At 56.9% G+C, this 230,686-nt stretch carries 208 protein-coding genes, 6 tRNA genes and 1 rRNA gene (1 of these 215 cut by a window edge); 139 read left to right on the forward strand and 76 right to left on the reverse strand.

Annotated features, from left to right (window positions below):
• Window positions 1–106: ribosomal RNA gene (gene rrf, locus ACDO57_RS00005) — 5S ribosomal RNA — on the forward strand; the annotation flags it as partial.
• A gap of 209 nt (window positions 107–315) precedes the next feature.
• A complete protein-coding gene (locus ACDO57_RS00010) occupies window positions 316–1,611 on the forward strand; it encodes an MFS transporter (protein ID WP_024908610.1) in 1,296 nt (431 codons plus the stop codon).
• Here ACDO57_RS00010 and ACDO57_RS00015 read toward each other — a convergent pair.
• The 5 genes from ACDO57_RS00015 to trxC all read right to left on the reverse strand — a co-directional run bounded on the left by ACDO57_RS00015 (window position 1,608) and on the right by trxC (window position 7,329).
• Complete coding sequence (locus tag ACDO57_RS00015; RefSeq protein ID WP_157189608.1) at window positions 1,608–1,931, reverse strand: YfiM family lipoprotein; 324 nt, start codon at window positions 1,929–1,931, stop codon at window positions 1,608–1,610. The two genes, ACDO57_RS00010 and ACDO57_RS00015, sit on opposite strands and share 4 nt — an antisense overlap.
• A gap of 45 nt (window positions 1,932–1,976) precedes the next feature.
• Window positions 1,977–3,332 (reverse strand): CDP-diacylglycerol--serine O-phosphatidyltransferase, encoded by a 1,356-nt coding sequence (gene pssA, locus ACDO57_RS00020; RefSeq protein ID WP_023333068.1) that lies wholly within the window; start codon window positions 3,330–3,332, stop codon window positions 1,977–1,979.
• 110 nt (window positions 3,333–3,442) lie between these two features.
• Window positions 3,443–6,106 (reverse strand): protein lysine acetyltransferase, encoded by a 2,664-nt coding sequence (gene pat, locus ACDO57_RS00025; RefSeq protein WP_370883371.1) that lies wholly within the window; start codon window positions 6,104–6,106, stop codon window positions 3,443–3,445.
• Between the two features lie 35 nt (window positions 6,107–6,141).
• Entirely contained in the window at window positions 6,142–6,840 is a 699-nt protein-coding gene (locus tag ACDO57_RS00030; protein ID WP_024908613.1) for a tRNA-uridine aminocarboxypropyltransferase, read from the reverse strand.
• 69 nt (window positions 6,841–6,909) lie between these two features.
• The gene (trxC, locus tag ACDO57_RS00035) at window positions 6,910–7,329 is read right to left on the reverse strand and encodes a thioredoxin TrxC (protein ID WP_024908614.1); all 420 of its coding nucleotides are present in this window, start codon (window positions 7,327–7,329) and stop codon (window positions 6,910–6,912) included.
• Between the two features lie 204 nt (window positions 7,330–7,533).
• Between trxC and ACDO57_RS00040 the strand changes: the two genes are divergently transcribed.
• Entirely contained in the window at window positions 7,534–8,664 is a 1,131-nt protein-coding gene (locus tag ACDO57_RS00040; protein WP_032648656.1) for a tRNA/rRNA methyltransferase, read from the forward strand.
• A gap of 40 nt (window positions 8,665–8,704) precedes the next feature.
• Here ACDO57_RS00040 and ung read toward each other — a convergent pair whose 3' ends face one another.
• Window positions 8,705–9,394 (reverse strand): uracil-DNA glycosylase, encoded by a 690-nt coding sequence (ung, locus tag ACDO57_RS00045; protein ID WP_023333064.1) that lies wholly within the window; start codon window positions 9,392–9,394, stop codon window positions 8,705–8,707.
• 313 nt (window positions 9,395–9,707) lie between these two features.
• Here ung and grcA point away from each other — a divergent pair, with 313 nt between their 5' ends.
• Window positions 9,708–10,091, forward strand: coding sequence for an autonomous glycyl radical cofactor GrcA (gene grcA / locus ACDO57_RS00050; protein ID WP_008502190.1), 384 nt, complete (start codon window positions 9,708–9,710; stop codon window positions 10,089–10,091).
• A 49-nt stretch (window positions 10,092–10,140) separates the two neighbouring features.
• Here the strand turns inward: grcA and srmB are convergent, their stop codons facing one another.
• A complete protein-coding gene (gene srmB / locus ACDO57_RS00055) occupies window positions 10,141–11,469 on the reverse strand; it encodes an ATP-dependent RNA helicase SrmB (RefSeq protein ID WP_370883372.1) in 1,329 nt (442 codons plus the stop codon).
• A gap of 132 nt (window positions 11,470–11,601) precedes the next feature.
• Between srmB and ACDO57_RS00060 the strand changes: the two genes are divergently transcribed.
• Window positions 11,602–12,339 carry a tRNA1(Val) (adenine(37)-N6)-methyltransferase gene (locus ACDO57_RS00060; protein WP_023344703.1) on the forward strand — a complete coding sequence of 246 codons (738 nt, stop codon included), beginning with the start codon at window positions 11,602–11,604 and terminating at the stop codon, window positions 12,337–12,339.
• Here the strand turns inward: ACDO57_RS00060 and nadB are convergent.
• A complete protein-coding gene (gene nadB / locus ACDO57_RS00065; protein ID WP_370883373.1) occupies window positions 12,324–13,943 on the reverse strand; it encodes an L-aspartate oxidase in 1,620 nt (539 codons plus the stop codon). The two genes, ACDO57_RS00060 and nadB, sit on opposite strands and share 16 nt — an antisense overlap.
• 343 nt (window positions 13,944–14,286) lie before the next feature.
• On the opposite strand from nadB, the gene rseD reads away from it, so the two are divergent.
• The 12 genes from rseD (at window position 14,287) to acpS (ending at window position 23,700) form a co-directional block, all read left to right on the forward strand.
• Window positions 14,287–14,370: a rpoE leader peptide RseD gene (gene rseD, locus ACDO57_RS00070; RefSeq protein ID WP_223605340.1), complete on the forward strand. Its 84-nt coding sequence runs from the start codon at window positions 14,287–14,289 to the stop codon at window positions 14,368–14,370.
• Window positions 14,367–14,942: an RNA polymerase sigma factor RpoE gene (rpoE, locus tag ACDO57_RS00075; RefSeq protein WP_006176728.1), complete on the forward strand. Its 576-nt coding sequence runs from the start codon at window positions 14,367–14,369 to the stop codon at window positions 14,940–14,942. The genes rseD and rpoE overlap by 4 nt, the downstream gene beginning before the upstream one ends.
• A 31-nt stretch (window positions 14,943–14,973) precedes the next feature.
• Window positions 14,974–15,624, forward strand: coding sequence for an anti-sigma-E factor RseA (gene rseA, locus ACDO57_RS00080; protein ID WP_008502186.1), 651 nt, complete (start codon window positions 14,974–14,976; stop codon window positions 15,622–15,624).
• Window positions 15,624–16,577 carry a sigma-E factor regulatory protein RseB gene (rseB, locus tag ACDO57_RS00085; protein ID WP_023308851.1) on the forward strand — a complete coding sequence of 318 codons (954 nt, stop codon included), beginning with the start codon at window positions 15,624–15,626 and terminating at the stop codon, window positions 16,575–16,577. Before rseA ends, rseB begins: the two co-directional genes overlap by 1 nt.
• Window positions 16,574–17,050, forward strand: coding sequence for a SoxR-reducing system protein RseC (rseC, locus tag ACDO57_RS00090; protein ID WP_061714620.1), 477 nt, complete (start codon window positions 16,574–16,576; stop codon window positions 17,048–17,050). Before rseB ends, rseC begins: the two co-directional genes overlap by 4 nt.
• Window positions 17,051–17,235: 185 nt before the next feature.
• On the forward strand, window positions 17,236–19,035 hold the full coding sequence (gene lepA, locus ACDO57_RS00095; RefSeq protein WP_024908619.1) for a translation elongation factor 4: 1,800 nt from the start codon (window positions 17,236–17,238) through the stop codon (window positions 19,033–19,035).
• A gap of 15 nt (window positions 19,036–19,050) precedes the next feature.
• Entirely contained in the window at window positions 19,051–20,025 is a 975-nt protein-coding gene (gene lepB, locus ACDO57_RS00100) for a signal peptidase I (protein WP_024908620.1), read from the forward strand.
• 222 nt (window positions 20,026–20,247) lie between these two features.
• Window positions 20,248–20,928, forward strand: coding sequence for a ribonuclease III (gene rnc, locus ACDO57_RS00105; RefSeq protein ID WP_003860711.1), 681 nt, complete (start codon window positions 20,248–20,250; stop codon window positions 20,926–20,928).
• Complete coding sequence (gene era / locus ACDO57_RS00110; RefSeq protein WP_024908621.1) at window positions 20,925–21,830, forward strand: GTPase Era; 906 nt, start codon at window positions 20,925–20,927, stop codon at window positions 21,828–21,830. Before rnc ends, era begins: the two co-directional genes overlap by 4 nt.
• A 17-nt stretch (window positions 21,831–21,847) precedes the next feature.
• A complete protein-coding gene (gene recO / locus ACDO57_RS00115) occupies window positions 21,848–22,555 on the forward strand; it encodes a DNA repair protein RecO (RefSeq protein ID WP_048991368.1) in 708 nt (235 codons plus the stop codon).
• A 33-nt stretch (window positions 22,556–22,588) separates the two neighbouring features.
• Window positions 22,589–23,320 carry a pyridoxine 5'-phosphate synthase gene (pdxJ, locus tag ACDO57_RS00120; protein ID WP_370883374.1) on the forward strand — a complete coding sequence of 244 codons (732 nt, stop codon included), beginning with the start codon at window positions 22,589–22,591 and terminating at the stop codon, window positions 23,318–23,320.
• On the forward strand, window positions 23,320–23,700 hold the full coding sequence (gene acpS, locus ACDO57_RS00125; protein WP_008502178.1) for a holo-ACP synthase: 381 nt from the start codon (window positions 23,320–23,322) through the stop codon (window positions 23,698–23,700). Before pdxJ ends, acpS begins: the two co-directional genes overlap by 1 nt.
• On the opposite strand, the gene ACDO57_RS00130 is transcribed toward acpS, so the two are convergent.
• A complete protein-coding gene (locus tag ACDO57_RS00130; RefSeq protein WP_008502177.1) occupies window positions 23,697–23,957 on the reverse strand; it encodes a YfhL family 4Fe-4S dicluster ferredoxin in 261 nt (86 codons plus the stop codon). The two genes, acpS and ACDO57_RS00130, sit on opposite strands and share 4 nt — an antisense overlap.
• Window positions 23,958–24,003: 46 nt before the next feature.
• Window positions 24,004–24,852 (reverse strand): MurR/RpiR family transcriptional regulator, encoded by an 849-nt coding sequence (locus ACDO57_RS00135; protein ID WP_023333056.1) that lies wholly within the window; start codon window positions 24,850–24,852, stop codon window positions 24,004–24,006.
• Window positions 24,853–24,969: 117 nt separating this feature from the next.
• Between ACDO57_RS00135 and murQ the strand changes: the two genes are divergently transcribed.
• Genes murQ through tadA form a run of 4 tightly spaced genes read left to right on the forward strand, consistent with a single transcriptional unit; the run spans window position 24,970 to window position 28,439 of the window.
• Entirely contained in the window at window positions 24,970–25,863 is an 894-nt protein-coding gene (gene murQ, locus ACDO57_RS00140; RefSeq protein ID WP_157189601.1) for an N-acetylmuramic acid 6-phosphate etherase, read from the forward strand.
• A gap of 11 nt (window positions 25,864–25,874) precedes the next feature.
• The gene (locus ACDO57_RS00145; protein WP_032648668.1) at window positions 25,875–27,236 is read left to right on the forward strand and encodes a PTS transporter subunit EIIC; all 1,362 of its coding nucleotides are present in this window, start codon (window positions 25,875–25,877) and stop codon (window positions 27,234–27,236) included.
• A gap of 3 nt (window positions 27,237–27,239) precedes the next feature.
• Window positions 27,240–27,875 (forward strand): phosphatidylglycerophosphatase C, encoded by a 636-nt coding sequence (gene yfhb, locus ACDO57_RS00150; protein ID WP_061714624.1) that lies wholly within the window; start codon window positions 27,240–27,242, stop codon window positions 27,873–27,875.
• Between the two features lie 24 nt (window positions 27,876–27,899).
• The gene (gene tadA / locus ACDO57_RS00155; RefSeq protein ID WP_061714625.1) at window positions 27,900–28,439 is read left to right on the forward strand and encodes a tRNA adenosine(34) deaminase TadA; all 540 of its coding nucleotides are present in this window, start codon (window positions 27,900–27,902) and stop codon (window positions 28,437–28,439) included.
• Here the strand turns inward: tadA and mltF are convergent.
• Window positions 28,327–29,877 (reverse strand): membrane-bound lytic murein transglycosylase MltF, encoded by a 1,551-nt coding sequence (gene mltF / locus ACDO57_RS00160; RefSeq protein WP_032648672.1) that lies wholly within the window; start codon window positions 29,875–29,877, stop codon window positions 28,327–28,329. The two genes, tadA and mltF, sit on opposite strands and share 113 nt — an antisense overlap.
• A gap of 267 nt (window positions 29,878–30,144) precedes the next feature.
• On the opposite strand from mltF, the gene purL reads away from it, so the two are divergent.
• The 5 genes from purL (at window position 30,145) to glnB (ending at window position 38,458) form a co-directional block, all read left to right on the forward strand.
• Window positions 30,145–34,032 carry a phosphoribosylformylglycinamidine synthase gene (gene purL / locus ACDO57_RS00165; RefSeq protein WP_048991357.1) on the forward strand — a complete coding sequence of 1,296 codons (3,888 nt, stop codon included), beginning with the start codon at window positions 30,145–30,147 and terminating at the stop codon, window positions 34,030–34,032.
• A gap of 531 nt (window positions 34,033–34,563) precedes the next feature.
• Window positions 34,564–35,991, forward strand: coding sequence for a two component system sensor histidine kinase QseE/GlrK (qseE, locus tag ACDO57_RS00170; protein WP_024908630.1), 1,428 nt, complete (start codon window positions 34,564–34,566; stop codon window positions 35,989–35,991).
• A 1-nt stretch (window position 35,992) separates the two neighbouring features.
• Entirely contained in the window at window positions 35,993–36,730 is a 738-nt protein-coding gene (gene qseG / locus ACDO57_RS00175; RefSeq protein ID WP_024908631.1) for a two-component system QseEF-associated lipoprotein QseG, read from the forward strand.
• Window positions 36,717–38,054 (forward strand): two-component system response regulator GlrR, encoded by a 1,338-nt coding sequence (glrR, locus tag ACDO57_RS00180; RefSeq protein ID WP_267215171.1) that lies wholly within the window; start codon window positions 36,717–36,719, stop codon window positions 38,052–38,054. Before qseG ends, glrR begins: the two co-directional genes overlap by 14 nt.
• A gap of 65 nt (window positions 38,055–38,119) precedes the next feature.
• Complete coding sequence (glnB, locus tag ACDO57_RS00185; protein ID WP_003860685.1) at window positions 38,120–38,458, forward strand: nitrogen regulatory protein P-II; 339 nt, start codon at window positions 38,120–38,122, stop codon at window positions 38,456–38,458.
• Between the two features lie 74 nt (window positions 38,459–38,532).
• On the opposite strand, the gene hmpA is transcribed toward glnB, so the two are convergent.
• Window positions 38,533–39,723: an NO-inducible flavohemoprotein gene (gene hmpA / locus ACDO57_RS00190; RefSeq protein ID WP_370883375.1), complete on the reverse strand. Its 1,191-nt coding sequence runs from the start codon at window positions 39,721–39,723 to the stop codon at window positions 38,533–38,535.
• A gap of 304 nt (window positions 39,724–40,027) precedes the next feature.
• On the opposite strand from hmpA, the gene glyA reads away from it, so the two are divergent.
• Entirely contained in the window at window positions 40,028–41,281 is a 1,254-nt protein-coding gene (glyA, locus tag ACDO57_RS00195) for a serine hydroxymethyltransferase (protein WP_008502165.1), read from the forward strand.
• Between the two features lie 54 nt (window positions 41,282–41,335).
• Here the strand turns inward: glyA and ACDO57_RS00200 are convergent, their stop codons facing one another.
• The gene (locus tag ACDO57_RS00200) at window positions 41,336–41,758 is read right to left on the reverse strand and encodes a DoxX family protein (RefSeq protein WP_024908634.1); all 423 of its coding nucleotides are present in this window, start codon (window positions 41,756–41,758) and stop codon (window positions 41,336–41,338) included.
• 172 nt (window positions 41,759–41,930) lie between these two features.
• Between ACDO57_RS00200 and ACDO57_RS00205 the strand changes: the two genes are divergently transcribed.
• A complete protein-coding gene (locus ACDO57_RS00205; RefSeq protein ID WP_008502163.1) occupies window positions 41,931–43,076 on the forward strand; it encodes a 3-phenylpropionate MFS transporter in 1,146 nt (381 codons plus the stop codon).
• On the opposite strand, the gene csiE is transcribed toward ACDO57_RS00205, so the two are convergent.
• Window positions 43,071–44,348 (reverse strand): stationary phase inducible protein CsiE, encoded by a 1,278-nt coding sequence (csiE, locus tag ACDO57_RS00210; RefSeq protein ID WP_370883376.1) that lies wholly within the window; start codon window positions 44,346–44,348, stop codon window positions 43,071–43,073. The two genes, ACDO57_RS00205 and csiE, sit on opposite strands and share 6 nt — an antisense overlap.
• A gap of 125 nt (window positions 44,349–44,473) precedes the next feature.
• On the opposite strand from csiE, the gene ACDO57_RS00215 reads away from it, so the two are divergent.
• Window positions 44,474–45,112: a DUF1007 family protein gene (locus tag ACDO57_RS00215; protein ID WP_024908637.1), complete on the forward strand. Its 639-nt coding sequence runs from the start codon at window positions 44,474–44,476 to the stop codon at window positions 45,110–45,112.
• A complete protein-coding gene (locus tag ACDO57_RS00220) occupies window positions 45,103–46,083 on the forward strand; it encodes a nickel/cobalt transporter (protein WP_370883377.1) in 981 nt (326 codons plus the stop codon). Before ACDO57_RS00215 ends, ACDO57_RS00220 begins: the two co-directional genes overlap by 10 nt.
• Window positions 46,084–46,123: 40 nt before the next feature.
• On the opposite strand, the gene suhB is transcribed toward ACDO57_RS00220, so the two are convergent.
• Window positions 46,124–46,927 carry an inositol-1-monophosphatase gene (gene suhB / locus ACDO57_RS00225; RefSeq protein ID WP_024908639.1) on the reverse strand — a complete coding sequence of 268 codons (804 nt, stop codon included), beginning with the start codon at window positions 46,925–46,927 and terminating at the stop codon, window positions 46,124–46,126.
• A 131-nt stretch (window positions 46,928–47,058) separates the two neighbouring features.
• On the opposite strand from suhB, the gene trmJ reads away from it, so the two are divergent.
• The 11 genes from trmJ (at window position 47,059) to sseB (ending at window position 55,840) form a co-directional block, all read left to right on the forward strand.
• Window positions 47,059–47,784: a tRNA (cytosine(32)/uridine(32)-2'-O)-methyltransferase TrmJ gene (trmJ, locus tag ACDO57_RS00230; protein ID WP_024908640.1), complete on the forward strand. Its 726-nt coding sequence runs from the start codon at window positions 47,059–47,061 to the stop codon at window positions 47,782–47,784.
• A gap of 218 nt (window positions 47,785–48,002) precedes the next feature.
• The gene (gene iscR / locus ACDO57_RS00235) at window positions 48,003–48,494 is read left to right on the forward strand and encodes a Fe-S cluster assembly transcriptional regulator IscR (RefSeq protein ID WP_024908641.1); all 492 of its coding nucleotides are present in this window, start codon (window positions 48,003–48,005) and stop codon (window positions 48,492–48,494) included.
• A gap of 119 nt (window positions 48,495–48,613) precedes the next feature.
• Window positions 48,614–49,828 carry a cysteine desulfurase gene (gene iscS, locus ACDO57_RS00240; RefSeq protein WP_008502157.1) on the forward strand — a complete coding sequence of 405 codons (1,215 nt, stop codon included), beginning with the start codon at window positions 48,614–48,616 and terminating at the stop codon, window positions 49,826–49,828.
• A 24-nt stretch (window positions 49,829–49,852) separates the two neighbouring features.
• Complete coding sequence (iscU, locus tag ACDO57_RS00245) at window positions 49,853–50,239, forward strand: Fe-S cluster assembly scaffold IscU (RefSeq protein ID WP_003860661.1); 387 nt, start codon at window positions 49,853–49,855, stop codon at window positions 50,237–50,239.
• Between the two features lie 13 nt (window positions 50,240–50,252).
• Window positions 50,253–50,576: an iron-sulfur cluster assembly protein IscA gene (gene iscA / locus ACDO57_RS00250; RefSeq protein WP_003860659.1), complete on the forward strand. Its 324-nt coding sequence runs from the start codon at window positions 50,253–50,255 to the stop codon at window positions 50,574–50,576.
• A gap of 79 nt (window positions 50,577–50,655) precedes the next feature.
• Window positions 50,656–51,171, forward strand: a complete 516-nt coding sequence (hscB, locus tag ACDO57_RS00255) for a co-chaperone HscB (protein ID WP_024908642.1) — start codon at window positions 50,656–50,658, stop codon at window positions 51,169–51,171.
• A gap of 14 nt (window positions 51,172–51,185) precedes the next feature.
• Window positions 51,186–53,036 carry a Fe-S protein assembly chaperone HscA gene (gene hscA, locus ACDO57_RS00260; protein ID WP_370883378.1) on the forward strand — a complete coding sequence of 617 codons (1,851 nt, stop codon included), beginning with the start codon at window positions 51,186–51,188 and terminating at the stop codon, window positions 53,034–53,036.
• Window position 53,037: 1 nt separating this feature from the next.
• Window positions 53,038–53,373: an ISC system 2Fe-2S type ferredoxin gene (gene fdx / locus ACDO57_RS00265; protein WP_003860652.1), complete on the forward strand. Its 336-nt coding sequence runs from the start codon at window positions 53,038–53,040 to the stop codon at window positions 53,371–53,373.
• Window position 53,374: 1 nt separating this feature from the next.
• Window positions 53,375–53,575, forward strand: a complete 201-nt coding sequence (iscX, locus tag ACDO57_RS00270) for a Fe-S cluster assembly protein IscX (protein ID WP_370883379.1) — start codon at window positions 53,375–53,377, stop codon at window positions 53,573–53,575.
• A gap of 60 nt (window positions 53,576–53,635) precedes the next feature.
• On the forward strand, window positions 53,636–54,922 hold the full coding sequence (pepB, locus tag ACDO57_RS00275; RefSeq protein ID WP_248165389.1) for an aminopeptidase PepB: 1,287 nt from the start codon (window positions 53,636–53,638) through the stop codon (window positions 54,920–54,922).
• A gap of 141 nt (window positions 54,923–55,063) precedes the next feature.
• The gene (gene sseB, locus ACDO57_RS00280; RefSeq protein ID WP_032648693.1) at window positions 55,064–55,840 is read left to right on the forward strand and encodes an enhanced serine sensitivity protein SseB; all 777 of its coding nucleotides are present in this window, start codon (window positions 55,064–55,066) and stop codon (window positions 55,838–55,840) included.
• Window positions 55,841–55,857: 17 nt separating this feature from the next.
• Here the strand turns inward: sseB and ACDO57_RS00285 are convergent, their stop codons facing one another.
• The 4 genes from ACDO57_RS00285 to ACDO57_RS00300 form a co-directional block, all read right to left on the reverse strand.
• The gene (locus tag ACDO57_RS00285; protein WP_024908646.1) at window positions 55,858–56,628 is read right to left on the reverse strand and encodes a MurR/RpiR family transcriptional regulator; all 771 of its coding nucleotides are present in this window, start codon (window positions 56,626–56,628) and stop codon (window positions 55,858–55,860) included.
• Window positions 56,628–57,473 carry a 3-mercaptopyruvate sulfurtransferase gene (gene sseA, locus ACDO57_RS00290; protein WP_370883380.1) on the reverse strand — a complete coding sequence of 282 codons (846 nt, stop codon included), beginning with the start codon at window positions 57,471–57,473 and terminating at the stop codon, window positions 56,628–56,630. The genes ACDO57_RS00285 and sseA overlap by 1 nt, the downstream gene beginning before the upstream one ends.
• Before the next feature lie 90 nt (window positions 57,474–57,563).
• The gene (locus tag ACDO57_RS00295; protein WP_167211940.1) at window positions 57,564–58,931 is read right to left on the reverse strand and encodes a 6-phospho-alpha-glucosidase; all 1,368 of its coding nucleotides are present in this window, start codon (window positions 58,929–58,931) and stop codon (window positions 57,564–57,566) included.
• A gap of 12 nt (window positions 58,932–58,943) precedes the next feature.
• Window positions 58,944–60,488: a PTS transporter subunit EIIC gene (locus ACDO57_RS00300; protein WP_370883381.1), complete on the reverse strand. Its 1,545-nt coding sequence runs from the start codon at window positions 60,486–60,488 to the stop codon at window positions 58,944–58,946.
• Window positions 60,489–60,774: 286 nt separating this feature from the next.
• On the opposite strand from ACDO57_RS00300, the gene ACDO57_RS00305 reads away from it, so the two are divergent.
• From ACDO57_RS00305 to ACDO57_RS00365, 13 genes are all read left to right on the forward strand, one after another.
• Window positions 60,775–65,727 (forward strand): alpha-2-macroglobulin, encoded by a 4,953-nt coding sequence (locus ACDO57_RS00305; RefSeq protein WP_370883382.1) that lies wholly within the window; start codon window positions 60,775–60,777, stop codon window positions 65,725–65,727.
• 1 nt (window position 65,728) lies between these two features.
• Window positions 65,729–68,053 carry a peptidoglycan glycosyltransferase PbpC gene (gene pbpC / locus ACDO57_RS00310; protein ID WP_370883383.1) on the forward strand — a complete coding sequence of 775 codons (2,325 nt, stop codon included), beginning with the start codon at window positions 65,729–65,731 and terminating at the stop codon, window positions 68,051–68,053.
• 156 nt (window positions 68,054–68,209) lie between these two features.
• A complete protein-coding gene (gene ndk, locus ACDO57_RS00315; RefSeq protein ID WP_003860625.1) occupies window positions 68,210–68,641 on the forward strand; it encodes a nucleoside-diphosphate kinase in 432 nt (143 codons plus the stop codon).
• 169 nt (window positions 68,642–68,810) lie between these two features.
• Window positions 68,811–69,977, forward strand: a complete 1,167-nt coding sequence (locus ACDO57_RS00320) for a bifunctional tRNA (adenosine(37)-C2)-methyltransferase TrmG/ribosomal RNA large subunit methyltransferase RlmN (protein WP_014171168.1) — start codon at window positions 68,811–68,813, stop codon at window positions 69,975–69,977.
• Between the two features lie 293 nt (window positions 69,978–70,270).
• Window positions 70,271–71,284, forward strand: coding sequence for a cytoskeleton protein RodZ (gene rodZ / locus ACDO57_RS00325; protein WP_370883384.1), 1,014 nt, complete (start codon window positions 70,271–70,273; stop codon window positions 71,282–71,284).
• 26 nt (window positions 71,285–71,310) lie between these two features.
• The gene (gene ispG, locus ACDO57_RS00330; protein ID WP_023308814.1) at window positions 71,311–72,429 is read left to right on the forward strand and encodes a flavodoxin-dependent (E)-4-hydroxy-3-methylbut-2-enyl-diphosphate synthase; all 1,119 of its coding nucleotides are present in this window, start codon (window positions 71,311–71,313) and stop codon (window positions 72,427–72,429) included.
• A gap of 80 nt (window positions 72,430–72,509) precedes the next feature.
• On the forward strand, window positions 72,510–73,784 hold the full coding sequence (gene hisS, locus ACDO57_RS00335) for a histidine--tRNA ligase (protein WP_023333028.1): 1,275 nt from the start codon (window positions 72,510–72,512) through the stop codon (window positions 73,782–73,784).
• A 13-nt stretch (window positions 73,785–73,797) separates the two neighbouring features.
• The gene (locus ACDO57_RS00340; RefSeq protein WP_024908653.1) at window positions 73,798–74,418 is read left to right on the forward strand and encodes a YfgM family protein; all 621 of its coding nucleotides are present in this window, start codon (window positions 73,798–73,800) and stop codon (window positions 74,416–74,418) included.
• A gap of 10 nt (window positions 74,419–74,428) precedes the next feature.
• Window positions 74,429–75,607, forward strand: coding sequence for an outer membrane protein assembly factor BamB (gene bamB / locus ACDO57_RS00345; protein WP_024908654.1), 1,179 nt, complete (start codon window positions 74,429–74,431; stop codon window positions 75,605–75,607).
• Between the two features lie 112 nt (window positions 75,608–75,719).
• Complete coding sequence (gene der / locus ACDO57_RS00350; protein WP_024908655.1) at window positions 75,720–77,195, forward strand: ribosome biogenesis GTPase Der; 1,476 nt, start codon at window positions 75,720–75,722, stop codon at window positions 77,193–77,195.
• 300 nt (window positions 77,196–77,495) lie between these two features.
• Window positions 77,496–79,040: a peptide MFS transporter gene (locus ACDO57_RS00355; RefSeq protein ID WP_024908656.1), complete on the forward strand. Its 1,545-nt coding sequence runs from the start codon at window positions 77,496–77,498 to the stop codon at window positions 79,038–79,040.
• A gap of 58 nt (window positions 79,041–79,098) precedes the next feature.
• Complete coding sequence (locus ACDO57_RS00360; protein WP_370883385.1) at window positions 79,099–80,133, forward strand: Gfo/Idh/MocA family oxidoreductase; 1,035 nt, start codon at window positions 79,099–79,101, stop codon at window positions 80,131–80,133.
• Between the two features lie 50 nt (window positions 80,134–80,183).
• A complete protein-coding gene (locus ACDO57_RS00365; protein ID WP_148768817.1) occupies window positions 80,184–80,405 on the forward strand; it encodes a zinc ribbon domain-containing protein in 222 nt (73 codons plus the stop codon).
• On the opposite strand, the gene ACDO57_RS00370 is transcribed toward ACDO57_RS00365, so the two are convergent.
• Genes ACDO57_RS00370 through xseA form a run of 3 tightly spaced genes read right to left on the reverse strand, consistent with a single transcriptional unit; the run spans window position 80,402 to window position 83,204 of the window.
• Window positions 80,402–80,752: a protealysin inhibitor emfourin gene (locus tag ACDO57_RS00370; protein ID WP_021241848.1), complete on the reverse strand. Its 351-nt coding sequence runs from the start codon at window positions 80,750–80,752 to the stop codon at window positions 80,402–80,404. The genes ACDO57_RS00365 and ACDO57_RS00370 overlap by 4 nt on opposite strands.
• Entirely contained in the window at window positions 80,753–81,772 is a 1,020-nt protein-coding gene (locus ACDO57_RS00375) for a M4 family metallopeptidase (RefSeq protein ID WP_370883386.1), read from the reverse strand.
• Window positions 81,773–81,830: 58 nt separating this feature from the next.
• Entirely contained in the window at window positions 81,831–83,204 is a 1,374-nt protein-coding gene (gene xseA, locus ACDO57_RS00380; RefSeq protein ID WP_370883387.1) for an exodeoxyribonuclease VII large subunit, read from the reverse strand.
• Window positions 83,205–83,363: 159 nt separating this feature from the next.
• On the opposite strand from xseA, the gene guaB reads away from it, so the two are divergent.
• Window positions 83,364–84,830, forward strand: coding sequence for an IMP dehydrogenase (gene guaB / locus ACDO57_RS00385; protein WP_008502128.1), 1,467 nt, complete (start codon window positions 83,364–83,366; stop codon window positions 84,828–84,830).
• A gap of 67 nt (window positions 84,831–84,897) precedes the next feature.
• Window positions 84,898–86,475, forward strand: coding sequence for a glutamine-hydrolyzing GMP synthase (guaA, locus tag ACDO57_RS00390; protein ID WP_024908661.1), 1,578 nt, complete (start codon window positions 84,898–84,900; stop codon window positions 86,473–86,475).
• 146 nt (window positions 86,476–86,621) lie between these two features.
• Here guaA and ACDO57_RS00395 read toward each other — a convergent pair whose 3' ends face one another.
• Window positions 86,622–86,840 carry a hypothetical protein gene (locus tag ACDO57_RS00395; RefSeq protein WP_024908662.1) on the reverse strand — a complete coding sequence of 73 codons (219 nt, stop codon included), beginning with the start codon at window positions 86,838–86,840 and terminating at the stop codon, window positions 86,622–86,624.
• A 234-nt stretch (window positions 86,841–87,074) separates the two neighbouring features.
• Here ACDO57_RS00395 and ACDO57_RS00400 point away from each other — a divergent pair, with 234 nt between their 5' ends.
• The 4 genes from ACDO57_RS00400 to ACDO57_RS00415 all read left to right on the forward strand — a co-directional run bounded on the left by ACDO57_RS00400 (window position 87,075) and on the right by ACDO57_RS00415 (window position 89,961).
• A complete protein-coding gene (locus ACDO57_RS00400) occupies window positions 87,075–87,560 on the forward strand; it encodes an N-acetyltransferase (RefSeq protein WP_024908663.1) in 486 nt (161 codons plus the stop codon).
• A gap of 284 nt (window positions 87,561–87,844) precedes the next feature.
• Complete coding sequence (locus ACDO57_RS00405) at window positions 87,845–88,180, forward strand: YcgJ family protein (RefSeq protein WP_323138570.1); 336 nt, start codon at window positions 87,845–87,847, stop codon at window positions 88,178–88,180.
• Window positions 88,181–88,384: 204 nt separating this feature from the next.
• Complete coding sequence (locus ACDO57_RS00410) at window positions 88,385–89,581, forward strand: NAD(P)/FAD-dependent oxidoreductase (protein WP_370883388.1); 1,197 nt, start codon at window positions 88,385–88,387, stop codon at window positions 89,579–89,581.
• The gene (locus ACDO57_RS00415) at window positions 89,581–89,961 is read left to right on the forward strand and encodes a hypothetical protein (RefSeq protein WP_370883389.1); all 381 of its coding nucleotides are present in this window, start codon (window positions 89,581–89,583) and stop codon (window positions 89,959–89,961) included. Before ACDO57_RS00410 ends, ACDO57_RS00415 begins: the two co-directional genes overlap by 1 nt.
• 70 nt (window positions 89,962–90,031) lie before the next feature.
• Here the strand turns inward: ACDO57_RS00415 and ACDO57_RS00420 are convergent, their stop codons facing one another.
• Window positions 90,032–90,865: a MurR/RpiR family transcriptional regulator gene (locus tag ACDO57_RS00420; protein ID WP_023338648.1), complete on the reverse strand. Its 834-nt coding sequence runs from the start codon at window positions 90,863–90,865 to the stop codon at window positions 90,032–90,034.
• 292 nt (window positions 90,866–91,157) lie between these two features.
• Here ACDO57_RS00420 and ACDO57_RS00425 point away from each other — a divergent pair, with 292 nt between their 5' ends.
• From ACDO57_RS00425 to iolB, 10 genes are all read left to right on the forward strand, one after another.
• Window positions 91,158–92,663 carry a CoA-acylating methylmalonate-semialdehyde dehydrogenase gene (locus ACDO57_RS00425; RefSeq protein WP_370883390.1) on the forward strand — a complete coding sequence of 502 codons (1,506 nt, stop codon included), beginning with the start codon at window positions 91,158–91,160 and terminating at the stop codon, window positions 92,661–92,663.
• 11 nt (window positions 92,664–92,674) lie between these two features.
• Window positions 92,675–94,600, forward strand: coding sequence for a 3D-(3,5/4)-trihydroxycyclohexane-1,2-dione acylhydrolase (decyclizing) (gene iolD, locus ACDO57_RS00430; RefSeq protein ID WP_370883391.1), 1,926 nt, complete (start codon window positions 92,675–92,677; stop codon window positions 94,598–94,600).
• 301 nt (window positions 94,601–94,901) lie between these two features.
• Entirely contained in the window at window positions 94,902–95,888 is a 987-nt protein-coding gene (gene iolG, locus ACDO57_RS00435) for an inositol 2-dehydrogenase (RefSeq protein WP_157189565.1), read from the forward strand.
• Between the two features lie 31 nt (window positions 95,889–95,919).
• The gene (locus ACDO57_RS00440; RefSeq protein WP_008502118.1) at window positions 95,920–96,849 is read left to right on the forward strand and encodes a sugar ABC transporter substrate-binding protein; all 930 of its coding nucleotides are present in this window, start codon (window positions 95,920–95,922) and stop codon (window positions 96,847–96,849) included.
• Between the two features lie 54 nt (window positions 96,850–96,903).
• On the forward strand, window positions 96,904–98,451 hold the full coding sequence (locus tag ACDO57_RS00445; protein WP_021241823.1) for a sugar ABC transporter ATP-binding protein: 1,548 nt from the start codon (window positions 96,904–96,906) through the stop codon (window positions 98,449–98,451).
• Between the two features lie 11 nt (window positions 98,452–98,462).
• Window positions 98,463–99,491 carry an ABC transporter permease gene (locus tag ACDO57_RS00450; RefSeq protein WP_008502116.1) on the forward strand — a complete coding sequence of 343 codons (1,029 nt, stop codon included), beginning with the start codon at window positions 98,463–98,465 and terminating at the stop codon, window positions 99,489–99,491.
• 8 nt (window positions 99,492–99,499) lie between these two features.
• Window positions 99,500–100,633, forward strand: coding sequence for a Gfo/Idh/MocA family protein (locus ACDO57_RS00455; RefSeq protein ID WP_024907544.1), 1,134 nt, complete (start codon window positions 99,500–99,502; stop codon window positions 100,631–100,633).
• 12 nt (window positions 100,634–100,645) lie between these two features.
• A complete protein-coding gene (gene iolC, locus ACDO57_RS00460; RefSeq protein WP_370883392.1) occupies window positions 100,646–102,550 on the forward strand; it encodes a 5-dehydro-2-deoxygluconokinase in 1,905 nt (634 codons plus the stop codon).
• 11 nt (window positions 102,551–102,561) lie between these two features.
• Window positions 102,562–103,452, forward strand: coding sequence for a myo-inosose-2 dehydratase (gene iolE / locus ACDO57_RS00465; RefSeq protein ID WP_248165360.1), 891 nt, complete (start codon window positions 102,562–102,564; stop codon window positions 103,450–103,452).
• Between the two features lie 9 nt (window positions 103,453–103,461).
• Entirely contained in the window at window positions 103,462–104,286 is an 825-nt protein-coding gene (gene iolB, locus ACDO57_RS00470) for a 5-deoxy-glucuronate isomerase (protein ID WP_370883393.1), read from the forward strand.
• Here iolB and ACDO57_RS00475 read toward each other — a convergent pair.
• Entirely contained in the window at window positions 104,252–105,466 is a 1,215-nt protein-coding gene (locus ACDO57_RS00475) for an MFS transporter (protein ID WP_370883394.1), read from the reverse strand. The two genes, iolB and ACDO57_RS00475, sit on opposite strands and share 35 nt — an antisense overlap.
• 115 nt (window positions 105,467–105,581) lie before the next feature.
• Here ACDO57_RS00475 and ACDO57_RS00480 point away from each other — a divergent pair, with 115 nt between their 5' ends.
• Window positions 105,582–106,025 carry a winged helix-turn-helix transcriptional regulator gene (locus tag ACDO57_RS00480; protein WP_370883395.1) on the forward strand — a complete coding sequence of 148 codons (444 nt, stop codon included), beginning with the start codon at window positions 105,582–105,584 and terminating at the stop codon, window positions 106,023–106,025.
• Between the two features lie 14 nt (window positions 106,026–106,039).
• Here ACDO57_RS00480 and ACDO57_RS00485 read toward each other — a convergent pair whose 3' ends face one another.
• Genes ACDO57_RS00485 through ACDO57_RS00495 form a run of 3 tightly spaced genes read right to left on the reverse strand, consistent with a single transcriptional unit; the run spans window position 106,040 to window position 108,543 of the window.
• Entirely contained in the window at window positions 106,040–106,783 is a 744-nt protein-coding gene (locus ACDO57_RS00485; RefSeq protein WP_370883396.1) for an alpha/beta fold hydrolase, read from the reverse strand.
• A gap of 11 nt (window positions 106,784–106,794) precedes the next feature.
• Complete coding sequence (locus ACDO57_RS00490; protein WP_370883397.1) at window positions 106,795–107,262, reverse strand: DUF6130 family protein; 468 nt, start codon at window positions 107,260–107,262, stop codon at window positions 106,795–106,797.
• A 51-nt stretch (window positions 107,263–107,313) separates the two neighbouring features.
• Window positions 107,314–108,543 carry an MFS transporter gene (locus ACDO57_RS00495; RefSeq protein WP_370883398.1) on the reverse strand — a complete coding sequence of 410 codons (1,230 nt, stop codon included), beginning with the start codon at window positions 108,541–108,543 and terminating at the stop codon, window positions 107,314–107,316.
• 97 nt (window positions 108,544–108,640) lie between these two features.
• Here ACDO57_RS00495 and ACDO57_RS00500 point away from each other — a divergent pair, with 97 nt between their 5' ends.
• On the forward strand, window positions 108,641–109,531 hold the full coding sequence (locus ACDO57_RS00500) for a LysR family transcriptional regulator (protein WP_370883399.1): 891 nt from the start codon (window positions 108,641–108,643) through the stop codon (window positions 109,529–109,531).
• On the opposite strand, the gene ACDO57_RS00505 is transcribed toward ACDO57_RS00500, so the two are convergent.
• Window positions 109,528–109,716 carry a YfgG family protein gene (locus ACDO57_RS00505; protein ID WP_021241815.1) on the reverse strand — a complete coding sequence of 63 codons (189 nt, stop codon included), beginning with the start codon at window positions 109,714–109,716 and terminating at the stop codon, window positions 109,528–109,530. The two genes, ACDO57_RS00500 and ACDO57_RS00505, sit on opposite strands and share 4 nt — an antisense overlap.
• A gap of 351 nt (window positions 109,717–110,067) precedes the next feature.
• Between ACDO57_RS00505 and ACDO57_RS00510 the strand changes: the two genes are divergently transcribed.
• Window positions 110,068–112,308: an EAL domain-containing protein gene (locus ACDO57_RS00510; RefSeq protein ID WP_370883400.1), complete on the forward strand. Its 2,241-nt coding sequence runs from the start codon at window positions 110,068–110,070 to the stop codon at window positions 112,306–112,308.
• A 4-nt stretch (window positions 112,309–112,312) separates the two neighbouring features.
• On the opposite strand, the gene ppx is transcribed toward ACDO57_RS00510, so the two are convergent.
• From ppx to purM, 4 genes are all read right to left on the reverse strand, one after another.
• A complete protein-coding gene (ppx, locus tag ACDO57_RS00515) occupies window positions 112,313–113,851 on the reverse strand; it encodes an exopolyphosphatase (protein ID WP_024907553.1) in 1,539 nt (512 codons plus the stop codon).
• Window positions 113,852–113,854: 3 nt separating this feature from the next.
• Window positions 113,855–115,915: a polyphosphate kinase 1 gene (gene ppk1 / locus ACDO57_RS00520; protein WP_024907554.1), complete on the reverse strand. Its 2,061-nt coding sequence runs from the start codon at window positions 115,913–115,915 to the stop codon at window positions 113,855–113,857.
• A 207-nt stretch (window positions 115,916–116,122) separates the two neighbouring features.
• Window positions 116,123–116,764, reverse strand: a complete 642-nt coding sequence (gene purN / locus ACDO57_RS00525) for a phosphoribosylglycinamide formyltransferase (RefSeq protein ID WP_032646794.1) — start codon at window positions 116,762–116,764, stop codon at window positions 116,123–116,125.
• Entirely contained in the window at window positions 116,761–117,798 is a 1,038-nt protein-coding gene (gene purM / locus ACDO57_RS00530) for a phosphoribosylformylglycinamidine cyclo-ligase (protein WP_024907556.1), read from the reverse strand. Before purM ends, purN begins: the two co-directional genes overlap by 4 nt.
• 266 nt (window positions 117,799–118,064) lie before the next feature.
• Here purM and ACDO57_RS00535 point away from each other — a divergent pair, with 266 nt between their 5' ends.
• The 4 genes from ACDO57_RS00535 (at window position 118,065) to ACDO57_RS00550 (ending at window position 122,510) form a co-directional block, all read left to right on the forward strand.
• Window positions 118,065–119,495 carry a 6-phospho-beta-glucosidase gene (locus ACDO57_RS00535; RefSeq protein WP_370883401.1) on the forward strand — a complete coding sequence of 477 codons (1,431 nt, stop codon included), beginning with the start codon at window positions 118,065–118,067 and terminating at the stop codon, window positions 119,493–119,495.
• 215 nt (window positions 119,496–119,710) lie between these two features.
• A complete protein-coding gene (gene upp / locus ACDO57_RS00540) occupies window positions 119,711–120,337 on the forward strand; it encodes a uracil phosphoribosyltransferase (protein WP_008501641.1) in 627 nt (208 codons plus the stop codon).
• An 86-nt stretch (window positions 120,338–120,423) separates the two neighbouring features.
• Complete coding sequence (gene uraA / locus ACDO57_RS00545; RefSeq protein ID WP_032675304.1) at window positions 120,424–121,713, forward strand: uracil permease; 1,290 nt, start codon at window positions 120,424–120,426, stop codon at window positions 121,711–121,713.
• Window positions 121,714–121,808: 95 nt separating this feature from the next.
• Entirely contained in the window at window positions 121,809–122,510 is a 702-nt protein-coding gene (locus ACDO57_RS00550; RefSeq protein WP_166792068.1) for a DnaA inactivator Hda, read from the forward strand.
• 88 nt (window positions 122,511–122,598) lie between these two features.
• Here ACDO57_RS00550 and ACDO57_RS00555 read toward each other — a convergent pair whose 3' ends face one another.
• Genes ACDO57_RS00555 through celB form a run of 3 tightly spaced genes read right to left on the reverse strand, consistent with a single transcriptional unit; the run spans window position 122,599 to window position 126,296 of the window.
• Window positions 122,599–124,017, reverse strand: coding sequence for a M17 family metallopeptidase (locus tag ACDO57_RS00555; protein WP_370884104.1), 1,419 nt, complete (start codon window positions 124,015–124,017; stop codon window positions 122,599–122,601).
• Entirely contained in the window at window positions 124,017–124,973 is a 957-nt protein-coding gene (locus ACDO57_RS00560; RefSeq protein WP_370883402.1) for a N(4)-(beta-N-acetylglucosaminyl)-L-asparaginase, read from the reverse strand. The genes ACDO57_RS00555 and ACDO57_RS00560 overlap by 1 nt, the downstream gene beginning before the upstream one ends.
• 3 nt (window positions 124,974–124,976) lie before the next feature.
• Entirely contained in the window at window positions 124,977–126,296 is a 1,320-nt protein-coding gene (gene celB / locus ACDO57_RS00565; protein WP_024907562.1) for a PTS cellobiose transporter subunit IIC, read from the reverse strand.
• Between the two features lie 146 nt (window positions 126,297–126,442).
• Here celB and ACDO57_RS00570 point away from each other — a divergent pair, with 146 nt between their 5' ends.
• On the forward strand, window positions 126,443–127,267 hold the full coding sequence (locus ACDO57_RS00570; RefSeq protein WP_370883403.1) for an XRE family transcriptional regulator: 825 nt from the start codon (window positions 126,443–126,445) through the stop codon (window positions 127,265–127,267).
• Here ACDO57_RS00570 and arsC read toward each other — a convergent pair.
• Complete coding sequence (arsC, locus tag ACDO57_RS00575; protein WP_024907564.1) at window positions 127,264–127,620, reverse strand: arsenate reductase (glutaredoxin); 357 nt, start codon at window positions 127,618–127,620, stop codon at window positions 127,264–127,266. The two genes, ACDO57_RS00570 and arsC, sit on opposite strands and share 4 nt — an antisense overlap.
• A gap of 18 nt (window positions 127,621–127,638) precedes the next feature.
• Window positions 127,639–129,102 (reverse strand): beta-barrel assembly-enhancing protease, encoded by a 1,464-nt coding sequence (gene bepA / locus ACDO57_RS00580; RefSeq protein WP_048991275.1) that lies wholly within the window; start codon window positions 129,100–129,102, stop codon window positions 127,639–127,641.
• A gap of 221 nt (window positions 129,103–129,323) precedes the next feature.
• Here bepA and ACDO57_RS00585 point away from each other — a divergent pair, with 221 nt between their 5' ends.
• The gene (locus ACDO57_RS00585) at window positions 129,324–130,388 is read left to right on the forward strand and encodes an AI-2E family transporter (protein WP_024907566.1); all 1,065 of its coding nucleotides are present in this window, start codon (window positions 129,324–129,326) and stop codon (window positions 130,386–130,388) included.
• 95 nt (window positions 130,389–130,483) lie between these two features.
• Here the strand turns inward: ACDO57_RS00585 and bcp are convergent, their stop codons facing one another.
• Together bcp and ACDO57_RS00595 are read right to left on the reverse strand one after the other, a co-directional pair.
• Window positions 130,484–130,954: a thioredoxin-dependent thiol peroxidase gene (gene bcp, locus ACDO57_RS00590; protein ID WP_008501635.1), complete on the reverse strand. Its 471-nt coding sequence runs from the start codon at window positions 130,952–130,954 to the stop codon at window positions 130,484–130,486.
• The gene (locus ACDO57_RS00595; protein ID WP_023325845.1) at window positions 130,954–131,523 is read right to left on the reverse strand and encodes a glycine cleavage system transcriptional repressor; all 570 of its coding nucleotides are present in this window, start codon (window positions 131,521–131,523) and stop codon (window positions 130,954–130,956) included. The genes bcp and ACDO57_RS00595 overlap by 1 nt, the downstream gene beginning before the upstream one ends.
• A 145-nt stretch (window positions 131,524–131,668) precedes the next feature.
• Between ACDO57_RS00595 and dapA the strand changes: the two genes are divergently transcribed.
• The 6 genes from dapA (at window position 131,669) to ypfH (ending at window position 138,126) form a co-directional block, all read left to right on the forward strand.
• On the forward strand, window positions 131,669–132,547 hold the full coding sequence (dapA, locus tag ACDO57_RS00600; RefSeq protein WP_008501633.1) for a 4-hydroxy-tetrahydrodipicolinate synthase: 879 nt from the start codon (window positions 131,669–131,671) through the stop codon (window positions 132,545–132,547).
• A 16-nt stretch (window positions 132,548–132,563) separates the two neighbouring features.
• The gene (gene bamC, locus ACDO57_RS00605) at window positions 132,564–133,598 is read left to right on the forward strand and encodes an outer membrane protein assembly factor BamC (RefSeq protein WP_032646781.1); all 1,035 of its coding nucleotides are present in this window, start codon (window positions 132,564–132,566) and stop codon (window positions 133,596–133,598) included.
• Window positions 133,599–133,707: 109 nt separating this feature from the next.
• Window positions 133,708–134,421, forward strand: a complete 714-nt coding sequence (gene purC / locus ACDO57_RS00610) for a phosphoribosylaminoimidazolesuccinocarboxamide synthase (RefSeq protein WP_023332985.1) — start codon at window positions 133,708–133,710, stop codon at window positions 134,419–134,421.
• A gap of 120 nt (window positions 134,422–134,541) precedes the next feature.
• Entirely contained in the window at window positions 134,542–135,411 is an 870-nt protein-coding gene (locus ACDO57_RS00615; RefSeq protein WP_023308754.1) for a neutral zinc metallopeptidase, read from the forward strand.
• The gene (locus ACDO57_RS00620; protein ID WP_370883404.1) at window positions 135,411–137,357 is read left to right on the forward strand and encodes a tRNA(Met) cytidine acetyltransferase TmcA; all 1,947 of its coding nucleotides are present in this window, start codon (window positions 135,411–135,413) and stop codon (window positions 137,355–137,357) included. Before ACDO57_RS00615 ends, ACDO57_RS00620 begins: the two co-directional genes overlap by 1 nt.
• Before the next feature lie 73 nt (window positions 137,358–137,430).
• Complete coding sequence (gene ypfH / locus ACDO57_RS00625) at window positions 137,431–138,126, forward strand: esterase (RefSeq protein ID WP_370883405.1); 696 nt, start codon at window positions 137,431–137,433, stop codon at window positions 138,124–138,126.
• A 38-nt stretch (window positions 138,127–138,164) separates the two neighbouring features.
• Here ypfH and ACDO57_RS00630 read toward each other — a convergent pair whose 3' ends face one another.
• Genes ACDO57_RS00630 through ACDO57_RS00640 form a run of 3 tightly spaced genes read right to left on the reverse strand, consistent with a single transcriptional unit; the run spans window position 138,165 to window position 139,875 of the window.
• Entirely contained in the window at window positions 138,165–138,362 is a 198-nt protein-coding gene (locus ACDO57_RS00630; RefSeq protein WP_014171111.1) for a YpfN family protein, read from the reverse strand.
• 24 nt (window positions 138,363–138,386) lie between these two features.
• The gene (gene dapE / locus ACDO57_RS00635) at window positions 138,387–139,514 is read right to left on the reverse strand and encodes a succinyl-diaminopimelate desuccinylase (protein ID WP_370883406.1); all 1,128 of its coding nucleotides are present in this window, start codon (window positions 139,512–139,514) and stop codon (window positions 138,387–138,389) included.
• A 10-nt stretch (window positions 139,515–139,524) separates the two neighbouring features.
• The gene (locus ACDO57_RS00640; protein WP_024907571.1) at window positions 139,525–139,875 is read right to left on the reverse strand and encodes an ArsC family reductase; all 351 of its coding nucleotides are present in this window, start codon (window positions 139,873–139,875) and stop codon (window positions 139,525–139,527) included.
• Window positions 139,876–140,262: 387 nt separating this feature from the next.
• Here ACDO57_RS00640 and ypfM point away from each other — a divergent pair, with 387 nt between their 5' ends.
• Complete coding sequence (gene ypfM / locus ACDO57_RS00645) at window positions 140,263–140,322, forward strand: protein YpfM (RefSeq protein ID WP_015572204.1); 60 nt, start codon at window positions 140,263–140,265, stop codon at window positions 140,320–140,322.
• 109 nt (window positions 140,323–140,431) lie between these two features.
• Here ypfM and acrD read toward each other — a convergent pair whose 3' ends face one another.
• Both acrD and narQ read right to left on the reverse strand, forming a co-directional pair.
• Window positions 140,432–143,545, reverse strand: coding sequence for a multidrug efflux RND transporter permease AcrD (acrD, locus tag ACDO57_RS00650; RefSeq protein ID WP_370883407.1), 3,114 nt, complete (start codon window positions 143,543–143,545; stop codon window positions 140,432–140,434).
• Between the two features lie 142 nt (window positions 143,546–143,687).
• A complete protein-coding gene (gene narQ / locus ACDO57_RS00655; protein ID WP_370883408.1) occupies window positions 143,688–145,382 on the reverse strand; it encodes a nitrate/nitrite two-component system sensor histidine kinase NarQ in 1,695 nt (564 codons plus the stop codon).
• 152 nt (window positions 145,383–145,534) lie between these two features.
• Here narQ and aegA point away from each other — a divergent pair, with 152 nt between their 5' ends.
• The 3 genes from aegA (at window position 145,535) to ACDO57_RS00670 (ending at window position 149,316) form a co-directional block, all read left to right on the forward strand.
• Window positions 145,535–147,511 carry a formate-dependent uric acid utilization protein AegA gene (gene aegA, locus ACDO57_RS00660; RefSeq protein ID WP_370883409.1) on the forward strand — a complete coding sequence of 659 codons (1,977 nt, stop codon included), beginning with the start codon at window positions 145,535–145,537 and terminating at the stop codon, window positions 147,509–147,511.
• A gap of 66 nt (window positions 147,512–147,577) precedes the next feature.
• Complete coding sequence (nudK, locus tag ACDO57_RS00665; RefSeq protein WP_032646762.1) at window positions 147,578–148,171, forward strand: GDP-mannose pyrophosphatase NudK; 594 nt, start codon at window positions 147,578–147,580, stop codon at window positions 148,169–148,171.
• A gap of 101 nt (window positions 148,172–148,272) precedes the next feature.
• Complete coding sequence (locus ACDO57_RS00670) at window positions 148,273–149,316, forward strand: DUF1176 domain-containing protein (protein ID WP_024907576.1); 1,044 nt, start codon at window positions 148,273–148,275, stop codon at window positions 149,314–149,316.
• A 47-nt stretch (window positions 149,317–149,363) separates the two neighbouring features.
• On the opposite strand, the gene ygjK is transcribed toward ACDO57_RS00670, so the two are convergent.
• The 6 genes from ygjK to ebgR form a co-directional block, all read right to left on the reverse strand.
• The gene (ygjK, locus tag ACDO57_RS00675; RefSeq protein WP_370883410.1) at window positions 149,364–151,709 is read right to left on the reverse strand and encodes an alpha-glucosidase; all 2,346 of its coding nucleotides are present in this window, start codon (window positions 151,707–151,709) and stop codon (window positions 149,364–149,366) included.
• Between the two features lie 14 nt (window positions 151,710–151,723).
• Window positions 151,724–152,782 carry a protein YgjJ gene (gene ygjJ / locus ACDO57_RS00680; RefSeq protein ID WP_157189544.1) on the reverse strand — a complete coding sequence of 353 codons (1,059 nt, stop codon included), beginning with the start codon at window positions 152,780–152,782 and terminating at the stop codon, window positions 151,724–151,726.
• 38 nt (window positions 152,783–152,820) lie between these two features.
• A complete protein-coding gene (locus ACDO57_RS00685) occupies window positions 152,821–154,257 on the reverse strand; it encodes an amino acid permease (protein WP_370883411.1) in 1,437 nt (478 codons plus the stop codon).
• Between the two features lie 56 nt (window positions 154,258–154,313).
• The gene (locus ACDO57_RS00690; RefSeq protein ID WP_032646754.1) at window positions 154,314–154,763 is read right to left on the reverse strand and encodes a beta-galactosidase subunit beta; all 450 of its coding nucleotides are present in this window, start codon (window positions 154,761–154,763) and stop codon (window positions 154,314–154,316) included.
• Entirely contained in the window at window positions 154,760–157,843 is a 3,084-nt protein-coding gene (gene ebgA / locus ACDO57_RS00695) for a beta-galactosidase subunit alpha (protein WP_370883412.1), read from the reverse strand. The genes ACDO57_RS00690 and ebgA overlap by 4 nt, the downstream gene beginning before the upstream one ends.
• A gap of 146 nt (window positions 157,844–157,989) precedes the next feature.
• On the reverse strand, window positions 157,990–158,973 hold the full coding sequence (gene ebgR, locus ACDO57_RS00700) for a transcriptional regulator EbgR (protein WP_032646748.1): 984 nt from the start codon (window positions 158,971–158,973) through the stop codon (window positions 157,990–157,992).
• A gap of 138 nt (window positions 158,974–159,111) precedes the next feature.
• Between ebgR and ACDO57_RS00705 the strand changes: the two genes are divergently transcribed.
• Window positions 159,112–159,444 carry a tRNA-binding protein gene (locus ACDO57_RS00705; protein ID WP_024907583.1) on the forward strand — a complete coding sequence of 111 codons (333 nt, stop codon included), beginning with the start codon at window positions 159,112–159,114 and terminating at the stop codon, window positions 159,442–159,444.
• A gap of 72 nt (window positions 159,445–159,516) precedes the next feature.
• Here the strand turns inward: ACDO57_RS00705 and tkt are convergent, their stop codons facing one another.
• Both tkt and tal read right to left on the reverse strand, forming a co-directional pair.
• Window positions 159,517–161,505, reverse strand: a complete 1,989-nt coding sequence (tkt, locus tag ACDO57_RS00710) for a transketolase (RefSeq protein WP_032646746.1) — start codon at window positions 161,503–161,505, stop codon at window positions 159,517–159,519.
• Window positions 161,506–161,524: 19 nt separating this feature from the next.
• A complete protein-coding gene (gene tal / locus ACDO57_RS00715) occupies window positions 161,525–162,475 on the reverse strand; it encodes a transaldolase (RefSeq protein WP_370883413.1) in 951 nt (316 codons plus the stop codon).
• 246 nt (window positions 162,476–162,721) lie between these two features.
• Here tal and maeB point away from each other — a divergent pair, with 246 nt between their 5' ends.
• The 18 genes from maeB to eutR all read left to right on the forward strand — a co-directional run bounded on the left by maeB (window position 162,722) and on the right by eutR (window position 179,939).
• Window positions 162,722–165,001 (forward strand): NADP-dependent oxaloacetate-decarboxylating malate dehydrogenase, encoded by a 2,280-nt coding sequence (gene maeB / locus ACDO57_RS00720; RefSeq protein ID WP_235404647.1) that lies wholly within the window; start codon window positions 162,722–162,724, stop codon window positions 164,999–165,001.
• Between the two features lie 160 nt (window positions 165,002–165,161).
• Complete coding sequence (gene eutS / locus ACDO57_RS00725) at window positions 165,162–165,497, forward strand: ethanolamine utilization microcompartment protein EutS (protein WP_024907587.1); 336 nt, start codon at window positions 165,162–165,164, stop codon at window positions 165,495–165,497.
• 12 nt (window positions 165,498–165,509) lie between these two features.
• Window positions 165,510–165,989, forward strand: a complete 480-nt coding sequence (gene eutP / locus ACDO57_RS00730; protein ID WP_032646741.1) for an ethanolamine utilization acetate kinase EutP — start codon at window positions 165,510–165,512, stop codon at window positions 165,987–165,989.
• Window positions 165,967–166,671, forward strand: coding sequence for an ethanolamine utilization acetate kinase EutQ (gene eutQ, locus ACDO57_RS00735; RefSeq protein ID WP_024907589.1), 705 nt, complete (start codon window positions 165,967–165,969; stop codon window positions 166,669–166,671). Before eutP ends, eutQ begins: the two co-directional genes overlap by 23 nt.
• A gap of 9 nt (window positions 166,672–166,680) precedes the next feature.
• Window positions 166,681–167,484, forward strand: coding sequence for an ethanolamine utilization cob(I)yrinic acid a,c-diamide adenosyltransferase EutT (eutT, locus tag ACDO57_RS00740; RefSeq protein WP_370883414.1), 804 nt, complete (start codon window positions 166,681–166,683; stop codon window positions 167,482–167,484).
• Entirely contained in the window at window positions 167,481–168,497 is a 1,017-nt protein-coding gene (pta, locus tag ACDO57_RS00745; RefSeq protein WP_148769823.1) for a phosphate acetyltransferase, read from the forward strand. Before eutT ends, pta begins: the two co-directional genes overlap by 4 nt.
• A 40-nt stretch (window positions 168,498–168,537) precedes the next feature.
• Window positions 168,538–168,831 (forward strand): ethanolamine utilization microcompartment protein EutM, encoded by a 294-nt coding sequence (gene eutM, locus ACDO57_RS00750; protein ID WP_003835054.1) that lies wholly within the window; start codon window positions 168,538–168,540, stop codon window positions 168,829–168,831.
• Between the two features lie 114 nt (window positions 168,832–168,945).
• On the forward strand, window positions 168,946–169,233 hold the full coding sequence (eutN, locus tag ACDO57_RS00755; protein ID WP_024907592.1) for an ethanolamine utilization microcompartment protein EutN: 288 nt from the start codon (window positions 168,946–168,948) through the stop codon (window positions 169,231–169,233).
• An 11-nt stretch (window positions 169,234–169,244) separates the two neighbouring features.
• A complete protein-coding gene (locus tag ACDO57_RS00760) occupies window positions 169,245–170,648 on the forward strand; it encodes an aldehyde dehydrogenase family protein (RefSeq protein ID WP_370883415.1) in 1,404 nt (467 codons plus the stop codon).
• 12 nt (window positions 170,649–170,660) lie between these two features.
• Entirely contained in the window at window positions 170,661–171,500 is an 840-nt protein-coding gene (gene eutJ / locus ACDO57_RS00765) for an ethanolamine utilization protein EutJ (RefSeq protein WP_032646729.1), read from the forward strand.
• The gene (gene eutG, locus ACDO57_RS00770; protein ID WP_024907595.1) at window positions 171,490–172,677 is read left to right on the forward strand and encodes an ethanolamine utilization ethanol dehydrogenase EutG; all 1,188 of its coding nucleotides are present in this window, start codon (window positions 171,490–171,492) and stop codon (window positions 172,675–172,677) included. The genes eutJ and eutG overlap by 11 nt, the downstream gene beginning before the upstream one ends.
• A gap of 27 nt (window positions 172,678–172,704) precedes the next feature.
• Window positions 172,705–173,937, forward strand: coding sequence for an ethanolamine utilization protein EutH (gene eutH / locus ACDO57_RS00775; protein WP_032646725.1), 1,233 nt, complete (start codon window positions 172,705–172,707; stop codon window positions 173,935–173,937).
• A complete protein-coding gene (gene eutA, locus ACDO57_RS00780; RefSeq protein WP_370883416.1) occupies window positions 173,934–175,337 on the forward strand; it encodes an ethanolamine ammonia-lyase reactivating factor EutA in 1,404 nt (467 codons plus the stop codon). Before eutH ends, eutA begins: the two co-directional genes overlap by 4 nt.
• An 11-nt stretch (window positions 175,338–175,348) precedes the next feature.
• Window positions 175,349–176,710 carry an ethanolamine ammonia-lyase subunit alpha gene (gene eutB / locus ACDO57_RS00785; protein WP_003038029.1) on the forward strand — a complete coding sequence of 454 codons (1,362 nt, stop codon included), beginning with the start codon at window positions 175,349–175,351 and terminating at the stop codon, window positions 176,708–176,710.
• A gap of 20 nt (window positions 176,711–176,730) precedes the next feature.
• Window positions 176,731–177,627, forward strand: a complete 897-nt coding sequence (eutC, locus tag ACDO57_RS00790; RefSeq protein WP_370883417.1) for an ethanolamine ammonia-lyase subunit EutC — start codon at window positions 176,731–176,733, stop codon at window positions 177,625–177,627.
• A 9-nt stretch (window positions 177,628–177,636) separates the two neighbouring features.
• Window positions 177,637–178,296: an ethanolamine utilization microcompartment protein EutL gene (eutL, locus tag ACDO57_RS00795; RefSeq protein ID WP_024907599.1), complete on the forward strand. Its 660-nt coding sequence runs from the start codon at window positions 177,637–177,639 to the stop codon at window positions 178,294–178,296.
• A gap of 11 nt (window positions 178,297–178,307) precedes the next feature.
• Complete coding sequence (gene eutK / locus ACDO57_RS00800) at window positions 178,308–178,838, forward strand: ethanolamine utilization microcompartment protein EutK (RefSeq protein WP_090420079.1); 531 nt, start codon at window positions 178,308–178,310, stop codon at window positions 178,836–178,838.
• 48 nt (window positions 178,839–178,886) lie between these two features.
• Window positions 178,887–179,939 carry an HTH-type transcriptional regulator EutR gene (eutR, locus tag ACDO57_RS00805; RefSeq protein WP_024907601.1) on the forward strand — a complete coding sequence of 351 codons (1,053 nt, stop codon included), beginning with the start codon at window positions 178,887–178,889 and terminating at the stop codon, window positions 179,937–179,939.
• A 108-nt stretch (window positions 179,940–180,047) separates the two neighbouring features.
• Here the strand turns inward: eutR and hemF are convergent, their stop codons facing one another.
• The gene (hemF, locus tag ACDO57_RS00810) at window positions 180,048–180,947 is read right to left on the reverse strand and encodes an oxygen-dependent coproporphyrinogen oxidase (protein WP_032646715.1); all 900 of its coding nucleotides are present in this window, start codon (window positions 180,945–180,947) and stop codon (window positions 180,048–180,050) included.
• Window positions 180,947–181,822: an N-acetylmuramoyl-L-alanine amidase AmiA gene (gene amiA / locus ACDO57_RS00815; RefSeq protein ID WP_024907603.1), complete on the reverse strand. Its 876-nt coding sequence runs from the start codon at window positions 181,820–181,822 to the stop codon at window positions 180,947–180,949. The genes hemF and amiA overlap by 1 nt, the downstream gene beginning before the upstream one ends.
• Before the next feature lie 212 nt (window positions 181,823–182,034).
• Here amiA and ACDO57_RS00820 point away from each other — a divergent pair, with 212 nt between their 5' ends.
• The 10 genes from ACDO57_RS00820 (at window position 182,035) to pdxK (ending at window position 190,377) form a co-directional block, all read left to right on the forward strand.
• A complete protein-coding gene (locus tag ACDO57_RS00820) occupies window positions 182,035–182,460 on the forward strand; it encodes a GNAT family acetyltransferase (protein WP_024907604.1) in 426 nt (141 codons plus the stop codon).
• Window positions 182,447–182,896 carry a DUF2919 domain-containing protein gene (locus tag ACDO57_RS00825; RefSeq protein ID WP_370883418.1) on the forward strand — a complete coding sequence of 150 codons (450 nt, stop codon included), beginning with the start codon at window positions 182,447–182,449 and terminating at the stop codon, window positions 182,894–182,896. The genes ACDO57_RS00820 and ACDO57_RS00825 overlap by 14 nt, the downstream gene beginning before the upstream one ends.
• Window positions 182,897–182,959: 63 nt before the next feature.
• Window positions 182,960–183,535 carry an RpoE-regulated lipoprotein gene (locus tag ACDO57_RS00830; RefSeq protein WP_024907606.1) on the forward strand — a complete coding sequence of 192 codons (576 nt, stop codon included), beginning with the start codon at window positions 182,960–182,962 and terminating at the stop codon, window positions 183,533–183,535.
• A 92-nt stretch (window positions 183,536–183,627) separates the two neighbouring features.
• A complete protein-coding gene (locus ACDO57_RS00835; RefSeq protein ID WP_023332959.1) occupies window positions 183,628–184,527 on the forward strand; it encodes a Dyp-type peroxidase in 900 nt (299 codons plus the stop codon).
• 173 nt (window positions 184,528–184,700) lie between these two features.
• A complete protein-coding gene (locus ACDO57_RS00840; RefSeq protein WP_032646709.1) occupies window positions 184,701–185,714 on the forward strand; it encodes a sulfate ABC transporter substrate-binding protein in 1,014 nt (337 codons plus the stop codon).
• Window positions 185,714–186,547 (forward strand): sulfate/thiosulfate ABC transporter permease CysT, encoded by an 834-nt coding sequence (gene cysT, locus ACDO57_RS00845; protein WP_004123378.1) that lies wholly within the window; start codon window positions 185,714–185,716, stop codon window positions 186,545–186,547. The genes ACDO57_RS00840 and cysT overlap by 1 nt, the downstream gene beginning before the upstream one ends.
• Window positions 186,547–187,422 carry a sulfate/thiosulfate ABC transporter permease CysW gene (cysW, locus tag ACDO57_RS00850; RefSeq protein ID WP_370883419.1) on the forward strand — a complete coding sequence of 292 codons (876 nt, stop codon included), beginning with the start codon at window positions 186,547–186,549 and terminating at the stop codon, window positions 187,420–187,422. Before cysT ends, cysW begins: the two co-directional genes overlap by 1 nt.
• On the forward strand, window positions 187,412–188,506 hold the full coding sequence (gene cysA / locus ACDO57_RS00855; RefSeq protein ID WP_008501607.1) for a sulfate/thiosulfate ABC transporter ATP-binding protein CysA: 1,095 nt from the start codon (window positions 187,412–187,414) through the stop codon (window positions 188,504–188,506). The genes cysW and cysA overlap by 11 nt, the downstream gene beginning before the upstream one ends.
• A gap of 117 nt (window positions 188,507–188,623) precedes the next feature.
• Complete coding sequence (gene cysM / locus ACDO57_RS00860) at window positions 188,624–189,535, forward strand: cysteine synthase CysM (RefSeq protein ID WP_370883420.1); 912 nt, start codon at window positions 188,624–188,626, stop codon at window positions 189,533–189,535.
• A gap of 5 nt (window positions 189,536–189,540) precedes the next feature.
• The gene (gene pdxK / locus ACDO57_RS00865) at window positions 189,541–190,377 is read left to right on the forward strand and encodes a pyridoxine/pyridoxal/pyridoxamine kinase (protein ID WP_370883421.1); all 837 of its coding nucleotides are present in this window, start codon (window positions 189,541–189,543) and stop codon (window positions 190,375–190,377) included.
• A gap of 44 nt (window positions 190,378–190,421) precedes the next feature.
• Here the strand turns inward: pdxK and crr are convergent, their stop codons facing one another.
• The 5 genes from crr to cysZ form a co-directional block, all read right to left on the reverse strand.
• Window positions 190,422–190,931 (reverse strand): PTS glucose transporter subunit IIA, encoded by a 510-nt coding sequence (gene crr, locus ACDO57_RS00870; protein ID WP_003861316.1) that lies wholly within the window; start codon window positions 190,929–190,931, stop codon window positions 190,422–190,424.
• Window positions 190,932–190,971: 40 nt separating this feature from the next.
• Window positions 190,972–192,699 (reverse strand): phosphoenolpyruvate-protein phosphotransferase PtsI, encoded by a 1,728-nt coding sequence (ptsI, locus tag ACDO57_RS00875; RefSeq protein WP_032646702.1) that lies wholly within the window; start codon window positions 192,697–192,699, stop codon window positions 190,972–190,974.
• Between the two features lie 44 nt (window positions 192,700–192,743).
• Window positions 192,744–193,001: a phosphocarrier protein Hpr gene (gene ptsH, locus ACDO57_RS00880; RefSeq protein ID WP_000487600.1), complete on the reverse strand. Its 258-nt coding sequence runs from the start codon at window positions 192,999–193,001 to the stop codon at window positions 192,744–192,746.
• A 317-nt stretch (window positions 193,002–193,318) separates the two neighbouring features.
• The gene (cysK, locus tag ACDO57_RS00885; protein WP_014884739.1) at window positions 193,319–194,290 is read right to left on the reverse strand and encodes a cysteine synthase A; all 972 of its coding nucleotides are present in this window, start codon (window positions 194,288–194,290) and stop codon (window positions 193,319–193,321) included.
• Between the two features lie 163 nt (window positions 194,291–194,453).
• Entirely contained in the window at window positions 194,454–195,215 is a 762-nt protein-coding gene (gene cysZ / locus ACDO57_RS00890) for a sulfate transporter CysZ (protein WP_024907612.1), read from the reverse strand.
• A 230-nt stretch (window positions 195,216–195,445) separates the two neighbouring features.
• Between cysZ and zipA the strand changes: the two genes are divergently transcribed.
• The 3 genes from zipA (at window position 195,446) to ACDO57_RS00905 (ending at window position 198,725) form a co-directional block, all read left to right on the forward strand.
• Window positions 195,446–196,423 carry a cell division protein ZipA gene (gene zipA, locus ACDO57_RS00895; protein WP_032646698.1) on the forward strand — a complete coding sequence of 326 codons (978 nt, stop codon included), beginning with the start codon at window positions 195,446–195,448 and terminating at the stop codon, window positions 196,421–196,423.
• Window positions 196,424–196,492: 69 nt separating this feature from the next.
• Window positions 196,493–198,508, forward strand: coding sequence for an NAD-dependent DNA ligase LigA (ligA, locus tag ACDO57_RS00900; RefSeq protein ID WP_370883422.1), 2,016 nt, complete (start codon window positions 196,493–196,495; stop codon window positions 198,506–198,508).
• A gap of 1 nt (window position 198,509) precedes the next feature.
• Window positions 198,510–198,725: a DUF3820 family protein gene (locus ACDO57_RS00905; RefSeq protein ID WP_003861328.1), complete on the forward strand. Its 216-nt coding sequence runs from the start codon at window positions 198,510–198,512 to the stop codon at window positions 198,723–198,725.
• On the opposite strand, the gene ACDO57_RS00910 is transcribed toward ACDO57_RS00905, so the two are convergent.
• Window positions 198,722–199,717, reverse strand: a complete 996-nt coding sequence (locus ACDO57_RS00910) for a bile acid:sodium symporter family protein (protein WP_370883423.1) — start codon at window positions 199,715–199,717, stop codon at window positions 198,722–198,724. The genes ACDO57_RS00905 and ACDO57_RS00910 overlap by 4 nt on opposite strands.
• Before the next feature lie 89 nt (window positions 199,718–199,806).
• Here ACDO57_RS00910 and ACDO57_RS00915 point away from each other — a divergent pair, with 89 nt between their 5' ends.
• Complete coding sequence (locus ACDO57_RS00915) at window positions 199,807–200,742, forward strand: LysR family transcriptional regulator (RefSeq protein ID WP_024907616.1); 936 nt, start codon at window positions 199,807–199,809, stop codon at window positions 200,740–200,742.
• On the opposite strand, the gene ACDO57_RS00920 is transcribed toward ACDO57_RS00915, so the two are convergent.
• On the reverse strand, window positions 200,739–201,077 hold the full coding sequence (locus ACDO57_RS00920) for a FlxA-like family protein (protein ID WP_032659298.1): 339 nt from the start codon (window positions 201,075–201,077) through the stop codon (window positions 200,739–200,741). The two genes, ACDO57_RS00915 and ACDO57_RS00920, sit on opposite strands and share 4 nt — an antisense overlap.
• Before the next feature lie 207 nt (window positions 201,078–201,284).
• Between ACDO57_RS00920 and xapA the strand changes: the two genes are divergently transcribed.
• The 3 genes from xapA (at window position 201,285) to ACDO57_RS00935 (ending at window position 204,375) form a co-directional block, all read left to right on the forward strand.
• Window positions 201,285–202,109 (forward strand): xanthosine phosphorylase, encoded by an 825-nt coding sequence (xapA, locus tag ACDO57_RS00925; protein ID WP_032646692.1) that lies wholly within the window; start codon window positions 201,285–201,287, stop codon window positions 202,107–202,109.
• 51 nt (window positions 202,110–202,160) lie between these two features.
• Complete coding sequence (locus ACDO57_RS00930; RefSeq protein ID WP_370883424.1) at window positions 202,161–203,417, forward strand: nucleoside permease; 1,257 nt, start codon at window positions 202,161–202,163, stop codon at window positions 203,415–203,417.
• A 67-nt stretch (window positions 203,418–203,484) separates the two neighbouring features.
• Window positions 203,485–204,375 carry a LysR family transcriptional regulator gene (locus tag ACDO57_RS00935; RefSeq protein WP_048992054.1) on the forward strand — a complete coding sequence of 297 codons (891 nt, stop codon included), beginning with the start codon at window positions 203,485–203,487 and terminating at the stop codon, window positions 204,373–204,375.
• 47 nt (window positions 204,376–204,422) lie between these two features.
• On the opposite strand, the gene ACDO57_RS00940 is transcribed toward ACDO57_RS00935, so the two are convergent.
• From ACDO57_RS00940 to ACDO57_RS00955, 4 genes are all read right to left on the reverse strand, one after another.
• A tRNA-Lys gene (locus tag ACDO57_RS00940) sits at window positions 204,423–204,498 on the reverse strand.
• A gap of 4 nt (window positions 204,499–204,502) precedes the next feature.
• Window positions 204,503–204,578, reverse strand: a tRNA-Val gene (locus ACDO57_RS00945).
• Between the two features lie 29 nt (window positions 204,579–204,607).
• Window positions 204,608–204,683: transfer RNA gene (locus ACDO57_RS00950), tRNA-Val, on the reverse strand.
• A gap of 41 nt (window positions 204,684–204,724) precedes the next feature.
• Window positions 204,725–204,800: transfer RNA gene (locus ACDO57_RS00955), tRNA-Val, on the reverse strand.
• Window positions 204,801–205,058: 258 nt separating this feature from the next.
• Here ACDO57_RS00955 and gltX point away from each other — a divergent pair.
• Window positions 205,059–206,474, forward strand: coding sequence for a glutamate--tRNA ligase (gltX, locus tag ACDO57_RS00960; RefSeq protein WP_024907621.1), 1,416 nt, complete (start codon window positions 205,059–205,061; stop codon window positions 206,472–206,474).
• A 38-nt stretch (window positions 206,475–206,512) separates the two neighbouring features.
• Here gltX and ACDO57_RS00965 read toward each other — a convergent pair whose 3' ends face one another.
• Window positions 206,513–206,905 carry a YfeC-like transcriptional regulator gene (locus tag ACDO57_RS00965; RefSeq protein ID WP_032645222.1) on the reverse strand — a complete coding sequence of 131 codons (393 nt, stop codon included), beginning with the start codon at window positions 206,903–206,905 and terminating at the stop codon, window positions 206,513–206,515.
• 1 nt (window position 206,906) lies between these two features.
• Window positions 206,907–207,269 carry a YfeC-like transcriptional regulator gene (locus tag ACDO57_RS00970; protein WP_048992413.1) on the reverse strand — a complete coding sequence of 121 codons (363 nt, stop codon included), beginning with the start codon at window positions 207,267–207,269 and terminating at the stop codon, window positions 206,907–206,909.
• Window positions 207,270–207,486: 217 nt separating this feature from the next.
• Here ACDO57_RS00970 and ACDO57_RS00975 point away from each other — a divergent pair.
• The 3 genes from ACDO57_RS00975 to ACDO57_RS00985 all read left to right on the forward strand — a co-directional run bounded on the left by ACDO57_RS00975 (window position 207,487) and on the right by ACDO57_RS00985 (window position 210,084).
• A tRNA-Ala gene (locus tag ACDO57_RS00975) sits at window positions 207,487–207,562 on the forward strand.
• 41 nt (window positions 207,563–207,603) lie between these two features.
• A tRNA-Ala gene (locus tag ACDO57_RS00980) sits at window positions 207,604–207,679 on the forward strand.
• Between the two features lie 215 nt (window positions 207,680–207,894).
• Window positions 207,895–210,084: an EAL domain-containing protein gene (locus ACDO57_RS00985; RefSeq protein ID WP_370883425.1), complete on the forward strand. Its 2,190-nt coding sequence runs from the start codon at window positions 207,895–207,897 to the stop codon at window positions 210,082–210,084.
• A gap of 45 nt (window positions 210,085–210,129) precedes the next feature.
• Here ACDO57_RS00985 and ACDO57_RS00990 read toward each other — a convergent pair whose 3' ends face one another.
• Complete coding sequence (locus tag ACDO57_RS00990; protein WP_024907625.1) at window positions 210,130–211,317, reverse strand: NupC/NupG family nucleoside CNT transporter; 1,188 nt, start codon at window positions 211,315–211,317, stop codon at window positions 210,130–210,132.
• A 348-nt stretch (window positions 211,318–211,665) separates the two neighbouring features.
• Here ACDO57_RS00990 and ACDO57_RS00995 point away from each other — a divergent pair, with 348 nt between their 5' ends.
• Window positions 211,666–212,904: an Nramp family divalent metal transporter gene (locus ACDO57_RS00995; RefSeq protein ID WP_024907626.1), complete on the forward strand. Its 1,239-nt coding sequence runs from the start codon at window positions 211,666–211,668 to the stop codon at window positions 212,902–212,904.
• Between the two features lie 33 nt (window positions 212,905–212,937).
• Here ACDO57_RS00995 and ACDO57_RS01000 read toward each other — a convergent pair whose 3' ends face one another.
• Window positions 212,938–213,288: a DUF2502 domain-containing protein gene (locus tag ACDO57_RS01000; RefSeq protein ID WP_024907627.1), complete on the reverse strand. Its 351-nt coding sequence runs from the start codon at window positions 213,286–213,288 to the stop codon at window positions 212,938–212,940.
• A gap of 127 nt (window positions 213,289–213,415) precedes the next feature.
• A complete protein-coding gene (gene mgrA, locus ACDO57_RS01005) occupies window positions 213,416–214,414 on the reverse strand; it encodes an L-glyceraldehyde 3-phosphate reductase (RefSeq protein ID WP_248272506.1) in 999 nt (332 codons plus the stop codon).
• A 187-nt stretch (window positions 214,415–214,601) separates the two neighbouring features.
• Between mgrA and ipdC the strand changes: the two genes are divergently transcribed.
• Window positions 214,602–216,260, forward strand: coding sequence for an indolepyruvate decarboxylase (ipdC, locus tag ACDO57_RS01010; protein WP_370883426.1), 1,659 nt, complete (start codon window positions 214,602–214,604; stop codon window positions 216,258–216,260).
• On the opposite strand, the gene ACDO57_RS01015 is transcribed toward ipdC, so the two are convergent.
• On the reverse strand, window positions 216,261–217,496 hold the full coding sequence (locus tag ACDO57_RS01015; RefSeq protein WP_048990063.1) for an ion channel protein: 1,236 nt from the start codon (window positions 217,494–217,496) through the stop codon (window positions 216,261–216,263).
• Window positions 217,497–217,701: 205 nt separating this feature from the next.
• Between ACDO57_RS01015 and glk the strand changes: the two genes are divergently transcribed.
• On the forward strand, window positions 217,702–218,667 hold the full coding sequence (glk, locus tag ACDO57_RS01020; protein WP_370883427.1) for a glucokinase: 966 nt from the start codon (window positions 217,702–217,704) through the stop codon (window positions 218,665–218,667).
• A gap of 35 nt (window positions 218,668–218,702) precedes the next feature.
• Here glk and ACDO57_RS01025 read toward each other — a convergent pair whose 3' ends face one another.
• Window positions 218,703–219,434, reverse strand: a complete 732-nt coding sequence (locus tag ACDO57_RS01025) for a LytTR family DNA-binding domain-containing protein (RefSeq protein WP_024907632.1) — start codon at window positions 219,432–219,434, stop codon at window positions 218,703–218,705.
• A gap of 3 nt (window positions 219,435–219,437) precedes the next feature.
• Window positions 219,438–221,144, reverse strand: a complete 1,707-nt coding sequence (locus ACDO57_RS01030) for a sensor histidine kinase (RefSeq protein WP_024907633.1) — start codon at window positions 221,142–221,144, stop codon at window positions 219,438–219,440.
• A gap of 386 nt (window positions 221,145–221,530) precedes the next feature.
• Between ACDO57_RS01030 and alaC the strand changes: the two genes are divergently transcribed.
• Window positions 221,531–222,769, forward strand: a complete 1,239-nt coding sequence (gene alaC, locus ACDO57_RS01035; RefSeq protein ID WP_023308710.1) for an alanine transaminase — start codon at window positions 221,531–221,533, stop codon at window positions 222,767–222,769.
• 52 nt (window positions 222,770–222,821) lie between these two features.
• On the opposite strand, the gene ypdK is transcribed toward alaC, so the two are convergent.
• Both ypdK and lpxP read right to left on the reverse strand, forming a co-directional pair.
• Window positions 222,822–222,893, reverse strand: a complete 72-nt coding sequence (gene ypdK / locus ACDO57_RS01040) for a membrane protein YpdK (RefSeq protein ID WP_099458937.1) — start codon at window positions 222,891–222,893, stop codon at window positions 222,822–222,824.
• A gap of 358 nt (window positions 222,894–223,251) precedes the next feature.
• Window positions 223,252–224,172, reverse strand: coding sequence for a kdo(2)-lipid IV(A) palmitoleoyltransferase (gene lpxP / locus ACDO57_RS01045; protein ID WP_024907634.1), 921 nt, complete (start codon window positions 224,170–224,172; stop codon window positions 223,252–223,254).
• 12 nt (window positions 224,173–224,184) lie between these two features.
• On the opposite strand from lpxP, the gene ACDO57_RS01050 reads away from it, so the two are divergent.
• The 6 genes from ACDO57_RS01050 to ACDO57_RS01075 all read left to right on the forward strand — a co-directional run.
• The gene (locus ACDO57_RS01050; protein ID WP_159427010.1) at window positions 224,185–224,322 is read left to right on the forward strand and encodes a hypothetical protein; all 138 of its coding nucleotides are present in this window, start codon (window positions 224,185–224,187) and stop codon (window positions 224,320–224,322) included.
• A 641-nt stretch (window positions 224,323–224,963) separates the two neighbouring features.
• Entirely contained in the window at window positions 224,964–225,461 is a 498-nt protein-coding gene (tssB, locus tag ACDO57_RS01055; protein WP_024907635.1) for a type VI secretion system contractile sheath small subunit, read from the forward strand.
• A 32-nt stretch (window positions 225,462–225,493) separates the two neighbouring features.
• Window positions 225,494–227,038 carry a type VI secretion system contractile sheath large subunit gene (tssC, locus tag ACDO57_RS01060; protein WP_024907636.1) on the forward strand — a complete coding sequence of 515 codons (1,545 nt, stop codon included), beginning with the start codon at window positions 225,494–225,496 and terminating at the stop codon, window positions 227,036–227,038.
• 18 nt (window positions 227,039–227,056) lie between these two features.
• A complete protein-coding gene (gene tssK, locus ACDO57_RS01065; protein WP_024907637.1) occupies window positions 227,057–228,394 on the forward strand; it encodes a type VI secretion system baseplate subunit TssK in 1,338 nt (445 codons plus the stop codon).
• Entirely contained in the window at window positions 228,391–229,044 is a 654-nt protein-coding gene (gene tssL, locus ACDO57_RS01070) for a type VI secretion system protein TssL, short form (RefSeq protein WP_048990073.1), read from the forward strand. The genes tssK and tssL overlap by 4 nt, the downstream gene beginning before the upstream one ends.
• A 3-nt stretch (window positions 229,045–229,047) precedes the next feature.
• Window positions 229,048–230,686, forward strand: partial view of an OmpA family protein gene (locus ACDO57_RS01075; protein WP_157189526.1) — the 5' portion only. The gene runs 86 nt beyond the window's last position; only the first 1,639 of its 1,725 coding nucleotides appear in the window; it begins with the start codon at window positions 229,048–229,050; its stop codon lies off the right edge, out of view.

Consider the following 230,686-nt stretch of genomic DNA (forward strand, 5'->3'; position numbering starts at 1 on the left):
TTAGCGCGGTGGTCCCACCTGACCCCATGCCGAACTCAGAAGTGAAACGCCGTAGCGCCGATGGTAGTGTGGGGTCTCCCCATGTGAGAGTAGGGAACTGCCAGGCATCAATTAGAAGAACCCCGTACCGTAAGGTGCGGGGTTTTTTGCTTTGTGCTTTCCCTCTCTGGCCTTTCTCCTAATCCCTTATCCTGCTAATGGAATGTGTGATCTCTGTCCCAATGTGATTTATAACAAAATTATAACATTTCATTTACGAGGTTGTTGAGTCTTCTGGCTCAATACGCCGCAGTTTATGGCAGGAGCATAATCACAATGACAGAAAGCATGACATCAAACGGGACGCTGGCTCACAGTGATACCCGAAGAAGGGTATGGGCAATCATCAGCGCCTCTTCAGGGAATCTGGTTGAATGGTTCGACTTTTACGTCTACTCGTTCTGTTCACTCTACTTCGCACATATTTTCTTCCCATCCGGCAACACCACAACGCAACTGCTGCAAACGGCGGGGGTTTTTGCCGCAGGGTTTTTAATGCGCCCCATCGGGGGCTGGCTGTTCGGTCGCATTGCGGATCGTCGCGGGCGTAAGGCTTCAATGCTGATCTCGGTCTGTATGATGTGCTTTGGCTCGCTGGTGATCGCCTGCTTACCGGGATATGAATCAATTGGCACCTGGGCACCGGCGCTACTTTTACTGGCCCGCTTGTTCCAGGGATTATCGGTGGGTGGTGAATACGGTACAAGTGCGACCTACATGAGTGAGATTGCCCTCGAGGGCCGTAAAGGTTTTTACGCCTCATTCCAGTACGTCACGCTGATTGGCGGTCAACTGCTGGCCATTCTTGTGGTCGTGATCCTGCAGCAGATTCTGACGGACGAACAGCTTCATGCCTGGGGATGGCGAATTCCTTTCGCAATGGGCGCTGTACTGGCGGTTGTTGCACTTTGGCTACGCCGTCAGCTAGATGAAACCTCTCAGAAAGAGGTCAGGATGCTGAAGGAGGCGGGAACATTCAAAGGGTTATGGCGTAACCGCAAAGCTTTCCTTATGGTGCTTGGCTTTACGGCGGGCGGCTCTCTCAGTTTCTACACGTTCACCACCTATATGCAGAAGTACCTGGTGAACACTACCGGCATGCACGCAAATGTCGCCAGCGTAGTCATGACCGTTGCGCTGTTTGTCTTTATGCTCATACAACCCGTTATCGGTGCGCTCTCGGATAAAATCGGTCGACGTACGTCGATGCTGATTTTTGGCGGGCTATCGGCATTATGTACCGTACCTATTCTGTCTGCCCTTCAGCATGTGACTTCGCCGTATGCCGCGTTTGCACTGGTGATGCTGGCGATGGTGATTGTCAGTTTCTATACCTCTATCAGCGGGATACTGAAAGCTGAAATGTTCCCGGCGCAGGTGCGTGCTTTAGGGGTAGGGCTCTCTTATGCGGTGGCTAATGCGCTATTTGGCGGATCGGCGGAGTACGTTGCGTTGTCGCTTAAATCATGGGGAAGTGAAACGACATTCTTCTGGTACGTAACGATAATGGGCGCACTGGCCTTTGTCGTTTCCCTGATGCTGCATCGCAAAGGGAAAGGTATTCGACTTTAATAGCGCGCCATCTGCCACACGGCATAGCCGGTCGTTGCGCCGGCGACATCCCAGGCGAAATCTTTCCAGCTCCAGCCGCTCCCTGCGGGGCGGCTATCCCACAGTTCTTTTGATGCTCCAAGACCCACTGAGAACATCAGCCCTATCGCCGCGCTACGATCCCGGTTGTATCCCTGATGCTGCGCATATTCATTACCGGCTGCGGACAACATCGCAGAAGCGAGGAAATGCTGTGCTTTATCCTGTCCGGACCAGTTATCGTTGGCCATATGGCTACAGCCGCTCAGGAAGAAGACGCTCAGTAAGAGAGGAATACGCATCAACGGGCCCCATAAAAAAGCCCTGCGGGTGGCAGGGCCTGGATATTACAGAATACGGCTGATAAGTCGGTCGATACGGATACGACGTAAGCGGCGGATAAGCTTGCGGACTTTCACCGGGTAATCGGCAATGCTCTGCAGTTCTCGGTAATGATTAACCACTGTCGTGTGGGTGCGAATCAGCTCCAGCTCACGTTCACGTTTTGCGGCTAACTCATGCTGCGGGTCATGGATCAGGATAGCGTTTTCCAGATCCAGTCGCCACGCGCGTGGGTTCAGGTTGTTACCGGTCAGCAGCATCCACTCATCGTCGACCCACATTCCTTTCAGATGGTAAGTGTTATCTTCGTCTTTCCAGAGACGCACAACCAGCTGATCAGTGTTGACGTAATACTGTAAACGGCTCAGGAAACGGCGCAGGTTAATCTCATAGAGATAAGGCAGCGCACCGATGATTTTGAACGGCTGATCTTCAGGAATGAAGAAGTCGTTTGCCGTTTTATCACCCACGATGATTTCCACTTTTTTACCGTCGCGCAGCAGCTGAATGATATTACGCACCAGCACGGCAGGAAGGTTGAAGTACGGCGTACAGATGGTGAGTTTCTGTTCTGCGCACGGCATCAGATGGAAAATCGTTTTGTTCAGCAGGCTTGATTTGCCGAGCCCTACCAGCGGGGTAACGGATAACTCTTCGTTGTTCGCATCACCCTGGAAATGATAGACCGCATCACGCAGCTCCTGGCGGAAGGCGCGAACATCGTTTTTGATTTCCGGGCTTTTAGGACGCTCGGGATCGTCAAGACGATTAACGCCGCGGCCATGAACCAGATTTTTATCAACCCAGTTGAACATGATATCGGCCATCTGCGGATTACGGATCAGATGGTAGCGGTCGTAGCGATATTTATCGAGCTGATGAAGGTAAACATCATTCAGACTTGCGCCGCTGTAAAGCACGCTGTCATCAATGATGAACCCCTTAAAATGAAGAACGCCGAGCGCTTCACGGGTATTCACCGGGACGCCATAAACAGGCACATCAACGCCAGGATTTTCCTGCGCTGTGCGGCAATACCAGTCGGCATTGGTGTTTGACGCGGCAGCGCCAATACGGCCACGCTGAGCGCGATGCCAGTCTACCAGCACGCGAACATCCAGTTCCGGCCGCTGACGTTTGGCTTCATAGAGCGCGTTCAGGATCGCGCGCCCGCCTTCATCCTGTTCAAGATAAAGCGCCACAATGCAAATGCGTCGCGTGGCGCTGGCAATCTTTTCCAGAAGCGTCTCCCGAAAATGAGCGGGAGCGTAAAAGAACTCTACATCATCAACTGACTGAGAAATCTTCGGTAGTTGAGCAAGGTGTTGTTGATGTTTATTACGCTTAAATTTTGACAACATCACAGTGCGTTTCTTCTCTGTTCATTGAAGGGTTGTCTGTACCATGCAAACAACATAAGCGGACAATGATACCACCAGTCCCGTCCAAAGTGGGTAACATTTCCAGTAGCTTACTCGCGTTTGTCTGCTGATGTCAGACTGAGGGACAAAGCCACAATACCTTCGTCCAGTTGAATATCAACGTCAAACCCAAGTTTTCGCGCCAGGGTCACCATACCGCGATTGTTAGGCATAGTAATGCCATTGAGGCGTAACAATCCGTGATCTCGCGTATAACTGATGAGTTTTTCCAGCAGCCGTCTTCCCAGACCCAGACCTTTAAGATCGGAGCGCACCAGCACCGCAAACTCCGCATCGACGTTATCCGGGTCAGAAATCGCACGCGTGACGCCGAGGATCTCATCTCCCTTTTCGGAGCGGCGAACGGCAACAAACGCCATTTCTCGATCGTAGTCGATCTGGGTCATATTGGCTAAATCATCATGGGTAAATTCGTTGATTTCGCTAAAATAGCGATAATAAAGATCCTCTTTCGTGACCTGAGAGATAAAAGCCCGCAGCTGGGGCTCATCTTCCGGCAGGATAGGGCGGAACAAGGCGCGTTCCCCATTCTTCATCTCAACCCACTCCTCCAGCTGCAGGGGATACGGGCGGATCGCCAGACGGCTCTCTCTGTCTCCTTCGAAGGGCGCGATATCCAGGGTCACGTCCAGCGCCGTAAACTCATTGCCGGAGGCGAGCAGCGGATGAATATCCAGCCGCTGGATCTCGGCACAATCCACAATCAGGTTAGAGACCTGCACCAGGAACTGACTTAGCCCGGCAATATCAAGCGGACGCAGCGCGCTCCGGCCACGGATCTTTTTACTTTTAATCGCCTGGATGATCAGATAACGCGCCAGGTTCATGTTCAGCGGCGGTAATGCGACCACGGCCTGCTCCTCCGGACGCCACTCCACGCCACCTTCTCCCAGCATGATGAGCGGGCCAAAGACGGGATCGTGTTCGACCACCACCCGTAATTCCTGAGCCCCTGCGCGGTTGGCCATGCTTTGCACCAGCAATCCGTGGATCCTCGCCTGCGGCCAGGCCATTTTGACCCGATCGAAAATGGCATCGGCGGCCTGCTGCACCTCAGTCGCCGTACGCAGGTATAACATCACCCCCTGCACATCAGACTTATGCGGGATATCCGGGGAGCGCAGCTTCAGGGCAACCGGATAGCCAATTTGCTCGGCAATATGCACGGCCTCAGCGCTGTCGCTGGCGATCCAGGTCGGCAGGGTTTGCATCCCGTAGCTGCCCAGAATGGGCTGGACCTCATGCGTATCCAGCAACGTCGCGCCTTCTTCAATGGCCTGCTGCAACAGCCGGTGAACGTCGACGGTGTTCGCCGTCAGATTCCCGGGCAAAGCCGGCGTCTCACGCAGCTGTTTCTGGTTGCGGCGATATTCCACCATATGCATAAAGGCGGTGATGGTGCCTTCCGGCGTGCGGTAGGTTGGCAGCCCGGCCTCGCTGAACAAGCGCCGCGCCTCCTGCGAAGAAAACTCACCGCACCAGTTGGTCAGCAGGGTGACATATTTGCCTCGCGGATGGTTGTGCGCGGCGTCAATGAGCGCGCGCGCGCTTTCGCTGCCCGGCGCGACCGCGCTGGGGGAGTGGATAATCATCAGCGCATCGAAATCCTGGCTATCCAGCAAAATGGAAATTGCCTTGATATAGCGCTCGCTGCTGGCATCATCGCGCAAATCAAGCGGATTGCCGGGCGTCACGCTGGTCGGAAGCGCGTCTTTCAGGCGCTGCAGCGTCTCTTCACTCAGCGTTGCCAGCTTGCCGAAGCGCCGCCAAAGCTCATCCAGGGCGAGTGCCGCAGGGGCTGCACCGTTACTGACAATCATTAACTTCTCGCCGCGCAACGGGCGCATATGGCTTAAGGTCTCAACGGCGGAAAAAAGCTCGTGCGTATCCTGTACCCGCAGCAACCCCGCGCGCTGGATGGCGGCGTCCCAGGCGGGATCCATGCCGGAATGCGAATGCAGCAGACGCTGTGCCGCAGGGCTGCGTCCGCTTTTGATCACCAGGATCGGCTTATTGCGCGACGCGCTTCGCGAAGCCGAGACAAAACGACGCGCGTCGCTGAGGTGCTCAAGATAAAGCAGGATCGCACTGGTTTTACCGTCGCGCGCCAGAAAATCCAGGAGCTCATCAACGTCGATATCCAGACTGTCGCCAAGGGCAATGAAGTAGGAGAATCCCATTTCACGCTGCTGCGCCCAGTCAAGGATGGTGTTCGATACCGCAGCCGACTGCGAGATAAACGCGAGTTTGCCTTTGCGGATCGGAACCGGAGAGAAACTGGCGTTCAGCCCCTGCCAGGGGGCGAGCAGGCCCAGACTGTTTGGTCCAAGAATGCGCATTTGATAGCGGCTGGCGCAGGCCAGAAGCTCGGCTTTCTGTTCAGGCGGAGACGAGAGAATAATGCAGGTTTTACAGCCTTTCTTGCCGAGCGATTCCAGCAGTTCCGGATTACGCTTCGCGTTTGTACAGAGTACGGCAAGATCCGGTACGAAAGGCAGGCTCTGTACATCGGGCCATGCAAGCACTCCCTGAACCGCCTTATACGCCGGCGTGACGGGCATGACGGGGCCGTTAAACCCCCCGGCCAGCAGGTTACGCATCATCAGATAGCCAGCACGATCCGGTTTCATTGATGCGCCAATGACGGCAATGGATTTAGGACGAAGTAGCGCTTCTAACCCTCGCTGGCTCATGCAGGCCTCCTGTGAATGCAAGCGACCTGATGATTTTAAACGCTTTCTGGCTCGAGTGCTGTGACGCTGCCCTTATGAACGGTTTTTCCCGCCAGATAGCGCTCCCGGAAGCATGAGAAATGGTTGCCAAGAGCCCCAGCCGCAGCGGTATCTCCCGCTAAATCCAGAAGTGCAATGGCAACTTCGGCGGTGCAGTATTGCCCGTCAGCATGCGCTTCACGCAGGCGGTAGGCGGAAACGCGGGAAAGATCGACAGAAATCACCGGCAGTGCGTCGAGATACGGGCTTTTGCGAAACATTTTTCGCGCTTCGGTCCAGGTGCCGTCCAGCATAATAAACAGCGGTGGTTTACCGGATGGCGGCACTGAAAGCACCTGGCGATCCGCACCTGCGTATGACGCGGGGAAAACGACCATCGGCTGATAGTCCTTGCTTGCCACTAAATCGAGCAGGGCCTGAGGCGGCTCCGTGCGGGACCACTGAAACGCGGCGGTATCCGGCAGAATATCGGCGATAAGACGCCCCGTATTGCTGGGTTTCATCGGCTCGGTATCGAACATGACCAGACAAAAACGACTCTCCGCCGTACTCGGGGCCAGCGTCTCGCACAGACAAACCTTCAGCGGCAGCAGGCAGCGCTGACAGCGGCGAATACGGTTGCCTCGGGCGAGGAACGGTCGGGTAGCGCGCGCAAGGCGTTCGGCGCGTAATTGAAGAACAGCGTTATCAGTCATGGGCGAAATGCAGGAAAAACACTATTTTCGCAGAGGCGGGAGCGGGGCACAAGATGTGCCCCGTGAATGTTACAGCGACTCGTTTAACCAGCTTTCAAAAGGTGCTTTTGGAACCGCACCGTTAAGCATATCGATCACTTCACCATTTTTGAAAATCATGATGGTCGGGATGCTGCGAATACGAAAACGGGCGCTCAGTTCGGGTTCGGCTTCGGTATTGACCTTCACGAAGCGTATTTTTCCGCTGCGCTCTTCGGCCACGTCTTCGAAGATCGGCGCGAAGCTACGGCATGGGCCGCACCATGGCGCCCAGAAATCGATCACGACAGGAAGATCGTCCTTGAGGAGTTTGTCCAGCGTAGCACCCGTCGCGTTAATGACCTCGCCATCAAATAATTCATGGCCACAACGTCCGCATTTCGCACCATCTTCCATCCGATCGTCCGGAATGCGGTTAAGAGCCTGACAGTTGGCACATACGGTATTCATAACTAACCTCTGATAGAGCCGTGGGACAGCGGCAGAACGCCGATAATGTTTCTAATATGTTACATATTATCAATGAGCCTGTTTGAAACAACAATGCGTTTTATTCAATGAGAACAATAGTCACAGGCTTTTGTACGAAATTATGGCTATGCGCTGGCACATCGGGTAATCTGCGCGCTTCGCGCAGCGCTGGTGGAGAAAAGCATGAACGACGAAATGAAAAACAAAAGCGGCAAGGTCAAAGTGATGTATGTCCGCAGTGATGATGACTCTGATAAACGCACCCAAAATCCGCGTACCGGAAAAGGTGGCGGGCGTCCGGCGTCTTCTCGTGCAGACGGTGGCCGTCGCCCCGCCCGCGATGACAGAAATTCCCGCGGTGATGACCGCAAACGTGACGATCGCAAACGCGATGACCGTCCGCGTTCCGACCGCCCACGTAGTGACCGTCCACGCGACGATCGTCCGCGTGATGACTTCTCGCGCGATAACGGCTCCCCGTGGCGCACCGTTTCTCGCGCCCCTGGCGATGAGACGCCGGAAAAAGCCGATCACGGCGGTATCAGCGGTAAAAGCTTTATCGATCCGGAAGTGCTGCGCCGTCAGCGTGCGGAAGAGACCCGCGTGTACGGCGAGAATGCTTGCCAGGCGCTGTTCCAGAGCCGTCCTGAGTGTATCGTCCGCGCCTGGTTCATCCAGAGCGTGACTCCGCGCTTTAAAGAAGCGCTGCGCTGGATGGCCGCGAACCGTAAAGCCTACCACGTCGTGGATGATGCCGAGCTGACCAAAGCCTCCGGTACTGAACACCACGGCGGCGTCTGCTTCCTGATCAAAAAACGTAACGGCACGACCGTGCAGCAGTGGGTCAGCCAGGCGGATGCCGATGACTGCGTGCTGGCGCTGGAAGATGTAGGTAACCCGCACAACCTGGGCGCAATGATGCGTAGCTGCGCGCACTTTGGCGTGAAAGGCGTGCTGTTGCAGGATGCCGCGCTGCTGGAATCCGGTGCCGCGATCCGTACTGCGGAAGGCGGAGCCGAGCACGTACAGCCGATCACCGGCGACAGCGTGCTGGATGCGCTTGAGCAGTTCCGTAAAGCGGGTTATTCCATCGTGACCACCTCGAGCCATGCCGGTACGCCGCTGTTTAAAGCGACGCTGCCGCGTAAAATGGTGCTGGTATTAGGTCAGGAACGTGATGGTCTGTCTGACGCGGCGCTCTCGAGTGCGGATCTGAGCGTCTCTATCGACGGAACAGGCAACGTGGAAAGTCTGAACGTATCCGTTGCGACCGGCGTGCTGCTGGCCGAGTGGTGGCGTCAGAACAAAGCGTAAGCCTCTTAATGTGCCGGGTCTGACCCGGCACATTCAAATACTACTCGCTCTCTGCCGGTAACACAGGCATCCAGTCAATCGGCGTTTCGCCACGTTTTTCCAGCCATTCATTCGCCAGAACAAAATGATTACTGCCAAAGAAACCGCGATGTGCAGACAGCGGTGACGGGTGCGGTGCTTTCAACACGTGATGACGCTGACGGTCAATAATCGCCCCTTTCTTCTGCGCATGCGATCCCCAGAGTAAAAACACAACCCCTTCACGATGCTCGTTGATAAGGCTGATGACTTTATCGGTAAAGGTCTCCCACCCAAGGCTGGCGTGTGAGTGCGCCTGGCCCGCCCGTACGGTAAGCACCGTATTCAGTAACAGCACGCCCTGACGCGCCCAGCTTTCCAGGTAGCCGTGGTTTGGCCGGGTAAAACCTGGCACGGTTCCCTCAAGCTCTTTATACATGTTGAGCAGAGAAGGGGGGATCGCCACGCCCGGACGGACGGAAAACGCCAGCCCATGCGCCTGGCCCGGGCCGTGATAGGGATCCTGGCCCAGAATGACCACTTTCACATCGCTCAGTTCGGTGTAGCGAAAGGCGTTGAACACATCTTTCTGCGGCGGGTAAATCGTCTGTCCGGACTGACGCTCAGCGGCAACGGTGCTGAGCGTATTGATAAAATAAGGCTGCTGTTTTTCTTCTGCCAGCACGTCATGCCAGGTTAAAGGTGTTGTCATCTCGCTCTCCTGCGAATCTCAATCTGTGACTAGCTTACCTGTTTAACCCCGGTGAGCAAAATTACACGCTGAAATGTGCGCTAAGTGGCTAAATTTATTTTGAAAAGATGCAGTACAAGTTGAATTGGTAAGGTTGTGAAATTGATCTAAAACAATAAATTCAAACCACACTCTTTATGTGGTTGGTGTTTTTGTTGATTTAAATCAATAAATCACCGGAGTGTGAATGATATATATACACACAAGAAACAATGGTTTTACCAATTGGCCGCGAGAGGCCGACATCAGTTAATGTAGCCTAGGGAGGCAACACATGATTACAGGTATCCAGATTACTAAAGCTGCAAATGACGATCTGCTCAATTCTTTCTGGCTGCTGGACAGCGAGAAAAACGAAGCGCGCTGTGTCGTTGCGAAAGCGGGTTTTGCTGAAGATGAAATCGTGCCGGTGAGCAAACTGGGCGAAATCGAGTACCGTGAAATTCCAATGGAAGTGAAACCGGAAGTGCGCGTCGAAGGTGGTCAGCACCTGAACGTAAACGTACTACGCCGCGAAACGCTGATGGACGCGGTTGAGCACCCTGAAAAATACCCACAGCTGACTATCCGCGTGTCCGGCTATGCGGTTCGCTTTAACTCACTGACTCCAGAACAGCAGCGCGACGTTATCGCCCGTACCTTTACTGAAAGCCTGTAACGGCTTCAGCAGGGGGGAATAAAAAAGCCGGGGATTTCCCCGGCTTTTTTCACTCTTCAGTTTTCGTCTCTGGTGCGGCAGAGCTTGGCTTACGGCGCTTACCAATATTTTTGGTATCGCGGTGGCGCTGCTTCACGCGCGGTTTCTCTTTTTCTTTCTCTTTTCTCTCAGCACGTTTCGCGAGCGCTTTCTTGGACGGTTTACCCGTCATTTTTTCACTCGGCGCACGTGTGGTTGGGCGCAAGCTGTCAATAACGCGCGCTTTCAGCGGCTCGTCAACATAGCGGCCAATTTTCTGCAGCAGCAGGTAGTCATGCGCTTCAACCAGTGAGATAGCAATCCCTTTGCGGCCCGCGCGGCCGGTACGGCCAATACGGTGCAGATAGGTATCGCCGCTGCGCGGCATATCGAAGTTAATGACGTGGCTGACGTCCGGGATGTCGATCCCGCGAGCGGCAACGTCGGTGGCAACCAGCACGTTAACGCGGCCATCGGTCAGGCGCTTAATGCCTTCGGTACGCTTGATCTGCGCCATCTCGCCTTCAAGATAGCAGTTGTTGATCCCGGCGTTACGCAGCATTTCAGCCAGCTCGTGCACGCGCTCGCGCTTACGCACAAACACGATTGTGCGCAGCGCATCTTCCTGCTTCAGGAGGTGTTTCAGCAATTCGACCTTGTGCTCAAGGTTGTCCGCGCGGTAGTACCACTGGTGGATCTTCTTACGCTCACGGGTGGACGGCGTCGCCGACACTTCAACCGGATCTTCCAGCAGACGCTCTGCGAAGTCTTTGATCGCTTCCCCTTCGAGGGTGGCAGAGAACAGCATCGTCTGGTTACGCCAGCGTGTTTCCCCGGCAATGTGCTCGATATCCTGTGCGAAGCCCATGTCCAGCATGCGGTCGGCTTCGTCGAGGATCAGCGTTTCAACCGCGCGGCAGTCGAAGTTCTCTTCTTTAATGTACTGCAGCAGGCGGCCCGTCGTCGCAACGACGATGTCCTGGTTTTCGCTGAACACTTCGGCGTGGTTCATATACGCAACGCCGCCGGTAATGGTGGCGATATCCAGATGGGTATTTGCCGCAAGTTCACGCGCGTGATCGGCAACCTGCATTGCCAGTTCGCGCGTCGGCGTCAGGATTAGAATACGCGGCGGGCCAGATTTTTTACGTGGAAAGTCGAGCAGATGCTGCAACACAGGCAGCAAATAGGCTGCTGTCTTCCCCGTGCCGGTTGGCGCAGAACCGAGCACATCGCGGCCCTCAAGCGCAGGCGGAATGGCCGCTGCCTGAATGGCGGTCGGGCGTGTAAAGCCTTTGCTCTCAAGTGCATTGAGCAGGCTTTCATCGAGTTCAAGTTCGGAAAAAGTCGTTACAGTCATGTTCTACCTCTGTGTGGGGCGCTGATTATAGACGTTACGGCTGTAATCTTCATCTGTTTGTATGGATATCGCTTTTCGGCCACTTCGCTTTCCCCTATGCTACTCCAGTTTCACTTAGAAGGTTGCCCTGACATGTCTCAACTCAAAGCGCAGCTGCGCCGCGATGGTTTTACGTTTAAACAATTTTTTGTTGCTCACGATCGCTGTGCTATGAAAGTCGGTACAGATGGTATTTTACTGGGAGCGTGGGCGCCTGTCGCAGGTGTTAAGCGTATTCTTGATATCGGTACCGGCAGCGGGCTGGTGGCGTTGATGCTGGCGCAGCGTACGGAAGAACATGTCACCATCGATGCCGTCGAACTGGATGCTCAGGCCGCAGAGCAGGCGAGTGACAATATGGCCGAATCTCCCTGGGCAGCCCGAATGAAGGTGGAATGCGCAGATGTGCTGGCCTGGGCACCTGAACAAACCGCGCGTTACGATCTGATCGTCAGTAACCCTCCCTACTACGAGCCCGGCGTTGAGTGCGGGACACCCGAGCGTGAACAGGCGCGTTATACCGGCTCCCTCGATCATAAAGCGCTGCTCACCAGTGCGGCGGAACTCATCTCCGAAGAAGGTTTTTTCTGCGTGGTCCTGCCTGAGAGTACCGGCAACACGTTCATCGGTATCGCGCAGGAGATCGGCTGGACGTTACGTCTGCGTACCGATATTTCGGATACGGAAGGACGACTGCCGCACCGCGTGCTGCTGGCGCTCTCGCCAAAAGAGGGTGAATGCTTTAATGACCGAATGGTGATCCGTGGGCCAGACCAGCGTTATTCCGAAGATTACACTGCTCTGACCCAGGCGTTTTATCTGTTTATGTAAACCTGAGGGGCGAGGATCGAGGGGCCGGATTCAGCAAGCTGATCCGGGTAGTCCAGCGTAAAGTGCAGTCCACGGCTCTCTTTACGCATCATCGCGCAGCGAACGATCAGCTCGGCAACCTGCACCAGATTGCGCAGCTCCAGCAGGTTATTGGATACGCGGAAATTGGCATAATACTCATCAATTTCCTGCTGCAGCATGGTGATGCGGCGCAAGGCGCGCTCCAGGCGTTTCGTGGTGCGCACAATCCCCACGTAGTCCCACATAAACAGCCGTAGCTCATGCCAGTTGTGCTGGATCACGACTAGCTCGTCCGGGTTATCCACCCGGCTTTCATCCCAGGCAGGCAGATGCTCTGTTTCACGGGCATAAGGCATGCGCTTCGCGATGTCTTCCGCTGCTGACCAGCCGTACACCAGGCACTCAAGCAGTGAGTTAGAGGCCATACGGTTCGCGCCGTGTAGCCCGGTATAGCTGACCTCACCGATAGCATACAGACCATCCACATCGGTACGCCCATGATCGTCAACCATGACCCCACCGCAGGTATAGTGGGCCGCTGGCACAATCGGCACCGGATCGCGCGTTAAATCAATGCCAAGATTGAGCAGCTTTTCGTAGATCATCGGGAAATGCTGACGAATGAACTCTGCAGGCTTGTGGCTGATATCAAGATACATGCAATCCACGCCAAGACGCTTCATTTCATGGTCGATGGCGCGGGCAACGATATCGCGCGGAGCCAGTTCGCCACGAGAGTCAAAGTCCGGCATAAAGCGGGTGCCGTCAGGGCGTTTCAGATAGGCGCCTTCGCCGCGCAGGGCTTCCGTCAGCAGGAAGTTGCGCGCCTGAGGATGGAACAGGGCGGTTGGATGAAACTGATTGAACTCAAGGTTCGCCACCCGGCAGCCGGCGCGCCAGGCCATCGCGATACCGTCTCCGGAGGCAATGTCCGGGTTCGTGGTGTACTGATACACTTTAGAGGCGCCGCCCGTGGCCAGCACTACAGCTTTCGCCTGGCAAGTTTCCACCTTCTCTTTATTGCGGTTCCAGACCCAGGCGCCCACCACGCGACGCGTGCCCGGCAGGCCAATCTTGTCGGAGATAATCAGGTCAACGGCGTTACTTCGTTCAAGTACCCGAATATTAGGATGGCTCAGCGCCTTGCCGACCAGCGTGGTCTCCACTTCTTTCCCGGTGGCATCCGCTGCGTGCAGGATGCGGCGGTGGCTATGGCCGCCTTCGCGCGTCAGGTGGTAGCTCTCTTCACCGTTGGGTTGAACCTGCGTATCGAATAAGACGCCCTGGTCGATGAGCCACTGCACGCAGTGGCGGGCATTGCTGGCGACAAACTCTGCGGCATGCGCATCCACGATCCCGGCCCCGGCAATCAGCGTATCGTCGACGTGGGAGGCAATGCTGTCTGTCTCATCAAACACGGCGGCAATGCCACCCTGGGCATAAAACGTGGAACCCTCGCTTATCGGCCCTTTACTCAGAACGATAACGTTTTGATGCTCGGCCAGGCGTAGCGCCAGAGAGAGACCGGCAGCGCCGCTGCCGATGATCAGTACATCACAATGGAGTTCAGGTGTTGTGTTCATGATTGTTGTTTAATTTACTAAACAGTGTTAGGCCAGAATAGCACCTGAATGCGATTTATCGCACGTTTTTTTTGATGACTGTTGCAATGACTAAACGCGTAAGCAGAGGTAAACGGAGGGTAAATGAGTGAAATTATTTTGCGAAGCAGATCGTTAGCGTCAGATTTTGTGATGAAATAAAGACTGGGTTGCGTTACTCTTCTGGCGGGAAAAAGATGTTTCTTGTCAGAAAGTGGTGCGTATCGTGAACAGACTTATAATGAGAGAAAATGAACAGTCTGCGGCGCGATGAACAAAAACAAAGGCGTTACGGAACTTATTGAAGATCAGACACTCTAATTCGGTGCTTGCTCAAAGTGCGGTATTTTTAGAGTGGCGTTTCGATAACGCGTGGAATTTAGGTTTGGGGAGACATTACCTCGGATGAGCGAGCAGTTAACGGACCAGGTCCTGGTTGAGCGGGTCCAGAAGGGAGATCAGAAAGCCTTTAACTTACTGGTGGTGCGCTACCAGCATAAGGTGGCGAGCCTGGTTTCCCGCTATGTACCGTCAGGCGATGTGCCTGATGTGGTGCAAGAGTCTTTTATTAAGGCCTATCGCGCGCTGGATTCGTTCCGGGGAGATAGTGCTTTTTATACCTGGCTGTACCGTATTGCGGTCAATACGGCAAAGAATTATCTGGTCGCTCAGGGCCGTCGTCCGCCTTCTAGTGATGTGGACGCAATCGACGCCGAAAACTTCGAAAGTGGCGGCGCATTGAAAGAAATTTCGAACCCTGAGAACTTAATGTTGTCAGAAGAACTGAGACAAATCGTTTTTCGCACGATCGAGTCGCTCCCGGAAGATTTACGCATGGCAATTACGTTACGGGAGCTTGATGGTCTGAGCTATGAAGAGATAGCCGCTATCATGGATTGTCCGGTCGGCACGGTACGTTCACGAATTTTCCGTGCGCGAGAAGCTATTGATAATAAAGTTCAACCGCTTATCAGGCGTTGACGATAGCGGGATACTGGAAAAGGTATTAGGCATGCAGAAAGAAAAACTTTCCGCTTTAATGGATGGTGAAACGGTTGATAGTGAGCTGCTCAACGAGCTGTCTCATTCTCCCGAAATGCAAGAGACCTGGGAGAGTTACCATCTCATCCGTGACACCCTTCGCGGTGACACCGGCGAGGTTCTCCATTTCGATATCTCAGCCCGCGTCATGGCGGCGATTGAGAATGAGCCTGTTCATCAGACCACTCCGCTGATTCCTGAAGCTCAACCCGCACCTCACCAGTGGCAGAAAATGCCGTTCTGGCAAAAGGTGCGTCCGTGGGCCAGCCAGCTTACCCAAATGGGTGTGGCTGCATGCGTATCGCTTGCAGTTATCGTTGGCGTCCAGCACTATAATACTCAGTCTGAAACTAATCAGCAGCCAGAAGCGCCAGTGTTTAACACACTGCCGATGATGGGCAAAGCCAGCCCGGTAAGCCTGGGCGTACCGGCTGATGCTTCCGCCAGCGGCGGTCAGCAGCAGCAGGTTCAGGAGCAGCGCCGTCGCATTAATGCGATGTTGCAGGATTACGAGTTGCAGCGTCGCCTGCACTCTGAACAGCTTCAGTTTGAGCAGGCCCAGACACAGCAAGCTGCTGTGCAGGTGCCCGGAAACCAAACTTTAGGAACGCAATCGCAGTAATGAAGCAACTTTGGTTCGCCATGTCTCTGATGGCGGGTAGCCTGTTCTTCTCTGCCAACGCCTCGGCTGATGTATCATCCGGGGCGTTGTTGCAGCAAATGAATCTGGCCAGCCAGTCACTCAATTATGAGTTGGCATTTATCAGCATCAATAAGCAGGGCGTCGAGTCGTTACGCTATCGTCATGCCCGTCTTGATAACCAGCCGCTCGCCCAGCTTTTACAGATGGATGGCCCGCGTCGGGAAGTTGTCCAGCGTGGTAATGAAATCAGCTATTTCGAGCCAGGCCTGGAACCTTTCACGCTGAATGGCGATTATATCGTTGATTCTCTGCCGTCACTCATTTACACCGATTTCAAACGGCTTGCCCCTTACTACGATTTTATTTCGGTAGGGCGTACCCGTATCGCGGACAGACTGTGCGAGGTGATTCGCGTTGTTGCCCGGGACGGAACGCGTTACAGCTATATCGTCTGGATTGATGCGGAAACCAAACTCCCCATGCGTGTTGACCTCCTCGACCGTGACGGTGAAACGCTGGAACAGTTCCGGGTGATCTCCTTCAGCGTGAACAATCAGGTTGGTAACAGCATGCAGAACCTGGCTAAGGCCAGCCTGCCGCCGCTGCTTTCTGTTCCGGCAGGAGATTCCGTTAATTTCAACTGGGTACCTGCCTGGATCCCGCAAGGGTTTAGCGAAGTGTCCAGCAGCCGTCGTCAACTGCCAACGATTGAAACGCCGGTGGAATCGCGCCTCTATTCCGATGGTTTGTTCAGTTTCTCGGTGAATATCAATCGCGCAACGGCAAACAGCGCCGAACAAATGCTGCGTACCGGGCGCCGTACGGTGAGTACAACGGTACGCGATAACGCGGAGATCACCATTGTGGGAGAACTCCCTCCGCAAACGGCGAAGCGCATTTCCGACAGCATTAAATTCAGGGCCGCACAATGATCAAAGAGTGGGCGACGGTTGTCTCGTGGCAGAACGGCATTGCGCTGGTGAGCTGCGATGTAAAAGCCTCATGTAATAGCTGTGCATCCCGCGCCGGCTGCGGTAGCCGCGTGCTGAATAAGCTCGGGCCGCAGACATCGCACACGATTTCTGTGCCAAGTGAACAGCCGCTGATGGCGGGGCAAAAGGTAGAGCTGGGCATCGCGGAAGGCAGTCTGCTCAGCTCCGCCATGCTGGTCTATCTCTCTCCGCTGGTCGGGCTGTTTATTATGGGCGGCGTTTTCCAGATGCTGTTTGGCACCGACGGAGCCGCCATGTGCGGTGCCGCATTAGGTGGTCTGGGGGGATTCTGGCTCGCCAAAGGCCTCTCACCGACGCTCGCCGCACGCGAGGAGTGGCAGCCTGTCATTCTCAGTGTTGGGCTGGCGCCAGACCAGCTTCGTGTTGAAACACTCTCTTCTGAGGCCCGGTGATCCATCGGGCTTTATCATTTTTTACGTTCCAAAACAGAAAACGTCCTTTCTTCACGCTATAGCTGCCTCTAAGTGCATTTCCAGGTAGCGTGGATGTAGTGTAGAATGCTGCGTTTTCGCACTGAAAAACGTCAGGCTAAGAACAGCGGCCTCCAGGAATTCGTAAGGCATAATTATTTAACTATATGAAGAACATACGTAACTTTTCGATCATTGCTCACATTGACCACGGTAAGTCGACGCTGTCTGACCGTATTATCCAGATTTGCGGTGGCCTGTCTGATCGTGAAATGGAAGCCCAGGTTCTGGACTCCATGGACCTGGAACGCGAACGCGGTATCACCATCAAAGCGCAGAGCGTTACGCTTGATTATAAAGCGGCTGATGGTGAAACCTATCAACTGAACTTTATCGACACCCCAGGCCACGTTGACTTCTCCTATGAGGTTTCACGTTCGCTCGCGGCCTGTGAAGGCGCGCTGCTGGTAGTGGATGCCGGGCAGGGCGTAGAAGCCCAGACCCTGGCAAACTGCTACACCGCGATGGAAATGGATCTCGAAGTTGTGCCGGTTTTGAACAAGATCGACCTGCCAGCCGCCGATCCTGAGCGCGTTGCGGAAGAGATTGAAGATATTGTCGGCATTGACGCGACCGATGCCGTGCGCTGCTCCGCGAAAACCGGTGTGGGCGTGACCGACGTGCTGGAACGCCTGGTGCGTGACATTCCGGCCCCGGAAGGCGATCCGGATGCGCCGCTGCAGGCGTTGATTATCGACTCCTGGTTCGATAACTATCTGGGCGTTGTCTCCCTGGTGCGTATTAAAAACGGCACCATGCGCAAAGGCGACAAAATCAAGGTGATGAGCACCGGACAGGTCTACAACGCCGACCGTCTGGGCATCTTCACGCCAAAACAGGTTGACCGTACCGAGCTGACATGCGGCGAGGTAGGCTGGCTGGTATGCGCCATCAAAGACATCCTCGGTGCGCCGGTGGGCGATACCCTGACCGGTGCGCGTAACCCGGCAGATAAAGCGCTGCCAGGCTTTAAAAAAGTAAAACCGCAGGTCTACGCGGGTCTGTTCCCGGTCAGTTCTGACGACTACGAAAACTTCCGTGACGCGCTCGGTAAACTGAGCCTGAACGATGCGTCCTTGTTCTACGAGCCAGAAAGCTCAACGGCGCTGGGCTTTGGCTTCCGCTGTGGCTTCCTCGGTCTGCTGCACATGGAGATCATTCAGGAGCGTCTGGAGCGTGAATACGATCTGGACCTGATCACCACGGCACCGACCGTAGTCTATGAAGTTGAAACCACCTCGAAAGAAGTGATCTACGTCGATAGCCCGTCCAAGCTGCCGCCGCTGAACAACATTCAGGAACTGCGTGAGCCTATTGCAGAGTGTCACATGCTGCTGCCGCAGGAATTCCTGGGTAACGTCATTACGCTGTGTATTGAGAAGCGTGGCGTGCAGACCAACATGGTTTACCACGGTAACCAGGTGGCGCTGACCTATGAGATCCCGATGGCGGAAGTGGTACTCGACTTCTTCGATCGTCTGAAGTCCACCTCCCGTGGCTATGCGTCGCTGGATTACAACTTCAAACGCTTCCAGGCCTCCAACATGGTGCGTGTGGACGTGCTGATCAACGGCGAGCGTGTGGATGCGCTGGCGCTGATCACCCACAACGATAATGCGCCGTACCGTGGCCGCGAGCTGGTTGAGAAGATGAAAGATCTGATCCCGCGTCAGCAGTTCGATATCGCGATTCAGGCGGCCATTGGCAACCATATTATCGCGCGTTCCACCGTGAAACAGCTGCGTAAAAACGTTCTGGCGAAGTGCTATGGCGGCGACGTCAGCCGTAAGAAAAAGCTGCTGCAGAAGCAGAAAGAAGGTAAGAAGCGTATGAAGCAGGTCGGTAACGTCGAGCTGCCGCAGGAAGCATTCCTTGCCATCCTTCATGTTGGTAAAGACGGCAAATAACCCTAAGGAGTTGGCATGGCGAACATGTTTGCCCTGATCCTGGTCATTGCTACCCTGGTGACAGGTCTGCTGTGGTGTCTGGATAAGTTTATCTTCGCCCCAAAACGTCGTGAACGTCAGGCTGCCGCACAGGCAGCCACTGGCGATGGGATTGACGCGAAAACCCTGAAGAAAGTCGGCCCGAAACCGGGCTGGCTGGAAACGGGTGCCTCGGTATTTCCGGTGCTGGCGATTGTGCTGGTGGTACGTTCGTTTATTTACGAGCCGTTCCAGATCCCATCAGGTTCAATGATGCCAACGCTGCTGATTGGTGATTTTATTCTGGTAGAGAAGTTTGCCTACGGCATTAAAGACCCGATCTACCAGAAAACGCTGATCGAAACCGGTCATCCGAAACGTGGCGACATCGTGGTGTTCAAATATCCGGAAGATCCGCGTCTGGACTACATCAAGCGCGCGGTAGGTCTGCCGGGTGATAAAGTGACTTACGATCCGGTTGCGAAAGAAGTCACCGTTCAGCCGGGCTGCAGCTCCGGTACCGCATGCGAAAACGCGCTGCCAATCACCTACTCAAACGTTGAGCCAAGTGATTTTGTGCAGACCTTCGCCCGTCGTAACGGCGGTGAAGCGACCAGCGGATTCTTCCAGGTACCGAAAGGTGAAACCAAAGAGGACGGCATCCGTCTGGTTGAGCGCAAAGAGACGCTGGGCGATGTGACGCACCGGATCCTCACCGTGCCAATCGCGCAGGATCAGCTGGGTATGTACTATCGCCAGCCTGGCCAGCAGCTGGCGAGCTGGATTGTACCGCCAGGACATTACTTCATGATGGGTGACAACCGCGATAATTCTGCGGACAGCCGTTACTGGGGCTTTGTGCCGGAAGCGAATCTGGTCGGTAAAGCCACCGCCATCTGGATGAGTTTTGAGAAACAGGAAGGCGAATGGCCGACCGGTGTTCGCCTGAGTCGTATCGGCGGAATCCATTAATTCTCACTAAATGAACGTGTAGCCGCTAATTAAAGCGGCTACACGAATTATTTCACCGATAAATCTCTTCGAACTAACGACATCCCCTGTCGTTGTGTATAGAATATTCCCCCGAAGTTTAAGGTTGGCCCTGCAAGGGTGCCACGGCACACGAAACCGCGTTGGTTTTCTCAGGTCGGTTTCGTGTGCTGCATTTTTGACGCATTCATTTATTGGTATCGCATGAACCCCATCGTAATTAATCGGCTTCAACGGAAGCTGGGCTACACTTTTCATCATCAGGAGTTGTTGCAACAGGCATTAACCCACCGCAGTGCCAGCAGCAAACATAATGAGCGTCTCGAGTTTTTAGGCGACTCTATTTTAAGTTTCGTGATTGCGAATGCGCTTTATCATCGTTTCCCGCGCGTGGATGAAGGTGATATGAGCCGCATGCGTGCCACGCTGGTTCGGGGTAATACCCTTGCGGAAATCGCGCGCGAATTTGAACTGGGCGAATGTCTGCGTCTTGGACCGGGTGAACTGAAGAGCGGCGGCTTCCGTCGTGAATCTATTCTTGCCGATACGGTCGAAGCATTAATTGGTGGTGTGTTTCTGGACAGCGATATCCAGACCGTAGAAAAGCTGATCCTGAACTGGTATCAGACCCGTCTGGACGAAATCAGCCCGGGCGATAAACAAAAAGATCCGAAAACGCGTCTGCAGGAATATTTGCAGGGTCGTCATCTGCCGCTGCCATCTTATCTGGTGGTGCAGGTTCGTGGCGAAGCGCACGATCAGGAATTTACCATCCATTGCCAGGTCAGTGGCCTGAGTGAACCGGTGGTGGGCACAGGTTCAAGCCGTCGTAAGGCTGAACAGGCTGCCGCCGAACAGGCGTTAAAAATGCTGGAGCTGGAATGAGCGAAGAAAAGACCTATTGCGGATTTATTGCCATCGTCGGGCGCCCGAACGTCGGCAAATCCACCCTGCTGAATAATCTGCTTGGGCAGAAGATTTCTATCACCTCGCGTAAGGCGCAGACCACGCGTCACCGTATCGTCGGCATCCATACTGAAGGCGCGTATCAGGCGATCTACGTCGATACCCCGGGCCTGCACATGGAAGAGAAGCGCGCCATTAACCGCCTGATGAACAAGGCGGCGAGCAGTTCGATTGGCGATGTAGAGCTGGTGATTTTCGTTGTGGAAGGCACCCGCTGGACGCCGGACGACGAAATGGTGCTGAACAAGCTGCGTGACGGCAAAACGCCGGTCATCCTCGCGGTCAACAAAGTTGATAACGTGCAGGAAAAGGCCGACCTGCTGCCGCATCTGCAGTGGCTCGGTAGCCAGATGAACTTCCTTGATATCGTCCCGCTGTCTGCGGAGACGGGGCTGAACGTGGACACCATCGCGGGCATCGTGCGTAAGCATCTGCCGGAAGCGATTCATCACTTCCCGGAAGACTACATCACCGATCGCTCTCAGCGCTTTATGGCGTCTGAAATCATCCGTGAAAAGCTGATGCGTTTCCTGGGCGCTGAACTGCCGTACTCTGTGACGGTGGAGATCGAGCGTTTCCAGACCAACGAGCGCGGTGGCTACGACATCAACGGCCTGATCCTTGTTGAGCGCGAAGGGCAGAAGAAGATGGTGATCGGCAACAAAGGGGCCAAAATCAAAACCATCGGCATTGAAGCCCGTAAGGACATGCAGGAGATGTTTGAAGCGCCGGTTCACCTCGAACTGTGGGTGAAAGTGAAATCTGGCTGGGCCGATGATGAGCGTGCTCTGCGCAGCCTCGGTTACGGCGAAGACCAGTAACTTAAGACGACGAGCATATGGATGGATGGCAGCGCGCTTTCGTCCTGCATAGTCGCCCCTGGAGCGAAACCAGCCTGATGCTGGACGTCTTCACGGAAGAGTCGGGTCGCGTGCGCCTGGTTGCGAAAGGCGCACGTTCCAAACGTTCTAATCTGAAAGGTGCCCTACAGCCTTTCACGCCGCTGCTGGTTCGCTTTGGCGGGCGAGGGGAAGTCAAAACCCTGCGCAGCGCCGAAGCCGTCTCCCTGGCGCTTCCTCTTTCTGGTATCACGCTCTACAGCGGCCTGTATATCAACGAACTCATCTCACGGGTTCTTGAGCATGAGACTCGCTTCTCTGAACTTTTCTTCGATTATCTGCACTGTATCCAGTCGCTGGCTGGCGCAACCGGTACGCCCGAGCCTGCGCTGCGGCGTTTTGAACTGGCGCTGCTGGGCCATCTTGGGTACGGGGTCGATTTTCTGCACTGTGCGGGCAGCGGTGACGAAGTTGAAGACACCATGACCTACCGCTACCGCGAAGAAAAGGGCTTTATTGCCAGCATCGTGATCGACAACAGCACCTTTACCGGGCGCCAGCTCCGGGCGCTGTATGAGCGCGAGTTTCCCGATCAGGATACCCTGCGCGCAGCAAAACGCTTTACCCGGATTGCCCTCAAGCCGTATCTTGGCGGCAAGCCCTTAAAGAGCCGCGAATTATTCAGGCAGTTTGTGCCGAAACGTTAGACCACAGAATCGAAAAGAAAACCGAGGATTGTCATGGCTGAATTACTGTTAGGCGTCAACATCGATCACATCGCCACGCTGCGTAATGCGCGCGGTACGGCGTATCCCGATCCGGTTCAGGCGGCGTTTATCGCTGAACAGGCTGGCGCCGACGGCATTACCGTTCACCTGCGTGAAGACCGTCGCCACATCACCGACCGCGACGTGCGCATTCTGCGCCAGACGCTGGATACCCGTATGAATTTGGAGATGGCGGTCACCGAAGATATGCTGGCGATTGCCTGTGAGACCCAGCCGCACTTCTGCTGCCTGGTGCCGGAAAAACGCCAGGAAGTCACGACCGAAGGCGGTCTGGATGTGGCCGGTCAGCTCGACAAAATGCGCGATGCCTGCAAGCGCCTGGCGGATGCCGGTATCCTGGTTTCGCTGTTTATTGACGCCGATTTCACCCAGATTAAAGCGGCAGCCGACGTGGGCGCGCCGTATATCGAAATTCACACCGGCTGCTATGCCGATGCCAAAAACGATGAAGAGCAGGCCAAAGAGCTGGAGCGTATTGCTAAAGCGGCTACGTATGCCTCAAGCCTGGGTCTGAAGGTTAACGCCGGTCACGGTCTGACCTACCACAACGTGAAGGCCATTGCCGCCCTGCCTGAAATGCACGAGCTGAACATCGGCCACGCCATCATTGGCCGCGCGGTGATGAGCGGCCTGAAAGAGGCGGTTTCAGAAATGAAACGCCTGATGCAGGAAGCGCGTCAGTAATGGCCATTCTGGGCTTAGGCACCGATATCGTTGAAATAGCCCGCATAGAAGCGGTGATCGCCCGTAGCGGCGATCGCCTGGCGAGACGCGTGCTGAGCGATAACGAATGGGCCATCTGGGAAGCACATCAGCAGCCGGTGCGCTTTCTGGCAAAGCGCTTTGCGGTAAAAGAGGCGGCCGCTAAAGCCTTCGGAACCGGCATTCGTAACGGTCTGGCGTTCAACCAGTTTGAAGTGTTTAACGATGAGCTGGGTAAGCCAAGCCTGCGTTTATGGGGTGAGGCGCAAAAGCTGGCAGAAAAGCTGGGGGTGAATCACGTGCACGTGACGATCGCCGATGAACGCCACTATGCCAGCGCGACGGTGATCATCGAAAGTTAAAGCTTGTCCGCGTGGTGCATCAGGACAAACTTATCCCACAGCTGCTCTTCGCTCTCGACGTGTGCCGGATCCTTCAGGATGGTATTCGGGATCGGGCACACTTTTTGACAGGTCGGCGTTTCATAGTGGCCGATGCATTCCGTGCAGCGGTCGCTGTTAATCTCATAAATGCTGTCGCCCATCGAAATCGCCTGGTTTGGGCATTCGGGCTCGCACATATCGCAATTAATGCATTTTTTGGTAATTAACAGCGCCATCAGGAAATTCTCAGAAACAACACAAACTGGGCGGGCATTATACGCGTCAAACCAGTTTCTTTACCAGTTCTTCGCTGTGGCGAATACGTTCTGGCGCACGCTCCAGATCCTGCTGCACCAGCGCCATAAACAGCAGGTCCGTCAGCATCATTTGTGCGCTGGTGGACGAGATAGCCGCGCTGCGCGTGGCCTGCTCCTCGGCAATGGTATATAAACAGCGCGTGGCCCGCTGCTGCAGGGCATTCGGCGTAAAACCGGTGATCGCCAGAATTTTACCGCCGACGCGCAGCGCTTCATCGGTGGCCATGTTGATCTCGCGGCGCTCGCCGGAATAGGAGATCGCCAGCAGCAGATCGTCAGGATCCATCGCCTGTACGGTCGCCAGCAGGGCATGCATATCCTGCTCGACGATGGCGTTAAGCCCAATTTTTGTCAGCTTCCAGCCAAAGTTACGCGCCACAAGCCCGGACGCGCCGATGCCGGTCAGAATGATCCGCCGCGCGCCGCGCAGCATCGCCACGCTCTCCAGCAGCTTCTCTTCCGTATTCACATCCAGCGTCGCATGCATGGCCGCCACGTTCTCTTTGATCAGCTTTTCGCCGACCAGCCGCATCGGGTCATCGCCGCGAATCTGATTATGCACCGGCATGGACTGCGGGTTAGGGTTACTGACCAGCGCTTCACTGATCGCCAGCTTGAGGGCGGGGAACCCTTTAAAGCCAATCTTCTGCGCAAATTTCACTACGCTGGACTGGCTCACGCCGGCCTCACTCGCCAGCTGCTGCGAGCTGAGATGGCGTGCGCGATCGGGTTGAGAAAGCAGAAAATCCGCCAGCTTCTTGTCGCTTTGGGCAAAGCCTGCGTAGCGCTGGCGAATGCGAATTAAACAGTTCATACGGTCTCCTGGCGAAAATGTGATTATCTGCGCAAATACGGATTTTGCTCGCCTGAATGAATTTTATATTCCATTATAGTGTGATTATTATGAATTAAAAATTCTTGAGGTACAAAAATGAATCTTGGCTCACTTGTTTCTGAAACGCGTAACCCGCAAACCATGGATCTGGATGCGCTCTCCACCCTGGAGCTGGTTCACCGCTTTAATCAACAGGATACGCTGGTCGCGCAGGCTGTGAAAGAGACATTACCCGAGGTGGCGAAAGCGGTCGATGCGGCGGCGAAATCCCTCAAGGCCGGTGGACGCATTATTTACATGGGCGCGGGCACCAGCGGGCGTCTTGGGGTCCTGGACGCGTCAGAATGCCCGCCAACCTTTGGGGTGCCGCATGGTCTGGTAGTTGGGCTGATTGCCGGTGGACCCGGTGCGCTGCTGAAAGCCGTTGAAGGGGCGGAAGATAACAAACAGCTCGGTGAAGATGATCTCAAAGCGCTGAACCTGACCGCGCAGGATCTGGTGGTTGGGCTGGCAGCATCCGGGCGCACGCCGTACGTGATTGGCGGGCTGGAATACGCTAACCAGACCGGCTGCACGACGGTCGCCATCTCCTGTAACCCAGGCTCACCGATTGCACAGGTGGCCGCTATCGCAATCTCTCCGGTGGTTGGGCCGGAAGCGCTCACCGGCTCCACGCGCCTGAAATCCGGGACCGCGCAAAAGCTGGTGCTCAATATGATCTCCACCGGAGCGATGGTGAAGTTTGGGAAGGTGTATCAGAACCTGATGGTGGATATGCAGGCCACCAACGTCAAGCTGGTGGACAGAGCCTGCCGCATGGTGATGGAGGCGACGGGCGCAGGACGTGAAGAGGCAGAAGCGGTACTCAAGCAGACCGATCACGATGTTAAACCGGCCATTCTGATGATCTTAAGCGGGCTGGATGCGGCAAGCGCCAGAGCCAAACTCGATGCGCATAACGGCTTCTTACGGGCGGCATTAGAAAACTAACAGAGGCGTGTATGGACAAAACAGCAGCGCTCGCCAGCGATATCCTGCAGGGGATCGGTGGGGAACAAAATATTCAGCGTCTCGAAAACTGCATGACGCGCGTGCGCGTCGAGGTGCATAACGACGACCAGCTTGACGTGCCGCGCCTGAAGCAACTGTCCGGCGTCAGCGGCTACGTGAAACAGGGCCAGCAGCATCAGCTGATCGTCGGGCCGGGGAAAGCGGCGCAGGTTGTCGATGCCATGCGGGCGCTGATGGGCGTTAGCGCGAGCGTGTCGATTGACGATGCGGAGCGCACCAAAGCGCAGGCGAAGGCCAAATACAAAGCCCCGATGAGCGATGCGCTGCGACAGCTCGCAAACGTCTTCATTCCGCTGATTCCGGCGTTTATTGCCTCAGGCCTGATCACCGGGATCATCAATATTCTCAAGCGGCCGGATATTGTGGGGGATTTCGCCACGCAGTATCCAAACCTGCTGGGGATTCTGGGGATCTTCGGTAGCGCTGTTTTCGCCATCATGAACATTCTCGTCGGGGTCAATACCGCGAAGGTGTTTGGTGGATCGCTGGCCATGGGCGGGGTGATGGCGGGCATCTTGTCCAGCCCGCAGCTGGCGCAGATTACGCTGTTTGGTGAGGCGCTCCAGCCGGGCCGCGGTGGGGTGATCGCCGTGCTGCTGGTGGTCATCCTGATGTGCTGGATCGAGAAAAGGCTGCGCGCGGTTCTGCCCGGCTCGATTGAGCTTATCCTCAACCCGCTGCTGACCACGCTGATTACCGGTAGCGTAGCGATTGTGGCCCTCCAGCCGTTAGGCGGGTGGATCTCTGAAGCCATCGCCCACGGCGCGTCGCTGGCGATTGATCGCGGCGGCCTGTTAGTGGGCGCGGTGCTGTCGGGTACCTTCCTGCCCCTGGTGCTGACGGGCCTGCACCAGGGTTTGGTGCCGATCCACGTCGAGCTGGTGCAGTCGCACGGCTATAACGCGCTGCTGCCTATCCTGTCGATGGCGGGCGTGGGGCAGGTCGGCGCAGCGATTGCCGTACTGATGAAAACCCGCAACGCGCGACTGAAGAAAGTGATCAAAGGCGCACTCCCGGTCGGATTGCTCGGCATTGGCGAGCCGCTGATTTTCGGCGTTACCCTGCCGTTGGGTAAACCGTTCCTCGCCGCCTGTCTGGGCGGCGCGGTAGGCGGGGCGCTCATTAGCTACTGGAAGGTCGCCACCGTGATCACCTTTGGGCTTTCCGGTTTACCGCTGGCATTAACCATCGTGACCGGAAAAGTGATGCTCTATCTGTTAGGCTATTTAGTAGCGGTGATCGCCGGGTTCCTGTTTACCTGGCTGTTAGGTTTCAACGATCCAGAGGAGTAAGGTTTGGCAAATCACGCGCGTCGCGTTGTCTTTTTCGACCTGGATGGAACGCTGCATCAGCAGGATATGTTTGGTACGTTTATGCGTTACCTGCTGCGGCGTCAGCCCCTGAATGCGTTGCTCGTGCTACCGCTCTTACCGGTTATCGGTATCGCGCTGCTGGTGAAAGGCCGTGCGGCGCGATGGCCGATGAGTCTGCTGCTGTGGGGATGTACCTTTGGGCACAGCGAAGTGCGCCTCAAACAGCTCGAAAAGGATTTTGCGCACTGGTTCCGTGGCCACGTCGCCGCCTTTCCGGTGGTGCAGGCGCGCCTGACTGGCTACCTCGACGCGAACGATGCCGACATCTGGCTGATTACCGGTTCCCCGCAGACGCTGGTGGAGCAGGTCTATTTTGATACCCCCTGGCTTCCGCGCGTGAATCTTATTGCCACGCAAATTGCCCGCGGTTACGGCGGTTGGGTGCTGACACTGCGCTGCCTGGGGCATGAAAAAGTGGTCCAGCTGGAGAAACGCATCGGTACGCCGCTGCGCCTGTACAGCGGCTACAGCGACAGTAAACAGGACAACCCGCTGCTCTATTTCTGCCAGCATCGCTGGCGCGTTACGCCATCAGGTGAACTCCAGCAACTCGAATAGTCTTATCCATAATGGGCGTGTATAATGCCGCCCGCTTTTCGACTGGAGTATCAACCGTTGTCCAACCCTGAACTAGACCATGAATACTGGATGCGCCATGCGCTGACGCTGGCTCAGCGTGCCTGGGACGAGGGCGAAGTGCCCGTAGGCGCCGTGCTGGTCCACAATAACCAGGTGATTGGTGAAGGGTGGAACCGTCCGATTGGCCGCCACGATCCTACTGCACATGCCGAAATCATGGCGCTTCGCCAGGGCGGTCTGGTGCTGCAAAACTATCGCCTGCTTGATACTACGTTGTATGTGACGCTGGAGCCGTGCGTGATGTGCTCCGGCGCGATGGTGCACAGCCGGATCGGGACTCTGGTCTTCGGTGCGCGGGATGAAAAAACCGGTGCGGCCGGTTCGCTGATGGACGTGCTGGGTCACCCGGGGATGAACCACCAGGTGAAGACTATCGGCGGGGTGCTTGCACCAGAGTGTTCGGGGCTATTAAGCGATTTCTTTCGAATGCGCCGTCAGCAGAAAAAGCAGCAAAAGGCAGAATTGAAGCCGTCGGACGATTAAGCTCGTCCGGCGCCACGACAGGGTAGCTTTGGGCCAGCTGTTTGGCCTCTGTCGCCTCTTTCTCTTTCTCCAGCAGATACCCGACCAGGCTAATCTGATATTTACGGATATTTTCCACGTAGGCGTAGGCTTCATGCCCGCGCGCGTAGCCGTACGTCAGCTTGTTATACCATGGCTTCTGGCTCAGCAGCGGCAGCCGCTGCTTAACGTCTGACCAGCTGTCCGGGTTGCCTTTCGTTTTGGCCGTCAGCGCTCGCGCATCCAGCATATGCGCATAGCCCATATTGTAGGCCGCCAGCGCAAACCAGATCCGCTCCTCTTCCGGCACCGTTTCCGGGACTTTGGCCATCATATCCTGCAGATAGCGCGCGCCGCCGCTGATGCTCTGTTCCGCATCGGTACGGTCATTGACGCCCAGGCTCAGCGCGGTATTTTTGGTTAACATCATCAAACCACGTACGCCAGTCGGAGACGTGGCCTGGGTATCCCAGTGGGATTCCTGATACGAAATAGCCGCCAGCAGTTTCCAGTCAATCTCCTGGGCGTATTTTTCGAACAGCGGCTGCAGATCTGGCAGGACGCTGTCTACCGCGCGCAGGAAGCTGCGGGTGTCAACGTAGTCAAAGTCGTCACCGTGACCGAGGTACTTCTCCTCCAGACGCGCCAGGGTACCGTCTTCATTGATGGTGTTGAAGAAATCAAGCATCGCGGCAGAGAAGGTCTGATCGTCATCAAGCTGGCTAAACCAGGTCACGGGCTGCTCGTCGGTGACGTCCAGCGCCACGGCGATTTCAGGATGCACCCGCTGGAACAGGCTGATCGCGACCGAATCGGCGATGGTGTAGGGCACTTTCTGGTCTTTTACCTGCTCCAGCAGCTCCGTCGTGCCGAGTTTCGGATCCACCGTCCAGCTCAGGTCGGGATATTTCTTCTCCTTGAGCTCACGCAGATCGTCAATCACCACGTGGCCAGGCGCAATCGTCAGTTGCCGATCGTCAATCGAGGCCAGCGAACGCGGGCGCAGGCCCCCGACGCGGTAAACCAGCTGCTGCGAAACGGAGTAGTAGGTCGGGCCTGGCTGGTAGTTTTTGCTGCGCTCGCTGTTATACACCAGCCCGGCGGCAAGCATATCGGCATCGTCGTTATCGAGGTCGTCAAACAGCTGGTTGATATTCTGGCGGACGGTGATTTTAAGCTTCACGCCAAGATAATCGGCGAACTGTTGTGCCAGCTCGTAATCCAGACCAATGATTTTACCGTTGATGTCGCTGTAAATCAGCGGAGAGTTGAGGGTACTGACGCGCAATTCCCCCCGCTCCTGAATGGCGGCGATACGGTTTTCGGCTTTGCCGAACCAGGGGATGGAAGGCCAGAGGGCCACTGCCAGCAGCAACGTTACAATGCCGATGAGCAGATAATTAATCTTTAATTTTTTCAATTAGTTAATTCTCTGCGACGCCGGTTGCCTCAGTCTGCTGTAGCCATGTTAATCATAAGGTTTGCCATTGAATGAGCGGCATTTTGCGTAAACTTGCGCCACTTGGCAACCAATTAGAGAGACTGGTCACATCTATTGTTAAATCTCCGTGCAAATTTTATTTCGACGCAAACGGTTTCGTCGGCGCTCAGGATTCTCTATAATGACGCCCGTTTTCCCCCCTTGCGCACACTGTAAGCGCCCCGGCGCTTCGAAGACGAGAGACTTATGATGGAAATTCTGCGTGGTTCGCCTGCACTGTCTGCCTTCCGTATCACTAAACTGCTGGCACGTTTTCAGGCGGCCGACCTTCCGGTAAGCAATATTTACGCTGAGTATGTCCATTTTGCTGACCTGAATGCCCCCCTGAATGCAGAGGAGCGCGTACAGCTGGAACGCCTGCTCAAGTATGGCCCAAGCCTGAGCAGCCATACGCCAACCGGCAAACTGATCCTTGCGACGCCTCGTCCGGGCACCATCTCCCCCTGGTCTTCCAAAGCCACCGACATCGCCCACAACTGTGGCCTGAGCCAGATTAACCGTCTGGAACGCGGCGTGGCGTACTACGTGGAAGCCTCTACCCTGAGCGAAGCACAGTGGCAGGCGGTTGCGGCTGAACTGCACGACCGCATGATGGAGAGCGTATTTGCCTCTCTCGATGACGCGCAGAAGCTTTTCTCTCACCATCAGCCTGCGCCGGTACAGAGCGTAGACCTGCTGGGGCAGGGCCGTCAGGCGCTGATTGACGCCAACCTGCGTCTCGGCCTGGCGCTGGCAGAAGACGAAATCGACTACCTGCAGGATGCGTTCGTTAAGCTCAACCGTAACCCGAACGACATCGAACTCTATATGTTCGCGCAGGCGAACTCTGAGCACTGCCGCCACAAGATTTTCAACGCCGACTGGATTATTGACGGCGAACAGCAGCCAAAGTCGCTGTTCAAAATGATCAAAAACACCATGGAGCAAACCCCTGACCACGTGCTGTCTGCCTATAAAGACAACGCCGCGGTGATGGAAGGGTCCGAGGTGGGCCGCTTCTTCGCCGATCGCGAAGCAGGGCGCTATGACTTCCATCAGGAGCCCGCGCATATCCTGATGAAAGTGGAAACCCACAACCACCCGACCGCGATCTCCCCGTGGCCGGGTGCGGCGACCGGCTCCGGCGGTGAAATCCGTGATGAAGGTGCGACCGGTCGTGGTGCAAAACCAAAAGCGGGTCTGGTCGGTTTCTCCGTTTCCAACCTGCGTATCCCGGGCTTTGAACAGCCGTGGGAAGAAGATTTCGGCAAGCCAGAGCGCATTGTGACCGCGCTGGATATCATGACCGAAGGCCCGCTGGGCGGCGCGGCGTTTAACAACGAATTTGGTCGTCCGGCGCTGAACGGTTACTTCCGTACCTATGAAGAGAAAGTGGACAGCCACAACGGCGAAGAGCTGCGCGGCTACCACAAACCGATCATGCTGGCGGGCGGGATCGGCAACATCCGTGCCGATCACGTGCAGAAAGGCGAGATCGTCGTCGGCGCGAAGCTGATCGTGCTCGGCGGCCCGGCGATGAACATCGGTCTGGGCGGCGGAGCGGCCTCTTCTATGGCCTCCGGCCAATCTGACGCGGATCTCGATTTCGCCTCCGTGCAGCGTGACAACCCTGAGATGGAGCGTCGCTGCCAGGAAGTGATCGACCGCTGCTGGCAGCTGGGCGACGCTAACCCGATCCTCTTCATCCACGACGTGGGCGCGGGCGGTCTGTCCAACGCCATGCCGGAGCTGGTGAGCGACGGCGGCCGCGGTGGTCGTTTCAACCTGCGCGATATCCTGAGCGATGAGCCGGGCATGAGCCCGCTGGAAATCTGGTGTAACGAATCCCAGGAGCGCTACGTGCTGGCGGTTGCCGCGGACCAGCTTCCGCTTTTTGACGAGCTGTGCCGCCGCGAGCGCGCGCCGTATGCCGTCATCGGTGAAGCGACCGAAGAGCAGCACCTGACTCTGAGCGACACCCATTTCGACAACCAGCCTATCGATCTGCCGCTCGACGTTCTGCTCGGTAAAACGCCGAAGATGACCCGCGACGTAACAACCCGTAAAGCGGCGGGCAAAGCGCTGGATCGCCAGGGCATTACCGTAGCTGAAGCCGTTAATCGCGTGCTGCACCTGCCGGCTGTTGCTGAGAAAACCTTCCTGGTGACCATCGGCGACCGTACCGTGACCGGTATGGTATCGCGCGATCAGATGGTTGGCCCGTGGCAGATCCCGGTGGCGAACTGCGCCGTGACCACCGCGAGCCTCGACAGCTACTACGGCGAAGCGATGGCGCTGGGCGAACGCACCCCGGTGGCGCTGCTGGACTTCGCTGCCTCTGCCCGTCTGGCGGTCGGTGAAGCGCTGACCAACATCGCCGCGACGCAGATTGGCGACATCAAACGTATCAAACTCTCCGCAAACTGGATGGCCGCTGCCGGTCACCCTGGCGAAGATGCAGGCCTGTATGAAGCCGTGAAGGCGGTGGGCGAGGAGCTGTGTCCTGCTCTCGGCCTGACCATTCCGGTGGGTAAAGACTCCATGTCGATGAAAACCCGCTGGCAGGAAGGCAGCGAGCAGCGCGAGATGACCTCTCCGCTGTCGCTGGTGATTACCGCGTTTGCCCGCGTGGAAGACGTGCGTCATACCGTTACGCCGCAGCTTTCCACCGAAGACAACGCCCTGCTGCTGATTGACCTGGGTAAAGGCAACAACGCGCTGGGTGCCACCGCTCTGGCGCAGGTTTACCGTCAGCTCGGCGACAAGCCAGCCGACGTGCGCGACGTGGCGCAGCTGAAAGGCTTCTACGACGCCATCCAGGCGCTGGTGGCGCAGCGTAAGCTGCTGGCCTACCATGACCGTTCCGACGGCGGCCTGCTGGTGACGCTGGCAGAGATGGCCTTCACCGGCCACTGTGGGGTTGAAGCCAACATTGCAACGCTGGGCGAAGACCGTCTGGCGGCGCTGTTTAACGAAGAGCTGGGCGCCGTGATTCAGGTGCGCGCGGCAGATCGCGACGCGGTTGAAGCGATTCTGGCGAAGCACGGTCTGGCAGACTGCGTGCACTATCTGGGTAAAGCCGTTCAGGGCGACCGCTTCGTCATTGAAGCAGACGGTCACGCCGTGTTCAGCGAAAGCCGCACCACGCTGCGTATGTGGTGGGCGGAAACCACCTGGCAGATGCAGCGCCTGCGTGATAACCCGGAATGTGCCGATCAGGAGCACAACGCGAAGGCCAATGACCAGGATCCAGGCCTGAACGTGAAGCTCTCCTTCGACATCAACGAAGACATTGCCGCGCCGTACATTGCGACCGGCGCGCGTCCGAAAGTGGCCGTGCTGCGCGAGCAGGGTGTTAACTCCCACGTTGAGATGGCGGCTGCCTTCCACCGCGCGGGCTTTGACGCTATCGACGTTCACATGAGCGACCTGCTGGCCGGACGTACCGGTCTGGAAGATTTCCAGGCGCTGGTGGCGTGCGGCGGCTTCTCCTACGGCGACGTGCTGGGCGCGGGCGAGGGCTGGGCGAAGTCCATCCTGTTCAACAGCCGCGTGCGTGACGAGTTCGAAACCTTCTTCCACCGTCCGCAGACCCTGGCGCTGGGCGTGTGTAACGGTTGTCAGATGATGTCCAACCTGCGTGAACTGATCCCGGGCAGCGAAGCCTGGCCGCGCTTTGTGCGTAACCAGTCTGACCGCTTCGAAGCGCGCTTCAGCCTGGTGGAAGTGACCCAAAGCCCGTCTCTGCTGCTGCAGGGAATGGTCGGTTCACAGATGCCAATCGCGGTCTCCCACGGCGAAGGTCAGGTAGAAGTGCGTGATGCCGCGCATCTGGCTCAGCTGGAGAGCAAAGGTCTGGTGGCGCTGCGCTTTGTCGATAACTTCGGCAAGGTCACGGAAACCTACCCGGCCAACCCGAACGGCTCCGCCAACGGTATTACGGCAGTGACCAGCGAAAGCGGTCGTGCGACCATCATGATGCCGCACCCGGAACGTGTGTTCCGCACCGTGAGCAACTCCTGGCACCCTGAAAACTGGGGCGAGGACAGCCCGTGGATGCGTATCTTCCGCAACGCGCGTAAACAGCTGGGTTAAGTTTCAGGCAACACCTGCAGGCCCGGTAAGCGTGAGCGCTACCGGGCTTTTTTGTCTCTGTCGCAAAATCGCGACAACCCTCTGGTTTGAGTGTCTCCAAAAGGAGACATTTAACTTATTGATTTATATATGGCAGTAAAGGTTCCCATTAAGGTGTTGCTTAATAGCGACACTTAGCCTGGAAATCATTCAACCGATAATTAACAGGTTTAACAAGTAAAAGTTATATATTTCAATGTGTTAATATTTTGTTTTGCGTTCTGGCACGGGTGTTGCATAATATTAACCAGTGGCTCATTCACCTTCTTATGTCAGCCCCTTCGGGACGCGCTACATAAACTTCGAATGACGCACAAAAAGGTGCCTGCCGTCCAACTACTGATCATAGCGATGCTTTATCAGGCCAGGGCGAAACGTCGAGTTAGGCACCGCCTCATTCCATGACAAAGCCGGGTTTTTACCCGGCTTTGTTGTATCTGAAGGGCAGACTCAGTTACGCTCTGCGTAAACCCCCATTAAGAGAGTAATGCGTTGAAACGCTGGCCCGTTTTTCCCCGCTCCCTGCGACAGCTTGTCATGATGGCCTTCCTGCTGATCCTGCTGCCGCTGCTGATCCTTGCCTGGCAGGCGTGGCAAAGTCTGAACGCGCTGAGCGCGCAGGCGGCTTTGACCAACCGCACGACGCTCATCGACGCCAGACGCAGTGAAGCGATGACCAACGCCGCGCTGGAGATGGAACGTAGCTATCGTCAGTATTGCGTGCTTGACGATCGGACGCTGGAAAAGGTGTATCAGAGTCAGCGCAAGCGCTATAGCGAAATGCTGGACGCCCACGCCGGCGTATTGCCTGACGACAAGCTCTATCAGGCGTTACGTCAGGATTTAAACGATCTTGCGCAGCTACAGTGCAGTAACAGCGGCCCGGATGCCGCCGCCGCCGCGCGTCTTGAAGCTTTTGCCAGCGCCAACACCGAGATGGTGCAGTCAACGCGCACGGTGATTTTCTCTCGCGGCCAGCAGCTCCAGCAGGAGATTGCCGAGCGCGGCCAGTTCTTCGGCTGGCAGGCGCTGGTGCTGTTCCTCGTGAGCCTCGGGCTGGTTCTGCTCTTTACCCGCATGATCATCGGCCCGGTGAAGGGGATTCAGCGGATGATCAACCGCCTGGGTGAGGGGAAATCGCTCGGGGATACGGTCGCCTTTAAAGGTCCGCGCGAGCTGCGATCCGTAGGCCAGCGCATTATCTGGCTGTCCGAGCGCCTGGCGTGGCTTGAATCACAGCGTCATCAGTTCCTGCGCCATATCTCCCATGAGCTTAAAACGCCGCTGGCCAGCATGCGCGAAGGGACGGAGCTGCTGGCGGACGAAGTGGCAGGACCCCTTACGCCAGAACAGAAAGAAATTGTCGAGATCCTGGATAACAGCAGCCGCAATCTGCAAAAGCTGATTGAGCAACTGCTGGATTACAACCGCAAGCTGGCTGACGGGGCGGTCGTTCTGGAAAACGTTGAGATTGAACCGCTGGTGGATATGGTGATATCCGCCCATAGCTTGCCAGCAAGAGCTAAAATGATGCATACCGGTGTAGAACTGAATGCGCCGACCTGTCTCGCTGAACCCATGCTCTTAATGAGCGTGCTGGATAATCTTTATTCCAATGCGGTGCACTATGGTACTGAATCCGGTAACATTTATATCCGAAGTTATACGAAGGGTTCCCGGGTGTTTATAGACGTCGCTAACACCGGCACCCCGATCCCCGATGACGAAAAAACCATGATCTTCGAGCCCTTTTTCCAGGGGAGTCATCAGCGGAAAGGTGCGGTGAAAGGCAGTGGTCTGGGCTTGAGCATCGCCCGGGACTGCATACGACGCATGCAGGGTGAGCTAAACATTGCCACGGACGAACGTTCGGATGTTTGCTTCCGTATTGAACTGCCCCTGAGCCGGAAAAATCAATAAAATGAATCTATGTCTGGTGAGTATGTCACACGTCTTTTCCCGCGCCGTACGCGCGGTGTTTTCCCGCAACACGCTTCGCCTGAGCCTGCCCTGTTTATTTCTGGCAGGGTGTGTTTCCCATGCGCCACAAAGTGCAATTAGCGATAAACAAGAAGATAAATGGCCCGATAACCAGCTGGCCGATTTCCTCTCAACCCGCTGTGACGATATCTGGAACCTGTCAGGTCATGACGTTGAAAGCAACCCGCTGTTCTGGCTGCGTGGAATAGATTGCGCCCAGCGTCTGGCCCCGGTAGACGCTCGCTCGAAGGCGGCGATGCTGGATGACGACACCTGGCAGGACGCTTTCAAGCGCGGCATTTTGCTGGCTGATGCGAAAATCACCCCCGTCGAACGGCGCGCCAACGTGACCCGACTGGACACGTTCGTGGTCAATCTTCCCGTGCAGGTACGCCCGGTATACCAGCTCTGGCGCGATGGGCAGACATTACAGCTTCAGCTGTCTGAAGAGCGCTCCCGCTACAGCAAGCTGCAACAGTCAACCGACAGCGAGCTTGATACGCTGCGTCAGCAGCAGCAACATTTACGTACGCAGCTCGATACCACAACGCGTAAGCTGGAAAACCTGACCGATATCGAAAGGCAGCTCTCGTCGCGCAAATATCAGCCGGGGAGTTCATCTGCGGCACCGGACAGCGATACGCCGAAACAAGAGGATGTGAAGCATGACGAGCCGTAAACCTGCCCATCTGTTACTGGTGGATGACGATCCCGGGCTGTTAAAGCTGCTGGGCATGCGTCTGGTGAGTGAAGGCTACAGCGTCGTGACCGCGGAAAGCGGGATGGAGGGGCTTAAGATCCTCAGCCGCGAGAAAATCGATCTGGTGATAAGCGACCTGCGGATGGACGAAATGGATGGCCTGCAGCTGTTCGCGGAGATCCAGAAACAGCAGCCGGGTATGCCGGTGATTATCCTGACGGCGCACGGGTCGATCCCGGATGCGGTTGCCGCGACGCAGCAGGGAGTATTCAGCTTCCTGACCAAGCCGGTAGATAAAGACGCGCTGTATAAGGCAATCGACAGCGCGCTGGAACACGCCGTCCCGGCGGGGGATGAAGCGTGGCGGGAGTCTATCGTCACCCGCAGCCCCGTGATGCTGCGTCTGCTTGAACAGGCCCGGATGGTGGCGCAGTCCGACGTCAGCGTGCTCATCAACGGCCAGAGCGGTACCGGGAAAGAGATCCTGGCCCAGGCGATCCATAACGCCAGCCCGCGCAGCAAGAACGCCTTTATTGCGATTAACTGCGGCGCGCTCCCGGAGCAGCTGCTTGAATCTGAACTGTTTGGTCACGCCCGCGGCGCATTCACCGGGGCGGTAAGCAGCCGGGAAGGGCTGTTCCAGGCCGCGGAAGGCGGCACGCTGTTCCTGGACGAGATTGGCGATATGCCCGCGCCGCTGCAGGTCAAGCTGCTGCGCGTGCTGCAGGAGCGCAAAGTGCGTCCGCTGGGCAGCAACCGCGACATTGATATTAACGTGCGTATTATTTCCGCCACCCACCGCGATCTGCCGAAAGTGATGGCCCGCAACGAGTTTCGCGAAGATCTCTACTACCGCCTGAACGTGGTGAACCTGAAGATCCCGGCGCTGGCGGAACGGGCGGAAGACATTCCGCTGCTGGCGAACCATCTTTTGCGCCAGGCGGCCGATCGCCATAAACCATTCGTGCGCGCGTTTTCCACCGATGCAATGAAGCGGCTGATGGCCGCAAGCTGGCCGGGCAACGTGCGTCAGCTGGTTAACGTGATTGAGCAGTGCGTGGCGTTGACCTCTTCACCGGTCATCAGCGACGCGCTGGTGGAGCAGGCGCTGGAAGGGGAAAACACGGCGCTGCCGACGTTTGCCGAAGCGCGGAATCAGTTTGAGCTCAACTATCTGCGCAAGCTATTGCAGATCACCAAAGGCAATGTGACCCACGCCGCGCGCATGGCCGGACGCAACCGCACCGAGTTCTACAAGCTGCTGTCGCGCCACGAGCTGGAAGCAAACGATTTTAAAGAGTAATGCCGTATGGTACTGTGAGCAATCGATTACGAGGCAGCTTACAGGCAAGAGTTTAAGGACCCACCATGAAAAAGATTGATGCGATTATTAAACCTTTCAAACTGGATGATGTGCGTGAAGCGCTGGCGGAAGTCGGCATCACCGGGATGACCGTGACGGAAGTGAAAGGTTTTGGTCGTCAGAAGGGCCACACCGAGCTTTACCGTGGCGCAGAGTACATGGTCGACTTTCTGCCGAAAGTAAAAATTGAAATCGTGGTCAGCGACGATATCGTCGATACCTGCGTGGATACCATCATCCGCACCGCGCAGACGGGCAAAATTGGCGACGGTAAAATCTTCGTCTTTGACGTGGCGCGCGTGATCCGTATCCGTACCGGCGAAGAAGACGACGCGGCGATTTAAACATTTTCCTGGCCGGGTAAGGCGCAGCCGCCACCCGGCGAAAAAAAAGCCCCTCGACCGAGGGGCTTTTTGCATTACAGCACCTTATGCGGGCCGAAGCACTCGTAATGAATGCTGTCTTTGTTCACGCCCAGCCCCACCAGCTGCTGCGCGGCATACTGCATAAACGCCACCGGCCCACAGACGTAGAACTGCATGTCCGGCGCGCTAAACGCCCCTTCCATCTGGCTTAAATTCATCAGACCTTCGCTGTCAAAGCGGGCATCTGCGCGGTCTGCCTCCGTCGGCAGGCGATACCAGGTGTGCGCGGTGAAGCGCGGCAGGGACGCCCCGAGCGTTTTCACCTCCTCCGCAAAGGCGTGTACGTCGCCGTTCTCGGCGGCATGGAACCAGTTAACCTGCGCGCCGTGGCGAGATTTTGCCAGCGTATCGAGCATCGCCAGCATTGGCGTTTGGCCGACGCCCGCAGAGATCAGCGTGACCGGTGTATTAGTGTCAACGGCCATAAAGAAGTCGCCCGCCGGCGCGGCCAGATGGACCACGTCGCCCACGTTCGCTTCGTTGTGCAGCCAGCTGGAAACCTGACCGCCGTCCTCACGCTTCACCGCAATGCGGTAGCCTTTGCCGTTTGGCTTGCGGGTAAGAGAATACTGACGGATCTCCTGATGCGGGAAGCCTTCAGGCTTCAGCCACACGCCCAGATACTGCCCTGGCTGGTAATCGGCCACCGGCTGTCCGTCCACCGGCTCAAACTCAAAGCTGGTAATCAATGCGCTGCGCGGGGTTTTCTCGACGATGCGGAACGCCCGCGTGCCTTCCCAGCCGCCGTTCTTGCTGGCGTTTTCGCTGTAGATCTGTGCTTCACGGTTGATAAACACGTTTGCCAGCACGCCGTAGGCTTTACCCCACGCGTCCAGCACCTCCTGGCCCGGGCTGAACATCTCGTCCAGCGTCGCCAGCAGGTGGCCACCCACAATGTTGTACTGCTCGGGTTGGATCTGGAAGCTGGTATGTTTCTGCGCAATCTTTTCTACCGCAGGCAGCAGTGCAGCCAGGTTTTCAATATTGCTGGCATAGGCCGCGATGGCGTTGAACAGCGCTTCACGCTGATCGCCGTTACGCTGGTTGCTCATGTTGAATATCTCTTTGAGCTCCGGGTTGTGCGTGAACATGCGATCGTAGAAATGGGCGGTGAGTTTAGGGCCGGTTTCCACCAGCAGAGGAATGGTGGCTTTTACGGTAGCGATGGTTTGAGCGTCGAGCATGAGCGCGTCCTTCTGATGTCACTTTAATGATGTATTTGAAATGCATCTTATAAAAAATACCCCTGCGTTGTAAATGGTTCTTTGCAAGATGAAAAATATGCATCACAAACCTGAAAAGAAATCCGCTGGAAAGGGCGAGAGCTTTATTCCTCAAACCCTTGCGTGGCGGGTAGGAAAACGTTTGCGTAAAATCGTTTGTCAAGACCTGTTATCACAGAACTAATCAGTTATACTGTTGCCCGTCGTCCAACAGGACTGCCTTTTCAGGCCAAAATTTACTTGTTAGCTGAGTCAGGAGATGCGGATGTTAAAGCGTGAAATGAACATTGCCGATTATGATGCCGAACTGTGGCAGGCTATGGAGCAGGAAAAAGTACGTCAGGAAGAGCACATCGAACTGATCGCCTCCGAAAACTACACCAGCCCGCGCGTCATGCAGGCGCAGGGTTCTCAGCTGACCAACAAATATGCTGAAGGTTACCCTGGCAAACGCTATTACGGCGGTTGCGAGTACGTTGATATCGTTGAGCAGCTGGCTATCGACCGTGCGAAAGAACTCTTTGGCGCTGACTACGCGAACGTGCAGCCGCACTCTGGCTCTCAGGCTAACTTCGCGGTTTACACCGCGCTGCTGCAGCCGGGCGATACCGTTCTGGGTATGAACCTGGCGCAGGGCGGCCACCTGACTCACGGCTCCCCGGTTAACTTCTCCGGCAAACTGTACAACATCATCCCTTACGGTATCGATGAGTCCGGTAAAATTGACTACGAAGACATGGCGAAGCAGGCTAAAGAGCACAAACCGAAGATGATCATCGGTGGCTTCTCTGCTTACTCCGGTATCGTTGACTGGGCAAAAATGCGTGAAATTGCAGACAGCATCGGTGCTTACCTGTTCGTTGACATGGCGCACGTTGCGGGTCTGATCGCCGCAGGCGTTTACCCGAACCCGGTTCCACACGCTCACGTTGTGACCACCACCACCCACAAAACCCTGGCGGGTCCACGCGGTGGCCTGATCCTGGCGAAAGGCGGTGACGAAGAGCTGTACAAAAAACTGAACTCCGCGGTGTTCCCAAGCGCGCAGGGCGGCCCACTGATGCACGTTATCGCGGCAAAAGCGGTAGCGCTGAAAGAAGCGATGGAGCCTGAGTTCAAGGTTTATCAGCAGCAGGTTGCCAAGAACGCCAAAGCGATGGTGGAAGTGTTCCTGAACCGTGGCTACAAAGTGGTATCCGGCGGTACTGAAAACCACCTGTTCCTGCTGGATCTGGTTGATAAGAACCTGACCGGTAAAGAAGCTGACGCTGCCCTGGGCCGCGCCAACATCACCGTGAACAAAAACAGCGTGCCAAACGATCCGAAGAGCCCGTTCGTGACCTCCGGTATCCGTATCGGTTCTCCGGCCGTGACTCGCCGCGGCTTCAAAGAAGCAGAAGTGAAAGAGCTGGCTGGCTGGATGTGTGACGTTCTGGACAACATCAATGACGAAGCGGTTATCGAGCGCGTCAAAGGTAAAGTTCTGGATATCTGCGCACGCTTCCCGGTATACGCATAATTCCTCTGCTTTGCAGAAATAAAAAAGGCCGCGCATGCGGCCTTTTTTTATGGCTTAACGCCGGTCAAGGGAAATAGCTCCTGGACCGACAATGGCCAGCAAAATAAAAGCACCGGCAATGCTGATGTTCTTGTAGAAGTTAATCATATTCGGTACGACCGCATCACCGGTCATATCCCAGTAGTGATGCCCAATCACCGCCGTTCCGAGGGTGTAGAACACAAACAGTACCGCGAGAGGACGGGTGAAAAAGCCCAGTACGATCAGAATGGCGGCAGGTACTTCCATCACCACCGCAATAATGGCCGCCAGCATGGGCATCGGCGTTCCCAGCGAGGTCATGTATTGTACGGTGCCGCTAAACCCCGTCAGTTTTGGATAACCAAAAATAATAAACAACACGACAAGCGCGATGCGGCCGATCAACAGCAGCAGGTGACGCGACTGACCGAAATCGAGATAACGTAGTGAGTTCATGGCAGAAAACCTCTGCAAGTGGAGTAATTTAAACGTAATACATATTTCCATTCCCTGCCATAAGCCAGGCGACTGCACAAGATGTTAATTTTTCGTTAATTTATAGCAGGCTATCTACTTGCTTAATTTTTATATTCTCGCCAGACTATGGCCTCGATTTCGGGAGGGATTCATGGTCTTGCATTCCACGCGCTGGCTGGCGCTCAGTTATTTCACCTATTTCTTTAGCTACGGTATTTTTCTGCCCTTCTGGAGCGTCTGGCTCAAGGGTATCGGCCTGACGCCCGAGACCATCGGCGTCCTGCTGGGGGCCGGGCTGGTGGCGCGTTTCCTCGGCAGCCTGCTGATTGCCCCGCGCGTCAGCGATCCCTCCTTACTGATCAAGGCCGTGCGCATTCTTGCTCTGCTGACCCTGGTCTTTGTGGCCTGCTTCTGGGTCAGCCACCAGTTTGCCTGGCTGATGGTGGTGATGGTCGGCTTTAACCTGTTCTTCTCACCGCTGGTGCCGCTGACGGATGCCCTGGCGAACACCTGGCAAAAGCAGATCACCATGGATTACGGTCGCGTGCGCCTGTGGGGCTCTATCGCCTTTGTGATTGGCTCGGCGCTGGTGGGCAAACTGGTCAGCCTGTACGATTACCGCGCCATTCTTGCCCTGTTGAGCATCGGTATTGCCTCGATGCTGCTGGGTATGCTGCTGCGACCGTCGGTGATGCCGCAAGGGGAAAGCCGCCATCAGGAGAGCGCCGGCTGGCCCGCATGGCGGAGCCTGGTCGCACAAAGCTGGCGTTTTCTGGCGTGTGTGTGCCTCCTTCAGGGGGCGCATGCGGCGTATTATGGCTTCAGCGCCATCTACTGGCAGGGGGCAGGGTATTCCGCTTCCGCCGTGGGCTATCTATGGTCGCTGGGCGTGGTGGCAGAAGTCATTATCTTTGCCCTGAGCAAAAAACTGTTCCGTCGCTTTGGCGCACGTGACCTGCTGCTGCTTTCCGCCGTGTGTGGGGTGGCGCGCTGGGGGATTATGGGCTGGACGACCGATCTGCCGTGGCTGATTGTGGCGCAAATTCTTCACTGCGGCACCTTTACCGTGTGCCATCTGGCAGCCATGCGCTATATCGCTGCGCGCGAGGGCGGGGACGTGATTCGCCTGCAGGCCGTCTATTCGGCAGTGGCAATGGGGGGCAGTATCGCGATCATGACGGTGTTTGCGGGGTTTCTCTATCAGCATCTGGGGCACGGCGTCTTCTGGGTGATGGCGCTGGTCGCCTTGCCCGCCATCGTTGTTCGCCCTAAAGTGGCCGCCCGCGCGTCGCTATGATTCCAGCATGGCGCGAATATGTTCTTGCTGCTGCGCGTTCAATGTCTCAACGGCATGAATCAACGGCGGCGAGAACAGCGGCAGGGCCGTAGGGTAGGGGGTGATAACCAGCGCGGCTTCGCGCGGCGCCCCCTCTTTCTGAAAGGCCTGCAGCGTCAGGTAGCGAATGTTGAGCGGCAGCAGCGTCAGCTCGCGAAGCTGCTGTTCAATCCGCTCCTCGCTGGCTTTATCGTCTCCCGTCAGCAGGATCACCTGTTTTTCATGCAGGTCAGTCTCCTGCATCAGCCAGGCGCCAAAAATCACCGCCACGAGGCTCATCTCTTCATCGGAAAAACGCAGCCCAAATTCCGCCTCCAGCTCAAACAGCGCCTCTTTCGTGGTGCGTAACAGTCGGGGATAAAGGCGGTGGATCTCCTCCGGCAGGTTATTGTCGATGCCGATCTCAAACAGCGAACGGTCCAGAGCCTGAGCCAGATGGATATACAGCTGATCGGTCAGCCCTTGTTCATCGCTGAAGTTCATCCCGGTCTGGGAACGAAAGCGGGCCACCATGCGCACGATGGCCCGACGTAGACGCTGATCCTGCTGGTGCTTATCAAGCACCGGATCGGGCGTGCGGAGCATCATAAACAGCAGCGCCAGAAACAGCTGTTCATTCCCGTGGGCACCCTGCGGGACGCGCCGTCTCCAGTGGCGCACGATCTCCTGGGCCGTAAAATACTCCCCTCTCGACTGGGTCCAGCTGCGCTGAACGTGGGAAAACTGCGGCGTATTCCCGAGCTGGTGCTGAATAAGGCAGTATTGTAGATAGAGTTGTAAAAACTGGACGTCGCGGCATTCAAACTGGCGCTGGAGCTTGCGTGAGCAGAAGCCGATCAGCGCCCTCAGGTTCGCATCGTCGTAAAGCGGACGCGCAATGCCGTGTTGTTTAAGCGCGGTTTTTAATGCGGGGGTAAACTGGTGCGAGACAAACTGCGGGCAAAGCCGCAGCGCCCGGCGCAGCCAGTGCAGCAGGCATAAACGCTGATTCAGGGCTGTGCCTTCAATCCGGTAGCAGCCGTCGTGGTGCGTGACGATATCCAGCCGGTGATAGCGCTGGATTTCATCGCGCGTCTCGGCTATATCTTGCCGTGCCATCGCGTCATCCACGCCGTTGGCAGCGATTATGCTCTGTGCGGTGACGGCAGCATCGGGCAGGTAAAGCATCAAAAGCACCTGGCAGCGGCGCTGCGAACTGGAAAGCACAGATGGAATTTCAAGCGTCGTCATCATCTGTCGGGTATCCAGTGTGAATGTTTGATAAGAATAGCTAAAGGATGAGCGCTGAAAAGCGCGCCGGCAGGCCTTTCACTCAGGATTGCTGGGGAACATCACAGAATTTTTGACGTGAGGAATTGATGCAAACAGTTAAACAATGTGCGATGGCGTTATTTTTGGCGGTTATCAGCTTAACCGCCAGCGCGCACCCTCACAGCTTTATCGACCTCAAAACCGAGCTGGTCACCGACGGCACGCAATTGAGCGGCCTGAAAATGCGCTGGACGATGGATGAAATCACCTCGGCCGATCTGCTCTACGATGCGGGAAATGCGAAGCCCGGCGATGAAATCTGGAAAAAGCTGGCGGCGGAAGTAATGGCCAACGTGCTCGGCCAGCACTACTTCACCGAGTTCTGGCACAACGGGCAAAAGGTCAAATTTCTGAACCGACCCACGGAATACGGGATGACGCGTGAAGGGCACCAGGCGGTGCTGACGTTCGTGCTTCCGCTGGCGCATCCGCAGCCGCTGGCGGGGCAAACGTACCGCTTTTCCACCTTTGACCCTACCTACTATGTTGACATGCGCTATGACAAAGACAGCGACGTACGGCTGCCGGACGCGCTGCAAAAAAGCTGCAAAATTGGCGTGCACACCCCGAAACCCAGCGAAGAGACGCTGAACTTTGCGGTCTCGCTTGATAAAGAAGATGCCCCACCCGAGGATATGGAATTGGGTAAACAGTTTGCGCAGGAGGTGACGTTACAATGTCAGTGATCTCCTCTCCGGTTCGGAAACCGCGCCGCTGGCTGCACCTCTGGCCGCTGGCGCTCTTTTTACTATTAGCAACTGGCGGTGCGCTGTGGCTGTGGCAGGCCTGGCCGCAGGTCATGATGAAAAGTATTATCTGGCAGCGTGAGGTCAACCAGCAGATGAGCGGTCTGCTGAAGGCGGTGGCGGAGAACCCGACCAAAGCGGGTGGTTCCCTGCTGGCGTTCAGTTTTGTCTATGGCGTTCTGCACGCCCTGGGGCCGGGGCACGGCAAAATCGTCATTACCACCTGGCTTGCTACCCATCCGTCGAAGCTCAAATCGAGTATCGGCCTGACGCTGGCCTCCTCGCTGCTGCAGGGCGGCGTGGCGATTGCGCTGGTCTTTGTTGTGCTTTCACTTTTGCAGCTTCCAGCGCGCCAGCTGCACATGAGCAGCTTCTGGCTTGAAAAAGGGAGCTATGCGCTGGTGGGCCTGCTGGGGCTGATCCTCTGCTGGCGGGCGCTCAAAAAGCTGCGCGTGCTGCTGCAAAAGCCGAAATTCAAAACCTTTACGCCGCACCACGTTCATGATGAAAACTGCGGCTGCGGACATCAGCATTTGCCCACGCAGGAACAATTACAGAACGGCGACGACTGGCGCGCGCGGCTAGTGATTGTTCTCTCTATGGGCATGCGCCCGTGTTCGGGTGCCATCATGGTGCTGCTGTTCAGTAAGGTGATAGGCGTGTTCGGCTGGGGCATGCTGTCCGCGCTGGCGATGGCGGCAGGAACCTCTCTCACCATTTCGTCTTTAGCGCTGCTGGTACACAGCTTCCGTCAGCTGGCGGTCAAACTCAGCGGCAATAAAACACCGGTGCTGTGGCGGCAGGTTGGCTGGACAACGCTCGCGCTGGCGGGCGGGGTGATTCTGCTGGTAGCGGCGGTAACGATGTGGATGAGTGCGGTGCCGGTGGGAAGGGGATTGCGGCCTTTTTAGTTTCAATTCCCTCTCCCACAGGGAGAGGGAATTACCGGGATTAACGCTTCAGCGCATCGCTCAGTTCATCACGCATGTTTGCCAGCATGGCTTTAACAACGCGTGGGTTACCCGCAACGATGTTGCCGGTAGACAGATAGTTATGGCCGCCGGTGAAGTCGCAAACAATGGCGCCTGCTTCACGCGCGATCAGCTCGCCCGCTGCAAAATCCCATGGCTTCAGTGAGAGTTCGAAGTAACCGTCAACGCGGCCGGTGGCAACATAGGCCAGATCCAGCGCAGCAGAACCGGTGCGACGGAAGTCCGCGCATTCGGTGAACAGTTTGCCCAGGATATTCATATAGGTGGTCGCGTGCTGTTTTGCCTTGAACGGGAAACCGGTCGCCAGGATGGTGCCGTCCAGATCGCGTGCGTTGCTGCAGCGCAGACGGTAGCCGTTCAGCTGTGCGCCCTGACCGCGGGTCGCGGTGAACAGTTCGTTACGCATTGGATCGTACACAACGGCGACTTCAGTACGGCCTTTAATGCGTACTGCGATAGACACAGAGAAGTGTGGCAGGCGTTTGACGAAGTTGGTGGTGCCATCCAGTGGATCGATAACCCATTGAACATCCTGATCGGTACCTTCATGTTCACCGCTTTCTTCGGTGATGATGGTGTGCTGTGGGTAAGATTTGCGGATCGTTTCGATAATAATCGCTTCTGCGGCTTTATCGACGTTCGTCACGAAATCATTGCTGCCTTTCTGGCTGGTTTCTACGGAGTCTGGCGTTTCGTAGTGTTTGGCAATTACATTACCCGCCTTGCGCGCTGCGCGCACGGCGATGGTCAGCATCGGATGCATCGGTCTCTCTCACTGGATGTTAAAGAACAGGAAAATCGGCGCAGAGTATAGCAGCGGGATCGGATTATGTCTCCCGTTTATGATAATATGCCCGAATATTCTTCAGACGCTGAATTCAGACATTAAAAATTATGCTGCAAAACATTCGAATCGTGCTGGTCGAAACATCGCACACCGGCAACATGGGCTCCGTTGCCCGCGCTATGAAAACCATGGGCTTAACGAACCTGTGGCTGGTTAACCCGCTGGTGAAACCCGACTCGCAGGCTATCGCGCTGGCGGCCGGGGCCAGCGACGTGATCGGCAATGCCCAGATCGTCGACACCCTTGACGAAGCGCTGGCCGGCTGCAGCCTCGTTGTGGGTACCAGCGCGCGTTCGCGCACGCTGCCGTGGCCAATGCTCGATCCGCGTGAATGCGGCCTGAAAAGTGTCTCGGAGGCAGAACAGGCGCCGGTTGCGCTGGTGTTTGGCCGCGAGCGCGTTGGCCTGACCAACGACGAGCTGCAGAAGTGTCATTATCACGTCGCGATTGCGGCAAACCCGGAGTACAGCTCGCTGAACCTGGCGATGGCGGTGCAGGTTATCGCTTACGAAGTCCGTATGGCGTGGCTGGCAACGCAGGAAAAAGAGGTCGAGCCGAAAGAAGAGACGGCTTACCCGCTGGTGGACGACCTTGAGCGTTTCTACGGTCACCTGGAGCAGACGCTGCTCTCAACCGGCTTTATCCGTGAAGGCCACCCGGGCCAGGTGATGAACAAGCTGCGCCGTATGTTTACCCGCGCGCGTCCGGAAAGCCAGGAGCTGAACATCCTGCGCGGGATTCTGGCGTCGATTGAGCAGAAGAATAAAGAGTAGTGCCGGTTTGTTTTCTCTCTCCCTGTGGGAGAGGGGCGGGGTGAGGGCATCAGGCCGCACCTGTATTATGAAGGCACAGAAGGTTAAATACCTGACTAAAACAGTCAAGTAAATAGTTGACCATTTTAGTCAGGAATGTCAGACTTGGCCCTGCTATGCAATACCCCATTTTACTATAAAAAACCCCGGGCAGGGGCGAGTTTGAGGTTAAGTAAGACATGAGACTGACATCTAAAGGGCGTTATGCCGTGACCGCGATGCTGGACGTTGCGCTCAACTCCGAAGCGGGCCCGGTTCCGTTGGCTGATATTTCTGAACGACAAGGGATCTCCCTCTCTTATCTGGAACAGCTGTTCTCCAGACTGCGTAAAAATGGACTGGTTTCCAGCGTTCGTGGTCCAGGCGGCGGTTATCTGCTGGGTAAAGACGCGGGCAGTATTGCAGTTGGTGAAGTGATTAGCGCAGTTGACGAATCCGTTGACGCGACCCGTTGCCAGGGTAAAGGCGGCTGCCAGGGCGGCGATAAGTGCCTGACCCACGCGCTGTGGCGCGATCTGAGCGACCGTCTCACCGGCTTCCTGAACAACATCACCCTGGGTGAACTGGTCAATAACCAGGAAGTTCTGGATGTCTCTGGTCGTCAGCACAGTCAGGATTCCCAACGCAGCACCCGCGCGCAGGACGCTATCGACGTCAAACTGCGCGCGTAATAAAACGATAAGTATTTCAGAATCAGGCCGGGGCGAAGACTCGCCCCGTGTACTCGGTCGTACATCCAGCCGGTTGCCTGATTCCTTGCATTGAAGCGATGTACGGAGTTTAAAGAGCAATGAAATTACCGATTTATCTCGATTACTCCGCAACCACGCCGGTGGACCCGCGTGTTGCCGAGAAAATGATGCAGTGTCTGACCCTGGACGGAAACTTTGGTAACCCAGCTTCCCGTTCACACCGTTTTGGCTGGCATGCTGAAGAGGCGGTTGATATCGCCCGTAATCAGATTGCTGACCTGGTGGGTGCCGACCCGCGTGAGATTGTTTTCACCTCCGGTGCGACCGAATCCGACAACCTGGCGATCAAAGGTGCAGCCAACTTTTATCAGAAAAAAGGCAAGCACATCATCACCAGCAAAACCGAACATAAAGCCGTGCTGGACACCTGCCGTCAGCTGGAGCGTGAAGGGTATGAAGTCACCTACCTGGCGCCACAGAGCAACGGCATCATCGACCTGAAAGAGCTCGAAGCGGCCATGCGTGATGACACCATTTTGGTTTCCATCATGCACGTCAACAACGAAATCGGCGTGGTACAAGACATCGCGACCATCGGCGAAATGTGCCGCGCGCGCGGTATCATCTACCACGTGGACGCGACCCAGAGCGTGGGCAAACTGCCTATCGACCTGAGCCAGCTGAAAGTTGACCTGATGTCCTTCTCCGGCCACAAAATCTATGGCCCGAAAGGGATTGGCGCGCTGTACGTGCGTCGTAAACCACGTATCCGCATCGAAGCACAGATGCACGGTGGCGGTCACGAGCGCGGCATGCGTTCCGGTACGCTGCCTGTTCACCAGATCGTGGGCATGGGCGAAGCCTACCGCATTGCAAAAGAAGAGATGGAAACCGAGATGGCACGCCTGCGCACGCTGCGTAACCGTCTGTGGGACGGCGTGAAAGATATGGAAGAAGTGTATCTGAACGGCGATCTCGAGCAGGGCGCACCGAACATCCTCAACGTCAGCTTCAACTATGTTGAAGGCGAGTCGCTGATCATGGCGCTGAAAGACCTGGCGGTTTCTTCCGGTTCTGCCTGTACCTCTGCAAGCCTTGAGCCATCCTACGTGCTGCGCGCGCTGGGTATGACTGACGAGCTGGCACACAGCTCTATCCGTTTCTCTTTAGGTCGTTTCACTACCGAAGAAGAGATTGACTACACCATCAAGCTGGTTCGCAACTCCATTGGCCGTCTGCGCGACCTTTCTCCACTGTGGGAAATGTTCAAGCAGGGCGTGGATCTTAACAGCATTGAATGGTCACATCACTAATCGGTACATAAGGAGAATTCAATCATGGCATACAGCGAAAAAGTCATCGATCATTACGAAAACCCACGCAACGTTGGCTCTTTTGACAACAGTGACGAATCTGTTGGTAGCGGCATGGTCGGTGCGCCGGCGTGTGGCGACGTGATGAAGTTGCAGATTAAAGTCAACAATGAAGGTATCATTGAAGACGCGCGCTTCAAGACCTACGGCTGCGGTTCTGCTATCGCGTCCAGCTCCCTGGTCACCGAATGGGTGAAGGGCAAGTCTCTGGACGAAGCACAGGCAATCAAGAACACGGATATTGCTGAAGAACTCGAACTGCCACCGGTGAAAATTCACTGCTCAATTCTGGCAGAAGACGCGATCAAAGCCGCCATTGCGGATTACAAAAGCAAACGTGAAGCAAAATAATTGAGGTTTGAGTATGTCGATTACCCTTAGCGACAGCGCTGCCGCGCGAGTAAGCTCTTTTCTGGCGAACCGTGGTAAAGGCTTTGGCCTGCGACTGGGCGTACGTACCTCCGGCTGTTCTGGTATGGCTTACGTACTGGAGTTTGTTGATGAACCGGCGTCTGACGACACCGTGTTTGAAGACAAGGGCGTGAAGGTGGTGGTCGATGGCAAAAGCCTGCAATTCCTCAACGGCACTCAGCTGGACTTCGTTAAAGAAGGCCTGAACGAAGGGTTTAAATTCACGAACCCGAACGTCAAAGACGAGTGTGGTTGCGGCGAAAGCTTCCACGTTTAACCGCGCGTCATCCGAAACCCCACCGTGGCGTACCCGCTGCGCGTGGGGTTTGTTATAACAGGCTACCCCTGAGATTGTTATGGATTACTTCACTCTCTTCGGACTTCCCGCTCAATACCCGATTGATCTCCAGGCGCTGACGATCCGCTTTCAGGATCTTCAGCGTCAGTACCATCCGGACAAATTCGCGAGCGGTACTCAGGCAGAACAGCTGGCTGCGGTATCGCACTCTGCGACCATCAACCAGGCCTGGCAGACGCTGCGTCATCCGCTGGCGCGCGCTGAATATCTGCTCTCGCTCCACGGTTTTGATCTGGCGAGCGAACAGCACACCGTGCGCGACACGGCGTTTCTGATGGAGCAGCTGGAGCTTCGCGAAGAGCTCGATGAGATTGAACAGGCCAAAGACGAAGCGCGTCTGGAAAGCTTTATTACGCGCGTGAAGGGCATGTTCGATACCCGCCATCAGCAGATGGTGGAGCAACTGAACAACGAGACCTGGGACGTGGCGGCAGATACTGTGCGCAAACTCCGTTTTCTCGATAAACTGCGAAGCAGTGCTGAACAACTCGAAGAAAAGCTGCTCGATTTTTAATTTCGGAAGCAATTATGGCCTTATTACAAATTAGTGAGCCTGGCTTAAGTGCCGCACCGCACCAGCGTCGTCTGGCGGTGGGTATTGACCTGGGCACCACCAATTCCCTCGTGGCGACCGTGCGCAGCGGCCAGGCGGAAACGCTGGCTGACGAGCAGGGCCGCCATCTGCTGCCTTCCGTGGTCCACTACCAGCAGCAGGGTCACGCGGTCGGCTATGACGCCCGCGCCAACGCCGCGCGCGATCCGGCCAACACCATCAGCTCCGTCAAGCGCATGATGGGCCGCTCGCTGGCCGATATTCAGACCCGCTACCCGCATCTGCCGTATCAGCTGCAGGCCAGTGAAAACGGCCTGCCGATGATCGCGACCGCGGCCGGTCTGCTGAACCCGATTCGTGTTTCTGCTGACATTCTCAAAGCGCTGGCGGAGCGCGCTACGGCAACGCTCGGCGGCGACCTGGACGGCGTGGTGATCACCGTTCCTGCGTACTTTGACGATGCACAGCGTCAGGGCACCAAAGACGCCGCGCGTCTGGCGGGCCTGCACGTGCTGCGTCTGCTGAACGAACCGACGGCGGCGGCGATTGCCTACGGCCTCGACTCCGGTCAGGAAGGGGTCATTGCGGTTTACGATCTCGGCGGCGGTACCTTTGATATTTCAATCCTGCGCCTGAGCCGTGGGGTATTTGAAGTGCTGGCGACCGGCGGGGATTCCGCGCTGGGCGGTGATGACTTCGACCATCTGCTGGCGGACTACATTCGCGAGCAGGCGGGCATCAGCGATCGCAGCGATGCGCGCGTACAGCGTGAACTGCTGGATGCGGCCATCGACGCCAAAATCGCCCTGAGCGATGCGCAGACGGTTACCGTCAATGTTGCGGGCTGGCAGGGTGATATCACCCGCGATCAGTTCAGCGATCTGATCGCCCCACTGGTGAAACGCACCTTACTGGCCTGCCGTCGCGCATTGAAAGATGCGGGCGTTGAGGCGAACGAGGTGCTGGAAGTGGTCATGGTGGGCGGTTCGACCCGCGTGCCGCTGGTGCGCGAGCGCGTGGGCGAATTCTTTGGCCGCACGCCGCTGACCTCCATCGACCCGGACAAAGTGGTTGCTGTAGGTGCCGCAATCCAGGCCGATATTCTGGTCGGCAACAAGCCGGACAGCGAAATGCTGCTGCTGGACGTCATCCCGCTGTCGCTGGGCTTAGAAACCATGGGCGGCCTGGTGGAGAAAGTGATCCCGCGTAACACCACCATTCCGGTGGCGCGCGCGCAGGAGTTCACCACCTTTAAAGACGGCCAGACCGCGATGTCCATCCACGTGATGCAGGGCGAACGCGAGCTGGTGCAGGACTGCCGCTCTCTGGCGCGCTTTGCGCTGCGCGGTATCCCGGCGCTGCCTGCAGGCGGGGCGCATATTCGCGTCACCTTCCAGGTGGATGCCGACGGCCTGCTGAGCGTCACGGCGATGGAAAAATCCACCGGCGTGGAATCGTCCATCCAGGTGAAGCCGTCCTACGGCCTGACCGATGGCGAAATCGCCTCTATGATTCAGGACTCAATGAGCTACGCCGAGCAGGATGTGAAGGCGCGTATGCTGGCGGAGCAGAAAGTTGAAGCCGCCCGCGTGCTGGAAAGCCTGACCGGCGCGCTCGCTGCCGACGCCGCGCTGCTCAGCGCCGCTGAGCGTCAGGTGATTGACGAAGCCGCCGCGCGCTTAAGCGCCGTGGCCGAAGGCAATGACGCTGACGCAATAGAAGAAGCCATTAAAAACGTTGATAAACAAACCCAGGACTTTGCTGCTCGCCGCATGGACAAATCTGTCCGCGTCGCGCTGAAAGGCCAGTCCGTGGACGAGGTTTAATATGCCAAAGATTGTAATTTTGCCTCATGCGGACCTCTGTCCGGATGGCGCTGTTCTGGAAGCGAAGACCGGTGAAACCATTCTCGATGTTGCCCTGCGTGCAGGTATCGAAGTGGAACACGCCTGTGAGAAATCCTGTGCCTGCACCACCTGCCACTGCATCGTGCGTGAAGGTTTTGACTCTCTTGCCGAGAGCACCGAAGACGAAGACGACATGCTGGATAAAGCATGGGGTCTGGAGCCAGACAGCCGCCTGAGCTGCCAGGCTGCGGTGACCGATGAAGATCTGGTCGTGGAATTCCCACGCTACACCATCAACCACGCACGCGAGCATTGATATGGGACTGAAGTGGACAGACAGCAGTGAAATCGGCGAAGCGCTCTACGACGCGAACCCGGATCTCGATCCGAAGACCGTACGATTCACCGACATGCACCAGTGGATCTGCGATTTAGAGGATTTCGACGACGATCCAAACGCATCCAATGAAAAAATTCTGGAGGCGATTCTGTTAGTCTGGTTAGATGAAGCAGAATAAATAACAAAACGGGCTGCCTTCAGGCGGCCCGTTTGCTAGTTGCTAATAAGGAAAAATAAAATGACCGAAGCGATGAAGATTACGCTCTCTACGCAGCCCGCCGACGCGCGCTGGGGCGAGAAAGCCAGCTACAGCATCAACAACGACGGTATTACCCTGCACCTGACGGGCAACGATGATTTGGGCCTGATCCAGCGCGCCGCGCGTAAAATTGACGGTCTGGGCATTAAGCATGTCTCCCTGGAAGGCGAAGGTTGGGACACCGACCGCAGTTGGGCATTCTGGGCAGGCTACAAAGGCCCAAAAGGCACCCGCAAAATTGAGTGGGCAAACCTCGACGAAGCCGGTCAGAAAGAGCTGGAAAGCCGCCTGCAAATTATCGACTGGGTGCGCGACACCATCAACGCTCCGGCGGAAGAGTTAGGCCCGGAGCAGCTGGCGCAGCGCGCCGTTGACCTGCTGTGCGGCGTGGCGGGCGACAAGATGTCCTACCGCATCACCAAGGGTGAAGACCTGCGCGAGCAGAACTACATGGGTATTCATACCGTGGGCCGTGGTTCTGAGCGTCCACCGGTGCTGCTGGCGCTGGACTACAACCCAACCGGCAATAAAGACGCTCCTGTCTTTGCCTGCCTGGTAGGTAAAGGTATCACCTTCGACACCGGCGGCTACAGCCTGAAGCAGAGCGCGTTCATGGACTCCATGAAGTCTGACATGGGCGGTGCAGCCACCATCACCGGCGCGCTGGCGTTTGCGATTACCCGCGGTCTGAACAAGCGCGTGAAGCTGTACCTGTGCTGCGCGGACAACATGGTGAGCGGTAACGCCTTCAAGCTGGGCGACATCATTCGCTATCGCAACGGCAAAAACGTCGAAGTGATGAACACCGACGCCGAAGGCCGTCTGGTGCTGGCCGATGGCCTGATCGACGCGTCTGCCCAGAAGCCAGAGCTGATTATCGATATGGCGACCCTGACCGGCGCGGCGAAAACCGCGCTGGGTAACGACTACCATGCGCTGTTCAGCTTCGACGACAAGCTGGCCGCTCGCCTGCTGGCCAGCGCCGCTGCAGAAAATGAACCGTTCTGGCGTCTGCCGCTGGCCGAGTTCCACCGCAGCCAGCTGCCGTCCAACTTTGCCGAGCTGAACAATACCGCCAGCGCGGCGTACCCGGCGGGCGCAAGCACCGCGGCAGGCTTCCTGTCTCACTTCGTTGAGAATTATCATGAAGGCTGGCTGCACATCGACTGCTCCGCAACGTACCGTAAAGCCGCGGTTGAGCAGTGGTCTGCGGGCGCAACCGGTCTGGGTGTGCGTACCGTGGCGAACCTGCTGACGGCGGAGTAATCTTTTTAGCCGGGTGGCGCTACGCTTAAGCGCGCCTTCGGAGTCATCATATTGCCCGGCGGCGCTGCGCTTGCACGGGCCTACGGTTTTGTAGGCCGGGTAAGCGAAGCGCCACCCGGCGTTTTTTGAAGTAGCCAAACTATGTCAGATACCAAAAACGAATTAGAAACCCTGCTGGAGCAGGCTGCGACCGAGCCCGCCCACCGTCCGGCTTTTTTCCGCACGCTGCTGGAATCCACCGTCTGGGTGCCGGGCACCGCGGCGGAAGGTGAGCAGGTTGTCGAAGACAGCGCGCTGGATCTGCTGCACTGGGAGAAAGATGACGGCACGTCGGTGATCCCGTTCTTTACTTCGCTGGAAGCCCTGCAGGAAGCGGTAGAAGACGAACAGGCGTTCGTGGTAATGCCGGTGCGTACCCTGTTTGAAATGACGCTGGGCCAGACGCTGTTCCTCAACGCTAAATTGCCGACCGGGAAAGAGTTCACGCCGCGTGAAATCAGCCACCTGATAGGTGAAGAGGGCAACCCGCTCAGCACCCAGGAAGTGCTTGAAGGGGGCGAAACGCTGCTGCTGTCTGAGGTGGCCGAGCCGCCCGCGCAGATGATTGATTCCCTGACGACGCTGTTCAAAACGCTCAAGCCCGTCAGGCGCGCGTTTCTCTGCTCTATCAAAGAGCGCGCGGACGAAAAGCCGGTGCTGTTGATCGGTATTGAGGCCGATGGCGATTTCGACGAGATCGTTCAGGCGGCGGGCAGCGTGGCGACCGACACGCTACCGGGCGATGAGCCGATTGATATTTGTCAGGTGAAAAACGGTGAGAAGGGTATCAGCCACTTTATTACCGAGCACATCACCCCGTTCTACGAGCGTCGCTGGGGCGGCTTCCTGCGCGATCTCAAAACCAACCGCATCATCTGATTACGGCGGGGTGAATGTCACCCCGTTGCTTCCAGCAGCAGTAAATCCATCAGCAGCACCAGATTCGACTCAAACGACGTCACCCCTGCGGCTTCGGCGGCGTAGTGTACCGCTTCGTCATAGAGCGCAAAGTGAACGTCGGCCATCTCTGCCAGCGTGTTGGCCGAGGCGCGGGTAAACGCGACGATGGTCATGCCGACGTTTTTGGCAATCCGCGCTTTATCCAGCACCTGCTCCGTTTCGCCGCTGCGCGAGACGGCAATAAACACCTGATAGCGCGCGGCGTTGCTGAGGAAAATATTCCTGCTGTCCCCCGGCCCGGAGATAAACGCCGTTTTGCCCAACACCTGCAGCTTCTTGGTCAGGTACTCCGCAAAGAGATAGGAAAACCCGGCGCCGTAGAGAAAGAAGCTCTCTTTCTGGCGCAGCAGGTCGGCAAACTGCTGTCGCTTCTCCTGCGTGACCCACTGAAAGGTGTGCTGATAGTTGGCGATAAACTGATTAAACAGCGCCGGGAGCTCAGGACGCGATTGCCCCTGAACGGCAATATGCGGCGTGTCGGAGAGCAGCTGCTTGCAGTGCCAGATAAACTCGCTAAAGCCGCTGAACCCCAGCTTCTGGCACAGCCGCATGATGGTGGCGGTAGAAACAAACGTCGCCTGAGCAAGCTCTCGCACCGTGATGTTGCCCACCAGCAGCGGATGCTCCGTGAGGTGGGCGAGGACGCGATACTCCGCGCGGGTCAGCGATGCCCCGCGCGTTAACAGCGTGGCCAGGCGGTTATCCATTATTTCGCGGGTTCGACAGGCAGATCGTCTCGCGCACCCCATTCGCTCCAGGCGCCGTCGTAGAGCGTGACGTCGTTCGCGCCGAGCGTGGCGAGCGCCAGGATCACCACGCAGGCCGTAACACCGGAGCCACAGCTGGCAATAATCGGACGATGTAAATCCACGCCAGCACGGTCAAAAATGGCGCGCAGCTCGTCGGTAGTTTTCAGCTCACCCTCAAATACCAGATCGCCCCACGGCACGTTCAGCGCGCCCGGAATATGTCCGCGCTTCAGCCCCGGACGCGGTTCATCCGCTTGGGCATTGAAGCGTGGAGCAGGACGGGCATCGACGATTTGCGCCGTTTTTTCATGGCTCACGACCAGCACGTCGGTCAGGCGTTTTACCACGTGGGTGTCAAAGGTCGCGTCGAATTCACCTTCCGGCAGCGTGACGTCACCCTGCTGAAGCGGCAGCTCGTCGCGCTTCCAGCCCGCCAGCCCACCGGCAAGAATCGAGATTTTTTCCACGCCGAAGTTTTTCAGCATCCACCACGCGCGCGGCGCGGAGAAGAGGTTACCTTCATCATAGACAACGAGGTGTTTGTCTTTGCTGATGCCCAGCTCGCGCATCGCCACGGAAAACGCTTCCGGGCGCGGCAGCATGTGCGGCAGGGGAGAGGTGTGATCGGAGAGGGCTTCAATATCAAAAAATACCGCACCCGGCAGATGCCCGGCACGGTATTCACCGGGCACGTCACGATGCTCTTGTCCCGGAGGGGCCATACGCGCGTCGATAATCTGAACTTCCGGATCGTCGCCGTGCTCAATCAGCCAGTCGGCAGCGACAAAATATGAGGTGGACATGGGTTGCCTCCATTCTTTTCCGTAAAAAAGGATTGTCGGTGTTTTTTCTGACACCGACAAGCAAACCACGTTCAACTCGCGAGCAAGCCCCTATTTTTTCACCGGTTCGCCGTCCTGCCAGGCTTTTTGCAGCGCTGGCCAGTAGTCGCGGTTGGCCTCAATCATCTCATCCAGAATGGCTTTTGCATGTTCCATGGTCGGCACGGTGCGGTTGAGGGTAAACGCCTGCAAGGCTTTCTCATAGCTGCCTTCGATAGTCGCCTCCACCAGCAGCTGTTCAGAGGCGAGCTGCTGTTGCAAAAGGGTCTGATGGAATAGCGGCACCTGACCGATGCGGATCGGTTCCGGGCCCTCGGAGGTGATATAAGCGGGAACTTCCACCACCGCATCGTACGGCAGGTTGGTAATCGCCCCGCGGTTTTCCACCATCACCAGATGGCGGCTTCGCAGGTTAAAGGCCAGCGAGCAGGCCACATCGACGATAAACTCGCCGTGGACGCCCACATGGAAGGCATCCGGTAAAATTCCGGTGCGTTGATATTCTTCAGCGGCGGCGAACAGCTTTTTCTCGCGCCCGTCCATCACTTCATTAGCGCGGGTATAGTCCGGGTTCTGGTGCGCCACAATCTGGTTCGGCATCAGGTAATACTGCAGATACGGGTTCGGCAGATACTCGGGGAAATTGTCCATGATCGGCTTGATGTTGCGCCAGGTTTTCACCCAGGAGGGGTCAGAATGCTGCGGATCGGTTTTAGCCGCATCTTCCGTCAGCAGGCCAAACTTAGCGATATGCTTACGCAGCGCCGGGAGCTTGTCTTCGCCGTCCACCAGCACGCGGGTAAACCAGCCGAAGTGGTTCAGGCCGAAGTAGTCCACTTCCAGCCTGCGGCGATCGACACCCAGAATCGCCCCCATATTGCGCATGGCGGCCACCGGCATATCGCAGATGTTCAGCACCCGCGCATTTGGCCGCAGACGGCGCACGCCCTCCGCGACGATCGCCGCCGGGTTGGAGTAGTTCACGATCCAGGCTTTTTCATGCGCGTAGCGATCGACCAGATCGATAAGCTCCACCATCGGCAGGATCGTGCGCAGGCCGTAGGCCAGCCCGCCGGGGCCGCACGTTTCCTGGCCCACCACGCCGTGACGCAGCGGGATCTTCTCATCCTGCTCGCGCATCTTATACTGACCGACGCGCATCTGGGCAAAGACGAAATGGGCGCCGCTGAAGGCCACTTCCGGGTCGCTGGTGACGGTAAATTTGATGTGCTGACTGTGGTCGCGAATGACCTTCTCGACGACGGGCGCAATGGTGTTCTGACGCGCCTCGTCGATATCGTACAGGCGAATTTCGGCCAGCGGGAAATCCTGGAGGCGCACCATCAGGCTTTTCACAATGCCCGGCGTGTAGGTGCTGCCGCCGCCGGCAATCGACAGAATGAATGGGGGTGTAAACATCTTTAGCTCCTTTCAGAGAAACGTCTCAACGGCTTCTCGCATTTTTTTGACGTGCAGCCCATAGACCACCTGAACGTTGTTACCTTGTTTGATAATCCCTTTCGCGCCGGTCGTCTTCAGACGCGGCTCGTCGATAATGGCGACGTCCTTTACCGTGACGCGTAAGCGGGTGTAGCAGTTGTCCACCACTTCAATATTTTCCCGGCCGCCCAGCCCCACCACGATGGACTCGCCCAGACCGTCGTTATTGCCCTTCGCCTGGTACTCCTGCTTGCTGTAGAGGCGCGTCTCCTGGTCCTCATCTTCACGGCCCGGCGTTTTCATGTTGAAGCGCAGGATCAGGAAGCGGAACACCACGAAGTAGAGGGCGAACATGATCAGCCCGACCAGGATGTACATCGGCCAGTTGGACTTCTCCGTGCCGAGCGGCAGGTTGTAGAGGATGAAGTCGATAATCCCGTTGGCGCCGATGGCGTGAACGCCCAGCAGGGAGAACAGCATCATGCCGATGCCGGTCAGCACCGCGTGCACCACGAACAGCAGCGGGGCGACGAACAGGAAGGAGAATTCAATCGGCTCGGTGACGCCGACCAGCAGCGAGGTCAGCGCCGCCGGGATCAGAATCGCTTTGGCCGCCGCTTTACGCTCTGGCCTGGCAGTCATATACATCGCCAGCGCCGCGGCGGGCAGGCCAAACATCTTGCTGATGCCGCGGGCGTCCCACACCACGGTGCTGCTGAGCTGCTTCACCTGCGGGCAGGCCATTTCGGCAAAATAGATATTGCGCGCGCCCTGATACACCGTGCCGCAGACCTCCTGCGTGCCCCCGAGTTCGGTATAGAGGAACGGGGTATAGACCAGATGGTGCAGGCCAGTGGGGACCAGAATGCGTTCCAGGAAGCCGTAGATGGCCACGCCAAACGGTCCGGAACCTTTGATGGCCAGCGCCAGGGCGCTAATACCTTGCTGGGCAAACGGCCACAGTTCGCTCATCACTACGCCGAGCAGCATGGAGACCGGAAGCATCACAATGGCGACAAAACAGTGGCCGGAGTAAATCGCCATCGCGCCGTTAAACTGTACGCCGGAGTATTTGTTGTACAGATAGCCGGAGAGCGCACCGGTCAGGATCCCGGCAAAAACGCCCATCTCCAGCACCTGCACGCCCAGCACCATGGTTTGTCCGGCCGCTTTCATCTGAGCAGCTGGCGCCAGCGCGCCCTGCAGCTGCAGCGTGACGTTCATGGCGTTGATGAATACGACAAAGGTCACCAGACCAATCAGCGCGGCATAGCCTTTATCACGCGTCGCCAGACCAATCGGGATCCCTACCGCAAACACCAGCGCCAGGTTCACCAGCACCGACACGGCAGATTTCGCGATAAGCTGACCAATATGCTGAATCAGGGGATGGCCAAGAAACGGCAGATACTCCGCGAGATTACCGTTACCCAGCACGTTACCAAAGGCAATGAACAGACCGACGATCGGTAAGATAAGTACCGGTCCGTACAATGATTTTCCGAAATTTTGTAGGGCGTTCACGGCTCGTTTCATGGCTTTCTCTCTTATTGAACCGCGCACTCGGGGTGCGTCATGGTCATAAAACTAGCAGTCTTCAGGCGCGCTTATCCAGCTATCTTCTTGTTTTAAAAACAAATGACGTAAAAGGTTACATGTGACGTTATGTGCTGTGATCGCGGTTCCATCACGGCGTAGCGGCGTGTTGCCATTCTGCGAGGCGCTTTCCAGATTCTAAAATTGGACTTTTTGAATTAATGAAACTTGCGGATAATACTTATCCGGACGACGACCAACAGGCTCCATGGGCCAGGGACAAAGGATGAAACCGTTTCGCTTAGCCGCGCTCTCTCTCGCGCTGCTTACCACGTTTACGCTTGTCGGCTGTGATAACAGCGACGATAAATCTCAGGCTGCGGCTCCCGCGGCATCCACCGCATCCACACCGAAAGCCGCGGAAAAGCCAAATGCTGAAACGCTGGCTAAGCTCGCCGCCCAGAGCCAGGGAAAAGCGCTGACCCTGCTGGATGCCTCTGAAGTTCAGCTCGACGGTGCCGCCACGCTGGTGCTGACCTTTTCTGTTCCGCTGAATCCCGATCAGGATTTCGCGAAAACCGTGCACGTCGTGGATAAGAAAAGCGGCAAGGTTGACGGGGCGTGGGAGCTGGCGCCTAACCTGAAAGAGCTTCGCCTGCGCCATCTTGAGCCCAACCGCAACCTGGTCGTCACCGTTGAACGGGGCCTGCAGGCGTTGAACAAGGCGACGTTCGGCATTGATTATGAGAAAGCCCTGACCACCCGGGACGTTGAACCCACCGTTGGTTTTGCCAGCCGCGGCTCACTGCTGCCGGGTAAGGTGGTGGACGGTCTGCCGGTGATGGCGCTCAACGTCAACAATGTTGACGTCAACTTTTACCGCGTGAAGCCTGAATCGCTGGCCTCACTTGTCAGCCAGTGGGAGTACCGCAACTCGCTGACCAACTGGGAGTCCGATAACCTGCTGAAGATGGCGGAGCTGGTTTACACCGGTCGATTCGATCTTAATCCGGCGCGCAATACGCGCGAAAAATTGCTGCTGCCTCTGAAGGATATTAAACCTCTCCAGCAGTCTGGCGTTTATATCGCGGTCATGAACCAGGCCGGGCACTACAACTACAGCAACGCCGCGACGCTCTTTACCCTGAGCGATATCGGCTTGTCCGCTCACCGTTATCATAATCGCCTGGACATCTTCACCCAGAGCCTGGAAAACGGTGCGGCGCAGTCCGGCGTCACCGTCACCCTGTTGAACGATAAAGGGCAGACGCTTGCCGAAGCGAAAAGCGACGGCGATGGCCACGCAAAGCTTGAGACCGACAAAGAGGCCGCGCTGATCCTGGCCAGTAAAGATGGTCAGACCACGCTGCTCGATCTCAAGCTGCCGGCTCTTGATCTGGCGGAGTTTGATATCGCAGGGAGCCCGGGCTATAGCAAGCAGTTCTTCATGTTTGGCCCACGCGATCTCTACCGCCCGGGTGAAACGGTGATCCTCAACGGCCTGCTGCGCGATAGTGACGGTAAGCCACTTCCGGATCAGCCTGTGAAGCTCGACGTGCTGCGTCCGGATGGACAGGTCGCCCGTACGATTGTCGTCAAGCCAGAGAACGGTCTCTATCGCTTTAACTATCCGCTGGACAGCGGGGCGCAGACCGGTATGTGGCATATCCGCGCCAACACCGGCGATAACCTGCAGCGCCTGTGGGACTTCCACGTCGAAGACTTCATGCCAGAGCGCATGGCGCTCAAACTGAGCGGACAAAAAACGCCGGTTTCACCGCAGGATAACGTGGACTTTAACGTGGTGGGCTATTACCTGTATGGCGCTCCGGCCAACGGTAATTCTCTGCAGGGCCAGCTCTTCCTGCGTCCGCTGCGTGACGCGGTGGCAGCGCTGCCGGGCTTCCAGTTTGGCGATATCGCCGAGGAGAACCTGAGCCGCAGCCTGGATGAGGTGCAGCTTACGCTGGATGAGCAGGGGCGTGGACAGGTTTCTACCGAAAGCCAGTGGAAAGAAGTGCACTCTCCGCTGCAGCTGATTCTGCAGGCCAGCCTGCTGGAGTCCGGCGGCCGTCCGGTAACGCGTCGCGCTGAGCAGGCCATCTGGCCGGCGGCTGAGCTGCCGGGTATTCGCCCTCAGTTCGCCAGTAAAGCCGTTTACGACTACCGCACCGATACCACCGTCAACCAGCCGATTGTTGACGAGAACGGCAACGCCAGCTTCGATATCGTTTACGCCGATGCCAGCGGCGCGAAAAAAGCGGTGTCTGGTTTGCAGGTTCGCCTGATCCGCGAGCGCCGTGACTACTTCTGGAACTGGTCTGAGAGCGAAGGCTGGCAGTCTCAGTTCGATCAGAAAGACCTGGTCGAAGGCGAGCAGGAGCTGACGCTCAAGGCCGACGAGACGGGTAAAGTCACCTTCCCGGTGGAGTGGGGTTCATACCGTCTGGAGGTGAAAGCGCCTGATGAGATGGTCAGCAGCGTGCGCTTCTGGGCAGGGTATAGCTGGCAGGATAACAGCGACGGCACCGGGGCTGCGCGCCCTGACCGCGTGACGCTGAAGCTGGATAAGCCAGCCTATCAGCCGGGCGACACCATCAACCTGCACATTGCCGCGCCAGCCGCAGGCAAGGGCTATGCGATGATCGAGTCCAGCGAAGGGCCGCTGTGGTGGAAAGAGATCGACGTACCGGTAAATGGGCTGGATCTCGCTATCCCGGTCGACAAGGCCTGGAAACGTCACGATCTCTACCTGAGTACGCTGGTGGTACGGCCTGGGGATAAATCCAAATCCGCCACGCCGAAGCGCGCGGTTGGCCTGCTTCATCTGCCGATGGGCGACGAAAATCGCCGCCTGAATATTGCGCTTGATAACCCGCAGAAGATGCGTCCAAACCAGACGCTCTCGGTGAAGGTGAAAGCCAGCGTGAAAGAGGGGGCCGTGCCGCAGAAGGTGAACGTTCTGGTCTCGGCGGTGGACAGCGGCGTGCTGAACATTACCGATTACGTCACGCCGGATCCGTGGCAGGCTTTCTTTGGTCAGAAGCGCTACGGCGCGGATATTTACGATATCTACGGCCAGGTCATTGAAGGGCAGGGCCGCCTGGCCGCGCTGCGCTTTGGTGGTGACGGTGATGAGCTGAAGCGCGGCGGAAAACCGCCGGTGAACCACGTCACCATCATTGCCCAGCAGGCACAGCCGGTCACGCTGGATGCCAACGGGGAAGGCACGATTACGCTGCCGATTGGTGATTTCAACGGCGAGCTGCGTCTGATGGCGCAGGCCTGGACGGAAGACGATTTCGGCAGCAGTGAAAGCAAGGTTATTGTGGCCGCGCCGGTCATTACCGAGCTGAATACCCCGCGCTTCCTGGCAAGCGGAGATACCTCGCGGCTGACGCTGGATATCACCAACCTGACCGACAAGCCGCAAACGCTGAACGTTGCCCTGACCTCTACCGGCAAACTGGTGCTGGAAGGCGCGCAGCCGCAGCCGGTTCAGTTGCCACCAGGGGCGCGCAGCACGCTGTTTATTCCCGTGCGCGCACTGGACGGTTATGGTGACGGTGAAGTGACCGCGCAGGTGACCGGTCTGCAGCTTCCGGGCGAGACTTTCGCACCGCAGCAAAAGAGCTGGAAAATCGGCGTGCGTCCGGCGTTCCCGGCGCAGACGGTGAATACCGGTGCCATGCTGAACCCCGGCGAATCCTGGACCGCACCGGCGCAGCATAGCAACGGTTTCTCTCCTGCCACCCTGCAGGGGCAACTGTTGCTGAGCGGCAAACCACCGCTCAACCTGGCGCGCTATATTCGTGAACTGCAGGCCTACCCGTACGGATGCCTGGAGCAAACCACCAGCGGACTGTTCCCGTCGCTCTACACCAACGCGGCGCAGCTTACTGCACTTGGCATCAAGGGCGACACCGATGACAAGCGCCGTGCAGCGATTGATATTGGCATCTCCCGTCTGCTGCAGATGCAGCGTGAAGACGGCGGGTTCGCGCTGTGGGATAAAAACGGTCCGGAAGAGTACTGGCTGACGGCCTACGTGACCGACTTCCTGGTGCGCGCGGGCGAGCAGGGTTACAGCGTGCCTGCAGATGCAGTGAATAACGCCAATAGCCGCCTGCTGCGCTATCTGCAGGACCCGGGCATGATGTCCATTCGCTATAGCGACGATACTCAGGCCAGCAAGTTCGCTGTGCAGGCCTATGCCGCACTGGTACTGGCACGCCAGCAAAAAGCGCCGCTGGGCGCGCTGCGTGAAATCTGGGATCGTCACGGACTGGCGGCTTCCGGTCTGCCGCTGATGCAGCTGGGCATGGCGCTCAAACTGATGGGCGATGCGCCGCGCAGCCAGCAGGCGCTGGACCTGGCACTTAAAACGCCGCGTAACGACAGCAAAAACTGGATGGCCGATTATGGCAGCCAGCTTCGCGATAACGCGCTGATGCTCTCTCTTCTCGAGGAGTACAAGCTGCTGCCGGATGCGCAAAATACGCTGCTGAATGCCCTGTCTGAACAGGCCTTCAGCCAGCGCTGGCTGTCAACGCAGGAGAGCAACGCGCTGTTCCTGGCAGGACGTTCGCTGCAAACCTTGTCCGGTACGTGGCAGGCGAAAACCTCTCTGTCTGAGACAGCATCAGGCGGCGATAAGTCACTGGTGCAAAACGTGAACGGCGACGAGCTTGGCGCGCTGCAGGTCACCAATACCGGAACGACACCGCTGTGGGTGCGTCTGGACAGCACCGGTTACCCTGACTATGCCCCTCAGCCGAGCTCGAACGTGCTGCAGGTTGAACGTCATATCCTGGCAACCGATGGCAGCAGTAAATCGCTCTCTTCCCTGAAGAGCGGCGAACTGGTGCTGGTGTGGCTGGAAGTTAAAGCCAGCCAGAACGTGCCGGACGCGCTGGTGGTGGATCTCCTCCCTGCGGGTCTGGAGCTGGAAAACCAGAACCTGGCAAGCAGCAGCGCCAGCCTGCAGGACAGCGGTAGCGAAGTGCAGAACCTGCTCAGCCAGATGCAGCAGGCGGATATTCAGCATATGGAATTCCGCGATGACCGCTTTGTGGCTGCCGTGCCGGTAAACGAAGGTCAGCCGGTCACGCTGGTCTATCTGGCCCGTGCCGTGACGCCAGGAACCTACCAGGTGCCGGTTCCGATGGTCGAGTCTATGTATGTGCCGCAGTGGCGGGCAATGGGGGCGGCCAGTGGCCCGCTGATTGTTGTTCCGTAATATGCGAATGGCACGTTTGACACGCTCCCGCTGGCTGTGGCTGGCGGGAGCGCTTCTCGTTTTATGGGGGCTGATTGTCGCCGCCGACCGCCTGTGGCCGTTACCGCTGAAAGAGGTTAACCCCGCCCGGGTCGTGGTGGATGAGAAGGGCACGCCGCTGTGGCGCTTTGCGGACAGCGACGGGATCTGGCGCTACCCGGTTACGATCGAAGAGGTCTCTCCCCGTTATCTTGAGGCGCTGATCCAGTACGAAGATCGCTGGTTCTGGGATCACCCCGGCGTAAACCCGCTCTCTGTCCTGCGCGCCGCCTGGCAGGATCTCAGTTCTGGCAAAGTCGTCTCTGGCGGCAGTACGCTGACCATGCAGGTGGCACGCCTGCTGGACCCGCATCCGCGCACCTTTGGCGGCAAAATTCGCCAGCTCTGGCGGGCGATGCAGCTGGAGTGGCACCTCTCTAAACGCGACATCCTGACGCTCTATCTCAACCGCGCGCCGTTTGGCGGTACGCTGCAGGGCGTCGGGGCGGCAAGCTGGACGTATCTGGGCAAGCCGCCGTCGCAGCTCAGCTATTCCGACGCGGCGCTGCTGGCGGTGCTGCCGCAGGCACCCAGTCGTTTACGCCCGGATCGCTGGCCTGAACGGGCCGAAGCGGCGCGCAATAAAGTGCTCGACCGCATGGCGACGCAGGGCGTCTGGTCCGCGAAGCAGGTCAAAGAATCACGGGAAGAATCGGTATGGCTGGCGCCCCGGCAGATGCCGCAGCTGGCGCCGCTCTTTGCGCGCATGATGCTCGGCAAAAGCCGCGACACGAAAATTGTCACCACGCTGGATGCCGGGCTACAGCGGCAGCTGGAAGAGCTGGCGATGAACTGGAAATCCCGCCTGCCGGCACGCAGCTCGCTGGCGATGATCGTGGTCGATCATACCGATATGAAAGTGCGCGGCTGGGTCGGATCGGTGGATATTAACGATGACAGTCGTTTTAGCCACGTGGATATGGTCAATGCGATCCGCTCCCCGGGATCGGTGTTGAAGCCCTTTATCTACGGTATGGCGTTGGACGATGGCCTGATCCATCCCGCCTCGCTGCTTCAGGACGTTCCCAGAAAAACCAGTGATTATCGCCCAGGGAATTTTGACAGCGGGTTCCACGGGCCGGTCAGCATGAGTGAAGCGCTGGTGCGCTCCCTCAACCTGCCCGCGGTACAGGTGCTGGAAGCCTACGGACCAAAACGATTTGCCGGTATGCTCAGTAACGCGGGTTTGCCGCTGATCCTGCCCGCGGGGGCACAGCCGAATCTCTCCCTGATCCTCGGTGGGGCAGGCGCGCGGCTGGCAGATATCGCCGCTGCCTACAGTGCCTTTGCCCGACACGGTAAGGCGGGACGGCTGCGCCTGCAGCCGGGCGATCCGCTGACTGAACGTCCGCTGTTATCACCGGGCTCGGCGTGGATTATTCGCCGTATTCTGGCCAATGAAGCGCAGCCGCTACCGGATAATGCACTACCGCAGGTTGCGCCGCTGGCGTGGAAAACCGGTACCAGCTACGGCTACCGTGATGCCTGGGCCATCGGTCTGAATGCCCGCTACGTGATCGGCATCTGGACCGGACGACCGGACGGCACGCCCGTGGCGGGACAGTTTGGGTTTGCCAGCGCGGTTCCGCTGTTAAACCAGGTCAATAACCTGCTTCAGTCGCGCTCAACGGTAGACGAAGCCCGCCTGCCTCGCGACCCGCGTCCGGAGAGCGTCGGGCGGGGCGTGATCTGCTGGCCGGGTGGCCAGCCGCTGCCGGAAGGCAGTGAAAACTGTCGACGTCGCCTGTCGACCTGGCTGCTGGAAGGCAGTGAACCGCCCACGCTGCTGTTGCCGGAGCAGGAAGGCATACGCGGCATTCGTTTCCCGGTCTGGCTGGATAAAACGGGTAAACGTGTGGCGGCAGATTGCCCTGATGCAACTGAAAAAGTCCTGGATGTCTGGCCGCTGCCGCTGGAACCGTGGCTGCCCGCAACCGAGCGTCGCGCGGTACGGATCCCGCCTTCATCAACAACCTGTCCTCCGCTGTTGCAGGACTCACCTGCGCCACTCATCCTGACAGGCGTACGCGAAGGGGCCGTTATCAAACGTCTGCCGGGTGAATCCCGCGTTTCGTTGCCGCTTCAGGCGACCGGCAACAGCGGTGAGCGCTGGTGGTTTTTGAACGGTGAACCGCTGAGTGTGAAGGGAAGGGTTTACACATTACAGCTTGATAAGTCGGGTGATTATCAGTTACTCGTTATGGATGAGACCGGGCAGGTCGCGACGGTGAATTTTACGCTGCAGTGATCTGAAAATAGCTTTCAGATGTGAGCTGTTGCTAAAACTCGTCTTATTTTAAAAAAATGTTACCTGAATCCATAGGCAATGGCGCTATTGCTCATTATAATCCGCGCCACACCATACTCAGGTATGCAAAACAACAGAACATTGACAGAGGTTATCATGGCTATTGAACGTACTTTTTCCATCATCAAACCAAACGCGGTGGCAAAAAACGTTATTGGCAGCATCTTCGCTCGCTTTGAATCTGCAGGGTTCAAAATTGTTGGCACCAAAATGCTGCACCTGACCGTTGAGCAGGCTCGCGGCTTCTACGCTGAGCACGAAGGTCGCCCATTCTTTGACGGCCTGGTGGAGTTCATGACCTCCGGTCCAATCGTGGTATCCGTGCTGGAAGGCGAAAACGCAGTACAGCGTCACCGCGACCTGCTGGGCGCAACCAACCCGGACAACGCGCTGGCCGGTACTCTGCGCGCTGACTACGCTGACAGCTTCACCGAGAACGGCACCCACGGTTCTGACTCTGTTGAATCTGCTGCACGCGAAATCGCTTTCTTCTTTGCAGAAGGCGAAGTGTGTCCACGTACCCGTTAATTTAACGGTTTCGTTTACACATTATTTTCGTAAATGCCGCGTCCAGACGTGGCATCCCTGCGCCAGACTTTGTACAATGCAACGCCCCGGACGAGCAGACCGCTTTCCGGGGCGTTTCTATTCAACCCTCCATGGGCCATAACGTGTAACAACGAGGCCGGAAAATATTATGTCTGAACTAGTGAATACCTCCGAAGTCGCCATTCCTGCGGTTCCCAATAAAAATGGAAAAATCAACCTGCTGGATCTGAACCGTCAGCAGATGCGCGAGTTCTTTAAAGAGATGGGCGAAAAGCCGTTTCGTGCCGATCAGGTCATGAAGTGGATGTACCATTACTGCAGCGACAATTTTGATGACATGACTGACATCAACAAGGTCCTGCGCAATAAGCTCAAAGAAGTGGCTGAAATCCGTGCACCGGAAGTGGTGGAAGAGCAGCGCTCCGCGGATGGCACCATCAAATGGGCGATTGCGGTCGGCGATCAGCGCGTTGAAACCGTCTACATCCCGGAAGAAGACCGCGCCACGCTGTGCGTCTCCTCTCAGGTTGGCTGTGCGCTGGAGTGCAAATTCTGCTCAACCGCGCAGCAAGGCTTTAACCGTAACCTGCGCGTGTCAGAAATTATCGGCCAGGTCTGGCGTGCCGCGAAAATCGTGGGCGCGGCAAAAGTGACCGGCACGCGTCCTATCACCAACGTGGTGATGATGGGGATGGGTGAGCCGCTGCTGAACCTGACCAACGTCGTTCCGGCGATGGAAATTATGCTGGATGACTTTGGCTTTGGTCTGTCCAAGCGTCGCGTCACGCTGTCTACCTCAGGCGTTGTGCCTGCGCTGGACAAGCTTGGCGACATGATTGACGTTGCGCTGGCGATCTCCCTGCACGCGCCAAACGATGAAATTCGTGACGAAATTGTGCCGATCAACAAAAAGTACAATATCGAAACCTTCCTCGCTGCCGTACGTCGCTACCTGGAGAAATCCAACGCCAACCAGGGCCGCGTGACCATCGAGTACGTGATGCTGGATCACGTCAACGACGGCACCGAACATGCGCATCAGCTGGCTGAACTGCTGAAAGATACGCCGTGCAAAATCAACCTGATCCCATGGAACCCGTTCCCGGGCGCGCCGTATGGCCGTAGCTCGAACAGCCGTATCGACCGTTTCTCCAAGGTGCTGATGGAGTATGGTTTCACCACCATCGTGCGTAAAACCCGTGGTGATGACATTGATGCCGCATGCGGACAGCTGGCAGGTGATGTCATTGACCGTACTAAACGTACCCTGCGTAAACGCATGCAGGGCGAGACGATCGCGGTTAAAGCTGTTTGATTATTATGCACTCGCGGCGCATTATCTGCGCCGTGAAGCATAACCTTACTGAATAATCAGTCAGATTCGTGATGACTGATCAATAATTACGGTGCGTTTCATTCGACTTTCGGGCAGTATGTAACGACGTAACAACAGTTTAGCCGTACGGGCAGGGCTGTACTGTCATCTCCGGGCTGACAGTCTTATACTCTCTGTTCAAGGTTAACTGACCAGAAGTTTCGCGGTGCGGGTGGCATTGTGACTCACCGGCGCCTGAACCCTTATTTTTCACGTACCAGTAGTTGTAGCGAATGAATACTGAAGCCACTCACGACCAACATGAAGCACTCTCCACTGGCGTTCGTCTTCGCAACGCCCGTGAACAACTCGGACTCAGCCAGCAAGCCGTTGCGGAACGCTTGTGCCTGAAGGTTTCCACGGTTCGCGATATTGAAGAAGATAAGGCGCCTGCCGATCTGGCTTCAACGTTCTTGCGCGGTTATATCCGCTCTTACGCAAAACTGGTGCACATCCCCGAAAACGAATTACTGCCAATGATGGAGAAGCAGGCGCCGGTCCGTGCAGCAAAAGTTGCGCCGATGCAGACCTTCTCCCTGGGGAAACGTCGTAAAAAACGTGATGGCTGGCTGATGAGCTTTACCTGGCTGGTGCTGTTTGTGGTCATCGGTCTGACCGGTGCATGGTGGTGGCAAAACCACAAGGCGCAGCAGGAAGAGATCACCACCATGGCCGATCAATCCTCCGCCGAACTCAACCAGGCCGGAAGTGAGAACGGCCAGAACGTGCCGCTGAATACCGACGGCGCAGCGTCCTCCAGCGAGCCACAGACCGCAGTGCCAGACGCGTCGGCGACCGGTGCAGCACAGACCCCGGCAGCAACGGCTAACACCGCTGCGCCGCAGGCTCAGGATCAAAACGCGGTTGTTGCCCCTTCTCAGGCGAATGTTGATACGGCGGCGAACGCGCCTGCGGCTACCCAGCCTGCAGACAATAGCGCAGCGACTCTGCCAACCAGCCCGGCGGGTACGGCGACAGCAGCCGATCCCAACGCGCTGGTGATGAACTTCAGCGCCGACTGCTGGCTGGAAGTAACTGACGCGACAGGTAAAAAACTGTTCAGCGGCCTGCAGCGCAAAGATGGCACGTTAAACCTAACCGGCCAGGCTCCTTATAAACTTAAAATCGGCGCTCCGGCAGCGGTACAGATCCAGTATCAAGGAAAACCTGTCGACCTGAGCCGCTTTATCAGAACTAACCAGGTTGCACGTCTTACCGTTAATGCCGAACAATCAGCAGCACAGTAACAGACGGGCAACGCGGGAGATTTTTCATGCATAACCAGGCTCCGATTCAACGTAGAAAATCGAAACGGATTTACGTTGGGAATGTGCCAATCGGCGATGGGGCACCTATCGCCGTTCAGTCGATGACCAACACGCGCACCACCGATGTGGAAGCGACGGTCAATCAAATCAAAGCATTAGAACGTGTAGGCGCGGACATTGTTCGCGTCTCCGTCCCAACCATGGATGCCGCTGAGGCGTTCAAACTGATCAAACAGCAGGTCAGCGTTCCGCTGGTGGCTGATATCCACTTCGACTACCGCATCGCACTGAAAGTGGCCGAATACGGCGTCGATTGCCTGCGTATTAACCCGGGCAACATCGGTAACGAAGAGCGTATCCGCATGGTCGTGGACTGCGCCCGGGATAAAAATATTCCTATCCGTATTGGCGTTAACGCCGGTTCACTGGAAAAAGATCTGCAGGAAAAATACGGTGAGCCTACGCCGCAGGCGCTGCTCGAATCCGCGATGCGCCACGTCGATCATCTCGATCGTCTCAACTTCGATCAGTTCAAAGTCAGCGTAAAAGCGTCCGACGTGTTCCTTGCCGTAGAATCTTACCGCCTGCTGGCAAAGCAGATCGACCAGCCTCTGCACCTCGGGATCACCGAAGCGGGCGGCCTGCGCAGCGGCTCTGTAAAATCCGCGATCGGTCTGGGGCTGCTGCTCTCTGAAGGGATCGGTGACACCCTGCGCGTCTCGCTGGCGGCCGATCCGGTCGAAGAGATCAAGGTCGGTTTCGATATTCTGAAATCACTTCGTATTCGCGCGCGTGGGATCAACTTCATTGCCTGCCCAACCTGTTCACGTCAGGAGTTTGATGTGATCGGGACGGTGAATGCCCTTGAGCAACGTCTTGAAGACATTATCACCCCGATGGACGTTTCCATCATCGGCTGTGTGGTAAACGGTCCGGGTGAAGCGCTGGTGTCAACCCTGGGCGTAACCGGCGGTAACAAGAAAAGTGGTCTCTATGAAGATGGCGTTCGTAAAGATCGTCTGGATAATAGCGACATGATCGACCAGCTTGAAGCCCGCATCCGCGCCAAAGCCGCCATGATGGACGAAACACAGCGTATCAGCGTTCAGCAGGTTGAAAAATAACGTGATGGGAAGCGTGCCGCTTCCCATGTATGATTGAACCCATTCTTTGGGTTTTTTTTGTATATAGAAAGAGAATAAACGTGGCAAAAAACATTCAAGCCATCCGCGGCATGAACGATTATCTGCCTGGCGAAACCGCCATCTGGCAGCGCATTGAAGGCACACTGAAGCAGGTGCTCGGCAGCTACGGTTACAGCGAAATCCGTTTGCCGATTGTAGAGCAGACCCCGTTATTCAAACGCGCGATTGGTGAAGTCACCGACGTGGTTGAAAAAGAGATGTACACCTTTGAGGACCGCAACGGCGACAGCCTGACCCTGCGTCCGGAAGGTACGGCGGGCTGCGTACGCGCCGGCATCGAACATGGTCTTCTGTACAATCAGGAGCAGCGCCTGTGGTATATCGGCCCGATGTTCCGCCACGAACGTCCTCAGAAAGGTCGTTATCGCCAGTTCAATCAGCTGGGTGTGGAAGTCTTTGGTCTGCAGGGCCCGGACATCGACGCCGAACTGATTATGCTGACCGCCCGCTGGTGGCGTGCGCTCGGTATCGCCGATCACGTTTCCCTTGAACTGAACTCTATTGGTTCTCTGGAAGCTCGCGCTAACTACCGAGATGCGCTGGTTGCGTTCCTGGAGCAGCATAAAGAGAAGCTGGACGAAGACTGCAAGCGTCGCATGTACAGCAACCCGCTGCGTGTTCTGGATTCCAAAAACGCGGATGTTCAGGCACTGCTGAACGATGCGCCTGCGCTTGGCGACTACCTGGATGAAGAATCTCGCGAACACTTCGCGGGCCTGTGCAAGCTGCTGGAAGCGGCAGGCATCGCCTATACCGTGAATCAGCGCCTGGTGCGCGGACTGGACTACTACAACCGTACCGTGTTTGAGTGGGTGACCAGCAGCCTCGGCTCTCAGGGCACCGTATGCGCGGGCGGCCGTTATGACGGTCTGGTTGAGCAACTTGGTGGTCGCGCAGCGCCTGCTGTGGGCTTTGCTATGGGCCTTGAACGACTTGTTTTGCTGGTTCAGGCAGTTAATCCGGAATTTAAAGCAGAATCCGTTGTCGATATATACCTGGTGGCCTCAGGCGCGGAAACGCAGTCTGCGGCGATGCAGCTTGCCGAACGCGTGCGCGATGCGCTGCCGGGCGTTAAGCTGATGACCAACCATGGCGGCGGCAACTTCAAAAAACAGTTTGCTCGTGCCGATAAGTGGGGCGCAAGTATTGCACTGGTGCTGGGCGAGTCCGAAGTGGCTAACGGCGAAGTGGTGGTGAAGGACCTGCGCTCTGGTGAGCAGACAACGGTAACGCAGGACGGCGTTGCGGCGCACTTGCGCACTCTATTGGGCTAAGGAGAAGGACTGCGTGGAAATTTACGAGAACGAACACGATCAGGTCGACGCGATTAAACGCTTCTTTGTTGAAAACGGCAAAGCGCTGGTTGTTGGGGTTATTTTAGGTGTCGGTGCGCTGGTGGGCTGGCGTTACTGGAACAATCATCAGGCAGATTCTGCGCGCGGCGCGTCCCTGTCCTATGAAAATACCGTGAGCGCAATTCGTGCCGATCAGCCGCAAACGCTGACGGCGGCAGAGAAATTTGCGGCTGACAACAAAAACACCTACGGTGCACTGGCTGCGCTGGAAGTGGCTCAGCAGTACGTTGATAAGAACGAACTGGATAAAGCCGCTGCTCAGCTCTCTCAGAGCCTTGCTGCGGCCAGCGATGATAACCTGAAAGCGGTGATCAATCTGCGCCTGGCACGTATTCAGGTTCAGCAGAAGAAAGCTGACGATGCGCTGAAAACGCTCGATACCATCAAAGGCGAAGGTTTTGCTGCCATCGTTGCCGATCTGCGCGGTGAAGCACTGCTGAGCAAAGGTGACAAAGCGGGCGCGCGTAAAGCGTGGCAAGCTGGCGTAGAGAGCAACGCTTCACCTGCGCTGAGCGAAATGATGCAGATGAAAATAAATAATTTGTCCGTCTGAGAGGGACCCGATGCAATTGCGTAAATTACTTCTGCCAGGACTGCTTTCTGTTACGTTATTGAGTGGTTGTTCACTGTTCAGTGGCGAAGAAGACGTTGTGAAAATGTCCCCACTGCCGACGGTTGAAAACCAGTTTACCCCATCCACCGCGTGGGATGTCTCCGTGGGCAGTGGGATTGGTGATTTCTATTCCAACCTTCATCCGGCCTATGCAGACAGCGTTGTCTATGCCGCTGACCGCAAAGGTACCGTGAAAGCGGTGAACGCCGATGACGGAAAAGAAGTGTGGTCCGTTAACCTGGCGGAAAAAGACGGCTGGTTCTCCCGTAAGCCTGCACTGCTGTCTGGCGGCCTGACCGTTGCCGGTGGCCACGTCTACGTGGGCAGCGAAAAAGCGCAGGTTTATGCCCTGAACAGCAGCGACGGCTCCATTGCCTGGCAAACAACCGTAGCGGGTGAATCCCTGTCTCGCCCGGTGGTGAGCGACGGCCTGGTGCTGATTCATACCAGCAACGGCCAGCTGCAGGCGCTGAACGAAGCGGACGGTCTGGTGAAATGGACCGTTAACCTGGATATGCCAGCACTCTCTCTGCGCGGCGAATCCGCTCCGGCTACCGCATTTGGCGCTGCCATTGTGGGCGGTGACAACGGTCGCGTGAGCGCAGTGCTGATGCAGCAGGGCCAGATGATCTGGCAGCAGCGTATCTCTCAGGCCACTGGCTCAACGGAAATTGACCGTCTGAGCGACGTAGACACAACGCCGGTCATCGTTAACGGTGTGGTTTACGCGCTGGCCTATAACGGCAACCTGACCGCGCTGGATCTGCGCAGCGGCCAGATCATGTGGAAACGTGAGCTGGGCTCTGTGAACGATTTCATCGTTGAGGGTAACCGTATCTATATGGTTGACCAGAACGACCGTCTGCTGGCTCTGAGCACCGAAGGCGGCGTAACGCTGTGGACGCAAAGCGACCTGCTGCACCGTCTGCTGACCTCGCCAGCGCTGTACAACGGTAGCCTGGTTGTGGGCGACAGCGAAGGGTATATGCACTGGATCGATCCGGATAACGGCCGCTTTGTTGCACAGCAAAAAGTCGACAGCTCTGGTTTCCTGACCGATCCGGTTGTGGCCGATGGCAAGCTGCTGATTCAGGCAAAAGACGGCACGCTGTACGCGATCACGCGTTAATTACCCGGCGGTTGTAGTATACTAAACGGCTCCTGTTCACTCAGGAGCCGTTTTGACATTTTTAAAAACGCCGCGAAAGCGACGTTATTTTGAATTTTATGAGGCTTCAAACATGGTACCTGTGGTCGCGCTTGTCGGGCGCCCTAACGTTGGAAAATCCACTCTTTTTAACCGTTTAACACGCACCCGTGATGCGCTGGTTGCGGATTTCCCGGGGCTGACGCGTGACCGTAAGTACGGTCGTGCAGAGGTGGAAGGACGCGAGTTCATCTGTATTGATACCGGTGGTATTGACGGCACAGAAGACGGCGTTGAAACCCGCATGGCGGAACAGTCGCTGCTGGCGATTGAAGAAGCGGATGTGGTGCTGTTTATGGTGGACGCTCGCGCTGGCCTGATGCCGGCGGACTCCGCTATCGCTAAGCACCTGCGTTCACGCGAAAAACCGACCTTCCTGGTGGCGAACAAAACCGACGGCATCGATGCCGATCAGGCCATCGCGGATTTCTGGTCTCTGGGCCTGGGTGAAATCTACCCGATTGCGGCATCGCATGGTCGTGGCGTCACCAGCCTGCTGGAAACCGTTCTGCTGCCGTGGGTTGACGAAGTGAACCCGCCGGAAGAAGTAGACGAAGACGCTGAATACTGGGCGCAGTTCGAAGACGGAGAAGAGGGCGAAGAAGAAGAGCCTGAAGACGACTTCAACCCGCAGGATCTGCCGATCAAGCTGGCAATCGTGGGCCGTCCAAACGTAGGTAAGTCTACGCTTACTAACCGTATTCTGGGTGAAGAGCGCGTGGTCGTTTACGACATGCCGGGCACCACCCGCGACAGTATCTACATCCCTATGCAGCGCGATGAGCGTGAATATGTCCTCATCGACACCGCCGGGGTGCGTAAGCGCGGGAAAATCACCGATGTGGTGGAAAAATTCTCCGTTATCAAAACTCTGCAGGCGATCGAAGATGCCAACGTTGTGCTGCTCGTCATCGACGCACGCGAAGGGATCTCCGATCAGGACCTCTCTCTGCTCGGCTTTATCCTCAATAGTGGGCGCTCACTGGTTATCGTGGTCAACAAATGGGATGGCCTGAGCAACGAGGTTCGTGAGCAGGTGAAAGAGACCCTCGACTTCCGTCTGGGCTTTATCGACTTTGCCCGCGTGCACTTCATCTCTGCGCTGCACGGTAGCGGCGTCGGTAACCTGTTCGAATCCGTGCGTGAAGCGTATGACAGCTCCACCCGTCGTCAGAGCACCGCGATGCTGACGCGCATCATGAACATGGCTGCAGAAGACCATCAGCCGCCGCTGGTGCGCGGCCGTCGCGTGAAGCTGAAATATGCCCACGCCGGTGGTTATAACCCGCCAATCGTGGTGATCCATGGCAACCAGGTGAAAGACCTGCCGGATTCCTACAAGCGCTACCTGATGAACTACTTCCGTAAATCGCTGGACGTGATGGGCACGCCTATCCGTATCCAGTTCAAGGAAGGGGAAAACCCGTTCGCCAACAAGCGCAACACCCTGACGCCAAATCAGATGCGTAAGCGTAAACGCCTGATTAAGCACATTAAGAAAAGCAAATAAGCTTTGCCGCTCTCATGAAAGCCCGCGATTATCGCGGGCTTTTTTTTGCCGAATCATACCGCCGGTTTTCTCAGTGTGAAGTCAATCACTATTCACTTTTAACCATGTTTAAATCTAAGAAAGTAGACAATCGTCGAATTTTCATCTTAAAGTCCAGGGTCCGGTACTAGACAAAACTAGCGCCTGGTTATCAAATGGTTAACTAACTTTTCGCCGCACGTAAAAAATCGGCCAGATACGTAACTGGCCGGCGTACCTGCTGGTGTTTACAAGCACGACGACATACCTTTCGGGAGAATTATGCAATCCACTGTTAATCAAAAAGAGAGCCGAACGTTCTTCGGCCATCCGTATCCGCTCGGTTCCCTGTTCTTCACCGAGATGTGGGAGCGTTTCTCGTTTTACGGCATTCGTCCGCTACTGATCCTGTTTATGGCCGCCACCGTCTATGACGGCGGGATGGGCCTGGCGCGTGAAAACGCCTCGGCGATTGTCGGTATCTTTGCCGGTACCATGTACCTGGCCGCGCTGCCGGGCGGCTGGCTGGCCGATAACTGGCTCGGTCAGCAGAGAGCCGTCTGGTACGGTTCGATTCTGATTGCGCTCGGTCACCTGTCGATTGCGCTCTCGGCGGTGATGGGGAACAACCTGTTCTTTATCGGCCTGATGTTCATCGTGCTCGGCTCCGGGCTGTTCAAGACCTGTATTTCAGTGATGGTCGGTACCCTGTATAAAAAAGGCGACGCGCGTCGCGACGGCGGCTTCTCGCTGTTCTATATGGGTATCAACATGGGCTCGTTCATCGCGCCGCTGATTTCCGGCTGGCTGATTAAAACCCACGGCTGGCACTGGGGCTTTGGCATTGGCGGTATCGGGATGCTGGTGGCGCTGATTATCTTCCGCGTGTTTGCCGTTCCGGCCATGAAACGCTATGACGGCGAAGTTGGCCTCGACTCAACCTGGAACAGCCCGGTGGTGAAGCGTAACGGCGTGGGCGTTTGGCTGCTGGCGCTGGCGGCTGGCGTGGCAACGATCGTAACGCTGATTGCGCAGGGCGTGATTGTGATTAACCCGGTCGCGGTGGCCAGCGTGCTGGTCTACGTGATCGCGGCGTCCGTTGCCCTCTACTTCATTTATCTGTTTGTTTTTGCGGGTCTGAACCGTAAAGAGCGCGCCAGACTGCTGGTCTGCTTTATTCTGCTGATCTCCGCGGCGTTCTTCTGGTCCGCGTTTGAACAGAAGCCAACCTCATTCAACCTGTTTGCCAACGACTACACTAACCGCATGATCGGCGATTTTGAAATCCCGGCGGTGTGGTTCCAGTCAATCAACGCCCTGTTCATCATCCTGCTGGCACCGGTGTTCAGCTGGGCGTGGCCGAAGCTGGCGAGCATGAACATTCGCCCGAGCAGCATCACCAAGTTTGTTATCGGTATTTTGTGTGCCGCAGCAGGCTTTGGCCTGATGATGCTGGCGGCACAAAACGTGCTGAGCAACGGTGGGGCGGGCGTGTCGCCGTTCTGGCTGGTGGGCAGCATCCTGATGCTGACGCTCGGCGAACTGTGTCTGAGCCCGATTGGCCTGGCGACCATGACGCTGCTGGCGCCGGAGAGAATGCGCGGCCAAATGATGGGGCTGTGGTTCTGTGCGAGCGCGCTGGGTAACCTGGCGGCGGGCCTGATTGGCGGCCACGTGAAGGCCGACCAGCTGGATATGCTGCCGGATCTCTTTGCGCGCTGCTCCGTCGCGCTGCTGATTTGTGCCGCGGTACTGATCGTCCTCATTGTTCCGGTACGCCGCATGCTGGAAAATGCGCAGACTAAACCGGCAGCTAACGCCTCATAAACCTCGAGCTTGCCGGGGCGGCGTTATGCCCCGGCAATTTACTCAACGAGGTAAGAATATGCTGTTAGGGTTTGTGGGTCTTGGCGCAGTCGTTGAAACAGCTTACCTGCCCGCAATACGAAAATGCTTTGATAATCCCCCTCACTGTTTAGGCTTTGATATCCAGCCCGTAAAACAGCCGGAGGGGGTAACGCGCTGCGCCACACTGGCTGAACTCCTCTCCCAGCCGCTTGATACCCTGTTTATTACCACGGCGTCGCTGCACCATCTTGAGGTGCTTGAACACGCTCTCGCCTCATCGGTTTCCCGCATCGTAGTTGAAAAACCGATTGTCGCCACGCTGTCCCAAATCGAAAAGCTCAACGCGCTGCTGGCAAACCCCAACGTCGCATCCCGCGTGCTGGCGCTCGATCACTGGATGGCGCGCATCGAAACGGTGAAGCGGTCGCTGGTTGGCAATGTCTCTGACATCGTCAAAATCGACGGCTTTTTGCAGGAGCCGAGCGGAGTTAACGCCGCTGGGCAACCCATCGCGCTTAACTTTGCCACCGGCGAGCCGGACACCCGTACGCTTCGCCACCCGGACGGCGTGATTCTGGATATCGGTACGCACGTGCTGGCGATGCTGCGCGAAACGGTGCGTTATCTGGGAGGGAATGATGAGATGACGTTGCAGGTGGTGACGGCTAAAGACCGCCTGGGCCGCGATACCGCAAAAGGCGACCTGACCACGGCGGAGGGCGAGGCGCATCTGCAGGGCCGCATCAGCGGCGTGCCGGTGGATATCTGGCTTAATAAATATGCGGGACCCGCTGGCGGGCAAAAAGGCTTACGGCTCTGGTTGCGTGACGGGCGGACCATCAGTTACGACCGGCGCGGCGCTGAAGATGTACTGGAGATGATCGATGGCGACACGCGGCAATGCTGGACAATTCCCGGCACAATCTACGAGCACTGTCTTGCAGAGCAGATCCTGGGCGCCAACAGCCTGTTTGAACGGGATCCGCACGAGGTGAGCCGCACGACGCGCCGCCGAATCGAGGAAGTTGAGCTGCTGCTGACCTTGCAGCAACAGCTGCGTGGCCCGCACTGAACGCAACGTGGTAAAATTATCGCAGACCTCAACGCTTTGAAGGAGTCACCATGACGATTACCTGCCCGGATTGCCAGGCACCGCTTGAGCCCGTGAACGGGGTGGCACACTGCGAGAGCTGTAATAAGGATATTGCGCTTGAAGCCCGCTGCCCGGAGTGTCATCAGCCACTCCAGGTCTTAAAAGCCTGCGGGGCGGTGGACTACTTCTGCCAGAACGGCCACGGTCTTATCTCTAAAAAACGCGTGGAGTTTGTTCGGGCCGAAGGTTAATCGCACACGCAGCCTTCGCCTTTCTTCCACAGCTCGACCAGCGACTCGGGCGCTTCCTGCTCCGGTACCAGCACGATGATATCGGCGTAGTGCGCCTGATTTTGCCCGGTCCAGATAATCTGGATGCGGAAATAGCGCTGGTCGCCGCTGCCGGGTGACGAGGCCTGTCCCGGCGGCTGACCGCGCGGAAAGGCCTGCTCCAGGATGCTCACCAGACGCTGGCGCTGGGCCTCATTGAGCGAGGAAAGCGCGATGGTGCGCTGGCCGCTCAGCTTAGGAATATAAGCGACGCCGCCTTCCCGAGCCAGCTCAACCACGGCGTCATCCGTCAGTTCCGGAACCTGCATTTACAACACTCCCACCTGTTCCCAGGCTTGTTTAATGGCCGCCCCAGCGTCGCCGCCGGAGCGTTTCTCTCCGTGCGCGATCGTCAGTTTTGCGAAGGCCTCAAAATCTGCATCCTGCGCCAGATTGCGATCGCAAACCGTGTCGTACCAGGCATAACCCGCTTTTTCCCAGGCGTAGCCGCCGATCGCCGTCGCGGCCAGATAAAATGCCCGGTTGGGGATGCCGGAGTTGAGATGAACGCCGCCGTTATCCTCGCGCGTTTTAATGAAATCTTTCATGTGCGCGGGCTGCGGGTCTTTGCCGAGCAGCGGATCGTTGTAGGCGGTGCCGGGTTCAGACATTGAGCGCAGCCCTTTACCGTTGATCCCTTTCGCCAGCAGCCCTTCACCAATCAGCCAGTCCGCTTTATCGGCGGTTTGCTTCAGATGGTACTGCTTCACCAGCGAGCCAAACACGTCCGACAGCGACTCATTCAGCGCGCCCGACTGCTCAAAATAGATAAGACCGGCTTCGGTCTCGGTCACGCCGTGGCTCAGCTCGTGCGCCACCACGTCGATGGCGATGGTAAAGCGGTTAAATATTTCCCCGTCGCCGTCGCCAAATACCATCTGCTGCCCATTCCAGAAGGCGTTCTGATATTCCCGACCGTAGTGAACGGTGCCGGTTAAAATAAGCCCTTTGTTATCGAGCGAATTGCGCTGATATTCTTTCCAGAAGAAATCATGGGTAATACCCAAATAATCGTAAGCTTCATCCACCGCTACATCGCCGTTCGACGGCTGGCCTTCGTAACGCACCTGCGTACCCGGCAGCTCCTGGGTCTGCTTCGCGTCGTAAATATCGCGCTCCAGCTGTCCGGCTTTATTCACGTGCGGCGCGGCGGGTTTGCCGGGCATGTGGGCCATCAGCGTCTGGACGTGGGTTAAGGTCTGGCGGGCACAGCGCTGCTGCGGCTCGGAACCGCTTTCGATAATACGACGAAGAATATAAGGGGGTATAACGCTATAAAGATGGGGCATGCTGCTCTCCTTATTAAAAAAGGGAATAGCAGCAGTATAGTAAGTAACCGGCGAAGAATTATCCGGTTTTACGCTGACGCGTCTTTTTCACCGGTTTAATTGATTTCACTTCGCTTTCTACCCAGCCGTCGGAAAGACGCGTCGTCAGCACATCGCCGATATTTACCTGTTTGGTCTGCTTCAGCACCTTGCCGTCCGTCGCCGTCGTCACGCTATAGCCGCGCGCCAGCGTGGAGAGGGGGCTGACCGCTTCAAGGTGGGTCACCGCATTGCCAAAGCGTTCGCGGGTGGTGCTCAGTCGGGCGCGGAGAGTCTCTGCCAGACGATACTCCAGCTGCTGGATCCGCGTTTGCGCGCGATAAATTTTCGGCTGCGGGTTCTGCTGGTTCAGGCGCTGCGTCACGCGCTGTTGGCGCGATACCGCGCGCTTAAGCTGCGCGTCCACCGCCACGTTCATGCGCTGACGCAGGCGCTCCAGCACGGTCTGCTGACGCGCCAGACGCAGCTGCGGGTGCTGCTGCTGAAGACGGTGATGAAGCTGGGTAAAGCGCCGGGTACGGTTGGCAAGGAAGTAGTCCATTGCCATCTCAAGACGCTGCTGGCCGTTCTGAATCTGACGCAGCAGCTCCAGCTGGTTGCGGCTGACCACTTCCGCCGCCGCGGACGGGGTAGGCGCGCGTAGATCCGCCACAAAATCGGCTATCGTTACGTCCGTTTCGTGGCCGACGGCGCTCACCACGGGGATAAGGCTGGCAAAGATTGCCCGCGCCACGCGCTCGTCGTTAAAGCTCCACAGATCTTCCAGCGAGCCACCGCCGCGCCCGACGATTAATACGTCGCACTCCTGACGGGCGTTTGCCAGCTCAATGGCGCGCACAATTTGGCCCGGCGCATCGTCACCCTGCACGGCGGTCGGGTAAATGATGACGGGCAGGGAAGGGTCGCGACGCTTGAGTACATGCAAAATATCGTGCAGTGCCGCACCGGTTTTCGAGGTGATGACACCTACGCAGTGGGCAGGCGAGGGCAGCTTCTTTTTGTACTGCTGATCGAACAGTCCCTCGGCAGAGAGCCTGGCTTTTAACTGCTCATACTTCTGCTGCAGCAGGCCTTCACCCGCAGGCTGCATGCTCTCTACGATAATCTGATAGTCGCCGCGCGGCTCATACAGGGTGATATTGGCACGCACCAGAACCTGCTGGCCGTGCTGAGGGCGGAACGTCACGCGGCGGTTGCTGTTGCGGAACATCGCGCAGCGCACCTGGGCGGTGTCGTCTTTTAAGGTAAAGTACCAGTGACCGGAGGAGGGCTGCGTGAAGTTAGAGATCTCACCGCTGATCCAGACCTGCCCCATTTCCTGCTCAAGCAGCAAACGCACCGTCTGATTCAGGCGGCTGACGGTATAAATTGAGGGGGATTGAGAGGATAACATGTGAGCGGGATCAAATTCTAAATCAGCAAGTTATTCAGTCGATAGTAACCTGCTGAGAGGTGAGCGCAAGCATTTTTTTTAAAAAAGTGTGGATGCAATCGGTTACGCTCTGTATAATGCCACGGCAATATTTAACCACCCAGGTCAGAGATATTGCCCATGCTACGTATCGCTAAAGAAGCACTGACGTTTGACGACGTCCTCCTCGTTCCCGCTCACTCCACCGTTCTGCCGAATACTGCCGATCTCAGCACGCAGTTGACGAAAACCATTCGCCTGAACATTCCTATGCTCTCTGCGGCAATGGACACCGTGACTGAAGCGCGCCTGGCTATTGCCCTGGCACAGGAAGGTGGCATTGGCTTTATTCACAAAAACATGTCTATCGAACGTCAGGCGGAAGAAGTTCGCCGCGTGAAGAAACATGAATCCGGTATCGTGTCCGACCCACAGACCGTTCTGCCAACCACCACGCTGCACGAAGTGAAGGCCCTGACCGAGCGTAACGGCTTCGCCGGTTACCCGGTGGTGACCGAAGAGAACGAGCTGGTCGGTATTATTACCGGTCGTGACGTGCGTTTCGTGACTGACCTGAACCAGCCTGTCAGCGTGTACATGACGCCAAAAGAGCGTCTGGTCACCGTTCGCGAAGGTGAAACCCGCGACGTAGTGCTGGCAAAAATGCACGAAAAACGCGTTGAAAAAGCGCTGGTTGTTGACAGCAACTTCCACCTGCGCGGCATGATCACCGTTAAAGATTTCCAGAAAGCAGAACGCAAACCGAACGCCTGTAAAGACGAGCATGGCCGTCTGCGCGTTGGCGCTGCGGTAGGCGCAGGTGCTGGTAACGAAGAGCGCGTTGACGCGCTGGTTGCTGCGGGCGTTGACGTCCTGCTGATTGACTCCTCTCACGGCCACTCCGAAGGCGTTCTGCAGCGTATTCGCGACACCCGTGCCAAATACCCTGACCTGCAGATCATCGGCGGTAACGTGGCCACTGGCGCAGGCGCTCGCGCGCTGGCTGACGCTGGCTGCAGCGCGGTGAAAGTGGGTATCGGTCCTGGCTCTATCTGTACTACGCGTATCGTGACCGGCGTGGGCGTTCCACAGATCACCGCCGTGTCTGACGCGGTTGAAGCGCTGGAAGGAACCGGTATTCCGGTTATCGCTGACGGCGGTATCCGCTTCTCTGGCGATATCGCGAAAGCCATCGCCGCTGGCGCAGCTGCCGTGATGGTAGGCTCCATGCTGGCCGGTACCGAAGAATCCCCGGGTGAAATCGAACTCTACCAGGGCCGTTCTTACAAATCCTACCGCGGCATGGGCTCCCTGGGCGCGATGTCCAAAGGTTCCTCTGACCGTTACTTCCAGACCGATAACGCCGCTGACAAACTGGTACCGGAAGGTATCGAAGGTCGCGTTGCCTATAAAGGCCGTCTGAAAGAGATCATTCACCAGCAGATGGGCGGCCTGCGCTCCTGTATGGGTCTGACCGGCTGTGGTACCATTGACCTGCTGCGTACTAAAGCGGAATTCGTACGCATCAGCGGTGCGGGTATCCAGGAGAGCCACGTTCACGACGTGACGATCACCAAAGAGTCCCCGAACTACCGTCTGGGCTCCTGATAAGTTTCCGCGCCCGGCTTCTGCCGGGCGCTCTGTTTTTGTTTCACTTGCCTCGGAATTAGCGTCAATGACGGAAAACATTCATAAACATCGCATTCTCATCCTGGACTTCGGTTCTCAGTACACTCAGCTGGTGGCGCGTCGCGTACGTGAACTGGGCGTTTACTGTGAGCTGTGGGCGTGGGATGTCACGGAAGCACAGATTCGCGAATTCAATCCAAGCGGCATCATCCTGTCCGGCGGCCCGGAAAGCACCACCGAAGAGAACAGCCCGCGCGCGCCGCAGTACGTGTTCGAAGCTGGCGTGCCGGTATTCGGCGTCTGCTACGGTATGCAGACCATGGCAATGCAGCTGGGCGGCCACGTAGAAGGTTCTAACGAGCGTGAGTTCGGCTATGCGCAGGTAGAAGTGGTGACCGACAGCGCGCTGGTGCGCGGTATCGAAGACTCCCTGACCGCAGACGGCAAACCGCTGCTGGACGTGTGGATGAGCCACGGCGACAAAGTCACCGCTATCCCGTCTGACTTCGTCACCGTTGCCAGCACCGAGAGCTGCCCGTTTGCCATCATGGCGAACGAAGAAAAACGCTTCTACGGTGTGCAGTTCCACCCGGAAGTGACCCACACCCGTCAGGGTATGCGCATGCTGGAGCGCTTCGTGCGTGACATCTGCCAGTGTGAAGCCCTGTGGACCCCGGCAAAAATCATCGACGACGCCGTTGAGCGTATCCGCCAGCAGGTTGGCGATGACAAAGTGATCCTCGGCCTCTCCGGCGGCGTGGACTCCTCCGTGACCGCGATGCTGCTACACCGCGCCATCGGTAAAAACCTGACCTGCGTGTTCGTGGATAACGGCCTGCTGCGCCTGAACGAAGCCCAGCAGGTTATGGACATGTTTGGCGACCACTTCGGTCTGAACATCGTTCACGTAGAAGGCGAGCAGCGCTTCCTGGACGCGCTGAAAGGCGAGAACGATCCGGAAGCGAAACGTAAGATCATCGGCCGCGTGTTCGTGGAAGTGTTCGACGAAGAAGCGCTGAAGCTGGACGACGTGAAGTGGCTGGCGCAGGGTACCATCTACCCTGACGTGATCGAATCCGCGGCATCCGCCACCGGTAAAGCACACGTCATCAAATCTCACCACAACGTGGGCGGCCTGCCGAAAGAGATGAAGATGGGTCTGGTTGAACCGCTGCGCGAGCTGTTCAAAGACGAAGTGCGTAAGATCGGTCTGGAACTGGGTCTGCCGTACGACATGCTCTACCGTCACCCGTTCCCGGGCCCGGGTCTGGGCGTGCGCGTGCTGGGCGAAGTGAAGAAAGAGTACTGCGACCTGCTGCGTCGCGCGGACGCGATCTTCATCGAAGAGCTGCACAAAGCTGACCTGTACAACAAGGTAAGCCAGGCGTTCACCGTGTTCCTGCCGGTTCGCTCCGTCGGCGTGATGGGCGATGGCCGTAAGTACGACTGGGTTGTTTCCCTGCGTGCGGTGGAAACCATCGACTTCATGACCGCGCACTGGGCGCACCTGCCGTATGACTTCTTAGGCCGCGTGTCTAACCGCATCATCAACGAAGTGAACGGTATTTCCCGCGTGGTGTATGACATCAGTGGTAAGCCACCGGCTACGATTGAGTGGGAATGATTTCCTAACAGGAAATGTCTGGTACTAACAGGTTCTAAATTATCTCTAAGCCCGCGGATTGCGGGCTTTTTTTTGGGCGGTGGCTGACAACACCATCTCAGGTGAGTGCCTGGAGCGGGCGCAACGTAATGCTATCCATTCAATCCTTATTCGATGCGTACCACATTTGGATGACGATCGGTTGCGGCTTCATGGAAAATGTCACCCAGCCAGTCGGCAATCTCGCCTTCAGTCATATCGTCTGGAATAGCGATGTCATAGAGTCGAGAAAACTTTCTCTCCGTCAGGTCAGCACGAAATACCAGCCACCGATCATGCTTACGTTGAACGCCAATATGCCGTCCAAAAACGTTATATATCAGCATATGCAATCTCCGATCATGCTAGTGAGTTCCTGTAGTTAAGATACCTACGTTAGATCAGGCCAGAGAGTAAATCGTACAAACATGAAAGGTCAGCGTCGCTCCTCGCTAAAAATGCTTTAATCAACTATGGAACAACTGCGTTATTTTAACAATTTGCGATAGAAACTTTATAGATATAGCTTTATTTCTTTTATATTAATTTTAAATTGATATATTTTGCTTAAGGAGGCATGCGTGAACATTACCATCTGCAAACCACACGAATATCCTGATTTAGTTGATATTTTTCTCGAGATGGAAAACTACTATAATCAGGAGCTTTGCTTGTCCAGGAATGACATGACCGCATATCTGAGGGATAAGGTCTTTGCCGTCGACTCTAATACCGAAGTTCACAAAGTGGTTTTTGATGGAGTAATAGCTGCGTTTTCATGTGTATCAGTGATGTACCCTTCACCACGTTTCAGCGGGCAAATGTTTATCAAAGAGCTTTTTGTTTCTGCACCTTTCAGAAGGACTGGAGTTGGTAGAAAGCTGATGAGTTTTATAGCCTGTCGAGCACAAGAGCGGGGGTGTTTACAACTCGATTGGTTATCTGTTGCAGCAGACCCATTGGCGCAGAAGTTTTATGAGTCTCTCGGTGCTCAAGTTATCAAGAGTGTTAACTATCATCGGGTTTTTGGCACCAAAATAGATGAGCTTGCCCGTAGTGCCGGCTGAAGTACTGTGGGAAAGACATGCACTGTTGATAAAAATAGCATAACTGTAGATCCGCTCCTTGCTCACACTGGACCTAACCAGGATAGGGCCCTTACAATTGCCTCCGAGCCGAACTTTCGACAACTGTTAGGTCAACAAAAAGCCATACGGGGCATTTCCTGCTGAAACTCAGAACCCTCCAGGGTTTTTCACCCTCATGATGGTTCCACCGCGCCCGGCGTAAAGCCGACACTCATTAACCAACGGAGATTATCATCTTGAACAAATCAATACTCGCATGCTCTGTGGCCGCACTGCTGGCCGTGTCCGCCATGTCCGCCCAGGCCAGGACCCCCGCCAGGCTCAAGTCGCCAGTATCGGGCGTGCTCTGCGACCGATATGTATGCGCCAATGACAAGGGATTATCCCGCGCGTTGACAGAGACGTATCTCGGTAAGAAGGCTGCTGCAAACGAGGTGTTCACGTCGAGCAATGTCGATCTGACCGAATTCACCTTTGCCAACGGTATTTTCTGCGATGTGAAGGAGCGACTGTGCCGTGAAGATCGCTATTATGGCGCGAACGGACAGCGCTCCGGTGCGGTATCTAAAAAGTACACAAAGCTGCTCTTTGGCGAATAATGGTAATGAAAAGAGACTGCGTTATAGGGATATAAATTATATTTTGCAGTATATTTTATAAATAATGATGTGGTTATCAAAAATAAATTTCTCGTGAAAGGCTATGTTGCGGAATATTGCTCTGTTACTACCCTTTAGCTGAGCGTAACAGTGAAGCGGTCTGGTTACGTGAATTCCCATTCACTACCATGAGCGAATAAAGGAATGAAAAACCGCATAATGATTGTCGGCGGCGGCACGGGAGGAACAATTGTCGCCAACCTGCTGGCCAGAAAATTACGACGTGAAATTGCTGCCGGTCAGGTAGAGCTGATACTGATTTCCGAATCACCGGTGCATTACTACAAACCCGCCTTTATGTACGTCGCCTTTAACCTCTTCCATCATCATGAGCTGGCCCGGCCTGAACGGCAGTTACTGAGTCCTGAAATTCAATTTATTACCGACAGGATTGAATCTTTCGATTTTAAGCAGCGTCGACTGTACGGTGCCAGTAAACGATATTACGACTGGGACCTGCTGGTTATTGCTACCGGCTGCACACCTTTTACACAAAAAATCCCCGGCCTTGCCGAAGCGGGCGACCATTTTTATCAATATGCGGCGGCCAGACAATTAGCGCATAAGCTCTCCACCATCAAAAAGGGGCGAATATTTATTACCGTCTCTTTTCCTGAAACGCCGAATGTTCCCCACCAGTGCGGCATTGCCCCTATTGAAACCACGCTGATGGTTGACGACTATCTGCGCCAGCGTGGGGTGCGTAATCAGGTTGAGATTGTTTATACCTATCCGACCGTCGCGCAGCTGCTGCGAAACTGTTTGTTCCTGCAGCGTCCGGTGGGGGAGGCGCTGGGCGATATTTTTGCTGCCAAAGGAATACAGCATCAGCGCGGTTTTACCTTAAGCCATGTCGATCCTGACAGCAAAATTGCCTATTCCACCGAGGGCGATTCACAGAACTTCGACATCCTGATGGCAACGCCTCCCATCAGGGCGGTTGAAGCGGTGCGTAATACGGGACTGAGTGAGGTTCAGAACGGTGAAGGCTGGCTGCCGACGGATCACCAGACGCTCGGCGTCTACGGCTTAGAAGGCGTGTATGTGATCGGCGATACCGTTGACCTGCCGATCAGTAAAGCGGGAGGGTCGTGCCACAACCAGGCGCCCATCATTGCTGACAACATTGTGGCGGAGCTGTACGGCAGACCGCCCGGAAGCGGTAACCATTATGATGGACGGGTTCAGGCCGTCGCGCAGATGGGGCTCTGGGCCGGCATGCCGTTGGTATATGACTATCGCAATGACGTGACCCCCACGCCTGCGACAAAACTCGGCGGCATGCTGCGAAACGGTTTTAACCGTGGACTGTATTGGGGCGTCGTGAGGGGGATGTTCTGATGAGTGACCAGGAACAGATACTAAAAAGCCTTGCCCCGCTTATGGCGGGCAATCGCCTGAATAATCTGGTTGATCTGCTCGCCGTCGTCGCAGACCTGCTGGAAATGGCCGATAGCGCGATGGTCGAAAAACTGGCTGGCGTTTTTCAAGATGTCGTGACCGTCGGCTGGGAAGGGGGAACCGCGCTACGCATGGCGTGGGGAGAGCAAATAAACCGGGAAGGGGATGTCTCGCTTCGGCAGGTGTTCACCATGCTTAACGACCCTGATACCCGCTGCGGCATTATGCTTTTACTGCGGGTGTTACAGATTACGGGGCAACGTCTGAATTCCCTCTCTTCCGTCAGTTATTCTGATTGCCCCGAGATAAGGAGCCGTTAATGTCTGGCTGATGCTCTTCAGGCGGTCGGGTATCGGCTATGCCTTACCCGGCCCACCAAAGTGCATTGGGCTATTTCTCCCCGCCACCTAACCGATACGCCAGCGCTACCACCAGCGACTGCACCAGGCACAGCGTTGCCGACTGAGACCGAAACGCGTCCACCTGCGCCTCTTTCACCACAAAGCAGAGATCGCTGAACGTCGCCAGGGGGCTGATTTGGCTGTCCGTAATCACGATCTGCCGCGCGCCGACGCTGGCGGCGGTTTCGCTGACCATCACCGTCTCTTCCGCGTACGGCGAGAAGCTGATCGACACCACGATGTCGCGCGCCTTAATGCGGCTGATCTGCTCGCGCAGCATGCCGCCCATCCCGTCGAGTAGGATAGGGCGACACTCCAGGTGGCTCAGGGCGTAGGTCAGATACGCGGCAACGCTAAAGGAGCGACGCAGTCCGGCGATGTAGATGGTGTCGGCATCGGCCAGCAGCTGTACCGCGCGCTCCAGCATCTCCGGCTCGGCGCGGGCGGCCAGCTGCTGTAGCGCCTGCGCGTTTGAACGGGCGAACTCCTGCAGGATATCGAGCGGCGTTTCCGGCACGGCCTCGCTCTCCATCTCGCGGAACAGTCGGGCGCGGTCGCTGTAGCTGGCGGTCTCCTCCACCAGGTTCATGCGAAACAGCTGTTTCATTTCGTTGAAGCCGGTGAAGTCAAAGGCATTAGCAAAGCGGATCAGCGTCGAGGGCGGCACGTCGGCGCGCTCGGCAATGACGGCAACCGTATCGAAGGCCACGCTGTTGGTATTGTCCAGCACGTAGCGGGAGACCTGCTGCAGCCTCTTGCTCAGGCTATCGTAGCGATCGCGGATTTGCTGCTGCAGTTCGTTCAGGCTGGTTGCTGTCGTCATCTTATCCCCCAAATACAGTCATATGATTCTAAACGCAAAACCGCGTCTTTTAAATGTCGGCCATCCATCTGGCAGCAAAAATGAAACAGAAGCTTCAGTCATTTCCTCGCCCGAAATCCCTTAATAGCGCACGCTGCGTCAGTGGTGCTGGCTGTTAACATAAAAATCCATCCTTGATCACAATAATCATCATTTATTTTATTTCAACTTAAAATGGAATATTTGTTTCATATATAGTGGTCAGTACACAGTGTTCAGGTCACAGTCACGTATCAACAGCGAGAGGTTAAGGATGGAGACGGTAGCGAATTTTATTCACGGCGAATGTGTCACCGGTTCAGGCCAGCGCGTTCAGGCGATCTTCAACCCGGCCACCGGCGAGCAGATCCGCCAGGTGGTGATGAGTACGGCACAGGAAACGGAGCAGGCGATTGCCGCCGCGCAGCAGGCGTTTCCGGCGTGGGCGCGGCATGCTCCGCTTAAGCGCGCGCGCGTGATGTTCCGCTTCAAAGCGCTGCTGGAAGAGAACATGGATCGCCTGGCCCGCCTCATCAGCGAAGAGCACGGCAAGGTCTTCTCCGACGCGGTGGGCGAGCTGACCCGCGGCCTGGAGGTGGTGGAGTTTGCCTGCGGTATTCCGCATCTGCAAAAGGGCGAACACTCGGCGAACGTCGGTACCGGCGTTGACAGCCACTCGCTGATGCAGCCGCTCGGGGTCTGCGCCGGGATCACGCCGTTTAACTTCCCGGCTATGGTGCCGATGTGGATGTTCCCGATTGCGCTGGCGACCGGCAACACCTTCGTGCTGAAGCCGTCGGAAAAAGATCCTTCACTCGCGCTCGCGCTGGCGCAGCTGCTGAAAGAGGCCGGCCTGCCGGACGGCGTCTTCAACGTGGTGCAGGGCGATAAGGAGTCTGTTGACGTGCTCCTGACCGACCCGCGCGTGCAGGCGGTGAGCTTTGTCGGCTCCACGCCGATTGCGGAATACATTTACCAGACCGCCTCCACCCGCGGTAAGCGCTGCCAGGCGCTGGGCGGCGCGAAAAATCACTGCATTTTAATGCCGGATGCGGACATGGAGATGGCGACCAACGCCATCATGGGCGCGGCCTACGGCGCGGCGGGGGAACGCTGCATGGCGCTCTCGGTGGTGCTGGCGGTGGGGGATAACACCGCCGATGACCTCTGCGCCCGGCTGGAAAAACAGATTGCCGCGCTGCGCGTCGGACCGGGTCTTGACCAGACGCCGGAAAACGAAATGGGACCGCTTATCTCCTCCGCACACCGCAGCAAGGTGCTGGGCTATATCGACAGCGGGGAAGCGCAGGGAGCGAAACTTCGCGTGGACGGTCGCGGCTTCAGCGTGAAGGGGCACGAGCAGGGTTACTTCGTCGGGCCGACGCTGTTCGATAACGTCACCCCGGAGATGACCATCTATAAAGAAGAAATTTTCGGCCCGGTGCTTTCTGTGGTGCGCGTAGCAGATTACGCCAGCGCGGTGGATCTGATTAACCGCCATGAATATGGTAATGGCTCGGCAATCTTCACCCGCGATGGCGGCTGCGCGCGCCGCTTCTGCGAAGAGGTGCAGGCGGGCATGGTGGGGGTCAACGTGCCAATCCCGGTGCCGATGGCATTCCACAGTTTCGGCGGCTGGAAGCGCTCTATCTTCGGGGCGCTCAACGTCCACGGCAACGACGGCGTGCGTTTCTACACCCGAATGAAAACCATCACCGCGCGCTGGCCGGAAATGCAGCAGGAGACAGGCGCTGCGTTCTCCATGCCGACGCTGGGCTGACAGGAGGCGTTATGCAAACCGAACGTATGACCATGGCCCAGGCGCTGGTCCGGTTCCTTAATCAACAGTACGTTAGCGTGGACGGCAACGAAACGCCCTTCGTGGAGGGCGTCGCCACCATCTTTGGGCACGGCAACGTGCTGGGTATCGGCCAGGCGCTGGAGCAGGACCCCGGTCATCTGCAGGTGATGCAGGGCTGCAACGAGCAGGGCATTGCCCATATGGCGACGGGATTCGCCAAACAGCACCGTCGTCAGCGCATCTTTGCCGTCACCTCCTCCGTCGGGCCGGGCGCCGCCAATATGGTCACGGCGGCGGCAACCGCCACGGCGAACCGCATCCCGCTGCTGCTGCTCCCGGGCGATATCTATGCCAGCCGCCAGCCGGACCCGGTGCTGCAGCAGATCGAGCAGTATCACGATCTCAGCATCAGCACCAACGACTGCTTCCGTCCGGTCTCCCGCTACTGGGACCGCATCAACCGTCCCGAGCAGCTGATGAGCGCGATGCTCAGCGCGATGCGAACGCTTACTGACCCGGCTGATACCGGTGCGGTGACGATTTGCCTGCCGCAGGACGTGCAGGGGGAAGCGTGGGATTACCCGCTGAGCTTCTTCGCGCGTCGCGTGCACCACATCGAGCGTCGTCCGCCCGATCCGCAGCGTCTGGCGCAGGCACGGGCGCTGATCGCCCGCAAGCGTCGTCCGCTGGTGGTGTGCGGCGGAGGAGTGCGCTATTCCGGGGCGCATGAGGCGTTTCGCGGCTTTGTCGAGACGCTGCAGCTGCCGTTTGCCGAAACCCAGGCCGGAAAGGGGGCGCTGGTGAGTGACCACCCACTTAACCTCGGTGGCATAGGGGTGACGGGCGGAATGGCGGCCAACCGGCTCGCGCCGCAGGCTGACCTGGTGATTGGTATCGGCACGCGCCTGACCGACTTTACCACCGGCTCCAAGGCGCTCTTTTCCCATCCGGACGTCGAATTTCTGCTGCTGAACGTGGCCGAGTTTGACGCCCTGAAGCTGGACGCCACGGCGCTGATTGCCGATGCCCAAACCGGACTCCAGGCATTGACCCACTCGCTCGGTGATTACCGCAGCGGCTGGGGAGAGGCGATCGCCGGGGCGAAATCCGCCTGGCGCGACGAGTGCCGTCGCCTGTGGGATCGCCAGTGGCGCCCTGACGACGCGCCCGAAGTGGCGGGGCACCTGGACGCGCAGCTGGCGGAGTACGGCGAGACGCTCAACACCCGCCTGACCCAGACGCGGGTGCTGGGGCTGATCAACCAGCATATTGAAGATAACGCCATCGTGGTGGGCGCGGCCGGTTCGCTGCCGGGCGATTTACAGCGCCTCTGGCAGGTCAAAACGCCGGACAGCTATCACCTGGAGTACGGCTACTCCTGCATGGGCTACGAGATTGCGGCAGCCATCGGCGCGAAGCTTGCCCGACCCGAGCAGCCGGTATACGCCATGGTGGGGGATGGCTCCTACATGATGCTGCACTCCGAGCTGCAAACCGCCGTTCAGGAGGGGATTAAGGTCACCGTTCTGCTGTTTGATAACGCCAGCTTCGGCTGCATTAACAACCTGCAGATGGGGCATGGCATGGGAAGCTTTGGCACGGAAAACCGCCATCGCAACCCGGAAACCGGACGGCTTGACGGGCCGCTGGTGAAGGTCGATTTTGCGAAAAACGCGGAGAGCTACGGCTGCCGCGCGTGGCGGGTGCACGACGAGCAAACCCTGCTGGCGGCGCTGGAGGCGTCGCGCACCCATCCGGGCCCGACGCTGCTGGACATCAAGGTGCTGCCGAAGACCATGACCCACGACTACGCCTCCTGGTGGCGAACCGGTGATGCGCAGGTGGCGGAATCGTCTGCCGTGCGTGAGGCCGCTGAGCAAACCCAGGCGCAGGTGAAAAAAGCCCGTCAGTATTAAGATTTTCCGCCGTAACGAAATTTTCATTTCATTTTCCCCTCACCCTAACCTTCTCCCCAAAGGGGGGAGGGGATGGTGTGGCGCACTCTTTTCTCCCTCGCCCCTTTGGGGAGAGGGCCGGGGTGAGGGGAGCTGCTGTATGTCCTCCCATGTTGTGAGATTGATAACAAAATTTATCTCATTCATCTCAAAAGTGTTAACCTACACTCAAAAATATAATTTTCACTATTTATAAAAATGAAATAAATGTTTTATTTATAGGGTCGTTAGTTCACAGCATTCACCAACACCGGGAGCCGTTATGTTTAACATTGCTTTACTGGGCGCTGGCCGAATTGGCCAGGTACATGCAGCTAACATCGCCAGCCACGCCGCGACCACGCTCTGGTCCGTGGTTGACCCGAATCAGGAATTTGCCACCCGTCTCGCCGCGCAGTATCAGGCCCGCCAGCAGAGCCTGGAGGAGGCGATGACCGACCCTAACGTTCACGCCGTGCTGATCGCCTCCGCGACCGATACCCACGCGGACCTGATTGAAATGGCCGCCCGCCACGGCAAGGCCATCTTCTGCGAAAAGCCGGTCCACCTCGACCTTGCCCGCGTGCGCGACTGCCTGAAGGTGGTCAAAGAGTACGACGTGCCGCTGTTTATCGGCTTTAACCGCCGCTTTGACCCGCAGTTCCGCCGCGTGAAAACCGACGTGCAGGCCGGGCGCATCGGCAAGCCGGAATCGCTGCTGATCATCTCCCGCGATCCGTCTCCACCGCCTGCGGAGTACGTGCGCGTCTCCGGCGGCATGTTCCGCGATATGACCATTCACGATTTTGACATGGCCCGCTTCATCATGGGCGAAGAGCCGGTGTCGGTGTATGCCCAGGGCAGCAACCTGGTGGATCCGGCGATTGGCGAGGCAGGGGATATCGATACCGCGTTTATCGTCCTGAAATACGCTTCCGGCGCGATGGCGACCATCGTCAACAGCCGCCGCTCCTCGTATGGCTACGACCAGCGTCTGGAGCTGCACGGCTCCGAAGGGCTGCTGTGCGCGGGCAACATTCTGGAAAACCAGGTGCAGCACTACGGCAAACAGGGCTGCACCAGCGCGCTGCCGGAACACTTCTTCCTGCAGCGCTACAAATCCGCTTACGCCGCGGAATGGGAACACTTTGTCGCGGTCCTCCGCGGCGAAGCGGTGCCTGACTGCAGCGGCGATGATGGTGAACGTGCGCTGTACCTTGCGGATAAAGCGCTGGAGTCACTGCGCAGCCAGCGCGAGATCGTCCTCTAAACACCACAACCCTACACAGAGAGACATAATAATGAAAAAACTGATCGTAGCCGCCCTCATCGCCATGACGTCCGGGGCCGCCCTCGCCGAAAACGAGCAAATTGTTTTCAGTACGCCAAACCTGGCCATGCCGTTTGAAGTTCACATGCAGCGCACGGCGGTAAAAGCCGCAAAAGAGATGGGCGTGAAGCTTCAGGTGCTGGACGGGCAGGGCAGTTCACCGAAGCAGGTGGCTGACCTGGAAAACGCCATCACCCGCGGCGCGCAGGGCTTTATCGTCTCCCCGAACGACGTGAACGCGGTCTCCAGCGCGGTGGATGAAATTCAGGATGCGAAGCTGCCGGTGGTCACCCTTGACCGCTCCGTCGACAGCCAGAAGAAGGTGCCGCACTTTGGTGCCAACAACTACAAAGGCGGCCAGGCGATTGGCGACTTCGTCAAAACCAAATTCCCCGACGGGGCGGAGATCATTCTGCTGACCGGCCAGCCGGGCTCCTCCTCCAACATCGAACGCACCAAAGGGATCCGCGACAGCCTGAAGGCAGGCGGGGATAAGTACAAGATCGTCGCCGATCAGACCGGCAACTGGATGCGTTCTGAAGGGATGCGCATCGTAGAAAGCGTGCTGCCCTCGCTGCCGAAGCGTCCTCAGGTGATCCTCTCCGCCAACGACGACATGGCGCTGGGGGCGATTGAAGCCCTGCAGAGCCAGGGCGTGAAGCCGGGCGAAATTCTGGTCACCGGCTTTGATGCGGTACCGGAAGCGCTGGCCCGCGTGCGCGACGGCTGGCTGGCGGTGACGGCGGATCAGCGTCCGGGCTTTGCGGTGCAGACGGCGATGAGCCAGCTGGTGGCCAACGTGCGCGAGAAAAAAGCCATCACCGGGGCCGACTACCCGCCGACGCTGATCACCAAAGAGAACCTGCAGCAGGCTGAGCGTATCGGTGAGGCCGGTAACTGATTTATCCGCAGCCGCCGCTGGCGCGGCGGCTCACTCTAAAGGAGGAGCAGACCGATGTCGCAACCCTTACTGAAAGTGACCGACCTGGCAAAAAGCTTTTCCGGCGTCTGGGCGTTAAGCAGCGCCCAGTTGACCGTCGGCGCGGGCGAGATCCACGCCCTGCTGGGGGAAAACGGGGCGGGTAAATCCACGCTGCTGAAGGCGCTCGCAGGGGCGCAGCCGCAAACCCGCGGGGAGATCTGGTTCAACGGCGAAACGCTGCCGGTGGACGACTCCCCGGTGGAACGGCAGAACAAGGGCATTATCACCATCTATCAGGAATTCAACCTGCTGCCCAACATGACCGTCGCGGAAAACATGTTTCTCGGGCGAGAGCCGCGTAAACGTAACCTGATCGTCGACGAAAAGGCGGTCAATCAGGAGGCGCAGGTCATTCTCGACTATCTGCAGCTGAACGTTGCACCGACCACCCCGGTCGCCCGCCTGAGTGTTGCCCAGCAGCAGATGGTGGAGATCGCCCGGGCGCTGACCCTCAACGCCCGGCTAATCATTATGGACGAACCTTCCGCCGCGCTGAGCGACAGCGAGGTGGAAAGCCTGCACCGCGTGGTGCGCGAGCTTAAAAACCGTGGCGTGAGCATTATCTATGTCACCCACCGCCTGCACGAAGTTTTCCAGCTCTGCGACCGCTTCACCGTTTTCCAGGACGGCCGTTTTACCGGCACCGGTGCGGTGGCGGAGACCAACGTCGAACAGCTGATCCGCCTGATGGTCGGGCGCGACGTGGCCTTTAATCGCCGTCCCGCCAGCGAAACCCATCATGAGGACAAACCCGTCCGCCTGGCGGTGAAGGGGCTGAGCCGCGAAAAGCCGCCGCTGGATCCGCACGGCATCGCCCTGCACGACATCAGCTTCCACGTCCACGCCGGGGAGGTCTTAGGCATTGCCGGACTGGTGGGCGCCGGGCGCACCGAAGTGGCCCGCTGCCTGTTTGGCGCAGATGCCTTTACCTCGGGCAGCTTTGAACTGGATGGCGTACCGTACCAGCCGCGCGACCCGCTCTATGCCCTTGACCAGGGCGTGGCGCTGGTGCCGGAAGACCGCAAAAAAGAGGGGGCGGTGCTGGGGCTGTCGATTCGCGACAACCTGTCGCTCTCCTGCCTCTCCTCGCTGCTGCAGTGGCGCTGGTTCGTGAACACCCGCAAAGAGGACGATCTGATCGAGTCCTACCGCAAGGCGCTGCAGATCAAAATGGTCAACAGCGCGCAGGAGGTGCGCAAGCTCTCCGGCGGTAACCAGCAAAAAGTGATCCTCGCGCGCTGCATGGCGCTCAACCCGCGGGTGCTGATCGTTGATGAGCCGACGCGCGGCATCGACGTGGGGACCAAATCGGAAGTGCACCAGGTGCTGTTTGACATGGCGAAAAAGGGCGTGGCGGTGATCGTGATCTCCTCCGATCTGCCTGAAGTGATGGCGGTGTCAGACCGGATCATCACCCTGAGCGAAGGGCGAGTGACCGGCGAGATCCACGGTGACGATGCTAACGAAGAACGGCTGATGACGATGATGGCCATCAACCACAACGCCCTGAACGCGGCATAACGGAGTTTCTCATGACGCAGATGATTTCTAAAACGCAGGCCCCGGTCAAACGCGCCGGACGCATCGATCCCATCGCCTTCTTCGAGCGCTTCGGGGTCCTGATTTTCATGATCCTGCTGCTGATCTTCTTCCAGTCGCAGAACAGTAATTTTTTCTCTGAACGCAATATTTTCAACATCCTGACCGAAGTCTCCATCTACGGGATCATGGCCGTGGGGATGACCTTCGTCATCCTGACTGCCGGGATTGACCTCTCCGTGGGCTCCATTCTGGCGGTCTGCGCAATGACCGCGGCGTACGTAATTAAGGGCGACAACTTCACCACCGTCGACCCGAACGCCTGGGGCGGCATGAGCTGGCTGATTGGGCTCGGGATTTGCCTGGCGATGGGCACGGCGATTGGCTTCCTGCACGGTCTGGGTGTGACCCGCCTGCGCCTGCCGCCGTTCATCGTGACCCTCGGCGGGATGACCATCTGGCGCGGCCTGACGCTGGTGATCAACGACGGCGCGCCGATTGCCGGTTTCGATCAGGGCTACCGCTGGTGGGGGCGCGGGGAGCTGCTCGGCATCTCCATTCCGATCTGGATCTTCGCCATCGTCGCCCTCGGCGGCTATCTGGCGCTGCATAAAACCCGCTGGGGCCGCTTCGTCTACGCCATCGGCGGTAACCCGGAGGCGGCGCGCCTGGCGGGGGTGAACGTCAAGCGCGTGCTGGTCAGCGTCTACGTGCTGATTGGCTGCCTGGCGGGGCTGGCGGGCTTCATTCTGAGCGCGCGTCTGGGGAGCGCCGAGGCGGTGGCCGGGATCTCCTTTGAGCTGCGCGTCATCGCCTCGGTGGTGATTGGCGGCACCTCGCTGATGGGCGGCTACGGGCGCATCGGCGGCACCATCATCGGCTCCATCATCATGGGGATTCTGATTAACGGCCTGGTGCTGATGAACGTCTCGGCCTACTACCAGCAGATTATCACCGGATTAATTATCGTTCTGGCGGTGGCGTTTGATACCTACGCCAAGAGCCGTCGCGGCGCACTGTGAGGATCACGATGAAAGAGGTTCGTATTGGATTGATTGGCACCGGGTATATCGGCAAGGCGCACGCTATCGCCTATGCCCAGGCCCCGACGGTGTTCAACCTGCGCGGCAGGCTGGTGCGCGAGATGGTGGCCGAAGTCACGCCGGAGCTGGCGGCAGCGCGCGCGCAGGCGTTTGGCTTCAACCGCTCCACTGGCGACTGGCGGGCACTGGTGGCCGACCCGGCGATCGACGTGGTGGATATTTGCTCACCCAACCATCTGCATAAAGAGATGGCGCTGGAGGCGATCCGCCACGGCAAGCACGTCTACTCGGAGAAGCCGCTGGCGCTGAACGCCCACGACGCGCGCGAGATGGTCGACGCCGCGAAGCGGGCCGGGGTGAAAACGCTGGTGGGGTTCAATTACATGAAAAACCCGACGGCGCAACTGGCGAAGGAGATTATCGCCCGCGGCGAGATTGGCGAGGTGATCCACTTCTACGGCACCCACAACGAAGACTATATGGCCGACCCGCGCTCGCCCATTCACTGGCACTGCTTTAAAGAGACCGCCGGGCTGGGGGCGCTGGGCGACCTGGCGGCGCATATCGTCAACATGGCCCAGTACCTGGTCGGGGAGATTGAGCAGGTTTGCGGCGACCTGAAGATCGTGGTCCCGGAACGCCCGGCGAAGGCCGGCTCGTCGGACATGGTTGCCGTCGAAAACGAGGATCAGGCCCACGCGATGGTGCGCTTCGCGGGCGGGGCGCAGGGCGTGATTGAAACCTCCCGCGTCGCCTGCGGCCGCAAGATGGGGCTGTCGTACGTCATTACCGGGACGAAAGGCGCCATCAGCTTCACCCAGGAGCGCATGGCGGAGCTGAAGCTCTATCTGCATGACGATCCGGTTAACCGTCAGGGATTCCGCACCTTACTCGTCGGCCCTGCACACCCCGACTACGCCGCGTTCTGCATGGGCGCAGGCCACGGGATAGGCTTTAACGATCAAAAAACGGTGGAGGTGCGCGACCTGGTGGACGGGATTGCCGCCGACGTGCCGATGTGGCCGGACTTCGAAGAGGGCTGGAAGGTGTCGCGCGTGCTGGACGCGATCGCGCTCTCGCACCGGGAAGGCCGCTGGCTGAACGTGAACGACATTGTCTGATGAGGTATCAACGTGGAAAAGCAGTTTGATGTGATATGCATGGGCCGCGTGGCGGTAGACCTCTACAGTCAGCAGATTGGTGCCCGTCTGGAGGATGTGTCGAGCTTTGCCAAATACCTCGGCGGCTCGTCCGGCAACGTGGCGTACGGCACCGCACGCCAGGGCCTGCGCTCGTCGATGCTGGCGCGCGTCGGCGATGAACATATGGGCCGCTTCCTGCGGGAAGAGCTTAACCAGGTGGGCTGTGATACCAGCCATCTGATCACCGATAAAGACCGCCTCACGGCGCTGGTGCTACTCGGCATTAAAGACCGGGACACCTTTCCTCTGATTTTTTATCGCGATAACTGCGCGGATATGGCCATTACGGCCAGCGATGTGGACGAAAGCTACATTGCCTCCGCACGTTGTCTTGCCATCACCGGGACTCACCTTTCTCATCCTCAGACCCGCGATGCGGTGCTGACGGCGCTGGGCTATGCCCGCCGTCACGGCGTGCGCACGGTGCTGGACATCGACTACCGTCCGGTGCTGTGGGGGCTGACCTCCTTAGGCGACGGTGAAACGCGCTTTATCGCCGCCGATAAGGTCACCCGCGAGCTGCAGGAGGTGCTGCACCTCTTCGACGTCATTGTCGGCACCGAGGAGGAGTTTCACATCGCGGGCGGCAGCACGGAGACCCTGCAGGCGCTGGGGCAGGTGCGTGCCGTGAGTGACGCAACGCTGGTCTGCAAGCGCGGCGCCCTCGGCTGCTCGGTCTATACCGACGCCATTCCGCCCCGGCTGGACGACGGCCTGACGGTGACCGGCGTGCTCGTGGAGGTGCTGAACGTCCTCGGCGCGGGGGACGCGTTTATGTCCGGCCTGCTGCGCGGCTACCTGAACGACGAGGGCTGGGAGCAGGCGTGTCGTTATGCCAACGCCTGCGGCGCGCTGGTGGTCTCGCGCCACGGCTGCGCCCCGGCGATGCCGAGCAAAATCGAGCTGGATGACTATCTCTCCCGCGCTGCGAACGTGCCGCGCCCGGACCTCGACCCGCGTCTGAACCACCTCCACCGGGTGACCACCCGCCGCCGCGAGTGGCCGGAGCTGTGCGTGATGGCCTTCGATCACCGCAGTCAGCTTGAGGATATGGCGCTGCAGTGCAGCGCGTCGATCGGGCGCATTCCGGCGCTGAAGCAGTTGATCCTGCAGGCCAGCCGCGAGGCGGCGAGCCGTGCCGGGCTGGAGGGCAAAGCTGGCCTGCTGTGCGACGGCACCTTTGGTCAGGACGCGCTGAACGCCATCACCGGCGAGGGGTGGTGGATTGGTCGCCCCATTGAGCTGCCGGGCTCGCGTCCGCTGGAAATGGAGCATGGCAACATTGGCACCCAGCTCATCAGCTGGCCGCAGGAGCACGTGGTGAAGTGTCTGGTCTTTTTCCATCCGGAAGACGCTCACGGCCTGCGCCTGGAGCAGGAGCAGAAAATTGCCGAGGTGTATCACGCCTGCTGCCGGTCCGGGCACGAGCTGCTGCTGGAGGTGATCCTTCCCGCCAGCATGCCGCGCAGCGACGAGCTCTACCTGCGCGCCATCTCCCGCTTCTACAACCTCGGCATTTACCCGGACTGGTGGAAGCTGCCGCCGCTCTCCGCCGACGGCTGGACGGCGCTGAGCGAGATTATCGAACGTCGGGATCCGCACTGCCGCGGGGTGGTGATCCTCGGTCTGGACGCCCCGGCGGAACAGCTGCGCGCCGACTTTAAAGCGGCAGCGGGGCAGACGCTGGTGAAAGGCTTCGCCGTGGGGCGCACGCTGTTCGGCGATGCCTCCCGCGCGTGGCTGAAGCACGATATTGACGATGCGCAGCTGGTGGCGCGCATACGGGACAACTACCTGCAGCTTATCGCCTGGTGGCGCGAGCGCGGACACGCATAATGGAGACGACAATGAGTGTACAACTGGGCATTAACCCGCTGACGTGGACGAACGACGATCTGCCTTCTCTCGGCGCGGAAACGTCGCTGGAGACCTGTCTGAGCGAAGGGAAAGAGGCCGGTTTCGCCGGTTTCGAGCTGGGCAATAAGTTCCCGCGCGAAGCGCGCCTGCTTGGCCCCATCCTGCAGCGCCACGACCTGCAGCTGGTCTCCGGCTGGTACTCCGGCCGCCTGCTGGAGCGCAGCGTGGAGGAGGAGATTGCCGCCGTGCAGTCCCACCTGACGCTGCTGCGCGAGCTGGGGGCGAAGGTGCTGGTCTTTGCGGAAGTGAGCGGCTGCATTCACGGCGAGCAGCAGACACCGGTGCACCTGCGCCCGCGCTTCCCGCAGGCGCGCTGGAAAGAGTACGGCGAGAAGCTCACCGAATTTGCCCGCTACACCCAGCAGCAGGGAGTCCAGATTGCCTACCATCACCATATGGGCACGGTGATTGAGTCCGCCGACGACGTGGACAACCTGATGACCCACACCGGCGACGCGGTGGGGCTACTGCTTGATACCGGCCATCTGACCTTTGCCGGGGCCGATCCGCTGGCGGTGGCGCAGCGCTGGGCGTCGCGCATCAACCACGTTCACTGTAAAGACGTGCGCGCCGACGTGCTGGCGGACGTGAAAAACCGTAAAACCAGCTTCCTCGACGCGGTGCTGAGCGGCGTCTTTACCGTGCCGGGCGACGGCTGCGTCGATTATCCGCCGATTATGCGGCTGCTGAAGGCGCAGGACTATCACGGCTGGCTGGTGGTCGAGGCCGAGCAGGATCCGGCCATTGCCCATCCGCTGACCTACGCCCGTCTGGGGTATAACAATCTGAGCCGTCTGGCGCGCGACGCCGGACTGATTTGAGGAGGTGACATGTCACGTCTGTTATCACGCTGGCAACAGCCGAACGCGGAGGGGCGCACCCAGTCCGTCACGCCGGAAAGCGCAGGGTGGGGGTACGTCGGCTTTGAGGCGTATGAGCTACAGGAGGGGCAGACGCTGACGCTGCCCGCCGTCCGCGAAGAGCGCTGCCTGGTGCTGGTGGCAGGACGCGCCTCCATCAGCACGCCTTCCGCGCAGTTTAACGACATCGGCGAGCGGATGAGCCCGTTTGAGCGCATCAAGCCGTGGGCGGTGTACGTCACTCCGCAGGAGACGGTGCAGGTGAAGGCGCTGACGACGCTGGAGCTGGCGGTCTGCGCTGCGCCGGGCAAGGGCACCTGTCCGACCCGGCTGATTGCGCCGCAGGATATCGACGCTGAGGCGCGCGGCAAGGGCCACAACCAGCGCTACGTGCACAACATTCTCCCGGAAGACAAGCCCGCCGACAGCCTGCTGGTGGTGGAGGTCTGGACCAACGAGGGCTGCACCAGCTCGTACCCGAGCCACAAGCACGACACGGATAACGCGCCCCAGGAGACGTATCTGGAGGAGACCTACTACCATCGCCTCAATCCGGAGCAGGGGTTCTGCATGCAGCGCGTCTACACCGACGACAGAGCGCTGGATGAGTGTATGGCGGTCTATAACCGTGACGTGGTCATGGTGCCGAAGGGCTACCACCCGGTGGCGACGATGGCCGGGTATGACAGCTATTACCTCAATGTGATGGCGGGGCCGGTGCGCAAATGGATGTTCACCTGGGAGGAGGACCACGCGTGGATTAATCGGGATTATCCCGCGGATGGTGGTAGCTAACGCGGGTTAGCCACCAGAACACCAGCGCCAGCAGGCTGACCGAGGCGCCAAGCAGGCAGACGCCCGGCCAGCCGGCAAAGGCATACGTCATCGTCGTGCCGAGTGCGCCGAGCCCGCTGCCGGCGGCATAAAACAGCATGTAAAGCCCGACCAGCCTGCTGTGCGCCTCGGGACGGGTGCGAAAGATCATGCTCTGGTTGGTGACGTGCAGTGCCTGTCCCCCCAAATCGAGCAGTATGATGCCGATAAGCATGATTCCGAGTGAACGGTCCATCAGCGACAACGGCCACCATGCCAACAGCAGCATCACCAGCGCCGCGGCGCTGGTGCGTTGGGCATATCCCCGATCGGCCCAGCGTCCTGCCCGGCCAGCCGCCAGCGCCCCCACCGCGCCTGCCAGTCCAAACGCGCCAATCGCGGTATGCGAGAAGCTAAAGGGCGGGGCGCTCAGCGGCAGCACCAGCGCGCTCCAGAAAATGTTGAACGATGCAAACATCAGCAGCGCCAGCACGCCGCGTATCTGCAGCACTTTTTCCTGCCGCAACAGTGTAAGCATTGAGCCAATCAGCCGCGGGTAGCTCATCGTGGCAGTGACGGCTGGCAGAGTGGGGAGCCTCCACCACAGCGGTAACGCAATGATGAGCATCAGCGCGGCGGCACACAGATAAACCCCGCGCCAGCCCGCGATATCGCTGATGCCGCCAGCAAAGACGCGCGCGAGCAGCAGACCCATGAACACGCCGCCCTGCGCTGCGCCGACAACGCGGCCTTGTTCATGCGGCGACGCGGCGCTGGCGGCGTAGGCAATCAGCCCCTGTGTCATGGCCGTACCCAGCATACCGGTCGCAAGCATACTGAAAAGCAGCGCCGAGGGGGACTGTGCCAGGCTGACGGAAATCAGCGCAACCACCAGAGCAATCAGCTGTATTGCCATCAGCCCTCGACGATCCACTTTGTCACCCAGAGGAACCACAAGCAAAAGAGCCAGCGCGCAGCCAATTTGTGTCGCGGTCACCACGCCACCCACGGCCGCATGGCTGATGCCGAAATCGTTCGCCAGCGCGTCAAGCAAAGGCTGGGCGTAATAGACATTTGCCACGCTTAAGCCGCTGGCGGTGGCGAACAGCCAGACCATGCTGCGCTGCATGTCGGCTGAAGGAAGGGCTGACGTCAGTGACATATTCAAAATCCTCGTCAGTGATAACCTGGTTTTAAAATGAAACTGGTTGAATGCTAGGCTATGTAGTTTTAAAATGCAACTGGTTGTGGGGTGGCCTTTGCGAGGAAAACAGGTAATGTCCCGAAATACGGTAAAAGAGGAATATTGTCCCGTTGCCCGCAGCGTTGATCTGATCGGGGATCGCTGGTCGCTTCTTATTGTGCGCAATGCGTTTGACGGCATGACGCGCTTCGGGGATTTTCAGCGTAGCCTCGGGGTGGCGCGCAACATCCTTTCTGACCGGCTTCGCAAGCTTGTAGATGCGGACATCCTGACGTTACAGGGGGCATCAGACGGTACGGCGTATCAGGAATATGTCCTGACCGACAAAGGTGAGAGCCTTTTCCCCGTGGTCGTGGCGCTGCGTCAGTGGGGAGAACAGCATCTGTTTGCGCAGGGCGAGCGCCACTCGCTGTTGGTCGACAGGCGAACGGACAAGCCGGTTCCCTTTATGGCGCCAGCAGCGCAGGACGGCACTGCGCTGCTGCCTGGGGATACGGAAGTGCAGAAAGTTGAATAAGGCCGCCGCTGTTGTTAATTGCTCCTGATCGCCTGCTCAATCGTGCGGGCAACGATGTGCGGCTGGCTCAACATCGACACGTGGCTCGCGGCCACCTCTGCGGTTTTCGCATGGATCGTCTTTGCCATCGCACGCTCAAGATCGGGGTTGATCATTCGGTCATTCTTGCTGACCACAAACCAGCTCGGTTTATCATGCCACGCCGCGTGGGCGACCTTTTCACCAAACGCCTCGGCCTTAATCGGCCCCTGCGTCGCTGTAATCGTGTTTTGAATGTCTGGCGTCACATCCGGCGCGAAATCCTTCCTGACGGCGTCCGTTGGCAGATATAAATAGCCGTCCGCCGTTTTGGCAATGCCCGCGCTGCCCGGCGGCGCAGGGAATCTTTCTGCCAGATCCGCCGTCGACTGACCGGAATCCGGCGCGAACGCCGCCACATACACCAGTGATTTTACTCGCGCATCGTTGCCTGCTTCGCTAATCACGGTGCCGCCCCAGGAGTGACCCACCAGTACGACATCGCCCTGGGCGCGCTCGATGGCTCGTCGCGTGGCGGCAACGTCATCTTTTAGCGACGTGAGCGGTAGCTGGACGGCAATGACCTCTGCGTGCTGTTTCTGCAACAGGGTAATGACCTTATTCCAGCTGCTGCCGTCGGCAAATGCGCCGTGTACCAGCACGACGCTGGTTTTGCTCTGTGCAAAGGCGCTGGCGGAAAGCGCCAGCAGGCCTGCCGTCAGTACAGACAGTGCTTTCATTATCAGATTCCTTAAAAATGGTGGACCGCCGCGTGGGGCGGTACGGTGAATTCAAGGGTTTTGTGGTCGAGCGGCCTATGCGTCGGGTCGGCCAGAATAATAGTCACCTTGTGTTTACCGGCGGGCAGCCCCACCAGGATCACCGGCTCTCCGCTGGCGTCAGCCCAGTGCCACGGCGCGTCATCCACCACTACGTGAATGTGACCGATGCGCGGGGTAACCTTGAGCGCTTCGGGGCCGAATACCGGCTCGATGCGCAGGTTTTCGGCACGGTACTGGATAAACACCGCGCCTTTGCTCAGCGGCCCGGCAAGCGGCGGATCGACGATCAGTTTTGCAGGCGGTTGCGGCTGCGCCAGCGGGGCAACGGCGGCGGGGCCGTTAACGTCCGCGGCGCTCAGATTGTCCAGCGGTGTGGCCTGGACACGTGCTACAGATGTCAGGACAAGCAGGGGGAAAAGTACATAGCGACGAATCATTGCTCTCTCTCCTCATCGGTTCTCAATGGCGACAGGGAAAGAAAACCATTTTTATGTATCGGAGATATTTGCCGGAGGGGGCGTTTTGTACCCGTTTGTCACCGTGGCCCGCGGGATACAGTGCGATACACTTTGCCTTCCGGGACGGCGCACAATGGCTACCGCCAGCCCGGCAATCACCAGCGTCAGCCCCGTTGAAACCCACATTGCACCCGCGATCCCCAGCGTTTTATTCAGCCACGCATAGGCAAACGGCGAGGCTGCCGCCATCAGCTGGCCGGGGATAAGCAGCATGCCGGTGCGACGGGCATAGCTTTCCGCGCTAAACAGTTCCAGCGGCAGCGTGGCTTTCACGATGGTGACCAGCCCGTTGATGGCGCCATAGCCCAGCACAAAACCGGCCGCGCACCAGACAAACTGGGAACTGCTTAGCCCAACCAGAAAGCAGAGCGGCATGGCGAGCGCGGTGAAAAGGGTCAGCCTGAACGGCGTTAAGTGTGCGCCTGCCAGCACCTCCATAGAGCGAGCGCCCGTCTGGCCGATCCCCCACAGCATGCCGATGGCGGCCGGCAGGCCGAAGTGGGCAATCAACTCCGGCAGATGGGTGGAGGTGCCGTTAGAGACAAAGGTGATGAAGGCAATGAAGGCGGCATAAAGCCAGCCGTTGCGCCGCTCGTTGTGCAGAGGCGGCGCGGCGACCTTTGTCGTTACCGTCAGCCGCTGACGGGGGAGCGTTCTTATCAGCGCCGCGCTCAGCAGGCCGAAGAGAGCATAGACGCGCAGCGCCTCCTGCCAGCTCATCACCTGAAGCAGAGCATCGCCCAGCGGCCAGAAGACGGCGGAAGCCAGCCCACCCGCCAGCGTGACGCGTGAGATCGTTCTTCGCGCCTGCTGTCCGTAAAGATTCACCAGCGCGGCGAATAGCGCATCGTACAGCGACAGGCGCATTCCTACGCCGGTGACCAGCCAGGCGCAGTACCAGCCAAATAGCGTTTGGGTATACGCTATCCCTGCGCAGCTTGCGGCGATCAGCAGCGTGCCGCTCATCACCACCGTCTGACCGCCAAAGCGTGCCAGCAGGCGGGCCACAAAGGGGGAAACCGCCGCCATCACCAGCATCGCCAGCGTCAGGCCGAGGTAAATCTGCGGTGACGACCATCCCCGGTCGGCTGCAATGGCCAGCGCAAAGGTGCCGGGCATATAAAACGAGATCCCCCAGTTGATGAGTTGATTACATCCCGCCATGAGGGCGAGGCGGCGTGGCAGGGCAGGTGTTTCCATTATTTTTCATTCCGCTATGCAGTTGTCCTGAGCATAACGGGCGCGGTATTGTGCTGGCAGGGCCGTAACCTTATGCGCGGTATAAGAGAAACTTTGAATGACGACGCTTAATCTGGGCTATCTCGCCACCTTCCGTCTGGTGATCCAGCGCGGCAGCTTTTCAGCGGCAGCGGACGTGCTGGGCATTTCACAGCCCGCCGTCAGCCTGCAAATACGCCAGCTGGAGCAGTTTCTGCAAACGCGGCTGGTAGAGCGTACCGGGCGTGGGATTAAGGCGACGGCCGCCGGGCAGGCTTTGCTGACGCATGGGGAGCGTATTCAGCAGGCGGTGGATGACGCCATCCGGTCCGTGAGTGCGTTCAGTCACGACGTGAGCGGCACCATTACGCTTGGCACGGGGGCAACGGCCTGCATCCATCTTCTCCCGCCCCTGCTGGAGCAGCTGCGCCGCGACTATCCGCTCCTGAGCGTGGGGGTGACAACGGGCAACACCCTCGACATCGTCAGGGCCATCGAAGAGAACCGTCTCGATGTGGGTCTGGTCACGCTGCCGGTGAGCGGCAGAGCGCTGGACGTCATGCCGGTGATGGACGAAGAGTTTGTGTTTATCGCCTCGCGGGAGCAGCAGGATGTTTTCCGGGATTTCACGCCGGAGGCGCTGCACGCTCATCCGCTGATTGCCTTTGAATCAGGCAGCGGGACCCGGGCGCTGATCGATGGCTGGTTTGCAGCCAGTGGATTGGCGATCGCGCCGGTGATGCAGCTTGGCAGCATCGAGTCGATCAAACGCATGGTTCGCGCGGGGCTGGGCTACAGTATTGTGCCGCGAATGGCGGTCGAACAGGATGTCGATCGTGAAGGGCTATGCGTGATGTCGCTGATGCCCATGCTGCAGCGGCAGCTGGCGGTGGTCATGCGGCAGGATAAAATCCTCAGCAAAGGGATCGCGGCCCTTATTCGGCTCGTGCAACATCCTTTGGCGGTTTAGCGGTCAGCTGTGTCGACGGTCAGGCTGGATTGCTGCGACTGGGTTTTATCCTGATGGTGGTACCAGGCGCCAATCGAAGAGTAAACGAAGCGGCCAAAGAAAAACAGGAAGCTGATGAGCAGTATGATGCGGGTCATTCGGGTGTTAAATCGATGTCGTTTGCGCATACGCGTGACCTGACTCACTCTGTTTTTCCTGGGTAAGCCCTTTTGGGCGATAAGGATATTAAGGCACAGCGGGAAGATGGGGTCAATTCTGTGATGTGTAAATAACCGTCAATGTTTACATTAATTAATGTTATTGAGATTAATTAATACATTTACCATATTGATAATATGAAGAAAATAATTGTAGAAAAATGTCGCAAAACGTTATTTGCGTAAAGTAGTTTGATTTATGTCAACGGATTCCTGGCCCTGATATTTAAAATCCTTCCTCCACACTGTTCGCCCGGCACGCTGCCGGGCGGGACGTACGTCAGGTCGGATGCCTGTCTTTATTTCCCTCTGGAGCGATAGGGGTTTAACCGGGCATCTATGAACATTCTCGCTTTCCTGAAAAAAAATGAAAACCGCTGGTGGGCATTGCCGCTTATTTTACCGGTGGTTTTACTTCCCGTGCTGAGCATTGCGAATACGCTCACGCAGCTGGGCGACGGCATTGTGGCACTCTATTATTTACCCCTCTCATTTTTGCTTTCGCTGATGATGTTCTTTGGCCTGGAAGCGCTGCCCGGGATCGTATTGTCACTGTTTATCCGCTATTACCCCTCGGTCGGGATGTTTGAAACCATCGCCGGCGTGCTCCATTTTATCGTCCCTTTAGTGCTCAGCTGGGGCGGCTACCGGGTGTTTGCGCCCAGACGGAATATGACCGCGTACGGCGACATCCGGCTGATGGCGCAGCGCATCTTCTGGCAGGCCTTCTGCCCCGCGACGCTGTTTCTGTTGCTGTTTCAGTTTGCGGTGTATTTAGGCGTGTATGAGAGCCGCCAGAGCCTGGCGGGATTAAACCCTCTTAATATTCGCACGCTCATCAACTACCAGGCGCTGCTGGTCAGCGGACTGACGGGCGTGCCGCTGAGCTATCTGCTGATCCGCCTGATTCGTCATCCGCGCTATCTTAAAAGCCTTATCTCGCAGGTCCGTTCCCAGATAGACAAAAAGGTGACGATCGTTGAGTTTATGGTGTGGGCAATCGCGCTTGGCGGGCTGCTTTCGCTGCTACTGCTCCCGATGAATGAAAACAGCTCCATTTTTACCACCAACTACACCCTGTCGCTGCTGATGCCGGTGATGCTCTGGGGCGCGATGCGTTTTGGCTATAAGCTGGTGTCGCTGATCTGGATACCGGTGCTGCTGGTGTCTATTCACTATTTTTACCACTATATCCCGGTGAACCAGGGGTATGACATTCAGCTGGCGATCACCTCTTCCAGTTACCTGGTCTTCTCGTTTGTGGTGATTTATATGTCGATGCTGGCGACCCGGCAGCGCGCGGTGAACAAACGCTCCCGCAGGCTGGCGCTACTTGACCCGGTCGTCCATATGCCTAACCTGCGGGCGCTGTCGCGCGAACTGGCGAAAAACCCGTGGTCGGCTCTCTGCCTGCTGCGCATTCCGGAGCTGGAAATTCTGGGACGAAATTACGGCGTGTTGCTGCGCATTCAGTACAAACAGCAGCTGGCGCAGTGGGTGAATGGCCCGCTCCAGCCCAATGAGCAGGTGTATCACCTGACCGGGTACGATATGGCGGTACGACTCAATGCGGAATCACACCAGCAGCGGATTGAAGCCCTGGACGAGCATATCAAACAGTTTCGCTTTGTCTGGGACGGGATGCCGCTGCAGCCGCAGGTGGGCGTGAGCTATTGCTATGTCCGCTCCCCGGTTAACCATCTTTATCTGGTGCTGGGCGAACTGGGCGTGGTTGCCGATCTGTCGCTCTCCTCCAACCATCCGGAAAATCTTCAGCAGCGTGGGGCCATCCATTTGCAGCGCAGCCTGAAGGATAAAGTCGCGATGATGAGCCGCCTGCAAAAGGCACTCGATAACGACGAATTCGCCCTGCTGGTTCAACCCGTTCGCGGCCTGCGTGGCGATCGCTATCACGAAGTTCTGCTGCGGATGCCGGATATCAACGGGCTATTGATCTCCCCCGACCAATTCCTGCCCGTCGCGCAGGAGTTTGGTCTCTCCTCGCGGGTGGATTTGTGGGTGCTGGAGCATACCCTGCGCTTCCTTGCAGCGCATCGTGAAACACTTCCCGGTCAGCGCTTTGCCATTAATCTGGCCCCGTCGACCGTGTGTCGGGTGCAGTTCCCGCTTGAGGTAAGTCGCCTGCTGGCAAAATACGCCATTGAGCCGTGGCAGCTGATTTTTGAGGTGACGGAGTGCAGTACCTTCGGCAGCGGGGAGCAAGCGCTACATATTCTCCAGCAGCTGCAGAAAATGGGGGTGCGCATTGCGATTGATGATTTTGGTACCGGGTATGCGAGCTATGCGCGGCTGAAAAGCGTGGATGCCGATATTCTCAAGATCGACGGCAGCTTTATCCGCAATATCGTCAATAACAGCCTGGATTATCAGATCGTGGCGTCTATCTGCCATCTGGCGCGCATGAAGAAGATGCTGGTGGTGGCTGAGTATGTCGAGACGGAAGAGATACGTAGCGCGGTTCACGCGCTAGGTATCGATTATGTGCAGGGCTATCTGATTGGCAGGCCGGCACCGCTTGAGTCACTGCTGGAAGCTGAGACGTCCTGCGCGGACGCCTGAGCCGTTACGCGGCGACGTCGGCGCTCTCTTCTTCAATTTTGAGCAGCCAGCCGGTGACCGCTTCCCAGTATTGCTGCTCTTTTTCCAGGTCCAGCAGGACCAGCGCGTTCTGGCTGAACCAGTCGTGCGGGAAGCTCAGCGTCCAGTGATGATCGTCAGTTTTAAGCTTCAGCGTGGGCGGCGTGGTGGTGGCCTGGCGCTGGTTATTGAGCAGCACGCCCAGGCGCAGCAACTGAATAAGCGGCAGGAACTGCTTCTTCTTGAACAGCGTGAAGCGCGGCAGATCGTCGAGCTTGATGGCTTTTCGGTGATAACGCACCAGGGTCGCCATCATGGTTTGCTGCTCCTGGTTGAAGCCAGGCAGATCGCTGTTTTGCAGAATGTAGGCCGAATGGCGATGCATTCCGCTGTGGTTGATGTTCAGCCCCACCTCGTGCAGCATCGCGGCCCATTTTAACAGCGCGGCAAGCTGCGGGTGTGCGAGCTTCGGATTCTGTTCTTCCCACTGTTCGTACATCTGCACCGTGGTGTCCAGCACGCGCTTCGCCTGCTCGCGGTCGATGTTGTACTGGTTGGCCAGGCTTTGCGCGGTGCGGCTGCGAATATCCTGATGGCGGAAGCGGCCTTCCATTTCGTACAGCACGCCTTCACGCAGCGCGCCGTCGGAAAGGCGCAGCTCTTTAATGGCGAGGGCATCAAACACGCCGCAGAGAATAGCCAGCCCCGGCACGAAGACCGCCTTACGCTCATCTGAAAGACCCGGCAGGCTTAAGGCGTCAAAACTTTTATGCTTCAGCACTTCTTCGGTCAGCAATGTCAGGCGTTCAGGCGTGATAAACCCGTCTTTTTCACCCATCGCCAGCAGCACTTCATGCGCCGCTTTAATGGTGCCTGACGCGCCCAGCGCCACGTTCCAGCCCTGAATTCGGTACTGCCAGGCCAGGTTTTCCAGCTTCTGGACGGCCGCCATACGCGCACGCTGGAAGTTCTCGCGGGTGATGGTGCCGCCCGGGAAATACATCTGCGCGAAGCTGACGCAGCCCATACGGCGGCTTTCCACCAGGCGAGGCTCAAAGTCTTCTCCGATCACCAGCTCCGTTGAGCCGCCGCCGATATCGATAACCAGCTTGCGCCCTTTTTCCGGCTGGGTGTGCTCAACGCCCATGAAAATCAGACGCGCTTCCTCGTTGCCGGAGATGATCTCAATCGGGTAGGGGATCACTTTTTCAGCTCGCTTGAGGAACTCCGGCGCGTTCAGCGCCTGGCGCAGTGTGTGGGTGCCCACAATGCACACGCTGGAGGGCGAGAAGCCCTGCAGGCGTTCAGCAAACAGCGACAGGCAGTTTAACCCACGCTCCATTGCCTCTTCGCTGAGCATGCTGCGTTCATCAAGGCCATCCGCCAGGTGCACGCGCTGCTTCAGACGACCGATGATCTGGAGCGCGCCATCCACCTCACGGGCGATGACCATGTGGAAACTGTTAGAGCCAAGATCGACCGCGGCGAATTCCTGCGGGCGTGGGGTCTTATCATTTATCGGCATAGGTTAATCGGGTTGCTCGAGTGATTTGATATAGTCGTAAATCGCCAGTTGCGACCGCACTTTGCGGCGGTTGCCGCGCGGTACATAGCGGTTACTGAGTTCTTTGTCGATATAGCGTGCTTTCACGGTATCGCTGAACAGAATCTCGATGATGTCGAGGATCTGCTGCTTCAGGCGCGGATCCAGCAGCGGTGCCGCGACTTCAATTCGGTAGTCAATATTGCGCGTCATCCAGTCTGCCGAAGAGAGATAGACCTGTTTATCACCCGCATTATCGAAAATATAGACGCGATCGTGTTCCAGGTAGCGGTCAACAATGCTGATCACGCGAATATTGTCGCTGATGCCTTCCAGTTCCGGGATCAGCGAGCACATGCCGCGGATCAGCAGATTAACCGGCACGCCGGAGCTGGACGCCGCGTACAGCCTGTCCACCAGCCCTTTATCAACCAGGTTGTTAAGCTTCAGCGTGATGCCGGACGACAGCCCTTTCTGGGCATTGGCGATCTCTTTATCGATCATATCGTACAGCAGACGGCGCGAGTTCTGCGGCGAGACCAGCAGATAGTCAAAGTTCACCGGACGGTACGGGTTCTCAATAAAGTTAAAGACCCGGCGCACTTCGTTAGTGATGCGGGCATCGGCGGTCAGCAGCGAGTAGTCGGTATAGATTCTCGCCGTTTTCTCGTTAAAGTTCCCGGTACCGATGTGGGCGTAGCGCACCACCTCGTCGCCCTCTTTACGGGAGATCAGGAACAGCTTGGCGTGAATTTTCAGCCCCGGCGCGGAGAAGATGACGTGTACACCGGCTTCCGTCAGACGACGCGCCCAGTGAATGTTCGCCTCTTCGTCGAAGCGCGCCTGCAGCTCTACCACCACGGTCACTTTTTTGGCGTTGTGCGCCGCGTGGATCATCGCATCGATGATGCGGGAATCTTTTGCCACGCGGTAGATGTTGATTTTGATCGCCAGCACGCTCGGGTCGAACGAGGCCTGACGCAGCAGCTCAAGCACGTGCTCGAAGGTGTGGTACGGATAGTAGAGCAGGACATCGCGTTCGCGGATGGCGTCGAATCCGTTGCGGAATTTATCGAACCACAGATGGCGCAGGCGCGGCAGCGGCTTGTTCACAAGATTGGCTTTGCCGACGTTCGGGAAGCCAATAAAATCTTTAAAGTTGTGGTAACGACCACCCGGTACGATGGAGTCATAGCGCGAAATGGTCAGTTTCTCGCGCAGCATTTCCACCATGGCGTCCGGCATATCGCGCTGATAAACAAAGCGCACCGGCTCGGCCGTCAGGCGCTGTTTCAGGCTGGACGACATCAGCTCCATCAGGCTGGCTTCCATCTCGTGCACCAGGTCATATTCGGCGTCACGGGTCATCTTCATCGAGTAGGCGTTTAACGCATCGTAATCGAAGAAGCCTTTGAAGATATCGTCCAGACAGTAGCGCAGGATGTTATCGAGCAGGATCATCGGCTTGCGTCTGCGCGGGGTTTCCGGCGGCAGGTTCACAAAGCGCGGCACCTTGTCGGACGGGATCTCCAGCAGCGCGTAGCGGATGGATTCACCGCGAATAATTTCCACGGCCAGATAGGTGTAGTCATCTTTCAGGAACTGCACCAGATCGGTTTCGCGGTTGATGAGAATCGGGGTAATGTGCTGGCGCAGGTACTGTTTAAAATAGTGGCGCAGCCAGTTTTGTTGGTTAACGGAAAGCTGACGTTCGTTAATCAGGAAGATTTGATTACGCGCCATCTCCAGCAGCAGTTCGTTATACAGGCCGTCAAATTCCTGATCGGCTTTCAACACGCGGGACTGGATTTTGCCCAGCAGGTGCCGCGAGTGCGAGTTTAGGCCCTGTTCTTCGCTGATGATGATGCGTCTTTTCAGCTCGGCAAAGCGAACCTTGTAGAACTCATCCAGGTTGTTGGAATAGATGCCCAAAAAACGCATGCGCTCGATCAGCGGGTTACTTTTGTCTGCCGCTTCCTGGAGTACACGTTCGTTAAATGCTAACCAGCTTAGCTCTTTCTCGATATATAACTTTTCCTGACCCATTACAGCTCACACTCCAGTTCAATCACAGGACGTGGTAAATCCGTCTCGTCCTTATTATGGCGAGCATTTCCACGATATGTCCAACAGTGCCAGAAAAGTATGACAGTTATTTTTTTTGTTGGGGATTTTAGAGGGTTGGAGAAGGGGATATCGGGTAATGCAATGAACAGGTCGGGTAAGCGCAGCTGCGCTACCCGACATAACAAACTACTCTTCCGCCGCATGACCTTGCGGGGGTAACTTCACGCCATCCAGCCAGGCTGCGCCGTCGCGCATTTCGAGACGCCCGTCGACAAACCAGCTTACCACCAGCGGGTAGATGGCATGCTCCTGGGTCTGCACGCGTTCGGTCACGTCTTCTTCGCTATCGCCGTCAAAGACCGGGACTTTTGCCTGCAGGATCACCGGACCGCCGTCCAGCTCGTCGGTAACGAAATGCACGGAGGTGCCGTGCTCCTCATCGCCGTTTTCCAGAACCTGACGATGGGTGTGCAGGCCGGGATATTTCGGCAGCAGGGAAGGGTGGATATTCAGCAGACGTCCGGCGAAGTGTTCTACAAAAGCCGGGCTCAGAATACGCATATAGCCCGCCAGTACGACCACGTCCGGTGCGTAGGCATCAATCTCATGCACCAGCTCGCGGTCAAAGGCTTCACGCCCGGCGAACTGGCTGGCTTCCAGCGCGTGCGCAGGGATGTTCGCTTCCCGCGCGCGCTCAAGGCCGAACGCGTCGGCCTTGTTGCTGAAAACTGCCCGAATGGTGCCATTGATTTTCTTCTGTTTGCAGGCGTCAATTATCGCCTGCAAATTGCTTCCGTTGCCGGAAATGAGCACCACGATGTTTTTCATTCAATGACCACACGCTGTTCGGAATCGGAGGCTTTAATCGTACCGATTTTCCACGCGTTTTCACCTTTTTCAGTCAGCAGCTTGACCGCTTTATCCGCTTCGCTTGCCGGCAGGGCGATAACCATGCCCACGCCGCAGTTAAAGGTGCGGTACATTTCGTGGGAGCTCACGTTGCCTGCGGTCTGCAGCCAGTTAAACACGGCTGGCCACTGCCATGAGGATTCGTCGATCACCGCCTGGGTGTTGTCCGGCAGGACGCGCGGGATGTTTTCCCAGAAGCCGCCGCCGGTCAGGTGAGCGATAGCGTGAACGTCGACGTTCTCGATAAGCTCAAGCACGTTTTTCACGTAGATGCGGGTCGGGGCCAGCAGATGGTCAGCCAGCGGTTTACCGTCAAGCTCGGTCGTCAGCGGGTCACAGCCGCTCACTTCGATGATTTTACGCACCAGGGAGTAGCCATTGGAGTGCGGGCCGCTGGAGGCCAGCGCGATCAGCACATCGCCATCGGCCACTTTGCTGCCGTCGATAATTTCTGATTTTTCTACTACACCGACGCAGAAGCCCGCGACGTCATAATCTTCGCCGTGATACATGCCCGGCATTTCCGCGGTTTCACCGCCAACCAGCGCACAGCCAGACTGCAGGCACCCTTCGGCGATACCGTTGATCACGCTTGCCGCGGTATCTACGTCCAGTTTGCCGGTCGCGTAGTAATCGAGGAAGAACAGCGGCTCTGCGCCCTGAACCACCAGGTCATTCACGCACATCGCGACCAGATCGATACCGATCGTGTCGTGACGCTTTAAATCCATCGCCAGGCGCAGTTTAGTGCCTACACCGTCAGTTCCCGAGACCAGAACAGGTTCACGATATTTTTGCGGCAGCGCGCACAGTGCGCCGAATCCACCCAGACCACCCATCACTTCCGGGCGGCGGGTTTTTTTCACCACACCTTTGATTCGGTCAACCAGCGCATTACCTGCGTCAATATCAACACCGGCATCTTTGTAGCTGAGAGAAGTTTTGTTGGTCACGGCTTAAATCCCCACGCGATTGCATAGCTAGTAAGAAAAATCGGCGCAATTCTAACAGTCCAGGCAAACGTTTGCGAGCCTATTCTGGACGTAGGGATCTTTTTTTACGCGCAGCCTGCCAGTGCGCCCAAACTTGCGTCTGTTCACGAAAATGAAACCGGTTTCGGTATTCTCCTTGCAACGCGAAACGGCTTTGCACATCATTCAACTGAAACCGGTTTCTGTAATTGTTTTTGCAGAAAATAACGCAGAATGAGGGAAAGTGAATGTCAGGATTTAAAGCAGATTTTCTGTGGGGCGGTGCGGTTGCGGCGCACCAGCTCGAAGGCGGCTGGAAAGAGGGCGGCAAGGGGGTGAGTGTGGCCGATGTGATGACCGCAGGCGCGCACGGCGTGCCGCGTGAAATCACCAACGGCGTGCTGGACGGGAAAAACTACCCTAACCATGAAGCCATCGATTTCTATCACCGCTATAAAGAAGACATCAAACTCTTTGCCGAGATGGGGTTCAAATGCTTCCGCACCTCTATTGCCTGGACGCGGATCTTCCCGAAAGGCGACGAGCTTGAGCCGAACGAGGCAGGCCTGAAATTCTATGACGACCTGTTCGACGAGTGCCTGAAGCACGGCATCGAACCGGTTATCACCCTGTCTCACTTCGAGATGCCGTTCCATCTGGTCACGGAATACGGCGGCTGGCGCAACCGTAAGCTGATCGACTTCTTCGTTCGTTTTGCAAAAGTGGTTTTCCAGCGCTATCAGCACAAGGTGAAGTACTGGATGACCTTTAACGAGATCAACAACCAGGCCAACTTCCACGAAGACTTTGCCCCATTCACCAACTCGGGGCTGAAGTACGCGCCGGGCGAAGATCGCGAGCCGGTAATGTTCCAGGCCGCGCACTATGAGCTGGTGGCCAGCGCGCTGGCGGTGAAGGCGGGGCGCGAGATTAACCCGTCCCTGCAGATCGGCTGCATGATTGCCATGTGTCCTATCTATCCACTGACCTGCGCGCCGGACGATATGATGATGGCGATGAACGCCATGCACCGCCGCTACTGGTTCACCGACGTGCACGTGCGCGGCAAGTACCCGCAGCATCTGCTTAACTACTTCGAACGTCGCGGCTTCGCGCTGGATATTACCGAAGAAGATAAAGCGGCGCTGACGCAGGGCTGCGTGGACTACATCGGGTTTAGCTATTATATGTCCTTCGCCACCAAGGCGACTACGGACAACCCGCAGCTGGATTACGACGAGAGCAAGAGCCTGGTCTCTAACCCGTACGTGCAGAAATCCGACTGGGGCTGGCAGATTGACCCGGTGGGGCTGCGCTACTCCCTCAACTGGTTCTGGGATCACTACCAGCTGCCGCTGTTTATCGTTGAGAACGGCTTTGGCGCAATCGACGTGCAGGAGAGCGACGGCACGGTGAACGACCAGTACCGCATTGACTACCTGGCTGCCCACATTCGCGAGATGAAAAAAGCGGTGGTGGAAGATGGCGTAGACCTGATGGGCTATACCCCGTGGGGCTGTATCGACCTGGTGTCTGCCGGTACCGGTGAAATGAAAAAACGCTACGGCTTTATCTTTGTCGATAAAGATAATGAAGGCAACGGCACGCTGAACCGCAGCAAGAAGAAGTCGTTCGACTGGTATAAGCAGGTGATTGCGAGCAACGGGGATAACCTGTAATTGTCGGGTGGCGCTAACGCTTACCCGACCTACAATACACGTAGGCCCGCATAAGCGCAGCGCCACCGGGCAGAACCCGCACCCAAGCCGGAACTCAGCCTCCGGCTTTTTTGTCTTTGCTTGATCCCTGTCAAGCAACATGGGTATGGCCTAATCCGAAAAAAGCGGTATAATCCCGCGATTTTTTTGCGGATGCCATTCAGAGGAGAAAGAGAATGAAGATTGTGGAAGTGAAACACCCACTCGTTAAACACAAGTTGGGCCTGATGCGTGAGCATGACATCAGCACGAAGCGTTTTCGCGAACTGGCCTCTGAAGTCGGCAGCCTGCTGACCTACGAAGCGACCTCCGATCTGGAAACGGAAAAAGTCACCATCGAAGGCTGGAACGGCCCGGTGCAGGTTGAGCAGATCAAAGGTAAGAAAATTACCGTTGTGCCAATCCTGCGTGCCGGTCTCGGCATGATGGAAGGCGTGCTGGAGCACGTGCCAAGCGCGCGCATCAGCGTGGTGGGGATCTACCGTAACGAAGAAACCCTCGAGCCAGTTCCTTATTTCCAGAAGCTGGTGTCCAACATCGACGAGCGTATGGCGCTGGTGGTTGACCCGATGCTGGCAACCGGCGGTTCAATGATTGCCACTATCGACCTGCTGAAAAAAGCGGGCTGCAGCAGCATTAAAGTGCTGGTGCTGGTTGCGGCACCGGAAGGGATCGCGGCGCTGGAAAAGGCGCACCCGGACGTTGAGCTGTATACCGCCTCTATCGACCAGGGTCTGAACGAGCACGGGTACATCATCCCGGGGCTCGGCGATGCCGGCGATAAGATCTTTGGTACGAAATAATCGAATAACGATAAATAAGCCGACTTTGATAGTCGGCTTTTTTTTGAATAAAACACCAACAACGATACTACTCAGAGGAAAACACTATGACGCGCCGTGCTATCGGGGTGAGTGAAAGACCGCCGCTTTTACAGACTATCCCGCTTAGTTTGCAGCACCTGTTCGCCATGTTTGGCGCAACCGTGCTGGTGCCAATCCTGTTCCACATTAACCCGGCTACCGTGCTGCTGTTCAACGGCATCGGTACGCTGCTGTACCTCTTCATCTGTAAAGGCAAAATCCCGGCGTATCTTGGGTCGAGCTTTGCCTTTATCTCTCCGGTGTTATTGTTGCTGCCGCTGGGTTATGAGGTCGCGCTGGGCGGCTTTATCATGTGTGGCGTGCTGTTCTGCCTGGTCTCCTTCATCGTGAAGAAAGCCGGGACCGGCTGGCTGGACGTGATGTTCCCACCAGCGGCGATGGGCGCCATCGTGGCCGTCATCGGTCTCGAACTGGCGGGCGTGGCGGCGAATATGGCCGGTCTGCTGCCTGCTGACGGCCAGTCACCGGATTCCAAAACCATTATCATCTCGCTGGTGACCCTGGGCGTAACGGTGTTTGGTTCCGTGCTGTTCCGCGGTTTCATGGCGATTATCCCGATCCTGATCGGCGTGCTGGCGGGCTACGCGCTCTCCTTCGTGATGGGCGTGGTGGATACCACCCCGATTGCCGAGGCGCACTGGTTCGCGCTGCCAACCTTCTACACGCCGCGCTTCGAATGGTTTGCGATTTTCACCATTCTGCCTGCGGCGCTGGTGGTGATTGCGGAGCACGTCGGCCACCTGGTGGTAACGGCGAACATCGTTAAGCGCGATTTAATCCGCGACCCGGGTCTGCACCGCTCCATGTTTGCGAACGGTTTTTCCACCATCATCTCCGGTTTCTTTGGTTCTACGCCAAACACCACCTACGGTGAAAACATCGGCGTGATGGCGATTACCCGCGTCTACAGCACCTGGGTTATCGGCGGCGCGGCGATCATCGCCATTCTGCTCTCCTGCGTCGGTAAGCTGGCGGCAGCGATTCAGATCATCCCGGTTCCGGTGATGGGCGGCGTTTCTCTGCTGCTGTACGGCGTGATCGGTGCCTCCGGTATTCGCGTGCTGATTGAATCCAAAGTGGATTACAGCAAGGCGCAGAACCTGATCCTGACCTCGGTGATCCTGATTATCGGCGTGAGCGGCGCGAAGGTGCACATTGGTGCGGCCGAGCTGAAAGGCATGGCGCTGGCGACCATCGTCGGCGTGGGCCTGAGCCTGATTTTCAAGCTGATCTCCGTGATCCGTCCGGAAGAGGTGGTGCTGGACGCTGACGAAAACGAAAAAGCGTCACACTGATCCTATAACCGGGTGGACGATCCGCCCGGTTCTCTCCTTGCAGGTTCCGTGCTAAACTCCGTTCCGATTTTATGTAAGATCTGGTTGAGGTACTTCTGAACGGACCGGCACAGCTCTCTCTGCCACTCTATCTCCCTGACGACGAAACTTTCGCGAGTTTCTGGCCGGGTGATAACCCCTCTTTACTGGCTGCACTGCAAAACGTGCTGCGCCAGGAACACAGCGGATACATCTATATCTGGTCACGCGAAGGCGCGGGGCGCAGCCACCTGCTGCATGCCGCCTGCGCGGAGCTTTCGGCGCGCGGCGATGCGGTAGGCTACGTGCCGCTGGATAAACGTACCTGGTTCGTGCCTGAGGTGCTTGAGGGAATGGAACATCTTTCGCTGGTGTGCATTGATAATATCGAATGCGTGGCGGGGGATGAGCCGTGGGAAATGGCGATCTTTAACCTCTACAACCGCATTCTGGAATCGGGGAAAACCCGGCTGCTGATCACCGGCGATCGTCCGCCTCGCCAGCTGAATCTGGGACTGCCGGATCTGGCGTCTCGCCTGGACTGGGGCCAAATCTACAAGCTCCAGCCGCTGTCGGATGAAGATAAGCTTCAGGCGTTACAGCTGCGTGCGAAGCAGCGCGGGTTTGAGCTGCCGGAAGACGTGGGCCGTTTCCTGCTTAAACGACTGGATCGCGAAATGCGCACGCTGTTTGATACGCTCGATCAGCTCGATCGCGCCTCCATTACCGCCCAGCGCAAGCTGACTATCCCGTTTGTGAAAGATATTCTCAAGCTTTGAGCTTTTTGCCCGGTGTCGGCTGCGCCTTACCGGGCCTACGAAAACCTGCCGCACTTTGTAGGCCGGGTAAGGCGCAGCCACCACCCGGCTAAAGATCCCCCATTAGATGCTCAACCAGCAGTGGAATCGGTCTTCCCGACGCCACGCTTCGCCCACTTTCACGCCACAGCGCCGTACCGCTGATGTCCAGATGCGCCCACGGAATTGTCGGCGGGCAGAAGTAATGGAGCAGCCACGCAGCCGAGGCGCTGATCGCCGCATTGTTGGTCGGCGTGTTGCACAGATCGGCAATCGCGCTGTCGGTCTGCTTTTTCAGCCGCGCATCCAACGGCAGGGACCACACTTCATCGCCGCTCTGCTTACCCGCCAGCGTCAGCGCCGCGCGCAGCGGTTCATCCTGCGTCATCAGCCCGCTCAGCTCATACCCCAGCGCCTTCACGACCGCACCGGTTAAGGTGGCCATATCAATGATATAGCGCGCCTGCGGATGCCGCTGGCTGGCCCAGGCGATGGCGTCCGCCAGCACCAGTCGGCCTTCGGCATCGGTGTTGTTGATTTCAACGGTGATCCCGTTGCAGGCCGTTGCTACCGTGCCGGGCTGCATGGCGTCCGGGCCGATGGCGTTTTCTGCCAGCGCCAGCACGCCCATAATGCGTACGGGCAGCGCCAGCTCTGCGACGGTCAGCATCAGGCCCAGCACGTTAGCCGCACCGCACATGTCGTATTTCATGGTGTACATGCCCGCGCCTTCCTTCAGCCACAGGCCGCCGGTATCAAAGGTAATGCCTTTACCCACATAGCAGCGCACCGGGCCGTCGTTGACACCGTCATAATGAATCGCCATCAGGCGCGGCGGACAGGTCGCCCCTTTGCCGACGGCGTGCAGCAGCCCCAGACCGTGCTCGGCAATAGCCTTTTCATTCAGCACTTCGCACCGCAGGGCAGGGAAGGCGGCACACAGTTTTTGCGCCTCTTCCACCACAAACTGCGGCGTGCATTGGTCGGACGGGGTATCCGCCAGACGTCGTGCCGCAACCATGCCGTGGGCGATGGCCTGCTGCTGGCGGAAAATAACCGCCAGTCGCTCCTGCTGTTTGGGTAAGCAGAGCGCGGCGATGCGCTCAAGACGGACGCTGTCGCTGGTTTCCTTCAACTGCAAATCGCTAAGCCTGTGCGCCTGATTAAAGAGAAAACGCAGCACCTGCGCCAGCACCACATCGTCGATATCAGTCACGTCCAGTATCAGTTCGGGACTGACGGGCGAGGCCAGCAGCGGGCGCAGCGCCGTCAGTAATCCTTCGGTCAGGCTATCCTGCCAGAGCGCATCGGGCAGCAGGGTGATCCGGGCAAACGGGGCGCAACCAAAGCGGGTGTCAGCGATGCTGGCAGACTCGCGCATTTCCGCGACAAGCGCCGTTTCGGGCAAAAGCGTACAGGAGGCGGAGGCAATCAAATGGCTCTGCGGCTTCGCGTCGGAAAGCGCGGTGATAAACTGATACGTAATCATCATGACTCCTCAATCGGCGCGCGGATCCGCGCGGCATAGGCCTGCATCCACTCATCGTCTACCGCGTGATAATGCGTTTTCTCCCGCAGGCGTTCGGTACGAAAAACGGTGAGGGGCTGGCGAGCCGTCGCCACCACGAACGAAAAGGTTTTGATGTTGGTAGCGGCACCAAATTCGCCCCTGTTATTCATGCACACCACGGAGAGATCGCCCACGCGGCCAAAGCGCGACATCAGCTTGTCCTCCAGTTCGAACACCACCGAATCCGCCGCCTGCTGCGGCGTCATACCCTGCGCCATGCGGCGAACGATTTCGTAACTGGTGCAGCCTTTCATCAGATCTTCACCGACGCCCGTGGCGGTTGCGGCGCCGGTTTCGCTGTCGCAGTAAAAGCCGGAGCCAATAATGGGCGAATCCCCGAGTCGACCGCGTTTTTTCATGAACAGGCCGCTGGTGGAGGTAGCGACGCTCATCGAGCCCTGCTTGTCGAGGCCGATAATGCCGACGGTGTCATGTCCGTCGTAAGGGCTTAAGCCCTTATCCAGCGTTTCGCGGCAGCGTTTGCGGTAGTGCTGCATGGCGCGGTCGGTGAGCATGGTTTTGTCGGCAAAGCCCTGGCTCAGCGCCCATTCCCGCGCGCCCTGGCCGACCAGCAGGCTGTTGTAGCGCTGGCGGCTTAACGCATGCGCCACGCTCACCGGGTTGGCGATATCCACCAGGTTGCCCACGGCACCAAACGCCAGCGTGTCGCCGTCCATGTAGGCGGCGTCCAGCTCCACCTCACCATTTTCGGTGGGCAGCCCGCCGTAGCCGACGGATTTATAAAACGGAAAGTCTTCGACGGCGGCGACGGCATCCACCACCGCTGCCGAGACCGGTTTCCCCGCAGCCAGCGCAGATGCAGACTCGGTGACGCCTTCAAGCGCCATTCGCCAGGTCGCGATAATTCCCCACATGCGTTACTCCTGTTTTGCAAGGGTGGTGTCGGTTTGCGTAACGGTGGCCATTTCCGCCGCGCGGTACTGTTTGTCCACGATACGCATAAATGGCAGATACAGCATGGCGCCAATCAGCAGGTTGATCAGCTGCATCACGCTGCCGCTCAGGTGACCGGTGACGATAAAACCGCTGATGACCGGCGGCAGCGTCCAGGGAATAAACACCCCGGTGGTGACGGCAACCGCGCCAATCTTCATCGCCGCATACTGCACGGTGACCAGCACCAGCGGCACCAGGTTGAACGGGATAAGCATGATCGGGTTCATGATCACCGGCAGGCCAAACAGGATCGGTTCGTTGATGTTAAACACCGATGCCCCGGCGCCGAGGCGCGCCACTTCACGCATGTTTTTGCTGCGGGCGAAAATCAGCATTGCAATCACCAGCGACAGCGTGGCCCCCGCGCCGCCCATCCAGATCATGTCAAAAAACTGTTCGGTGATAATGTGCGGCGGCGTCGTGCCTGCCTGAATCGCGGCGATGTTGTCGGTCTGGTTCTCCATCCACAGCGGTCGAATGATGCCGTTGATCATCGAGCCGGAGTTAATGCCTACTGACCACAGAATGGTGATGCTGAACACCGTCATCAGCGCGCCAAAGTAAGAGGTGCCGTAGTGGCGCACCGGCGTGGCAACCACTTCGTAAATAAACTGGTGGATGGTGTTGTAGTGGGTGTTTTCAAACACGATACGGATACCCAGCACCAGAATCATCACCAGCAGGGCCGGGATCAGCGCGGCGAACGACTCCTGCACCGCCGGAGGCACGCCGTCCGGCATTTTGATCACCAGTTTTTTGCGCTTGAGCCAGCAGAACAGCTCCGTCCAGAGCAGGGAACCAATCATCGCCACGAACAGCCCTTTGCTGCCAATCCACTCCACCGGAATGACGGTGATACCGCCGTTCTCCGCCACTTTGATAAAGGGCGTCAGGATGAGAAAGGCGACCAGCGCCAGGATGCCGCAGGAGATGCGATCCTCGCCATAGTGTTCCGCCAGGCGGAAGGCGACCAGGAAGCTGATGAACAGCGACATAGTGGAGAACACCGCGTTGAACGGGATTTCGATAATGGCGCTCCAGCTCTCACCAAAGGCCTGAGACATAAACTGTTGATAGGCTTGATTCGGGAACGACGAGATCACCAGCAGAATAGAGCCGACGATGATAAACGGCATGAAGGAGACGTAGGCGCCGCGAATGGCCCCGAGATGCCGCTGCTGGGCCGTTTTGGCCGCCAGCGGCATCAGTTTTGCTTCAAGAAATCCCAGAACATTGTTCATTGTGAACTCCGTACAAGATTGAGGGGTGTTGTTTGTGTTATGTCTGAGGATTATCAGTGAAGCGTGGCGAGCGAAAGGTGAAATCGGTCACAAAGCAATCGCTGATATAGTATAAATCTCACAAGATTGGTTCTGAGGATCCTGCGATGGAAATTAAACTGCATGCTAATGCCACCACGACGCCGCGCATCCGTCGCTATCTTCAGCAATCAGATAAAAGCGACAGGGAGCTGGCCGTTGAGCTGGGGATCTCGGTCACTACAGTCAGGCGCTGGCGTAACCGCGACCAGGTTTCGGATAACCACACGACGCCAAAAGTGATACACAAAGCATTGAGACAGGAGCAGGTTGCGCTGGTTAATGCCCTGCGGGATATCACGGGTGCCCCGCTGGACGAACTGCTGCAGATGGTCAATAACGGACTCGGGATCGCCGTATCCCGCGCGACCCTGAACCGCTACCTTAAACCGGCTTCGGTAAAGCAGAAGGGCGCGACGTTGCAGGGGAAAAAGGCGCTGAAGGCAGGCATCGTACCGCAAAAACTCCTGTTACATCATCAGCCTCTGTCTCTGCATATGGACGATGGCGGGGAACAGCATCTGCTCTGGGCGCGTGAACCCGTGAGCGGCTGGTGCTCCGTTCGGCTGTACGCGGGCATTTCTCCACAGCTGCTGGTCCACTGGGTGAACGACGTGCTGGAAGCCTGTCCGGCTGATATTCAATCTATTGAGACTTTTGGTTTCGAGGTGAAGCTTGAGAAACGCAATACCGCCGTGACAGTGCATCCACAGCAATTCCCCGCCGTTCAGGTTGCTCTGCCGCTATGCGACATCATTCCACGTCTGAACAGTGAACCGGCAGGCGAGCTGCTGATCCAGCTGTGCGAATTTTACAACCGGGAGAAAGCCCAGAAAAAGTTGGGAGAGAGTACGCCGCAGGCCTTTCTGGAAGCGCTGCGGCATAAGGACTAGAGGATCTCGAGCACGTCTTCCGGCGGGCGTCCAATGCGCGCCTGGCCGTTCGCCACCACAATCGGGCGCTCAATCAGCTTTGGATTTTCAACCATCGCCTGGACCAGCTCAGCCTCGGTGAGACGGTTGTCATCCAGGTTAAGCGACTTATACAGATCTTCTTTCTGGCGCATCAGTTCTCTTGCACTGCCCATTCCCAGCATGTGCAGTAGCTGGCGGAGGGTTTGCGCGTCAGGTGGGGTGTCAAGGTACAGCACCACCTCCGGCTCAACGCCGTTAGACTTTAACAGGCTCAGGGTATCGCGGCTCTTGGAGCAGCGAGGGTTATGATAGATTTTTACGGCGTCTGTCATGACGTGAATTCTCCTTTATTACATCTTCTCGTACGGCTTAAAGCGCTGCTGCAGGCCACGTAGCTGATCGATACGCGCGTCGTAGCGAGCCTGCTGGAGGCTGCCGAGTTTGACCTGCGAGCTGGCGCTGCTGAGCGCGGAAATCGCCTGATCGAGGCGGCCCACCAGGGCAAAACCTTCGGCACGCGCCGCCAGCTCCTGATCGCGGTTGCCGAGCTGGGCTTCCGCCTGAGCGAGCAGATCCCAGCCGTTTTGATCGTCTTTATTATTAAAGGTGTAGCGGTTGAGGATGGTCGCCGCCTCGCCGGGCTGGCCGCCCTGCAAGTAAGCGTTCGCCAGGTTAAGCTGCAGCACCGGGTTGGTACGGACATCTTTCGCCCCTTTCAGGCGGTTAATCGCATCGGCAGGCTTCTTCTGCCCCAGATCGATATCCGTCGACAGATCGAGGTACCACGGGTTGTTCGGATCGGCTGCCAGAAGCGGCTGCAGCGCCTTACGCGCCTCGTCGTATTTGCTGGCTTCCATCGCCTGGAGCGCCTGACCATACTGCGCGGCGTTTTTTTCTCGCACGTTGCCTTTTGCCAGGGTATCCAGCAGGTCGCTGGTGAGCTGGTTACGCCCGGAATTGTACATCCCCAGGGTTCTCACCTTCGCCATGTAGAAATCCTGTGAAGACTGGACCACGACCGGGCGCATCTGGTTGGCACGGTTACGCGCGTCCGACAGACGGCTTTCCGGCAGCGGGTGGGTCAACAGAATTTCCGGCGGACGGGAAGAGTAACGCGCCTGATCGAGCAGTTTTTCGAGGAAGCTCGGCATGGCCTGCGGGTCAAAGCCCGAACGCTGCAGCACCTGAATCCCGATGCGGTCCGCTTCCTGCTCGTTTTGTTGGGTGAAGCTGATCATCCCCTGGCGTGTTCCCGCCAGCGTACCGGTCAGTGCTGCCATCCCGGCCTGCGGGCTGGCCATCGCCAGCAGAATAGAGCCCAGTGCACCCACCCAGGTGAGGGGGGCGTTACGTTTCTGGTCTTCCATCGCTCGCGCCAGGTGACGCTGGGTGACGTGCGAAATTTCGTGCGCCATTACCGAGGCCAGCTGGCTTTCGTTGTCAGAGTAACGGAATAACGCCGAATGCAGCACCACGTTACCGCCAAAGAAGGCGAAGGCGTTGATTTCGTCGTTATTGATTAAATAGAAATGGAAGGGGGTTTTTACCGAGTCGGCGTGCGAAACCAGACGCATCCCCAGCCCGTTAATGTACTGTACCAGCAAAGGGTCGTTAATCAGCGGGGCGCTGCCGCGCAGCTGGCGAACATAGTAATCCCCCATTTGCATCTCTTGCCCAATAGAGAGCGTGCTTCCTGCTGTGGTGCCCATGTCCGGCAATGTATCGGACGAGTCAGCAAAAGCGGGCAACACCTGACCGACCGTCACCGCGGCAATCAGTGTCGCAACCAGTGTTTTTCTCAACTGCCTGAACATAACCACTGTCCTGTATGTTGGATGTGCTAATTTGACCGATGAACCGGTATATCGTTCATCTCTGCTGCTCTGGGAGTGTAGCCGTGTTGTAGCATGAAGAAAATCCCATTCATCAGGCTTTTGCGGATTGTGATCGGGATACAAAAAGCGAAAGTCTTTTTTGTGACAGTTAGATACAATTCATCGTCTCACTCCCGCCATTCGATTCAGGGAAGGGTTGTATGCTCGAAATGTTAATGCAGTGGTACCGGCGTCGGTTCAGCGACCCGGAAGCCATTGCTTTGTTGGTTATTCTGGTTGCCGGGTTCGGTATTCTGTTCTTCTTCAGCGGTCTGCTCGCGCCCCTGCTGGTGGCGATTGTGCTGGCGTACCTGCTGGAGTGGCCAACGGCGCGCCTGGAGCACATCGGCTGTTCCCGTCGCTGGGCAACCAGCATCGTGCTGGTGCTGTTTGTCGGCATCCTGCTGTTAATGGCCTTTGTGGTGATGCCGGTTGCCTGGCAGCAGGGGATCTACCTTATTCGCGATATGCCCGGCATGCTCAACAAGCTTTCTGATTTTGCCGCCACGCTGCCGCGCCGTTACCCGGCCCTGATGGATGCCGGGATTATCGACGCGATGGCGGAAAATATGCGCGCCCGCATCATGACGATGGGCGATTCGGTGGTGAAATACTCTCTGGCTTCGCTGGTCGGACTGCTGACGCTGGCGGTTTACCTTGTGCTCGTGCCGCTGATGGTCTTCTTCCTGGTGAAAGATAAAGACCAGATGCTCAACGCCGTACGCCGTATTTTACCGCGCAACCGCGGGCTGGCGGGGCAGGTCTGGGAAGAGATGAACCAGCAGATCACCAACTACATTCGCGGCAAGGTGCTGGAGATGATTGTCGTGGGGGTCGCCACCTGGATTGGCTTCCTTATTTTCGGCCTGAACTACTCGCTGCTGCTGGCGGTGCTGGTGGGGTTATCGGTCCTGATTCCGTACATCGGCGCGTTTGTGGTGACCATTCCGGTGGTTGGCGTGGCGCTGTTCCAGTTTGGGCTGGGGACTGAGTTCTGGAGCTGCTTCGCGGTGTACCTGATTATTCAGGGGCTGGACGGTAACCTGCTGGTACCGGTGCTGTTCTCCGAAGCGGTGAACCTGCATCCGCTGGTGATTATCTTATCGGTGGTGATTTTCGGCGGGCTGTGGGGGTTCTGGGGCGTGTTCTTCGCCATTCCGCTGGCGACGCTGATTAAAGCCGTGGTTCACGCGTGGCCGGATGTGCCGGCGGTGGAAGAGAAGTAGTTTTGAGCGGCCTGATGCCCTCACCCCGACCCTCTCCCACGGGGAGAGGGGGAAAACACGAAAAACGGCAACCTGGGTTGCCGTTTTGCTGTTTATCAGGCGCTTTCTTTCAGCCAGTTCAACACCACGTCGTGGTGATTGCTGGTTTTGAAGTCGTCAAACACGTGTTCAACTTTTCCGTCAGCGTCAATCAGGAAGCTGATGCGGTGAATACCGTCGTAGGTTTTACCCATAAACGTCTTCTCGCCCCAGACGCCGAACTGCTCGCACACCTGATGGTCTTCATCAGAAAGCAGCGTGAAGTTCAGCAGCTCTTTTTCAGCAAATCGTGACAGCTTTTCTGGTTTATCCGTGCTGATACCCAGCACTTCCACGCCGACTTTTTTCAACTCGTCCATGTTGTCGCGTAAGCCGCAGGCCTGTACGGTGCAGCCGGGGGTCATGGCTTTCGGGTAGAAATAGACCAGAACACGCTGTCCCTGGAAGTCGGTCAAATTTACTTGCTCGCCGTCTTGATCCGGTAAGCTAAATTTCGGTGCGATGTCACCGGCTTTCAGTGGGTTCATTACTCAACTCCATCCTGTTCGTGCTGCGAATAATTGACGACGCTTATACTGCCCTGCGCGTTTAATTCTGTACAGAGGGCTTTGAACGCTTGCTCGATATTTGACGCATCCTGTGATGCAGGACTGTGCGCGGTAATTTGAATAAAGAGCGTGGGAACCGTGCTTGCGTCGCCCGGCTGTGTGCGGGAAACGAGCTCGGCAATGTTCATCTGATGGCTGTCAAACAGCGCGGTGAAGCGCTCTATCAGATGGGGAGAATCAGGCACTTCAACCTGCACCCAGACGGTAGAAGGCATAGCCGGACGCGGTCGCGCCGTGGTGCGCTTCATGACAATCAGCAAATCCAGCTCGGCGCCTTTCAGCGGCAGGGTCGATTCAATCAACGTAATGGCGTTCCATGTCCCGGAAAGCAACATAATAAATGTGAACTCTTCGCCAAGCATGGCCAGACGGCTGTCTTCGATATTACAGCCGCAGCTGCTTACGTGGCGGGTGATGGTGTTCACGATACCCGGCCTGTCGGCACCCAGCGCAGTGATAACCAGGTAATGTTGTGATGAGGTTGTCAAACCTGTTCTTCCTTTGCATGGTTAAGTCTTCCTAAGGAAAGCATAAAAAAAACATGCATACAACCGCCTGAGCGCCTCAGGTCGCTTGCTTTTATTACAGTTCCAAACGTAACATTGAGGCTCTTGTTCGCACAGAGGATGGCTCATGTTCACGGGAAGTATTGTCGCGCTTGTTACACCGATGGATGAAAAAGGTAATGTCTGCCGGTCAAGCATGAAGAAGCTCATTGATTACCATGTCGCCAATGGAACCTCGGCGATCGTTTCGGTAGGGACTACCGGTGAATCCGCAACGCTGAGCCACGACGAGCACGGCGATGTAGTGATGCTGACCCTGGAACTGGCTGACGGACGTATTCCGGTCATCGCGGGGACAGGGGCTAATGCAACCGCAGAAGCTATTAGCCTGACCAAACGTTTTAACGACAGCGGCATCGTTGGCTGTCTGACGGTGACCCCTTATTACAACCGTCCTACTCAGGAAGGTTTGTTCCAGCACTTCAAAGCCATCGCTGAACATACTGACTTGCCACAAATTCTGTATAATGTGCCGTCCCGTACCGGTTGCGATATGCTGCCGGAAACCGTTGGTCGTCTCTCGGAAGTAAAAAATATTATCGGTATTAAAGAGGCGACAGGGAACTTAAGCCGCGTTCATCAGATCAAAGAGCTGGTTTCAGACGACTTTATCCTGTTGAGTGGTGATGATGCGACCGCGCTGGACTTTATGCAGCTCGGTGGCCATGGCGTGATTTCCGTAACGGCAAACGTTGCGGCGCGCGATATGGCTGAAATGTGCAAACTGGCCGCAGCCGGTCACTTTGATGAAGCCCGCGTCATTAATCAGCGTTTGATGCCGCTGCACAATAAATTATTTGTCGAACCCAATCCGATCCCAGTGAAATGGGCATGTAAGGAGTTGGGGCTTGTAGCAACCGATACGCTGCGTCTGCCAATGACACCGATTACCGACCACGGTCGTGACATCGTCAGGGCGGCGCTGAAGCATGCCGGTTTGCTGTAGAGTTTAGGGAGATTTGATGGCTTATTCAGTACAGAAGTCGCGCCTGGCGAAGGTTGCGAGTGTTTCGCTTGTTATGCTGCTCGCTGCCTGTAGTTCAGACTCGCGCTACAAGCGCCAGGTGAGCGGTGATGAATCCTATCTGGATGCGACCCCGCTTGCTGAACTTCACGCACCGGCTGGTATGATCCTGCCGATTCAGAACGGCGATTATAATATTCCCGTGACCAACGGCAGCGGCCCGGTCGGTAAAGCGCTTGATATTCGTCCGCCAGCACAGCCTCTGGCGCTGGTTAACGGGGCGCGTACCCAGTTCACCGGTGATACGGCGTCTCTGATGGTTGAGAGCGCGCGCGGTAGCACGCTGTGGCCGCAGGTTGTCAGCGTCATTCAGTCGAAGAACTACACCATCGATAAACGCGATGACGCCAGCCAGACGTTAACCACCGACTGGATCGAGTGGAACCGTCTGGATGAAGACCAGCAGTACCGCGGTCGTTATCAAGTCTCCGTAAAACCACAGGGTTACCAGCAGGCGGTCAACGTTAAGCTGTTGAACCTGGAGCAGGCGGGTAAACCGGTTGCGGATGCCGCGTCCCTGCAGCGTTACAGCACCGAAATGCTGAACGTGATTGCCGCGGGTCTGGATAAAACCGCGACCGATGCCGCCAACGCCGCGCAGAGCCGCAACGGTGTGACCTTCGATGTGCAAAGCGGTGCGGATGATACCGGCCTGCCAATGCTGGTGGTTCGTGCACCGTTTAACCAGACCTGGCAGCGTTTGCCAGCGACGCTGGAAAAAGTGGGCATGAAAGTGACCGACAGCACCCGCTCAACCGGTAGCATGACGGCAACCTATAAGCCGCTCTCCGACAGCGCATGGCAGGAACTGGGCGCGAAAGATCCTCAGCTTGCCTCCGGTGACTACAAAATTCAGGTCGGTGACCTTGATAACCGCAGTAGCCTGCAGTTTATCGATCCGAAAGGTCACACGCTGACCCAGTCGCAGAACGATGCGCTGGTCGCTGTCTTCCAGGCAGCATTCAGCAAATAAATACGAGGGCTGGTGAATCCAGCCCTTTTTATTTTCGTGCCACGCAAACGTGTGCGTGGCATAATATGCCCAGTTTTGAACACAAATCATCACACCAGGAGTAATGAAGATGCAGAAGCAAGCTGAGTTGTATCGTGGCAAAGCGAAGACCGTATACAGCACGGAAAACCCGGATCTGTTGGTGCTCGAGTTCCGCAATGATACGTCAGCAGGGGATGGCGCACGCATTGAGCAGTTCGATCGTAAAGGCATGGTGAACAACAAGTTCAACCACTTCATTATGACCAAACTGGCCGAAGCGGGTATCCCGACCCAGATGGAAGCGTTGCTGTCCGATACGGAATGTCTGGTGAAAAAACTGGATATGGTTCCGGTTGAGTGCGTTATTCGTAACCGTGCGGCGGGCTCCCTGGTGAAGCGTCTCGGCATTGAAGAAGGTATCGAACTGAACCCACCGCTGTTCGACCTGTTCCTGAAAAACGACGCCATGCACGACCCGATGGTCAACGAATCCTACTGCGAAACCTTCGGCTGGGTGAGCAAAGAGAACCTGGCGCGTATGCAGGAGCTGACCTATAAAGCCAACGACGTGCTGAAAAAACTGTTTGATGACGCGGGCCTGATCCTCGTCGACTTCAAGCTGGAGTTTGGTCTGTTCAAAGGCGAAGTGGTGCTGGGCGATGAGTTCTCACCAGACGGTAGCCGCCTGTGGGACAAAGAAACCCTGGATAAAATGGACAAAGACCGTTTCCGTCAGAGCCTGGGTGGCCTGATTGAAGCGTACGAAGCGGTTGCTCACCGTTTAGGCGTTAAGCTCGACTAACTCCCTCACCTGCCAAAGGATGTTCGCATCCTTTGGCGTCTTACCTTTGTTTCCTATGGTAATCTTGCCGTTAACCGCCTACGATCATAGCTATTATAAATGGAATAGTTCGAGGTGGTTATGCGCTGGCAAGGGCGTCGTGAAAGTGACAATGTAGAAGACAGACGCAGTGATGGTGGTGGCGGTCCTTCAATGGGGGGGCCCGGCTTCCGGTTACCCAGCGGCAAGGGCGGCATCATCCTGCTGATTGTGGTGTTAGTCGCGGGTTACTACGGCGTTGACCTCACCGGGTTGATGACGGGTCAGCCGCTGCAACAGCAGCAGCATTCTCAGCGCTCCATCAGCCCGAATGAAGATGAAGCGGCCAAATTTACCTCCGTTATTCTCGCCACAACAGAAGACACCTGGAGTCAGCTGTTTGAGAAAATGGGGCGTACCTACCAGCAGCCGAAGCTGGTGATGTACCGGGGGGCAACCCGCACCGGATGCGGCACCGGGCAATCCGTGATGGGGCCGTTCTACTGCCCGGCAGACGGTACCGTTTATATCGATCTCTCTTTTTACGATGACATGAAACGCAAGCTTGGCGCCGACGGTGATTTTGCCCAGGGCTACGTGATCGCGCATGAGGTTGGCCATCACGTGCAAAAGCTGCTGGGGATTGAGCCAAAAGTACGCCAGCTGCAGCAAAATGCGTCTCAGGCGGAAGTGAACCGCCTGTCCGTCAAAATGGAGCTGCAGGCGGACTGCTTCGCGGGCGTCTGGGGTCACAGCATGCAGCAGCAGGGCGTGCTGGAATCCGGCGATCTTGAGGAGGCGCTGAATGCCGCTCAGGCTATCGGTGACGACCGTCTTCAGCAGCAGAGCCAGGGGCGCGTCGTACCGGACAGCTTCACTCACGGTACCTCACAGCAGCGCTACAGCTGGTTTAAACGCGGTTTCGACAGCGGCGACCCGGCGCAGTGTAATACCTTCGGCAAAGCGATGTAATGCTGGCGTTTGATCAGCTGATACGCGAGCTTGAGCGCACCGGCCATCGTCGGCTGGTGGTGCTCAGCGGTGAGGCGCAGTGGACGTTAAGCCAGGCGGTTGCCCTGCGTGACGCCTTGCCCGGAGACTGGGTAAGGCTTGACGAACATCCTTCAAAAGCCATCAGCGGCCTGCTGGGACGCGAGTTCCGGCATGCCGTTTTTGACGCCAGCACCGGGTTTGATGTCGCCGCGTTTGCCGCCCTGAGCGGAACGCTGAGCGCCGGAAGCCTTCTGGTGCTGCGGGTTCCGCCGCTTGCTGACTGGGCCGACAGGCCTGACAGCGATTCGTTGCGCTGGAGCGACAGCGCGGAGCCGATCGCCACTCCACACTTTGTGCACCACTTCTGCCGGACGCTTGCCGCCGATTCGGATGCGATTGTCTGGCATCAGCATCGTCCCTTGTCCGTTCCCGTTGCGCCGGATTTACCCGCCTGGCAGCCTGCCAGCGGCGCACCGCAGCGCGAGCAGGCGGAGATCCTCGACGTGCTTCTGACCATGCCTGCGGGCATTGCAGCCGTAACGGCACCGCGCGGACGTGGAAAGTCAGCGCTGGCGGGGATGCTGCTCAGTCGCATTCAGGGGGGGGCGTTGGTCACTGCACCGGCTAAAGGGGCAACGGATGTCATTGCGCGCTTTGCGGGCGAGCATTTCCACTTTATGGCTCCGGACGCGCTGCTGGCCTCTTCACATCAGGCTGACTGGCTGATTGTCGATGAAGCGGCTGCGATCCCTGGTCCGCTGCTGGAGAAGCTGGTGACGCGTTTTCCGCGCGTAGTGTTAACCACCACGGTCCAGGGCTATGAGGGGACGGGGAGGGGGTTCCTGCTGAAGTTCTGCGCTCGTTTCAGTGGATTGCGGCATTATGCCTTATCGACCCCCATTCGCTGGGCTGCCGGATGCCCGCTTGAGCGATTCGTGGCGAATGCACTGTTATTTGATGATGCGCTTATCGATCGCAAACCGGAAGGCGACGTGCGTATAACGCCGCTGGCGCCGCGGACGTGGGAGAGTGACCCGGCACGCGTGGCAAGCGTTTATGAACTGCTGTGTGCTGCACACTACCGTACTTCACCGCTCGATTTACGCCGGATGATGGACGCGCCCGGCCAGCACTTTGCTGTTGCCGGAACGGAGGCAGAGATTGCAGGCGCGCTCTGGCTGGTGGAAGAGGGCGGGCTGTCCCCTGAGCTTAGCCGCGCCGTGTGGGCGGGATACCGGCGTCCACGCGGGAATCTCGTGGCGCAGTCGCTGGCGGCGCACGGCGGATCGCCACTCGCGGCGACGCTGAAAGGGCGACGGGTTAGCCGCATTGCGGTTCACCCCCTGCGCCAGCGGGAAGGCATCGGGCAACGGCTTATCCGTAGCGCCAGCGGGGAAGACTATCTGTCGGTGAGTTTTGGTTATACCGACGAGCTGTGGCATTTCTGGCAGCAGTGTGGGTTTGTGCTGGTGCGGATGGGGAGCCATCGGGAAGCCAGCAGCGGCTGCTACACGGCGATGGCGCTGCTGCCGCTGAGCGAAGCCGGGCGTCAGCTGTGCGCGCAGGAACATCAGCGTTTGTGCCGGGATATGCGCGTCCTGTCGGCCCGGAACGGTGAAAAGATCCCGGTGGAAGACGGCTGGGAAGCTACCCTTAATAGTGACGACTGGCTGGAGCTGGCGGGGTTTGCGTTTGCCCATCGGGCGTTTTCAACCTCGGTTGCCGCGCTGACGCGGTTGTTGCTCACCATTGATATGCCGCTTCCGGCCCTGCGGGGGAAAATGGCAGGAAAAGCGGATGAGGTCGGGCGAAAAGCGTTGCTGGCAAAGCTGCGCGGTGAAACCGCACAAGCGCTTGAAAGCCTTGATTATCCGCGCTGCCAGCGGTTGAAGGAAGCCATTTTGCAATGGCAATTTTTTCAATGACTTCTTCAGTAAAGTGGCATGGTCATTCCCGCCGGGAGGCGTAGAATCCAGGTCATCTATTAAGGAGACCACCATGAAACACGACCATTTTGTTGTTCAAAGCCCTGACAAACCGGCTAAACAGTTACTGCTTCTGTTTCATGGGGTTGGCGATAATGCCGTCAATATGGGTCAGATTGGCAGCTGGTTTGCGCCCGTTTTCCCCGAAGCGCTGATTGTCAGCATCGGTGGCGTACAGCCATGCGGGCCGAACGGGCGCCAGTGGTTCTCGGTTCAGGGCGTGACGGAAGAGAACCGTCAGGCGCGCATTGATGCCATCATGCCGACCTTTATCGATATCGTCCGCTACTGGCAACAGCAGAGCGGCGTGGGTGCCGACGCGACCGCGTTGATTGGCTTCTCGCAGGGGTCAATCATGTCGCTGGAAAGCGTTAAAGCGCAGCCGGGTCTGGTTTCACGGGTGATCGCGTTTAACGGCCGTTTTGCGACGTTACCGACAAGCGCAACCACGCAGACCACGATCCACCTGATCCACGGCGGCGAAGACCGGGTGATCGAGCTCTCGCATGCGGTTGCTGCCCAGGAAGCGTTGATTCGCGAAGGTGGGGATGTGACGCTGGATATCGTTGACGATCTGGGCCACGCCATCGACGACCGGAGCATGCAGTTCGCGCTCGATCGTTTGCGCTATACCGTACCGAAGCACTACTTTGATGAAGCGCTCAGCGGCGGTAAGCCGGATAATGATGATATTGTTGAGTTTATGTGAGGTTATCCCCTCTCTACAGGAGAGGGGATACAGACCGATTACTTCTTCTGGTCTTTCTTCGGCCAGTCGTCGTCATCGTCCCACTTGTCGTTGAAATCACGGTGCGGGGGAAGGTCCGGTTTGTTGGCGAGAAATTTTTTATGGTCCACGCGCTTAAGGTCTTTAATCACGTTCAGCAATACGCCAACCAGAAAAACCAACACCAGAATCCACCAGTACTTTGAAAGCCAATCCATTCGCTATTCCTCTCAGAGCGTTCGTCAGGCGACGATTTGCTCCATAATACGTTGATACATACGGGCCAGCAGTTGCAAATCTGCCGCATTGACACACTCATTTATTTTATGAATGGTTGCGTTTACTGGCCCCAGTTCGACAACCTGGGCGCCCATACGGGCGATAAAGCGTCCGTCTGAAGTGCCACCCGTTGTCAGCAGCTGTGGCTTAATTTCATTATAGTGCTCGATGGCGTTCACCACCGCATCCACCAGCTTACCGCGCTGCGTCAGGAACGGCTGGCCGGAAAGCCACCACTCCACGGTGTAGCGCAGCTGATATTTTTCCAGCAGGGCGATAACGCGCGCCTTGATCATCTCATCGGTCAGTTCGGTGCTGAAGCGGAAGTTAAACTGGACGAAGTAATCACCCGGGATCACGTTGTTGCTGCCGGTCCCGGCCTTGACGTTCGCAATCTGCATGCTGGTTGGAGGGAAGAATTCGTTGCCTTTATCCCACTCGATGCCCACCAGCTCGTTCAGCATCGGCGCAGCGCGATGTACCGGGTTATCGGCCAGATGCGGATACGCAACGTGCCCCTGAACGCCGTGAATGGTCAGGTTACAGGTCAGCGAGCCACGGCGCCCGTTTTTGACGACATCACCCACCACTTCGGTACTGGACGGCTCACCGACCAGGCAGTAGTCCAGACGCTCGTTGCGCGCCATCAGCGCTTCAACGACCTTCACGGTACCGTTGTGCGCGCTGGCTTCTTCGTCGGAGGTGACCAAAAACGCGAGACGGTTTTTGTGGTTCGGATGCTGCGCCACAAAGCGCTCTGCCGCCACGACCATCGCCGCCAGAGAGCCTTTCATGTCTGCCGCGCCGCGACCAAACAGCATGCCATCGCGAATGGTCGGCTCAAACGGCGGGTTAATCCAGCGATCCGCATCACCTGCGGGAACGACGTCAGTATGCCCGGCAAAGGCCAGCGTTTCACCCTGGCCGCGCCACGCCCAGAAGTTCTGGGTATCGCCAAAATCCATGTGTTCAACGGTAAAACCGATGGCACGCAGGCGTTCAATCATAAGAGCCTGACAACCTGCGTCGTCCGGGCTAAGGGAAGGACGGCGAATAAGCTGCTGAGTCAGCTCAATGACCGGGCATGACATAAACTACACCTCAACGAAAAAAGTCGGAATAAAGGGTTTCACTGAAACCCAGCAGCATAGGCTGCCCTGGCGCGCAGAGCAATGGGCGTTTGATAATTGCCGGCATCTCGAGCATCAGTTTTGCCGCGCTGTCGGCATCTTTGATGCTGGCGCGCAGAGAGTCGTCCAGTTTACGCCAGGTGGTACCGCGGGTATTCAGCAGGGCTTCCCAGCCCAGTTCGCGAATAGCGCTATGCAGAAATTCTGCATCGAGCCCATCGGCACGGTAATCGTGGAAGCGGTACTCCACGCTGTTTGCTTCCAGCCAGCGGCGGGCTTTTTTGATGGTGTCGCAATTTTTAATGCCGTACATCACAACCATGGTGAATCCTTTTGATGTTCTGATAATTAAATGTTCAGTAAATTCGAAGATATATCCTTAAGTGGAATATAACACATTCAGGAATCGTCTGGATTAATGTGTCTTCTTAATTCGACTCACAACTGTACGCTGAATATTCTTTCATCATTTAAGCATAGATGTCCATAAACTTTAAAAACCCAATAAAGTCAGCCAATAAAATAAAACTCACCCGTCCGTAGGGTTATTTCAAAATATTGCTGGCCGTCACAAAAAATTGAGGGCTCTCCGTTCATATTTATCATAAATCCCCGCAGGACGTGGGGTACAATCACAGCAATTGGTTAAATAGTCTTCACAATGATGGTACGTTTTTGTAGAATGCGCATAATAATAAGAGAGGTTGTTATGATTGAACGTGAACTGGGGAACTGGAAAGATTTTATCGAAGGCATGCTTCGTAAATGACATTCAGTAAGAATTGCAAGAGCACTAAAATAAGTAAAATAACCATAGTGTGAATTAATCACACAATAAAAAGGCGGCCGATAAAGCCGCCTTTTTTTATTTCAACCACTTACTCAGGACGTTCCTTCAGCGGGAAGCGGCGACGCACCAGCACAAAGAACAGCGGAACGAAGTAAATGGCCAGAATGGTGGCCGAAATCATGCCGCCCATCACCCCGGTCCCGACCGCATGCTGGCTGCTGGAGCCCGCGCCCGTGCTGGTTGCCATTGGCAGAACACCAAAGACAAACGCCAGCGACGTCATCAGGATCGGACGCAGGCGCTGACGGCAGGCGTGCAGCGTAGCGGCCATCAGCTCGTGGCCTTTGGCATTCATCTCGTTGGCAAACTCAACGATCAGAATGGCGTTTTTCGCCGACAGCCCAATGACGGTGAGCAGGCCCACCTGGAAGTAGACATCGTTCTCCAGGCCGCGCATCCAGGTCGCCAGCAGCGCACCGATAACCCCAAGGGGCACCACCAGCATGACCGAAAACGGGACCGACCAGCTCTCATACAGTGCGGCAAGGCAGAGGAAGACCACCAGCAGCGAAAGCGCATAAAGCGCAGGGGTCTGCGCCCCGGAGAGACGCTCCTGGTAAGACATGGCCGTCCACTCGAGACCAAAACCGGCGGGCAGCTGCTGCACCAGTTTTTCCATGGTGTCCATGGCAGTACCGGTACTGACGCCCGGCGCGGCTTCCCCGACGATTTCAACCGCAGAATAGCCGTTATAGCGCTCCAGGCGCGGCGAGCCGCTCTCCCAGTGCGAATTAGCAAAGGCGGAGAACGGCACCATGCCGCCAGCATTATTTCTGACAAACCAGCGGTTGATATCATCCGGCAGCATGCGGAACGGCGCGGCGGACTGGACATACACTTTTTTCACGCGGCCGCGGTCCATAAAGTCATTCACATAGCTCGAGCCCCACGCCGTCTGCAGGGTGTCATTGATATCGTTGATCGAGACGCCCAGCGCCTGCGCCTTACGCTGATCGATATCCACCTGGAGCTGCGGACTATCATCAAGGCCGTTATGGCGAACGCGGGTCAGGCCCGGATCGTTGCCCGCCAGCGCTAGCAGCTTATCGCGTGCCGCCATCAGCGCCGTGTGGCCCGCCCCGGCGTGATCCTGCAGCTCCATATCAAACCCGGCGGAACTGCCCAGGCCGCTTATCGCCGGCGGACTGCTGGCAAAGACGCGCGCCTCTTTGATATGCGCAAAAGCTTTGGTCGCACGTTCAATGATGGCAAATGACGTTCCCGTTCTGGTATCGCGCTCGTCCCAGTCCTTCAGGCGGACGAACATGCGGGCGACGTTCTGCCCGTTCCCGCCCGGACCGGATCCGACGGTAGAGAAGACCGACACCACGTTATCTTTCTCTTTGGTGAAGAAGTACTGTTCCACTTTCTGGACCACTTTCAGCGTCTGCTGCTGCGTTGCGCCGCTCGGAAGCTGCACCGAGGTGGTGAACATCCCCCGGTCTTCCATCGGCAGGAACGAGGTGGGCAGGTGCAGGAACAGCCAGACCATGCCGCCCAGTAGCACAACGTAAATCATCATCCAGCGCAGGCTGCGGTGCAGTACGTGACCGACGGCAGATTCATACCGCGCGGCGTTGCGGTTGAACATCCGGTTAAACCAGCCGAAGAAGCCTTTCTGACCGTGATGCTCCCCTTTGTGCAGCGGTTTCAGAATGGTGGCGCACAGCGCGGGGGTGAGGATCAGCGCCACCAGCACGGAGAGCACCATCGCCGAGACAATGGTTATCGAGAACTGACGGTAAATCGCCCCGGTGGTGCCGCCAAAGAAGGCCATCGGGATAAAGACGGCCGACAGCACCATCGCAATCCCGACCAGCGCCCCCTGAATTTGCCCCATGGATTTGCGCGTCGCCTGGCGCGGAGTGAGTCCTTCTTCGCTCATGATGCGCTCGACGTTTTCAACCACCACGATGGCATCATCCACCAGAAGGCCAATCGCCAGCACCATGGCAAACATCGTCAGGGTATTAATGCTGTACCCGAAGGCGTAGAGCACCGCAAAGGTCCCCAGCAGCACTACCGGGACGGCAATGGTGGGGATCAGCGTCGCGCGGAAGTTTTGCAGGAACAGGTACATGACCAGGAACACCAGCGCGATGGCTTCCAGCAGGGTCTTCACCACGTCCTCAATCGACGCTTTAACGAAGGAGGTGGTTTCATAGGCGACTTTATACTCCAGCCCGTGCGGGAAATACTGCGACAGCTCGTCCAGACGATCTAACACCAGTTTCGCCGTCGCCATTTCGTTCGCGCCGGAGGCCAGTTTAATCCCCAGGCCGGAGGCCTGATTGCCGTTAAAGCGGCTCAGGTAGTCGTATTTCTCCGCCCCCATTTCCACCGTGGCAACATCGCCGAGACGCACTTCCGACCCGTCCTGATTCACGCGCAGGGTGATGTTGCGGAACTGGTCCGGCGTCTGCAGCAGGGATTGCGAATTGATGGTGGCGTTCAGAGCTTGCTTATCAACGGAAGGCGTTCCCCCCAGCTGCCCCACCGCAATCTGGGCGTTCTGGGCTTTAATGGCATCCGTCACGTCGGTTGCCGTCATCTGGTAGCTGTTCAGCTTGTTGGGATCGAGCCAGATACGCATCGAGTATTGTGAGCCGTAGGCGTCGATATCTCCGACGCCGTTAATCCGGCTGATAGGATCCTGAATATTACTGGCGACGTAGTCCGCGATGTCCTGTTTATCCATCGAGCCATCTGTCGAAACAAAGGCGATGGTCAAAATGTTGGTATCACCGGTTTTACGCACGGTCACACCCTGGTTCTGCACCGCCTGGGGCAGCTTGCGCATGGCCGACTGCAGCTGGTTTTGGACCTGCTGTACCGCTTCGTCCGGATCGGTACCCGCCTTAAAGCTCAGGGTCACCGTCGCCTGACCCGTGGCGCTACTTTGCGAGGACATGTACATCAGGTTATCCAGACCCGTCATGTTCTGCTCGATAACCTGCGTCACGGTATTTTCCAGCGTTTGTGCCGACGCGCCGGGATAGTTGGCGGTGACGCGCACGTTCGGCGGTGCCAGGTCGGGGTATTGCTCAACGGGAAGTGAAGTAATCGCCAGGACACCTGTCAGACACAACAGGATGGCAAGCACCCAGGCAAAAATGGGGCGATCGATGAAGAAATTCGCCATGAAAGTGTGACCTCGTTTTGCTGCACGTCATTATTGTTTATTGCCCGCATAACTTTAGCGGTAAGGGCCAGGTCAAACGTGGAGAAATAAAGGAGATAATGTAAATTATCATGCGCTTTTCCCTGCGCTTGCCCCTTTACCGTTATTTACCTGTTAACGGTGTGGGCACCGGGAACGTCACGCTGACCAGCGTGCCGCCGTTTTGCGGCTGTGAAAAGTGTAGTGTTCCCCCAAGCCGTTGCGCGCGTTCACGCATAATGTTCAGCCCGTAGTGTCCCGGCGGCTCGCTGGCCTCGCCAATTCCGATCCCGTTGTCACGAATGCTGACGCAGTGCGTACCGTTCGCTGCCGTCACGCAGTTCACCGCGATTTCGCTGGCCTGCGCGTGCTTAATGGCGTTCAGCACGGCCTCACGCACGATCTGTAAAAGATGCACCTGCTTTTGCGCGTCCAGCGCCAGCGAGGAGAGGCGACAGTCGAGATGCAGCTTAGCCTGCGTCTGGCTCTGCAGGACGTCGAGGGACTCCTGTAGCGCCGCGGGTAAATTCGCGTGGTTCAGCGTCAGGCGGAAGGTAGTGAGCAGTTCGCGCAGCTGCTGCCAGGCGTTGTTCAGCTCGCGGGAGAAGTCGGAGATGATGGTCTGCGCCGGAGTATTTTCCTCCGGCACGGCGCGTTTGAGCAGCGCAAGCTGAATGCGCAGATACGACAGCACCTGCGCCAGCGAATCGTGCAGCTCGCGGGCGATGGTGGCGCGCTCTTCCATCAGCAGCAGCTGCTGGTAATGTTTTTGCGCCTGGTTAAAGTACAGCCCGCGCCCGAGCATGGTCGCCACGCTTCTCATCAGCGGAAGGGGGACGCTGTCCGTTTCGCTTTGCCAGCGCAGCTCGCCGTAAAGGGTGTCCTGCATCAGTACCGGCAGGTTTTGTAGAGGGATCCCCCTGGACTCCTTCCCTTCACACAGCCGCCAGTCGTCGCTGGTGCGCAGCTCCAGATAATTCATCTGCGTATAGTCATGGACAATCTGCAGGATATGCCGGAAACAGTGGCTGTCTATCTGGCCGGTATTCAGCGCCTGCGAGCACTTGAACAGCATGTCGAGCTGCTGGTGGGCTTCGTGCAGGTGCCGCGTTTTTTCCGCGACCGAAGCCTCAAGCGAACGGTAGAGCGTATCTAATTCGGCGGACATATGGTTGAAGGCGCGGGAGAGCTGGCCCAGCTCATTCGGCAGGGCGGAATCCGGCGCCGGGGTTGCAAATTCCCCGCGCTCAACCCGTTCGCTGGCCGCCACCAGATTGTTAAGCGGCACCACCACCTGGCGACGGATGCGTCGCAGGGTAAACAGCGTCAGCAGCAGGATCCCGAGAGCGCCTGCCAGGGAAAGCAGGGTCACCGTCTGAATTTTATGTTCGGTGTAGTGCTGAAGGGCGAGCACAAAGGCATCAATGCGGCCGACAAAATCCTCAATATGGGTTTGATACCACGCGCTGTCGCCGCGGGCGATGTGAGCATCCATCTCCTGCCAGGCCACATGCAACTGCTGGTAGCGCGCTTTAACATTGTCCGGAACGTACCAGCGGTTCAGCTTCTGCAAGGCAGGCGCGCTCAGCGTCTGTTGCCAGCTCTCGCGATGCGCGGCAAGGGAAGGGCTGTTGCGCTGCATCTCGTAGCCCAGACGATAGCTCTGCATGCGCAGCGAGCCGGCGATATTGATGGCTTCGGCGTCACGCTGGCTGCTGGCCAGCGTCAGCAGCGCGACGGTGCTGGTCAGCACGGATAAGACAATGATCGAAAAGAAAGCCCAGGCAAGGCTTCCGGAAACGGGTCGTTTAACGGTCACAGAACGGCTCTCTGAATAAAATTGATCTGCCACAGGTTCACTGGAAATAATTGGGCATTCCGGGCATTTGAACATTGCCCGATCGCGCCGTGATGCGTAAATACCATACTCTTATAAAAAGAAAGGTTATTGAACCAAAAACAGGTGTGGTTATGAATCGTTTTATTATGGCTAACAGCCAGCAGTGCATTGGGTGTCGCGCCTGCGAAGTGGCCTGCGTGATGGCGCACAACGATGAGCAGCATGTCCTGAGCGAGCGCCATTTTCATCCCCGTATTACGGTCCTGAGATCCGGTGAGAAGAGCAGCCCCGTGACCTGTCATCATTGTGAAAATGCACCCTGCGCGCAAAGCTGCCCGAACGGTGCCATCAGCAAATGCGATGACAGCGTACAGGTGAATCAACAAAAATGCATCGGCTGTAAGGCCTGCGTGGTGGCCTGCCCGTTTGGCACGATGGAGATTATCGTCACCCCGCTCGACAACGGCAGCGTGAAGGCCTCGGCGAATAAATGCGATCTCTGTCTGACGCGGCCACACGGCCCGGCCTGTATCGAAAATTGCCCGGCAGATGTCCTCTCACTGGCGACGCCTGCTGTCCTTGATCATCTGGCGAAATCGCGCCGACAGCGCACGGCCTGCCTGGAGGCGCAGCCCTGGCATGCGGAGGCCGTCGGAGAAGATGCTCCGCGCACCAAACTGCAGCAGATGCAGGGGACGGCGCCACGCGGCGAGCCCGATAAACTGGCTGCCGCAGAGCGCGTAAGCCATTTTAACGAAATTTACCTTCCGTTCCGGGACGGGCAGGCCGCCCGCGAGGCGTCGCGCTGCCTGAAATGCGGAGAGCACAGCATTTGCGAATGGACCTGCCCGCTGCATAACCACATCCCACAGTGGATTGAGCGCCTCAACGCGGGTGATATCGCCGGCGCGGTCGAGCTTTCTCATCAGACCAACTGTTTACCTGAAATTACCGGCCGCGTCTGCCCGCAGGACCGATTATGCGAAGGTGCCTGCACAATACGTGAAGCGGCGGGATCCGTGACCATCGGTAACATCGAGCGCTATATCTCCGATCGGGCGCTGGCGATGGGCTGGCGGCCGGATATGTCCGCCGTCACGCCGACAGATAAACGTGTCGCGATTGTCGGCGCGGGGCCTGCCGGGCTGGCGTGCGCCGACGTGCTGGCGCGTCGCGGCGTGAGCGTGACGGTCTATGACCGACATCCGGAAATCGGTGGATTGCTAACCTTCGGCATCCCGGCTTTTAAGCTGGACAAATCGCTGCTCGCGCGGCGCAGAGAGATATTTACCGCGATGGGGATCCGCTTTGAGCTGAACTGCGAGGTGGGCCAGGACGTGTCGATGTCGCAGTTAAAGCACGATTACGACGCCCTGTTTATTGGCGTGGGAACCTATCGTTCGATGAAGGCGGGTATCCCGCATGAAGACGCGCCAGGGGTCTATGACGCGTTGCCTTTCCTGGTGGGCAACACGCGGCATGTTATGGGGCTGGAGGCGACGGCCAGCGAACCGTTCATCGACACCCATGGCTTAAACGTGGTGGTGCTTGGCGGGGGCGATACCGCCATGGACTGCGTCCGCACCGCGTTACGCCACGGTGCGGCGAAGGTGACCTGCGCCTATCGTCGGGATGAGGCCAACATGCCGGGCTCGAAGAAAGAGGTGAAGAACGCCAGAGAAGAGGGCGCGGCGTTTGAATTTAACGTCCAGCCGGTTGAGCTGACGCTGGATCCGAACGGTAAGGTCAACGGTATCCGGATGCTGCGTACCGAGCTCGGAGAGCCGGATGCGCAGGGACGGCGGCGACCGGTTCCCGTGGCGGGCAGTGAGTTCGTGATGGCCGCGGATGCAGTCATCATGGCGTTTGGTTTTAACCCGCACGCGATGCCGTGGCTGCAGGCGCAGGGTGTCGAAACGGATGACTGGGGGCGGATCGTTGCCTCCGTCGAGAGCCGTTACCGTTACCAGACGACTAACCCGCAGATCTTCGCCGGGGGCGATGCGGTACGCGGCGCGGATCTGGTGGTGACCGCCATGGCGGAAGGGCGTCATGCGGCGCAAGGGATACTCGACTGGCTTGGGGTTAACGCGCCAAAACATCATTAAACCGGCGGGCGACAAAGCGGGATTCACGGCGTAGTATAGGACGACTCATTGTGTCGTGGAGCCCGTATGACCCTGAAAATTGACGTTATCAAAGACAAAATTCTCTCTGAAAACTACTTTGTCCTGCGTAACATCACCTATGACCTTACGCGTAACAACGGTGAAGTGATCCGCCACAAACGCGAGGTCTACGACCGTGGCAATGGAGCAACTATTCTGCTCTATAACCGTGAAAAGCGGAGCGTGGTGCTGATCCGCCAGTTCAGGGTGGCGACATGGGTCAATGGCAACCCCGACGGACGTCTGATTGAAACCTGCGCGGGCTTGCTCGATGATGATGAGCCGGAAGTCTGCATCCGCAAAGAGGCCGTTGAAGAAACCGGCTTCGAAGTGGGCGAGGTCAAAAAGGTCTTCGAGCTGTTTATGTCGCCCGGCGGCGTGACGGAAATCGTCCATTTCTTCATCGCGGAATACAGCGACGCGCAGCGCACTCACCGGGGCGGTGGCGTCGAGGATGAAGATATCGAAGTGCTGGAGCTTCCTTTTGCCCGAGCGCTGGAGATGGTGCGAACAGGGGAAATCAGGGACGGTAAGGCGGTGATATTACTGCAGTATTTACAGACTACCGGGCTGATGAATACCCCTTTCGAACGGATATAGCCTGTTTTTCGGGTATATCTGATAAATCCGATTGAGCAACCCCGGCGGGAACACGAAGATACTGCCCAGTTATGCGTTTTCGTTCCGGGATTGTGTCATTCATGCGCTACAGCGTCTTTTTATTTTCCCTGTTTTGGGTGCTCCTCGCGCCGCAGGTGCGGGCTGCACCCGCGCAGCAAGCCTTTTCTGACTGGCAGGTGACCTGCAATAACCAGAACTTTTGCCTTGCCCGCAACACGGGCGAACATCGTGGTCTGGTCATGACGCTCACCCGAAGCGCCGGGGCGAAAACGGATGCCACGCTGCGTATCGATCTCGGCGGTCTTGATACGCCCTCCGTTAAAGAGCCTGAGATTGCTCCCCGCCTGCTGCTGGATAACGTTCCTCTGAAGCTCGACAAACAGCGCTGGCAGCTCACGCCCTGGCATCTGAAAACGGACGATGCGGCCACCATCACCGCCTTTCTGAAAAACATCCAGGAAGGGAAGGCCCTGACCCTGCGCGGCGGTAAGCAGGTCATTTCACTGAGCGGCCTGAAAGCCGCGCTGCTGTTCATTGATGCGCAGCAAAAGCGCGTCGGCAGCGAAACCGCGTGGATCAAGAAAGGTGACGATCCGCCGTTAAGCGTTCCGCCTGCACCCGCCTTAAAAAAGGTGGCGGTCGTCAATCCGACCCCGACGCCACTCTCCCACGCCGAACTGAACGACCTGCTGGACTATGGTACCGGACGGATGAACAGCAGCCAGTGCTCGCTGGATCCTAACCGCCGGGAAGTGCGCGTCACCGCGTTAACCGATGACAAAGCGCTGCTGATCGTCAGCTGCGAGGCGGGGGCCTATAACACGGTCGATCTGGCGTGGCTGGTATCACGTAAAAAACCGTTCACCGCCCGCAGCGTCAGGCTGCGTCTGCCGTTTACGCCGTCAAGCGATGGCAGTGAGATGGAGTTGATGAACGCCAGCTTCGATGAGAAGACGCGCGAGCTGACAACGCTCGCGCTGGGACGCGGTATGGGCGATTGCGGGATCCAGACGCGCTGGCGTTTCGACGGCCAGCGTTTCCGCCTGGTGCGCTACGCCGAGGAGCCCAGCTGCGACAACTGGAATGGGCCAGATGCCTGGCCCACGCTGTGGATTACGCGGTAGCTTTTCTGCCGGGTAAGCGCCACCCGGCAAAGCAGACCGCACCCTCGTTACTGTTTACGGAAAAAGTCGTTATACAGCATGTAAAGATGCGCCGCGCTCCAGGAAAAGTTAGGCGCGCCCTGCTGCGCGCCGGTCAGCGGGTTGTAGTTTTCCTGAATCGGGCCGTCGGACGTTAACCCCTTCGCGTGCTTAAAGAAGTTTTCTGCCAGCGTTTGAGCCTGCTCCCGGTAGCCATAGCGTTCCATCCCTTTCAGCCCAAACCAGAACTGGTCGACCCACACCCGGCCTCGCCAGTAGATATCCGGACCAAAGGCCGGGTTGGTTAGCGCGGCAGTCCCGAGCGGCACATACGTGTTGAACTCTTTCGGATCCAGCATCACCTTCACCACGGCATCCGCATGCGCCTGCGTTGCCGCACCGTTAAACAGCGGCGACCAGCCTTCCGGTCCTTTACCGCGCTCGACGATAGGCTTGCCCGCACAGCCGTTCGCCAGCGGTTTATCCTCGATACGGATGTCGTAGTAAAAACCGCTCTTCGCGTCGAACATGCAGGTATTGATGTAGGTCGCGAGCTTATCCGCCAGCTGGCGGTAGCGGCTGGCCTCCTGCTCTTTACCCAGCAGGCTCGCCATTTGCGCCAGATAGTGATTGTCGCTGTACATGTAGCTCGCCTGATCGACGGACTCCTGCAGCAGCGAATAGCCCAGCAGCTTACCCTCATTATCGCGATTTTCAGCAAACTTCACCGTCCAGTCGCTGCGCTTGCCGCCGTTTTCGACGTAGTTATCCAGCTGGGCTTTATCGATAAAACCGAATACGGCGGCGTCATCGCGACCTGATTCCCACGAGGCCGCAACCTGCGCCGGGATCTCCAGACTGTCGTAATGGCCCTTGTCGATCACCCGGGCATAGTTGTTCAGGCCGGAAAGCGATTCCTCTTTATCGCCTTTTTTGACCGTAAAGAGCATCTCCCCGCTGGCGGTGTTATGGGCTTTGTCACGCGTCGCGCCGTACTCCGGCACGCCGTTGCCGTTATGGTCGCGGTTGCGCAGCCACCAGTCGTGGTAGGCCACCAGTTTAGGGTACATTTCTGCCAGCCAGGCTTTATCCTGCGTGGTGTTATATACCTCCATCACCGACCACGCTGCCAGGCTCGGTTTAGTATTGCGCTCATTCCAGTTGCCGCCGTCGCCGCCGCGTTCCGGGCTCAGGTTCCAGGCGATGAGATCCGGCACAAAGCCGGCATCCTGCGGGCGTACCGGATCGTCGGGTTTGATTTGCCAGGAGAAGACCGCGCGAATGTTCTCTTTGGCGATATCCGGGTTGAAATGCGACATGGCAAACACCTGTTTCCAGGTATCCCACGGCCAGGTCTGGTTGCCGGAGAACCACCGTCCGGTGACGGATGGCGTCACCGTGTTATAGCGTACCGCGCCGCCCGGCGAGCGCCAGTTGCCGTTCAGCGTTTCGATGGCCTTCACCGCCACGCGGGTTTGCTCTGGCGTGGCGTTAGGGTTAGTTAACCCTTTCTGCAAATAGCCCTCCCAGCGCTGCTGCGAGGCCGTCATATAAGCGGCCGGGCGCGCCAGAATATCGCGGATCTGCACCTGCTCGCGCTTCACCTCATCGGCATTCAGCAGATGGGAGTAGGTGGTATACAGCGTGGTGCTGCCGGTAATGTGTGCCCGGCTGGTAAAGCGATGCCCGTCGACGGTGGTCTCGACGGGGAGGGATTTATGCACCTGATATTCGGAACTGCCGGAGGTCAGAAGATCCCAGGTGGAGCGCACTTTGCCAAAGGTCACTTTCAGGCCGTCACGGGTGGGGACCAGCCTGCGCTGATAGTCCGGATACGCGCCGTCGATGGTCTTATCCGACAGCGGTTTGCCCTCTTTGGCCTCCAGCTTTTCCAGCAGTTCGCCGTCCCACACCAGTTCCAGCGGTGCCTTGCTGGTGATGCGGGTCTCCAGCAGCGAGGTGCGCGCGGTGGCAAAGCGCAGCGTCATTACGATCTGCACATCTTTCGCGCTCAGCTTTTGCACCAGCGAGCCGGGAAGGCTGTAAGCCTCAAGGGTAAAATCGACTTTTTTGCCGTTCTGATACACATTCAGGCGATCGAAATTGGTCGCCATAAAGTTGATGTACTCTTCGGTGAGCAGCGCTACGCCGGGAAATCCTCCCTGGGTCTGCGGCCCGTTCGGCAGCAAATGACCGTGCCAGGCACCCAGATCGAAAAAGGGATTAAACCGCTGGTGGTCGTCAGCGTCGAAATCGTGCATGTATTCCGGCGCACCGGTACGGTTGATGACGTTTTTAAAATCAGCAGGAGCGGTGGCGTGAGCCGAAAAGCTGAGCGCCAGCGCGCAGGCCAGCGGTGTAAGGCTGAGTTTCATATCGGAAGATCCTTTTACCAGTAGACGTATTGCATCAGGAACACCTGATCGCTCGGGTCGCCGGAGGCATTTTTCATGTAAAAGCGGCTGTCGGCTGCGGTGGCAAAGCGTCCACCGCCGTACTCATACCAGATGCCGAACTGCATAAACGAGGTTGTTTCATCGGCGGCATGGTCCGGGCGATGCTTTGCGTAGCTGTAAGCGGTGGAGAGATAGACGCCTTTTAACGCTTCAACCATGGCGCTGACCATATAGCCGGTTTCAGTCCCGGAGACGTCCTTGCCGCTGGCGCGTCCGGTGTGATGCCAGGCGCGCGCCGCCAGGTTGGGCGACAGAATGCCGGTCAGGAAGAGTTGTCCCGTGCCGTCGGTGACCTCAAGTCCGTTCATCCAGGTGACATCTTTGACGATGTCATACTGGATATAGCCATTCGCCATCGCCGGATAGGTATACTTATCGTCATAGCGATCGTATTTACCAAAATGCAGCCAGGCTTTGCTCTCGTCATGGTGCCCCGCAGGCGTGGCGGTGACGCTGTAGCGCAGGTTCCCGGAGAGGTTTTGTACCTTGAGCGCGTACATAATGTCGCGAGTGTTGGGGATCACGTAGCCCAGATCGGGCGTGAAATCTCCCCACCACTGCAGGTCATCAAGGGAGGAGTCCTGACGCAGGCTGAGCATGATCTCGGTGTTGCCGTCGGTTTTGTAGCCGCCGTAAAAGCGGTTAAGCCCACCTTCGAATCCGCCCCAGCTATGGTCGGGCACCCAGGCGTTCCCCTGATGGTCAGCCTGTACGGTCCATCCCTCGCCGTAAATCAGGCCGAACCAGTGCCCGTATTTCATTTCCAGACCACTCTCAATGTAGGTGCCGTCACTGTATTTATGTTTATTCTGACCTTCTAAATCCATATATCCGCCAACCCCCAGCTCGCCATAAAAACGAAACGACGGAGAGGTAATTTCCGGGGTTCGGGTATCGTCATGTTCAGCGGGTCGGGCTTCTTCTGCGGCAAATGCCGGGCAGCAGAAAGAGAGGGCAGCGAGTGCCCCAATTGTTTTCTCTTTAATTTTCATGCACTCATCCCAGTGAAAAAATATCCATGCCTTCAGCGTTAGTGAAGATTTGAGGCAGGTGACGCTTCTGTTTGTTGTTGTTCTTTTGATAATCCCTTGACGTATTTGCTGTATTTCCACCAGGCAAATCCGAGGAATAACACAATGCCACCGACGTTATAGAAAATAATCGTCAGAATATTGGCACCGGTGGGGAAAGTTGAGGCCACAAAGCCGATGGCAAAAATCACAATCAGCATCGACACCACCACCATGCCCGTGGTGCGTGAGCCCATTTTGAAGTCGCGCGGGAGATGATCGAGCTTACGGCGCAGGTTCAGGTAGGCCAGCATGATGAACAGCGGCGGTAACATTGACGCGGCCGCGGTCATGTTGATGACGGTATTCATCAGCTCCTGCGCGGTGTTCGACCCCATGGTTGGGATAATCATGAGCGGAATGACGATCAGATACTGGATCCACGCCGCCCGCGCCGGTACGCCGTTCTCGTTCAGCGCCACGGTTTTTGGCCCAAAGATGCCGCTTGGGATTTCAGAGAAGAAGATTTTGACCGGGGTTGCCGTCCACATCAGCAGGGAGCCGAACATCGCGGTAAAGGAGACCAGGCCGACGAAGCGGTTCATCAGCACTTCCGGCAGGCCAAACCATACCGCCAGGCCGTGGAACACCTGCACCGAACCACCGGTGAATTTCAGCTCTTTGCTGCTGATAAAGACGTTAATCAGCACCGAGGAGATGGAGTAGAGCACGCCGATGAAAATCCCCGCCAGAATGATCACCCTGACAAAGGATTTTGACCCGCCCTTCACGTCGTTAACGTATACCGCAACGGACTCTGCGCCCCCGGCGGCCATAAATATCCAGGTGGTGATGCCGATGAAGGCCCAGTTGAAGTTGGGGATCATCGCGTCAACGGTAATCGGGTCGGCTGGCTGCACGCCGCCCACCAGCGCCGCGCCGGCCAGAAGAATATAGGAGAGGGTCAATAGCAGCATGAGCGTAGAGGTCACCGACGTGATCGGCCCCAGCATCTTCGCCCCGTTGGTGGACACCCAGGTCGAGAAGGCGAACAGCACCATGCTCAGTACCGTGGTGGCAAACGGCGTAAGAATGTACTCATAGCCCAAAAAGGCGTAAGAGGCGTAGGCGATGACGCGGGGTAATAACGAGGTAAAGAAAAACAGGTTCACGAACCAGTAGGTGTAGGCGGTAATAAACGCCCAGCGCCCGCCCAGCGAGCTTTTCACCCAGGCGTACACGCCCGCTTCGGAGTTTTTATTCAGGGAGACAAACTCCGCGATGATTAAGCAGAAAGGAATAAAGTAGAACAGGGTGGCTAAAAAGAACATCGGCGCGGAGGCCAGCCCCAGCTCGATGTTGTTATTAATCACGTTGTTAAAACTGAATACGGCGGCAAACGTCAGCGACAGCAGACCGAATTTGCCGATGGTATTACGCTTGGTAGTTTCAGACATAACCTATCTCCGGGTACGAGGAGGATAGCGGTGCTTCATTGGCACCGCTGGATTTTTTATTTGTTATGGAAATAACCGTCTTCGATGGTCACATAGAGGACGACTTTTTTGGCTGGCGTTTCGCTGATAAAGCGATACGCCTCGTGGTTTTCACATATCACGATCTGTCCCTCCCGCACCTGTTCGGTATGGCCCACGCCTTTCAGGTATTCGCGGTCGGTTTCATCCCGGTAGCACTCCACAAGCTGAAGGGCGTCTTTTGCGGCGTACTCAATTTTCTGCGCGCCCTGCAGGTAGTAATGCACCTCGAAATAGCGGCGATGGCCGACGAACAGCGCGTCGGTGCTGGCATCATGGGTCACGCGGTAGGCCAGAGAGTCGCCAATCGAGTGGGCAACGCCGGGCTGGATGTGGTCGATGTTATTAATGGCCTCTGTGCAGCGCTGCCATTTGCGGCCCGTGCGATAACGCTGCTGGAACTGTTCCAGGCTGTCGAGAACGATCATTTTTCTGCCTCGCTGTGCGAATTCATGGAGAAGAAACCGCTGCCGAACCGATGGCGCGCCAGCGTCTGCGCGGCGGTGTGTCCGCCTTCTAGCGGGAGCAGGGTGAAGCCGTAGCGGAACGGCCGGAACCAGACGCGCCAGGTATCCAGCACTTCGCTTCCCCAGGAGTTAGAGCCTAAGCCCAGTACCTGATGGTCGAGATTGAGGGTGATGTCCTCGCTGCGACGCAGTTCGTTGCAGTGCTGCGCGGCGTGGATGTTCTCTGCCGTGTAGCGCCAGGCGCTGAGGTGAATGGGTTGTTCAGGCACCACCAGCAGGCCGCTGCCGTGACGGCTGGCGAGCGTTGCCCAGCGCACCTGCTGACGGTTGCCGTTGTTCTGCGGGAACGGGTAGTTTTCGAACATCTCGTCCACCGTGGTGTGCCACAGGTCTATGGTGCTGGCCTGCTGGCTGTCCGGGTAGTTCTCTCCAGGGCCGCGTCCGTAGTAGCTTACCTGGTCGAATTCGCCGTTGATGCCGAGGGTAAAGCCGATGCACGGGATAATGTGCGGATAATCACCGTAGCGTTCACCGCTCAGCTCAACGTTAATTTGCCCGTCGGCGGCAATGCGCCAGCGATAGGTGCAGCGCATACCAAAATCAAACACCGGCGGGGCAATCAGCGTGCGGGTGGTAATGACGATCGCATCGTCCTGCTGCTCGACCTCAAAACCGCGCAGGTGCTCCTGCATAATCTGCAGATGGTTGGGTTGCCACAGCCCCTCATACTCCTGCTTGTGGTTATCAATCATCGGTTTGAAAAAGTTAATCTTTGGTTCACGGGTGATGTTTTCCTCACCGTTAACCAGCCAGGAGCAGAGTTTCCCCGTCACTTTTGAGAAGCGTGCGCGGAAGTTATGCCCGATCACGGTACAGTTCAGACGGTCTTCTGCCAGCCGCAGCGGTGTGGCGTTAGCGTTACTAAACGGCGTGGCGTGAGCCGTGCACGCTTTTAGCGGGAACTGATACACCGCAATCTCGTGCCCCGCTTCGCTGTAGCGCGTGCGGCTGTTTTTGCTGATGCGCACGGTCAGGAACGCTTCGCGCTCGTCGAGTTCGGGCAGGTTCAGGCTCACGCTGCGGGTGCTGTTGGGGGCCAGCCCGGAAATTGTCAGCGGCTGGCTGTGCAGGGTTTCACCTTCGGCACGCACCTCAACGAGCAGGGTGTAATCATCCAGGCTGGTGAACCAGAAGCGGTTTTCAACGTGCAGCTCGCCGTTCTGCCAGCGAAGTTTGACCGGGGCAATCACCTGCTTATATTCACGCAGGCCCGGACCCGGCGTTTGATCGGAGTAGATCAGCCCGTCGAGGCAGAAGTTGTAGTTATTCGGATAGTCACCAAAGTCGCCGCCGTAGGCGTAATACGTATTGCCGCTGGCATCTGCCGCCTGAATACCGTGGTCGCACCACTCCCAGACGTAGTGGCCCTGAATGCAGTCGTGGCGATCGAAGACGTTTTGATACTCGCTCAGACCGCCGGGGCCGTTGCCCATCGCGTGGGCGTATTCGCAGATAACGCGCGGTTTGGCGTGGGGATACTCGCCGAACAGGTTCATCAGCGGCACGCGGGTGTACATGGTGGAGATGATATCCACCACCTCGGCGTCGCGATCTTCTTCGTAATGCAGCAGGCGCGTGTCGTCCAGCGCCTTTGCAGCCCGGGCCATGGCGCGGATATTACAGCCGTAGCCGGACTCGTTTCCAAGCGACCAGATGATGATGGAAGGGTGGTTTTTCTGGGCGTGAATATGGCGCTCGATGCGCTCAACGTAGACATGTTCCCACACCGGATCGTCCGTGATGCGGCTCAGGTCGCCGACGTTGGCAAAGCCGTGGGATTCCACATCCGTCTCCGCCATCACGAACAGGCCGTAGAGGTCGCACAGCTCGTAGAAGCGCGGATCGTTGGGGTAGTGGGCGGTGCGCACCGAATTGATATTGTGCTGCTTCATCAGGATCAGGTCGCGCTCGACGCGATCCATGCCCACGGCGCGGCCTTTCTGGTGATCGTTGTCGTGACGGTTTACGCCGTGCAGCTTCAGGTAGCGGTTGTTCACGTAGAACAGGCCGTCTCGCACCTTGATGTCGCGGAACCCAATGCGCTGAGGGATAACCTCCAGCGTCTGTCCGTGCTCATCTTTAAGCGTTACGACCAGATGGTAGAGGTAGGGCGATTCCGCAGACCACTGCTGAGGCTGTTTGACCTCAATGCTAAAGGCGGTTTCCGCGCTGCGGGTCACGGTCAGGCTGTCGGTCGTGCCCTGATGGATCGCTGCTTCGCCATCATACAGGGCATACTCCAGCGACACGGCGGATGCGTGCGGGGCCAGGTTTTCCAGCTCAAGCTGACAGAAGAGGGTGGCGTCTTTCCATGCCTCGTCAAAGGTGGTTTTGATCGTGACGTCGCGCACGTGAGTGGGATTTTTGCCGATCAGATAGACGTCGCGGAAAATGCCGGCCGTCCACCACATGTCCTGATCCTCAATGTAGGTCGAATTCGCCCACTGCAGCACCCGCACGCACAGCAGGTTTTGCCCGCCGTGCACCGCGTGGCTGATATCAAACTCGGCGGTCAGCCGGCTGCCCTTGCTAAAGCCAATGTAGTGACCATTCACGTAGACTTCGAAATACGTTTCGACGCCGTCAAACTTGATGAGGGTCTGCTTCCCCTGCCAGCCGTCCGATAGCGTGAAGTGGCGCTGATACGCCCCGGTCGGATTGTCTGTAGGCACCCACGGCACGTCGACCGGGAAGGGGAAGCCTTCGTCGGTGTACTGCAGCTGGCCGTGGCCTTCCATCTGCCACATGGCGGGGACGGTAATGTCGCCCCAGTCGGCCAGGTACTCAGAGGTGAAGTTTTCCGGTACCAGAAGGGGGTGGGTGAAAAAGCGAAAGTTCCACTTACCGCTCAGAGACAGAAAGTGGCTGCTGGCCTCGCGGGCAAAGGTGCGAGCCTGCGCGACGGTGTCGTATGAGAAGAAGTACGCTCGCGGCGGCAGCCGGTTCTCATGCGTGAGTTGAATATTTTCCCAGCGATTCATGCGATCTCCCTGTAGGGGGTAAACATCATTGCTGGAGATTTTAGTAAATATTTTACTAAATAAAATCAGTAATATTGATTTGCTTTAACTCGATCACGAAATAAAAAAATGCCGGGCATGCCCGGCAGTGTGTTAATCGAGGGGAATTAGCGGGTGGTGCCGCGCAGTTTCAGTACGCTCGGCACGAAAACCTGCAGCGGCAGCGTCCGGCCATCGCGGGCTTTTTCCAGCAGCAGGTTAACCCCCTGGCTGCCCATCATTTCCGAGTGGATGCGTACGGTAGAGAGCGGCGGGAAGGTGAAGCGGGCGGTCGGGATATCGTTCACGCTGATGAGCGAAATGTCCTCCGGGATCGCCAGCCCTTTTTCATGGATAGCGCGCAAGACGCCGATGGCTATCGAATCAGAGGCCACAAACAGGGCGGTAGGCCAGCTTGTCTGAGCCAGCATGGTTTTTGCCAGTTCGTATCCGGATGAGCTGGAAAAACCGCCGCGCCAGATATCCTGTTCTGACACCACCCCTTTCAGGCGACCATACTCGACAAAAGCGGCTTCGCGGATATCGGCTTTGCCGGGCTCATCTTCCCCACCGATAAAGCCAATACGCTTAACGCCCTGATCAATGAAGAAATCAACGATCTGCTTGCTGATGCGCGAGAGGTCAATATCGACGGAATCGAACGCGCTGCCGGGCTCGTGAAAATCGATAAAGCAGACGTTGTCCGTCAGGGCCATTGCGCTACGGCGAGTTGCTGAAGAAGGTTTGCCCACAATCAGTACGCCGGTAAGTTTTTTACTCTCTGGCAGGGTGGCATTGGCGTAACAGTTGCTCAGCTCGACGCCCAGTTTTTCACACTGTGTCTCAATACCGTGGCGGATGGCAAGGTAGTAAGGGTCGTTAATCTCCAGCTCTTGCTGGTAGCTGTAGAGCGCCAGAATGTGCTGCTGACCCACCGCGGCAGACTGCATTTTGCGGGACGTTGTGCTTTTGTATTCCAGCTTTTCCGCAATCTCCAGAATGCGGTGCTTGGTCTCTTCTTTTACGTTCAACGTTGGGTCATCGTTTAAAACCCGGGATACCGTCGCCAGCGAAACGCCAGCCTCCGTCGCGATGTCTTTGAGCGTAGCCATGTTTGTCCTTATTCCCCCACGTGATGACCCATTGTAAAGGATGAATCAGGACATGCATCCGTTTTTACTAAATATCCTGCCCATTGCTTCCGGCAAATAGTGTGCTAGTATTTAGTAAAACTTTACCAAGGAGAGAGTATGGACACGATAGCTTACGATGACTTTGCAAAGCTGGAGATCCGCGTGGGGACGATTGTGGACGTTAAGCGCCACGCCAACGCAGACAAACTCTATATCGCGCAGATTGATGTGGGCGGAAAAACGCTGCAAACCGTCACCAGCCTGGTGCCGTATTACCGGGAAGAAGAGCTTATGGGAAAAACGGTGGTGGTGCTGTGTAATCTGGCGAAAGCGAAGATGCGCGGCGAAACGTCTGAATGCATGCTGCTCTGCGCGGAAACCGATGACGCCAGCGAAAGCGTGTTGTTAACGCCGGAGCGGGCGATGGCGGCGGGTGTCCGGGTGGTATAAAAAAAGGGTGGCAAAGCCACCCGATTTTCCAGGCCGGGTAAGCGACAGCGCCACCCGGCAACGCAGACCGCATTACAGCACGCTCAGCGCCTTCTCCACCACGTTCTCAACCGTAAAGCCGAAGTACGGGAACAGCTTATCGGCAGGGGCGGACTCACCGTAGCCCCGCATGCCGACAATCGCCCCTTTGAGCCCGACATACTTGTACCAGTAGTCGGCGATACCGGCCTCCACCGCCACGCGCGCCGCGACGTTAGAGGGCAGCACCGACTCCCGGTACGCCTCGTCCTGAGCGTCAAAAATATCCGTAGAAGGCAGGGATACCACGCGCACCGCGTGGCCTTCGGCGGTCAGTTTTTCCGCCGCTTTCACCGTGATTTCCACCTCGGAACCGGTCGCAATCAGGATCACGTCCGGCTTGCCGCCGCTGTCCTTCAGAATGTAGCCGCCGCGGGCGATGTTTTTCACCTGTTCCGGCGTGCGTTCAATCTGCGCCAGATTCTGGCGGGACAGAATTAATGCCGTTGGGCCGTTATGGCGTTCTACCGCCAGCTTCCAGCCCACTGCCGCTTCGACCTGATCGCACGGACGCCAGGTGCTGAAGTTTGGCGTCAGGCGCAGGCTAGCCAGCTGTTCAACCGCCTGGTGGGTGGGGCCGTCTTCTCCCAGACCGATGGAGTCGTGGGTATAGACCATAATCTGCCGCGCCTTCATCAGCGCCGCCATGCGCGCCGCGTTACGGGCGTACTCGACGAACATCAGGAAAGTGGCGGTGTACGGCACAAACCCACCGTGATGGGCGATGCCGTTGGCGATCGCGGTCATCCCGAATTCGCGCACGCCGTAGTGGATATAGTTCCCGGCAATGTCCTCTTTCAGCGATTTCGAGCCGGACCAGATCGTCAGGTTGCTTGGCGCCAGGTCCGCCGAGCCGCCGAGCAGTTCGGGCAGAATAGGGCCGATTGCGTTCAGGGTATTTTGCGACGCCTTACGGGTGGCGATCTTCGCCGGGTTGGACTGCAGGTTTTCAATCAGCGCCTGGGTTTTATCGTCCCAGTCTTCCGGCAGACCGCCGCTCATGCGGCGGGAGAACTCGGCGGCCAGCTCCGGGTGCGCTTTTTTATAAGCGGCAAACTTCTCGTTCCAGGCGTGCTGGGCTTTCTCACCGTCTTCACGGGCATCCCAGGCTCTGTAGATCTCTTTTGGGATCTCAAACGGCGGGTATTTCCAGCCCAGCTTCTGCCGGGTCAGCGCCACTTCCTCCTCGCCCAGCGCCGCACCGTGCGCCTCCTCTTTGCCCGCCTTGTTCGGCGAGCCGAAGCCGATGACCGTGCGGCAGATAATCAGGGACGGTTTGTCCTTCACGCTCTGCGCTTCCTGAATCGCTTTTTTCACCGCCTCAGGGTCGTGACCGTCAATCTCATGCACCACGTGCCAGTGGTAGGCCTCGAAGCGTTTTGCCGTGTCGTCGGTAAACCAGCCCTCGGTCTCCCCGTCGATGGAGATGCCGTTGTGATCGTAGAACCCGATCAGCTTGCCGAGCCCCAGCGTGCCTGCCAGCGAGCAGACCTCGTGGGAGATCCCCTCCATCAGGCAGCCGTCACCCATAAACACGTAGGTGTAGTGATCGACAATCTCGTGGTCCGGCTGGTTAAACTGCGCCGCCAGCGTACGTTCGGCAATCGCCAGCCCAACCGCATTGGCCAGCCCCTGACCGAGCGGCCCGGTGGTGGTCTCCACGCCCGGCGTATAGCCAATCTCCGGGTGCCCCGGCGTTTTGGAGTGCAGCTGGCGGAAGTTTTTCAGCTCCTCAAGCGGCAGATCGTAGCCGGAAAGGTGCAGCAGGCTGTAGAGCAGCATTGAGGCGTGACCGTTGGAGAGAATAAAGCGGTCGCGATCGTACCAGGTGGGGTCATTCGGGTTGTGCTTCAGGAAGTCATTCCACAGCACTTCGGCAATATCGGCCATGCCCATCGGTGCGCCGGGGTGGCCGGAATTGGCTTTCTGCACGGCATCCATGCTGAGGGCGCGGATGGCATTGGCGAGCTCTTTACGGGACATAGTTCACTCCGTGGCAAGGTTAAAGTTTGGCGGCGAGAAGGTCTTCAAGTTTGCGCTGGTCGACGGCGAACAGGCGGATACCTTCCGCCAGTTTTTCCACAGCCATCGCGTCCTGGTTGTGCTCCCAGCGGAACTCCGCTTCGGTCATGGTTTTCGGTTTTGGCAGAACGGTGGAGGTGGGCACCAGCTTACGGATCACCGTCTCTTCTTTATCCTGTAGCTCCTGGAGCAGGTTAGGAGAGATGGTCAGACGGTCACAGCCTGCCAGGGCGAGGATCTGCTCGGTACGGCGGAAGCTGGCCCCCATCACGATGGTTTCGTAGCGGTGCTGTTTGTAGTAGTCGTAGATGTTACGGACCGATTTCACGCCTGGATCCTCATCCACCACGTACGGATCCATCGGCTGTTTTGCCTGATACCAGTCGTAGATGCGCCCGACAAACGGCGAGACGAGGAACACGCCCGCTTCCGCGCAGGCGCGCGCCTGGGCAAACGAGAACAGCAGCGTCAGGTTGCAGTGGATACCCTCTTTTTCCAGCACCTCTGCCGCGCGGATGCCTTCCCAGGTGGAGGCGAGCTTGATCAGAATGCGTGATTTATCGATGCCCTGATCCTGGTAGAGCTCCACCAGACGACGCGCCTTATTAGTGCTTTTTTCTTTATCGAACGAGAGGCGGGCGTCGACTTCGGTCGAGACGCGTCCCGGAATGCTTTTCAGAATTTCTGCACCAAAATTAACCGCCAGCTTGTCGCTGGCTTCGGCGACCTGCTGCTCCTGCGTTTTCCCGCGCTGTTTACCGTAGGCAATGGCGTCATCAATCAGATGGCTAAAATGGGCAAGCCCGGCCGCTTTGAGCAGCAGCGAAGGGTTGGTGGTCGCATCCTCCGGCTGATAGTGGCGAATCGACTCGATATCGCCGCTGTCTGCAACCACGGTGGTGAATTTTTTGATGCCGTCTAGCTGGTTCATAAATGATTACTCCTTGGAAATAAAAGCGTTAGCTGAGTGCGTTAGTTCACACTTCTGGAAAAATCATGATGGACTTAACAAAAAAGCATAGCAGACGGGGGAGGCATTGCTTTTGAGACGGGTAACATGGCTGTTATAAATTGATAACAATTTTTAATGTGTGATGGTGAGAGTTTGGCAGCCTTCAAAGTTTATGCGCTGTCCTGCGGCGATACTATCTGACCGATACGTAAAAGGAATAACAAGATGGACGATCAGTTAAAACAGAGTGCCCTCGATTTTCACGAGTTTCCTGTCCCGGGGAAAATCCAGGTCTCCCCAACCAAGCCGCTGGCAACCCAGCGCGATCTGGCGCTGGCCTATTCGCCGGGCGTAGCTGCCCCGTGTCTGGAAATTGAAAAAGACCCGCTGGCGGCCTACAAATACACCGCGCGTGGCAACCTTGTCGCCGTGATCTCTAACGGCACGGCGGTGCTGGGGCTGGGCAACATCGGTGCGCTGGCCGGTAAACCAGTGATGGAAGGGAAGGGGGTACTGTTCAAGAAATTCGCCGGTATCGACGTGTTTGATATCGAGGTGGACGAGCTCGATCCTGACAAATTCATCAACGTGGTGGCCGCGCTGGAGCCGACCTTCGGGGGGATCAACCTGGAAGACATTAAAGCGCCGGAATGTTTCTATATCGAGCAGAAGCTGCGCGAGCGTATGAACATTCCCGTGTTCCATGACGACCAGCACGGTACGGCCATTATCAGCACCGCTGCCATTCTCAACGGCCTGCGGGTGGTGGAGAAAAATCTCTCCGACGTGCGCATGGTGGTGTCGGGCGCAGGCGCCGCGGCCATCGCCTGTATGAACCTGCTGGTAGCGCTGGGTATGCAGAAACACAACATTGTGGTCTGTGACTCCAAGGGCGTGATTTACAAAGATCGCGAGCCGAACATGGCGGAAACCAAAGCGGCGTATGCGGTAGAAGACGACGGTAAACGCACGCTTGAGGACGTGATCGACGGCGCGGATATCTTCCTCGGCTGCTCGGGTCCGAAGGTGCTGACCCAGGAGATGGTGAAGAAGATGGCGCGCGCGCCGATGATCCTGGCCCTGGCCAACCCGGAACCGGAAATTCTGCCGCCGCTGGCGAAAGCGGTGCGTGAAGACGCCATTATCTGTACCGGGCGTTCCGACTACCCGAACCAGGTCAACAACGTGCTCTGCTTCCCGTTCATCTTCCGCGGAGCGCTGGACGTCGGCGCGACGGCAATCAACGAAGAGATGAAGCTGGCCGCCGTGCACGCCATCGCGGAGCTGGCCCACGCCGAGCAGAGCGAAGTGGTTGCCTCAGCCTATGGCGATCAGGATCTGAGCTTTGGCCCTGACTACATCATTCCAAAACCGTTCGACCCGCGTCTGATTGTCAAAATTGCCCCTGCGGTGGCCAAAGCGGCGATGGATTCCGGCGTGGCGACGCGTCCGATTGAGGATTTCGACGCTTACGTCGATAAACTCACCGAGTTTGTTTATAAAACGAACCTGTTCATGAAGCCGATCTTCTCTCAGGCGCGCGCCGACGCGAAGCGCGTGGTGCTGGCGGAAGGGGAAGAGGCGCGCGTGCTGCACGCTACTCAGGAGCTGATCACCTTAGGCCTGGCGAAGCCGATTCTGATTGGTCGTCCGAGCGTGATCGAAATGCGTATCCAGAAGCTGGGCCTGCAGATTAAGCCGGGCGTCGACTTCGAGATCGTCAACAACGAATCCGATCCGCGCTTCAAAGAGTACTGGAGCGAATACTACGCGATCATGAAACGTCGGGGGATCACCCAGGAGCAGGCGCAGAAAGCCGTCATCAGCAACACGACGGTGATCGGCGCGATCATGGTCCATCGCGGCGAGGCGGATGCGCTGATCTGCGGCACCATCGGCGATTACCACGAGCACTTTAGCGTGGTGCAGGAGATCTTCGGCTATCGCGACGGCGTGCACACCGCCGGGGCGATGAACGCCCTGCTGCTGCCAAGCGGCAACACCTTTATTGCCGATACCTACGTTAACGACGATCCCACCCCGGACGAGCTGGCGGAGATCACCGTGATGGCCGCCGAGACCGTGCGTCGCTTTGGTATCGAACCGAAGGTGGCGCTGCTGTCGCACTCTAACTTTGGTTCGTCTAAATCCGCGGCGGCGTGCAAAATGCGTGAGACGCTGGCGCTGGTGCGCGAGCGCGCGCCAGAGCTGATGATTGACGGGGAAATGCACGGCGATGCAGCGCTGGTGGAGAGCATCCGTAACGAACGTATGCCGGACAGCCCGCTGAAGGGATCGGCAAACATCCTGATTATGCCGAACGTGGAAGCGGCGCGTATCAGCTATAACCTGCTGCGCGTCTCCAGCTCTGAAGGGGTGACCGTAGGACCGGTGCTGATGGGCGTGGCGAAACCGGTGCACGTGTTAACGCCGATTGCCTCCGTGCGTCGTATCGTGAACATGGTGGCGCTGGCGGTGGTTGAGGCGCAGACGCAGCCGCTGTAATATCACTTTAATTTATTTCCGGCGCGGGTTTCTCCCGCGCCTTTTTATTTTCCCTTTCTTAGTGATCCACTTCACCTTTTAAACCTGGTTGCCGAATTTTGTTATTTGCTCTGACAAAAAATTGCCACGATGAGGGCAGTTTTAGAGGAGGCGGTGAGCAATGGAAAAAGAACGCATTATTCAGGAATTTGTGCCGGGGAAACAGGTCACGCTGGCGCATCTCATTGCGCACCCCGGAGAGGAACTGGCAAAAAAGATCGGCGTTCCCGAAGCCGGTGCCATCGGCATCATGACGCTGACGCCAGGGGAAACGGCGATGATTGCCGGTGACTTAGCCCTGAAGGCGGCAGATGTACATATCGGTTTTCTCGATAGATTCAGCGGTGCGCTGGTTATCTACGGCTCGGTAGGCGCGGTAGAAGAAGCGTTATTACAGACGGTAAGTGGTCTGGGCCGGTTATTAAATTTCACATTGTGCAATCTGACAAAAAGTTAATCAGAGGCGGCGATGAAACGTATTGCGTTTGTCGGTACGGTGGGGGCGGGGAAAACGACGCTCTTTAATGCGCTACAGGGAAATTATTCCCTCGCCAGAAAAACACAGGCCGTGGAGTTTAATGAGAATGGCGATATCGATACGCCAGGGGAATATTTTAGCCATCCTCGCTGGTATCACGCCTTAATTACCACGCTGCAGGATGTCGATACGTTGATTTATATACATGCGGCAAATGATAAAGAAAGTCGCTTACCTGCCGGGCTGCTGGATATTGGCGCAAGTAAACGACAAATCGCCGTTATCAGCAAAACGGACCTGCCGGATGCCGACGTCGCCGCAACGCAACAACTTCTTTGCGGGATGGGGTTTCAGGAGCCGATTTTTGAGCTCAATAGCCATGACCCGCGCAGCGTGCAGCATCTGGTGGATTATCTGACTGAGCTCAGCCAAAAGGAGGAAAGGGCAGGTGAAAAAACTCATCACAGCTAACGATATTCGTGCGGCCCACGCACGCGGCGAACAGGAAATGTCAGTTGTTCTGCGCGCCAGCATCATCACCCCGGAGGCGCGCGAAGTTGCGGAGCTGCTGGGCGTCACCATCAGCGAATGCGATGAATCCACGCCATGCGCAGCCGCTGCTAAACCGGCTGCGGTGATTGATGGCAAAACGGAAAACCAACGCATTCGCGAAACCATCATTGCACAGTTACCGGAAGGACAGTTTACCGAAAGCCTGGTTGCCCAACTGATGGACAAAGTCATGAAGGAGAAGCAGTCGCTGGAGCAGGGCGGAATGCAGCCGAGCTTTAACTCGGTAACTGGCAAAGGCGGCGTCAAAGTCATCGACGGCAGTAGCGTGAAGTTTGGTCGTTTTGACGGCGCACAGCCGCACTGTGTGGGGTTAACCGATCTGGTGACCGACCAGGACGGCAGCAGTATGGCCGCCGGGTTCATGCAGTGGGATAACGCCTTTTTCCCATGGACGCTGAACTACGACGAAATCGACATGATTCTGGAAGGTGAGCTGCACGTTCGTCACGAAGGTGAAACCATGATTGCTAAAGCCGGGGACGTGATGTTTATCCCGAAAGGCTCCAGCATCGAATTTGGTACGCCCTCGACGGTGAAGTTTCTGTATGTGGCCTGGCCTGCGAACTGGCAGTCCTGCTAAGGCGGATGTATGAAGGATTTCATTACCGAAGCATGGCTCAGAGCGAATCATACGCTCAGCGAAGGGGCTGAAATTCATCTCCCCGCTGACGCTCGCCTGACGCCGTCTGCCCGGGAATTACTGGAAAGCCGACATCTGCGCATTAAGTTTATCGACGAGCAGGGCAGCCTGTTTATTGCTGACGAAGACCAGCAGCCGCAGCCGGTGCATGGGTTAACCAGCAGCGATACGCATCCACAGGCCAGCTGCGAACTGTGTCATCAACCGGTGGTGAAGAAACCTGACACGCTGACGCATCTGACGGCGAACAAGATGGTTGCCAAAAGTGATCCGCGCCTGGGATTTCGCGCCGCGCTGGACAGCACCATCGCGCTGGCCGTGTGGTTGCAGATAGAGCTTGGGCAACCGTGGCAGCCGTGGCTTTCGGATATCCGTTCGCGCCTGGGCAACATTATGCGCGCCGATGCGATGGACGAGCTGCTGGGAGCACAAGCTATCGTCGGCTTAAGTGACGACGATTTACACCGCCTTTCGCATCAGCCGCTGCGCTATCTGGACCACGACCATCTGGTGCCTGAAGCCAGTCACGGACATGATTGCGCGCTGCTTAATCTGCTGCGTACCAAAGTCCGTGAAACGGAGACGGTGGCGGCCCAGGTTTTCATCACCCGTAGTTTTGAAGTCATGCGACCGGACATCATGCAGGCGCTCAACCGCCTTTCCAGTACGGTCTACGTCATGATGATTCTGAGCGTTGCGAAGCACCCGCTGACGGTTAGCCAAATTCAACAGCGACTGGGGGAGAAACCATGATCATTGAACGTGCTCGTCAACTCTCCCACCGCTCACCTGCACGGGTGGTGTTTCCGGATGCGCTGGATGTTCGGGTACTGAAGGCGGCAAATTATCTGCATCAGCACCGTCTGGCGCGTCCCATTCTCGTCGCCAGTCCGTTTGCGCTGCGCCAGTTTGCTCTCAGCCACCGGGTGGCGATGGATGGCATTCAGGTTATCGATCCGCAAAGCAACCTGCCAATGCGTGAAGAGTTTGCGCTGCGCTGGTTGGCCCGCGCGGGAGATAAAACGCCTTCGGATGCCCGGGAAAAACTCAACGATCCGCTGATGTTCGCCGCGGCAATGGTCAGCGCGGGTAAAGCTGACGTCTGTATTGCGGGCAATCTATCGTCGACGGCCAACGTGCTGCGCGCCGGTTTGCGCATTATTGGGCTACAGCCAGGCTGTAAAACGCTGTCGTCAATTTTCCTGATGCTGCCGCAGTATCTCGGGCCGTCATTAGGGTTTGCCGATTGCAGCGTCGTGCCGCAGCCCACCGCCGCACAGCTGGCGGATATTGCGATTGCCAGCGCACAGACATGGCAGGGGATCACGGGGGAAGAGCCGCGCGTGGCCATGCTGTCGTTTTCAAGTAATGGCAGCGCTCGCCATCCCAACGTCGCTAACGTGCAGCAGGCGACGGAGATTGTTCGTGAGCGTGCCCCGCAGCTTATCGTGGATGGCGAACTGCAATTTGATGCAGCCTTTGTTCCGGAAGTCGCCGCGCAAAAAGCGCCCGCCAGTCCGTTAAAGGGCAATGCCAACGTGATGGTTTTCCCGTCGCTGGAGGCAGGCAATATTGGCTACAAAATCGCCCAGCGTTTGGGAGGGTATCGCGCCGTTGGCCCCTTGATTCAGGGACTTGCCGCACCGCTTCACGACCTCTCTCGCGGCTGTAGCGTACAGGAAATTATCGAACTGGCGTTGGTGGCCGCTGTGCCGCGCCAGACTGACGTGAGTCGTGAAAACGCCTCGCACACACTGGTTGTATAAGGTCCCGTTCTGGACCCCTTTGACTTAAGAGGAAAGCAAAATGGAAGCATTAGGAATGATTGAAACCCGGGGCCTGGTTGCACTGATTGAGGCTTCTGACGCAATGGTTAAAGCGGCACGTGTGAAACTGGTTGGCGTGAAGCAGATCGGTGGCGGTCTGGTCACGGCTATGGTCCGTGGCGACGTAGCGGCATGTAAAGCGGCAACAGACGCAGGTGCTGCGGCTGCACAGCGTATTGGCGAGCTGGTTTCCGTACACGTGATCCCGCGTCCGCATGGCGATCTGGAAGAAGTGTTCCCGATCAGCTTTAAAGGCGACAGCAACGACATGTAAGTCGTCCATGTGACGCCACAAATTTCATTGCTGGCGTCACCCTCTCTCCTTTTCACATTACCTTCTGCGGAGGGTAGGGGGAGGTTTTACCTGAAATATGCCACGGAGGCGCGTATGAAACTGGCAATCGTCACAGGACAAATTGTTTGTACCGTACGCCATCAGGGGCTCGCGCACGACAAGTTGCTGATGGTGGAAATGATTGATGCCCAGGGGAATCCCGACGGCCAGTGTGCTGTTGCTATCGACAGCATCGGGGCGGGAACCGGGGAGTGGGTGCTGCTGGTCAGCGGCAGCTCAGCCCGTCAGGCGCACCGTCACGAATCATCACCTGTCGATCTGTGCGTGATTGGCATCGTCGATGAAGTGGTGGCTGGTGGCCAGGTGATCTTCCATAAATAAGGCAGAAAATCATGAATCAACAGGATATTGAACAGGTCGTGAAAGCGGTGCTGCTGAAAATGAAAGACAGCAGCCAGCCCGTCAGTGCCGTTCAAGAAATGGGCGTTTTTGCCTCCCTGGATGACGCAGTGACGGCAGCAAAACTGGCCCAGCAGGGGTTGAAAAGCGTCGCCATGCGTCAGTTGGCTATCGCGGCTCTTCGCGAGGCGGGCGAAAAGCACGCCAGAGAATTAGCGGAACTTGCCGTCACAGAAACCGGCATGGGACGCGTTGACGATAAATTTGCCAAAAACGTGGCGCAGGCACGCGGTACGCCGGGGGTGGAATGCCTCTCTCCACAGGTCCTGACCGGCGATAACGGCCTGACGCTGATTGAAAATGCGCCGTGGGGCGTAGTGGCCTCGGTGACGCCGTCTACCAACCCTGCCGCAACCGTTATTAACAACGCCATCAGCCTGATTGCCGCTGGCAACAGCGTGGTCTTCGCTCCGCATCCTGCGGCAAAAAAAGTCTCTCAGCGCGCCATTATGCTGCTTAACCAGGCGATTGTTGCCGCAGGCGGCCCGGCAAACCTGCTGGTGACCGTTGCCAATCCGGATATCGAAACGGCCCAGCGCCTGTTCAAGTACCCAGGCATCGGCCTGCTGGTGGTGACCGGCGGTGAAGCCGTAGTGGATGCTGCGCGTAAGCACACCAACAAGCGTCTGATTGCCGCTGGTGCGGGTAACCCGCCGGTGGTGGTGGATGAAACGGCCGACCTGGCCCGCGCGGCGCAGTCGATCGTCAAAGGCGCATCGTTTGATAACAACATCATCTGCGCCGATGAAAAAGTCCTGATCGTCGTGGATAGCGTTGCCGACGAACTGATGCGCCTGATGGAAAGCCAGCATGCGGTGAAACTGACTGCGGCTCAGGCCGAACAGCTGCAACCTGTGCTGCTGAAAAATATCGATGAGCGCGGTAAAGGCACGGTCAGTCGTGACTGGGTAGGCCGCGATGCAGGAAAAATCGCGGCGACGATTGGTCTGACCGTACCAGAGCAAACGCGGCTGTTATTCGTCGAAACCTCAGCGACGCATCCGTTTGCCGTCACCGAATTGATGATGCCGGTGCTGCCTGTCGTGCGGGTCGCCAGCGTCGATGAGGCCATTGAACTGGCGGTCAAGCTTGAAGGCGGCTGTCACCATACGGCGGCGATGCATTCGCGCAATATCGACAACATGAACCGCATGGCAAACGCCATTGATACCAGCATTTTCGTCAAGAACGGACCGTGTATTGCGGGGCTTGGGCTCGGCGGTGAAGGCTGGACCACGATGACCATTACCACACCAACCGGGGAAGGGGTGACCAGCGCGCGCACGTTTGTGCGTCTGCGTCGCTGTGTGTTGGTGGACGCCTTCAGAATTGTATAAGGAGTAAAAGGGATGGCGCACGACGAACAGCGTTGGCTGACACCCAGGCTGCAAAAAGCGGCAGCGCTATGTAACCAGACGCCTGCTGCGAGCGATTCACCGCTGTGGCTGGGCGTTGATTTGGGAACGTGTGATGTGGTGTCGATGGTTGTCGACAGTGACGGACAGCCGGTTGCGGTTTGCCTGGACTGGGCCGATGTCGTGCGCGATGGCATCGTCTGGGATTTCTTCGGCGCGGTGACCCTCGTTCGTCGCCATCTCGATACGCTCGAACAACAGCTGGGTTGCCGCTTTACCCATGCGGCAACCTCGTTTCCACCGGGAACGGACCGGCGCATTTCGATCAACGTGCTGGAGTCTGCCGGACTTGAAGTGAGTCATGTGCTCGACGAACCGACCGCGGTGGCGGACCTGTTGCAGCTCGATAACGCTGGCGTGGTGGATATCGGGGGCGGTACCACCGGGATTGCCATTGTTAAACAGGGCAAAGTGATCTATTCCGCCGATGAAGCGACCGGCGGGCACCATATTTCTCTGACGCTCGCCGGGAACCGTCGCATCCAGTTGGAGGAAGCCGAGCAGTACAAGCGCAGCAATGGCAAAGAAATCTGGCCAGTGGTTAAGCCGGTCTACGAAAAGATGGCGGAAATCGTGGCTCACCATATAGCCGGACAGGGCGTCGCTGACTTGTGGCTGGCCGGTGGCTCCTGTATGCAGCCGGGCGTTGATGAACTGTTCCGTAAGCGTTTCCCGAAGCTGCAGGTGCATTTACCCCAGCACAGCCTGTTTATGACTCCGCTGGCGATTGCAAATAGCGGAAAAGAAAAAGCGGAAGGAATCTATGCAAGCTGAATTGCAGACCGCGCTCTTTCAGGCATTCGATACCCTGAATCTGCAACGCGTAAAAACGTTTAGCGTTCCACCGGTTACGTTATGTGGACTGGGAGCGCTGAGTACCTGTGGGCAGGAAGCAAAAGCGCGCGGACTGACGCATATGTTCGTCATGGTTGATCGTTTCCTGCATCAGGCGGGGATGACCGCTGCACTGGAGCGCAGCCTGGCGATGAAAGGCGTGGCGATGACGCTGTGGCCATGTCCGGCGGGCGAACCGTGCATTACGGACGTCTGCGCGGCGGTCGCGCAATTGCGTGAATCGAAGTGCGATAGCGTTGTGGCCTTCGGCGGCGGTTCCGTACTGGATGCCGCAAAGGCAGTCGCGTTGCTGGTGACCAACCCCACGCAGACGCTGGCTGACATGACGGAGCACAGCGTGTTGCGTGCGCGTCTGCCGCTGATTGCGGTGCCAACTACCGCCGGAACGGGCTCAGAAACCACTAACGTCACGGTAATTATCGACGCCGCGACAGGACTTAAACAAGTGCTGGCCCACGCACTGCTGATGCCGGATGTGGCGATCCTTGACGCCGCGCTGACGGAAGGTGTGCCCGCACACGTCACGGCGATGACCGGGATCGATGCGCTGACGCACGCCGTTGAAGCATATAGCGCGCTGAACGCGACGCCGTTTACCGACAGCCTGGCGATTGGCGCGATTGCGATGATCGGTAAATCGCTGCCAAAGGCCGTCGGCTACGGTCAGGATCTGGCGGCGCGGGAAAGCATGCTGCTGGCGTCCTGCATGGCGGGAATGGCGTTTTCAAGCGCGGGACTGGGCTTGTGTCATGCGATGGCGCACCAGCCGGGCGCTGCGCTGCATATCCCGCACGGACAGGCTAACGCCATGCTGCTGCCCACGGTAATGGGGTTCAACCGCATGGTGTGTCGTGAGCGCTTCAGCCATATCGGACGGGCGTTAACTAACAAGAAGTCGGACGATCGCGATGCCATCAACGCCGTCAGCGAGTTGATTAGTGAAGTGGGCCAGACAAAACGACTCTCTGACGTTGGGGCAAAGCCCGAGCATTACAGCGCATGGGCGCATGCCGCGCTGGAGGATATTTGTATTCGCAGTAACCCACGCACCGCCACGCAGGCCGACATTATCGCGTTGTATGCGACGGCACAATAAATACACATATGACAGGGAGTGAAGGTTATGGGAATTAACGAAATCATCATGTACATCATGATGTTCTTTATGCTGATTGCCGCCGTGGACAGGATCCTGTCGCAGTTCGGCGGTTCGGCGCGCTTCCTCGGTAAGTTCGGTAAGAGTATTGAGGGTTCGGGCGGCCAGTTTGAAGAAGGTTTCATGGCGATGGGCGCGCTGGGCCTGGCAATGGTCGGTATGACCGCGCTGGCACCCGTACTGGCGCATGTGCTTGGGCCGGTGATTATTCCGCTGTACGAAATGCTGGGCGCAAACCCGTCGATGTTTGCCGGAACGCTGCTGGCGTGCGATATGGGCGGCTTCTTCCTGGCGAAAGAACTGGCGGGCGGCGACGTTGCGGCGTGGCTGTACTCTGGCCTGATCCTCGGAGCGATGATGGGGCCGACGCTGGTCTTCTCCATTCCGGTTGCGCTGGGAATTATTGAACCGTCCGATCGTCGTTATCTGGCGCTGGGCGTGCTGGCCGGTATTGTCACCATTCCAGTTGGCTGTATTGCGGGTGGTTTGGTCGCGATGTACTCCGGCGTCGAAATCAATGGTCAGCCGGTGGAGTTCACCTTTGCGCTGATCCTGATGAACATGATCCCGGTGCTGATCGTGGCCGTGCTGGTGGCGCTGGGATTGAAATTCATCCCGGAAAAAATGATCAACGGCTTCCAGATCTTCGCGAAATTCCTCGTCGCGCTGATCACTCTCGGTCTGGCGGCTGCGGTGATCAAATTCCTGCTCGGCTGGGAGCTGATTCCGGGTCTTGATCCTATCTTCATGGCACCGGGAGACAGGCCGGGTGAAGTGATGCGCGCCATCGAAGTTATCGGTTCTATCTCCTGTGTGCTGCTGGGCGCCTACCCGATGGTGCTGCTGTTGACCCGCTGGTTTGAAAAACCGCTGATGAGCGTCGGCAACCTGTTAAACGTTAATAACATTGCGGCTGCGGGGATGGTCGCGACGCTGGCGAACAACATCCCGATGTTCGGCATGATGAAGAATATGGATACCCGCGGCAAAGTGATCAACTGCGCCTTTGCGGTCTCCGCGGCCTTTGCTCTGGGGGACCACTTAGGCTTCGCCGCTGCCAACATGAACGCGATGATCTTCCCAATGATTGTCGGCAAGTTGATCGGCGGTGTGACGGCGATTGGCGTGGCTATGCTGTTAGTACCGAAAGACGAAGATGTTCCGGCACCAGCAGACACTCATCCGGAGGCGCAATCGTGAATATTCGCCAGCTACTCAGCGTCGGTATCGATATCGGCACCACCACCACTCAGGTGATCTTCTCGCGCCTTGAGCTGGTCAACCGTGCGGCAGTGTCGCAGGTGCCGCGCTACGAATTCATCAAACGCGAAATTAGCTGGCAAAGCCCGGTGTTTTTTACCCCGGTTGATAAACAGGGCGGGTTGAAAGAGGCCGAACTTAAGGCGCTGATCCTCGCCCAGTATCAGGCGGCGGGCATCAAGCCTGAGGCCGTCGATTCCGGTGCGATCATCATTACCGGAGAAAGCGCCAAAACCCGCAACGCACGACCCGCAGTGATGGCGCTCTCCCAGTCGCTGGGGGACTTTGTGGTTGCCAGCGCCGGCCCGCATCTGGAATCGGTGATTGCCGGTCAAGGCGCGGGAGTGCAAACCCTGTCCGAGCAAAAAATGTGCCGGGTACTGAATATCGACATCGGCGGCGGGACGTCGAACTACGTCCTGTTCGATGCCGGAAAGGTCAGCGGTTCGGCCTGCCTGAACGTTGGAGGAAGGCTTCTGGAAACGGACGGTCAGGGGCGAGTGGTGCATGCGCATCAACCGGGGCAGATGATTGTTGATGACGTATTTGGTCCGGGCTTTGACGCCCGAACCCTCAATGCGGGGCAGCTTGTTCAGGTGGCCAGACGGATGGCGGCGCTGATTGTGGAGGTGATTGACGGCACGCTTTCACCGCTGGCGCAGGCGATGATGCAAACCGGTTTACTGCCTGCGGGTGTGAAACCGGATGTGATTACGCTTTCAGGGGGAGTGGGCGAATGCTACCGCAACCAACCAGCCGATCCGTTCTGTTTTTCCGATATCGGGCCGCTCCTCGCCACGGCGCTGCATGAACATCCGCGTCTGCGTGAGATGAACGTGCAGTTCCCGGCGCAGACCGTGCGTGCCACGGTGATTGGTGCCGGTGCACATACGCTGTCGCTTTCGGGCAGCACTATCTGGCTGGAAGGCGTGACGCTTCCGCTGCGCAATCTGCCGGTGGCGATTCCGGTTGATGAGGCTGATCTGGTTGCCGCCTGGCAGCAAGCGCTGATGCAACTCGATCTGGATCCGCAAACGGATGCCTACGTGCTGGCGCTGCCCGGTTCGCTGCCGGTGCGCTACGCCGCGCTATTAACGGTGATTGATGCGCTGCTGGCCTTTGTCGCGCGCTATCCGAATCCGCATCCCCTGCTGGTGGTAGCCGAGCAGGATTTTGGTAAAGCCCTGGGCATGCTGTTACGCCCACAGTTACAGCAACACCCGCTGGCGGTCATCGATGAGGTGGTTGTCCGGGCGGGGGACTATATCGACATTGGTACGCCTCTTTTTGGCGGATCGGTTGTGCCGGTGACGGTGAAATCACTCGCATTTCCTTCCTGAGGGAACGACTTATGAAACTAAAGACCACATTGTTCGGCAATGTTTATCAGTTTAAGGATGTGAAAGAGGTGCTGGCAAAAGCCAACGAACTGCGTTCGGGGGATGTGCTGGCAGGGGTAGCTGCAACCAGTTCGCAGGAGCGCGTGGCGGCCAAGCAGGTGCTGTCAGAAATGACGGTGGCGGATATCCGCAATAACCCGGTGATTTCCTATGAAGAGGACTGCGTCACGCGTCTGATTCAGGATGACGTCAACGAAACGGCCTATAACCGCATCAAAAACTGGAGCATCAGCGAACTGCGCGAGTACGTGCTGAGCGATGAAACCTCCGTTGATGACATTGCGTTTACGCGTAAAGGGTTAACGTCGGAAGTGGTCGCCGCGGTAGCTAAAATCTGCTCTAACGCGGACCTGATCTACGGCGGTAAGAAAATGCCGGTTATCAAAAAGGCCAACACCACTATTGGTCTTCCTGGCACTTTCAGCTGCCGTTTACAGCCGAACGACACCCGTGATGACGTGCAGAGTATTGCGGCACAAATCTACGAGGGACTCTCCTTCGGTGCGGGCGATGCGGTAATTGGCGTAAACCCGGTAACGGATGATGTGGAAAACTTAAGCCGCGTACTGGATACCGTGTACGGCGTTATCGATAAATTCAACATCCCGACCCAGGGCTGCGTACTGGCACACGTTACCACCCAGATCGAAGCGATTCGTCGCGGCGCGCCGGGCGGGCTGATTTTCCAGAGTATCTGCGGCAGCGAGAAAGGCTTAAAAGAGTTCGGCGTTGAGCTGGCCATGCTGGATGAAGCACGCGCAGTGGGCGCGGAGTTCAACCGCATCGCCGGTGAAAACTGCCTGTACTTCGAAACCGGACAAGGGTCTGCGCTCTCCGCAGGCGCTAACTTCGGTGCCGATCAGGTGACGATGGAAGCGCGTAACTACGGGCTGGCGCGTCACTACGATCCGTTTCTGGTGAACACCGTGGTGGGCTTTATCGGGCCGGAGTATCTGTACAACGATCGTCAGATTATTCGCGCGGGTCTGGAAGATCACTTTATGGGCAAGCTGAGTGGCATCTCAATGGGCTGCGACTGCTGCTACACCAATCATGCTGATGCTGACCAGAACCTCAACGAAAACCTGATGATTCTGCTCGCCACCGCTGGCTGCAACTACATCATGGGCATGCCGCTCGGTGACGACATCATGCTCAACTATCAGACCACCGCCTTTCACGATACCGCCACCGTCCGTCAGTTGCTGAATTTACGGCCGTCGCCGGAGTTTGAACGCTGGCTGGAAACCATGGGCATTATGGCAAACGGTCGCCTGACCAAACGGGCGGGCGATCCGTCACTGTTCTTCTGATGACGCGGGGATGACACACGATGGATCAAAAACAGATTGAAGAAATTGTACGCAGCGTTATGGCGTCAATGGGAGAGTCGCAGCCGCAGGCGCAAGCGTCGTCACCTGAAGAGAAATGTAGCACCGCGCAGTGTGCTGCACCAACGGGTGAAAGCTGTGCAATGGATTTAGGCTCAGCCGAGGCCAAAGCGTGGATTGGCGTTGAGAACCCGCACCGCGCAGAGGTGTTGATCGAGCTGCGCCGCAGCACCGCCGCGCGTGTATGTACCGGCCGTGCCGGTCCACGCCCGCGCACTCAGGCGCTGCTGCGTTTCCTGGCCGATCACTCGCGTTCAAAAGACACGGTGTTGAAAGAAGTGCCCGAAGAGTGGGTAAAAGCCCAGGGGCTGCTGGAAGTACGCTCGGAAATCAGTGACAAAAACCTGTACCTGACGCGCCCGGATCTGGGGCGTCGTCTGAGTGCGGAAGCCATTGAAGCGCTGAAATCACAGTGTGTAATGAACCCGGATGTGCAGGTGATTATCTCTGATGGCCTGTCTACCGACGCCATCACCGCCAACTACGAAGAGATCCTGCCGCCGCTGTTGTCGGGCTTAAAACAGGCTGGATTGAAGGTTGGGACACCGTTCTTTGTTCGCTATGGTCGCGTGAAAATCGAAGATCAGATCGGCGAACTGCTTGGTGCGAAAGCGGTGATCCTGCTGGTTGGGGAACGTCCGGGCCTTGGCCAGTCTGAAAGCCTTTCCTGCTATGCCGTCTATTCGCCGCGCGTGGCGACGACCGTTGAAGCTGACCGTACCTGTATCTCGAATATTCACCAGGGCGGTACGCCACCGGTTGAAGCGGCGGCGGTGATTGTGGATTTGGCCAGGCGCATGCTGGAGCAAAAAGCATCCGGCATCAATATGACCCGTTAAGGAGGCATCATGCCAGCATTAGATTTGATTAGACCTTCAGTCACCGCAATGCGCGTGATTGCCTCGGTAAATGACGGTTTTGCCCGTGAACTTAAATTACCGCCACATATACGTAGCCTTGGACTCATCACAGCAGATTCTGATGACGTGGCGTATATTGCCGCAGACGAAGCGACAAAACAGGCAATGGTCGAAGTGGTTTATGGCCGCTCGCTGTATGCCGGCGCGGCGCACAGCCCCTCTCCAACCTCGGGCGAAGTGCTGATTATGCTCGGAGGGCCAAACCCGGCCGAAGTTCGCGCAGGTCTGGACGCGATGGTGGCCAATATTGAAAGCGGTGCGGCTTTCCAGTGGGCAAATGACGCAGAAGATACCGCTTTCCTGGCGCATGTGGTTTCGCGTACCGGGTCGTATCTCTCGGCGACCGCAGGATGCCGACCTGGCGATCCGATGGCGTATCTGGTGGCGCCGCCGCTGGAGGCGACGTTGGGTATTGATGCTGCGCTGAAATCTGCCGATGTGCAGATTGTCACCTATGTGCCGCCACCGTCAGAAACCAACTATTCGGCCGCGTTTTTGACCGGTAGCCAGGCCGCCTGTAAAGCCGCCTGTAACGCCTTTGCCGATGCCGTGCTGGATATTGCCCGTAATCCAGTCCAGCGCGCGTAAGAGAGGTAGTGATGATCAATGCACTGGGATTACTGGAAGTGGATGGCATGGTGGCTGCCGTCGACGCGGCAGATGCCATGTTGAAAGCCGCTAACGTGCGTCTGCTGAGCCACGAAGTGCTCGATCCTGGCCGGCTGACGCTGGTGGTGGAAGGCGATCTGGCTGCGTGCCGCGCAGCGCTGGATGCCGGCAGCGCTGCCGCAGCGCGTACAGGCCGTGTTATCAGCCGTAAGGAAATAGGCCGGCCGGACGATGACACCCAGTGGCTGATCGGCGGTTTTACGCGCCAGCCGAAGAAACCAGAACAGAAGCCAGAAGTGAAAACAGAGGTAAATCCACAGAAGACGCAGGATGCCCCGTTGACGTCTGAATCCTCTGAGCAACTTCTGACGCTGTTGGCATCGGTCCGTCAAGGAATGACGGCAGGGGAAGTGGCTGCCCACTTTGGCTGGTCACTTGATGAAGCCAGAAAGGCGCTGGAACAGCTCTTTTCTCACGGAGCGTTGCGTAAACGCAGTAGTCGCTATCGCTTAAAAAATTAACCTGTCGGAGGGCCGGGGGCTTCGTTGAGGCTTCCGGCTTAAAAGATCATGAAAAAGACCCGAACTGCAAACCTGCACCATCTTTATCATGAAGCATTACCCGAAGACGTTAAACTTACGCCGAAAGTGGAGGTGGACAACGTTCATCAGCGGCGAACAACGGATGTGTATGAGCATGCGCTGACGATTACCGCCTGGCAGCAAATCTACGACCAGCTGCATCCGGGAAAATTTCATGGCGAGTTCACGGAAATCCTGCTCGACGATATTCAGGTGTTCCGTGAATACACCGGACTGGCGCTGCGTCAGTCATGTCTTGTCTGGCCGAACTCGTTCTGGTTTGGTATTCCGGCCACGCGCTGCGAACAGGGATTTATTGGCACCCAGTGTCTGGGTAACGCTGAAATTGCCACCCGCCCGGGCGGGACGGAGTTTGAACTGAGTACGCCGGATGATTACACCATTCTGGGCGTCGTCATTTCTGAAGAGGCCATTGCCCGTCAGGCCAACTTCCTGCATAACCCGGAAAGGGTGATGCATATGCTGCGTAACCAGTCGGCGCTGGAAGTGAAAGAACAACACAAAGCTGCTCTATGGGGCTTTGTGCAGCAGGCGCTGGCGACATTTAGCGAGAATCCGGTAAACCTCCATCAACCTGCGGTACGCAAAGTGCTGGGCGATAACCTGCTGCTGGCGATGGGCACAATGCTGGAAGAAGCGCAGCCGATAATCACGGCCGAGAGTATCAGCCATCAGAGCTATCGTCGCCTGCTGTCGCGTGCGCGCGAATATGTGCTGGAAAATATGTCAGAGCCGCTGACCGTACTTGACCTGTGTAATCAGTTGCACGTCAGCCGTCGGACGCTGCAAAACGCCTTTCATACGATACTCGGAATTGGTCCGAATGCCTGGTTAAAACGTATTCGTCTGAACGCCGTGCGTCGCGAGCTGATAAGCCCGTGGTCGCAAAGCGTGACGGTAAAAGACGCCGCCATGCAGTGGGGATTCTGGCATCTGGGGCAGTTTGCCACTGACTATCAGCAATTGTTTGCGGAGAAACCGTCGTTGACGCTGCATCAGCGTATGCGCCAGTGGGCGTGATGACATTATTGTGCCGGATACGACGCTTTGCGCCTTATCCAGCCTGCGGGGCAGTGCCTCAGTCGTTGCAGGCCTGATAAGGCGCTAGCCGTCATCAGGTCAGGTAAACTACACCCAGTCGCGGATCTGAATAAACTCGCTAAGGGCGGCTTCCGGGCTGTTCGCTTCCGGCTGCCAGTCATATTCCCAGCGCACCAGCGGCGGCATCGACATTAAAATCGACTCCGTGCGCCCGCCGGTCTGCAGGCCGAACAGCGTCCCGCGATCCCACACCAGATTAAATTCCACGTAGCGCCCCCGACGGTAGAGCTGGAACTCACGTTCGCGCACGCCATAGTTGGTGTTTTTACGGCGTTCGACAATCGGCAGGTACGCGTCGGTATAGCCTTCACCCACCGCGCGCATAAAGCTGAACGCGGTATCAAAATCCGGCGTGTTGAGATCGTCAAAGAACAGCCCGCCGATGCCGCGCTGCTCGTCGCGGTGCTTCAGGTAAAAGTAGTCGTCGCACCACTTTTTAAATTTCGGGTAGACGTCTTCGCCAAACGGCAGGCAAAGATCCCGCGCGGTGGTGTGCCAGTGCACGGCATCCTCTTCGAAGCCGTAATAGGGCGTTAAGTCGAAACCGCCGCCGAACCACCAGACCGGGTCGGCGCCCGGTTTTTCCGCAATGAAAAAGCGCACGTTGGCGTGGCTGGTCGGCACAAACGGGTTGTGCGGATGCACCACCAGCGAGACGCCCATCGCCTCAAAGCTGCGGCCTGCGAGCTCGGGACGATGTGCCGTCGCAGACGCAGGCATGGCGTCGCCGTGAACGTGGGAAAAATTCACGCCCGCCTGTTCGAAGATGCCGCCGTTTCGCAGCACGCGGCTGCGCCCGCCGCCTCCAGCCTCGCGCTGCCAGGTATCTTCCTGAAATTCACCGCCATCTGCGGCGGCCAGTTTCTGGCAGATCTCATCCTGCAGCTGCAGCAGGAAGGTTTTGACCAGTTGAGCATCGGGTTTCATTAACGTTTCCTGGAGTGCGCTTTTTGGTTATCGAACCAGTTGAAGTAACTGATAATGCCGGAGGCGATGGCGTTGGCGATCTTCTGACGAAACGCCGTGGTGCCGAGGAGTCGCTCCTCTTCCGGGTTGGTAATGAATGAGGTTTCCACCAGCACGGACGGGATGGACGGTGATTTCAGCACCACGAACGCTGCCTGCTCGGTGCCTTTACTGTGCAGACGATGCACTGGCTTAATCTTCTTCAGAATATGCGAGCCGAGCGTCAGGCTGTTTTTGATCGTATCCGTCTGCACGAGGTCGAACAGCACCTGCTGTAGCAGGTGGTCTTTGTCGGTTGCTTTCTTCCCGGCGACTTCATCCGCCCGGTTTTCGCGGTCGGAGAGGTATTTCGCCATGGCGCTACTGGCGCCACGGTTGGAAAGCGCAAACACCGAGGCACCGGCCGCAGAAGGGTTGGTAAAGCCGTCGGCGTGGATCGACATAAACAGATCCGCACCGTGCTGGTGGGCGATCTCTACGCGGTCATACAGCGGAATAAAGGTATCGCCAGAACGCGTCAGACGGGCGTCAATGCCGTTACTGCGTAAAATTGCGCGCACATTTTTTGCAATTGCCAGCACGACGTGTTTTTCTTTCGACCCGTTTTTGCCGATGGCGCCGGTATCAATGCCGCCGTGCCCTGGGTCGAGCATCACCAGACGCTTCGCGCCCGGCTTTTTGGCTTTCGGTTTGCTGTGTCCGTTACTGGTTTTGAGCGTGCTCTCGTCTTTCGCCTGAGCCTGCTTTGCGATGCCCGTTAACGTTAAGGCCGCCAGCCCCGCTTTGAGAACCTGACGACGCGATGTGAGTGCTTTTAATGGTTTGAATGTGCTCATGCGGCCTGAATACTAAAAAATGGGGTCCTGGTGTTATATCGTATCGTGTTTCCCGTTACGACAGTCCATATTGAGAATTGTTTTACTTTTCATTTCAATACGTGACAAAGTGACATTATGCCAAATTTTGGCGAGATTTTCCCCGGTTATTGGCTAAAGGCGTGCTTCGCGCCATAATCACTGTTTTTAAACCCGAAAAGGCGGTTAATACCATGGAGATACGCGTTTTTCGCCAGGAAGATTTCGAAGAGGTGATCACCCTTTGGGAGCGCTGCGATCTGCTGCGTCCGTGGAACGATCCGGAAATGGATATCGAACGTAAGGTGAATCATGACGTCAGTCTGTTTCTGGTCGCGGAAGTCAATGGCGAGGTTGTGGGGACGGTAATGGGTGGTTACGACGGCCACCGCGGCTCGGCCTATTATCTGGGCGTTCACCCGGAATACCGTGGCCGCGGCATTGCCAATGCGCTGCTGAACCGACTCGAGAAGAAGCTGATCGCCCGCGGCTGCCCAAAGATCCAGATCATGGTGCGGGAAGATAACGACGTGGTGCTGGGCATGTATGAGCGTCTGGGCTACGAGCACGCTGACGTGCTGACTCTGGGCAAGCGTCTGATCGAAGATGAAGAGTACTGAGATCCATCCGGCTGACTATGACGCGCAGGGTCGCGTCAGGCTGCCCTTTTTATTCTGGTGCGTTCTGCTGCTCCAGGCCCGGACCTGGGTGCTGTTTGTGATAGCCGCCGCGTCGCGCGGGCAGGGCGACACGCTGCTGAATCTCTTTTATCCCGATCACGACGCCTTCTGGCTCGGACTATTGCCGGGCGTACCGGCGGTGGTGGCGTTTTTGTGCAGCGGCCGGCGGCAGGCGATCCCGCGTTTGTGGCGCGCGCTTCGCGGGCTGCTGATCCTTGCCCAGATTGCGCTGCTCTTCTGGCAGCCGGTACTCTGGTGGTACGGTGAGCCGCTGACGGGCATCGGTATTGCGCTGGTGGTTGCCGATATTGTGGCGCTGCTGTGGCTGCTGACAAACCCGCGTCTTCGCGCCTGTTTTGCGCCTCAGGATGATTAATCCGGCACTTTTTGCCGATGTCGCACTCCAACAAGCGTTGATTTAATTAGAAAGGACGTTTCAATGAAATCGCTGCGTTTACTTTTATGCGCTCTCCCGCTGGCGTTGACCGGCTGTTCGACGCTCTCCTCCATTAACTGGTCCGCCGCGTATCCGTGGAACTGGTTTGGCTCATCAACGGAAGTGACCGAGCAGGGCGTGGGGAAAATTACCGCCGCGACGGCGCTGGATCAGAATGCTATTCAGGATGCGCTCAGCAGCGATTACCGTCTGCGCAGCGGCATGAAAACGGAGAATGGCAATATTGTTCGCTATTACGAAGCGCTGAAGGGCGACAAGCTGGCGCTGGTGATCAACGGTGACAAAGGCACGGTAAACCGAATTGCGGTGATGGATGAAGATATTCCGACCGCTAGCGGCGTGAAGGTAGGGACCCCGTTTAGCGATCTTTATAAGCAGGCTTTTGGCAATTGCACCAGCTTGCCGTCTGACGACAAGGTCGCGGTGGAATGTAAGGCGGAAGGCAGCCAGCACATCAGCTATGTCTTCACCGGAACCTGGAGCGGACCGGAAGGACTGATGCCGTCTGACGACACGCTCAAGAGCTGGAAAGTGAGCAAAATACTCTGGAAGCAGTAATTTGCGCCTGAACAAACCGCCTCGCTGAAATCCGGGTATAATACCCGCCATCAATGCCACGCTGACGTGGCATCTTTATTTCAGGAGGAGCGATGTCTCAGGTTCAGAGTGGCATTTTGCCAGAACATTGCCGCGCGGCGATTTGGATTGAAGCCAATGTTAAAGGGGACGTGGATGCCCTGCGTGCGGCCAGTAAAGCGTTTGTTGATAAGCTGGCCACCTTCCAGGCCAAATTCCCGGAAGCCCACCTCGGCGCCGTTGTTGCCTTTGGCAATAACGTCTGGCGTCAGCTGAGCGGTGGCGAAGGGGCGGAAGAGCTGAAAGACTTCATCCCTTATGGCAAAGGTCTGGCACCTGCGACCCAATATGACGTGCTGATCCACATTCTCTCCCTGCGTCACGACGTGAACTTTTCCGTTGCCCAGGCCGCTGTGGCGGCCTTTGGCGACAGCATTGAAGTGCAGGAAGAGGTTCACGGCTTCCGCTGGGTGGAAGAGCGCGATCTGAGCGGCTTCGTCGACGGGACGGAAAACCCGGCGGGTGAAGAGGTTCGTCGCGACGTGGCGGTGATTAAAGACGGCGTGGACGCGGGCGGCAGCTACGTGTTCGTTCAGCGCTGGGAGCACAACCTCAAGCAGCTTAACCGCATGAGCGTGCACGACCAGGAGATGATGATTGGTCGTACTAAAGAAGCCAACGAAGAGATCGACGGCGATGACCGTCCGGTCACCTCGCACCTGACCCGCGTTGACCTCAAGGAAGACGGTAAAGGACTGAAGATTGTCCGCCAGAGCCTGCCGTACGGTACCGCAAGCGGCACGCACGGCCTCTACTTCTGCGCCTACTGCGCGCGCCTGTATAACATTGAGCAGCAGCTGCTGAGCATGTTCGGCGATACCGACGGTAAGCGCGACGCCATGCTGCGCTTCACCAAACCGGTGACCGGCGGCTACTACTTTGCTCCGTCCGTTGAGCGTCTGCTGGCGCTGTAATAGCCTTTCTCCCTCTCCCTGTGGGAGAGGGCTGGGGTGAGGGCATCAGGCCGCACCCCTTATTCCCTTTTCTGCTTCTAAATCACCAAACGGTATATAAAACCGTTACTCCTTTCATCCCCGTTATAAATATTATGACTATAAGATAGTCATCACATTTATAAGGGTGCGCAATGGCCGTTACTGTACTAAAAAAAGGAACTCTGGCGCTGGCAGGTTTACTGCTGGTGGCACAGGCGCAGGCGACTGAACTGTTAAACAGTTCGTATGACGTCTCCCGCGAGCTGTTTGCCGCCCTTAACCCACCGTTCGAACAGCAGTGGGCGAAAGACAATAACGGCGATAAGCTGACCATCAAGCAGTCCCACGCCGGGTCGTCCAAGCAGGCGCTGGCGATTTTGCAGGGCCTGAAAGCGGATGTGGTGACCTACAACCAGGTCACTGACGTGCAGATCCTGCACGACAAAGGCAAGCTGCTTCCGGCCGACTGGCAGAGCCGTCTGCCGAACAACAGCTCGCCGTTCTACTCCACCATGGGCTTCCTGGTCCGTAAGGGCAACCCGAAGAATATCCACGACTGGAGCGACCTGGTCCGTTCCGACGTGAAGCTGATTTTCCCGAACCCAAAAACTTCCGGTAACGCGCGTTATACCTATTTAGCCGCGTGGGGCGCGGCGGACAAGGCTGACGGTAACGATAAAGCCAAAACCGAGCAGTTCATGACCCAGTTCCTGAAAAATGTCGAAGTGTTTGATACCGGCGGCCGTGGGGCGACCACGACTTTCGCAGAACGCGGTCTCGGCGATGTGCTGATCAGCTTCGAGTCGGAAGTGAACAACATCCGCAAACAGTACGAAGCGCAGGGCTTCGAGGTGGTTATCCCGAAAACCAACATTCTGGCCGAATTCCCGGTCGCATGGGTGGATAAAAACGTGCAGGCAAACGGTACCGAGAAAGCGGCAAAAGCCTATCTCAACTACCTGTACAGCCCTCAGGCGCAGACCATCATTACCGATTACTACTACCGCGTGAACAACCCGGACGTAATGAACAAACTGAAAGATAAATTCCCGCAGACCGCGCTGTTCCGCGTGGAAGATCATTTTGGCTCCTGGCCTGATGTGATGAAAACGCATTTTGCCAGCGGCGGTGAGTTAGACAAACTGCTGGCGGCGGGGCATAAGTAATGTTTGCAGTTTCGACAAAACGCGTGCTGCCGGGCTTTACCTTAAGCCTCGGGACCAGCCTGCTGTTCGTCTGCCTGATCCTGCTGTTGCCGCTCAGCGCGCTGGTGATGCAGCTTGCGCAGATGAGCTGGGCGCAGTACTGGGACGTGGTCACCAACCCGCAGGTGGTGGCGGCCTATAAGGTGACGCTGCTGTCGGCGTTTGTCGCCTCCATTTTTAACGGCGTGTTTGGCCTGCTGATGGCGTGGATTTTAACCCGCTATCGCTTCCCGGGCCGTACGCTGCTTGACGCCCTGATGGATCTGCCGTTTGCGCTGCCGACGGCGGTGGCGGGCTTAACCCTCGCGTCGCTCTTCTCCGTGAACGGGCTGTACGGCGAGTGGCTGGCGAAATTTGACATCAAGGTGACCTATACCTGGCTCGGTATCGCGGTGGCGATGGCCTTTACCAGCATCCCGTTTGTGGTCCGTACCGTGCAGCCGGTGCTGGAAGAGCTGGGTCCGGAATACGAAGAAGCGGCGGAAACGCTGGGCGCCACTCGCTGGCAGAGCTTCCGCAAGGTGGTGCTGCCGGAGCTCTCTCCGGCGCTGATGGCGGGCGTCGCGCTGTCGTTTACCCGCAGCCTTGGTGAGTTCGGCGCGGTGATTTTTATCGCCGGGAACATCGCCTGGAAAACAGAAGTGACCTCGCTGATGATTTTCATCCGTTTGCAGGAGTTTGATTATCCGGCGGCGAGCGCAATTGCCTCGGTGATCCTCGCAGCCTCGCTGCTGCTGCTGTACTCAATTAACACTCTGCAAAGTCGCTTTGGTCGACGTGTGGTAGGTCACTGATGGCGGAAGTTACGCAATTGAAGCGATACGATGCACCCCGCATCAACTGGGGTAAATGGTTTCTGATTGGGGCGGGCGTGCTGGTTTCCGCCCTCATTCTCGTCGTGCCGACGGTTTATATCTTCGTTCAGGCGTTCAGCAAGGGGCTGATGCCCGCGCTGGAAAACCTGGCAGACCCGGATATGCTGCATGCTATCTGGTTGACCGTAATGATTGCGTTGATCACCGTGCCGGTGAACCTCGTGTTCGGGACTCTGCTGGCCTGGCTGGTAACGCGCTTTAACTTCCCGGGACGTCAGCTGCTGCTTACCCTGCTGGATATTCCGTTTGCCGTGTCGCCGGTGGTGGCGGGCCTGGTATACCTGCTCTTTTACGGCTCCAACGGCCCGCTGGGCGGCTGGCTGGATGCGAATAACCTGCAGATCATGTTCGCCTGGCCAGGCATGGTGCTGGTTACCATCTTCGTGACCTGTCCATTTGTGGTGCGCGAGCTGGTGCCGGTGATGTTAAGCCAGGGCAGCAACGAAGACGAAGCGGCGGTGCTGCTGGGGGCTTCGGGCTGGCAGATGTTCCGCCGCGTGACGCTGCCGAACATTCGCTGGGCGCTGCTTTACGGCGTGGTGCTGACCAACGCCCGCGCGATTGGTGAGTTCGGTGCCGTTTCCGTTGTTTCCGGTTCCATTCGCGGTGAAACCCTGTCGCTACCGCTACAGATTGAACTGCTGCAGCAGGACTACAACACCATCGGCGCGTTTACTGCCGCAGCGTTGCTGACGCTGATGGCCATTTTGACCCTGTTTTTGAAGAGTGTGGTGCAGTGGCGTTTAGAAAATCAGGAAAAACGTCAGCATCAGGAGGGAAATCATGAGCATTGAGATTGCCAATATTAAGAAGTCTTTTGGTCGCACCCAGGTGCTGAATGATATCTCGCTGGATATCCCTTCCGGACAAATGGTGGCGCTGCTGGGGCCGTCTGGCTCGGGTAAAACTACGCTGCTGCGTATTATCGCCGGGCTTGAGCATCAGACCAGCGGGCATATCCGCTTTCACGGCACCGACGTGAGCCGCCTGCATGCCCGCGATCGTAAAGTAGGTTTTGTGTTCCAGCATTACGCGCTGTTCCGCCACATGACCGTGTTCGACAACATCGCGTTTGGCCTGACCGTGCTGCCGCGTCGCGAGCGCCCGGATGCAGCAACCATTAAGGCGAAGGTGACCAAACTGCTGGAGATGGTGCAGCTGGCTCATCTGGCGGATCGTTTCCCGGCCCAGCTGTCCGGCGGGCAGAAACAGCGCGTGGCGCTGGCGCGTGCGCTGGCCGTTGAGCCGCAAATTCTGCTGCTGGATGAACCTTTCGGCGCGCTGGATGCACAGGTGCGTAAAGAGCTGCGCCGCTGGCTGCGTCAGCTCCATGAAGAGCTGAAATTCACCAGCGTCTTCGTGACCCACGACCAGGAAGAGGCGATGGAAGTCGCGGATCGCGTGGTGGTCATGAGCCAGGGCAACATTGAGCAGGTTGACGAGCCGGAACAGCTCTGGCGCGAACCGGCGACCCGCTTCGTGCTGGAGTTTATGGGCGAGGTAAACCGTCTTCAGGGTACTATTCGCGGTGGGCAGTTCCACGTTGGCGCGCACCGCTGGCCGCTGGGCTATACCTCCGCGCATCAGGGACCGGTCGATCTGTTCCTGCGTCCGTGGGAAGTGGACGTGAGCCGCCGAACCAGCCTGGATTCACCGCTGCCGGTGCAGGTGCTGGAAGCTAGCCCTAAAGGTCACTACACCCAATTGGTGGTACAGCCCCTGGGCTGGTATACCGAGCCGCTGACTGTGGTCATGCGCGACGACGTGCCGCCGCACCGGGGAGAGCGCCTGTTTGTCGGTCTGCAGCACGCCCGTATCTATCACGGCAAGGAGCGCATCGAGACGCGCGAGGATATTGCTCTCGCGGAGTCAGCCTGATAGGTTATTAGGATGTTTATCGCCCGGTGGCGCTGCGCTTACCGGGCCTACAGTTATCACTGTGTCTTGTAGGCCGGGATCGCTGCGCGCGCCCGGCTTTTTTATTGAGTAAAAAACGTGAATACACTCGAAAACACCATCGGCAACACGCCTCTGGTCAAGCTTCAGCGCATGGGGCCAGACAACGGCAGCGAAATCTGGGTCAAACTCGAAGGCAATAACCCGGCGGGGTCGGTGAAAGACCGCGCGGCTCTGTCGATGATTGTCCAGGCCGAAAAGCGCGGCGAGATTAAGCCGGGCGACGTGCTGATTGAAGCCACCAGCGGGAACACGGGTATCGCGCTGGCGATGATTGCGGCGCTGAAAGGCTATCGCATGAAGCTGCTGATGCCGGACAACATGAGCCAGGAGCGCCGCGCCGCGATGCGTGCCTACGGAGCCGAGCTGATTCTGGTGACCAAAGAGCAGGGGATGGAAGGCGCGCGCGACCTGGCGTTAGAAATGGCCGAGCGCGGCGAAGGTAAACTGCTCGATCAGTTTAATAACCCGGACAACCCGTACGCGCACTACACCACCACCGGCCCGGAAATCTGGCAGCAAACCGACGGGCGTATCACCCATTTTGTCTCCAGCATGGGCACTACCGGCACTATTACCGGGGTATCGCGTTTTCTGCGCGAGAAGGATAAAGCCGTCACCATTGTCGGCCTGCAGCCGGAAGAGGGGAGTAGCATTCCGGGCATTCGCCGCTGGCCTGCGGAGTATATGCCCGGCATCTTTAATGCGCAGCTTGTGGACCAGGTGCTGGATCTTCACCAGCGCGAGGCGGAAAATACCATGCGTGAGCTGGCCGTGCGCGAAGGCATCTTCTGCGGCGTCAGCTCGGGCGGCGCGGTAGCGGGTGCGATTCGGGTAGCAAAGGCAAATCCGGGCGCGGTGGTGGTGGCGATTATTTGCGATCGCGGCGATCGCTATCTGTCTACCGGCGTCTTTGGTGAAGAGAGTTATTCGCAGGGGGCGGGGATTTAAGCGTCATGGAGATGATTCTATTCCGGGATAATACCCGGGCGCAGCAAACCGATATTGTCGCCGTGCAGTCGCAGGTGGTTTACGGCAGCGTGGGGAACAGCATTGCGGTACCGAATATTCGAACCCACAGGCTGAACGTCACCGCCGTGCCGACGGTACTGTTTAGCAACACGCCGCACTACGACACATTTTATGGTGGAGTGATCCCCGACGAGTGGTTCAGCGGTTACCTGAAGGCGCTGGAAGAGCGCGAGATCCTGCGCGAGCTTAAGGCGGTCACTACCGGCTATATGGGAAATGCCAGCCAGATCGTCCTGCTGGCGCAGTGGCTGAAGGCGGTCAAAGCGCAGCATCCCGACCTGCTGGTGCTGGTCGACCCGGTTATCGGCGATATCGACAGCGGAATGTACGTGAAGCCCGAGATCCCGCAAGCGTATCGGGAGCATCTGCTGCCGCTGGCGCAGGGGATCACGCCAAACGTCTTTGAACTGGAAGTGTTAAGCGGCAAACCGTGCCGTACGCCGGAAAGCGCCATCGCGGCGGCACAGGGATTGCTCTCTGACAGCCTGAAATGGGTGGCGATCACCAGCGCGCCGGTCGCTGACGACCCGCAAAACATCCACGTGGTGCTGGTGACGAATGAAGGCGTGACCGTCAGCGCGCATCCGCGGGTAGAAACCGATCTGAAAGGGACGGGCGACCTGTTCTGTTCAGAGCTGGTGAGCGGCATTGTTGAGGGGAAAACCGTTGCCGATGCCATTCGCATGGCCGGCGATCGGGTGACGGACGTGATGCTTTATACCCAGTCGAAAGGCTACGACGAGCTCATTCTTCCCGCATAAACAAAAATGGCGCCCGAAGGCGCCATTTTTCTGTGCGGCAAGAATTACTTCTTGATGCGGATAACCGGGGTTTCACCCACGGTGACGCTGCCAGACAGTTTGATCAGTTCTTTGATTTCGTCCATGTTGGAGATAACAACCGGCGTCAGGGTAGACTTGGCTTTTTCTTCCAGCAGTGGCAGATCGAATTCAATCACCGGGTCGCCAACTTTCACACGCTGGCCTTCTTCCGCGATACGTTTGAAGCCTTCGCCTTTCAGTTCAACGGTGTCGATACCGAAGTGAACGAACAGTTCGATACCGCTATCAGATTCGATAGAGAACGCATGGTTGGTTTCAAAAATTTTACCGATGGTGCCGTCAACTGGAGCAACCATTTTGTTGCCAGTTGGTTTGATAGCAATGCCATCACCAACGATTTTCTCAGCAAACACTACATCCGGCACGTCTTCGATGTTGACGATCTCGCCGGAGAGCGGAGCAACAATCTCAATAGTTCCGGAGTCTTTTTTATCATCAGAAACCAGAGATTTCAGTTTATCGAACAAACCCATGATCTTCTCCTAAGCAGTAAATTGGGCCGCATCTCGTGGATTAGCAGATTGTTTTTTCTTCAATGAACTTGTTAACCAGCGTCATTAACTCGTCCGTTGTCGGTTGAGCAAGAGCCTGCTCTGCTAATACCTTCGCATCTTCGAAGTTCGTGTTACGGATAATCTTCTTAATGCGCGGGATGGAAATGGCGCTCATAGAGAATTCGTCCAGACCCATACCCAGCAACAGAAGTGTAGCACGTTCGTCGCCTGCAAGCTCACCACACATGCCAGTCCATTTACCTTCTGCATGAGAAGCATCAATAACTTGCTTGATCAAGTTCAGTACGGACGGTGACATTGGCTGGTAGAGATGTGAAATCATATCATTACCACGGTCAACTGCCAGGGTGTACTGCGTTAAATCATTGGTACCGATACTAAAGAAATCAACTTCTTTGGCTAAATGACGCGCAATGGTCGCCGCCGCAGGTGTTTCCACCATCACGCCGATCTCGATTGACTCGTCAAACGCTTTACCTTCGTCACGCAGTTCCTGTTTGTAGATTTCGATCTCTTTCTTCAGTGCACGCACTTCTTCAACAGAGATGATCATCGGGAACATGATGCGCAGTTTACCGAAAGCAGAGGCACGCAGGATCGCACGAACCTGGTCACGCAGGATCTCTTTACGATCCATCGCGATACGCACGGCACGCCAGCCCAGGAACGGGTTCTCTTCTTTCGGGAAGTTCATGTACGGCAGCTCTTTGTCGCCACCGATGTCCATGGTACGGACGATAACCGCCTGAGAGCCACACGCTTCAGCCACGGCTTTGTAAGCAGCAAACTGCTCTTCTTCCGTTGGCAGCGCGTCGCGGTCCATGAACAGGAATTCCGTACGATAGAGACCGACACCTTCCGCACCGTTGCGCTCAGCGCCATCAACGTCGCGGACGGTACCGATGTTTGCGCACACTTCAACCTGATGGCCGTCCAAGGTGATGGCTGGCAGGTCTTTCAGCTTAGCGAGTTCCGCTTTTTCAGTCGCAACCTGCTCCTGAACCGCGCGCAGTTTGTCGATCTCTTCATTGGTTGGGTTGACGTAAACCAGATTGTTTACGGCATCCAGAATCAGATAGTCGCCATTTTTCACCTGAGAGGTGACGCTACCGGTACCCACGATGGCAGGCAGTTCCAGAGAACGCGCCATGATAGAGGTGTGGGAGGTACGGCCACCCGCGTCGGTGATGAAACCGAGGACCTTTTTCAGGTTCAGCTGTGCGGTTTCAGACGGGGTGAGGTCAGCGGCAACCAGGATCACTTCATCCTGAATCGCGCTCAGGTCGATGATGGCCAGGCCCAGGATGTTGCGCAGCAGGCGCTTACCGATATCACGTACGTCAGCCGCACGCTCTTTCAGGTATTCATCATCCAGTTCTTCCAGGGCAGTTGCCTGACCTTCGATAACTTCATGCGCAGCCGCGTCGGCCGTCATGCCTTTATCTTTAATCAGGGCTATGATTTCCTGCTCCAGCTCCTCATCTTCGAGCAGCATGATGTGCCCTTCGAAGATGGCTTCTTTTTCTTCACCGAAAGTTTCGCCAGCTTTAGTTTTGATTGCTTCCAGTTGCGCAGATGCCTTGGCACGACCGCTCAGAAAACGTTCAACTTCCTGATCAACCTTGTCGGCAGAAATTTTTTTCCGGTCGATGACGATCTCGTCTTCTTTCAGCAGCAGTGCCTTGCCGAAAGCGATACCCGGGGATGCTAAAATGCCTGAAATCATAACCCTACCTTACTTGTGACTGATATTTAAAAGAACCCGGAAACTTACTCGAGCTCAGCCATCAGTTTAACCAGATGCTCAACTGCTTTCTGCTCGTCTTCACCTTCTGCAGAGATGGTGACAACGGTGCCCTGAGTCAGGCCCAGAGTCTGCAGTTTGAACAGGCTTTTTGCGCTCGCGCTTTTGCCGTTGGAAGTCACAGTGATTTCAGAAGTGAAGCCTTTTGCTTCTTTAACAAACTGAGCAGCAGGGCGGGTGTGCAGACCGTTCGGAGCGGTAATGGTAACTTCTTGCTGGAACATTGTATTTCCCCAACTTATAGGTTTAGTGTTGTGGAACTAAAGTCTAGCCTGGCGACTGAACTTTAGCCTGTATTGTTAGCGCTGACGTTTCGATCGTCATTAAACATTATGCAGCGAAAGCAAGACTTGAACCAAATCATAAAATCGATTCAGCAAGGCTATTTCGTTTGCCGATTAATTTCACGCATCAAAATAATTGCTGGTTTAAATACCAGACCCTTCGGGGTGAAGCAATGCCAGGAGGGGTAAAAGTTTGAAGCAGGCCACAAAAAAGCACCTGAAAAGGTGCTTTTTTACGCGTTATTAACATGCTGGCACTACTGTTGCAGTTCTTTTTCGGTAAACAGATCGGCAAACAGTGCGGTGCTCAAGTAACGCTCACCCGAGGACGGAAGGATAACCACAATATTCTTATTGGTAAAGGCTTCATCTTCCTGAAGCTTGAGCGCTGCCGCAACGGCCGCACCGGAAGAGATACCCGCCAGAATGCCTTCTTCATCCATCAGGCGACGCGCGGTAGAGATGGCTTCTTCGTTAGTGATGGTAACCACTTTATCGATCAGCTTCAGATCCAGGTTGCCCGGAATGAAGCCTGCGCCAATACCCTGAATTTTGTGTGGGCCGGGTTTGAGCTCTTCACCCGCCAGTGCCTGGGTGATAACCGGTGAGTCGGTTGGCTCAACGGCAACGGTGATCAGGTCTTTTTTACCCTTTGTGCCTTTAATATAGCGCGACACGCCGGTCAGCGTACCGCCGGTACCCACGCCGGAGATAAAGACGTCAACCTGGCCGTCGGTATCTTCCCAGATTTCCGGACCGGTGGTCTTCTCGTGAATTTCCGGGTTAGCCGGGTTGCTGAACTGCTGCAGCAGGAGATATTTAGCCGGATCGCTGGCCACAATCTCTTCGGCTTTCTGAATGGCGCCCTTCATGCCCTTCGCGCCTTCGGTCAGCACCAGGTTCGCGCCCAGCGCTTTGAGCAGCTTACGACGCTCGATGCTCATGGTTTCTGGCATGGTCAGCGTCAGCTTGTAGCCGCGCGCGGCAGCCACATAGGCCAGAGCGATACCGGTATTGCCGCTGGTCGGTTCCACCAGCTCAACGCCTGGCTTCAGTACGCCACGTTTTTCAGCATCCCAAATCATGTTTGCACCGATACGGCATTTTACGCTGAAGCTCGGGTTACGTGATTCGACCTTCGCCAGAATGCGTCCATTACCGATACGGTTCAGTCGAACCAGGGGCGTATGACCGATAGTCAGCGAGTTGTCTTCATAAATCTTACTCATGGCCTGTCCTTAACTGTATGAAATTGGGATACCGACCCAGCATACCTGCTAAGCAGGTAGGGGGAAGTAAGGAATTCGCATATCTATATACTGCAAGGAAATAATGGGGATCAGTATGGAATAAGGGGCGGCATAAGCCACCCCTGCTTTACACATTTTTGCATTATTTCCATAACGCGTGCTTAGCACGGTAGCAGTCGACCCACATCGCCGTCGCGCCGCAGACGGCGACGGGCATGATGAACAGATTCAGGAAGGGAATCATGGTGAACAGGCTGGTCAGCGCGCCAAACTGCATATTGGCGACCTTCTGGCTGCGCAGGGCGGTGCGCATCGTTTTAAATGGCACCTTGTGGTTATCGAACGGATAATCACAGTACTGGATGGCCAGCATCCAGGCGCTGAACAGGAACCACAGCACGGGTGCCACCGTCTGGCCAATGCCTGGCACAAAATAGAGGATAAGCAGCACAACCGCGCGGGGCAGGTACCAGGCAAACTTTTGCCATTCACGCTTCATAATGCGAGGGAGGTCTTTCATGATCCCCCATATGCCCGTGTCCGGCGGCGTCGCGCCGGTAAGCCGCGCTTCCAGCTGTTCCGCCAGCAGACCGTTAAACGGTGCGGCTATCCAGTTCGCAATCGTCGAGAAGAAATAGCCAAACACCAGCAGCACGGAAATCACCGCCACCGGCCAGAGCAGGTAGTTCAGCCACTGCAGCCAGTCCGGCACATGGCTCATCAGCGACGGGATCCAGCTCTCCAGCTTGGTGAACAGCCACCAGAACGCGCCGCCCATCAGAATAATATTGATCAACAGTGGGAGAATGACGAAGCGTCGAATCCCCGGCAGGGAGACCAGTTTCCAGCCCTGAGAAAAATACCAGACGCCGCTGCGCGGGGGAGAAGAAGATGTTGAAACCATAGCCAGGCTGTACTCCTTTTTACACAACCAGTGGAATTGCCCGCCTATATTATCCACTTACGGAGCAATGACCAGTTCGGAAATGTTCGAAAAACCAGCAAAAAGCACGATTTCCTTCATCTTTATGCTGTGAATGCTCTGCACACACTTGCACTTGACGTAAACGGCAAATACTCTTAGTGAGTAAATGTTTGCCGTGGTGGCAAGGTGTTAGAACAACAGAGAATATAATGATGCAGGATTTGCGTCTGATATTAATCATTGTTGGCGCGATCGCCATAATCGCTTTACTGGTACATGGTTTCTGGACCAGCCGTAAAGAGCGTTCCTCGATGTTTCGCGATCGCCCACTGAAGCGCATGAAGTCCAGTCGTGATGACGATGACAGTGAAGATGACATCGACGGCAGCGACGACGACGGCGTGGGTGAAGTTCGTGTTCATCGGGTCAATACTGCGCCCGGCGCAGGCCATGGGGAGCAAGAAGCACCTCGTCCTTCGCAGCACCAGTATCAACCGCCGTATGCTTCCGCACAGCCGCGCCAGCCAGCGCAGCAGCCTGTGGAAGAGCCGGTGCGCCAGCCGCCGCAACAGCCTGTCTATCAGCAGCCTGCCCAGCCGGTTCAACAGCAACCGGTGCAGCAGCCCGTGCAACAACAGCCTGCTCAGCCGGTACAACAACCGCAGCAGCCTGTTCATGTCCAGCCTGCGCCTCAACCCGCTCCGGCACCGCACGTTGAGCCTGAGCCCGTTGTAGAGCCAGAGCCGGTTGTTGAAAAACCGCAGCGTAAAGAAGCGGTGATCATTATGAACGTGGCCGCGCATCACGGTAGCCATCTCAACGGTGACGTGCTGCTTAACAGTATTCAACAGGCAGGCTTCAAGTTTGGCGATATGAACATCTTCCATCGCCACCTGAGTCCTGACGGTAGCGGCCCGGCGCTGTTCAGCCTGGCCAACATGGTTAACCCTGGCACCTTTGATCCGGAAATGACCGGTGATTTCGTGACCCCGGGTGTGACTATCTTTATGCAGGTGCCGTCCTACGGCGACGAACTGCAAAACTTTAAGCTGATGCTGCAGTCTGCCCAGCATATCGCTGACGAAGTCGGCGGTGTGGTGCTCGACGATCAGCGTCGAATGATGACCCCGCAGAAACTGCGCGAGTATCAGGACCGCATCCGCGAAGTTAAGGAAGCCAACGCGTAATCGCCGCGTTGACTTCAACTCCTCCTCAACCCCCGCCTGTCGGGGGTTTTTTCTCATTGATGGTGCGATATGGACTCAATCGAACAACAACTCACTGAACTGCGAACCACGCTTCGCCATCATGAATACCTCTATCATGTTATGGACGCACCGGAAGTTCCGGACGCGGAGTATGACCGCCTGATGCGCGAGCTGCGCGAATTAGAGGCGCAGCATCCTGACCTCATCACACCGGATTCCCCCACCCAGCGCGTCGGCGCTGAGCCGCTGGGGGCTTTTAGCCAGGTGCGTCATGAAGTGCCGATGCTGTCGCTGGATAACGTCTTCGATGAAGAGAGCTTCCTCGCGTTTAACAAGCGCGTGCAGGATCGCCTGAAAAGCAGCGACTCCCTCACCTGGTGCTGCGAGCTGAAGCTGGATGGCCTGGCAGTCAGCCTTCTCTACGAAAACGGCGTGCTGGTACGCGCCGCGACGCGTGGCGACGGCACGACGGGTGAAGACATCACCACCAACGTGCGTACCATCCGAGCGATCCCGCTGAAGCTGCAGGGCGACAACATTCCTGCGCGTCTGGAAGTGCGCGGCGAAGTGTTCCTGCCCCAGGCGGGCTTCGAGAAAATTAACGAAGAGGCGCGTCGCACCGGTGGGAAGGTGTTTGCTAACCCGCGTAATGCGGCGGCGGGCTCTCTGCGCCAGCTTGACCCGCGTATCACCGCGAAGCGACCGCTTACTTTCTTCTGCTACGGCGTCGGTATTCTGGAGGGCGGCGAGCTGCCGGATACCCATCTCGGGCGTCTGCTGCAGTTTAAAGCGTGGGGCCTCCCGGTGAGCAACCGCGTTCAGCTCTGCGACTCGCCGGAAGCGGTACTGGCGTTCTACCACAAAGTGGAAGAGGACCGTCCGACGCTCGGGTTTGATATTGATGGCGTGGTCATCAAGGTGAACTCACTGGCGCTGCAGGAGCAGCTGGGCTTTGTGGCGCGCGCGCCGCGCTGGGCGGTGGCGTTTAAGTTCCCGGCTCAGGAGCAGATGACCTTCGTCCGCGACGTAGAGTTCCAGGTCGGCCGTACGGGCGCCATTACCCCGGTTGCCCGTCTGGAGCCTGTGCAGGTTGCGGGCGTGCTGGTGAGTAACGCCACGCTGCATAACGCCGATGAAATCGAACGCCTGGGCTTGCGCATTGGTGACAAAGTGGTGATTCGCCGCGCGGGGGACGTGATCCCGCAGGTGGTTAACGTTGTGGAGTCAGAACGTCCTGATGATACGCGCGAAATTGTCTTCCCGACCCATTGCCCGGTGTGCGGATCTGACGTAGAGCGTGTGGAAGGTGAAGCGGTGGCGCGCTGCACGGGGGGCTTAATCTGTGGCGCACAGCGTAAAGAGTCACTGAAGCACTTCGTCTCCCGTCGGGCGATGGACGTCGACGGCATGGGCGATAAAATTATCGATCAGCTGGTTGAGAAAGAGTATGTCCACACGCCAGCGGATCTCTTCAAACTGACGGCGGGCAAACTGACTGGTCTGGACCGCATGGGGCCGAAGTCAGCCCAGAACGTGGTTAACGCGCTGGAAACCGCCAAAGAGACCACCTTCGCCCGCTTCCTGTACGCGCTGGGCATTCGTGAAGTGGGTGAAGCAACCGCAGCAGGTCTGGCAGCATACTTTGGTACGCTGGAGGCGCTGGAAAAGGCGAGCATCGAGGAGCTGCAGAAAGTTCCGGATGTCGGCATCGTTGTCGCCACGCACGTCTTTAACTTCTTCGCCGAAGAGAGCAACCGCGAAGTCATCGGCAAACTGCTGGAAGAGGGCATCAGGTGGCCAGCACCGGTAGTGGTCAACGCCGAAGAGATCGACAGCCCGTTCGCCGGTAAAACGGTGGTGCTGACCGGCAGCCTGAGCCAGCTTTCACGCGACGATGCAAAAGCGCGTCTGGTGGCGCTGGGGGCAAAAGTGGCGGGCAGCGTGTCGAAGAAAACCGACCTGGTGATCGCCGGGGAAGCGGCGGGTTCTAAGCTGGCGAAAGCCCAGGAGCTCGGCATTGAGGTTATCGACGAAGCGGAAATGATGCGTCTGTTAGGAGAGTAACGTGGAGAAAGAGCAGCTCGTTGAGATCGCCAATACCGAGATGCCGTTCGGTAAATACAAGGGCCGCAGGCTGATCGATTTGCCGGAGGAGTATCTGCTGTGGTTTGCCCGCAAGGATGAATTCCCGGCAGGGCGACTGGGCGAGCTGATGGCTATCACGTTACTGATCAAAACCGAGGGGCTGACCCAGCTGGTTCAGCCCCTGAAACGCCCTTAAGCCTTCGCGGCGCGGGTCTCTTCCTGCGCCAGCTTTTCGGTCTGGCGTTTGTAGCGACGCGCCAGCACCGCGCAGACCATCAGCTGGATCTGATGGAAAATCATCAGCGGCAGCACCATCATTCCAATCACCGAGGTCGGGAACAGAATGTTGGCCATCGGGATACCGTTAGCCAGACTCTTCTTCGAACCGCAGAACACAATCGTAATTTCATCCGCTTTGTTGAAGCCGCACTTGCGTGCCACAAAGACGTTTACCGCTATTACAATCGCCAGCAGGACAATGCTGACCACCACGATAAACAGCAGCGAGCCTGCCCCCACCTTGTGCCAGATCCCGTTCACGACTGCTTCGCTGAAGGCGGAGTAAACCACCAGCAGAATCGAGGTCTGGTCGGTTTTTGAGATCCACTTTTTATGCTTCGCCACAAATGCGCCGGTCCACGGACGGGAGAGATGTCCCAGGACAAACGGCAGCAACAGCTGCAGACAAATTCTTCCGACCTGCTCCAGGTTACCTTCCGCCCCGTGCATGTTCATCAGGAGGCCCACCAACAGCGGAGAGACGAAAATCCCTAACAGGCTGGATGCGGATGCCGAGCAGACCGCGGCCGCCACGTTGCCGCCTGCCAGCGAGGTAAAAGCGATGGCGGACTGCACGGTGGCCGGCAGAATACAGAGATACAGGAAGCCGGTGTAGAGCGCCGGGTCGACGTTAACCGGTGCCCACCAGGCAAACAGCACCCCGAGGATCGGGAACAGAATAAAGGTGCTACACATCACCCACAGATGCAGTCGCCAGTGTCCGCCGCCTGCGATAATGGCTTCGCGGGAGAGTTTGGCGCCGTGCATAAAGAACAGCAGGGCGATGGCCGCCGTGGTCAAGCCTTCAAAGAATGGGACGAAACCGCCGCGAGCCGGGAAAAACGAGGCCAGTAAAACGGTAACCACCAGGGTAAGCGTGAACGGATCAAGGATACGAAAAAGTTTCATAATCTCTCCTGAAAACAGATGTCGCTATTGTGCTTTCTTCCATTTGAGAAATAAAATTGATTTATTGCATCCATTCATGAATTAAATAGATGAATTATTCATTACGTCAGCTTCGTGTTTTTGTCACCGTGGCGCAGGCTCGTAGTTTTAGCCGGGCAGGGGAGATGATTGGCCTGAGCCAGTCGGCAGTCAGCCACAGCGTGAAAGAGCTGGAGAATCAGACCGGGGTGAAGTTGCTTGACCGCACCACGCGCGAAGTGGTGTTGACCGAAGCAGGTCAGCAGCTGGCCCTGCGCCTCGAGCGGCTGCTGGATGAGCTGAACAGCACGCTCAGAGACGTGGGGAGGCTGGGGCAGCAGCTTTCGGGTACCGTGCGGGTCGCGGCCAGCCAGACGATCTCTGCGCACCTTATTCCGCAGTGTATAGCCGAGGGCAGTCATCGCTACCCGGACATTGATTTTGTCCTGCATGACAGGCCGCAACAGTGGGTGCTGGAGAGCATCCGTCAGGGAGATGTGGATTTTGGTATTGTTATCGATCCCGGTCAGGTGAGCGATCTGGCGTGCGAAAGCATACTTTCGGAGCCCTTTTTGCTGCTCTGTCGTGACGACGATCCGCTGGCCACATTGCCGGAAGTCAGCTGGCAGTCCCTGCAGGGCGCGAACCTGGTTTTACAGGATTATGCCTCGGGCAGCCGTCCGCTGATTGATTCCGCGCTGGTGAATCAGGGCGTAAAGGCAACGATTGTCCAGGAGATTGGTCACCCGGCGACGCTGTTTCCGATGGTGGAAGCCGGGATTGGCATCAGCGTGTTGCCAGCCCTGGCGCTTCCCCTGCCGCAGGGAAGCCGGCTGGCCGTCAAGCGATTAACACCCGTTGTCGAGCGAAAGCTGATGCTGGTGCGGCGAAAAAATCGTTCACTCTCGGGGGCGGCGCAGGCTATCTGGGAAGTGGTGCGTATCCAGGCACAACGATTAACCGAAGCCCGCATACGCGACCCACTGTTTAACGCATCAGAAGATTAAATGTAGATATCGATCTGATTATTGTCTGACGGGCTGTTCACCCCTTCCACTTTGCCCAGCTTTTGATCCTGCTTCTTCTGGGCCTCTTCAGCCTGCTGGCGCTGCAGTGCGGCGAGCTGCGCCTGCAGCACTTTGATCTGGGTCTGAATAAGTTCCTGCTGCTTCTTCTTCTCATCCGTGCTGACGGGGCTGTTCGCCAGCTCTTTTAACTGCTGGGTCAGCTTTTTGATCTTGTCGAGAATGCGGGTGATTTGCGCAGAGATATCGTTACTGCTCGAAGTGCCACTCGCGCCGCTGGTTTGAATCTGTTGGGTTGAAGCCTGAATGGTCGTCATACTTTTTCCTCGCGTTATAAAACAGAGGTATCGGCACCGACGGGATTAGCTTGAGCAAAACTGCCATATCTGGCAGGGAGTTGCATCGATACACAATCAGTATTGATGGTGCGGTGAAAGTGTATTGGAGGTCACCGGCAGACTGCGGATATAAGACGTAAGTCATGCGATCCCCGCTATCGCGATTTTCATCCTTAAGGAGCCTCTATGACCCTCTCGAATAACCCGTGGTACTGCGCCGATATCATTCGCGCCGCTAAGCCGAACTTCACGCCTCGCGTGGCGTTTATTCTCGGCTCTGGCCTGGGCGCACTTGCCGACCAGATTGATGACGCCGTTTCCCTGAGCTATGAAAAGCTGCCGGGCTTCCCGGTGAGCACCGTGCATGGCCATGCCGGCGAGCTGGTGCTCGGGCATCTGGCCGGGGTGCCAGTTGCCTGCATGAAGGGGCGCGGCCATTTCTATGAAGGGCGCGGGATGACCATCATGACCGATGCGATCCGCACCTTTACGCTGCTGGGGTGCGAGCTGCTGTTTAGCACCAATGCGGCGGGTTCGCTGCGCCCGGAGGTTCAGCCAGGAAGCCTGGTTGCCCTGAGCGACCATATCAACACCATGCCGGGCACGCCGATGGTGGGGCTGAACGATGAGCGCTTTGGCGATCGTTTCTTCTCTCTGGCCAATGCTTACGACGCGGATTACCGTGCCGTTCTGCAAACTGTGGCAACGAAAGAAGGCTTCCCGCTGCATGAAGGGGTGTTTGTCTCTTATCCCGGCCCGAACTTTGAGACGGCGGCCGAGATCCGCATGATGCAAATTATCGGCGGCGATGTGGTGGGGATGTCCGTGGTGCCGGAAGTGATTACCGCGCGCCACTGCGGCCTGAAGGTCGTGGCCGTTTCTGCAATTACCAATCTCGCCGAAGGGCTGGGGGAGGTCAAACTCTCGCATGAACAAACCCTTGCCGCCGCCGAGCTCTCCCGCCAGAACTTTATCAATCTTATCTGCGGTTTTCTTCGCCATATTGCCTGAGTAAAACAATAAAGTGGCCCGCCAGGGCCACACTGCTATAAGGAATGGGTTATGAACATCACGACTCGCTTAAAGCTGATGTCCTTTATGCAATATTTTATCTGGGGGAGCTGGCTGGTAACCCTCGGCGCTTACATGATTAACACCCTACACTTTACCGGCTCCGACGTGGGCATGGTGTACAGCTCCAAAGGACTTGCCGCGATTGTTATGCCCTCGCTGGTGGGAATTATTGCCGACAAATGGCTGCGGGCAGATCGTGCTTACGTGATTTGCCACCTCGTCTGCGCCGTCGCGCTCTGCTATGCCGCACAGGTCAATGAGCCTGGCCTGATGTTCTGGGTCATGCTGGTGAATGCGATGGCCTTCATGCCCACGATTGCGCTGTCGAATACGATTTCTTACTCATGTCTTGAACAGGCAGGGCTGGATACGGTGAGCCATTTTCCGCGAGTACGGGTGTATGGCACCGTGGGCTTTATTGCCGCGATGTGGGCCATAAGCCTGATGGGGGCGGAGCTGAGCAACGTGCAGCTCTATATTGCGGCTGCCGCGTCCCTGCTGCTGGCGCTCTATTCTTTGACATTGCCAGCCATTCCGGTGGCGAAAACAAAAACGTCTACGTCGCTGGCCAGCAAGCTGGGCCTCAATGCGTTTATCCTGTTTAAACAGCCCCGCATGGCGGTGTTCTTTTTATTCGCGATGCTGCTGGGCGCCGTGCTGCAGATAACCAACACGTTTGGCAGCCCCTTCCTGCATGATTTTGCGCGTAATCCGGCGTATGCCGATAGCTTTATCGTCAACTATCCGTCCATCCTGCTCTCCGTTTCGCAAATGTCTGAGGTGTTCTTCATTCTGACCATTCCGTACTTCCTCGGACGCTTTGGCATTAAAGCCGTCATGCTGATGAGCATGGTGGCCTGGATGCTGCGGTTCGGTTTATTTGCCTTTGGCGATCCGTCCGCGACGGGCTTCGTGCTGCTCATGCTCTCAATGATTGTCTACGGCTGCGCGTTCGACTTCTTCAATATTTCCGGCTCGGTATTTGTTGAACAGGAGGTCAGCGCCGATATCCGCGCCAGCGCGCAAGGGCTGTTTATGACGACCGTTAACGGTATCGGGGCGTATTTCGGTTCGGTATTGAGCGGTATGGCCGTTGATTATTTCTCGGTGGACGGGGTGAAGGACTGGCAGACGATCTGGCTGGTGTTTGCGGCCTATGCCCTGGTGCTCGCGGTGGTATTTTACTTCAGCTTTAACTACCACCACACCTGTAAAAACAGCGGGATGCGCACAGTTGCGCACTAAATTTCCCCTCCGGACGCGGAAAGGCTTTAAGGTAGGCGCATAAGTGTTATCGCCAGGATATGTTTTGATGGAACGCGTCTATCGGACCGATCTCAAGCTGCTGCGCTATTTTCTGGCCGTGGCGGAGGAACTGCATTTTGGACGGGCTGCGGCCCGTCTCAATATGTCTCAGCCGCCGTTAAGCCTGCATATTAAAGAGCTGGAAAGCCAGCTGGGCACGTTACTGTTTATTCGCCACTCGCGGAGCGTCGCGTTGACGCATGCCGGTAAAGTGCTGATGGAAGAGTCACGACGGCTGCTCGCCAGCGCAAACCAGGCCCTGGCTCGCGTCGAGCAAATTGGCCGGGGGGAAGCAGGGCGCATTGAGCTGGGGATTGTGGGCACCGCCATGTGGAGTGAGGTGCGCACGGTGATGCGCGCTTTTTTGAAATCGCACCCGAATGTAGATGTCGTATTCCGCGAGAAATCCCCGGTCATGCAGATGGCGCTGCTTGAGCGCCGGGAGCTGGATGTTGGGATCTGGCGAATGGCAACGGAACCTACCGCGGGGTTTACCAGCGTGCGGTTACGTGAGGCGGCTTTTCTGGTGGCGATGCCGGAAGATCACCGGCTGGTCAGGGAACCTTCAATTGCGCTCGCAGAATTGCAGGACGAGTATTTTGTCACGATGCCGTCGGCCCATTCTGACTGGGCATTTTTATATCGCGTCTGCCAGCAGGCCGGTTTTTCGCCGATGATTGTGCGCGAAGCCGTTGAACCGCAAACGGTGCTGGCGATGATCAGCATGGGCATGGGAATTACGCTCGCCGCAGACAGCTACGCGCAAATGCAGTGGCCGGGCGTGGTGTTCCGTCCGCTGAAAGAGCGGATACCGGCAGATTTATATGTGGTGTATGACGAGAAGCAGGCGACGCCAGCGGTGAAGACGTTAATTGCGACGTTGACGGCTGGGAAGTAGACAAATCGCAGATAGCAAAAAAGCGCCTTTAGGGCGCTTTTTTACATTGGTGGGTCGTGCAGGATTCGAACCTGCGACCAATTGATTAAAAGTCAACTGCTCTACCAACTGAGCTAACGACCCGAAATGGTGGGCGATGACGGGCTCGAACCGCCGACCCCCTCCGTGTAAAGGAGATGCTCTACCAACTGAGCTAATCGCCCATTTCGGAACTGCTGCGATAAGGTGAGAATGGTGGGCGATGACGGGCTCGAACCGCCGACCCCCTCCGTGTAAAGGAGATGCTCTACCAACTGAGCTAATCGCCCAATCTCAATTCTTATCTACACTGCGAGTCTACCGAAGTAGATGGTGGGTGATGACGGGCTCGAACCGCCGACCCCCTCCGTGTAAAGGAGATGCTCTACCAACTGAGCTAATCACCCCCGCTGTGTGGAGTCGCATTATAGGGAGAGTTGAAAATGAGTCAACGCATTTTCTAAAGTTTTTATTCGTTCGTCGTAAAATTAAACAAAACGATCGCGAAACGGGCTGTGGCGCATGATTTCTAAACAAAAATCGCAAACCCGGTCATGATAAAGGGATCAACATTGAGGATTCCCCCCACAGTGATAGAATATTGCCCATCGTTTTTTCCCCAGGATTTGCCGATTGCCGGCATCTTTATAACGTAAGGCCATTTCATGAAAATCAAAACTCGCTTCGCGCCGAGCCCGACAGGCTATCTGCACGTCGGTGGTGCACGTACCGCTCTCTATTCCTGGCTTTTCGCACGCCACAACAAAGGTGAGTTCGTGCTGCGTATTGAAGACACCGATCTTGAGCGCTCCACGCCGGAAGCAATTGAAGCCATTATGGATGGGATGAACTGGCTGAATCTGGAATGGGACGAAGGCCCGTATTTCCAGACCAAACGCTTTGACCGCTATAACGCCGTCATTGATGAGATGCTGGTCGCGGGCACGGCGTATAAGTGCTACTGCTCAAAAGAGCGTCTGGATGCGCTGCGCGAAGAGCAGATGGCGAACGGTGAGAAGCCGCGTTATGACGGCCGCTGCCGCCACGACCACAGCGAGCATGCTGCTGATGAGCCTTGCGTCGTGCGTTTTGCTAACCCGCAGGATGGCTCGGTGATCTTTGACGACCAGATCCGTGGCCCGATCGAATTCAGCAACCAGGAGCTGGACGATCTGATCATCCGTCGCACCGATGGTTCCCCAACCTACAACTTCTGTGTTGTGGTTGACGACTGGGATATGGAAATTACCCACGTTGTGCGCGGTGAAGACCACATCAACAACACGCCACGTCAGATCAACATCCTGAAGGCGCTGAACGCGCCGGTGCCTGTTTATGCGCACGTCTCCATGATCAACGGTGATGACGGCAAAAAACTGTCTAAACGTCACGGTGCGGTGAGCGTCATGCAGTATCGTGACGACGGTTATCTGCCGGAAGCGCTGCTGAACTATCTGGTGCGCCTGGGTTGGGCCCACGGTGATCAGGAGATCTTCAGCCGCGAAGAGATGATCGAACTGTTCTCTCTGAGCTCTGTGAGCAAATCTGCGAGCGCATTTAATACCGACAAGCTCCTGTGGCTGAACCATCACTACATCAATACCATGCCGCCAGAATATGTGGCGACGTATCTGCAGTGGCACATTGAGCAGGCAAATATTGATACCCGCACTGGCCCTGAGCTGGCGGATCTGGTGAAACTGCTCGGCGAGCGCTGCAAAACCCTGAAAGAGATTGCCGAAAGCTGCCGCTACTTCTATGAAGAGTTTGATGCGTTCGACGCGGACGCCGCGAAGAAACACCTCCGTCCGGTTGCGCGTCAGCCGCTGGAAGTGGTGCGTGACAAGCTGGCTGCCCTCACCGAGTGGACCGCTGAGAATGTGCATCACGCCATTCAGGCGACGGCAGACGAGCTGGAAGTCGGCATGGGTAAAGTCGGTATGCCACTGCGCGTCGCGGTGACCGGTGCGGGTCAGTCTCCGGCGCTGGATGTAACGGTTCATGCCATCGGCAAGTCGCGCAGCGTGGCGCGCATTAACAAGGCGCTGGACTTCATCGCTGAACGTGAAAATCAGCAGTAATCACGTCTACAAAAACGGCAGGGTAACCTGCCGTTTTTTTATGCCTCTTTTTCCGCGATACCCAGACGTGTAAGAAAACCGTGTATACCCTCGCGTTTCAATAAAGCGTCCAGACGCTTCTGCTCTGACGGAGTCATACTCTCCAGCGTCTCAATAATGCCCGGAGACAGGTTTGAAGAGGGTCCATTATAGGCAGACGTGGCCTCAGCGAGATGGTAAACCGCCTGACGGTTACGGATCGCCGGGAGGCTTATAATATGTTCCTTCACGCGCGCATCAACATGAATGAGCCGAGCCCGACCCCCCTTTACGCCGTTGAGTCCTTCCGTTTTCCACCCCTGCTGGCGTATCCAGCGATTAACCGTTTGTCTGGCAACGCCTAAACACTCCGCCAGCTCTTCCGTGGTCATTTTGCTACGTAATTTTTTCATATCAGTTCTGATCGCGAATCCCTAAACGTTGCAACAATCCGGTAATCCCTTCCCGCATTAACAGCGATGTCATCTGCTTCTGCTCTTCCGGCGTCATTTCATTGGCCAGCGTCAGGAGTAGGGTGTGAAGCGAACCGTCATGGCTGGTGCCTTCCGGCAGTTCGGACGTTTCACTTGCCCGACGTGCGCTGCGGATAAAGTCACGGACTTTTTCGTTCACATGCACCAGGCGCGCTTTCCCGCCCTGGACGCCTGGCTTTGGTGATGTAATCCAACCCTCTTTGCGTACCCATTTATTGATGGTCTGGCGGCTATAGCCAGTGAGGAGGGCTAACTCTTCTGGCGTCATTCGTTCCTTGATCATGCAATTTCCTGAATATCTGTGGGGTTAATTAACGGCTCATTTTATAGCACCGTTTTACGTGAAAACGTGACAGGCTTAACTCCTGACTGCGAGCAGGCTCGCAAAGTGATTCATTTGCATGATTTTTCGGCGATTGAATGGCTTGAATTGATTTTGCCGTTGACACTCCGCAGCGGAATTCATATTATGCCGCCCGTCAACATGACAGCTTTACGATGGGGCTATAGCTCAGCTGGGAGAGCGCTTGCATGGCATGCAAGAGGTCAGCGGTTCGATCCCGCTTAGCTCCACCAAACTCTGAACCCAACAGAGTGCGGTTAGTAAAGAAACATGTGGGGCTATAGCTCAGCTGGGAGAGCGCTTGCATGGCATGCAAGAGGTCAGCGGTTCGATCCCGCTTAGCTCCACCAAAATTGTAAACCCTCGTCAAAAGACGAGGGTTTTTTTTATGTGTTTGTAACACCCTCTCCCGTATTTTGTTATCAAAAAGAAGGTATTCTCGTACCTCACCTCAATCGACATCAATAAAGCAGTCTATAAATAGACTTGAACTTGATTCGTGCAATTAATAAACCTATTATCCACCCGGTCAATGATTCGAACGGATAATATACTCATCAGCTTAATGAATAGAAAAACGTACAATAATGTAAAGATATTTATAATTGCCCTGACACTTTGTCTGATTGCGGTACCTGTCTCCCGTTATCTCTCCCCCCGCGCAATGGTTAATGGTCACGATGTTTATTTAGCATGGCTACCGCTAAGCGTTATGCTGGCAGTAATTCTGCTATTTGGGCGCAGGGCAATTCTCCCCATTGTGTTAGGTTTTACTGTCACTAATTTATTTTATGTTAATTTAGCACCGCTACAATATTCAGTTTTACTGTTCTGTCAGACCTTTGCGCTGTTTGCGGCGTGCGGCCTGCTGCGCCTCATGCTGGGCAAGCGCTGGCGTCACAGCATCCCTAACAAGCACATCGGGCTACGTATATTCTGGCTCGGTTTTATTGTGCCATTAGGTATTAAACTGTCGATGTATATGGCAGGCTATTTGTTTGATTTTCCGGTGACTATTTCCACCTTTTTCGGCGAAGGAACGGTAATTTATAACGTTGTGGATATACAAAGCCTGATATGTGCGGCATTGATTTTTACCATGATGTTCTATTACCCATTAAGAATGATAATTAATCCTCGTTATGCCATGACCTTCTGGCGGCGAAGCGTGAAGCCCGTGTTTTATCACAAGAATCTATTATTTATTTTTGTCTGGCTGACGCTTTTAGGCTTCATTCTCGTCATTTTATGTGGTCCTTTTGAATCACCGGTCATTGCGGGCTATTTGATGCCGCTGATTTTTATTCTTTTTACCTTAGCGATAAGCCGCCTGACCTATGCGCTTATCTCTCTGCTGTGGGCTGCATCCGCGCTCCTGCTGTTGACCTACAACTACAACTTCCTTAACGGGGTGGAATCGGGCCATTCGCTCTCTTTTATCCTGTCCGTGCTTATCTCTTTTGCTATCTGTCTGCTTTACATGTCACGAATTTACCAGCGCAGCGAGTGGCTGAAACGGGGCTGGCAGGGTAGGGCGCTGACCGATCCGCTGACCGGTTTGCCCAATATTCGTGCGCTGGAGGATTACCTCGAGATTCATCCGGATGCCAAAGTGTGCATTCTGCGTATGGATAACCTGGAGTTTTTGAGCCGCCACTACGGGATTATCATGCGGGTCCACTGCAAACGTACGATCGCCACGTCGCTACAGCCGCTTTTGCAGAAAGATGAGACGCTCTTCCAGCTTCCGGGAAGCGAACTGGTGCTGGTATTACTGGGGCCGGGAACCGCCGAGCGTCTCCAGCACATGGTCGATCGGCTGAACAGCCGTAAGATTTTCTGGAACAACACCGGGCTGGATATTGAATTTGGCGCGTCCTGGGGAATGGTCGAAAACGGCGAAAAGCTGCATCACACGCTGGGACAGCTGAGCTGGCTGGCAGAGCAGGCCTGCGGAGAGCAAAACGTTCTCGCGCTCACGAATAGCCTTGAGGCGGCATCAGGCCAAACGACAGAGCGTGTCTTGATGCTGGCGCGAATTAAGCATGCCCTTGAGGCGGGGCAGTTCCATTTATACGCGCAACCGATCCAGAAGGCGGACGGGAGCGGGTATTACGAAATCCTGGCGCGTATGGAGAGCGAGGGCGAGATCTTCACCCCTGACCGCTTTATTCCGCTGATTGCCCAGTTCAACCTCAGCCATCGGTTTGATATGTGCGTCATGGAAAAATTACTGGTATGGCTGCGCGATCACCCTGCAACGCAGGCTGGCGCCCGTTTTTCCGTCAATCTGATGCCGCTCACGCTGATGCAAAAAGAGGTGGCGAACGAGATTTGCGCGCTCTTTGAACGCTACGGCGTTGCGCCGCAGGCCGTCGTGATTGAGATCACCGAAGAGCAGGCCTTCTCAAACTCTGGCTGCAGCATCCACAATATTCAGCAGCTGCGGGATTACGGTTTCCGGATTGCCATTGATGATTTTGGTACTGGCTACGCCAACTACGAGCGTCTCAGACGCCTGCAGGCAGATATCATTAAAATTGACGGCTGTTTTGTTAAAGACATTTGTACCGACGATATGGATGCGATGATCGTCCAGTCGATGTGTAATCTGGCAAAGACGAAATCGCTGTGCGTTGTAGCGGAATATGTAGAAACACCTGAGCAGCGGGAGATGCTGCTTCGCTTCGGCGTGGATTACCTGCAGGGCTACCTGATAGGTAAACCCAAACCGCTGGAAGAGTTGCGGGCATAAAAAAACCGGGAGCCAGGCTCCCGGTTTTTTGTTTAACGGTAAACGTTACAGTACCAGTGCCGCGATGGAAGCAGACAGGACGCTCACCAGCGTAGAGCCGTAAACCAGCTTCAGGCCAAAGCGAGAAACCACGTTACCCTGTTCTTCGTTCAGACCTTTAATCGCACCCGCGATAATCCCGATGGACGAGAAGTTAGCGAAGGAGACCAGGAACACGGAGAGAATGCCTTCCGCGCGCGGAGAAAGCGTGCTGGCAATTTTCTGCAGATCCATCATCGCAACGAATTCGTTAGATACCAGCTTGGTTGCCATGATACTGCCCACCTGCAGCGCTTCGTGCGCAGGAACACCCATCACCCATGCAACAGGGTAGAAGATGTAGCCCAGAATCCCCTGGAAGGAGATACCCAGCACCGCGGCGAACAGGGCGTTCAGGCCAGAAATCAGCGCAATGAAGCCGATCAGCATAGCGGCAACGATAATCGCAACTTTGAAACCAGCCAGAATGTATTCACCCAGCATTTCGAAGAAGCTCTGGCCTTCGTGCAGGTTTGACATCTGGATGTTCTCTTCGCTGGCGTCAACGCGGTACGGGTTGATCAGCGACAGAACGATAAAGGTGCTGAACATGTTCAGAACCAGCGCCGCAACAACATACTTCGGCTCCAGCATGGTCATATACGCACCCACGATAGACATGGAAACGGTAGACATTGCGGTTGCCGCCATGGTGTACATGCGGTTGCGGGACATTTTGCCGAGAATATCTTTATACGCGATGAAGTTCTCAGACTGACCGAGGATCAGGGAACTGACGGCGTTAAAGGATTCCAGCTTGCCCATGCCGTTCACTTTGGATAACAGGAAGCCAATTCCACGAATAATGAACGGCAGAACGCGGATGTGCTGCAGAATACCGATCAGTGCGGAGATGAAGACGATTGGGCAGAGAACCTTCAGGAAGAAGAACGCCAGACCTTCGTCGTTCATTTTACCGAAGACAAAGTTGGTCCCTTCATTGGCGAATCCGAGCAGTTTTTCGAACATTTCGGAGAAGCCTTTTACGAAGCCGAGGCCTACGTTGGAGTTCAGGAAGAACCACGCAAGTAAAACTTCAATGACCAGCAGCTGGACAACATAACGGATACGAATTTTTTTGCGGTCTGTGCTGACCAGCAATGCGAGTGCAGTAACGACAACAAGTGCCAGGACAAAATGAAGGACGCGGTCCATATTTGCTCCAAATATGAGGCAGGTTTAATTTTCGTGCACATTCTATGTAACAAGGGAAAAGAAAACGAGATCGAGGACACACTATAGTTACATCCTGTGACGAGTCTCAAAAATAGTGATCCACAATACATTTTTGTTATGTTAGGTAAATGAGTGAAAAGTTAAGTTTGTGTGCTAGTCTTCACAAAAGCGCGCGCGATTTCAGTTTCTGTTAGATCGCCCCACTTACCCGCCCGTCTATCGTTCAAAGCTATCAGAGAAATCACTGTAAACTTCACAAATGAACTTGATAATCATTCTCATTTTGATAGCATTAAACATAGCAAAGGCTATATTTCAGAGGCAGAAATGACAAACAGTCGCGTAGAGGGTAGCAGTGGCAGAGCCGCGCGCAAGTTGCGGTTCGCATTAATGGGACCTGCGTTCATCGCTGCCATTGGCTATATCGATCCAGGTAACTTTGCGACCAATATTCAGGCCGGGGCCAGCTTCGGCTATAAGCTGCTGTGGGTGGTCGTCTGGGCTAACCTGATGGCGATGCTGATTCAGATGCTCTCTGCAAAGCTGGGGATTGCCACGGGCAAAAACCTGGCGGAGCAAATTCGCGACCATTATCCGCGTCCGGCCGTCTGGCTCTACTGGATTCAGGCGGAAATCATCGCTATGGCCACTGACCTCGCTGAGTTTATCGGCGCAGCGATCGGCTTTAAGCTGATTCTGGGCGTGTCGCTGTTGCAGGGGGCGGTACTCACCGGGATTGCCACGTTCCTGATCCTGATGCTACAGCGTCGGGGTCAAAAGCCGCTGGAGAAGGTCATTGGCGGTCTGCTGCTGTTTGTCGCGGCGGCCTATATCGTCGAGCTGATTTTCTCACAGCCGAATCTGGCGCAGCTCGCTAAAGGGATGGCGATCCCAAGCCTGCCAACCTCGGAAGCGGTGTTCCTGGCCGCCGGGGTATTAGGGGCGACCATCATGCCGCATGTGATTTACCTGCACTCCTCGCTGACGCAGCATCTCCACGGTGGGACGCGCAAAGAGCGTTACTCCGCCACCAAATGGGACGTGGCGATCGCCATGACCATCGCCGGGTTTGTCAATCTGGCGATGATGGCTACCGCAGCTGCCGCTTTCCACTTTAACGGTCACACCGGTATTGCCGATCTCGACCAGGCGTATCTCACGCTGGAGCCGCTACTGAGCCATGCTGCCGCCACGATATTTGGTCTTAGCCTGGTGGCTGCCGGTCTTTCTTCCACGGTGGTGGGCACGCTGGCAGGCCAGGTGGTGATGCAGGGGTTTGTCCGGTTCCATATTCCGCTGTGGGTGCGTCGCTCCGTCACCATGCTGCCGTCATTTGTGGTGATTCTGATGGGGCTCGACCCAACGCGAATTCTGGTCATGAGCCAGGTGCTGCTGAGCTTTGGTATCGCGCTGGCGCTGGTGCCGCTGCTGATCTTTACCAGCGACAAAAACCTGATGGGCGAACTGGTCAACTCAACGCTGGTGAAACGGACCGGGTGGGCCATCGTGGTGGTGGTGGTGGCGCTGAACCTGTGGCTGCTGATTGGTACAGCGTTGGGACTCTAAAAGAAAAAGGAGCCGTGAGGCTCCTTTTTGCTGTTAATCGTCATGACCGTGGTGGCCATGTCCGTGACCTTTGCCGCGACCCCAGCCGCCGCGACGGTCATCACGATCGTTCCACCCTTCACGGTAGCCGCGCTCGTAGGCGCTGTCTTTATACCAGCCGCGGTGTCTGCCGTTATCATGTTTCCACCAGCGGTCTCCGCGCCACTCATAGTGACGGTTCCAGTAGTCACGGTCGCGCCAGTAGCCACCGTCCCAGTATCTGCCGTAGTCATCACGATCGCCAATTTGTAATTTTACTGATGGCAACAGGGTGATTTCGCCCGCAGTGGCGATCAGCGGGGCTGAAGCCAGTAATACCGCTGCAAGAATCAGTGACCTGAACATACTCTTTCTCCTTCACGATCGGGGCCTTTGTGGGGCCTGTTAACGCAATTTTACGAGTTGGTAAAGCCTCGTTTCATCGCCTCAACTCCGAATTCCTGAGGGAGAGCACTTTTTGCTAAAAGTGGTTCTATTTTGAGCTGTTCAGAATGCCTTCTATACGGGACAGTTCTTCCGCAGAGAAATGGCGGTTTGCCAGCATGCCCACGGCGTCATCAATCTGCGACGCTTTACTTGCCCCAATCAGTACTGACGTCACATTCTCATGGCGTAATACCCAGGCCAGCGCCATCTGGGACAGCTTCTGGCCGCGCTCTTCCGCAATGGCATTCAGCTTTCTAACCTTCTCCAGCTTCTCTTCGGTTATCTGGTCAGGGTTAAGGAACTTACTGCCGCTTGCCGCGCGTGAGTCTGCCGGAATGCCGTTCAGATAGCGGTTGGTCAGTTGCCCGCCGGCCAGCGGCGAGAAGGGAATACAGCCAACCCCTTTTTCCTGCAGCACGTTCAGCAGTCCCGCTTCCGGCGCACGTTCAAAGAGGGAGTATTTCGGTTGGTGGATCAGGCAGGGCGTACCGAGGTCATTAAGAATATCAATCGCCTGGCGAGCCAGAACAGCCGGGTAGTTGGATAACCCGACATACAGAGCTTTTCCCTGGCGCACCACATGGTCAAGCGCTTTCATGGTTTCCTGCAGCGGCGTTTCCGGATCTGGCCGGTGATGATAGAAGATATCCACATACTCCAGCCCCATGCGCTTCAGGCTTTGATCGAGGCTTGCCAGCAGATATTTGCGTGATCCCCAGTCGCCGTAAGGCCCCTCCCACATGGTATAACCCGCTTTGGTAGAGACGATCAGCTCATCGCGCCAGGGCAGGAAATCCTCCTGCAAAATACGGCCGAAATTACGTTCGGCCGATCCGGGAGGCGGGCCATAGTTGTTGGCAAGGTCGAAATGCGTAATGCCCAGATCGAACGCACGCTGTAAAAGTTGACGGCTGTTTTCGATAAGGGTGGTGTCACCAAAATTATGCCACAGCCCAAGCGAGATGGCGGGCAACCTGAGCCCGCTTTGCCCGCAGCGGCGATACTCCATTGTCCCGTAACGATTTTTATCCGGCTGATAACCCATTTTCGTAACCTCTGGCGCTGAAGTAAAAAATCAGTGTATGCGTTTACATTTACGTGAAAAAAAGCAGCATAGCGCAGCCTTTTTTGTAAAGCATTCTTTCCATGGTCTTCTTATCGCCAATTCTGGACAGCCATCACGCTTATTTAATACTCAAGGTGAGGTCAAAACATTAGAAGGATACCTGTTTATGCGTACCCCATACTGCGTCGCCGATTACCTGCTGGACCGTCTTACAGATTGTGGAGCCGATCATCTGTTTGGCGTGCCGGGCGACTATAACCTGCAGTTTCTCGACCATGTGATAGACAGCCCGGATATCTGTTGGGTGGGCTGTGCCAACGAATTAAACGCCTCTTACGCCGCTGACGGATATGCCCGATGTAAGGGCTTCGCCGCGCTGCTGACGACATTTGGCGTAGGAGAGTTAAGCGCCATGAACGGCATTGCGGGCAGCTACGCCGAGCACGTTCCGGTCTTGCATATTGTGGGTGCGCCGGGTACGGCGTCACAGCAAAGAGGTGAGCTGCTGCACCATACGCTGGGCGACGGTGAGTTTCGTCATTTTTACCATATGAGCGAACCGATCACCGCTGCACAGGCGATCCTGACCGAACAAAACGCCTGTTATGAAATCGACCGGGTATTAACGACCATGCTCCGGGAACGTCGTCCCGGCTATCTGATGCTGCCCGCCGACGTGGCTAAAAAGGCCGCCACACCGCCTGTAAACGCTCTCACGCTCCGGCACTCGCATGCCGATAGCGCCTGCCTGAAAGCGTTCCGGGATGCCGCAGAGAACAGGCTTGCCAGGAGCAAGCGTACTGCGCTGCTGGCCGATTTCCTTGTCCTGCGCCATGGCCTGAAGCATGCGCTACAGAAATGGGTCAAGGACGTGCCGATGGCGCACGCCACCATGCTGATGGGTAAAGGCATATTTGACGAGCGTCACGCCGGTTTTTACGGCACGTACAGCGGTTCGGCGAGCGCAGGCGCGGTAAAAGAGGCGATTGAAGGGGCGGATACCGTGCTGTGCATCGGCACGCGATTTACCGATACCCTGACCGCCGGCTTCACGCATCAGCTTACCCCGGCTCAAACGATAGAAGTTCAGCCTCACGCCTCACGCGTCGGTGATATCTGGTTTACCGGCATCCCCATGCTTCAGGCAATCGAAACGCTGGTGGAGCTGTGTAAACAGCACGTGCACGATACGCCGGTACCGGCCTCTCAAAGCGCGATGGCCTACCCGCAGCCGGATGGCTCGCTGACGCAGGAGAATTTCTGGAAAACGTTGCAGACGTTTATCCGCCCGGGGGACATCATTCTTGCGGATCAGGGCACCTCAGCCTTCGGCGCGATCGACCTTCGTCTGCCGGCTGACGTGAATTTTATCGTCCAGCCGCTGTGGGGATCGATCGGCTATACGCTGGCGGCGGCATTTGGCGCACAAACGGCCTGCCCGAACCGGCGCGTAATTGTGCTGACGGGGGATGGCGCGGCGCAGCTCACTATTCAGGAGCTAGGCTCGATGCTGCGGGATAAACAGCACCCCATCATTCTGGTTCTGAACAACGAAGGGTACACGGTAGAAAGGGCGATCCACGGGCCGGAGCAGCGGTATAACGACATTGCGTTATGGAACTGGACGCAAATCCCGCAGGCACTGAGCCTTGATCCTCAGGCCCAGTGCTGGCGGGTCAGTGAAGCGGAGCAGCTGGCGGACGTCCTTGAAAAAGTAGCGCACCACGAGCGGCTCTCGCTGATTGAGGTGATGCTGCCGAAAGCAGATATCCCACCGCTGCTGGGGGCGCTTACCAAAGCGCTGGAAGCGCGCAATAACGCCTGACTACTTGTCGTTTCGCCAGGCCATCATCATCGGTTTGCCCGCCAGCAGGAGCCAGGCGGGCAACATCACGATACAAAGCAGAGGGAAAAGCGTCGAATCCGGTACAACTACCGCCGCCATGAACAGGCTGAGCCACGCGTCGCGCGTGACCACCAGAACCAGTCCCAGAATAGAGCAGGAGACGGTAATCGCCGCCGGCACCGCATCGACATGTTCGTGCAGCATCAGCCCCAGCGCGACGCCGACAAAGACCGCAGGGAAGATGCGTCCACCGCGGAAACCGCAGGCGGCCGCCACCACCAGCGCTGCCAGCTTGATTACGGCAAACAGCAGATAGTCGGAGACGCTAAATACCTGGCTGAAGGCCAGCTGCTGCATCTCGTCCAGACCTTTGAACAGCGTCACCGGCCCACCGATTGCCCCTAAAATACCGAGGATCAAACCGCCGGCCCCCAGAATTAACACCGGGTGTTTGAGTCTATGCATTAGCCGGTGCAGACGTGGAAGGCACCATACCGCCACCATCCCCAGCGCGATGGCGATGGCGACGACGATGGCGCCGCTGAAAATATCGGCGATTTGCATCTGGCCGTAGTGGGGGAGTGAGAGTGAAAAATGGGGATGGAAAAACAGGCTGGTGGTCAACGCCCCGGCGGCGGCGGCCATCAGCGGTGCAAAGAGTTTATCCCAGAGGGGGACGTCGTTATTGCTGCTGAGCGTCTGCGAAAAGATCAGTGCGGCAGCGACGGGTGTACCGAAAAGCGCCCCGATGGTACCTGCGGAGGCGAGAATGGTCCAGTCCAGCGCGCCGACGCGGGGCAAAATGCGTGAACCGAGGAAAACCGCCAGGCCAATATTGACCGCCATAATCGGATGCTCTGGTCCCAGGCTGACGCCGCCGGCCAGACCGAGAATCAACGCGATAATCAGCCCCGGCAGTGCCGAAGGAGAAACCGGGGCACCAATCAGCGGTTCCTGTGCCGGGTCTGGTCCAGCATGGCCAGGACTGAAACGGATCACCAGGCCCACCGCAATACCGGTCAACGTTAGCATCACAACGATCCAGGCAGGAGAATCCGCGGTGACCCCCAGTCCTGCAGGAAGCGCGTTCCATAATAGTGTTTGCAGCACCGACGCGACTTTCATCACGACAATGAGCACCAGGCTTGAAACCACGCCAATGATTAGCGCCGGAATGGCCAGCAACAGCATGGTTCTGGCTCGCGGGTGGAGCATGATGATTTCCTTGTACAAAACGGTATTACGTTACTTTGCACATTAAGCTTTATGGCAATAGTGCAAAAGGTGCTGAAACGGTAAAGTTATTCTGTGACGAAGATCGATAATCCATGGGCATTCACCTTACGGCCGTTGTTGTTATCACGCCTTGAATTTACAGTGTCCCAAAGATTTATTCTGACTTTAGCGGAGCAGTAGAAGAATGACAAAGTATGCTTTGGTAGGTGATGTGGGCGGCACAAACGCGCGCCTCGCATTATGCGATGTAAGTAGCGGTGAAATTTCCCGGGCGAAAACCTACTCAGGGCTGGATTATCCAAGCCTTGAGGCCGTTGTCCGCGTCTATCTGGACGAGCATCAGGTTAGCGTTGAAGATGGCTGCATCGCCATTGCCTGCCCGATAACCGGCGACTGGGTCGCAATGACCAACCATACCTGGGCATTCTCCATCGCCGAGATGAAAAAAAGCCTCGGCTTTGCGCATCTTGAAATCATCAATGACTTCACCGCGGTGTCCATGGCGATCCCGATGCTGAAGCCGGAGCATCTGATCCAGTTTGGCGGCGCTGAACCTGTCGAAGGTAAGCCGATTGCGGTTTACGGGGCCGGTACCGGCCTGGGCGTTTCACATCTGGTGCACGTTGCTCAGCGCTGGGTGAGCCTGCCGGGTGAAGGCGGCCACGTAGACTTTGCGGCAAACAGCGAAGAAGAGGGCATTATCCTCGAAGAATTACGCGCTGAGATCGGCCACGTCTCCGCCGAGCGTGTCCTTTCGGGGCCGGGGCTGGTGAACCTGTATCGGGCGATTGTGAAATCTGACGGTCGTCTGCCGGAAAACCTGCAGCCGAAAGACGTCACCGAACGCGCGCTGGCGGACACCTGCATTGACTGCCGTCGTGCCCTGTCGCTGTTCTGCGTGATTATGGGACGCTTCGGCGGCAACCTGGCGCTGACGCTGGGAACCTTCGGTGGGGTCTATATTGCGGGCGGGATCGTACCGCGCTTCCTCGACTTCTTTAAAGCCTCGGGCTTCCGCGGCGGGTTTGAGGATAAAGGGCGCTTCAGAAGCTACGTGCAGGACATTCCGGTTTATCTGATCGTGCATGATAATCCAGGCCTGCTGGGGTCGGGTGCCCACCTGCGTCAGGTTCTCGGTCAAATTCTCTGATGCATGGCCCTCTCCCGCGGGAGAGGGCTTTTTCTTTACAGGTGCATCAGTTGGCGGAACTCTTTCACCTTGCTGCGGCTCACCGGCACCTGAAAATCCAGATCCTTCAGGCGCAAAATGTAGGTGTTGTTAAACCAGGGTTCGATTTCGCGGATCTTGTTTAAATTCACGCAGAACGACCGGTGGCAACGGAAAAAGTGCGACGCAGGCAGCTTGCTGCAAAACTCGGTGATGTTCATCGCCATCACGTAAGATTCCCGCCGCGTATAAACAAACGTCATCTTTTCATGGGCTTCGGCATAGTAGATATCATTGACCGGCGTCACGATGATGCGCTCATCTTTGACCAGATTAATGGTGTCGTTTTCCCGTACCGTTGGGGTGGCGCTAGCGGGGGCGGTCTGCTGCTGCCATGCGGCCTCCAGCTTTTGCAGCATGCTGACAATCCGCGACTCCTGGTAAGGCTTAAGGATATAGTCAAACGCCTCCAGCTCGAAGGCCTCAACGGCGTGCTCTTTCCAGGCGGTAACGAAAACGATAAACGGCTTATGGGCAAACTGATTGATGTTTTGCGCCAGCAATACGCCATCCAGCGACGGAATGTTGATATCCAGGAAGATAGCGTCGACCCGGTTATGCTGCAAAAACTTCAGCACGTCTAGACCATCATCAAACGTACCCACAATCTCCATCTGGCTGTGGGTGTTGATAAGCCAGGTGAGCTCCTGTTGAGCCAGGAATTCATCTTCTACGATGATAACTTTCATGGGTTACTCCACCTGGGGCAACAGTGATGTTGTCGAATGAACGGGAGAGCGCTCATTCGGGACGTAAAAAGCAATTTCGGTGCCCGGCTCAAGACGCTGAATATGCAGTCCGTCGCCGTAAAGCAGCTTGACCCGGTGGTGCACGTTCAGCAGGCCGATTTTATTCCCGGGCATCTCGTTAGACTCCACGCGCTCAATGACTTTTGGGTCAATCCCGTGGCCGGTATCGCGCACGGCAATGCGTACCCGGTTACCGCTTTCGGTAATGCTGATGGTGACTACCCCTTTGCCTTTACAGGGCTGAATGCCGTGAACAATCGCGTTTTCGACCAGCGGCTGGATAAGCAGGCTCGGGATCACGCAGTTGACCTCTTCATCAATATCGTAAATGACCGTGAGCTTGTCACCAAAGCGCGCCTGTTCAATGGCGATGTAATCCTTGATCTGATACAGCTCTTTTTTGATGTCGATCTGCTCGTCATCTTTCAGCTCGATGTTGTAGCGCAGATAGCGGGACAGGTTAAAAATCAGCTGGCGCGCGGTGTCCGGATTAAGACGAATGGACGAGGAGATCGCGTTCAGCGCGTTAAACAGGAAATGGGGATTGATTTTGCTCTGCAGCGCGCGCAGCTCTGCCTTATTTGCCATCTCACGCAGCTGTTCTGCACGGGAGACTTCCAGCTGAGTGGAGATAATCTGCGACAGGCCAATCGCCATCTCCTGAAGGGAGGAGGTGATCTGATGCGCGTGACAGTAATAAATTTTCAGCGTGCCCGTCACGACGCCTTTCTCCCACAGCGGGATCACCAGCATGGAGTGGATTTCCGGCGTTCTGTGGGCTTCGTCATTGTTTTTAATAATGATTTTACCGTAATTGATCGCTTGTCTGGTGGTTGGGCTGATGGTGTCATCGTTGTCGCGATAGTTGTGTTCCCCGACGCCAACGTAGGCCAGCACGTGGTCAATATTGGTGATGGCGACGGCGTCTGCGTGGATGTCGTGGCGGATAATCTCGCAGACCTGACGCAACGATTCCGCGTTAACGTGGCGGAAAAGCGGCAGCGTTTTGTTGGCGATATCCAGCGCCAGCTTGGCCTGACGGGCGGCGCTGGCCTCTTTTTCCCCTTCAACGCTTTGCACCAGCAGCACGATAAAACCGATGCACACGCTGCCCAGGATCATCGGAATCCCGATTTTCGAGACGATATCCAGCCCCAGCGCGGTGGTGGGGGCCCAGACGACGACCAGGATCATAGTCAGCGTTTCGCACACCATGCCTGCGACGATCCCGGCGCGCCAGCGCTGTTTTTTCGGGATTTTGCGGCTGATCCAGCCGGAGAGCACCCCGGCGATAATGCTGGTAATAAAGCACGGCACCGCCGTTACGCCGCCGATATCAATCAGGTAGCGATGGGTTCCGGCAATCACGCCGGTGATAACGCCCACCCACGGGCCAAACAAAATTCCGCCGGACATCACGGCGATAATGCGCACGTTAACCAGCGAGCCCTCTACAGGCACGCCTGACCAGGTGCTGAACAGGGCGAACAGCGAAAAGATAGCGGTAACGGCCAGCAGCTCTTTTGGCGAGTGGGCGGATTTGTGCAACAGCTCGCGAAACAGGCGAATGCGGATGAGGAAGAACAGGCAAATCAGCATTAATGCCGCACGGTCAAAAACCGCCAGCAGCATAGTGAATATTTCGTGCACGAGTAGACCTGGGAAAACGGGAAAGAACCATGATAAAAAACCTGGCGCGTATTGACCAGCTATCCGTCAGGTTTATCAAATGAGGAAAAACCATAATTATTAAAGGGGATTGTCCGGAGGTAACGGACACGGCCTGATTTTTTATAGCCAGCGCATCGTCAGGTAACTGTTTTGATATCATCCTGTTAAATAACGGCTATCAGAAAGCCAACCCTGAAACAGGGGCTTCCGCTTTTTGGCACTGCCGGGTTCCGGTTTTCAGGCGATCGCTTTTTTTTCATTTCCCTCTCGACAGCATGATTTTTTTCAGGTTATTTTCTAAGCATGCCACATCGGTGGCAGCGTCGCTCGGACGGTCCGGGCGCTAACGTTAATCTGAGGAATCTATGGCTGAATTCAGTCCTGAACGCCGTTTTACGCGTATCGATCGTCTCCCCCCTTATGTTTTCAATATCACTGCTGAACTGAAAATGGCTGCGCGTCGGCGCGGCGAAGATATTATTGATTTCAGCATGGGTAACCCTGACGGCCCAACGCCGCCGCATATCGTTGAAAAGCTCTGCACGGTTGCCCAGCGTCCGGATACGCACGGCTACTCGACCTCTCGCGGTATTCCCAGATTGCGTCGCGCGATCTCGCGCTGGTATCAGGATCGCTATCAGGTTGATATCGATCCGGAAAGTGAAGCGATTGTCACCATCGGCTCGAAAGAGGGGCTGGCACACTTGATGCTGGCCACGCTGGATCATGGTGATACGGTGCTGGTGCCTAATCCAAGCTACCCGATCCACATCTACGGCGCGGTGATTGCCGGGGCGCAGGTCCGTTCCGTTCCGCTGGTGGAAGGTGTCGATTTCTTTAACGAACTGGAGCGTGCGATTCGCGAAAGTTATCCGAAACCGAAGATGATGATCCTCGGTTTCCCGTCGAACCCAACCGCCCAGTGCGTGGAGCTCGATTTCTTCGAGAAAGTCGTCGCCCTGGCTAAACGTTATGACGTGCTGGTGGTTCATGATTTAGCCTACGCTGACATCGTCTATGATGGCTGGAAAGCCCCTTCCATTATGCAGGTCCCGGGGGCGCGTGACGTGGCGGTAGAGTTCTTTACGCTGTCAAAAAGCTACAATATGGCGGGCTGGCGTATTGGCTTTATGGTGGGTAACAAAACGCTGGTGAGTGCCCTGGCGCGCATTAAGAGTTACCACGACTACGGTACCTTCACGCCGCTACAGGTCGCGGCTATCGCTGCCCTGGAAGGCGACCAGCAGTGCGTTCACGAGATTGCCGCCCAGTATAAGCGCCGCCGTGACGTGCTGGTAAAGGGCTTGCATGAAGCAGGCTGGATGGTGGAAATGCCGAAGGCGTCCATGTACGTCTGGGCGAAAATTCCGGAGCCGTACGCGGCGATGGGATCGCTGGAGTTTGCAAAAAAGCTGCTGCAGGATGCGAAGGTGTGTGTGTCACCGGGCATTGGCTTTGGTGATTACGGCGACACCCATGTGCGATTTGCCCTGATTGAAAACAGCGATCGTATCCGTCAGGCGGTGAGGGGCATCAAGAGTATGTTCCGGGCCGACGGTCTTCTCACTTCAAAGAGCGTCGCTGAACATCCCGCGTCGTCATGACATAAAAAAACAGGAGCCGATGGCTCCTGTTTTTTTGACTGCATGTTCTTCACTAGATCATCAGGGCAAAGGTTCCGGCCCAGACTAAAACAATCACCGAAATGCCCATAAAGAAATATTTCACGTTTCATCGCTCCGCGTATCTTGTGGTACGCATTTAAAAACAGAGTCCACCTGATTATAGAGAACTGAAATCCGGTCAAAACGGAAATGAGAATTTTCCCGTTACGCCGTTAACTCCAGTTCAGAATTCTGTGCTTTCCTGTTGCCAGACGGCGCTAATGTACGCCTAAAAATGAGGGGTGACAAGAGGCATTTTTTTAAATAATTTCCGTTACTTACGGGTGTCGTGGAACGGCGACAGTTTGATTTCGCATCGCAATAAATTCACTTTGGGCGACGCAATGAAAGAGGGCTTCTCAACGGGATGACAGGTGATTGAAAAGGTTAGTTTCTTAGCGAAACTAACCTTCCTGAAAGACTTAAATATAGAGAGAGGCTTCGCCAAGAGGGCGGGTTTTGAAACGGCGATGCATCCACAGATACTGCTCTGGCGCACGCATGATTTCAGTTTCGATGACTTTATTGATAAACGCTGCGGCTTCGCACTCGTTTTCCGGATAGTTAGCCATTTCAGGGGAGATGTGCAGACGATAGCCTGACTTATCTGCTTTTCTCACCATCGTTACGGTCAGCATGGAAGCGCCCGACAGACGCGAAATGACAAAGGTGCCATTAGTCGTCGCAACGTCTTTAACGGCAAAGAAAGGCGCAAAACTGCTGCCTTTACGTCCATAATCCTGATCGGGTGCAAACCAGACGGCTTCACCTTTCTTCAGAGCACCGACCATACCGCGCAGGTTATTACGGCTGATCATCGCCTTATTGGAACGCATGCGGCCACGCGTCTGGACCCACTCCATCAGCGCACTGTTGTGGGGTCTGTAGGTTGCCATCATTGGCTGGCAAAGGCCCATCACGCGGCCACCCAGTTCCAGCGACATAAAGTGAACGCCGACGACCATCACGCCGCGTTTTTGCATCTGCGCGCGTTTAAGGTTATCCAGTCCTTCTACATCAAACCACTTACGGACACGCTCATCCGGCCAGAACCAGGCCATGCCGGTTTCAAGCAGCGCCATGCCGATAGACTTAAAGTTTTCAGCGATGAGCTTCTCGCGCTCTTCGGCATTGTACTGCGGAAAGCAAAGCTCAATATTTTTCCGTGCGATGGATTCGCGACGTTTCAGGAAAACGCGGGAAGCGCTGCCCAGTTTCGATCCCAGCAAACGCAGAACAGGGTACGGAAGTTGAACCAGCAGCCAGAGTACGCCAAGACCAAACCATGTAAACCAGTAACGCGGGTGTAAAAACGCGCGTTGAAATTTGGATTGAGACAAAATAGTAAAACCTATGTGAAGCCTGTAAAGGTAGCGCAGAGTTTGCGATACGACGTGCCGATAAGACCGTTCTTCAAGGTGATGGTTGCAGGCTTTACCGAACTTTACGGCGTTGCCTGGCCACTGCTGATTTGGGCGGGCGGCGTAATGTAGCACCGTTATACGATATGTGCTATTACTCGTTTTTGATTAAAAAAGCGGCAGTTTGGAAGGTGCTTGATTTTACAGATTTTATAATCACTCGCATGCAAGAGTATGCCGTCTGCCCTATCCGGGAAGAGAGAGCATCTTCTGATGAGGGTGTGTGGATAAAAGAGCAGCGTACTTATTCGTGACCGATTACGCACTTGTGAAGTTTATTTATCGCTTCAACATTCGCGAATAGGAAAATTCCATGTGAAAATTCTCATGTATTATTTATGCAACCAATAATTCAGTTTGTATCCATTACTGAAAAGCATTCTGTTTTATTGCGCTGCAATAATACATTGCCCTCAATTCATGATTTTTGGTCTCAACATTTTGATGCAAATCAATATAACGTATTTTTCCTGGCGTCTATCTGTATGCGATCATTTTTTCGATACAAATATTCGGTTTGCATACCAAAAGCAGTGTCTTTTTCTGAGATGGCAGAGTAATTCGCCATAATGTTTTAGTGGAAAATTCTTAAGAAATTTCTTATCTCAGATAAAAGATCTGCATATTTGATTTTGATTCGATCATTATTCTATTATTGCGCATCAAGAACGATACCGTGAAGTTGGCATAGCAAAACAAAGAGGGATGATTAGATGGCTGACAGTTTTCAGAATGAGGTGCCTAAGGCACGTATTAACCTGAAGCTTGACCTGCATACTGGCGGAGCAAGCAAGAAAATGGAATTACCCTTGAAATTGCTTGTTGCGGGTGATTTCAGTAATGGGCAGGAATCTGCGACAATATCTGAGCGCGAAAAGATTAACATCACCAAAAATAATTTTGACAGCGTTCTTTCCGAATATTCCCCAAAAGTTAACCTGGCCGTTAAAAATACGCTGTCTGACGATGGTGGTGAGGACAACATTCAGCTGGCTTTCCAGAGCATGAAAGATTTCACGCCAGAGCAGGTGGCTGCCCAAATTCCACAGCTGAAGGCGATGCTGGCGATGCGCAACTTGCTCCGCGATCTGAAAGCCAATCTGCTGGATAACCAGACTTTCCGAAAAGAGCTGGAGAAAATCGTTCTTGATCAGTCACTTAGTGCTGAGTTGCGAAATGAACTATCCGCACTGGCTTCAAAAAAACCTTAACCATCATGCTGTTTTAACGGATTAATCAAGGAATGCTCATGTCTGTACAAAATAATACTGCTGGCGGGGAAAGCGTGGTGCTGGAACGCCCTGCTGTGGGTGGGGTATACGCTTCACTGTTTGAGAAAATCAATCTGAACCCTGTCTCCGAACTGAGCGCGCTGGATATCTGGCAAGATGCGCAGGCGATGTCGGATGCGACCGCTGACGAGCGTCTCACCGCAGGTATGCAGGTCTTTCTGGAATGCCTGACCAAGGCAGGCTCGAAAGTCGAAAAACTGGATAAAAGCCTGATCGATCACCACATCGCTGAGCTCGATTACCAGATAAGCCGCCAGCTCGACGCCGTTATGCACCATGAAGATTTTCAGGCAGTTGAGAGTCTGTGGCGCGGCGTGAAGTCGCTGGTTGATAAAACAGATTTTCGCCAGAACGTGAAAATTGAGCTTCTGAGCATGTCTAAAGAAGACCTGCGCCAGGACTTTGAAGACAGCCCGGAAATCATCCAGAGTGGTCTGTATAAACACGCCTATATTGATGAATATGATACCCCGGGCGGCGAGCCGATTGCGGCGCTGATTTCCGCTTATGAGTTCGATGCTTCAGCGCAGGATGTCGCTCTGCTGCGCAACATCTCTAAAGTATCCGCGGCTGCGCATATGCCGTTTATCGGCTCGGCAGGACCGAAACTCTTCCTCAAGGAGTCCATGGAAGACGTCGCGGCGATTAAAGATATTGGTAACTATTTTGACCGCGCAGAGTACATCAAGTGGAAATCGTTCCGCGATACGGACGACGCTCGCTACATCGGTCTGGTGATGCCCCGCGTACTGGGTCGTTTACCGTATGGCCCGGATACCGTTCCGGTTCGCAGCTTCAACTATGTTGAAGAAGTCAAAGGTCCGGATCACGACAAATACCTGTGGACGAATGCGTCGTTTGCCTTCGCGTCCAACATGGTGCGTAGCTTTATCAATAATGGCTGGTGCGTACAAATCCGTGGCCCACAGGCCGGCGGTGCGGTTCAGGATCTGCCTATCCATCTGTATGACCTGGGTACCGGCAATCAGGTAAAAATCCCGTCTGAGGTCATGATCCCTGAAACGCGTGAGTTCGAGTTCGCGAATCTGGGCTTTATTCCTTTGTCCTACTATAAAAACCGCGACTACGCCTGCTTCTTCTCAGCCAACTCCGCTCAGAAACCGGCTCTGTATGACACCGCAGATGCGACGGCTAACAGCCGCATCAACGCCCGCCTGCCGTACATCTTCCTGCTGTCGCGTATCGCCCACTACCTGAAGCTGATTCAGCGCGAGAACATCGGTACTACCAAGGATCGCCGACTCCTGGAGCTGGAGCTGAACACCTGGGTCCGCAGTCTGGTGACCGAAATGACCGATCCGGGCGACGAACTTCAGGCATCTCATCCACTGCGTGATGCAAAAGTGGTGGTGGAAGATATTGAGGATAACCCGGGCTTCTTCCGCGTGAAATTGTATGCGATTCCGCACTTCCAGGTGGAAGGGATGGACGTCAACCTGTCGCTGGTTTCCCAGATGCCGAAAGCGAAATCGTAAGGCGAGGGGTGATCAGGGATGAAAATTTACCGCCCACTTTGGGAGGATGGGGCCGCTCTGGCCCCGCAACAGTTCCAGCAGCAGGTCCGCTGGAGTGAGCACGTTGCCAGCATGGTCGCCCGGATGGGTATTTCTCATCCCTGGGGCGTGGTTGCGGCAGAATTTGATGATGCTGCACTTGCGCTCTCGCGTCTGAATGCCATCCGTCTGGTCGTAAGTTTCCAGGATGGCACGATTGTTGATACGGATCTGGCGGATAATATTCCGCCGGTCTGTGATTTGTCTGCCGCAAACGGCGCAGAGGCCGTTGAGGTGGTTGCCGCATTGCCGCTGCTGAGCGCCAGTGGTGGCAACCTCGATAACGGACAGGACAGTGAACGCCCGCGTCGCTGGAAAGCCGAACGTGTGGTGGTGCAGGAACTGGCTGGGTATGAAAGCGGAGAGTTGGCCATTTTGCGTCATGCGCTGACCCTGCGTTTGTCCAGCCAGGAAAATACGGCATACCTGACCTGTCCGGTGACCCGCCTGGTGCGTAATGCTCAGGGGCAGTGGAGCCGGGACCCGGCTTTCATTCCGCCGATGCTTTCCCTTTCTGCAAGCCCGTCGCTGGCCACCGAACTGGGTGACCTGCTGGTTCGTCTGCAGGCCCGCCGCCGTCGCCTGATGGCTATGCGCCGTGAAAGCAATGAGCGGATGGCAGACTTTGCTGTCGCGGATGTCTCCCTGTTCTGGCTGCTGAATGCGCTGAACAGCGCCGAGCCGGTGTTAACGGAACTTCTGCAGACGCCTGATCGTCACCCGGAACTCCTGTACCGCGAACTGACTCGTCTTGCCGGCAGCCTGCTGACATTCTCCCTGGAACATGACGCCGGGGACATTCCTGCTTATCAGCACGATGCACCGGAACGGGTATTCCCGCCTTTGCTGGCATTGCTGGACAAGCTCTTTGAAGCGAGCCTGCCGTCGCGGGTCGTAAGAATCCACCTCGAGCATCAGGACCAGATCTGGAAAGGTGCCCTGCACGACGCGCGTCTGCGCGAAGGGGCGGACTTCTACCTCTCAGTACGTTCTTCCATGCCGAACCATGAGCTTCAGACAAAATTCCCGCAGTTGTGTAAAGCGGGCAGCTTTGATGATGTTTCGGATGTGGTGAATGTAGCGCTGAGTGGGATGCTGATTAAGCCTTTGACGCATGTTCCGGCCGCTATCCCGTTGCGCCTTGAGAATCAGTATTTCTCGCTGGATCTGAGCAGTGAGGCGGCTCGCGCCATGCTTGAGATGGGCTGTTGCACCTTCTATACCCCGCGCTCGCTGGGGGATGTTGATCTCGAACTCTTTGCGGTGCTGCGTACATGAATAAATCTGAACTCAGCCAGATAGAACGTATTTTCTACCCGGGCTGGCTGATGGCCAGCCAGATACGGGGCGGTCAGGAAGTCCGTGACGGGGAAGGGCTATACCGGAGGGCCTGCCGTCTGGTGCAAGAGGCGAAAGCGGCGCTCACTGAGGCTGGTTACAGCGACATCAGCCGTGACCATATGGTGTATACCCTGTGTGCACTGCTTGATGAGAGCGTGATGAACCGGGGAACCACCGATGCTGGCTACCTGACCTGGCGCCGTGACCCGCTGCAGGCACACTTCTTTGGTACCCTCAACGCAGGTGAAGAGCTGTGGGAAAGGATCCGTAACCTGCTGAAAGAAACAGCCCCTGATACCGCCGTCCTGACCTGTATGTACCGGGCTCTGCAACTGGGGTTCGTGGGACAGTATCGCGCTCAGGATGATGAGCGTAGGGAAGATATTGTTCGCGCTCTCGCAGAGCGGGTGCCCGCCTTCACATTGGCACAAGATGCCCCCATTGTTGCCCGCGCATCGCGTCTGCGCAGCGGCCGTCGCTGGTACTGGCTGAGCTGGGTTGTGGCCGCTGTCGCCCTGGCAGCGCTCTGGTTCTTCCTTTCGTCTTCGCTTACCGAACTGGTAAGCCAGATCGTCAGGCCGGGGTAAGCGATGCGGGATATGTACCGAAGTCTGTTAACTGCCCTGGGTGCCATTCTGGCGCTGTGGCTCGTTCTGGGATTCTGGCCACTGTCCACGGGCAGCCGTGTAGCACTCGGTCTTCTGGTTGCTCTGGCGGCCGGAGTTATTTTCTGGTGCCAGCGTCGGGGTTCTCTGGCGAGGGCAACCGCTGTTCGTGAGATCGTGGATGAAAGCCTGCCGCCGGAAGATTTTCAGGGGGCGGTTATCTTTGTCTGTGGTGATAACGCTCCACTCTTTGTGTCCGGAACCCGTCACCGGGAAACCCGGCAGGGCTGGTATCTGTGGGTAAAGGATGCAGAGCAACTACCGCTCTTTGCACAGCACCTGAGTTTGGTGCGCCCGGCTCTGGTGTCGCAAATCTCGGTCATGCTGGCGGTTGTGCCTGAGCAGCACATATCCAGCGATGATTTTACCCAGTCTCTTCGGGGCTGGCAGCGTGCTGTCGTCCAGTGTCGCGCGGCATTCGGCACGCTCCCTCCATTATGGACCGTAACCTGGGTGTCACCACCGGCGGCGTATGCGGAAGCCGATCCTGTCTGGTTTACCACGGTAAGCCAGCGGAGCGGTATTCAGGTCTATCAGCCTGGTCAGGGCAATGTGTCACTGACGGAGTGGGCCCGGGATACTGGGTCAGACGGACGTTTTTCCCGTCTGAGTCAGATCCTGTGGCTGGACAGTCTGCTTGCCTGGCAGAAGAGCGCGGTGAATGACTTGTTGTCGGTACGGCGGGGTGAGTTACCCGTGATGAAGCCCTGTGTGCAGGGCATGTGCATGGTGCGAGTGAACGGTATCGCGGGCAATCTCTGGCAACAGCACATTACCTCTGTGACGGCGCTGCCGCCGGATGCGGCCGTGACCACAGAGCCACTGCCGCTACCTGAACTGCTTCTGCCGGCGTTACCACGCCGACATGGTATTAGCCGTCGGAAGGTATTCTGGGGTTATGCCGGGCTACTCGGGGGCATTTTCCTTGCGTTGGCGATGCTGGCGTCCTGGATGAACAATCAGCGTCTCATCCGTAACGTTGGCGATCATCTTGCACTGTATCACCAACTGAGCGGTAAGCCTGTTGAACCGAAACTGCACGCGCAGCAGCGCCTGCGGGCTGATAGTGCGTTGCTCGACGACTGGCTGCGTCGTGGGGAACCACTACGTTATCGCCTGGGACTATATCAGGGGCTGCGCCTGGTTCCGCTCGTTGAGGCCGCTCTCAGCGACTGGGCACCTCCGCCACCGCCTCCACCAGTCATTAAGAAAATCATCCAGGGACCGAAAACCATTCGCCTCGACAGCATGTCGCTGTTCGATTCCGGCAAGTTCGTGCTGAAAGCGGGTTCCACCAGGATGCTGGTGAATTCACTGGTTGGCATCAAAGCGAAACCGGGCTGGCTGATTGTCGTCTCCGGGCATACCGATAACACGGGCAATCCGCAGCTGAACCAGACGCTGTCTCTGAAACGCGCCGAAGCGGTGCGCAACTGGATGCGTGACACCGGCGACGTGCCCGAAAGCTGTTTTGCGGTGCAGGGCTATGGCGAAAGCCGTCCTGTCGCAACCAACGACACCCTGGAAGGGCGTGCGCTCAACCGCCGTGTCGAAATCAGTCTGG

Source organism: Enterobacter cloacae complex sp. 2015409, from assembly GCF_041365315.1.
In the GTDB taxonomy this organism is placed as follows: Bacteria; Pseudomonadota; Gammaproteobacteria; order Enterobacterales; family Enterobacteriaceae; genus Enterobacter; species Enterobacter pseudoroggenkampii.

Bases quoted from the DNA above. Each gene is read 5' to 3' on its own strand.
- iolB (WP_370883393.1), top strand. From the start codon at position 103,462: ATGTCACGTCTGTTATCACGCTGGCAACAGCCGAACGCGGAGGGGCGC.
- ACDO57_RS00135 (WP_023333056.1), bottom strand. From the start codon at position 24,852: ATGAACTGTTTAATTCGCATTCGCCAGCGCTACGCAGGCTTTGCCCAA.
- ACDO57_RS00295 (WP_167211940.1), bottom strand. From the start codon at position 58,931: ATGTTTACACCCCCATTCATTCTGTCGATTGCCGGCGGCGGCAGCACC.
- eutL (WP_024907599.1), top strand. From the start codon at position 177,637: ATGCCAGCATTAGATTTGATTAGACCTTCAGTCACCGCAATGCGCGTG.
- amiA (WP_024907603.1), bottom strand. From the start codon at position 181,822: ATGAGCACATTCAAACCATTAAAAGCACTCACATCGCGTCGTCAGGTT.
- ACDO57_RS00130 (WP_008502177.1), bottom strand. From the start codon at position 23,957: ATGGCGCTGTTAATTACCAAAAAATGCATTAATTGCGATATGTGCGAG.
- ptsH (WP_000487600.1), bottom strand. From the start codon at position 193,001: ATGTTCCAGCAAGAAGTTACCATTACCGCTCCGAACGGTCTGCACACC.
- eutK (WP_090420079.1), top strand. From the start codon at position 178,308: ATGATCAATGCACTGGGATTACTGGAAGTGGATGGCATGGTGGCTGCC.
- ACDO57_RS00030 (WP_024908613.1), bottom strand. From the start codon at position 6,840: ATGACTGATAACGCTGTTCTTCAATTACGCGCCGAACGCCTTGCGCGC.
- ACDO57_RS00690 (WP_032646754.1), bottom strand. From the start codon at position 154,763: ATGATCGTTCTCGACAGCCTGGAACAGTTCCAGCAGCGTTATCGCACG.
- pat (WP_370883371.1), bottom strand. From the start codon at position 6,106: ATGAGCCAGCGAGGGTTAGAAGCGCTACTTCGTCCTAAATCCATTGCC.
- hscB (WP_024908642.1), top strand. From the start codon at position 50,656: ATGGATTACTTCACTCTCTTCGGACTTCCCGCTCAATACCCGATTGAT.
- der (WP_024908655.1), top strand. From the start codon at position 75,720: ATGGTACCTGTGGTCGCGCTTGTCGGGCGCCCTAACGTTGGAAAATCC.
- bamC (WP_032646781.1), top strand. From the start codon at position 132,564: ATGGCTTATTCAGTACAGAAGTCGCGCCTGGCGAAGGTTGCGAGTGTT.
- eutT (WP_370883414.1), top strand. From the start codon at position 166,681: ATGAAGGATTTCATTACCGAAGCATGGCTCAGAGCGAATCATACGCTC.
- aegA (WP_370883409.1), top strand. From the start codon at position 145,535: ATGAATCGTTTTATTATGGCTAACAGCCAGCAGTGCATTGGGTGTCGC.
- eutN (WP_024907592.1), top strand. From the start codon at position 168,946: ATGAAACTGGCAATCGTCACAGGACAAATTGTTTGTACCGTACGCCAT.
- eutJ (WP_032646729.1), top strand. From the start codon at position 170,661: ATGGCGCACGACGAACAGCGTTGGCTGACACCCAGGCTGCAAAAAGCG.
- ACDO57_RS00145 (WP_032648668.1), top strand. From the start codon at position 25,875: ATGGACAAAACAGCAGCGCTCGCCAGCGATATCCTGCAGGGGATCGGT.
- ACDO57_RS00570 (WP_370883403.1), top strand. From the start codon at position 126,443: ATGGAAATTAAACTGCATGCTAATGCCACCACGACGCCGCGCATCCGT.
- iolD (WP_370883391.1), top strand. From the start codon at position 92,675: ATGCAAACCGAACGTATGACCATGGCCCAGGCGCTGGTCCGGTTCCTT.
- ACDO57_RS00830 (WP_024907606.1), top strand. From the start codon at position 182,960: ATGAAATCGCTGCGTTTACTTTTATGCGCTCTCCCGCTGGCGTTGACC.
- purL (WP_048991357.1), top strand. From the start codon at position 30,145: ATGATGGAAATTCTGCGTGGTTCGCCTGCACTGTCTGCCTTCCGTATC.
- glyA (WP_008502165.1), top strand. From the start codon at position 40,028: ATGTTAAAGCGTGAAATGAACATTGCCGATTATGATGCCGAACTGTGG.
- ispG (WP_023308814.1), top strand. From the start codon at position 71,311: ATGCATAACCAGGCTCCGATTCAACGTAGAAAATCGAAACGGATTTAC.
- rseC (WP_061714620.1), top strand. From the start codon at position 16,574: ATGATCAAAGAGTGGGCGACGGTTGTCTCGTGGCAGAACGGCATTGCG.
- ACDO57_RS00440 (WP_008502118.1), top strand. From the start codon at position 95,920: ATGAAAAAACTGATCGTAGCCGCCCTCATCGCCATGACGTCCGGGGCC.
- dapE (WP_370883406.1), bottom strand. From the start codon at position 139,514: ATGTCATGCCCGGTCATTGAGCTGACTCAGCAGCTTATTCGCCGTCCT.
- ACDO57_RS00920 (WP_032659298.1), bottom strand. From the start codon at position 201,077: ATGACGACCATTCAGGCTTCAACCCAACAGATTCAAACCAGCGGCGCG.
- xapA (WP_032646692.1), top strand. From the start codon at position 201,285: ATGACCCTCTCGAATAACCCGTGGTACTGCGCCGATATCATTCGCGCC.
- ACDO57_RS00825 (WP_370883418.1), top strand. From the start codon at position 182,447: ATGAAGAGTACTGAGATCCATCCGGCTGACTATGACGCGCAGGGTCGC.
- trmJ (WP_024908640.1), top strand. From the start codon at position 47,059: ATGCTGCAAAACATTCGAATCGTGCTGGTCGAAACATCGCACACCGGC.
- iscA (WP_003860659.1), top strand. From the start codon at position 50,253: ATGTCGATTACCCTTAGCGACAGCGCTGCCGCGCGAGTAAGCTCTTTT.
- ACDO57_RS00375 (WP_370883386.1), bottom strand. From the start codon at position 81,772: ATGCCCCATCTTTATAGCGTTATACCCCCTTATATTCTTCGTCGTATT.
- tadA (WP_061714625.1), top strand. From the start codon at position 27,900: ATGCCGCCCGCTTTTCGACTGGAGTATCAACCGTTGTCCAACCCTGAA.
- ACDO57_RS00010 (WP_024908610.1), top strand. From the start codon at position 316: ATGACAGAAAGCATGACATCAAACGGGACGCTGGCTCACAGTGATACC.
- bcp (WP_008501635.1), bottom strand. From the start codon at position 130,954: ATGAACCCACTGAAAGCCGGTGACATCGCACCGAAATTTAGCTTACCG.
- ACDO57_RS00300 (WP_370883381.1), bottom strand. From the start codon at position 60,488: ATGAAACGAGCCGTGAACGCCCTACAAAATTTCGGAAAATCATTGTAC.
- cysW (WP_370883419.1), top strand. From the start codon at position 186,547: ATGGCGGAAGTTACGCAATTGAAGCGATACGATGCACCCCGCATCAAC.
- ipdC (WP_370883426.1), top strand. From the start codon at position 214,602: ATGCGTACCCCATACTGCGTCGCCGATTACCTGCTGGACCGTCTTACA.
- rseB (WP_023308851.1), top strand. From the start codon at position 15,624: ATGAAGCAACTTTGGTTCGCCATGTCTCTGATGGCGGGTAGCCTGTTC.
- suhB (WP_024908639.1), bottom strand. From the start codon at position 46,927: ATGCATCCGATGCTGACCATCGCCGTGCGCGCAGCGCGCAAGGCGGGT.
- mgrA (WP_248272506.1), bottom strand. From the start codon at position 214,414: ATGGGTTATCAGCCGGATAAAAATCGTTACGGGACAATGGAGTATCGC.
- ygjK (WP_370883410.1), bottom strand. From the start codon at position 151,709: ATGAAACTCAGCCTTACACCGCTGGCCTGCGCGCTGGCGCTCAGCTTT.
- ACDO57_RS00935 (WP_048992054.1), top strand. From the start codon at position 203,485: ATGGAACGCGTCTATCGGACCGATCTCAAGCTGCTGCGCTATTTTCTG.
- ACDO57_RS00015 (WP_157189608.1), bottom strand. From the start codon at position 1,931: ATGCGTATTCCTCTCTTACTGAGCGTCTTCTTCCTGAGCGGCTGTAGC.
- ACDO57_RS00495 (WP_370883398.1), bottom strand. From the start codon at position 108,543: ATGGAAACACCTGCCCTGCCACGCCGCCTCGCCCTCATGGCGGGATGT.
- ACDO57_RS00395 (WP_024908662.1), bottom strand. From the start codon at position 86,840: ATGCTGATATATAACGTTTTTGGACGGCATATTGGCGTTCAACGTAAG.
- ACDO57_RS00410 (WP_370883388.1), top strand. From the start codon at position 88,385: ATGAAAAACCGCATAATGATTGTCGGCGGCGGCACGGGAGGAACAATT.
- iscU (WP_003860661.1), top strand. From the start codon at position 49,853: ATGGCATACAGCGAAAAAGTCATCGATCATTACGAAAACCCACGCAAC.
- ACDO57_RS00415 (WP_370883389.1), top strand. From the start codon at position 89,581: ATGAGTGACCAGGAACAGATACTAAAAAGCCTTGCCCCGCTTATGGCG.
- cysT (WP_004123378.1), top strand. From the start codon at position 185,714: ATGTTTGCAGTTTCGACAAAACGCGTGCTGCCGGGCTTTACCTTAAGC.
- ACDO57_RS00425 (WP_370883390.1), top strand. From the start codon at position 91,158: ATGGAGACGGTAGCGAATTTTATTCACGGCGAATGTGTCACCGGTTCA.
- ppk1 (WP_024907554.1), bottom strand. From the start codon at position 115,915: ATGGGTCAGGAAAAGTTATATATCGAGAAAGAGCTAAGCTGGTTAGCA.
- ACDO57_RS00535 (WP_370883401.1), top strand. From the start codon at position 118,065: ATGTCAGGATTTAAAGCAGATTTTCTGTGGGGCGGTGCGGTTGCGGCG.
- zipA (WP_032646698.1), top strand. From the start codon at position 195,446: ATGATGCAGGATTTGCGTCTGATATTAATCATTGTTGGCGCGATCGCC.
- ACDO57_RS00450 (WP_008502116.1), top strand. From the start codon at position 98,463: ATGACGCAGATGATTTCTAAAACGCAGGCCCCGGTCAAACGCGCCGGA.
- pta (WP_148769823.1), top strand. From the start codon at position 167,481: ATGATCATTGAACGTGCTCGTCAACTCTCCCACCGCTCACCTGCACGG.
- ACDO57_RS00040 (WP_032648656.1), top strand. From the start codon at position 7,534: ATGAACGACGAAATGAAAAACAAAAGCGGCAAGGTCAAAGTGATGTAT.
- arsC (WP_024907564.1), bottom strand. From the start codon at position 127,620: ATGACAGACGCCGTAAAAATCTATCATAACCCTCGCTGCTCCAAGAGC.
- guaA (WP_024908661.1), top strand. From the start codon at position 84,898: ATGACGGAAAACATTCATAAACATCGCATTCTCATCCTGGACTTCGGT.
- srmB (WP_370883372.1), bottom strand. From the start codon at position 11,469: ATGACTGTAACGACTTTTTCCGAACTTGAACTCGATGAAAGCCTGCTC.
- ACDO57_RS00585 (WP_024907566.1), top strand. From the start codon at position 129,324: ATGCTCGAAATGTTAATGCAGTGGTACCGGCGTCGGTTCAGCGACCCG.
- qseG (WP_024908631.1), top strand. From the start codon at position 35,993: ATGAATCTATGTCTGGTGAGTATGTCACACGTCTTTTCCCGCGCCGTA.
- xseA (WP_370883387.1), bottom strand. From the start codon at position 83,204: ATGTTATCCTCTCAATCCCCCTCAATTTATACCGTCAGCCGCCTGAAT.
- pbpC (WP_370883383.1), top strand. From the start codon at position 65,729: ATGCGAATGGCACGTTTGACACGCTCCCGCTGGCTGTGGCTGGCGGGA.
- alaC (WP_023308710.1), top strand. From the start codon at position 221,531: ATGGCTGAATTCAGTCCTGAACGCCGTTTTACGCGTATCGATCGTCTC.
- eutH (WP_032646725.1), top strand. From the start codon at position 172,705: ATGGGAATTAACGAAATCATCATGTACATCATGATGTTCTTTATGCTG.
- rseA (WP_008502186.1), top strand. From the start codon at position 14,974: ATGCAGAAAGAAAAACTTTCCGCTTTAATGGATGGTGAAACGGTTGAT.
- rpoE (WP_006176728.1), top strand. From the start codon at position 14,367: ATGAGCGAGCAGTTAACGGACCAGGTCCTGGTTGAGCGGGTCCAGAAG.
- ACDO57_RS01025 (WP_024907632.1), bottom strand. From the start codon at position 219,434: ATGAAAGTTATCATCGTAGAAGATGAATTCCTGGCTCAACAGGAGCTC.
- bepA (WP_048991275.1), bottom strand. From the start codon at position 129,102: ATGTTCAGGCAGTTGAGAAAAACACTGGTTGCGACACTGATTGCCGCG.
- purN (WP_032646794.1), bottom strand. From the start codon at position 116,764: ATGAAAAACATCGTGGTGCTCATTTCCGGCAACGGAAGCAATTTGCAG.
- tkt (WP_032646746.1), bottom strand. From the start codon at position 161,505: ATGTCCCGTAAAGAGCTCGCCAATGCCATCCGCGCCCTCAGCATGGAT.
- ligA (WP_370883422.1), top strand. From the start codon at position 196,493: ATGGACTCAATCGAACAACAACTCACTGAACTGCGAACCACGCTTCGC.
- ACDO57_RS00215 (WP_024908637.1), top strand. From the start codon at position 44,474: ATGCAAACAGTTAAACAATGTGCGATGGCGTTATTTTTGGCGGTTATC.
- gltX (WP_024907621.1), top strand. From the start codon at position 205,059: ATGAAAATCAAAACTCGCTTCGCGCCGAGCCCGACAGGCTATCTGCAC.
- iscR (WP_024908641.1), top strand. From the start codon at position 48,003: ATGAGACTGACATCTAAAGGGCGTTATGCCGTGACCGCGATGCTGGAC.
- bamB (WP_024908654.1), top strand. From the start codon at position 74,429: ATGCAATTGCGTAAATTACTTCTGCCAGGACTGCTTTCTGTTACGTTA.
- ACDO57_RS00915 (WP_024907616.1), top strand. From the start codon at position 199,807: ATGAATTATTCATTACGTCAGCTTCGTGTTTTTGTCACCGTGGCGCAG.
- hscA (WP_370883378.1), top strand. From the start codon at position 51,186: ATGGCCTTATTACAAATTAGTGAGCCTGGCTTAAGTGCCGCACCGCAC.
- ygjJ (WP_157189544.1), bottom strand. From the start codon at position 152,782: ATGAAAATTAAAGAGAAAACAATTGGGGCACTCGCTGCCCTCTCTTTC.
- ACDO57_RS00835 (WP_023332959.1), top strand. From the start codon at position 183,628: ATGTCTCAGGTTCAGAGTGGCATTTTGCCAGAACATTGCCGCGCGGCG.
- purC (WP_023332985.1), top strand. From the start codon at position 133,708: ATGCAGAAGCAAGCTGAGTTGTATCGTGGCAAAGCGAAGACCGTATAC.
- uraA (WP_032675304.1), top strand. From the start codon at position 120,424: ATGACGCGCCGTGCTATCGGGGTGAGTGAAAGACCGCCGCTTTTACAG.
- eutG (WP_024907595.1), top strand. From the start codon at position 171,490: ATGCAAGCTGAATTGCAGACCGCGCTCTTTCAGGCATTCGATACCCTG.
- ACDO57_RS00475 (WP_370883394.1), bottom strand. From the start codon at position 105,466: ATGTCACTGACGTCAGCCCTTCCTTCAGCCGACATGCAGCGCAGCATG.
- acrD (WP_370883407.1), bottom strand. From the start codon at position 143,545: ATGGCGAATTTCTTCATCGATCGCCCCATTTTTGCCTGGGTGCTTGCC.
- tssK (WP_024907637.1), top strand. From the start codon at position 227,057: ATGAAAATTTACCGCCCACTTTGGGAGGATGGGGCCGCTCTGGCCCCG.
- grcA (WP_008502190.1), top strand. From the start codon at position 9,708: ATGATTACAGGTATCCAGATTACTAAAGCTGCAAATGACGATCTGCTC.
- ppx (WP_024907553.1), bottom strand. From the start codon at position 113,851: ATGCCGATAAATGATAAGACCCCACGCCCGCAGGAATTCGCCGCGGTC.
- ACDO57_RS00490 (WP_370883397.1), bottom strand. From the start codon at position 107,262: ATGATTCGTCGCTATGTACTTTTCCCCCTGCTTGTCCTGACATCTGTA.
- ACDO57_RS00820 (WP_024907604.1), top strand. From the start codon at position 182,035: ATGGAGATACGCGTTTTTCGCCAGGAAGATTTCGAAGAGGTGATCACC.
- ACDO57_RS00990 (WP_024907625.1), bottom strand. From the start codon at position 211,317: ATGGACCGCGTCCTTCATTTTGTCCTGGCACTTGTTGTCGTTACTGCA.
- hemF (WP_032646715.1), bottom strand. From the start codon at position 180,947: ATGAAACCCGATGCTCAACTGGTCAAAACCTTCCTGCTGCAGCTGCAG.
- guaB (WP_008502128.1), top strand. From the start codon at position 83,364: ATGCTACGTATCGCTAAAGAAGCACTGACGTTTGACGACGTCCTCCTC.
- trxC (WP_024908614.1), bottom strand. From the start codon at position 7,329: ATGAATACCGTATGTGCCAACTGTCAGGCTCTTAACCGCATTCCGGAC.
- ACDO57_RS00560 (WP_370883402.1), bottom strand. From the start codon at position 124,973: ATGTGGGGAATTATCGCGACCTGGCGAATGGCGCTTGAAGGCGTCACC.
- cysA (WP_008501607.1), top strand. From the start codon at position 187,412: ATGAGCATTGAGATTGCCAATATTAAGAAGTCTTTTGGTCGCACCCAG.
- rnc (WP_003860711.1), top strand. From the start codon at position 20,248: ATGAACCCCATCGTAATTAATCGGCTTCAACGGAAGCTGGGCTACACT.
- ACDO57_RS00910 (WP_370883423.1), bottom strand. From the start codon at position 199,717: ATGAAACTTTTTCGTATCCTTGATCCGTTCACGCTTACCCTGGTGGTT.
- era (WP_024908621.1), top strand. From the start codon at position 20,925: ATGAGCGAAGAAAAGACCTATTGCGGATTTATTGCCATCGTCGGGCGC.
- eutP (WP_032646741.1), top strand. From the start codon at position 165,510: ATGAAACGTATTGCGTTTGTCGGTACGGTGGGGGCGGGGAAAACGACG.
- ACDO57_RS00620 (WP_370883404.1), top strand. From the start codon at position 135,411: ATGCTGGCGTTTGATCAGCTGATACGCGAGCTTGAGCGCACCGGCCAT.
- ACDO57_RS00965 (WP_032645222.1), bottom strand. From the start codon at position 206,905: ATGAAAAAATTACGTAGCAAAATGACCACGGAAGAGCTGGCGGAGTGT.
- ACDO57_RS00685 (WP_370883411.1), bottom strand. From the start codon at position 154,257: ATGTCTGAAACTACCAAGCGTAATACCATCGGCAAATTCGGTCTGCTG.
- eutB (WP_003038029.1), top strand. From the start codon at position 175,349: ATGAAACTAAAGACCACATTGTTCGGCAATGTTTATCAGTTTAAGGAT.
- ACDO57_RS00555 (WP_370884104.1), bottom strand. From the start codon at position 124,017: ATGATTACGTATCAGTTTATCACCGCGCTTTCCGACGCGAAGCCGCAG.
- glrR (WP_267215171.1), top strand. From the start codon at position 36,717: ATGACGAGCCGTAAACCTGCCCATCTGTTACTGGTGGATGACGATCCC.
- ACDO57_RS00420 (WP_023338648.1), bottom strand. From the start codon at position 90,865: ATGACGACAGCAACCAGCCTGAACGAACTGCAGCAGCAAATCCGCGAT.
- dapA (WP_008501633.1), top strand. From the start codon at position 131,669: ATGTTCACGGGAAGTATTGTCGCGCTTGTTACACCGATGGATGAAAAA.
- sseB (WP_032648693.1), top strand. From the start codon at position 55,064: ATGTCAGATACCAAAAACGAATTAGAAACCCTGCTGGAGCAGGCTGCG.
- iolE (WP_248165360.1), top strand. From the start codon at position 102,562: ATGAGTGTACAACTGGGCATTAACCCGCTGACGTGGACGAACGACGAT.
- csiE (WP_370883376.1), bottom strand. From the start codon at position 44,348: ATGATGACGACGCTTGAAATTCCATCTGTGCTTTCCAGTTCGCAGCGC.
- fdx (WP_003860652.1), top strand. From the start codon at position 53,038: ATGCCAAAGATTGTAATTTTGCCTCATGCGGACCTCTGTCCGGATGGC.
- ACDO57_RS00485 (WP_370883396.1), bottom strand. From the start codon at position 106,783: ATGAAAGCACTGTCTGTACTGACGGCAGGCCTGCTGGCGCTTTCCGCC.
- glk (WP_370883427.1), top strand. From the start codon at position 217,702: ATGACAAAGTATGCTTTGGTAGGTGATGTGGGCGGCACAAACGCGCGC.
- ACDO57_RS01015 (WP_048990063.1), bottom strand. From the start codon at position 217,496: ATGCTCCACCCGCGAGCCAGAACCATGCTGTTGCTGGCCATTCCGGCG.
- crr (WP_003861316.1), bottom strand. From the start codon at position 190,931: ATGGGTTTGTTCGATAAACTGAAATCTCTGGTTTCTGATGATAAAAAA.
- sseA (WP_370883380.1), bottom strand. From the start codon at position 57,473: ATGTCCACCTCATATTTTGTCGCTGCCGACTGGCTGATTGAGCACGGC.
- ACDO57_RS00995 (WP_024907626.1), top strand. From the start codon at position 211,666: ATGACAAACAGTCGCGTAGAGGGTAGCAGTGGCAGAGCCGCGCGCAAG.
- ACDO57_RS00500 (WP_370883399.1), top strand. From the start codon at position 108,641: ATGACGACGCTTAATCTGGGCTATCTCGCCACCTTCCGTCTGGTGATC.
- ACDO57_RS00205 (WP_008502163.1), top strand. From the start codon at position 41,931: ATGGTCTTGCATTCCACGCGCTGGCTGGCGCTCAGTTATTTCACCTAT.
- ACDO57_RS00630 (WP_014171111.1), bottom strand. From the start codon at position 138,362: ATGGATTGGCTTTCAAAGTACTGGTGGATTCTGGTGTTGGTTTTTCTG.
- acpS (WP_008502178.1), top strand. From the start codon at position 23,320: ATGGCCATTCTGGGCTTAGGCACCGATATCGTTGAAATAGCCCGCATA.
- ACDO57_RS00760 (WP_370883415.1), top strand. From the start codon at position 169,245: ATGAATCAACAGGATATTGAACAGGTCGTGAAAGCGGTGCTGCTGAAA.
- tssL (WP_048990073.1), top strand. From the start codon at position 228,391: ATGAATAAATCTGAACTCAGCCAGATAGAACGTATTTTCTACCCGGGC.
- tal (WP_370883413.1), bottom strand. From the start codon at position 162,475: ATGAACCAGCTAGACGGCATCAAAAAATTCACCACCGTGGTTGCAGAC.
- hmpA (WP_370883375.1), bottom strand. From the start codon at position 39,723: ATGCTCGACGCTCAAACCATCGCTACCGTAAAAGCCACCATTCCTCTG.
- ACDO57_RS00060 (WP_023344703.1), top strand. From the start codon at position 11,602: ATGTCTCAACTCAAAGCGCAGCTGCGCCGCGATGGTTTTACGTTTAAA.
- ACDO57_RS00320 (WP_014171168.1), top strand. From the start codon at position 68,811: ATGTCTGAACTAGTGAATACCTCCGAAGTCGCCATTCCTGCGGTTCCC.
- ACDO57_RS00370 (WP_021241848.1), bottom strand. From the start codon at position 80,752: ATGCAGGTTCCGGAACTGACGGATGACGCCGTGGTTGAGCTGGCTCGG.
- ACDO57_RS00305 (WP_370883382.1), top strand. From the start codon at position 60,775: ATGAAACCGTTTCGCTTAGCCGCGCTCTCTCTCGCGCTGCTTACCACG.
- tssC (WP_024907636.1), top strand. From the start codon at position 225,494: ATGCTCATGTCTGTACAAAATAATACTGCTGGCGGGGAAAGCGTGGTG.
- ACDO57_RS00510 (WP_370883400.1), top strand. From the start codon at position 110,068: ATGAACATTCTCGCTTTCCTGAAAAAAAATGAAAACCGCTGGTGGGCA.
- ACDO57_RS00930 (WP_370883424.1), top strand. From the start codon at position 202,161: ATGAACATCACGACTCGCTTAAAGCTGATGTCCTTTATGCAATATTTT.
- ACDO57_RS00480 (WP_370883395.1), top strand. From the start codon at position 105,582: ATGTCCCGAAATACGGTAAAAGAGGAATATTGTCCCGTTGCCCGCAGC.
- upp (WP_008501641.1), top strand. From the start codon at position 119,711: ATGAAGATTGTGGAAGTGAAACACCCACTCGTTAAACACAAGTTGGGC.
- ebgA (WP_370883412.1), bottom strand. From the start codon at position 157,843: ATGAATCGCTGGGAAAATATTCAACTCACGCATGAGAACCGGCTGCCG.
- ACDO57_RS01000 (WP_024907627.1), bottom strand. From the start codon at position 213,288: ATGTTCAGGTCACTGATTCTTGCAGCGGTATTACTGGCTTCAGCCCCG.
- maeB (WP_235404647.1), top strand. From the start codon at position 162,722: ATGGACGATCAGTTAAAACAGAGTGCCCTCGATTTTCACGAGTTTCCT.
- ACDO57_RS00200 (WP_024908634.1), bottom strand. From the start codon at position 41,758: ATGAACTCACTACGTTATCTCGATTTCGGTCAGTCGCGTCACCTGCTG.
- ndk (WP_003860625.1), top strand. From the start codon at position 68,210: ATGGCTATTGAACGTACTTTTTCCATCATCAAACCAAACGCGGTGGCA.
- celB (WP_024907562.1), bottom strand. From the start codon at position 126,296: ATGAACAATGTTCTGGGATTTCTTGAAGCAAAACTGATGCCGCTGGCG.
- lepB (WP_024908620.1), top strand. From the start codon at position 19,051: ATGGCGAACATGTTTGCCCTGATCCTGGTCATTGCTACCCTGGTGACA.
- tssB (WP_024907635.1), top strand. From the start codon at position 224,964: ATGGCTGACAGTTTTCAGAATGAGGTGCCTAAGGCACGTATTAACCTG.
- recO (WP_048991368.1), top strand. From the start codon at position 21,848: ATGGATGGATGGCAGCGCGCTTTCGTCCTGCATAGTCGCCCCTGGAGC.
- ebgR (WP_032646748.1), bottom strand. From the start codon at position 158,973: ATGGCTACGCTCAAAGACATCGCGACGGAGGCTGGCGTTTCGCTGGCG.
- lepA (WP_024908619.1), top strand. From the start codon at position 17,236: ATGAAGAACATACGTAACTTTTCGATCATTGCTCACATTGACCACGGT.
- ACDO57_RS00365 (WP_148768817.1), top strand. From the start codon at position 80,184: ATGACGATTACCTGCCCGGATTGCCAGGCACCGCTTGAGCCCGTGAAC.
- rodZ (WP_370883384.1), top strand. From the start codon at position 70,271: ATGAATACTGAAGCCACTCACGACCAACATGAAGCACTCTCCACTGGC.
- eutM (WP_003835054.1), top strand. From the start codon at position 168,538: ATGGAAGCATTAGGAATGATTGAAACCCGGGGCCTGGTTGCACTGATT.
- pssA (WP_023333068.1), bottom strand. From the start codon at position 3,332: ATGTTGTCAAAATTTAAGCGTAATAAACATCAACAACACCTTGCTCAA.
- ACDO57_RS00360 (WP_370883385.1), top strand. From the start codon at position 79,099: ATGCTGTTAGGGTTTGTGGGTCTTGGCGCAGTCGTTGAAACAGCTTAC.
- ACDO57_RS00285 (WP_024908646.1), bottom strand. From the start codon at position 56,628: ATGGATAACCGCCTGGCCACGCTGTTAACGCGCGGGGCATCGCTGACC.
- ACDO57_RS00615 (WP_023308754.1), top strand. From the start codon at position 134,542: ATGCGCTGGCAAGGGCGTCGTGAAAGTGACAATGTAGAAGACAGACGC.
- ypfH (WP_370883405.1), top strand. From the start codon at position 137,431: ATGAAACACGACCATTTTGTTGTTCAAAGCCCTGACAAACCGGCTAAA.
- nudK (WP_032646762.1), top strand. From the start codon at position 147,578: ATGACCCTGAAAATTGACGTTATCAAAGACAAAATTCTCTCTGAAAAC.
- ung (WP_023333064.1), bottom strand. From the start codon at position 9,394: ATGACAACACCTTTAACCTGGCATGACGTGCTGGCAGAAGAAAAACAG.
- ACDO57_RS00445 (WP_021241823.1), top strand. From the start codon at position 96,904: ATGTCGCAACCCTTACTGAAAGTGACCGACCTGGCAAAAAGCTTTTCC.
- pdxJ (WP_370883374.1), top strand. From the start codon at position 22,589: ATGGCTGAATTACTGTTAGGCGTCAACATCGATCACATCGCCACGCTG.
- pepB (WP_248165389.1), top strand. From the start codon at position 53,636: ATGACCGAAGCGATGAAGATTACGCTCTCTACGCAGCCCGCCGACGCG.
- eutS (WP_024907587.1), top strand. From the start codon at position 165,162: ATGGAAAAAGAACGCATTATTCAGGAATTTGTGCCGGGGAAACAGGTC.
- ACDO57_RS00455 (WP_024907544.1), top strand. From the start codon at position 99,500: ATGAAAGAGGTTCGTATTGGATTGATTGGCACCGGGTATATCGGCAAG.
- nadB (WP_370883373.1), bottom strand. From the start codon at position 13,943: ATGAACACAACACCTGAACTCCATTGTGATGTACTGATCATCGGCAGC.
- ACDO57_RS00640 (WP_024907571.1), bottom strand. From the start codon at position 139,875: ATGGTTGTGATGTACGGCATTAAAAATTGCGACACCATCAAAAAAGCC.
- eutR (WP_024907601.1), top strand. From the start codon at position 178,887: ATGAAAAAGACCCGAACTGCAAACCTGCACCATCTTTATCATGAAGCA.
- iscX (WP_370883379.1), top strand. From the start codon at position 53,375: ATGGGACTGAAGTGGACAGACAGCAGTGAAATCGGCGAAGCGCTCTAC.
- ACDO57_RS00970 (WP_048992413.1), bottom strand. From the start codon at position 207,269: ATGATCAAGGAACGAATGACGCCAGAAGAGTTAGCCCTCCTCACTGGC.
- ACDO57_RS00220 (WP_370883377.1), top strand. From the start codon at position 45,103: ATGTCAGTGATCTCCTCTCCGGTTCGGAAACCGCGCCGCTGGCTGCAC.
- ACDO57_RS00670 (WP_024907576.1), top strand. From the start codon at position 148,273: ATGCGCTACAGCGTCTTTTTATTTTCCCTGTTTTGGGTGCTCCTCGCG.
- glnB (WP_003860685.1), top strand. From the start codon at position 38,120: ATGAAAAAGATTGATGCGATTATTAAACCTTTCAAACTGGATGATGTG.
- ACDO57_RS00985 (WP_370883425.1), top strand. From the start codon at position 207,895: ATGAATAGAAAAACGTACAATAATGTAAAGATATTTATAATTGCCCTG.
- ACDO57_RS00355 (WP_024908656.1), top strand. From the start codon at position 77,496: ATGCAATCCACTGTTAATCAAAAAGAGAGCCGAACGTTCTTCGGCCAT.
- ptsI (WP_032646702.1), bottom strand. From the start codon at position 192,699: ATGATTTCAGGCATTTTAGCATCCCCGGGTATCGCTTTCGGCAAGGCA.
- cysK (WP_014884739.1), bottom strand. From the start codon at position 194,290: ATGAGTAAGATTTATGAAGACAACTCGCTGACTATCGGTCATACGCCC.
- iscS (WP_008502157.1), top strand. From the start codon at position 48,614: ATGAAATTACCGATTTATCTCGATTACTCCGCAACCACGCCGGTGGAC.
- murQ (WP_157189601.1), top strand. From the start codon at position 24,970: ATGAATCTTGGCTCACTTGTTTCTGAAACGCGTAACCCGCAAACCATG.
- iolG (WP_157189565.1), top strand. From the start codon at position 94,902: ATGTTTAACATTGCTTTACTGGGCGCTGGCCGAATTGGCCAGGTACAT.
- cysZ (WP_024907612.1), bottom strand. From the start codon at position 195,215: ATGGTTTCAACATCTTCTTCTCCCCCGCGCAGCGGCGTCTGGTATTTT.
- eutC (WP_370883417.1), top strand. From the start codon at position 176,731: ATGGATCAAAAACAGATTGAAGAAATTGTACGCAGCGTTATGGCGTCA.
- pdxK (WP_370883421.1), top strand. From the start codon at position 189,541: ATGGAGATGATTCTATTCCGGGATAATACCCGGGCGCAGCAAACCGAT.
- ACDO57_RS00705 (WP_024907583.1), top strand. From the start codon at position 159,112: ATGGACACGATAGCTTACGATGACTTTGCAAAGCTGGAGATCCGCGTG.
- ACDO57_RS00840 (WP_032646709.1), top strand. From the start codon at position 184,701: ATGGCCGTTACTGTACTAAAAAAAGGAACTCTGGCGCTGGCAGGTTTA.